The sequence below is a fragment of the Mesorhizobium sp. WSM4806 genome (assembly GCF_055811635.1).
Genome location: NZ_JBVVQZ010000013.1, coordinates 1 through 218,525, shown reverse-complemented (window position 1 = coordinate 218,525; position 218,525 = coordinate 1). Strand labels below are relative to the sequence as shown.

The window sequence follows — 218,525 nt, the reverse complement described above, 5'->3', positions numbered from 1 at the left end:
CAGGATCGTATCGACATTCGACATTCGGTGCCAAAGTTCGGCTTGAAAATCGATGGCGGGCGGGACCGATCTTATGTCAATGAATACGTCAAACCCTCGCTTGTCCAACTCGTCATAGAGGCGGTTGGCCAGTGGCTGCGACCCCTTCCGGCGATAGCTGATGAAGATACCGCGTTCTTTTCGGAGCAGCCTAAAGGTCTCAAATACCAGCGATGCCAGCCTCGGAATGTTGTCGCCATTCATTCCGACTTCGACCACGTTGATGTGCCGGAGTTCGTTGGGGATTTCGAATCCGATTTGAGTCTTTGATGTCACAATAGGCGCGATAACGATCGAGTCCTGTTTTAACTGGTCGAGCGGTTCCGGCACTGTTTTGTTCTGGTTGCCGAAATAGATGCCGAACGCCGGCCTCTTCCGGTCGTAGCCGCCAGCAAAGGCGCTCTCATCCAGATAGATGATCTCGTTTGGATTGATGCCCAAGTCCGTGGCGCGTGCACTAACAGCCGTCTTAAGCGCCGCCAGCCTCGCGTCTTCCCCACCCATTAGAATGATCTGATACGAATAGGTTGGCATGTGAGGCTCCCCGCACCTCTCGGGCGCGTGGGCATCCTTTCACAAATTAATACGCTTTCAAGAGTCTCAGTAGCCGTAGGCCCGTACCAGCTCATCAAGTTCGTCGGCCAGTTGGGCTTAGTCGGGTAGCCGGAAGAACATCGGCCCGGCTGCTCTCCGCTCATGCAAGGCCAACTGGGCAGCTTGACGGCGTCGCCGGTGAAAGTCACCGACCAAGTACCGCTGTCAGGTCATTTATCGTCACGACAAGGCTGCTTGTGAATGGGCGGACCTACTTGCGTTCCAGGTCGCCTCGACGTGCACTGCTAAACAGTAGGAAGTCAAAAGAGTCCGGCACGATTTAGAAGCAAGGTACATGGGAATTAGGTACCCCTCCCGTGCCGCAGATCGATCTGGACCGGCCCCTAGGCGTTCTCTGACCACGAACGCCGGTGCGATTTCTCGGCGATGAACCTGGCAGGAGTCTCTCCCATGACCGCAAATTATCTATTAGGGTTGTCGCCCACTGCTTTCCAGCGGACATACTCTAGCTTCATTGGGGACGGCAGCGTTGCGCCAGGAGCTGCCGTTCCCAGCGCTTCTCCAAACCTGACCTCGCGCTACAGTTTGGGTCGACCCTGTGCAGCTGTCTGATACGCAATGGGGCAAAGACTGCTTCAGGCCCAAACCGTTCAAACTTGACCGCATCTCGCTGATCGGCTTCCGATACAGTTCGGACTTCCAAGAGGTGTGAAATGGATGACGATATCTGGAATCGGGCCTTCTATGACGATGGCGAGTGGGTTTCCTGGTCCGACGTAGAAGAACAGCTCCGATACCAGGAGTGGCGAGCAAAATATCCTAATGCGATAAGATCTTTGATTCCTTATTTTCAGGATCTCTTGTCGCTGGCAGAAAGCTACCACCTTGAGACAGGTCGTCATCTCAATGTGTACGGAGACATTGGGGACTCTTCGGCGCCATCACCTATGGAATAAAGCTGAACAAGAACTATGCGCAGGGCTCTGATGGTAGGCTTGGCAACGATCACGTTGAGATCAAAACCATCACCCCGTTCAAATCCAAGGACGAGGTTTCCGTGAAGTTAGCAGGTAACTTCAGCAAGCTGCTCGTCGTGAAGATCAACGCGGACTTTGAAGTCTCATCCCGGATGGTCGTTCGCTCGAAGCTTCCAAAAACGGCGAAGCCTTTCCTCAGGATAAGGTGGGGGGATCTGCTCCTAGCCGAATGACGGGTTCGTCCGCATGGCAGTCGTTCGTCTGGTCGCAGTGGGCGACTGCTCAAGACGTAGACGCCCAACGGCTATACAGTCGAAGCCAATGCGGCGGCCAACAGCGGTCGACAAGCAATTGCTGCGTTAGGGAGTGCTCGAAAGCGCAAAATGCCGCTCAGCGGTCAAATCTCGCGCTAAAGGCCCGCCGTGAGGAAGTCAGAAAAAATCTGGTGCGATTTTAGAAGCAAGGTATATAGCAATGCGTACCCCCCCTATGCCGCAAGTCGGGACCGGCCCCCTTGAACCATGCGTGGCCCTAAAGGGTCGCTGGGCAGCTTGAAGGGCAATGACACTCCAATGGCAGGAGCGGAGTAGTGGGCGCCCCTGTCGGGGCATTTGTCGCCAAGAAAAGGCCGCCCGGTCTGCTACGGTCAAACATAGCACCTGGACATAAGGCTGTCGGGGTAGTTGGCTAGCGTTGCCGGTATAGGCGCACCCGTCAGGCGTTAGGAAGGTCTCAACAAAAATTTCGGCGCCTGAGCCGGCGTCTGAAGGTTGAGGGCCAGCGCTCAAGCAATCACAAATAGTGCCTTGTTCCGGCATTCACCCACTGGAACTCGGGAAGGGGACTGGCCTTAGCCAGCGCAGGAAGAGGGGTTGTGAATGCTTTAGGGATTTCAATTTCGTAACAGCTTGCGCCGTCGCTATACAGAAGCGCGCGCTTAGTCATGTGCAGCTGTACATGTGAAGCGTGTCCTGGCTCGCTTGACCACCGCTCCAAAGCTGAAACGGTTTCTGGCGACACAAATCGCTGGTAGTTCTGCATCTTGTCGATGACTCCGCGCAGCTCATTTGTCTTGCTTTGAAAGTTTCGCGCCGCAACGTGAGCCAAACGCCCCAGATCGCTAGGCCTATTCATACCGCGCAACTGCCTTTCGAGTGTGCGCAGATAGCGGGCAAAATTCGGTAACGAAGGCGAAAACAGAAGGTAGCCCGGTAGTGCATAGCGCATGCGCCCGCTTTTGGTCCGCCGCCATTGGGAAGAGCCTTCATCGCTCGTCTCGTTTGCTCCAAATAGCAGTAGCCCTTTGGTTTCCCGAATGACCGGCCAAAAATTGGCGGCGGGTGAACGGCGAATTGCTTCGTGAAATTGAGCGAATGCGGTAGCGACTGGCGCTGCCTCCTCCGTCGCCTTGATGGCCTCTAGGAGTCGTGGACCTTCCTGCTGAAGATACTCTCTACCCAATTTGTTATTGATATCCCGAAGGTAACGGCGATATTCAAGCATATGCGCGTTTTGCTCCGCATCTTCTTCACGGCCTTTCAATTCATCCTCCTATGCCTGGAGCAGACCGATCGAGACATGAACCTAAGGACAGTATGATCCACGGCGCAAGAGGAGGCCTTACTTAGGCCGTGCCGTTGCCGAGAAAGGCCGACAGCGCCCGACAAGCAATCCCGCCGTCAGAGAGAGTGCGGATTGGCGGTTTTGCCACTCAGCGGCCAAATCTCGCGGGAACTACCGGGTGTGAGGAAGTCAGAAAAAATCTTGCGCGATTTCGAAGCAAGGTCACTCCAGAAGGGCCCCCCTCCCGTGCCGCAAATCAGGACCGGCCCCTACCTTGGGACTGATTGTGACTGTTACCACCGTTGGAAATATGAATGTCTACGGCGTCGCGCCGCAGGCCGGGTAAGCACGGACCCTACCGAAAGCGGCAAGTCTGATAAAAGGGGGTTGAAATGCGGCATCAGCTGACTGGCAACGCTGGTCTGTACCACGTAGCGCGGGAACTATCGCGGCGCGGTTGGCATGTCATGCCCACCGTGCGAAACGCACGGGGCGCAGACCTCTATGCCGCAAGCGACGATGAGAGCCGCGTCCTACCGATTCAGTCAAAAGCTCTATCGAAGAAAGACCCAGTGCCGCTGGGTGGTTCGCTGGACACCCTTCGCTCAGATTGGTGGGTCGTAACGATCAATGCGAACACCGCAGCACCAACCTGCTATGTCCTCACGAAGGACGAAGTGAAAGCCGCAGCGCATCGGGGAATGAGTGCAACTGGCACGGTATCGTATTGGCTACAGCCAAAGTCATATGCACTGCCTCAGTATCAAGAAGCTTGGGATAGACTTGGCAGCCCCGCCGCTCCTGGAAGCCTTGAAATTCAAACGGCAGCTGTCGCGCTCAAAAGCATGGGAGGAGGTCACATGACGGTCTTGGACGATGTCCGGGAGTTCATACAAAGGAAAGCGCCCAGCGCCGTTTGCGACGACTGCATTGCCGACAGTCTCAGGCTGTCAGTTCGCCAGCATGCCAATCACAAAACACGGGAGCTTGCCGGCGCATTCGGATTCAGCCGGCGACAGGATGTTTGCTCAATGTGCAAGAACGTGAAGAAGGTCATTGGCTACGTCCACCGGCATGATGGACGGGTCTAGACCGGTGTGGCTGACTTCATGCCGCATCGGCTCTGATCCTTTGCTTAGCCAATTGCCCAGACACTTGTCCGGTAAGCTGGGCGCACCAAAGCTAGTCACCCAAAATGGACACGGCGTATCGCGAACGCAATCGGGCTAGGTGCTCTTGCAACCCACTGGGCAGCCCACCGTGCTCCCATGAAGCCCACAAGTCCGGATAGGACAAGGCAATGAATACTGGACCGCCATTCCCATTCACCGCAGCTGCAAATTGTCGGACTTCCTGTCGGTGCTCTTCAAACACTGGGTGGGCGTCAGGGTTCAGCGGCTCCCAGAAGAGGTAGAGCAGCGTGGTGGGGCGGTCTCTGAAAGTGTGAGAGATGCCAAGCGCATGTTTGATCAACTGCCCCGCATCCAGCCACCGATATGGGCTTGGAATCAGGGTCAATCGTGTCATTTCTGCAAACCAGGCGGTTTCGCGCCTGCTATCTGTAATCTCACGAAAGTACGCCGGGGCAAACTCTGGCTTATGGGCCGACAACGGTTCCAGACATTTTGATTCCACAGCCACGATACCGCCCGGGTGTTCAGCGACCAGGTCCAGGTTGGGCGATCTTCGTCCGCGAAGGCCATGTGGGCATTTCCGCTCAAAGCTCAGACCCGTAAATCGATCGCCACCGGGCAAGCGAAGTGCGCTGGGGTCAGCCTTGAACGGCGCGAACGTGTTTATTGCTAAAGCGGAGGACGAATGTGCAGCGTGGAATTTCCCGCCAAGTTCGTTGCCGTCCCCTTGTAGGAGGTCGCTGACAAAATCTACCGGTCGCACTCCCGAGATCAGATTCTCCTCCATTTCCAGGGTGTAACCGTTCTTGTTCAACTGAACATGCGGCGCATAACGCAAAAGGGCGCTAGCAAGGGCAGTTCGGCAGGCGGCCGACGCGACGCTCGCGGATAGCCGGCTGCCGGTAGCGCCCGTGTTTCCCATTTGCTTCGTTTCTTTAGTGCTGCTTTAAGGAAGCGTACTGACTGCCCGCTACGTTGTATCCTGCAAGATATCCGCTGACAAACGACAGAAAGCTGAAGGCTACAACCAGCAACACAGCGGACCAAAGAGGTAGTTGGATCGGACCGTCAATTGGCAAAGAAGTCGTCTGATGCAGTTTGCTTACAGCACGTGCAACGTGGACCCCAGCAATCCCGTCCCTCGGTGCTGCCCTTGGCTCAAACTCCTGCCTCTGACGCGTCACAGCCGAGTTATACCCTGTTGGCAACTTGCGATTTGTAAGCCGATCGGCGGCAGGTAGGTCTACTTGCGACGCCTCAAAATTGCTTGCCAGATCGCGGCCACAATAGCGGCACACTTTCGCGTCGCCCTTGATGAATTCGGAGCAGTGCGGGCACTTTTTCAGGCCCCCAGATAACTGCATCCTCTCCAACTCGGCCGGGTCGGCTTTCAATAGAAGAGCATGAGGTAGGGCGACAATGAACAAAGCCGCACCGTAAAACCACCACAATACGAACTCACGTCCTTTCCCACGCGCGATACTCGCAGGAATAAGGCCAATCAGAACGGCAATCACCAATACGCCCATGCACTAGCCCCCTGCTGCCGTGTCCTGTGACATTGATCGCTTTATCACGAAGAAGTTTCACGGTCAGGTACAAAAGTCTTAGACCTGCGGCCATGCACGAATCTAGATCGCATATGAGGGTGCTCGCCGAGCTACCAACGACCACCGCACTGGCCCTTCTGTCTGATGCGCTGGACAAGGGCTGTCGGGTAGTTGGCAAGCGTTGCCGGTATAGCCGCCACCCGTCAGGCTCGCAGCGGCACTGTCCGGTCACTTGTCGGCCACGACAATGCCAACAGCCCGCCAAGCCCACCATAGTCCTCCCTGTTCTTCAAAAACGGGCGAAAGGAGCATGCTTCAATGCCGGCTTCGGCGTGTGGTGTGAGATCGGGCCATCTCCACGATGAAGGTAACTTCAATTTTCATTGGATGTTTCTTTTCCTGAGGTGGGAAATTCCATACGCTCACGACATCAAAAAAGCTGGTGTCGCGGTATTGGCTATTAAGTCGTCAATTCTCATGAATGTCGTGGCTGTCTATCTTGCTGATAACTCTTACGAATTGGGTGCTACTGGTGTCTATGCTATCTATTAGGGTCGTGACCGCTGCGCTTTCCAGCTCCAAGCGCAGTCGGATGGCAGCTTTGCGCCGCATGGCGGTCGTCAAGGCTGCGTTGGCCGACTTCTAAAGCGGACATTGCTTGTGACGCGTCTGAGCGCCTGAAGGAATGTCCGCTTTTCCAAAACCGGCTGAATAACCGGCTGAATCTCCGAACTAAGCCTGTGCGGCTCGGAAGGAACCTTTGAGAAAGACTGGCCATTTTAAGGAGATAGAATTGGTGCCCAAAAGGATTCGAACCTCTGACCCCCAGATTCGTAGGTTGACGGTTTGGCTCGCCGGCCACACGCGCGTTCTCACCATCGGTGGCGTAGCAACCGGCGACCGACCCCTGCCCGATCGTGGGCGCCCCCTCGTCAAAGCAGATGCTCGTGAGTGGGTGAAAAAGTTTTGTGCACGCTGCTGTGGCGCCTATCGCGAAGAAAAGGAATGGCGTATCTTCTCATCTATCCCCAGCAAAAGCGTTGACCGTGCAAGTGAATTTTCGTTTGGTTTCTGCCATGACCGTATAATTCTTGCAGGAGTTGAATGGGAGGGTGATCATGAAACGTCGCGACTTAATAGTCGGTACTGCCGTATTCGTTGGAGGGTCCGCCCTCCCCTTTTCCTCAGCCTACTCGCAGTCTGAATTCACAGAGTTCGTTCCTCCTGACTTCAGCCAGGAGCCCGTAAATTTTCCTGAAGGAAGTATCATCCCGACTGCCGAACAACGAATTGAGCAGGCAGAGATCCAGAATACGGGAGCCGCTGCGCCGTTGCGGAAAGAGATAGATCTCGGCAACACGCTGCTCAAGACAATTCCGACAAACGGGACACCTTATGACATTGCCTATGAATTCCACAAGTGGCGGAAAGGGTTAATTGGCGCGACGGACGAAGAGCGCAGGGTGCGTAGCTACTACTCTCGAGAATGGCCTCAGCGTGGCAATCCCGTCATAATGCAATTCTTCGACGCTACGGGATTTCGCTCACCCGTCGGCGATACGACTTGGTGGTGCTCTGCGTTCGTTTCATGGTGCATTGCCCGGTGTAACGGTGGTCTCAATTCAACCAACAAAGTGTGGCCATTTGCGAAGGGCGCGGCGTCAGCATCTTATCGAGCATGGGGTGATGACGTACTGGCGAAAAAACTAACACCCAGAAAGGGTGATTTAGCAATTTTCCAGAACACCAGCGTTAGTTACCAGGGGCATATCGGCTTTGTACATGAAGTCCAAGACGACATTGTGCTCGTTCTTGGCGGCAATCAAGGCGCTCAAAACGAGTATAATGGTGGTGAGGTAAACATCTCGGCTTTTGACATCAAAAAGGCCGGACGACTGAGGTTCCACTCTTTCAGGCGGCACAAGGCCCTAGGTTGATGTTTACCCTTGGGCGCGCATTGTATTATTTGATCTTCGCGATGTTGTTCATTGCGAAACCTCTCGCGGTTTGCGCCCAGACGACAATCCTACCAGAGGATATGGTATTCCCCATTGTGAAGGCCGATGATACTTCAGCAATCCAAGGTTCGGCGGTGTTCGTGCATGCACGGAAGGGCCTTATGCTCACAGCTTCTCATGTCGCTCGGCCGGATTATCGCATTCTCATTCGAGAAAAAGTCTTTGACTTTAAGATAATCGTGGCCGGAAACAATCAAGAAAACAATGGTGAGGATTGGGCGCTAATCAAGATTGTCGATGAGAAGTGGCCCGCTTTCATCCTGCCCTCAGGTGGGCTCATGTATTCATTCCGTGGGGGGTCATCGGTACAGGATACTGTTATTGTAACGGTGAAGGGAGGAAATGCAATTTTCCCAACAAACGCCAAATCGAATTTGATAAGCAGCGAGATGGATAAATGTGATCCTGGCACTGTGCTTATCACCCAGGTTACCGACTACGAACAGGGCGATAGCGGCTCTCCCATGTTTTTTGTTCGGGAGGACAAAGTAGGCATTGTGGCAGTCACCTCCCGGTGGAACTTAGACGCGACTAATCCGGATATAGTTGAGATTTTTAGGAGCCTCCGGAAAGGCAGCACCGTCGAGTTGACGCCAACTATGACTGCCGCGCAACTCCGGCAGTTCGTAAAAGACTACATCCTTCTTAACGTGGTGCCGGTAAAATGTATCGTCGATGGTATCGCCTCAAAGCTTGATATTCATAGTAAATCCCTTGGGGATCCAAGTCCGGCGGCAAAAAATTTGATTGATTACCTCGAGCGACCCGAGTGGAATGAGCGCGACCTTGCGATTTTGGTCTCAGAGGCTAAGACATCTAGCATCGACTGGATTGATGCGTTGCTTATTTGGGACGCGATGTACAAGCGTGCATTGAGTTTGCCCCCTCTCGACAAAGGCATGGAATATGAAGCCGTTAATTTGCTCTCCTTATTAAAGGAAGGCGCGGATTTCAGAACTCCGATCGGCCTGAAATACAAAGCGATGGCTGCCCCGCCTCAGGTGATAGACGCCGCTTCAGCTTGGGGTGATGACCGTCAAGTACGCGCAGCCATTTCCACCTCCGACTCCCCAATTCTGCAGGGTTGGATCACGTCAGGCTCGGCAATGGTTGTGTCCGGAAATAACGTGAACGTCTCTTTGCCAACTAGGCCCACCAACCTTGCAGCGACCTCTTCCGAAAAGATCGCTGCAGCAAGACGATGGAATGACCTTCTAGCAGACGCGGAGGTCGTGAAGAAATTGGACCCGGAAATTATCGGACTCTACAACGACCTAGCAGTTGCAGTGTCGGCCGAAGGAGTTGAAGCGGCAAGCCTGTCGTCAGATCCCGATGCAAAAAAGCTAGTCGAGGCCGGTGTTTTCGAACTCAGACGCACCGCGCAAAGCCCTGCTGCAATAATGCTAAACGGTGAAGAATACCAGAAAGGCGTCGACCGCTTTTTGACGCAGAGTGATTTGTCTAATCACGGATATTACAATAATTGGAATGGTGTCGAGCAAGAAAAGTACAAAAAACTCCCAAGCTATCAGTGGCAAAATCTCGACTACCTTGACAAAAAAAAGACCAAGCCTTACGATTTTACACCTTCAGACTGGCTGAAAACCTTCCAGAAAGGCGGGAAGACTCCAGATCTGCTTGATGACTATCAAAAGCATCTTGATTTCGAAAACTAACATCTCAAGATGCTTAAGGAAGGTTCTATTAACCAGCGAAAGTTGAACCTGAGAACAAAGGCTTTCATTCTTTTCTCGCTGGGGGAAACTTTCTGGGATACGTTGAGCAGGCGCGACGACCTTCAGATTGATTCGTCGAAGTTCATCCAGAAAGATGAACCGGTTCTGTCTCTGGAAGAGCTGGATGGGCTTGACGCTATGAGAAAGGAAGAAGCGTGCTGTTCCCCAACTCCATGGCAATGAAGACGCTATCGGTCTGGTCAACCGCAGCGGCTGTTTGTTAGTTCCCCTAACAGAGTAGCTGGCTGGGTAGGCGCGGATTTCACGACGCAGCTTGTTGATGCCAGGCCACTGCCGGCCGAGGGACGTTTGTTGAACCGGCGCATTCGCTATCGGCTTAGCCCGGCTAGCATGGCGGTCTGGAGGGGTGATGACAAACCGACGCTGTCAGAAAAGGCCGAATACGAGCGGGCCGAGCAATGGGTTGCGAAGCTTTTTCGCGCTCTCGGATATGCGGTTACGCGCCATGTCGTTGTCGCCGGGCTTGAGACTGACATGATCGTGCGCAAAGACGAACTGTCTCGGCTTCCTCGCCAGTCGCAAATCTCATGACCTTCACGGCATTACCGATCACGTCAGCGGGGCGCTTCTAGCCTTAGGTCCGGTTGGCATTGTTCGACAGCGCCTTTTCCGACGAAGCAAGGGAACTCGGGAAATTTCTCATCCTGCCACGGTGACGAAAAGATAGAGTTGAAATCGGGGCCAGTTCGGGGGTTCGCGTTCAAATCCCGGAAATATCTGAATAACTTCAATGTGGTATGGCGGAGAGGGAGGGATTCGAACCCCCGATGGGCTTGCACCCATGCCGCATTTCGAGTGCGGTGCATTCGACCACTCTGCCACCTCTCCGCGGTCATGGTCCGCCGTTGCCGGCGCGGCGCACTAGATAACGGCTGGACGGACAGGTTACAAGGGCCAATCTGCCTGATATCAGGCTTCTCTCCGGGCCGTATGGCTCGTCCCTCGATACCTCTGCCGCTTGTGCCAACGGCACCGGCTCGCTTTCGGCCGTTTGCCTTGACTCGCGCCGCACCTTCGGCTAGGGACAGCGCGCAATCGGCGTGGAGGGCTCTTCCGCGCCGCTTGCTTTTTGAACCCGCAGACTGACAAAAAGACGGCCGAACCGCTGAAGCGGTTCGTCAAGGCCGACCGAACAGCGAAAGGCAAAAAATGTTCGCAGTCATCAAAACGGGCGGCAAGCAGTATCGCGTCGCCGCCAACGATCTCCTGAAGATCGAAAAAGTCGAAGGCCAGGTCGGCGACATCGTCGAGATCGGCCACGTGCTCGCGCATGGCGAGGGCGAGAATGTCACGTTCGGCGCGCCGTTCGTCGACGGCGCTTTGGTCACCGCCGAAGTCGTCGAGCAGGGCAAGAACCGCACCGTCATCGCTTTCAAGAAGCGCCGCCGGCAGAATTCGCGCCGCAAGATCGGCCATCGCCAGCTGTTGACAACCGTGCGGATCGCCGAGATCCTGCTGGGCGGCGCCAAGCCGACGAAGAAGGCCGGGGCCAAGGCCGAGGCGAAGACCGAGGCGAAGGCCGAGATTGCCGCAAAGGCCGAGATGAAGGCTGAGGTCGCGCCAAAGACCGAGGCAGAGGCTGCGCCGAAGAAGGAAGCCAAGGCAACTGAAACCGCCGCCGCGCCGCTGTTCAAAGCGCCGAAGGGCGAGCCGGACGATCTGACCGTGATCAAGGGCATCGGCCCGGTTGCGGCCGGCCAGTTGAACGAGCAGGGCATCACGACCTTCGCCCAGATCGCCAAGCTGTCGGACAAGGATATCGCCAAGATCGACGAGCATATGCCGTTCAGCGCCGACCAGATCACGGACTGGCGCGAGCAGGCCAGAGATTTGGCGAAGAAGTAAAGCGGGCCGGCGCGATCGTCGCCGGTTCGGACTTGAAACGGAACGCGAACGCGTTCATAAGACCCTTTAAGCGCCTAACGGCGCATCGGAGTTAGTTAGATGGCACACAAGAAAGCTGGCGGTTCGTCGCGCAATGGTCGCGACTCCCATTCCAAGCGGCTCGGCGTGAAAAAATTCGGCGGCGAAGCCGTGATTCCGGGCAACATCATTATTCGTCAGCGCGGCACGACGTGGCATCCCGGCACCAATGTCGGCATTGGCACGGATCACACGCTGTTTGCGCTCGAAGCTGGCGCAGTCACCTTCAATAAAAAAGCCAATGGCCGAACCTACGTATCGGTGAACCCGATGACCAAGGCCGCGGAGTAGCCGGTTCCGCACGAGAACACCGGCACCCATCTCGGGAACCGGTGTCTGGCCAAGCCAGGAAATGGATCAGGGGAGATGGGTTTCCATCTCCCCTTTTTCTTGCCTGGAGGACTGACATGGTTGCCGAAGCGGATGACACAGACGGTGAAAGTTACGCGATAGATTGTCCGGTCCTGGTGACCGAGCGGCTGGTCCTGCAGGCCCCGCGCGAAAGTGACATCGAGCAACTGGTGGCGCTCGCCGACAATCGCCATGTCGCCGAAATGCTGGCCCGCATGCCGCACCCCTATGGCGAGGCCGAGGCACGCGCCTTCCTCGCGATGACGGCATCGCGCCGGGCCGGCATTGCCTATGCCTTGACCCTGGCCGGCACCGAAACCTTCGTCGGATGCGCCGGCCTCAACACCACCGAACGCGGGCTGGAGCTCGGCTACTGGATCGGCGAGCCATACTGGAAGCGCGGCTATGCGACGGAGGCCGCGCATGCGCTGGTCGACCTCGCCTTCCAGAGGACGTCGATCCAGGTGCTGCATGCCTCGACGCGGGTGATCAATCCGGCCTCGCGCCGGGTCATCCACAAATGCGGCTTCCAATATGCCGGCCAGGGCATGCTGAACTCGATCGTCGCCGGCCAGGTGCCGGTCGAGCGCTACCGTCTCGATCGCAAGACCTGGACGAGCCTGCGCAACTGGGTGCATTTCTGACGGACGCTGGTCAAACCATCTCGACCCAGACCGGCAAGTGGTCCGAACCGACTGCTTGCCGGTCGACCCACAGGCGCTTCAGCGATTTGGCCAGCGAGGCGCTGGTGAAGACATAGTCGATGCGCTTGTGGCGGCTGGCGTCGTCAGGCCGCTTGGGGTCGACCCAGGTGGCGAGATCGGCGCCTGCGGCGGCAAGGCGCAGGGCGGCATCGACGGCAAGATCCGCGGTCACCGCCATGCCGAATTCGTGGTCCAGGCGGCCGGCGAATTCGACATATTCCGGCGATCCGGCCAGCATGTTGAAGTCGCCCATGACGACGAAGCCTTCGGGACAAGGCAGGTCGGGCAGGCCGACCTCGGCGACGCCCGACAGCGCGCCGCCCTCGATCGCATAGTTCAACAAGCGCCGGCGCAGAAACCGGATCTGGCTGGCGCGTTCGACCGGGCTGCGATGGTCGAGATGGGTGGAATAGAAGCGGATGAAACCAATCGGCGTCTCGATCAGCGCCTCCAGCGCGCCGCGCTGGAAATTCATCACTTCGAAACTGCGGCTGCGCGGCAAGAGCAGATTGCGCGACAGATGAATTGGGGTTTTCGACAGCACCATGTTGCCGAGCTGGAAGGTGGTGGTGATGGCGCGGCCGTTTTCCAGGCGCGAGCCGACATTGGCCTCGAAATTACTGCCGTAGACGGCGAAATATTCGGGCAGGGCGTCGCCGAGCTCGGCCACCATGTCGCGGCCGCCATTGTTGGGGTTGTTGCGCGAGACCTCCTGCAGCGCGATCACGTCGGCGCCGCGCACGGCATCGGCGATGCGGCCGACATCGTAGCGGCCGTCATGACCGACGCCGTAGTGGATGTTGTAGGTTACAAGCTTCATTGCGACTCCGGCGATGTTCAGACTCGGACCATGTTCAGACTCGGGCCATGTTGATAAACAGCCTCGCCCTTCGCCCCGCCTTGGTTTAGAGCAGTGCCAAACGTTAGAGCAATGCCGCAAGGCCGTTAGCAGAAACTCAGCAATACGATGAAATTTCTCGATCAAGCCAAGGTCTATGTCCGCTCCGGCGATGGTGGTGCCGGATCGGTGTCGTTCCGGCGCGAAAAGTTCATCGAATTCGGCGGTCCCGACGGCGGCGACGGCGGCCGCGGCGGCGACGTCTGGGTGGAGGCGGTCGATGGGCTGAACACGCTGATCGATTATCGCTACCAGCAGCATTTCAAGGCCAAGACCGGCACGCACGGCATGGGCCGCAACATGACCGGCGCCAAGGGCGCCGACGTGACGCTGAAAGTGCCGGCGGGAACGCAGGTCTTTGCCGAGGACAACGACACGCTGATCTGCGACCTGACCGTCGTCGGCCAGCGTTTCCTGCTGGCCAAGGGCGGCAATGGCGGCTTCGGCAACCAGCATTTCAAGACCTCGACCAACCAGGCGCCGCGCCGCGCCAATCCGGGCCAGCCGGGCGAAGAGCTCAACATCTGGCTCCGGCTCAAGCTGATCGCCGATGCCGGCCTGGTCGGCCTGCCCAATGCCGGCAAGTCGACTTTCCTCGCCGCCGTCACCGCAGCGAAGCCGAAGATCGCCGATTATCCCTTCACGACGCTGCATCCGGGCCTCGGTGTGGCCCGTATCGACGGGCGCGAGTTCGTCATCGCCGACGTTCCCGGCCTGATCGAAGGCGCGCATGAAGGCGTCGGCATCGGCGACCGATTCCTCGGACATGTCGAACGCACGCGGGTCCTCCTGCACCTCGTCTCGGCGCAGGAAGAAAATCCGGGGAAGGCCTACAAGACCGTGCGCGCCGAACTCGACGCCTATGGCCATGGGCTGGTCGAGAAGGTCGAGATCGTCGCACTTTCCCAGGTCGACACGCTCGATGCCGACGCGCGCAAGAAGAAGGTCGCTTCGCTGAAACGCGCCGCCGGCCGCGCGCCGATGCTTTTGTCCGCCGTCACCGGCGAAGGCGTCGAGGCGGTTCTGCGCGCACTGATGACGGTCGTCGCCGAGGCGCGCGAAGCTGTCGCCGCTCCGGTCGAGACGCGCTGGAGATAGCGATGGCCGCGCAGTCGCTGAAAAAATACCGGCGCATCACCGTCAAGATCGGCTCGGCGCTGCTTGTCGACCGCACGGCGGGGCTGAAGCGCGACTGGCTGGCCTCGCTTGCCGACGACATTTCAGTGCTGGCCGAGAATGGCGCCGAGATCCTCGTCGTGTCGTCCGGCGCCATCGCGCTTGGCCGCACCATTTTGGGCCTCGGCAAGCGGGCGCTGAAGCTCGAGGAAAGCCAGGCGGCGGCGGCCGTCGGGCAGATTGCGCTGGCCGGCGCCTGGTCGGATGCGCTCGGCAAGGGCGGCCTGAAATCGGGCCAGATCCTGCTGACGCTCGGCGACACCGAAGAGCGCCGCCGTTATCTCAATGCGCGCGCGACGATCTCGACGCTGCTCAAGATGAAGGCGGTGCCGGTCATCAACGAGAACGATACGGTGGCGACCTCCGAAATCCGCTATGGCGACAATGACCGGCTGGCGGCGCGGGTGGCGACGATGATGGGCGCGGACCTTTTGGTGCTGCTCTCCGACATTGACGGGCTCTACACGGCGCCGCCGGCGCGCGACCAGCATGCCAGGTTCGTCGCTGTCGTCGACCGCATCACGCCTGACATCGAGGCGATGGCGGGTGCGGCCGCTTCGGAGTTTTCACGCGGCGGCATGCGCACCAAGCTCGACGCCGGCAAGATCGCCACCGCCGCCGGCACTGCCATGATCATCACATCAGGCACGCGGCTGTCGCCGCTGCTGGCGATCGAGCGTGGCGAGCGGGCGACGTTCTTCCGGCCGAGCGCCAATCCGGTCAAGGGCTACAAGACATGGATCGCCGGGCAGCTCGAACCGGCAGGCCGGCTGACAGTCGATGCCGGCGCCATCGGCGCGCTGCTGTCGGGCAAGTCGCTGCTGCCGGCCGGCGTCAAGCTGGTCAGCGGCAATTTCTCGCGCGGCGACACGGTGGCGATCCTGTCGCCCGAAGGCCGCGAGATCGCGCGCGGATTGGTTGCCTACGATGCCGCCGATGCCGTAAGGATCGCTGGCTTGAAAACAGCCGAGATCGAAACGGTGCTCGGCTATGAAGCGCGATCGGCGATGATCCACCGCGACGACCTTGTGGTGAGCCATTCTAGTGACCAAGTACAGGCCGGCGACCAAGTGCAGGCCGCTGACCAAGCGGTCGGTGACGAGGTGAATAGCGGAGGATGAGCCATGCTGAAGCTGCATGAAAAATCCCGGGACGATACGGTGGCGCTGATGGCCGATATCGGCCGCCGCGCCCGCGCTGCCGCCCGACCGCTGGCCGTCGCCACAGCCGAGCGCAAGCACGCCGCGTTGATCGGTATGGCGCAGGCGATCCTTCGCCACGAGCAGGATATTCTCGACGCCAACGCCATCGACATCAAAAATGGCGAGCAGTCGGGGCTTTCGGCTTCTTTCATGGACCGGCTGAAGCTTGATCCCGGCCGCATCCGTGCCATGGCCGACGGCATCAGTGAAATCGCCGGGCTGCGCGATCCGGTCGGCGATGTCATTGCCGCATGGGACCGGCCGAACGGCCTGCATATCGAGCGCGTGCGCACGCCGCTCGGCGTTGTCGGCGTCATCTACGAAAGCCGGCCGAACGTGACCGCCGATGCCGGCGCGCTGTGCCTCAAGGCCGGCAATCCGGTGATCCTGCGCGGCGGCTCGGATTCGCTCAACTCCTCGGCGGCGATCCATGCCTGCCTGGTCGAAGGGCTGAAAGCGGCCAAGCTGCCGCAGGATGCCATCCAGTTGGTGCCGACCGCCGACCGCGCCGCCGTCGGCGAGATGCTGAAAGGACTTTCCGGCAATATCGACGTCATCATCCCGCGCGGCGGCAAGAACCTGGTCGAACGCGTCCAGAACGAGGCGCGGGTGCCGGTCTTCGCGCATCTCGAAGGCATCTGCCATCTCTACATCGACCGCTCGGCCGATCTCGACATGGCGGCCAGGATCGCGGTCAACGCCAAGATGCGGCGCACCGGCGTCTGCGGCGCGGCCGAGACGCTGCTGGTCGACCGCGCTGTTGCCGCCACTCATCTGGTGCCGATCCTCGGGGCGTTGCGCGCGGCAGGGTGCGAAATCCACGCCGACGCCGAGGTGCTGAAAGTGTTTGCCGACGCCCAGCCTGCGACCGACGCCGACTGGGTGAGCGAATATCTCGATGCCATCATCGCAGTAAAACTGGTCGATGGCGTTGCCGGTGCGATCGAGCACATCGAGAATTTCTCCTCGCACCACACCGAGGCGATCGTCGCCGAGAATACGAACGCCGTCGAACGGTTCTTCAACGAGATCGATTCGGCGATCCTTCTGCACAATGCCTCGACGCAATTTGCCGATGGCGGCGAATTCGGCATGGGCGCCGAGATCGGCATCGCCACCGGCAAGATGCATGCGCGCGGGCCGGTCGGTGTCGAGCAACTGACCTCGTTCAAGTACCGCGTGCGCGGGACGGGACAGGTGAGGCCTTGAGCTCATTCGCGGTTAGAGCCTGAGAGGCGTGCGCCCAGCCACCCCCCTCTGTCCTGCCGGACATCTCCCCCTCAAGGGGGGAGATTGGCTGTCGCATGGACTTTCGCCAACCTCCGGCGTCGCAGTAAGGGCGCCAGGGATGAAGCCGCCAATCTCCCCCCTAGAGGGGGAGATGCCAAGTCTTGGCAAACAGGGCAGGGCAGAGGGGGGTGCCTGACACATGCTATCCCCGTCCGAACAACCCGTCCCCTCTCGCTACCTTCATATGCCGCATGCCGAAAAGGGCCTGGCCGTCGGACTGTTCGGCGGCTCGTTCAATCCTGCCCATGCCGGCCATGCGCTGGTCGCCGAGATCGCGCTCAGGCGCCTGGCGCTCGATCAGTTGTGGTGGATGGTGACGCCGGGCAATCCGCTCAAGAGCGCGCGGGAACTGGCGCCGCTGGCCGAGCGGCTACGCCTGTCCGAGCAGATTGCCCGGAACCCGAAGGTCAAGGTCACCGCCTTCGAGGCGAGCCATTATGTCCGCTTCACCGCCGACACGCTGGCCCTGGTCAAGGCGCGCAACCCGGGCGTCGACTTCGTCTGGATCATGGGCGCCGATTCGCTGCGCGATTTTCATCGCTGGCAGCGCTGGCGCCAGATCGTGATGACGTTTCCGATCGCGGTGATCGATCGCCCTGGCGCGACGCTGTCGTTCCTGTCGTCGGTTGTCGCCAAGACCTTCGACTACGCGCGTGTCGACGAGGGCGACGCGCCGCGGCTCGCCCGCATGAAGGCGCCGGCCTGGACCTTCATTCACGGCCCGCGCTCGTCGCTGTCGTCGACCGCGATCCGCAAGATGGCGCAGGGATAGGAGTCTCTTTCTCCTTCTCCCCTTGTGGGAGAAGGTGGCCGAGCGAAGCTCGGTCGGATGAGGGGTGCTGGAAGGATCGCTACCTTGAAGACCTAAGCACTTACGGCGATGTCGCATTTGCGGCTGCCTTTCCTCGGTCCGTGAGCGATCCTGCGCGGGCATGGCGATTCTCGAGCGAAACCAGACCAGACGGGACCCGGCACAGGGCAGCCCGCCGGCCCCGGCGATCGCCATCGCCAGCGTCGTCCTGTCGATGGCGCTGGTAGCGGTCGGCAACGGACTGATGTTCGCCTATATCCCGGTCCGGCTCGGCGCCGAAGGCTTCGATCCGACCTGGGCCGGGCTGATCGTCACCGGCCTCTCGGCCGGCGGCCTGGCAGGCTGCATCCTGACCGGTCCGCTGGTACGACGCGTCGGCCATGCGCGCGCATTCATGGTGCTGTCGGCGTTGATCGTGCTGTCGAACGCCGCCGTCGGGGCCGGACCGCACCCGCTGTCGTGGATCGCGGCACGCGCGCTCTACGGCTTTGCCATATGCGGCCTGTTCATCGTTGCGCAAAGCTGGCTGAACGACGTCATCGCCAACGCCATACGCGGCAGGGTCATGGCCTTCTTCTACGTCGCCTATGTCGCCGGGCTCGGTGTCGGCTACTCCACACTGGCGCTGATCGACATACGGGCTGCGGACGCGCCGCTGGTCGGCATCGCCTTCACCGCGCTGTCGATCCTCCCCGTCGGGTTGACGCGGCTTGCCCAGCCGCCGCCGCCGCAGGCGGCGTCGGTGGCGCTTGGCCGGGCCTGGCGGATTTCGCCGGTCGGCGTCGCCGGCATGCTTGCCGTCGGCGGCCTGTCGATGACGATTTCAGGCTTTGCGCCGATCCATGCCACGGCCAAGGGCTACAGCCAGGCCGATGTGGCACTGCTGCTGTCGGCGATGCCGATCGGCACGTTGATCCTGCAGATCCCGCTCGGCTGGATTTCCGACCGCACCGACCGCCGCTTTGTGCTGGTCGCCGCTTCGGCGCTTGCCATGGTGGCGGGACTGTTCGCGCTGGGCTTCGATGGTGGTGCGCTGGCGGCGCTGGTCGTCATCTATGTGGTCTGGGCCGGCGCGTCGGAATCGATCTATTCGCTGGCCAGCGCACATGCCGCCGACCGCGCCGGCAAGGACGACATGGTGGCGCTGTCCAGTTCACTGCTGTTCGCGTGGTCGCTGTCCGGCTTCATCGTGCCCGGCATCGTGACCGGGCTTTCCGCCGTCTACGGAACCCAGGCCTTCATCCATGTGGCCATCGTCATTGCCACCGTTTTTTGCCTGTTCGTGCTGTGGCGCGTCGTGGCGATGTCGCCTGTTCCCGCCGCCGAGACCGGCAATTTCGCGCCGATGACGGCGCAGGCACCGCTGCCGGTCGATCTTGCCTTTCCGTCCGAAGAGCAGCGCCGGGCGGATAAGTAGCTATACCGGGAATCGTCTCACTGTCTGGTGACGGTTTCCTGCTGCGGTGCTTCCGGCGGTGGCGCGGGTATAGAAATGCCTTCGCTGTCGAAGGCCTGCTTGGCGCGTTTGGTGAGATCGATCTGGGTCGCGAAGAAATCCGCAGCCGAGGTCCAGTAGCGCAAGGTTATGGCGACGTTGCTGTCGCCGACGGTCGCCACAAAGGCAATCGGCGCCGGCTCCCGCCTGACGCGTCGCTCGGCGGCGGCGACGCCCAGCATGGTCTTTTGAGCGAGATCGATATCGTTCCACGAGCCGATGGTCAGGGTGATATCGGCGCGGCGGACGCCGTTGCGTGTAAAATTGCGGACGGGCTGGTTCCACAGCGTCGAATTGGGAGCGAGCACGTAAACGCCTTCGACCGTTCTCAGTGTGGTGGCGAACAGCCCGATTTCCTCGATGGTTCCGGAAATGACCCCGACCTCGACATATTCGCCGATACGGAATGGTCGCAGCGCCAGCAGCATGATGCCGGCGGCAATGTTCTGCAGCGTGCCCTGCAGCGCCAGGCCGATGGCCAGGCCGATGGCGCCAATCGCGGCAATGATCGAGGTCGTCTGGACGCCGAACTGGCCGAGCACCATGACGACGACGAGGATCAGTATGGCGTAGCGGACGATCCGCGAGAAGAAGTGGCGCAGCGTCGTGTCGAAGCCATGGATATGGCCGAGGCCGGCGTAGATCGAGCGCTGGGCAAGGCCGGCGACGATATAGCCGAGAACCAGCAGGATGGCGGCGCCAATGGCCGAGAACGAGTACGAGACGATCAGAGCGCTGAGCTGCGCAAGGCCGGACTGCACGGCGAGGAGAGCGTTCTGAGGGTCGACAGGCATGAGGGGGATCCGATTGGTCAATGCGCCGATAACCCTCGCCGGGCGGCAAGAGTTCCGTTTTTTCTTCAACAGCGGAACCGGAAGAACGGTTCTTCGTTGGCTACGGTAGGGCTGCCGTCTTGAAACTGCAACGCAACTCTGCCTATCTAAGGGGTGTCACCTGCTTTGAAGGGTGATTTGGTTGTTCTTGCTGCGAAAGGAAATACACTGAGAACAGCACTTTGGAAGAAGGCCGACATCGTGCCTTCGCCGGCCGGGATCAGCGTAAACGACGCCGTGTCTCGCGCCATCAAGACAGTCCTTGCCAGTCTGGAAGACTCCAAGGCCGAAAACATCGTCTCAATCGACATTCAGGGAAAATCGAGCCTCGGTGACTATATGGTCATCGCGTCCGGCCGATCGCACCGTCATGTCTCGGCTGTCGCCGATCATCTCCTCAAGGCGCTCAAGGATGCCGGGCTCGGCACGGCGCGCGTCGAGGGATTGGCCGGCGCCGACTGGGTCCTGATCGATTCGGGCGACATCATCGTCCATGTCTTCCGCCCCGAAGTCCGCGACTTCTACAATCTTGAAAAGATGTGGCAGGCGCCGGACCTCGAGGAAGAGACCCTCCACTGAGCCGCATTTGATTGATGCATGTCGTGTCCCAAAACCGGTGACCACTTTTGGTGACGTGCATTAGCGGCTCTTCGAGGCAGGGATGAAAATTACCGTTCATGCCGTGGGCCGGATGAAAGCCGGCCCCGAGAAGCTGCTCGCCGACCGGTATTTCGAGCGCTTCGCCAAGAGCGGACCGGCCGTGGGGCTCGAATTCTCAGGGGTCGTCGAGATCCCGGAGGGCCGCGCCCAGACCGCCAACGAGCGTCGCCGCGAGGAAGGCCAGAAACTGCAGGCGCAGTTGCAACCTGGTGCCGCACTGATGCTGCTCGACGAACGCGGCAAGAGTTTTTCTTCCGAGGATTTCGCCGGGCGCATCGGGCTGCTGCGTGATAGCGGCCGCAAGGCGCTGGTCATCGCCATCGGCGGCGCCGACGGTCACGACCAGTCGCTGCGCGATCAGGCCGACCTGATGGTGTCGTTCGGCGCGCCGACATGGCCGCACCAACTGGTCCGTGTCATGTTGGGCGAGCAGCTTTACCGGGCGGCCACAATCCTGTCCGGCCATCCCTATCATCGCTCGTGAGCCGTTGCAGATTCGACCGAAACCGGTGGATTGGCGTGAGCCGCCCGGATTTTCGCCTCAATGCGTCACGAGGCTGTTTTCGGTCGGCGGGCTCTCGAACATGGTTGATTGTTCGTTAACGAAGCCACGCATAGAGTCGGGCTTCAATGGCTGAAGGTTGGAAATCGCGAACGGGCTTTTGGCGCGCAGGCTGCGGCTTGGCAGCGGCGGTGCTTATGCTGTCGCTCGGTGCCGCGCGGGCGCAGAGCAGGCTCGACATGGCGCCCGACCCGGACCAGAGCCGCGCCGAATACGAACGGATATCGCAGGAGATCACACTGTCGTCGGAGCGGCTGGCCAAGCTCGCCGCCGACATGGCGACGGTCAAGAAGGACCATGCCTCGATCACCGCGGCGCTGATCCAGTCGGCGATGACCGAGCAGAAGCTCGGCCAGGACATCGAGGACATCGGTGCCAAGCTGGAAGGGCTGAAGGGCGACGAGCAGAAAATCCGTGCCTCACTGGCTGCCAGACGCGACGTTCTGGCCGAGGTGCTGGCCGCGCTGCAGCGCATGGGGCTCAATCCGCCGCCGGCCATCCTGGTCAAGCCGGAGGACGCGCTGTCGTCGGTGCGCAGCGCCATTCTGCTCGGCGCCGTAGTGCCGGAACTGCGCCAGCAGACCGAGATATTGCTGGCGGAACTCAAGGAGCAGTCACGGGTGACGGCCTCGATCGAGGCGGAGCGGGCGCGGCTGACGGCGGCAGTCGCCGAGCAGACGGCGGAAAAGAAGCGGCTCGGCATGCTGCTCGAAGCCAAGCAGAAGCTCGAGGCCGAGACGCAAACGGCCCTGGCGGCGGAAAAGCAGCGATCCGCAGCACTGGCGGCCAAGGCCGGCAGCCTGAAGGAACTGATCGCCTCGCTCGAGGCCGACAAGGCCCGCAAGGCTGCGGACGCGGCGAAGGCAGCCGAGCAGAAGGCCGCCGAGCAGAAAGCCGCCGAACAGAAAGCCGCGGAGCAGAAGGCAGCGGGTGCCGACAAGGCCCCGGCACTGGGGGCTCCGGCGCAGACGGCTCCGGCACAGAAGGCGCCGGAACAGACGGAACTGGCGGCCCTGCCGGTGCCGGAAGCCAACCGGCTCACCGCCGCTGCGCCGTTTTCGGCGCTTCAGGGGCAGATCGCGTTGCCAGTCACCGGCAAGATCAAGCGGCGGTTCGGGGCCAGCGACGGTAACGGCGCAGTGATGCTCGGTGACATGGTTGCGACACAATCGGGAGCCATCGTCACCGCGCCGGCGGACGGAAATGTACTTTATGCGGGACCTTTTCGCTCTTATGGTCAACTCTTGATCCTGAACGCAGGTGACGGCTATCATGTCGTTCTCGCGGGGATGAGCAGAATCAGCGTCGCGTCTGGCCAGTCGGTGCTCGCAGGAGAGCCGGTCGGCGCGATGGGAGAGGCCCGGGTGGCGAGCACCTCGGCATCGAAGAATGGAAATGCCACGCCGGAACTCTATGTTGAGTTCCGCAAGGATGGAAAACCCGTCGATCCGACCCCATGGTGGGCGGACCGTTTGTCTGGAAGGACGTGAGATGATGCGGAAACTGTCGCTTCTGTTTGCCGGTGCGCTGATGGGCGCATCCGCGATGAGCCTGGTCTATGGCGCGCCCGGCTCGACGGCGAACGCTGCGGGCTCCGAGACCTATAAGCAACTGGCGATCTTCGGTGATATTTTCGAGCGGGTGCGGGCGCAATATGTGACGCCGCCCGACGACAAGTCGCTGGTCGAAAACGCCATCAACGGCATGCTTACCTCGCTCGACCCGCACTCCTCCTATATGAACGCCGAAGAGGCGCAGGACATGCGCGTGCAGACCAAGGGCGAGTTCGGCGGCCTCGGCATCGAGGTCACCATGGAGAACGACCTGGTCAAGGTGATCACGCCGATCGACGATACGCCGGCTGCCAAGGCGGGCGTGCTTGCCGGCGACTATATTGCCAAGATCGACGGCGAGGAGGTTCGCGGCCTGAGCCTCAACGATGCGGTCGAGAAGATGCGCGGGCTGGTCAACACGCCGATCAAGCTCACCATCCTGCGTCAGGGCGCCGACAAGCCGATTGAACTGACGGTGGTGCGCGACATCATCAAGGTCAAGGCGGTCAAGTTCCGGGTCGAGAACGACATCGGCTACATCAAGATCACCTCCTTCACCGAAAAGACCCATGATGATCTCGAGAGCGCCATCGAAACCATCGAGAAGCAGGTGGCGAAGGAAAAGCTCAAGGGCTACGTGCTCGATCTGCGCCTCAATCCGGGCGGGCTGCTCGATCAGGCGGTGAGCGTGTCCGACGCCTTCCTCAACCGTGGCGAGATCGTCTCGACGCGCGGCCGCGATCCGAAGGACGTCACCCGCTTCGACGCGCGGCCGGGCGATGATATCGACGGCAAGCCGCTGGTCGTGCTCGTCAATGGCGGCTCGGCCAGTGCGTCCGAAATCGTCGCCGGCGCGCTGCAGGATTTGCGCCGCGCCACGGTCGTCGGCACGCAGTCGTTCGGCAAGGGTTCGGTGCAGACCATCGTCCCGCTCGGCGAGAACGGCGCGCTGCGCCTGACAACGGCGCTCTATTACACGCCGTCCGGCAAGTCGATCCAGGGCAAGGGCATCACGCCCGACATCAAGGTCGACCAGCCGTTGCCGCCGGACCTGCAGGGCAGGGACCTGACGCGCGGCGAGTCGGACCTGAAGGGCCACATCAAGGGCAGCGAGGAGGGCGATGCCGGTTCAGGCTCGGCAGCCTATGTGCCGCCGGAGCCGAAGGACGATCTGCAGCTCATCTTCGCCCAGCAGTTGCTGCGCGGCGAGAAGACCGATCCGGCGTTCCCGCCGAATCCGGACAAGGCTGTGCTGAACCAGTAGGGGCCGTGCTGAACCAGTAAAAGTCGATCAGCCGGACAACAGGTCTGGCTGCCTGATCGAAGCGATGTAATGCTGCCGGGGCTGCAAGGCCTCGGCAGTTTGATTCGGGGACCGCGGCTGGGGATGCGGCTTGGCTGACATCGGTAGTGACATCGAACGCCCACTCGGGCAGGCCGTCCGGCCGCCGCGCGTGGCCCGCAGGATCAGCGCTGGCGTGGTCGCGGCCACTGTCGTGGTGCTGGCCGTGATCGGCGTCTCCGGGGCGATTGCGCTGCGTGAAAGGCCGTTTCGAAAGCCGGAAGAAGTCGCCGTTTCGACGCCGAAGGCGACAGCCGTGGTCGAACCCGCAGCGCCGGTCACTGAACCGGCGCCGAAGGCCGAAGCAGCGTCCAAGGCGAGCATACCCAAGACGGGCGGGTCCAAGGCAAGCGGATCCAAGACGGGCGGGCCGCAGATCATCCACATGCAGACCGAAGCGGGCGACGGTCCGCCCGGGGCCATCGTCATCCACGACCCTTCGACGACCGGCCAGAACCTGAGGATCGCGCATATTCCCGACAGGGCACTGGTCGAGTCTGGCGAAACCGGTCCATTGCCGGTTCGTGCTGCCGACGGCAGGCGGCCGTTCGATGTCTATGCGCGACCATGGTCCGGCGCGCGCGGTGCGCGCGTGGCGATCGTCATCGGCGGGCTTGCCGTGTCACAGACCGGCACGCAGGCTGCCATCGCCAAGCTGCCGGCCGAAGTGACGCTGGGCTTCGCGCCGCAGGGCAACAGCATCGGCCGCTGGATGCAGGCGGCGCGGCAGAGCGGCCATGAGATCGTCATGCAGGTGCCGCTCGAACCGTTCGATTATCCGAATGTCAATCCCGGCCGCAACACGCTGACGGTCGTGGCGACACCCGACGAGAATTTGGAGAATTTGCGCTGGGCGCTGTCGCGGACGACCAATTACACCGGCGTCATGAACTATATGGGCGCTCGTTTTTCGGCCGATGCGGCGGCGATGGGGCCACTGATGGCCGAGCTTGGCAGGCGCGGCCTGGCCTATGTCGACGACGGTTCGTCGGCACGCAGCCTGGCGCCCGAACTGGCGTTGAAGAACGGTGTGCCGTTCGCCGCCGGCGACACGTCGATCGACGCCGTGCGTGACCGCGGCGCCATATTGAAGAAGCTGGACGAACTGGAAGCAACCGCGCGGGCGAAAGGCTTTGCCGTCGGCATCGGCTCGGCCTTCGACCTGACGGTCGACACCGTGTCGTCCTGGGTGATCGAGGCCAAGAAGCGCGGCATCGAGATCGTGCCGATTTCGGCAGTGGCGGTGGATCCGGAAAAAGGTTGAGCATGGCGAAGAAAAAACCGGTCGACCCCGAGACGCTGCCCTATCGTCGCTGCGTCGGAGCGATGGTCCTCAACGGAGACGGGCTGGTCTGGGTCGGGCATCGCATTGCCGAGCCGGACAGCGAATTCGCCGGCACGACGCAGCTCTGGCAAATGCCGCAGGGCGGCATCGACAAGGGCGAAGAGCCGCTGCAGGCGGCACAGCGGGAACTCTACGAAGAAACCGGCATGCGCAGCGTCTCGTTGCTGGATGAGGCGCCGAACTGGATATTTTACGACCTGCCGGCCCATCTGGTCGGCGTCGCCTTCAAGGGAAAGTATCGTGGCCAGACGCAAAAATGGTTCGCCTTCCGCTTTCACGGCGATTTGAGCGAGATTGAGATCAATCCCCCGCCGGGCGGCCACACCGCCGAGTTCGACAGATGGGCCTGGCGGTCAATGGAGGAATTGCCCGACCTGATCGTTCCGTTCAAGCGTCAGGTCTATGAGGACGTGGTTGTGGCATTCCGGCATCTGGTTGCGTAGGCCTGGCGCAAGCCGCGCTCGCGCCGACCACGGTTGCCGCGTCGGCGCGGTGGCCTTATTGATGGCCGATCCGCTGCAGACGGGATTGGCATGAACGGCACTTCCAAAAAATCTCTTTCTGAAAGGGCCGTCAAAGCCGCGCCGATCAGCGAAGCGGCGGCCGGCGCCATATTGACCGTCGATCTCAGCGCCATCCGCGAAAATTACCGGCGGCTCAAGGCGCGGTTGGGCAGTGTCGGCTGCGCCGGTGTCGTCAAGGCCGACGGCTACGGGCTCGGCGGGCCGCAGGTGGCCGCGGCGCTGGCGGCCGAAGGCTGCGCCGTTTTTTTTGTCGCGCATCTGGCCGAGGGTGCCTTGCTGCGCCAGGCGCTCGGCGCACGGGCGGCGATCTATGTGCTGAACGGCATTCAGCCGGGCGCCGAAAGCGAAGCCGTCGCAGCGGAGCTGGGCGTGGTCATCAACAGTGCCGGCCAGCTCGCCGCCTGGCGCGCGGCGGCGCAGCGGGCCGGCCACAAGCTCAAGGCTGCAATCCAGGTCGACAGCGGCATGTCGCGGCTCGGCATGGCGGCAGCCGAGGTGGAGGCCGTCGCTGCCGACCCGCAGGCTTTCGATGGTATCGACGTCACCATCGTGATGAGCCATCTCGCTCGCGCCGACGAGCCCGAACATCCGGCCAACGAGCAGCAGCGGCTGGAATTCGAGAGGCTACGCAGGATGCTGCCAAATGCGCCGGCCTCGCTCGCCAATTCCTCCGGTATCTTTCTTGGGCAGTCCTTTCACTACGACCTCGTCCGACCCGGTGCGGCGCTCTACGGCATCAATCCGACGCCTGCGCAGGAAAATCCGGTGCTGCCGGTGCTGCGGCTTCAAGCAAAAATCATCCAGACGCGCAGCCTCGAGAGGGGAGCCGGCGTCGGCTATGGCCATATTTTTCACGTCACCGATTCGCTGATCGCCGCAACGATCTCGCTTGGCTATGCCGACGGCTGGCATCGACGTGCGGCCTCGGCCGCCTGGTTCGAAAATGTGCGCTTGCCGTTCCTGGGCCGTGTGTCGATGGATTCGATCGTCCTCGACATTTCGGCCCTGCCGCCCGGCAGGCTGAAGGCGGGCGACCTCGTCGAACTGATCGGCCCGTCGCAGACGGTCGACCAGGCGGCCGGCCATGCCGGCACCATCGGCTATGAAATCCTGACCAGCCTCGGACACCGCTTTCACCGGCGCTATGTGAATGGATAGCGCGCGGGCTTTTTTTAGGCATGTGTCGTCGTCCCAAAACCTCCTGCCTACTTTTGGGCGACATGCTTGGGCACTTGGCGGACGCGGTAAAATCCGGCAGACAGAAAGCCACGATGCACCCGCTGACAAGACATCGTTCTGGAGAGCTATGCGATGAAGATCTTCGTGCTGGGCGGCGGCGTCGTCGGGGTCACCACTGCTTATTACCTGGCCGAGGCCGGCCATGAAGTGACGGTGATCGACCGCCAGAAGGGCCCGGCGCTGGAAACCAGCTTTGCCAATGCCGGCGAGATCTCGCCAGGCTACGCCTCGCCCTGGGCCGGTCCCGGCGTCCCGCTGAAGGCGATCAAATGGCTGCTGATGAAGCATGGTCCTCTGGTGGTGCGGCCGACTCTCGATCCACATATGTGGATTTGGCTGGTCAGGATGCTGCGCAACTGCACCGCCGAGCGCTATGCGGTGAACAAGTCGCGCATGGTGCCTTTGGCCGAATACAGCCGCGACACGCTGAAAGCGCTGCGCGAGGCGACCGGCATCGCCTATGACGAGCGCAGCAAGGGAACGCTGCAGCTTTTTCGCACGCAACAGCAGCTCGATGGCACAGCCGGCGATGTCGAGGTGCTGAAGACATATGGCGTTCCCTACGAGATCCTCGATCCCGACGGCTGCATCGCGGCCGAGCCGGGCTTGGCAGGGATCCGTGAAAAGCTCGTCGGCGGTCTGCGGCTGCTGGGCGACGAGACCGGTGACTGCAAGATGTTCACTGACCGTCTGGCAGAGCTCTGCGCAGCGCGCGGCGTCACCTTTGAATACGACACGTCGATCAGGCGCATCGTGCGCAAGCGCAACCAGATCGCCAACATCAATACGAGCAAGGGATGGAAGGCCGCCGACGCCTATGTGATGGCGATGGGCAGCTATTCGGCAAAGTTCATGCGCTATCTGAAACGACCTATCCCGGTCTATCCGGTCAAGGGTTATTCGATCACCGTGCCGATCAAGGATGCTGCCGCAGCACCGGTCTCGACGGTGATGGACGAGACTTACAAGGTGGCGATCACCAGGCTCGGCGATCGCATCCGCGTCGGTGGCACCGCGGAGATTTCCGGCTTTGACCTGACGCTGCATGAATCGCGGCGGCGCACGCTCGAACATTCGCTCGGCGACCTTTTTCCGGGCAGCGGCGACATGCGGTCGGCGACCTTCTGGTGCGGGTTGCGGCCGATGACGCCGGACGGGCCGCCGCTGATCGGCCGCACCGAGTTTTCCAACCTCTATCTCAACACCGGCCACGGCACGCTCGGCTGGACCATGGCCTGCGGCTCGGCCAAGGTCCTGGCCGACATCATTTCCAGCCGGGTGCCGGACATCGATGTCCGCGATCTCGGATCGGAGCGATACCAGCGGTAGGATCGGAAGGATTCTTCACGCATTTGAGCGGAGGAACTTGCCGCGTGACTCGGCATCAGTCTCCAGCACACCTCGCCGCGTCAGAGAAAATATCGTCAGACGAACAGGCTCCGCTCCCGTTCCACCGCCCTGGTGATGAAGCTCGCGACGATCTGGACGCGGCGCAGCGGCCTGACCGATTCGTGATAGACCAGCCAGTAGGCGCGGCGAATGGGCGCGACGATGTCGACGGCCACCAGTTCCGGCATCGAGTGGGCGACAAAAGTGTGCAGGATGCCGATGCCGGCGCCGGAGCGCACCGCTTCGGCTTGGCCGAGCGCCGAGGAGATGGCGAAGCTCGTGCGCCAGTCGGCACTGAACTCGGCCGCATAGTCGAGCGAGGGGCTGACGATGAGGTCCGGCACATAGCCGATCAGCGTGTGCCGGCCAAGCTCGGCCGGCGTCTGCGGCAGGCCATGCGCGTCGGCATAGGCGCGGGACGCGAACAGGCCGAGCGTGTAATCCACCAGCTTTCCCGCCACCAGCCTGCCTTCGGTCGGTCGCTCCACGGTGATGGCGATGTCGGCCTCGCGCCTGGACAACGAGAAGGAACGCGGCACCGGCACCAATTGGATGGTGAGTTCGCGGTGAAGCGCCGTCAGTGCGCCGAGTCGTTTGGCCAGGAAGGCAACGCCGAAACCATCAGGGGCGCCGATGCGCACGGTGCCGGAGACGTCGTCGCCTTCGCCCGCCACGGTCGCGCGCGCGGCGATCATGTCGCCTTCCATGCGCTCGGCGATGTCGAGGAAACGCTCGCCCGCCGGCGTCAACTCGCTGCCGGTGGTCAGCCGGCGAAAGAGTTTTGTGCGCAGCGCATCCTCGAGCGCGGCGACGCGGCGCGAGACAGTGGCGTGATTCAGCTCCAGCCGCTTGGCCGCGCCAAGTATCTGGCCGGCACGCGCCACCGCAAGAAAGATGCGGACGTCATCCCAGTTCATGAGGAGGGTCCGGATGACAATCGTCGACGTTGCGTTCCGTGGGGGGCGCGAAGGAACTCAATTTCTCTATCCTTGCCGCTAAGGGACCTGCATCCCTATCACTTGCGGCAATTGATGCACAGGCGTCGCTCGCACTCTATTTTCTGCACAACGGTTGCGTTTCCGCTCACGTTGCCATCGGCGGCGCAAAGGCGGACAATGCCGCATCACAAATACAGGGAGAGAAAACCATGATCGACTACGGTCATTTCATCGGCGGCAAGCGTGTCGCCGGGACCAGCGGCCGCAAGCAGGACGTCATGCAGCCGATGGACGGCACGGTGCGCGGCACCGTGGCGCTGGCTTCGCAGGCGGAGCTGCGCGCAGCCGTGGAGAACGCCAAGGCGGCGCAGCCTGGCTGGGCGGCGACCAATCCGCAGCGGCGCGTGCGCGTCCTGATGAAATTCCTCGAACTGGTCGCCCGGGAATATGATGCGCTGGCCGACATTCTGGCGCGCGAGCACGGCAAGACCATCGCTGACGCCAAGGGCGACATCCAGCGCGGCCTGGAAGTGGTCGAGGTCTGCATCGGCGCGCCGCACATGATGAAGGGCGAGTTCACCGACGGCGCCGGCCCCGGCATCGACGTCTATTCGATGCGCCAGCCGCTCGGCGTCGTTGCCGGCATCACGCCGTTCAATTTTCCGGCGATGATCCCGTTGTGGAAGATCGCGCCGGCTATCGCTTGCGGCAACGCCTTCATCCTGAAGCCTTCGGAGCGCGACCCGGGCGTGCCGATGCGCATCGCCGAACTGTTCATCGAGGCCGGCCTGCCAGCGGGCATTCTCAATGTCGTCAACGGCGACAAGGAGGCGGTCGACGCCATCCTCGACGATCCCGATATCAAGGCCATCGGCTTTGTCGGCTCGACGCCGATCGCCCAGTACATCTATTCGCGCGGCTGCGCGGCCGGCAAGCGCGTGCAGTGCTTCGGCGGCGCCAAGAACCACATGATCATCATGCCCGACGCCGACATGGACCAGACCGTCGACGCGCTGATCGGCGCCGGCTACGGCTCGGCCGGCGAGCGCTGCATGGCGATCTCGGTGGCTGTCCCGGTCGGCAACGATGCCGCCAATCGGCTGATGGAAAAGCTGGTGCCGCGCGTCGAAAGCCTGAAGGTCGGCCCATCGACGGATTCGTCCGCCGATTTCGGCCCGCTGGTGACGGCGCAGGCGCTGGAGCGGGTCAAGGGCTATGTCGATACCGGCGTCAGGGAAGGCGCCAAGCTGGTCGTCGACGGGCGCGGCTTTTCCATGCAGGGCTATGAGAACGGCTACTATATGGGCGGCTGCCTGTTCGACAACGTGACCGCCGATATGCGCATCTACAAGGAAGAGATTTTTGGGCCGGTGCTCTCGGTAGTGCGTGCGCCGACCTACGAGAACGCGATCAAGCTCGCCAACGATCACGAAATGGGCAACGGCGTCGCCATCTTCACCCGCGACGGCGATGCCGCCCGCGATTTCGCCTCGAGGGTCCAGGTCGGCATGGTCGGTATCAACGTGCCGATCCCGGTGCCGATCGCCTACTATACGTTCGGCGGCTGGAAAGCGTCTTCCTTCGGCGACCTCAACCAGCACGGACCGGACGCATTCCGGTTCTACACCAAGACCAAGACGGTGACCTCGCGCTGGCCGTCCGGCGTGAAGGACGGCGCCGAATTCGTCATTCCGACGATGAATTAGCCGGGCGGTTGCTTGTCTGCGCGTCCTCGCCTTCGGCTGCGGGCGCGCGGGCAGGCGTGAAAGACGGCGCCGAATTCGTCATCCCGACGATGATTAGCCAGTCGACAAACAGCTCCAGATTTTATGATTGAAGACGAAAAAGGCCCGGCCAGAAACCGGGCCTTTTTGCTGACCGGTCGCGGCCGCGTGTATGCCTGAACGCTAATGTGATGGAACCAGGCGGACAGCAGAAGCCTTAACTTGCAATCCTGCCGCAAAGGAGACGCGGCAGATCGACCAACGGCGCTGACGACAGCTTCGGGGGGTACGGCCGGCGCAAGGAGGTGTGAGATGACACGTCTCATGGTGTCGATACTTGGCGCGGCGGCTGCCGCGTTTTCCGCGGCCCCGGCAACAGCGGCCGAACAATGCGCGTCACGAGCCGACATGATCAAGGCGCTCGGCGAGAAGTTCCGGGAAAATCCAACCGCGATCGGCGTCGTCAATCCGAATGTGATTGTTGAAGTCTTCGTTTCCGATCAGGGCACCTGGACCATCCTCGCCAGTGACACACGCGGTCAAAGCTGCGTGGTTTCGGTGGGTGAAGGCTGGGAGAGCGCGGTGAAGACAGCGGCGCTGCCAGGGACCTGAGCCGCCTAGCGGGTGGCAGCCGCCTTAGCATAGCCGCGCGCAGGCCGCGGTTCTCGGCGACGACCATAAAACGATCCACAGGCGCCCCAGCGGGCGCCTGCTTGCGCTTTTTTGTTGCCGACACCATATATGGAACATAGTGGGAACATTTTTTTCGTCCCCGCTGATGACAGACCGGAACATGGAAAGGAACGACGCGATGATGATGACGTCGGGACCGGCCTGGATCGTTCCGGCAAAATGAGGGCTCTTCCTTTGCCGGACGTGATGGCAAAGGAGATGCCCTATGGCGCGCAAATCGCTGTTGGTTGGGTTGAAAACCCTCATTCTTGCTGGCGCATCGGCGGTGGGTACGAACGCCGCAAGCGCCCAATATCAATACTGCGTTGAACATCGCGATCTCGTCGCCCACCTGAGCGAGCAGTTCCAGGAAAGACAGTTTGCTTTCGGGCTGATCGGTCAGATGGCGATTATGGAAGTCTATGTCGCCGACAGCGGAAGCTGGACGATCATCGTCACCGACGTCGCCGGCAGAAGCTGCATTGTCGCGGCCGGCGAACATTGGGAAAACGTGGTGATCCCGACCGACCAGGACGCCTGACGAATTGAGCGATGCTCAGCGCCTGTGGGCGGAACTCAAAGAGCCTGCCGAAGCTTGCTGCCGATCTCTATCGCGTAGCGGCCGCCGCGGCATGGCCGCGCAGCAGCGCCATCAGACGCTTGGCATCCTTGGCGGCGGCGTCCTCGTCGCCGTCGAGGATCGAGCGGATCAGCGCGACATGGTGCTCGGCCGATTCGGCAAGCCCGGTGTCGGCCTTGTAGCGGAACCAAAAGCGGCGGCTGTGGGTCTGCAACGGGGCCGCCAGCCGCGCGGCGAAGGGATTGTCGGCCGCCAGCGCCAGCGCCTCGTCGAGCGCCTTGTCGGCCTGAATGAAGGCCAGCACATTGCCCGATATCACCGCCCTCTGCATGGCCAGTGCCGCGTCGTGAAACAGGTCGGCCGCCTCGCGGGTGACGAAGCGGGCGGCCGAGCGGGCAAGAACCACCTCGACGCCACGTCGTGCATCGAGAACGCGCAACCAGTCGCCGGGATGCAGCGGGGCAATGGCGATGCCGGCACGCGGCCGGACATCCAGCAGTCCCTCCCACGCCAGCCGCTGGATCGCCTCGCGCACCGGCGTGCGGCCGAGCCCCAGCCTGTCGATCAGCGCGCCTTCGGTGATGAAGCTTGCAGGCGCCAGTTCGAGCGTCACGATCATGTGCTCGAGCACGCGGTAGGCTTTCGCCGCCACTGGCTCGAATGCCGGGTTTGTTTCATTGAATATCAAAGGCGAGCTCCTGATATGTTTTTGGTATATCATAGCAAAATCCGTGTTGACAGTCCGTTTCCTAATAAATATACGACTGATATATCAGATGGAGCACCGCTATGTGGACCGGAGTTTTCCCCGCCGTCACAACCAAATTCACTGAGGACGACCGCCTCGACCATGCCGAGATGGAACGCTGCTTTGCGCTGCAGATGGAGGCTGGCTGCGACGGCATCATCGTCTGCGGCTCGCTCGGCGAGGGGCCGATGCTCTCGCATGACGAGAAGATCGACGTGCTGAAGACCGCGCAGAAGATCGCCGGCGGCAAGCCGGTTCTGCTGACTGTCAACGAACCCGGCACCCGCGAGGCGGCGGCGATCGCGCGCCGCGCCGCCAGAGAGGGCGCCAACGGGCTGATGGTGGTGCCGAGCCCGATCTATCACACCAATGCGGAGGAGACGGTTGCCGCACTGCGCGCCGTCGCCGAGGCCGGCGACCTGCCGGTGATGATCTACTCCAACCGGCTTGCTTACCGCGTCGACGTCACCGTCGATCAGATGGAGGAACTGGCGAAGGACAAGCGCTTCGTCGCCATCAAGGAATCCTCCGACGACATCCGCCGCTCGACCGAAATCATCAACCGCTTCGGCGACCGCTACGATTTGTTCACCGGCGTCGACAATCTGGCGTTCGAGGCGCTGTCGGTCGGCGCCATCGGCTGGGTGGCGGGGCTGGTCACCGCGTTCCCGCGCGAGACGGTCGCGATCTACCAATTGATGAAGCAGGGCCGCCGCGAGGAGGCGCTGACAATCTACCGCTGGTTCCGGCCGCTGCTCGACCTCGACGTGTCGACCTATCTGGTGCAGAACATCAAGCTCGCCGAAGTCCTGGCGATCAACACCAACGACCGCGTGCGCATGCCGCGCCAGCCGCTGTCGGGCGAGCGCCGCAAGATGGTCGAGAAGATCGTCCGGGATGCGCTGGCGGCGCGGCCGGAGCTGCCGAGGTTTTGAGGCAGGCTCTCTTCTCCCCGTTTACGGGGAGAGATGGCGGCAGCCAGATGAGGGGCAGCGCCCACGTGCAAGGAATTTCCAAGTCGGCAAAAGCGGGGCGCCGCCCCTCATCCGCCCTTCGGGCACCTTCTCCCCGTGAACGGGGAGAAGGTGAGGACATCGCCATTGTCGGCGGCGGCATCATCGGCATCTGTGTCGCCACCTATCTGGTCGAGGCGGGGCGAAACGTCACGATCTTCGATCGGACGGGGATCTGCGAGGAAACGAGTTCCGGCAATGCCGCCGCCCTGGCCTTTTCCGATGTGCTGCCGCTGGCCCACAAGGGCATGATCAGGCATCTGCCGAAATGGCTTGCCGATCCGCTCGGCCCGCTCAGCATCCCGCCGGCCTATCTGCCGAAGCTGCTGCCCTGGCTCATCCGCTTCTGGCGCGCCGGACGAAGCGACCGCTACGAGGCCAGCCTCGCGGCGCAGGCCGGGATGATGCGGCTCGCCGAGGCCGAATGGGCCGGGCTGATGGCGCGCTCGGGCACCGAAAATATGCTGCGCGAGGACGGCTCGCTCGAACTTTACGAGAGCGAGGCCGAGTTCAAGGCGTCGCTGCCCGGCTGGGCGGCGAGGCAACGCTTCGGCATCGGCTTCAGCCAAGTCGAGGGCGATGCGCTCGCCGCCTTGCAGCCGGGCCTGTCGCCGCGGTTCGTCAAGGGCACTTTCGTGCCGGGATGGAAGACCGTTACGGATCCGAAATTATTGGGCAAAGCGATCTGGGCCTATGCCGAAACCAAGGGCGGGCGTTTCGAAAAGGCTCGGATCGACCACGTCGGGGCGGGACAGGACGGCGCGACATTGACGCTGGCCGACGGCACGGTGCGGCAGGCAAAATGCCTCGTCATCGCCGCCGGCGCCTGGTCGCATCTCCTGGCGAAACATATCGGCGACCGCATCCCGCTCGAAACCGAGCGCGGCTACAACACGACACTGCCGAAGACCGCATTCGACGTGAAGCGGCAACTTATCTTCTCCGGCCACGGCTTCGTCGTCACGCCGCTTGAAACCGGCGTGCGCGTCGGCGGCGCGGTCGAGCTCGGCGGCATCGAGCGGCCGCCCAACTACGCCCGCTCGAAAGCGCTGCTCGACAAGGCGCAGAAATTCCTGCCGGGGCTTGACCCGGCCGGCGGCCGCGAATGGATGGGATTGCGGCCATCGCTGCCGGATTCGCTGCCGGTGATCGGTGGCGCCAGGCAGGCCGGCACGATAGTCTATGCCTTCGGCCACGGCCATCTCGGCCTCACCCAGGCGGCTGCCACCGGACGCCTGGTTCGCGATCTCATTCTCGGCCAAAATCCGGTGTTTGATCTGTCTCCGTTTTCTCCGAACCGCTTCTGACGGGATCTAGAAATGGCGCGCCACTCCTTCTTCTGCATCGACGGTCACACTTGCGGCAATCCGGTGCGGCTGGTCGCCGGGGGCGGACCGCTGCTCAACGGCGCGACGATGATGGAGCGGCGCGCGCATTTCCTGGCCGAATATGACTGGATCCGAACAGGGCTGATGTTCGAGCCGCGCGGCCATGATTTGATGTCCGGCTCGATCCTCTATCCGCCGACGCGGCCCGATTGCGATATCGCCATCCTGTTCATCGAAACCTCGGGCTGCCTGCCAATGTGCGGTCACGGCACCATCGGCACGGTGACGATGGCCATCGAGCACGGGCTGGTCAAGCCGAAGACACCGGGCTTGCTCAGGCTGGACACGCCGGCCGGCCTGGTCACCGCCGAGTACAGGCTCGTCGACTATGTCGAGGAGGTGCGCATCACCAACGTGCCGTCCTTCCTCCATGCGGAGGGTCTGACTGTCGAATGTCCGCAGCTCGGCGAGATCAGCGTCGATGTCGCCTATGGCGGCAATTTCTACGCCATCGTCGAGCCGCAGAAGACCTATCGCGACATGGCCGACCACTCTGCCGGCGACCTCATCGCCTGGAGCCCGGTGGTGCGGCAGCGGCTCAACGAAAAATACGCCTTCGTGCATCCCGAGAATCCCGGCATCGGCCGGCTGTCGCACATACTGTGGACGGGTGCGCCGACCGACAGCCAGGCGGATGCGCGCAACGCCGTCTTCTACGGCGACAAGGCGATCGACCGCTCGCCTTGCGGCACCGGCACCTCGGCGCGGATGGCGCAGCTTCACGCCAAGGGCAAGCTTGGGACCGGCGACGAATTCGTCCACGAATCGATCATCGGCTCGCTGTTCAAGGGCAGGGTCGAGAAGGAAGTCACGGTGGCGGGCAAGCCGGCGATCGTCCCCTCGATCGGCGGCTGGGCGCGCATGACCGGATTGAACACGATCTTCATCGACGATCGCGATCCGTTCGCGCACGGATTCGTCGTCAAATAGAGAGAGAATCCTGACGCAGGGGAATCGAACAGAATGCAAGGATCGATTGCCCAGACGGCGCAACGATCCCGCTCATCAACTTATTTTTACGGCGATTCCTTCGAAGCAGCGTGCATTTTGACGACGAATCGCCAAAGACATTGCGTTAGGCCAATGATAGGGTCGGCGATAGTCCAGAGGCCGGGAAGGGAAGAACGGGCAATCCGATTGCGTGCTTCAAAATCACGCATGCCGATTAAAGAATGACGTTGCAATCCGGGCTCGAAACTTTACGACTAGGGGAAATACTGAAAAGGAATGCGTCTGCATGGGCGACATTCCAGGGGAGCCACGACAGCATGCAGTATTTTGTCCAGCAGCTTATCAACGGGCTGACGCTGGGATCGATCTATGGACTGATCGCGATCGGCTACACGATGGTCTACGGCATCATCGGCATGATCAATTTCGCCCATGGCGACATCTTCATGGTCGGCGCCTTCGCCGCCCTCATCGTTTTCCTCATCCTCGGCGCGATGTTCTATTCGGTGCCGGTGGTGATCGCGCTGCTGGTCATGATGATCGTCGCGATGCTGTTGACCAGCCTGTACAACTGGACGATCGAAAAGGTGGCCTACCGGCCGTTGCGCGGGTCGTTCCGGCTGGCGCCGCTGATCACCGCGATCGGCATGTCGATCGCGCTGTCGAACTTCGTCCAGGTGACGCAGGGGCCGCGCAACAAGCCGATCCCGCCGATGGTGTCCAAGGTCTATAATATCGAGGGCGTCAGCGTGTCGCTGAAGCAAATCGTCATCGTCATCGTCACCGCGCTGCTGCTGGGGCTGTTCTGGTACCTGGTCAACAAGACCTCGCTGGGTCGAGCCCAAAGGGCTTGCGAGCAGGATCGCAAGATGGCGGCGTTGCTCGGCATCGACGTCGACCGCACCATCTCGATCACCTTCGTCATGGGTGCGGCCCTTGCCGCCGTCGCCGGCACGCTGTTCCTGATGTATTATGGCGTCATCGCCTTCTCCGACGGTTTCACGCCCGGCGTGAAGGCGTTCACCGCGGCCGTGCTCGGCGGCATCGGCTCGTTGCCCGGCGCCGTGCTCGGCGGGCTTATGATCGGCTTCATCGAAAGCATGTGGTCGGCTTATTTCTCGATCGACTATAAGGACGTCGCGGCCTTCTCCATCCTGGCGATCGTGCTGATCTTCCTGCCTTCCGGCATTCTCGGCCGGCCAGAAGTCGAAAAGGTCTGAGTTCATGGCGGTCACCACGTCTCCGGAGCGCGACATCGTCGCCACTCCCATGCAGCGCGCTACCCGCGAAGCACTTTATGCCGGCGCCATCGCGCTCGGCCTGTTCGTGCTCTTCATCGGCCTGAGGACCGATCAGAACATCTCCAACGAGCTGATCCTTGTACAGCGCTGGTGGCTTCTTGCAGTCGTGGTCGTGCTGACCATGGCTGGCCGTTTTCTCTATGTCGCCTACGGACAGCCTTTCCTGGCAAATCAGAAGATCGTCGACGTCGCCACCGGCCTGCTGCCGCAGAGCATGGCGGCGCGGTTCTTCCGCCTGCCGTATTTCATCGCTGCCATCGTCACAGTGGCCGTGCTGGTTTTCCTTGCCGGCTCCCTTGACGGATTGCTGGGGCCCGGCCTGGCCGGTTATGCACGGTTCCTGAGAGCGCTGGCGACCATCTACGCCCTCGCCTCGGTGATGTTTTATTTCCGAACCTTCATTCATGCCCATTTCTCGGCGTTGGGCATAACCGCACTGGCGCTCTACCCGATCATCGTTGTGCTGGTGCTTGCTGTGTATGGAGGATCGGTGGCCGCCGGGTTCCAGGGTTCTCTGAAATGGGTCGACAATTACGGCATTCAGATCCTGATCTATGTCATGCTGGCCTGGGGGCTGAACATCGTCGTTGGCCTCGCCGGCCTGCTCGACCTTGGTTATGTCGCCTTCTATGCAGTCGGCGCCTATGCCTATGCGCTGCTCGGCACGCAATACGGCCTGTCGTTCTGGATCCTGCTGCCTGCCGCCGGCGCCATGGCCGCCTTCTGGGGGGTGCTGCTCGGCTTTCCGGTGCTGCGCCTGCGCGGCGACTACCTGGCGATCGTGACGCTGGCCTTCGGCGAGATCATTCGTCTCGTGCTGATCAATTGGCGTGAGGTTACCAACGGCTCGGCCGGTATCTCCGGCATTCCCAAGGTCACGTTTTTCGGACTGATGTCGTTCAACGTCTCGGATCCGAACTATATCGCCAAGGTCTTGGACATCGCCACGTCGAGCGCCTATTACAAAATCTTCCTCTACTACCTGATCCTCGGGCTCTGCCTGCTCACCGCCTTCGTCACCATAAGGCTCAGGCGCATGCCCGTCGGCCGCGCCTGGGAAGCGCTGCGCGAGGACGAGATCGCCTGCCGCTCGCTCGGCATCAACACCACCACCACCAAGCTCACCGCCTTTGCCACCGGCGCCATGTTCGGCGGCTTCGCCGGCTCGTTCTTCGCCGCGCGGCAAGGTTTCGTCAGCCCCGAATCCTTCATCTTCCTGGAATCGGCCATCATCCTCGCCATCGTCGTGCTCGGCGGGATGGGTTCGCTGGTTGGCATCGCCGTCGCCGCCATGGTGATGATCGGTGGCACCGAGGTGCTGCGCGAACTCGATTTCCTGAAGCAGGTCTTCGGTCCCGACTTCACGCCGGAACTCTACCGCATGCTGCTGTTCGGCATGGCCATGGTCATCGTCATGCTGTGGAAGCCGCGCGGCTTCGTCGGCAGTCGTGAACCGACAGCCTTTCTCAAGGAGAGCAGGGCTGTATCCGGCTCCTTCACCAAGGAGGGCCACGGCTGATGAGCGATGCGAACCCATCCGTGAACGATGCCATCCTGCAGGTCGAACATCTGTCGATGAAGTTCGGCGGTCTGGTCGCCATCGGCGACCTGTCCTTCCAGGCCAGGCGCGGCGAGATCACCGCGCTGATCGGGCCGAACGGCGCCGGCAAGACAACCGTGTTCAACTGCATCACCGGCTTCTACAAGCCGTCTGAGGGCATGCTCACGCTCAACCGGCGCGACGGCTCGAGCTATCTGCTCGAACGGCTGCCGAACCATGAGATTCCGGCGCGAGCCAAGGTGGCGCGCACCTTCCAGAACATCCGCCTGTTTTCCGGCATGACGCTGCTGGAGAACCTGCTGGTGGCGCAGCACAACAAGCTGATGAAGGCGTCCGGCTACACTGTCCTCGGCCTGTTTGGCTTCAGCGGCTACCGGACGGCGTCGGCCGAGTCGATCGATCTCGCCAGGCACTGGCTGGAAAAGGCCGACCTCGTCGATCGAGCCGACGATCCGGCCGGCGACTTGCCCTACGGCGCGCAGCGGCGCCTGGAGATCGCGCGGGCCATGTGCACGGGTCCGGAACTGCTCTGCCTCGACGAACCGGCGGCAGGGCTCAATCCGAAGGAATCAATGGCGCTCAACGCGCTCCTTATGGACATCAAGGACAACACCGGCACCTCGATCCTGCTGATCGAGCACGACATGGCGGTGGTCATGCAGATTTCCGACCATGTCGTGGTGCTCGAATACGGGCGCAAGATCTCGGACGGCAGTCCGCATGCGGTGCGAACCGACCCGCGTGTCATCGCCGCCTATCTTGGGGTCGAAGACGAGGACGTCGAGACGGTGCTGATCGAGGTCGGCGACGAAGACGTCATCGAGCAACTCGACACCGGCCCGGATTCGACGCACGGTCCGGACTCTTCGTCCTCGTATTTCGCCGGGCCAGTGATCGACACCGTCGGACACAGTGAGGGCGAACGCGTCACGGTGTCGAAGGGCGCGTCGAAAGCCGGGCAGGTCGATGCAAGGCCGGGCGCGGCGGCAAGGCCCGCATCGCCGGCCGAAGCCGACGCGAAATCCTCCGCGGCAAAGCCGGACGCCAAGGCTCCGGCAAAGCCCAAGACACCGGGCGACTCCAACCGCGGCGGAGGGAATGAATGATGGCCGGCACAACGCTGCTCGACATCAAGGGCGTCCAGACCTACTACGGCAACATCAGGGCGCTGAACGGCGTCGATGTCACCGTCAAGCAGGGCGAGATCGTGGCGCTGATCGGCGCCAATGGCGCCGGCAAGTCGACGCTGATGATGACCATTTTTGGTGCTCCACGGGCGCGGGCCGGCACCATCACCTTCGCCGGCACCGACATCACCCAGTTGCCGACCCATGAGATCGCGCGCATGCGCATCGCCCAGTCTCCGGAGGGCCGGCGCATCTTCCCGCGCATGACGGTGATGGAAAACCTGCAGATGGGCGCCAGCCTCGACAACCTCAACCACTACGACGAGGACGTCGAGAAGGTGTTCACGCTGTTTCCACGCCTGAAGGAACGCATTGCCCAGCGCGGCGGCACGCTGTCGGGCGGCGAGCAGCAGATGCTTTCGATCGGACGTGCGCTGATGGCGCGGCCGAAACTGCTCTTGCTCGACGAGCCGTCGCTAGGCCTGGCGCCGCTGATCGTCAAGCAGATATTCGACGCCATCCGCGAGTTGAACCGCACGCAGGGGCTGACCGTGTTCCTGGTCGAGCAGAACGCCTTCGGCGCGCTGAAGCTCGCCACGCGCGGCTATGTCATGGTCAACGGCAACGTGACGATGAGCGGCACCGGCAAGGAGCTGCTCGCCGATCCGGACGTGCGCGCCGCCTATCTCGAAGGCGGCCATCACTGAGTTCAGGAGTCTTCATCATGCAGGGCATTCTCTATGAGGAACCCTCGGTCTGGCAGTTCTTCTTCGTCACCTGCCTGCTTGGCGGCTGGGCGGCGTGGATGACGGGCAAGGCCTGCGCCCAGACATGGCGCAGCGTTGTCCAATTGTTCGCCTATTTGCTCGGCCTCGGTATAGCCGTAAGGTTCATCCATCACGCGCTGTTCGGCGGCACGATGTTTTCGCTGCACTACTACATCGTCGACACCATCGTCCTGATGATATTGGGCTTCATCGGCTATCAATACACGCGCACCAACCAGATGGTGACACAGTATAGCTGGCTCTACGAAAGAGCATCGCTTTTGAGTTGGAAACCAAAAGGTTGACGTTCATCATTAACGCCTTTTCGCGGATGAATCGGCGTGACAAGTGCCTGAAAATCGGCAAAGTACGCTTTCTGCGAGTAAAGGTGGGCATCGCATGAAAGCATCATCCACGCCCACTCTGTAAATGGGAGCGTTTTACATGAGAAAATCACTTTTGTCCGCCGTCGCCCTGACCGCGCTCGTCGCGTTCAGCGGAAGCGCGTGGGCTGACGTCCTGATCGGAGTTGCCGGTCCGATCACCGGCCCGAATGCCGCCTTCGGCGCGCAGCTGCAGAAGGGCGCCGAACAGGCTGTCGCCGACATCAATGCGGCCGGCGGCATCAACGGCGAGCAGGTCAAGCTCACGGTCGGCGACGACGTCTCCGATCCGAAGCAGGGGATTTCGGTCGCCAACAAGTTCGTCGGCGACGGCGTCAAGTTCGTGGTCGGCCACTTCAACTCGGGCGTTTCGATCCCGGCATCGGAAGTCTACGCGGAGAACGGCATCCTCGAGATCACGCCGGCCGCGACCAACCCGCAGTTCACCGAGCGCGGCCTGTGGAACACGTTCCGTACCTGCGGACGCGACGACCAGCAGGGCAGCATCGCCGGCGCCTATCTCGCGGAGAACTTCAAGGATGCCAAGATCGCGGTCGTCCACGACAAGACGACCTATGGTCAGGGCCTTGCCGACGAGACCAAGAAGGCGATGAACGCTGCCGGCGTGACGGAAGTCATGTATGAAGGCGTAAATATCGGCGACAAGGACTTCTCGGCGTTGATCGCCAAGATGAAACAAGCCGGCGTTTCCATCATCTATTGGGGTGGTCTGCACACCGAAGCCGGACTGATCATCCGCCAGGTGGCTGACCAGGGCCTCGAGGCCACGCTGGTTTCCGGCGACGGCATCGTGTCGAACGAACTGGCCTCAATCGCCGGTGACGCGGTTGCGGGCACGCTGAACACGTTCGGCCCGGATCCGCGTCTGATCCCGGCGAACAAGGAACTGGTCGAGAAGTTCCGCGCGCAGGGCTTCGAGCCGGAGGCCTACACGCTTTATTCCTACGCCGCCATGCAGGCGATCGTGGGAGCCGCCACAGCCGCCAAGTCGAACGATCCGATGGAAGTTGCCAAGGCTCTCAAGGCCAACGGCCCGTTCAAGACCGTGCTGGGCGATCTTTCCTACGACGAGAAGGGCGATCCGACGCTGCCTGGCTACGTCATGTACGAATGGAAGAAGGGCGACGACGGCAAATACACCTACGTCCAGAAGATGTAAGCCTGTCGACGACGACGACAATTCCGGAATGCCCGGCGCCTCGCGCCGGGCATTTTTCGTGTGTGCCGTTTTACCTTTCGTCGGAGCACCCTTTGCGCATTCGAGGGAACGCGCGGCGCTCTACCCAATGAGTGGATTTAAATCGGTTAATCGTCGCCGCCCGATTTTGTTTGCGCTGCAGCATTTTCGCGTTAATCATGGCGCAGTCCCCCTTCCGTCAGCGTCCGGAGCCTTGTCCTTGGCAATCACGAAGATCCTTGTCGCCAACCGGTCCGAAATCGCCATCCGCGTCTTCCGCGCGGCCAACGAACTCGGCCTCAAAACCGTGGCGATCTGGGCCGAGGAGGACAAGTACTCGCTGCACCGCTTCAAGGCGGATGAAAGCTATCAGGTCGGGCGCGGGCCGCATCTGACCAGGGATATGGGGCCGATCGAAAGCTATCTGTCGATAGAGGAAGTGATCCGCGTCGCCAGGCTTTCCGGCGCCGATGCCATCCATCCGGGCTATGGGCTGTTGTCGGAAAGCCCTGAATTCGCCGAAGCCTGTGTCAAGGCCGGCATTATTTTCATTGGACCCAAGCCGGATACGATGCGCAGGCTCGGCAACAAGGTCGCCGCACGCAACCTGGCGATCGAGGTCGGCGTGCCGGTAATTCCCGCCACCGATCCCTTGCCGGACGACATCGAGACGGTGAAGGCGCTCGCCAGGACGATCGGCTATCCGGTGATGCTGAAGGCGTCGTGGGGCGGCGGCGGCCGCGGCATGCGCGCCATCCGCTCGGAAGCCGATCTCGCCCGCGAGGTGACGGAGGGCAAGCGCGAAGCGAAAGCTGCCTTCGGCAAGGACGAGGTCTATCTCGAAAAGCTGATCGAGCGCGCCCGCCATGTTGAGGTGCAGGTGCTGGGCGACACACACGGCAACGCCGTGCACCTGTTCGAGCGCGATTGCTCGATCCAGCGCCGCAACCAGAAGGTGGTCGAGCGCGCGCCGGCGCCCTATCTCGAAATGTCGCAGCGCGAAGAGCTTTGCGGCTACGCGCTCAAGATCGCGCGCGAGACGAGCTATATCGGCGCCGGCACGGTCGAGTTCCTGCAGGATGCCGACAGTGGCAAATTCTACTTCATCGAGGTGAATCCGCGCATCCAGGTCGAGCACACGGTCACCGAACAGGTGACCGGCATCGACATCGTCAAGGCGCAGATCCACATCCTCGATGGCTTTGCCATCGGCACGCCGGAATCGGGCGTGCCGGCGCAGAAGGATATCAGGCTCAACGGCCACGCGCTGCAGTGCCGCATCACCACGGAAGATCCCGAACATAATTTCATCCCCGACTATGGCCGCATCACCGCCTATCGCGGCGCCACCGGTTTCGGCATCCGCCTCGATGGCGGCACCGCTTATTCGGGCGCGGTCATCACCCGCTTCTACGATCCGCTGCTGGAGAAGGTGACGGCCTGGGCGCCGACGCCGGCCGAGACCATCGCCCGCATGAACCGGGCGCTGCGCGAGTTCCGTATTCGCGGGGTGGCGACCAACCTCACCTTCCTCGAGGCGATCATCAATCACCCGAGTTTCGCCGAAAATTCCTATACGACCAAGTTCATAGATACGACACCGGAACTGTTCGCGAGCGTGAAGCGGCAGGATCGCGCGACCAAGCTGCTCAACTACCTGGCCGATGTCAGCGTCAACGGTCATCCCGAAACCCGCGGCCGGCCGCAGCCGAAGGCCGATGCGGCGGCGCCCATGGTGCCCTATCTCAACGGCAATGTGCCCGATGGCAGCAAGCAGAAGCTCGACGCGCTTGGGCCGGAGAAATTCGCGGCCTGGATGCGCGCATGCAAAGAAGTGCTGGTCACCGACACGACGATGCGCGACGGACACCAATCCCTGCTGGCGACGCGCGTGCGCACCTATGACATCGCCGGCATTGCCGGCACCTATGCGCGCGCACTGCCGCAGCTTTTGTCGCTCGAATGCTGGGGCGGGGCGACCTTCGACGTCGCCATGCGCTTCCTCACCGAAGACCCGTGGGAGCGGCTGGCGCTGGTGCGCGAGGCAGCGCCCAATCTGTTATTGCAGATGCTTTTGCGCGGCGCCAACGGCGTTGGCTACACCAACTATCCGGACAATGTCGTCCAGCATTTCGTCAAACAGGCAGCAAGTGGCGGCGTCGACCTGTTCCGAGTCTTTGACTGTTTGAACTGGGTCGACAACATGCGCGTCGCCATGGACGCTGTCGGCGCCGAAGGCAAGCTGATCGAAGCAGCGATCTGCTACACCGGCGACATACTCGACCCGGCCCGAGCCAAGTACGACCTCAAATACTACGTCGCGCTGGCCAGGGAGTTGCAGGCGGCTGGCGCCCATATCATCGCGGTCAAGGACATGGCCGGGCTCTTGAAGCCGAACGCCGCCCGCGCTCTGTTCAAGGCGCTGCGCGAGGCGACCGACCTGCCGATCCACTTTCATACGCACGACACGTCAGGCCTGTCGGCGGCGACGGTGCTGGCGGCGGTGGACAGCGGTGTCGACGCCATCGATGCGGCGATGGATGCCCTGTCCGGCAACACCTCGCAGCCTTGCCTGGGCTCCATCGTCGAGGCGCTGAAGGGCACCGAGCGGGATCCGGGCCTCGACCCGCAATGGATCAGGAACATCTCGTTCTACTGGGAGGCGGTGCGCAACCAGTATGCTGCCTTCGAAAGCGACCTGAAGGGGCCGGCCTCGGAAGTCTATTTGCACGAAATGCCGGGTGGGCAGTTCACCAACCTCAAGGAGCAGGCGCGCTCACTCGGGCTGGAAACGCGCTGGCACGAAGTGGCGCAGACCTATCACGACGTCAATCTGATGTTCGGTGACATCGTCAAGGTGACGCCGTCGTCCAAGGTCGTCGGCGACATGGCGCTGATGATGGTGAGCCAGGACCTGACGGTTGCCGATGTCGAAAATCCGGCCAGGGATATCGCCTTCCCCGACTCGGTCGTGTCGATGCTGCGCGGCGACCTCGGCCAGTCGCCCGGCGGCTGGCCGGAGGCGCTGCAGAAGAAGGTGCTGAAAGGCGACAAACCGATCACCGTGCGGCCCGGTTCGCTGCTGAAAGCAGCCAATCTCAAGGCCAGCCGCAAGGAGATCGAGGACAAGCTCGAGCGCAAGCTCAGCGAGTTCGAATTCGCCTCGTGGCTGATGTACCCGAAGGTCTTCTCCGACTTTACCGCAGCGCAGGAAACTTATGGGCCGGTCAGCGTGCTGCCGACGCCGACCTATTTCTACGGCATGAAGCCGGAGGACGAGATCTTTGTCGACATCGAGAAGGGTAAGACGCTGGTGGTGCGCTGCCTGGCCATAGGCGATGTCGACGAGAAGGGCATGGTCACCGTGTTCTTCGAGCTCAACGGCCAGCCGCGCCGGGTCAAAGTGCCGGATCGGGCGCATGGCGCTTCCGCCGCCAAGGCGCGGCGCAAGGCTGAGCCGGGCAACGAGGCGCATGTCGGCGCACCGATGCCGGGCGTCGTCTCGGCGCTCGCGGTTGCCGCCGGCCAGGCGGTCAAGGCCGGCGACGTGCTTTTGTCCATCGAGGCGATGAAGATGGAGACGGCATTGCATGCCGAGCGCGACGGCACAATCGCCGAAGTGCTGGTCAAGGCCGGCGATCAGATCGACGCCAAGGATTTGCTGATCGCCTTCGGATAAGGTGCGTTGATATTCAGGTGATGCCGGCCTGCAAACGCCAGCTTCCTGCGCTTGCTTTCAGCGCCGCGCGCCCCCGGGCGCGCAAAGGACGCTGTAGTATTTGATTTGCGCATGATCCTTTCCGCAACTCGATTCCGATTTCGGGGATCATGCGCGGCCTCACGTACTTTAAGTACGCTCCGCTCCGGTTCTCGGAAGCCGGCGTTCTCGACTCGGCCTGACCTGAATCTCAACACACCTTAGGTCCTGTCCACCCTTCATGCCGCATCGATAACAGCTTGACCGGTCGCCTCCGGTCGGGCATCGAACCGCTGCAAATTCGCCGCGACGGTTCGTGAGTCGCGGCATGGAAAACGACGCGGAGAAAAAATGGCCGACGACATCACCGAGACCAGCCAGACTGTTGCCGCCGGCCAGCTGCGAGCCTTCATCGAGCGCATCGAGCGGCTCGAGGAAGAGAAGAAGACGATCGCCGACGACATCAAGGAAGTGTTCGCCGAGGCCAAGGGCACCGGCTTCGACACCAAGGCGATGCGGTCGATCATCCGGCTGCGCAAGAAGGACCAGGCTGAGCGGCAAGAGGAGGAAACCATCCTCGATCTCTACAAAGCCGCACTCGGCATGGTGTAAGGCTGGTAACAGCCCTGGGCGCCGGTTGCGCCCGCAACGGGTCGAACCATGAGCGAATTCGACTTTGGCGGCCGCCGCGCCTCTGAGTTCCGCCAACGCGGCTTCTGGACGCTGTTCGCGGAACGGCATCCGGAAGAAAGGCCTCTGATGGCGCGGCGCGGACCCTGGTTCTGGCAGCGCGGGCTGCCCGACTTCGCATTGGTCCTTTCCATGTATGTCGCGCCGGCGCAGAACCATGTCGGCGTCTTCTTCGGCCGCAACGAGAAGTTCGGTGCCACGCAAGCCTGGTCGCGGTTGAAGCCGTTCCAGCCGGCGATCGAAGACAGGTTGAAGCTCAGGCCGGAACAGAGCTGCGAGGGCCTCGGCATCAATTCGCTGTGGCGCGTGAACTGTTTTGCCGAGGACAATTGGCCGGCCATGGCCGACTGGCTGGTGACGGAAGCATCGCGCTTCGAGCGCGCTGTTTCCGAGGTGCTGGGCGGGGGTGGCGAAGCCGGACCGTGAATTCGCGTCGCAGTGGCTGAGTTAGTTCGGCTTCGCCGTGTCGCGGCCAATCCGATCGAGATGCTGTTGCAGCGCCAGATGGTCGAGCGCATCCATCCGCAGATTGGTGAACAGCGAGATGCGGTTGTTGAGCATGCGATAGGCGTCGGCAAAGGCAAGATGCAGTTCGGCTTCGGTGCCGTCTGCCTTGCCTGGGTCCGGTATCGACCAGAGCGCGGTCATCGGATGACCCGGCCAGATCGGACAGGATTCATTCGCGGTGCTGTCGCAAAGCGTGAAGATGAAATTCATTTCCGGCGCGTCGGGCTCGGCAAACTCGTCCCAGCCTTTCGAACGGGCGAAGTTCGTATCGTAGCCGAGCCTTTCGAGCAGCTGCAGTGCGTAGGGATTGACCTCGCCCTTCGGTTGCGAACCGGCGGAAAACGCCTTGAACCTGCCGCCACCGATCCGGCTGAGAATGGCTTCCGCCATGATCGATCGCGCCGAATTGGCGTTGCAAAGAAACAGCACGTTGTAGACATTATCGCTCATCTCAAGACCTCCCTTGGCAGGCGACTGGATGATGGGGGCGGCAGAGTCCGGCAAGGTGTCTTTGCCGAGACGCCGACAAGGGCGACGTAGAAAGGTTTCACGACCGTTTGATGACAATTTGTCAAATCATACGCTTGCGTGCCGATGATCGATTTGCGTTGACAGGATTGCTGCTTTGGAAATCTCTGCGGCTGTCGAATGAGAGAAAGCCGTATCGATGAGTGCGCCGGAGACTTTCGAAAGCGAAGACGGCAAGGCAGGCCGTGCGGCGGGTTTCTTCCGCTCGCGCTGGCAAGGCACGGCCCCGCTAGACCGGCTGTTCTGGCGCGATCTTGTCCTTGTCGGCACGGCGATCAACATCGCCGTGTCGGTGCTGGCGCTGATCCTGCTCGGGCTGAAGCTGCCGCTCGCTCTCGTTCTGGCGGTGCATTTCGCGCCGGTGCCGTACAATTTCTTCCTGACTTTTGCGGTGTGGCGGACCGCCGAGAAAACCGGCGGCGTCAAGGCTTCGCTGATGACGCTGGGGGCCGTGCTGTGGCTGTTACTGGTGGTGGTGATCTGACGGGACAGTGCTGCCGTCAAAGGCCGGCGGAAGCCGTCCTTTGACAACGTTGAATTCCAGTCAGGCGGCCGGCTCGAATTTCAGCGCGACCCCGTTGATGCAATAGCGTAGGCCGGTCGGCGGCGGGCCGTCCTCGAAGACGTGGCCGAGATGGCTGCCGCAGCGGGCGCAGTGGCATTCGGTGCGGACCATGCCGTAGCTGCGGTCGACGGTCGTCTCGACCGAACCGGGCACCGGATCGTTGAAGCTTGGCCAGCCGGTGCCACTCTCGAACTTCAGCTTGGATTCGAACAAGGGCTGGTCGCAGCCGGCGCAGAAAAATGTGCCGGCGCGCTTCTCGTGGAGCAGGGCGCAGCTGCCCGGCCGCTCGGTGCTGTGGTTGCGCATCACCGCATATTGCTCCGGCGTCAGCCGGGCGCGCCATTCGGCATCAGTGCGGGTGACAGGGTAGATGTGACTATCCATTTTATGCCTCTTAGCTCATGCCGCTATTGGGCTGCTTCCCAAGTTCGCCTAAAATAGGCTTTTGTTACGGCCTTTGCCGATATTTCCAGTCCTGCCGCGAAGAATTCCTTAGGCGATCGCTGCGAGATACCGCGCAACAGACCTTGCAAATCCCGTCTTTGCATCGCCGATGACGTTCTGGTTCCACCATGCGCCATAGATATGGTCGAACGCGAAAGGCTCCAGTGCCGACGCGATGCGGAGTACCTTCGCCGCATTGAGCGGGATGTAGTTCGGGTAGCTGTACATGAAGCTGACATGGCGGCGGGTTGGCGTCACCTGCAGGATGTCGCCGGCCAGGATGGCGTCGCCGCCGTCGCGCTTCCAGTGCAGCACCTGGCCGCCGGCAAAGTGACCGCCGCAACGGATAAGTGTCAGCGAGGGGTTCAGGGCGCGCGTCTCGCCCTGCCAACTCACAACAGCCGGATGCGGCCGCATGATCCACTTGCGGTCATCGGCATGCAGATAAATCGGCACGCCGCCAAACGCCTCGCTCCACTCGACCATCGCCGAATAGTAATGGCAGTGCGAAATGGCGATCGCGATGAGGCCGCCGCGGCGGTTGATTTCGGCCACCGCCTCGTCGCTGACCATAGAGATGCAGTCCCACAGCACATTGCCGTGCGGCGTCTGTGCCAGCAGCGCCCGCTGACCGATGGCGAAGCGCGGCTCGATGCCGAAGGCGAGCACGCCGGCGTCGTCCTTCATCACGATCCGATGCCCGGCGGCGAGCTCTTGCGGCGTGATCCAGGCCTGGCCCTCCCAGCGCACATATTGCCGCTCGTCCTCGCAGATCGGGCAACGTTGCGGCGGCGCGGCTGCCGCCGCGAACTGGACGCCACATTGCAGGCAGAGGAAACAGGTCGGACGTCCTGTTTTGCGTAAATCCATTCAGTGCTTCCTTGAAAGCTGCTTCGTCGCGGCCTCGAGTCCGGCGAGCGTCAGCGGAAACATGCGGCCGCCGAAGATGTCGCGGATCATGGCGATCGAATGGGTAAAACCCCAGTGCTTTTCGCTTTCGGGGTTGAGCCATACCGCGTTCGGCCATTGCTGCAGCAGACGGCTGAGCCAGACGACGCCGGCCTCCGGATTCCAGTGCTCGACCGAGCCGCCGGGATGCGCGATCTCATAGGGGCTCATCGAGGCATCGCCGACGACGATCACCTTGTAGTCCGGACCGTATTTGTGGAGGAGATCGAAGGTCGGAATCACCTCCGCATGGCGGCGCCGATTGTCCTTCCACACACCTTCGTAGAGGCAGTTGTGGAAGTAAAAATATTCGAGCTGGCGGAATTCGGCGCGGGCGGCCGAAAACAGCTCCTCGACGCTTCTGATGTGATCGTCCATCGAGCCGCCGACATCGAAGAACATCAGCAGCTTCACGGCGTTGCGCCGCTCGGGCCGTGTCTGCACGTCGAGATAGCCGTGCTCGGCCGTGGCGTGGATGGTGCCGGGCAGGTCGAACTCTTCCTCGGCGCCTTCGCGCACCCAGCGACGCAAGCGCTTCAGCGCGATCTTGATGTTGCGGGTGCCGAGCTCGACGGCATCGTCGAAATTCCTGAACTCACGCTTGTCCCAGACTTTCACCGCACGGCGGTTGCGGCTCTCATGCTGGCCGATGCGAACGCCTTCGGGATTGTAGCCATAGGCGCCGAAGGGTGAGGTGCCGCCGGTGCCGATCCATTTCGACCCGCCCTGGTGGCGGCCCTTCTGTTCCTCCAGCCGCTTTTTGAGCGTTTCCATCAGCTTTTCGAAACCGCCCAGCGCCTCGACCAGCTTTTTCTCCTCATCGGTCAGGTGCTTTTCGGCAAGCCGCCGCAGCCATTCCTCCGGAATGTTCTCGACGTCGACCGGATTTTCGCCAGCCAGCGCTTCGACACCCCTAAAGATGTGCGAAAAGACCTGGTCAAAACGGTCGATGTGGCGCTCGTCCTTCACCAGTGCCGAGCGGGCGAGATAGTAAAAACCCTCGACGTCATAGTCGACCAGCCCCGCCTCCAGCCCTTCCAGCAGCGACAGATATTCCCGGAGCGAGACGGGAACCCGCGCAGCCTTCAGTTCGAGGAAGAAGGGGATGAACATCGTCCGACTTCTATCTGTGCCCTTCGATCTTCTCGCGAGCGGCGCTGGCGATGAAGGCGGAACGCGTGAGGCCGCGTCGGCTCGCTTCGGCATCGATTGCCGCCAAGAGACCTGCGTCGAGCGACAGATTGGCTCGGACAGGCCGTCCGGAATCGATCAGCACGGGGATCATCACGGCAGATTCTCCGGCGGCGCTATCGATTTCGCCCAGTCGGAGCAGATCTGCCACCGTGCGTGCGTCGGGCAAGGGCAAGTGCTTCGCCCTTCGTGCCTCAGCCCATTCGCGAACGGCGGAGGTCGCGTCGGCTATCGCCTCCTCGGGACTTGCGCCACCGCCGTGACATCCGGGAAGATCGGGGACCCGCACTCCCCAGACATCATGTGCGCCGTCAAGAATTCCGACATAGTGCGTCATCATTCCTCCTTAAATCCATCCGGCAAGCCGGGCGATCGACCGTTCATCACATCAGATCATATTCGATGAAGCCGGTCCTGCGCGCCACGTGGTCGTAGAGCTTGCGCGCGGTGGTGTTGGTCTCGTGCGTCATCCAGTAGACGTTCTTGACGCCGATCTTGCCGGCTTCCTGCTTTACTGCTTCGATCAGGGCGGCGCCGACGCCTTTGCCGCGCACGTCCGGGTCGGCGAACAGGTCCTGCAGATAGCAGTTGTTTTTTTCGGACCAGCAGGAGCGATGGTAGAGATAGTGCGTCAGGCCGACCGCCTTACCGCCGAGCGTGGCGATGAACCCTTTTGGTTCAAACTCACCCGCCGTGAACAGCCGCTTCCAGGTGACGGCGTAGACGTCTTCCGGCAGCTCGGTTTTGTAGAAGGTGAGGTAGGCAGTCCACAGACGCTGCCAGTCGGCGTGGTCGGATTGTGCCAGTGGGCGGACGGTGATCTCGGTCATTTCATTTCCTTCTGAAGCTTCGGGCCCAGGCTGCCCCGGTGCCCGGACGGCGGCAACGGTCCAGCAACGGGAAAGCGCTGTCCGCCGCATGCCCGGCCATCCGCTATGGCTTCGGGCGTTCGTCGCTCGAAAAGCCAAATCGTCGGCTTTTCGTCGGCCGACCGCTCCTCACCCCTGCCTTCTCGCCATGAAGGCCAGCCGCTCGAACAGATGCACGTCCTGTTCGTTCTTCAACAGCGCGCCGTGCAGCTTAGGCAGTGCGTTTTTCGGGTCGGCACGCAAATCCTCGGGCGCGATATCGTCGGTCACGAGCAGGCGGATCCAGTCCAGTGCCTCGGAGGTCGACGGCTTCTTCTTCAGGCCCGGCACGTCGCGGATCTCGTAGAACTGGGTGAGCGCGGCGCGCACCAGGTTCTGCTTGATGCCGGGATAGTGCACGTCGACGATCCGATGCAGCGTCTCGAAGTCGGGAAAGCGGATATAGTGGAAGAAGCAGCGGCGCAGGAAGGCGTCCGGCAGTTCCTTCTCGTTGTTGGAGGTGATGATGACGATCGGGCGCACGGCAGCGCGGATCGTTTCGCCGGTCTCGTAGACGAAGAACTCCATTCGATCGAGTTCCTGCAGCAAATCGTTGGGGAATTCGATGTCGGCCTTGTCGATCTCATCGATCAGAAGCACGACCTTCTTGGCCGTCGCGAAGGCATCCCACAGCTTGCCGCGCTTGATATAGTTCCTGATGTCGTTGAAGCGCTCGTCGCCGAGTTGGCTGTCGCGCAGCCGCGAGACGGCGTCATACTCGTAGAGCCCCTGCTGCGCCCTTGTCGTCGACTTGACGTGCCATTCGATCAGCTCGAGGCCGAGCGCGGCCGCCACTTGCCTGGCCAGTTCCGTCTTGCCGGTGCCGGGCTCGCCCTTGACCAGCAATGGCCGCTCCAGCGCGATCGCCGCATTGACCGCCACCATCAAATCCTTGTCGGCGACATAGGCCGCCGTGCCTTCGAAACGCATTTTTGCTCCTCGGTTTTCATGGCAACCGTAAGGAGACAGCCCAGCCCATGCAAGGCGCAGCGGCGAGGGCGCGGTGAACCCATGTGCCGCGCAGCTCCCAGGCAGTACCTTGCGACGAATAAAGCCGCCGAACATGGCCGTCTCTCTGGCGCTTGGCCTGCCATCGGCCTATATTGAGCGTGACGGTCTGCGCTTCCCGGCAGGAGAACATTTTCCCCGGGGCCTTAATGATCCCTAGGGAGCTGTCCCTGGGAAGACCCGTGGGTTTTCTCATACGGCGCCCACCTACTTTGTAGGTTCCCGGGATCGCTCTCTCCACCGGTTGTGTGGATCGTCACTCGACGCAAAGGATCCACGCCTCGGTGGATCATGCGGTGGAAAACGTCGCTCCTAAAACTCCATCCAAATCTGACCTTTTCTATCGTCGGCGCATGACATCCTCGAAAGACCTGAAAAGACAGTTGCGACGCGAAGCACTCGGGCGCCGCGACGCGCTCGATCCGTTCTGGCGGGTGGAGGCAGCGCTCGAAATGGCCGAGACGGCGCGGGACAGCATTGCGATGGAGCCGGGCCAGATCGTCTCCGGCTTCTGGCCGATGCGCTCGGAAGTCGACGTCCGGCCGCTGATGTTCACCTTGCGCGAAAAAGGGGCACGGCTTTGCCTGCCGGCGATTCTCGACAAGACCACCATCGTCTTTCGCGAACTGGTGCGCGGCGCGCCGATGATCGACATGGGGTTCGGCACCGTCGGGCCGCATGAGGAGGCCGAGGTGCTCGATCCCCAGGTGATGCTGGTGCCGCTCGCGGCTTTCGACGCGTGCGGCCACCGCATCGGCTATGGCGCCGGCTATTACGACCGTGCCATCGCGCGGCTGGTCGACAAGGGGCAGCCGCCAAGGCTGATCGGCATTGCTTTCGACTGCCAGCAGGTGGCGCTGGTGCCGGACGAGCCGCATGACGTGACCATTCCGGAAATACTCACCGAGAGCGGGTTGCGCCGGTTCGCGCCGAAATTGTAGATAAGTTCCTGGACGCATGGTCTTTTCCGGAAGTCATGCAGCTTTTTGCTTCGCTGACCTTCGGTTCGGGATCATGTTTAGATGAGACTTCTCTTCCTCGGCGATATGGTCGGCAAGACGGGACGCACGGCGGTGTGGGAACAACTGCCCGGCCTGATCTCGGATTTCAAACTCGACTTCGTCATCGTCAATGGCGAGAACGCCGCCGGCGGCTTCGGCATTACCGAAGAGATCTTTCGCGAGACGATCTCGGCGGGCGCCGACGTCGTCACAACCGGCAATCATGTCTGGGACCAGCGCGATGCGCTGGCTTTCGCGCCGCGCGAGGAACGCTTTCTGCGTCCGTCCAATTTCCCCAAGGGCACGCCGGGGCGGGGCTCGGGCGTCTACATCGCCAGGAACGGCGCGCGCGTTCTGGTCGCCAACATCATGGGCCGGGTGTTCATGCATCCTGAACTCGACGATCCGTTTCAGGCCGGCGAGCGCGAGCTTGCCGCCTGCCCGCTTGGCGAACAGGCCGATGCGGTGGTCATCGATTTCCATGCCGAGGCGACCTCTGAAAAAATGTGCTTTGCGCACTTCGTCGACGGCCGCGCCAGCCTGGTTGTCGGCACTCACACGCATCAGCCGACCGGCGACCACCATATCCTCAACGGCGGCACCGGCTATATCTCAGACGCCGGCATGTGCGGCGACTATGATTCTTCGCTCGGCATGGACAAGGAGGAGCCGCTCAACCGCTTTCTGTCGAAGGTGCCGAAAGGGCGCTTCGAGGCGGCGAGCGGCCCGGCGACATTGTGCGGCGTCGGCGTCGACATTTCGGATCGCAGCGGCCTTACCGAGCGGATTGCGCCGTTTCGCCGCGGGCCGCGGCTCGAAGAAACAGCGCCCTCGTTCTGGTCATGACATTGATGTAAGCGATTGTAGTACCTAATTGCCGGCCACGCCTGCTTCAGATCGTAAGAGGGGACGACCTCCATGCAGCTCATCGAATTCCTGGCGCCACATTTCGCCTTTGTCTCCGATCCGACTGCATGGGTCGCGTTGCTGACGCTGATCGTGCTGGAGGTCGTGCTCGGCATCGACAATCTGATCTTCATCTCGATCCTGACCAACAAATTGCCGGAGGCGCAGAGGGCCCGCGCCCGGCGAATCGGTATTTCGGCGGCGCTGATCATGCGGCTGGTGCTGCTTGCCACCATCTCGATCATCGTCCAGTTGACGGCGCCGGTGTTCACCGCTTTCGACCATGGTTTCTCCTGGCGCGATCTGATCCTGATCGCCGGGGGCCTGTTCCTCGTCTGGAAAGCGACCAAGGAAATCCACCATACGGTCGATCTCGAGGACCATCAGGACACGATGATTGGCGAAACGCTGCAGCTTTCGCTGGCCGGCGCCGTCTTCCAGATCCTGCTGCTCGACCTCGTCTTCTCGATCGATTCGATCATCACCGCAGTCGGTATGACCGACGAGATCGCCATCATGTACATCGCCGTGATCGTCGCGGTCACCGTGATGATGCTGGCGGCCGGGCCGCTCGCTAACTTCATCGCCAAGAACCCCAGCATCGTCATGCTGGCGCTGAGCTTCCTGCTGATGATCGGCATGACGCTGATCGCCGACGGCATGGGCTTCCATGTGCCGAAGGGCTACATCTACGCCGCCATGGGTTTTTCCGCCCTTGTCGAGGGCCTCAACATGCTGGCGCGACGTCGGAGAAAGGCAAAGGCCGGCGCGGGGCACTGAGGTTGGCCGGGCGAAGCGACGGCGCGAAGGCCTGAGCTCTGCCTCAATTGTCGCGGCCATGCAGAACCTTTGAGACGTCGGAGGGACAGCACCCCCCTCTGTCCTGCCGGACATCTCCCCCTCAAGGAGGGAGATTGGCAGCTTTAGCGCTCCGCTCGTCCTGCAGCGTTGGAGATTGGCGAAAGCCTCAGCGACATCCGATCTCCCCCTTGCGGGCCCTTGCGGGGGAGATGTCCGGCAGGACAGAGGGGGTGGGAAGGATCGCTGCAGAACGGCTTTTTGCACCCAGCGACTTAAGCGGTCGGCGTGCCCTTCGGATGACGGTCGCGGATCAGGCCAAGCGTCAAGCCTTGCTCCAACCAGGCCTTGGCGCCGGCGAGCACCAGCGCGAAGCCATCGGTCGAGCCGATCGCCTGCTTGACCTGTTCATCGGGGCTGCCGGCAAAACCGTAATTGCGAACCTCGACAAAGGTCGTGCCGCCGGGCATCTCGGTAAAAGTCCAGACCACGGTGGTCGGCGGATCGCTCCATTGCATGACGATCTTTTCGTTCGTGACGAACTCGCTGACCGTGACCGGCGTCGAAACGCCATACATCCGCCATTCCCAGCGAACCTCGTTGCCGCTGGCGAGCCTGTCGCTGCCATGGGTGAACCAGAACTTCGTCGTGATCGCCGGATCGACGATGGCTTCGAACACTTCTGCGACCGGCCGCCGGATCAGCATGCCGGCTTCGGCGGTCGGTATCTCACGGATGTCCATTTCGTCCTCCTTCCGAACAGGTCTCCGTCACCAGGCGTCGGGTTCGCGCACCAGGTGAATGATGTTGGCCGGATTGGTGATCCAGCCGCCACGAAAACCTTCGCCGAGCACCTCGATGGCGTCGCAGCGCACGATTCCGGCCTTGGCGAGATGATCGGCGGCGGCCGAAAAATCATCGGTGAACAACTCCAGCCAGACCTCGGCCTGGCTCAGCATCGGCGCCTCGTCGATCCACAGGCGATTGGGACCGAGTTCGAAACCAACAGCCGGCGCTTTGGCCGTGAACGGTTTTAGGCCGACGACATCGCGGTAGAAGGCGATCGTCTCCTGGTATTGGTGGGGCGGCACTTTCATGGCGATGTTGATGCCGCCGGTGATCTTCGCAGCCATTCTTTCCTCCGTCTTCTCAGATATTGTCTTCGCTCGCGGGCTCGCCCTTCATCTCGCTGCGATAGTAGCCGTCGCGCAAATTGATGCCATATTCGACATACGCCTTCATGCAGGCCAGCATCTGCGACCAGCCCTCGCAATTGAGGTAGGACTTCTTCAGGCCGACCGCGTCCTCGTGCCAGCCGGCCTCGGCGATGGTGACGAAGGTGCCGCCGTCGTCCAGCGGCTCGAAATTCATCTCGATGCGGGTCTTGTAGGCCGGCTTGCCGTCGGCGTCGGTGGCGTCCCAGCGCAGCACGATGCGGTTGTCTTTCTCCACCTCGTCGACCTCGACCGGGACCTTGCCCCACCAGACGACCCTGGCGCCGGCCAGCAGCGGGGCACTGGCGCCGCCGATGGTGGTGAAATAGCCGCTGAGCTTGTTCGGATTGACGACCGCATCGAAGACTTCGGCGACCGGTTTGCCGATGCGGCCCGAAACTCTGAATCCAAGAGACATATCCACAGCTCCTTCCTTGATAAGATCGATATTATGTTATAAAAATATAACATGTCAAGCAAGGCGCAGGACGACAATGTTTTCAAGGCGCTGGCGCATCCGCGCCGGCGCGCGCTGCTCGACGAGCTAAAGGACGCGCCGCGGACCACCGGCATGCTGTGCGATGCCTTTCCCGACATGGACCGCTGCACCGTCATGCTGCATCTGAAAGTGCTGGAGGAAGCCGACCTGGTGGTGGCGCGGCGCGAGGGGCGCGAACGCTGGAACCATCTCAATGCGCTGCCAATCAAGCAGATCCACGACCGCTGGATCAGCCAGTACGCCACGCATGCGATCAGCATTCTCGACCGGCTGAGATCCGATCTGGAGGAGTGAGCGTTCGCAGGAAAGCAGCTGGCGGTTACCATGCCGCACCATCCTTACGGCGCGGCTGGACGAATTGAGCCGATTTATCTATAAGCCGGCCATTCCGAGATAGAGCGCCGTACGTCCATCCGGACGCAGCAGGGACGTTCTGAAATTTTGACTTCGAGCATTTTGGCAAAGGCGAGGTGACTACCTCGCTGCAGGATGCTCTGCCAAGAAGACGACAGGGGTGCCATGGCTGGCCATTCACAGTTCAAGAACATCATGCACCGCAAGGGCCGCCAGGACGCGGTGCGGTCGAAAATGTTTTCCAAGCTGGCGCGCGAAATAACCGTCGCCGCCAAGAGCGGCACGCCGGACCCGTCGATGAACCCGCGCCTGCGTCTTGCCGTGCAGAACGCCAAGGCGGTGTCGATGCCGAAAGACAACATCCAGCGCGCCATCAACAAGGCGTCGATGGGCGACGCCGAGACTTACGAAGCTGTGCGTTACGAAGGCTACGGGCCAGGCGGCGTTGCGCTCATCGTCGAGGCGCTGACCGACAACCGCAACCGCTCGGCGTCGAATGTGCGGGCCGCCTTCACCAAGGCCGGCGGGGCGATGGGGGAAACCGGCTCGGTGTCGTTCATGTGGGACCGTGTCGGCGAAATCTTCTATCCGGCATTGGTAGGCAGCGCGGAGAAGGTCATGGACGCGGCGATCGAGGCCGGGGCCGACGACGTCCAGTCGGACGAGGAAGGCCACACGATCTATTGCGCCTTCGAGAATCTTGGTGAGGTGTCGAAGGCGCTGGAAGGCGCGCTCGGCGAGGCTGAATCAGTGAAACCGATCTGGAAGCCGCAGACCAACATTGCGGTCGATGAGGAGCGGGCACAGTCGCTGATGAAGTTGGTCGCTACGCTCGAGGACGATGACGACGTGCAGAGCGTTTACGCCAATTTCGAGGTCGACGACGAGACCATTGCGAAGCTCAGCGCGGCATGAGCACAGCTCAACCAGACATGAGCGGAGTTCAATCCGAGATTTGAGCGGAGCTTAATCTGAGATATGAGCGGAACTCAATCTGACATGACCGAAAAGCCGTTGCCCCAGGTCCGCATCACCTATTGCGCGCAGTGCCACTGGCTGCTGCGGGCCGGCTGGATGGCGCAGGAGCTGCTGTCGACCTTCGCAACGGATCTGGGCGAGGTCACGCTGGTGCCCGGCACCGGCGGCATCTTCACCATTTCCTGCAACGAGACACTGGTCTGGGACCGCAAGCGCGACGGCGGCTTTCCCGATGCCGCAAGGCTCAAGCAACTGGTTCGCGACGTGATCGATCCGGACCGCGATCTCGGCCATGCCGACCGCAAGAGCGACAAGTCAAAAGATACCCCGTCAAAAGACCCTGCCTGACGCAAGGTCTTTTAGATTTCTGCCCTCGTTCACCGCCACGCCACGATGAAGCAGGCCAGCGCGACGATGGCGGTGATGGTACGGACGTGGTTCCACATCACCCAGTCCCTGAGATAGGTGGCCCAAACGGCGGCGCCGTTGGCGCTTGCCGGATCGACGGCGGCCAGCGCGTTGTTGAGCGGCACGTTGAAAATCATCGTCACGATCAGGTTGCCGACGACATAGATCAGGGCGCCGGCGAGAAGCCACAACGAGCCCGGTTGGCCCCAGCCGATGACAGCGCCGACGACGAGGACGAGGCAGATCAGCCCGGTGCCGAAAAGCGCGGTCATGAACAGCGGCGTCACCGCAGTGACGTTGATCGAATTCATGGCGGCGATACCGCCCACGGCAGGCATGCGGGCGAGGCCCGGCATGACGAAGCTGGAGAAGGCGAAGAAGACACCAGCGACGACGCCCGAGCCGAGCGCGGCGATGAAGGTGAGGCTGGGAAGCAGTTTCATGATCATGTCAGTCACTCCATATGCCCGTACCAGCGGTTTCGGTTGCATAGGCGGAAAAGTCCTTTGGGGCGCGGCCGAGCACGCGCTCGACGCCGTCGGTCAGCGCCTCGTTGCGGCCGTCGAGCACCTCGGTGAACAGCTCGTTGAGCAGCCAAGCGAACTCGGCCGGCAACTCGTACCCGGCTACCGCGGCAGTGAACTCGGCATGCGAAATCCGTTTGAATCGAATGTCGCGGCCGGCCGCCTGGCCGATCTCGGCGACCGCGTCGGCGAAGCTCAGCAGCCGCGGCCCGGTCAGCTCGTAAAGCTGGCCGACATGGCCTTGCCGGGTAAGCACCGTCACGGCGGCGTCGGCAATGTCGTCGGCATCGACGAACGGTTCTCCGACAGTGCCGACCGGCAAAGCCACCTCTCCGGCGAGCAGCGGATCGAGCATAAAACTCTCGCTGAAGTTCTGGGAAAACCAGGCGCAGCGCAGGATAGTCCAGTCGGCGCCTGAGGCTTTCAGCATCTCTTCGGCACGTTGCGCTTCGATTTCGCCGCGCCCCGACAGCAGCACCAGCCGGCGCACACCGCTTGCCACGGCAAGGTTGGCGAAGACGCCGACCGCTTCGGCCGCACCGGGCAGAGCAAGATCGGGATAGTAGCTGATGTAGACGGCACCGACACCATCGAGCGCGGGTTCCCAGGTCGTATCGTCTTCCCAGTCGAAGGGCGGGGTGCCCGAGCGCGAGCCGATCCGTACCGGCAGGCCCTGCGCCGTCAGCCTGTCCGCGAGACGACGGCCGGTTTTGCCGGTGCCGCCGAGGATCAAAATCGGTTTTGCTGCTGTGTCGATCATGGCGATTTTCCTTTGCTCACAAATATGAGTAATCCTCACATTTGCAAAACGTGATAAACCCTCGTATTTTGTGAGTCAAGCCAATTTGTTGATCGTTCGCCAGGAGACAGTGATGGAAGGCTCGACCGTATCGGGTTCACAGGATGGCCAGATCGCATCGCCGCGCCGGGCGCCCAGCCAGCAGCGCAGCCGGGAGCGGGTCGAGCGGATGCTGGCCGCCGCCTCTGCGCTGATCGCCGAGCAAGGCAGCGATGCCTTGCGCATGGGCGAGGTGGCGGAACGGGCCGGCGTGTCGATCGGCTCGCTCTACCAGTTCTTCCCGGACAAGCGAGCGATCATCTGGGCGCTGGCCGAGCGCTACACCGCCGAAAGCCAGGCCTGCATCGCGGCAGCGCTTGCACCGGTTAGCGACGCCGAAGGGCTGCGGCGGGCTTTTTCCGAGCTGGTGGATATCTATTACGGGCTATTCCTGGCCGAACCGGTGATGCGCGACATCTGGTCGGGCACGCAGGCCGACAAGGCGCTGCGCGAACTCGAACTCGCCGACAGCCGGGCCAACGCCGAATTCCTCACCGCGGTGCTGAGGCGGCTGCGGCCTACCGCCGATCCGGCGGCGCTGGAAACGACGGCGTTTCTCACCTGGCAGATGGGCGAGGCCACCATGCGGCTGGCGATCTCGGTCGGGCGCCAAGAAGGCGACGACCTGGTCGCCGCCTACAAGCGGATGGCGCTGCGCGAACTGGTTGGCGAATAGAGAGCCGCATTCAACAAAAAACCCGCCACGAGGGCGGGTTTCTTTCGATCCGAAAAGGCTTGCGGCTTAGAGGCCGAAACCTTCGAAACGCTTCTTGAACTTCGACAGGCGGCCGCCGCGGTCGAGCAGGGTCTGCTGGCCGCCGGTCCAGGCCGGATGGGTGGTCGGGTCGATGTCGAGGTTCATCGTATCGCCTTCCTTGCCCCAGGTCGAACGGGTCATGTATTCGGTGCCGTCGGTCATGACGACCTTGATGGTGTGGTAGTCGGGATGAATATCGGTCTTCATTGTGCTATTCCTGGTTCGCCGGCGCCGCTGACGGGCATAAAGCCTGCGTCGATGCGCCCCTTTTTAAAACTCGAAGCCGCAGCTATTGAGGAGCCACGGCTTTTAAAAACGGTCGGCGAGCCTATACATCAGCCGGAATTGAATCACAAGGCCGCGGTAAGGCATATTGAGGCGCATGCCCAGAAGGCGGCCAGAGGAAACGGTCATGGCGCATACAAGCGGCGATGCAGACGAGCGTAGGCGCTCGCTCAAGCCGCTGCGGCGCCTGTTCCCCTACATCACCCGCTACCGGAAAATGGTCATTGGCGCGGTCGTCTCGCTGACCGTTGCTGCGGCGACGACGCTGGCGCTGCCGCTGGCCGTGCGGCGGATGATCGACCACGGCTTTTCCGCTTCCGATTCCATTTTCATCGCCGAGTATTTCGCGATGCTCGTGGTGATGGCTGCCTTGCTCGCCGCGGCGTCGGCCTGCCGCTATTATTTCGTCATCACGCTGGGCGAGCGCGTCGTCGCCGACATCCGCAGCGACGTGTTCCGCCATGTCACGACGCTGTCGCCATCCTTTTTCGACACCGCACAGTCGGGCGAGATCGTCTCGCGGCTCGCCGCCGACACGACGCAGGTCAAGTCGGCGGTCGGTGCCACCGCGTCGGTGGCGCTGCGCAATGTCATTCTTGGGCTTGGCGCCGTTGCGATGATGGTCTTCACCAGCCCGAAACTGTCGGGCCTCGTCATCGCCGCCATTCCGGTGATCGTGCTGCCGCTGGTCGCCTTCGGCCGCTCGGTGCGGCGCAAATCGCGGCTCGCGCAGGACACGCTGGCCGACGCCACGGCCTATGCCAGCGAGCAGATCGGCGCGGTGCGCACGCTGCAGGCCTTCACCAACGAGAAGCTGGTCACCGGGCATTTTTCAGCTGCCGTGGAAGCGGCTTTCGAGGCGGCGCGGTCCTCGATCTTTGCCCGCTCCTTCCTCACCTTCTTCGCCATCTTCATGATCTTTTCCTCGGTGGTGGCGGTGCTGTGGTTCGGCTCGCGCGACGTGCTCGACGGCACGCTGTCGCCCGGCACGCTCGGTCAGTTCCTGCTCTATTCGGTGTTTGCCGCCGGCGCGCTCGGTGCGCTGTCGGAAGTGTGGGGCGAGCTTTCCCAGGCGGCGGGCGCTGCCGAACGGCTGACCGAGATCCTGGCCGAGAAGCCCGCAATCCAGGCCCCAGCGCATCCTAAACCGCTGCCGGCGACGGCCAGGGGCGCAATCAGTTTCGACGACGTGTCCTTCTCCTATCCGGCCGGGCCCGACCGCGCTGCCGTCAACGGCCTGAGTTTCCAGGTCGTGCCCGGCGAGACGGTGGCGATCGTCGGCCCGTCGGGCGCCGGCAAGAGCACCGTCTTTTCGCTGCTTCTGCGCTTTTACGACCCCGAGACCGGCAAGATCATGATCGACGGCGTCAATGTGCGCGAGGCCGACCCCGTCGCCATCCGAGAGCGCATCGCCATCGTGCCGCAGGACGTCACCATCTTCGCGGCCAGCGCGCGCGACAATATCGGCTTCGGCCGCCCGGACGCCAGCCAGGCCGAGATCGAGGCGGCGGCCAGGGATGCGCTTGCCGACGAGTTCATCCTAAAACTTGAGAACGGTTATGACAGCCAGGTCGGCGAGCGCGGCGTGACCTTGTCCGGCGGCCAGCGCCAGCGCGTGGCGATTGCCCGCGCCATCCTGCGCGATGCGCCGATCCTGCTGCTCGACGAGGCGACCTCGGCGCTCGACGCCGAAAGCGAGACGCTGGTGCAGACGGCGCTGGAACGGTTGATGCAGGATCGCACCACCATCGTCATCGCCCACCGGCTGGCGACGGTGCTGAAGGCCGACCGGATTCTGGTCATGGATGGCGGCTGCATCGTCGAGGAAGGCACCCACCAGAGCCTCGTCGCCAAGGGCGGCATCTATGCGCGGCTGGCCAAGCTGCAATTCGAAACCGGGGCGAACGCTTTCAGGGGCGCCGCGGAGTAGTAGGACGACGCTGCCAAACGGCTTCGTCTTTTGCAAATGGCGCTGGTCGGCAGTGACGAAATTGCCGCCGCGTTCGATGCGCTTGAAGATATGTCAGGCGCCCTTCAGCACCTCCCCATAGCGCTTGCGCAAATGCTCGGTGAAATGCGTGGCGTTGAGCTTCTCGCCGGTGGCGCGCTCGAGCAGTTCGGGCGTTGACCAGCGCGAGCCTTGCGACCAGATCCTTTGCCGGCGCCAGTCGTTGATCGCCGCGAAATTTCCCTTGGCGAGGTCTTCGTCGGCGGAGGGATGATCTCTGGTCAGCGCCGCCCATTGCTGCGCCGCCATCATCGCGCCCAGCGTATAAGACGGGAAATAGCCGAACGCAGCACCCGGCCAGTGCACGTCCTGCATCGGCCCGTCGGCCGGGTTGTCGATGGTCGACAGGCCGAGATAGTCGCGCATCTTGGCGTCCCAGGCCTCGGGCAGGTCGGCGGCCTCGAGTCGCCCCGAGACAAGCTCCTGCTCCAATTCGTAGCGCAGGATGACGTGCAGCGGATAGGTCACCTCGTCGGCGTCGACGCGGATCAGGCCGCGCTCGACCCGGTGTACATGCGGCAGGATGTCTTCGATCGACCACGCCTCGCCGAGGTGCTTTTCGACCACCGGCAGCGCCCAGCGCCAGAATTCGGGGTTGCGGCCGATCTGCTTCTCGACGAACAGGCTCTGGCTTTCATGCACAGCCATGCCGCGCGCCTTGCCGAGCGGCCAGTGCGCCCACGCCTGCGGCAGGTTCTGTTCGTAAAGCGCGTGGCCGGTCTCGTGCAGCACGCCCATCAGCGCCGACAGGAAATCGGAGGTCTTGTAGCGGGTGGTGATGCGCACGTCGCTCGGCACGCCGCCGCAGAACGGATGATGCGATACCGACAGCGAGCCGTGGGTGAGATCGAAGCCGACCGCCGCCATCAAGGCGAGGCCAAGCTCGCGCTGCTTTTCGATCGCATAGCTGCCCGAAAGCGGCTTCAGCGGATGTCTCGCCAGCCGCTTTTCCTGCACGGCCAGTGCCTCCGGCACGAAATCCCTGAGAAAGGTCTTCAACTCGGCGAAGACCGGCGTGATGTCGGCGGCGCGGTTGCCGGGATCATATTGCTCCATCAGCGCGTCGTACGGGTCAAGGCCGAGCACGTCGGCGCGAAGGCCTGCTTCCTCGCGCACCAGCGCAACGACGCCTTCGAGCGCCGGCAGGAACCCGGCCCAGTCGTTCTTTGCACGCAAGTCGCGCCACAACTGCTCGGAGCGCATCCGGGCGGTGGTTTGGCGCTCGACGAATTCGACCGGCAGGCAGGTCAGGTTGGTGTATTGCCGCCGGAATTCCTTGACCGCCGCCTGCTGTTCTTCGTTCAGCGTTTCCTGTTCGGCCGCTGCGATCCAGTCGGCGATCTCCGGCGCTGTCGCTCTGGCGTGATGCATGCCGGCCAGCGCCGACATCGCCTCAGCACGCTTGTCACCGCCGCCGACGGCCATGTGGGTCGCATCGTCGGCGCTGAGAATGGCGAGCGCATGCTCCAGTGCTTCGAGCTTGTGGCCGAGGTCGTCGAGTTTTTGAAAGGACATGGGGGGTTCCGCTGAATTTGAACGGCGGGAAAAGATACCAATGCGCTGATATTGGCAACCCCGAAAGGCCGTTGGCGATGGGCACATGGTTGCTGGCCAGGATGCACAGCGCAATGGGTCTTGCAGGAGCGGTGGCGTGCGTGATCAATGTCGCGAGGCGGCGGCGCGTCGCATCGGGGAGACGAAGCATGATCGCCAATGTGCTGGTCGGGTTGGTGGCGCTGATCCACCTTTACATCGTCTATCTGGAGATGGTGCTGTGGGACACGCCGCGCGGCCACAAGGCGTTCAAGCTGACGCCGGAATTCGCCAGCGCATCGAAAGTGCTTGCGGCCAACCAGGGACTTTACAACGGCTTTCTCGCAGCCGGGCTGATCTGGGGGCTTTACCTCGGCGCGGCTGGTTTCCAGATCAAGGTGTTTTTCCTGCTCTGCGTCGCCATCGCCGGCCTCTACGGCGCGGCGACGGTCGGCAGGAAAATCCTCTACATCCAGACCGTGCCGGCTGCAGTTGCTCTGGTCGCAGTTTGGCTGGGCGCATAACCCCGAAATCGGACTCGATTTCTGGAAAAGTTCCCTGTGCGGATTGCTGCCTGGGGCTTCGGTGCGGAACGGATCTTGCGCAAAATCAACAGATCATGCGCAAGATCAAAGTGCGGCGCTGTAATGGATCATTTCAGCCTTTTGGATAGTTTGGGCCGTAGCCGTTCGGATAGTACCCGCCATCGCCGCCGCTGCCGATGAGGAAGGCGCTGCCGGTGGCAGCCCGCAGCCTTTGACTGATATGATCGAGCTCAGCCAGCAATTGATGATACTGCGTGGCCGGCATCGTTCCATCTCGCGCGGCCCTCTGCGCGGCCCGATCAAGTTGAGCGACCTGCGTGCGCAAGCCACGCGCTTCGTCCAGCTTGATCCTGTTCGCCTGCCTGGCGCCTCGGATACCGGTATCCACGCTCTCTATCTGGTTGATCAAAGCTGCCTCATGCGGGCCGGCGCCGGCAAACGGAACGGTGACGAGAAGTGCGGCGAGCGTTGCAGTCCTGAGGGTCTTGGGAGTGAAAGAGCGCATGTTGCGTCTCCTTTTACAGGGGAGGCGGCGATTGGGAGGGCCACCTTCCGGCCGTGGGCCGTCGGTTCCGTCGGGTCGCAATGGACGCTTCCACCGCCGGCGGTTCTCGGGCCCATGACATAGCTAGGAGCGATCCTCGGCAAAGTGTAATCAAAAAAAGGTAATCTTTTCAGGCCTTGCTAGCCTGCATCGCCGCCCTAAGTGCGGCCGCCGCCTGGAGCCGGGGCGATCAGCGCTCGGTCAGTTTCAGCTCGATGCGGCGGTTCTTGTTGCGCGCGTCTTCGGTGTCGGCGGGGTCGAGCGGCTGGAATTCGCCGAAGCCGGCGGCAACCAGGCGGTTGGCCGGCACGCCGTTCTCGATCAGGAACTTCACCACCGAGGTCGAGCGCGCCGTCGACAATTCCCAATTGTCGCGGTAGCGGCCGGTGCCCGACAGCGGCTTGTCGTCGGTGTGGCCGTCGACGCGCAGCACCCAGTTGATCTCCGGCGGGATCTCCTTCTGCAGGTCGATGATGGCGTCGGCGAGCTTCTTCATCTCGTCCTTGCCGGCATCGTTGATCACTTCGGAGCCTGTCGGGAAAAGCACTTCCGACTGGAAGACGAAACGGTCACCGACGATGCGGATGTTCTCGCGATCGGCGAGGATTTCACGCAGGCGCCCGAAGAAGTCGGACCGGTAGCGGTTCAGTTCCTGCACACGTTGCGCCAACGCGACGTTCAGGCGGCGGCCGAGATCGGCGATCTTGGTGTTGGACTCGCGATCGCGCGCTTCCGACACGTTGAGCGCTTCTTCGAGCGCTCCGATCTGTCTGCGCAGCGCCGAGATCTGCTGGTTGAGGATTTCAACCTGGCTCAGCGCCTGCTGGCTGATCTGGCGCTGGTTGTCGAGTTCGCCCGAAAGCGCCGTGGCCCGCTGGTTGGCGGCGTCGCCGGCACCGGCGCCTTGCGCCAGCAATTGCTCGAGCCGGCTCTTTTCCGCCTCCGACGCCGACAGCGACGCCTGCAAATTGGCGAGCGAATCTTCCTTGTCCTGCGTTGTCGAACGCTCCAGCGCCAGAAGCTGGGTCAGTTCGTTGATCTGCGAATTGAGGCGGTTGAGCACCGTGTCCTTGCCGGAGATTTCGCGGCCGAGCAGGAACTGCGCCAGCACGAAGACGGTAAGCAGGAACATGATCGCGAGCAGCAACGTCGACAGCGCGTCGACGAAGCCCGGCCAGTAATCGATACGGCGATCGGCACGCCGGCTCCTGGCGAGAGCCATGCTAATGGACTCCAGTCTTCTTCAAGGCGTCGGCGATCTTCTCCAGAGTGTTGCGCATCGCCTTCTGCTCGTCCGACTGGGCCTCGACCCAGTCGCGCATGATCTGCTGCTCCGAGCGCATGTTCTTGACCAGGCCCGAAATGCCGTCGGCAAGGTTGGCCATGGCGGTGGCGACACGCGGATTGGCGCCGCCGCCGTTCTCTTGCATGCTGCGCAGTCTTTCCGACAGGACGCGGATCTCGTCGGAGGACTCGACCCTGGGCGGTTCGGCGACGACGATGTCGGAGGACAGGTCGGTGACCGAGGACAGCCAGTTTTCGAGCTCGGTGTAGAAGCGTGTCTGGGCGCGGCCAGCCTGCAGGTCGAGGAAGCCGAGCACCAGGGAACCGGACAGGCCGAACAGCGAGGACGAGAAGGCGGTGCCCATGCCGGCCAGCGGCGCGGAAAGCCCGGCCTTCAGCGATTCGAGCACGGCGGCGGCATCGCCGGTACCGGGATCGAGCGAATCGATGGTTTCGCGGATCGAGCCGATCGTGTTGAGCAGGCCCCAGAAGGTGCCAAGCAGACCAAGGAACACCAGCAGCCCGACAAGATAGCGCGAGGTGTCGCGGCTTTCGTCGAGGCGGGTGGCGATCGAATCGAGCATGGTGCGCATTGAGCTGGTCGAGAAGGCGATCGTCGGCGAGCGGCCGATCATCGCCTTCATCGGCGCCAGCAGCACCGGTTCGGTGGTTTCGGAGCCGGCCCGAAAAGAGTTGACCCAGCGCACTTCGCGAAACAGCCGGCCGACCTGCGCGAAGGCCAGCAGGATGCCGACCGCAAGCACGCCGACGATCAGGCCGTTGAGACCGGGATTGGTGGCAAAGGCTGTCGAGATCTGACGGGTCAGGATGGCGGCGATGAAAGCGACGATCATCAGGAAGATGACCATGGTCAGGAGAAAGACCTGCGGGCTCGACAATTTGTGCGGATCGTACATCAGCACGTCGGAGCGCCTGCCCATGCCGAAGGATTTGAGTAAAGCCATCCGTGCCCCGTTTCCGATGCCGCCGCCGCCGCCAATTCACGTTTGACGGCGACTCTAAACGCAATTGTGACCAAATTGAATGGCGCTTGGCAATATTGCCAAGCGGACCATTGCGTTAGGGTCGGTTGATGACCAGGCAGTCGACCATGGCGGCAAGATGCAGGCCGGCGCCGGTGACGACAAAGCCGTGCCACAGCGCATTGTGGAAGCGCAGGCCCTTCCAGGCGAAGAAGATGACGCCGCAGGAATAGACGATGCCGCCGGCGACGATCAGCGCGATCGATGTCGTCGGCAATGTCTGGACGAGCGGCTCGACCAGAACGATGCCGCTCCAGCCGATGGCGAGATAGAAGACGATCGCCAGCCGGTCGAAGCGACCGGGAAGAAGCACTTTGATGGAGATGCCGATCGCTGCCGCGACCCAGACCAGGACGATCATCGAGATGGCCAGCGACGAACCGTCGAGCTGGGCGAGGAAAGGCGTGTAGGTCGCGGCGATCAGCAGATAGATCGCGGCATGGTCGAAGCGCCGCAATATCCACTTGGCAGGCGATGACACCGGCCACAGATTATAGGCCAGCGACACCGACAGCACGGCGAACAGCGAAACCACGTAGAAAGCGGCGGCGATATATTCGCCCGGACCTGTATGGAAGGCAGCCAGCGCCAGCAGCGTCGAGCCAGCAGCAATGGCGAGCACGATGCCCACCGCATGGACGATGCCGTCAGCGATCATTTCGGCGCGCGAATAGTGCCAGCGTCCCATGAACGGGATTTCGATCTGGGGTATCTCGATCTGGGATTTCGGGCCGATGCGCGTCATGAATGATCCTGCATCCCCTTATTTGGGCGGATGCCGGACAGCATTTCAAGCTTTCGTTGCGGTTTTGCGACTGCGGCGGTTCAGCGCGCCAAGTCCGGGTTCATGGTTTTTCGGGGATCATGGTCTAGCGCGGCGTCACCGGCTTCCTGACGGTCTTCAACAGCGCACGCTGGATGGTCTCGTTGCCGGCGACGATCGAGCCGCCATCCAGCATGTTCTGCCCGCCGGCGAAGTCGGAGATGAAGCCGCCCGCCTCGCGGATCAGCAGGATGCCGGCGGCGACGTCCCAGGCCGACAGGCCGGTTTCCCAGAACCCGTCCATGCGGCCGGCAGCGACGTAGGCGAGATCGAGCGAGGCGGAGCCGAGGCGGCGCACGCCCGAAACTTCGGCCATCACGTTGCGCAGCTCGATCAGGAAATTGCCATGTTGGCCGCGGCCGAGATGCGGCACGCCGCAGCCGATCACCGTGTCGATCAGCTTGGTGCGGCCGGCAACCCGCAGCCGGCGGTCGTTCATGAATGCGCCGCCACCGCGCTCGGCGGTGTAGAGTTCGTCCATCGCCGGATTGTAGACGACACCGGCGACGATCTGGCCCTGGCGCTCCAGCGCGATCGAGATGGCGAAGAGCGGAATGCCGTGCAGGAAATTGGTGGTGCCGTCGAGCGGGTCGACGATCCAGCGGTGCTGGCTGTCGTCGCCTTCGATCAGGCCGCGCTCCTCCATCAGGAAGGCATAGCCCGGCCGCGCCTTCGACAGCTCGGTGAAGAGGATTTCTTCTGCCTTGCGGTCGGCCTGGCTGACATAGTCGCCCGGCCCCTTCATCGAGACCTGCAGGTTCTGCACTTCGCCGAAATCCCGCGACAGCGAGCGGCCGGCCTTCATAGCGGCCTGGACCATGACATTGAGGATCGCGGAACGCGCCATTGCTCTTCTTCCTGCCGCTGCGCCTATTTGCCTTGAGGCATGATCTTATCCAAAAAGTCTGCAACTTTTTGGGATGATGCTATTTGCTTTGAGACATGATCTTGTCCAAAAAAGTCTGCAACTTTTTGGGATCATGCCTTAGTCGGCGCGGCGCACATAAGTGATTTCGTTGGTGTCGACGATGATACGCTCGCCCGAGCCGATGAAAGGCGGCACCAGCACGCGAATGCCGTTTTCCAGCATCGCCGGCTTATAGGACGAGGCGGCGGTCTGGCCCTTCACCACCGGGTCGGCCTCGGTGATCGTCAGCGTCACCTGGTCGGGCAGCGAAATGCCGATCGGCCTTTCGTCATAGAGCTGGACCGTCACCATCATGCCGTCCTGCAGGAAGGCAGCGCGATCGCCGACGAAATCCTTTTGCAATTCAAGCTGCTCGTAGCTTTCGGTGTCCATGAACACCAGCGCTTCGCCCTGTTCGTAGAGGAAGGAGAAATCCTTCATCTCCAGTCGGATCTGCTCGACTGTCTCGGCCGAGCGGAAACGCTCATTGAGCTTGGTGCCGTTGATCAGGTTCTTCAACTCGACCTGATTATAGGCGCCGCCCTTGCCTGGTTTGACAGCGTTGGTTCTGACCGCCACCCACAAGCCGCCATCGTGCTCGATGACGTTGCCGGGACGGATTTCGTTGCCATTGATCTTGGCCATGATGATGTGATCCGGAATGAGATTTTCGCGACGAAAGCGATTTGGCGCCTCCAAGACCACAAATCGCCAGGAGAGGCAAGCGATTGGGCAAGAGGGAGAGTGGACAGCAGGGGAGTAACGGCGGAGCCATCCCCTCGTCAGCATCCATCCCCGCCGCTGCCCGATATTCACTGTCCGCGACGCTTTACGGCAGGCGGTTGGCCTTCTGCAGCAACTGCTTGGTCTGGTCGTCGGTCAGGCCCTGCAGAAAATCGTCCATCTCCGGATCGATCAGCCCGGCGCGCCGTGCGACGACGTACCAGGCGCCGGCAAGGATCGGATCCGGATCGGTGCCGATGCCGCCCATGTAAAGCTTGGCGAGGCGGTTCTGGGCGGCGACATTGCCGCCCTCGGCGGCCTGTTTCATCCAGCCGAAGCCGGACTTCAGGTCGCGGGCGCCACCGCGTCCCTCGATCATCCAGGCAGCGAGATCGATCTGCGCCGTATCGTAGTTCTGCCTTGCTGCCTGCGCCAGCAGGCCGCGCGCCTGGGCATCATCGCGCAGCTTGCCGCCGACGCCATTGGCATAGACCTGCGCCAACGCATATTGCGCGTCGGCAAGGCCGGTCGCGGCGGCGCGCTGATAATAGGACACGGCCTTTGCGATGCCGGCATCGCCGGGGTCCTGCCGCACCAGCAGCTGCGCGAAATTGAACTGCGCCAGACGGTTGCCGGCCTCGGCGGCGGCCTGCATCAGCGCGTAAGCCCCTTTCTCGTCCTTCTTGACGTAGCGGCCGTCGAGCAGCATCAGCGCATATTGGAACTGCGATTCCGGTATCCCCTGCTCGGCGGCAAGCGCGTACCACTTGGCCGCCTCCGCCGCGTCGACCGGCACGCCAAGGCCGCGCGACAATATCTCGGCGATCAACGTCTGCGCCGCCGGATCGCCGTTCTGGGCGCGAACCAGAGCGAGGTTGTAGGCCGTCTTGTAAAGGCCGCGCTGGAAGGCGCCATAGGCAGAATCCGACGGCTTTGCACCGAAGCGGTCGGGATTAATGGCGTCGGCCGACGGCAGCGGCGCCGTGGTGGCGGGCTGCGGCAGCGGCGTGGCGATCGGCTTGTCCGTGCTTGCAGCGGTGTCGGGCTTCGGTTGCGGCAATGGGACGGTTTCCGCCACGGCGACCTGCACCGTGAGCTGCGCAAGCAAAGCACCGAAAAGGATTGTCGGCGCGGGCACGTCAGTCCTCGAAACGCGGCGCGGTTTCGTCGAGCAGCGCGTTGGCGCTGGCGACTGCCATCTTTGGGTCGATGCCCTCGGCAAAGACGGCGCTGGACAGCGCCACGAATTCGGCGCCGGTGGCAGCCACCGCTTCCACCGAAGTGATGTCGGACCCGGCCATGACGATGCAAGGGATCTGGATCACATCCGCCCACCATTGCCCCAGCGACAGGTTGCGTGGGTGCGGCTCCGGCTTGTTGTCGTAGCCGAAGCGGCCGAAGAAGATGTAGTCGGGTCTGAGTTCGCCGAGTTCCAGCGCATCGTCGCGGGTCTTGGCGCCGCCGGTGCCGACCATCATTTTTGCCTGGAAACGCTCGATCGTCTCGGCGAGTTCGGCCTTGCCGGCCTCGACATGAAGGCCATCGGCCTGGACGCGGCCGGCGATGCGGGTGTCGCCGGCAATGATGACAGCGATGCCTGCCGCTTGCGCCGCCGGCACGATCTGTTCGGCGAAGGCCTGGAAGGAGGCTTCGTCCATGTCGTTTTCGGGCAGGATCAGCGAGGCGACGTCGCCGCCCTCGAACGCCGCGCCGATGTGCTCAGCCGGCATGCCGGGCGGCGCGATCAGCACGATGCGGCAGCGATTTGGAGGCGTTGCGTCGTTCATTGGTTTTTGACCCCGGTTTTCGCCTATGCCGGGCGAAGATGGTTGCATTGCGGCATAGAGCAAAGTGCCGGCCTTGAACAGGCGGGCGGCCAGGACCGTTGGCGCATGATTGTCGCACGGCGACGTTGTTGCCTCACTTGATTGCCTGGGTGCTCTCGGCTGGGGTCTTCGATTTCCACAGCGTCCAGCCAAGATTCATGCCGGCGGCGGCGACCAGGATGGCGGCGCCGCCGACCATCTGGGCCGGATGCAGGCGGTGGCCGAAGGCGACGACATCGACCAGGATCGCGACCACAGGGTAGATGAAGGACAGCGACCCCTGCAGATAGGTTGGCAGTTTCTGAATGGCGCCGTACATCAGGATGTACATCAGGCCGGTATGGACGACGCCAAGCGTCGCCAGCATGCTCCAGCTCCACACGTCGGCGGGAAGGTGGGAAAGGTTGGCGAAGGGTGCCAGGATGACGACGCCGACGCAGACCTGGATGAGGGCGATCAGGTGCGGCGACGTGCCTTTGAGCTTCTTGGTGACGATGGCGGCGACGGCCCAGAAGAAAGCCGCACCCAGCGCCATCGCGATGCCGATAAAATAATCCGTGCCGACATTACCTGTATTGGGGCCTGCATCGGAGCCGGCATCAGGCGAGCCTTGCACGATCAGCAGCATGCCGGCGAAGGCGATGCCAAGCCAGGCCAGCTTTGTCAGGGTCAGCCGCTCTGAGAAGAAGAGCGCGCCAAAGCCGACCAGCATGAAGGGCTGCGTGTTGTAAACAGCCGTGGCGATCGAGATCGAGGCGCGGGAAAACGAGCTGAACAGCAGCAGCCAGTTGATGACGATGGCCGCGCCGCCAAGGGCCGCAATCGCCACGATGCGCAGTGACAGCGTGCCGCGCAGCAGCCCCAGGGCAGCGCAGATGATCAGCAGCGTTATAGCGCCGAAGGCGCAGCGCCAGAAGACGACGTCCATGATGGGCTCGCCCGACATGACGACGAACCATCCGATCGTGCCGAGGATCACCATTGCGGCCGTCATTTCGACCGTGCCACGCACCGCGCTGTCCATGAATATTGCCTCTCGAAACGCTGATGGTTGATAATCCCATGCCACATCAGCGCTTTCAATAATTTGCGCCGGGTGATATGCCCGTTATGCCTAATTAAATAAGGTGAAGACGGCCTTTTCCTTGGGAATGTAAAATGCTGGACGATCTGGACCGACGCCTTCTCGAAAGCCTGATCAAGGATTCGCGAACCTCATTGAAGGAACTGGCCCAGCAGGTAGGACTGTCATCGCCGAGTGTCGCGGAACGCCTGCGTCGGCTGGAGGATCGTGGCGTTATCAGGGCCTTCACCGTCGAAATCGATCCCCAAGCGCTCGGCTACACCTTGCAGGCGATCGTTCGCATCCGGCCCTTGCCGGGCAAGCTGCATATTGTCCAGAAGCTGATCGAGGAGATTCCGGAGTTTGGCGAATGCGACAAGGTGACGGGCGACGACTGCTTTGTTGCCCGGCTGTTCGTGCGCTCGATCGGCGACCTCGACAAGCTTCTCGACCGTATCGCCGACAAGGCCGAAACGAGCACAGCCATCATCAAGGGGCAGCCGATCCGCAGGCGCCCGCCGCCACTCGGCGCAACTGCCTCCTCAAAACCGTGACAGGCCTCAGCACGAACGACCACAGCGTCGTGTGCGCATTTGCTGTCGCGGCGCGAAAGTTTATCGGCTATTCCAGCGTCTACACGCTTTCCCTCCAACTGCTCCCCGACGATGTCAGGCTTGCTATTCGATCCATGGTTCTATGCCGCTGCCGTTCCAGCCGTCATCCTGGTTGGTCTGTCCAAGGGCGGCTTTGGCGGCGCGGTCGGTTTCGTCGGCGTGCCGCTGATGGCGCTGGCCATGCCGCCGGTGCAGGCAGCCGCCATCCTGCTGCCCATACTGTGCCTGATGGACGTCGTCTCGGTGTGGACATGGTGGGGGGTCTACGACCGCAAGATGCTTGCGGACATGATGCCGGGGGCAGTGATCGGCATCGGCCTCGGCTGGCTGACCGCGGCGCTGGTGACAGCGGAAATGGTGCGGCTGATCGTCGGCGCCGTGGCGATTATCTTCGTGCTTCGCTGGGTCTATCTACAGGTGCGGCACGGTGCGCGCCACTCGGCCGAGCCCAACCGCGCGGCTGCCGCACTCTGGGGGACGGTCGCCGGCTTCACCAGCTTCGTCGCCCATGTCGGCGGCCCGCCCTTTCAGGTCTATGCGCTGCCGATCCGGCTCGATCCGAAAGTGCTGTCGGGCACCGCCGCAATCTTCTTTGCCGCCACCAACGCGTTGAAGCTCATCCCCTATTTTGCGCTCGGACAGTTCGACACCACCAACCTGACCGCATCGGCGGTTCTGGTACCGCTGGCGCCGCTCTCGACCATCGCCGGCGCCTGGCTGGTGCGGCGGATGCGACCGGAACTGTTCTACCCCTTCACCTATGCGACCGTAGCGGTCGTCGCGGTCAAACTCCTGTGGGACGGGATCGCCGGCCTTCTCTAGATTGCCAGCCGATGGAAGTTGCCGGCAGCCGAGCCGTCAGCAGCGTCACGGCGGTTTCAGGCGGGCGCGATGCGACATCGTCCAGAAACATTGCCGATGCTAATGCGCCGATGCCGGGGACCCGGTGGCGGGGCGACCGCCTGATCTCAACCCATTCCCATGACGGGAAAAGGCAATTCGGGGCATAACATGCAAAAGGTAGCACGAAACTTCTTCACGCTGGCCGTCTTCTACGCACTCGCCGGGATGGCGCTCGGCCTACAGATGGCGATCAGCAAAGATCATGCGCAGATGCCAACCCACGCCCACATCATGGTGGCCGGATGGCTGATGTCGGCGGTGTTTGCATTCTTCTACCATCTGTTTCCGGCAGTCGCGGAAAAGACGCTTGCCACCGTCCATTTCTGGTTGACGGCAATCAGTGGCACCGGACTGTTGATCGGCCTTTACATCATGCTTGCCGGCAACCCGGCGATCGAACCGCTGGTGGCAACATCCTCGATGGGCTTTTACGCTGGGCTGCTGCTGTTCGCTTACATCGCGCTGCCGGTGGTGTGGAAAGCCGAACGGCATGCTGAGACGCAAAAGGCCTGAGTCCAAAGGTCTGGGCCCCAAAAAGCCTGGAGTTATTGTGCTGTTACGGCACAGGCGGGCGACGCTTGATCAAAAAATATCCTCGCAGTTAAGGCTTCATTAAGCTTTACAGGCGTTTACTATGCGCATCCAGTGATCTGGATTCTTACCGAGTGGTTGGAGCCACTTTGTTTGACGCCTCCCTGTTAAACTCCTGAGAGCCGCCTTATCCGCGGCTCTTTTTTTTCGGCGACCCGGATTGCCGGTCGCCCGCGCCGCTGCGTCGCCGTTAACCGTTTGTTAAACATGTGCTTGCCTTCACCGGCGGCGAAGCGCATTTTCAAGCCTCGGTCATTTAGGGTGCAGGCGTGGCGGCGATGACGCCGATTCGGCCGGCTGTTAGGCAAGTGCAGGGCGTATCGATGAACGATCCTTCGAAGGGAAGCGCGAAAACCATCAAGCTGGCGGAGCGCCGGGTTTTCTCCCAATCCTTCAAGCCGCTCTACCAGGAAGGCATGGGCCTGGTCGAGCAGGCGGCCGAATATCTGGACGGCAAGGGCCGGGCCGAGGCGAAGAAACTGTCCAGGCTGGCGGCGACGCTCTATGCGGCCGAGTCGATGCGACTGACCACGAGGCTGATGCAGGTCGCCTCCTGGCTGCTTCTGCAGCGCGCCGCGAATTCCGGCGAAATGACTCGCGATCAGGTTGCTTCCGAAAAATCCAAGGTGCGTCTCGACACCGCTTCCGCCAACAACGATGCCGCAGGCTGGGTCGAGCTGCCCAAGGATTTTCTTGACCTCATCGACCGCTCGCTGCGCCTGCAGGCACTGGTGCGCCGCATGGACGAGGAAATCTACGGCGGCGCCGTGGCCGAGGCTGCGCCATCCGGCCGCCGCACCAATCCGGTTTCCGACCAGATCACGCTGCTCAACACGGCTTTCGCCCGCGGCTGACAGACTGCTCGATATCGAAGATGTTCGAAGGCCATCCACACTTTACGATCTTCCCCTGCGATGCCGTGGACGTGATGCCGCTTCTTGGCCCCGATCCCGACGCATGAGGGAGTGCCATGACCGAGCATCGAATCTATTCCATGAGCTTTGCCAGGGTCTATCCGCACTATGTCGCCAAGGCAGAAAAGAAAGGCCGCACCAAAGCCGAGGTCGATGAGATCATCCGCTGGCTGACGGGCTACACCCAGAAGCGGCTGGACGCCCAGCTGGGGAAGAAAACCAGCCTGAAGGATTTCTTTGATCAGGCGCCTCAACTGAATCCTTCTCGGAATTTGATCACGGGGGTGATCTGCGGTGTCCGGGTGGAAGACATCGAAGACCCGCTGATGAAGGAAATCCGCTACCTCGACAAGCTGATCGACGAGCTTGCCAGGGGCAAGGCGATGGAGAAGATCTTGCGGAAATGACGCGATCGCACGATCGCATCGACTGCGATCCGACAATGACGCGAACGAGCATCGTGGGGCCGGAAGCGGAACGTTCGCTTTCGGGATGATGGCGCTAGAAAGCCGACCTTTTCATCCAGCCGACCGCCTTGCGCCAGAAGCTGGCCTCCGTGATTTCATATCCAAATATCGCGTTTCAGATCGGATACCTGAAGAACGCCGTTGGCGAGGGTAGCGACGGCATCGACAACGATGGACACAGCGAATCGACATCGACACAGGGCGGCTTCGGCCGCCACGTTTGATGGCAACGGATGACGTTCAGGGCTAGTTGCACGGCGGCGACGAGCCCGACACGATGTCGCAGGCGAATCCACGCGACGGGCAGCAAGGGCCGTCGCCGACTCTATGTTCCCTTCACGATTCTCGGCTTTGGTGGTCGGCGGGATTGAGCCGCACTCTCAAGGGGCAAGGCCAGCCGCTTCTCGTCTTCGATGGCGCGATCGACTGCCTCGATTTCCTCTTGGAGTTCCTTTAGCTTGGCTCCGTAGCTGGAGCCGTCGCTGTCCCCGATCTGAAAGCCGCTTGCCCGCATTGCGTCGCGGGTATGGTGCACGTTACGGACTCCTTCGCGTCGAGTCGCGACCAGGATTTCCCTGAACTCTCCAAGACGTTCAACGTGATTTCGAGTCATTGCGTTCTCCTATTTCGTCGTCATCGGCGCTGACGGCGATTCAGCACGGCTAAAACTTACGGCGCAGAAGGTTTAAGCGACTCTAAGAGATACGCTCGACAAAACATGAATGCGGAAGCTCAAATTTGACCCTTGCAATAAAGTGGAGCGCGGGAGGCGGCGTTCATCCATTGTGCGGTAGCCTTCCGGGCTCAGGAAGAACTTCGACGCGCATCGGATGCTCTCCGCGCACCAGAAGCGGCGCTGGCCCCTGGTCGAGACGCCCGAGCCGGATCAGGCCGCGCGACCACCGATAGGGACCATGAAACATCGCATGATTGCCCCAAGGGGCGTAGTAGCAAAGATCGCCAACCGCCTCGTTCCCGAAGCGACCGCCGCCTTCCGGCGCAATCGACGCTCAGCCATACAATCAAGCAGCTCGAAGCGCGCATGGGCATCCGCCTGCTGACCCGCACCACGCGCAACGTCGCAACGACGATCGCGGGCGAACGGCTGCTGCAGACAATTGCGCCGCGCATCGCCGAAATCGACGACGAGATCGCGGCGCTGACGGCGCTCCACGACAAGCCGTCAGGCTCGATCAGGCTGACCCTGTCCGACCATGCACTCGAAAGCGTGGTCTGGCCCAAGCTCAAGCCGGTGCTTGTCGCCTATCCCGATATCAGCGTCGAACTGATCCTGGACAGCACCTTCCGCAACATCGTTGAGGAAGGCTTCGACGCCGGCGTCCGGATTGGAGAGAGCGTTGAGAAGGATATGATCGCGGTGCGCATCGGTCCCGACTGGCGTCTGGTCGCCATTGCTTCGCCTGCCTATCTCGCCGCGCATGGTGTGCCCGAGCACCCGCAAGAACTGATTCGGCATCTCTGTATCAACATGCGTCATGAAAGCGCCGGCGGCCTTTACGCCTGGGAGTTCGAGAAGGATGGGCAGGCGCTCCGCGTTCGAGTCAACGGTCAACTGACCTTCAATAATACTTATGCCACGATTGATGCCGCGGCCAGTGGATACGGCGTCGCCTACGTCCCGGAGATCATCGTCGAGCAGCACATCGCACGTGGCAAGCTGGTTCAGCTCCTGGACGATTGGTCGCCGTTTTTTGAAGGCTATTTCCTCTACTATCCGAGCCGTCGTCAAAATCTTCGCGCGTTCAAAGTCATCGTCGATGCGCTACGACATCGGAATTGAAGCGAGGGGATCTACGCGCGGCTCACGGACCCAAATGTCCGCTCCGCTTCGGTTCTCGCAGACCACGCCGTCTGTCTCGTCAGAGCGAATTCTCAAACAGCCTGTGGGACGCAGCGGAACCGTTTCTGGTTTGTTCACATTTCGCTGGCATCGCTGTCCGCCACGGGTAAACTTGGCGGATGGGGGAAACGATTCGCATCATCGGCATCGATCCGGGGCTGAGGCGCACCGGTTGGGGCATCGTCGAAAGCCTCGGCAACTCGCTGCGCTTCGTCGCCTCCGGCACCGTGCGTTCCGACGACAAGGCGACGCTGGCGACACGGCTTTGCCAGTTGCATGACGGACTTGCCGAGATCCTGCATGCCGCCATGCCGCACGAAGCAGCGGTTGAGCAGACCTTCGTCAACAAGGATGCGGCCGCGACGCTGAAGCTCGGCCAGGCGCGCGGCATCGCCATGCTGGTGCCGGCGCTGGCCGGCCTGGTCGTTGCCGAATATGCGCCCAACGCCGTCAAGAAGGCGGTGATCGGCGTCGGTCATGGCGACAAGAAGCAGATCCACATGATGGTCAAGGTGCTGATGCCGAAGGCGACGTTCGACACCGACGATGCCGCCGACGCGCTGGCCATTGCCATCTGCCACGCGCATCACCGGCAGAGTGTTGTCTATAGGTTGGCGGCGCTGGCATGAGGGACCACACATGATCGGCAAGCTAAAAGGCACGCTGGACGAGGTCGACGAGGATTTCTGCACTATCGACGTGCATGGCGTAGGCTATGTCGCCCACTGCTCGACGCGCACGCTGGCCGCCTTGCCGGCCCCCGGCGAGGCGGTGGTGCTGTTTATCGAGACCTATGTCCGCGAAGACATGCTGCGGCTGTACGGTTTCCAGTCGGTGCTGGAGCGTGAATGGTTCCGGCTGTTGATGAACAATGTGCAGGGCGTTGGCGCCAAGGTCGCGCTGGCCATCCTGTCGACGCTGGCGCCGGCCGATCTCGCCAATGCCATCGCATTGCGGGATATTGCCATGGTCAGCCGCGCGCCCGGTGTCGGCAAGAAGGTGGCCGAGCGCATCGTCACCGAACTGAAGAACAAGGCGCCGGCCTTTGCCGGCGCTGCCTCCGGCACCATCGGCCTGAAGCAGGAGCTTGGCGAAGGCGTCGCGCCGGCGCCAATCACCGACGCCGTCTCAGCGCTGGTCAATCTCGGCTATTCACGCGATACCGCCGCCAATGCGGTGGCGGCGGCGCTGAAAAGCGCCGGCGAGGACGCGGATGCGTCGAAGCTGATCCGCTTCGGACTGAAGGAACTGGCGCGGTGAGTCTGCGCTTGTCCCGTTCTCTGCCCTGTGCAAGGAAGGCGGCATGAGCCTTTCGCCACGCCTCATTGCTCCCGACAAGCGCGGCGAAGATGCCGAGCAGACCTTGCGGCCGCAGACGCTCGGCGATTTCGTCGGCCAGGCGGCGGTGCGGGCCAATCTCAAAGTGTTTATCGAGGCCGCCAAGGGCCGCAGCGAGGCGCTCGACCATGTGCTGTTCGTCGGGCCGCCCGGCCTCGGCAAGACGACGCTGGCGCAGATCATGGCACGCGAGCTCGGCGTCAATTTCCGCTCGACCTCCGGTCCGGTCATCGCCAAGGCCGGCGATCTAGCAGCACTGCTCACCAATCTCGAAGACCGCGACGTGCTGTTCATCGACGAGATCCACCGGCTCAACCCGGCGGTCGAGGAAATCCTCTATCCGGCGATGGAGGATTTCCAGCTCGACCTGATCATCGGCGAAGGGCCGGCGGCGCGTTCGGTCAAGATCGATCTTGCCCGCTTCACACTGGTCGCCGCCACCACCCGGCTCGGCCTTTTGACCAATCCGCTGCGCGACCGTTTCGGCATTCCGGTCCGCCTCAATTTCTACTCGGTCGAGGAACTGGAGCAGGTCGTGCGCCGCGGCGCCCGCATCCTTGCCATGCCGCTCGGCGACGATGGCGCGCTTGAGATCGCTCGGCGCGCGCGCGGCACGCCGCGCATCGCCGGCCGGCTGTTGCGCCGCGTGCGTGATTTTGCCTCCGTCGCCGGCGACGGTCACGTCGACCGCCAGATCGCCGACGAGGCGCTGACGCGGCTCGAGGTCGATGCGCTCGGCCTCGACGCGCTCGACCGCCGCTATCTCTCGATGATCGCGCGGAATTTTGGCGGCGGGCCGGTCGGCATCGAGACCATCGCGGCAGGGCTTTCCGAGCCGCGCGACGCCATCGAGGACATCATCGAGCCCTATCTGATCCAACAGGGTTTTATTCAGCGCACACCGCGCGGCCGCGTGCTGACCGCCAATGCCTGGCGGCATCTCGGCCTCGATGCGCCGAAGGACCTGGCGCAGCAGCAGATCAGCCTATTCCAGGAAGAGTAGCGTCGGCGCGGCGTTGCGGCCTTCTTTGCTGCGCAAAATCTCCTAATCCTGGTCAGCTTGCCGGCGCATTTGCGGGCTCTAACGCTTCGCTGTGGGACCGTCGGTTCCACGAACGATGGGGTTGAGCGATGATCACCAGACGCGGCTTCCTGCGCCTCATCGGCGGTTCCTTCCTATCCGCCGTGTCGCTCAGTGCTTATGCGGTTGGCCTCGAGCCGCTGCTGCTGACGCATGTAAAGCGCTATTCACTGACCCCGCCAAACTGGCCTGCAGGATTGCACCTTCGCGTCGTCGCTCTCGCCGATATTCATGTCTGTCGGCCATGGATGACGCCGGAGCGGATCAGGTCGCTTGCCGAACGGGCGAACAGCCTGCAGCCGGATCTGATTGTCCTGCTTGGCGACTATGCAGCCGGCACACGCCTGGTTACGGACTGGGTGGCTTCCTCCGAATGGGCGCCGGCCTTGTCAGGCCTGAAGGCGCCGCTCGGGGTGTGGTCAATCCTTGGCAATCACGACTGGTGGGAGGACCTTTCCGCGCAGAAGGCCGGGTTGGGGCCGACGGTGGCGCGCCGGGCGCTCGAGAGCGCCGGCATACCGGTCCTGGAAAACGATGTGGTGCGCCTGGAAAAAGACGGGTATGGCTTCTGGGTCGCCGGACTTGCCGACCAACTTGCGCTGCGGCCGGGCAAGGCCTGGGGCCGCAGCAGGTTCACAGGACTGGACGACCTGCACGGCACGCTGGCAAAGGTAAGCGACAAGGCTCCCGTTATCCTGCTTGCACATGAGCCGGACATTTTCCCGAAGGTCCCGCCACGGGTATCGTTGACCCTTTCGGGCCATACCCATGGCGGACAGGTGCGGTTGCTCGGCTATTCTCCGGTCGTGCCATCCCGCTTCGGCAACCGGTTTGCCTATGGTCATGTCGTGGAGGAGAACGGCAACCTGATCGTCTCTGGAGGTCTCGGTTTTAGCATCCTGCCGGTGCGTTTCGGGATGCGTCCAGAGATTCTTTCGATCGAATTGGGTTCGGCGCTTCAGTGAAGTAACCTGATCGCATCCATCACATCCGGCTCGGCCTTGTCGCCATCAAAAGCGTCGATGATGCCGAAGGCGCCGCCATAGCTCCAGATCGACCATGCGAAGCCATGGGCTTCGGCGCGCGCGATCATGTCCCTGACATAAGCGGCACGGTATTCGGCCGGCATCACGTAGGCATTGCCGTATTCCTGGCGGATCATGCCGAATTCGCCGAGCGTGATGTTCTCCGGTTTGATCCCGTTGGCCTTTGCCCAGGCCTCGACCCTGGTGAACGGCGCCTCTATCGTCTCGCGCAGTTTCTGATCCGTATCCAGGCCGGCCACCTGCTCGTCGAGATAGGCAAGCAGGCCGCTCTGGCGCGCCCATGGCGCCTCTGCCTTGATCCTCGCGCGGATCGTATCGAGCGCAGCATCCAGTTGGGCGCGTGGGACGGCGCTGAGCGGATAGGGCAGGCCGGTGACATAGGGGATGAAGTCGCCGGCCCAGGTCGCGCCCTGATGGGTCAGCAGGAACGGGTCGTAGGAGTGAAAGGTCCAGATGATGTTGGCGTCGGGGATCGCCTTCGGATCGATCTTTGCCAGCGATGCCGCATTGGAATAGCAGGCGCCGGTCAGGATCAGGGTGAGCCTGGTGGCTGACGAACGCGCCGCCGCGAACAGTTTCTGCTGGCGCTCCGGCCACAGGCCGGTGCCGTCGGCGTCGCAGTCGGTGACCGGCTCGTTCATCGGCTCGAAAGCGACTTGGCGCGGATCCTCATCGGCCAGCGTGCGCGCCATCTTGCGCACCATTTCGACATAGGCGTCGAACATTTGTGGATCGTCCATCACCTCGCCCATGCCGATCTTGCGGCTGCTGCCGCTGGGGATCAGATGCAAGTCGACGATCACCTTCAAGCCGGCGCGATTGATCATGCGCACCGAGGCCAGCACGCTGGCATAGAGCTCGTCGCGCAGCGCCAGCGTCTCGCCGGACAGGAACGGCGACGGATCGACCGGCATGCGCAGGAAATCGAAGCCGGCGCTCTTCAGCGCCTTGAGGTCGTCGTCGTTGAGGAATTTGCGCCATTCCGGATAGGGCAGGATTGCTTGCCGGTCGCCCCATTTGTCCTCGCCCGGCCATGTCGTCCATTGGTCGAGATTGAGGCCGCGCTTCATCATAAAGCTCGCCGCCTGGCCCGGCGGCACCAGCGCGGCCAGCACAAGCAGCGCCGCCATCAAGGTCTTGATCATCGCCGTCAACAGTGCCATCGGGTTCATGCGCCAAGTTAATGCGTGTCGCCCAAAACTGTGTAGCGGCTTTTGGACAACGACGCGCCCGGAAACACTACCTGAAGCGCGTCGCGCTTTAGGTGCCCGGTCAGGCCAAAAAAGGAAAGCGCGATGGACGATCATGGTGAATCGGCGGCGCTCTGCGCCGGGCTTTCCGGCGCGCTGACCGAATTCGGCCACCGGCTGATGGCGCGGGTCTATTATGCCGACACCGATTTCTCCGGTGTCGTCTATCACGCGCGCTATCTCGAATTCTTCGAGCGCGGCCGTTCCGATTATCTCAGGCTTGCCGGCGTCCACCACACCGAGCTTGCCGACGGCAAGCATGGCGAAAGAATAATCTGGGTGGTGCGGCGCATGGAAATCGACTTTCGCGGCTCCGCCCGCATGGACGATGTCTTGACCATCGAGACGCGCACCGAGGACATTTCGGGCGCCCGCATCTTTATGGCGCAGCAGCTGAAGCGCGGCGGCGAGGTGCTGGTCGAGGCGCGGGTCGAGGCGGCGATCATCGGCGAGAACGGCCGGCCAAGGCGCTTTCCGAAGGAATGGATCGCAACCTTCATGCCCAAGACAAATCGATAGTTCAAATCGGCAAGTTACCGATCCCAATGATCCGCTGACAATGCCAGGCGGCTCGCCCAAGGCGCGGCAATGCGCCGCGCTGTGCGTCCTAACCCATCCTTAACCATAACAGTTCATGAAGAGAGTGGTGAAGATTGGAGGAATCCAGCGCCTTCCTTTCACCAAGATTTGCCCTGAAAAGGCCGCCTACGGTGCATTTTGGGGTTATTCCGCAAGCTTTGCGCGAACGGATTATAAGGGATGCCTATGGGCCAGCCGCCAGCCGTGCCCGGAAATTCTTAAGGACGTAACCATGGAAAATATCGCACTCGCCGAACCGGGCGCGCATTTGTCGATTTGGGCGCTGTTCACGCAGGCCGGCTGGGTGGTCAAGCTGGTCATGATCGGGCTGCTCTGCGCCTCGATCTGGACCTGGGCGATCATCGTCGACAAGCTCGTCGCCTATGGCCGCATGCGGCTCGCGCTCAATCGCTTCGAACAGGTGTTCTGGTCCGGGCAGTCGCTGGAAGAGCTCTATCGCACGCTCGCCGACCGCAAGACGTCAGGCATGGGCGCCATCTTCGTCGCCGCCATGCGCGAATGGAAGAAGAGCTTCGAGAAGGGGGCGAAATCGCCGCTTGGCCTGCAGACCCGCATCGACAAGGCGATGGACCTGGCGCTGACCCGCGAAATGGAAAAACTGGAAGGACGGCTTGGCTTTCTCGCCACCACTGGCTCGGCGGCGCCGTTCATCGGCCTGTTCGGCACCGTGATCGGCATCATGACCTCGTTCCAGGCGATCGCGGCATCGAAGAACACCAGCCTGTCGGTGGTCGCACCCGGCATTGCCGAGGCGCTGCTGGCCACGGCAATTGGCCTGCTGGCGGCTATTCCCGCCGTCATCGCCTACAACAAGCTGTCGTCGGACGCGAGCAAGATCGCCGTGCGCATGGAAGGGTTCGCGGACGAGTTCTCCGCCATACTCTCGCGCCAAATCGATGAAAAAGTCGCGCAGAAGACCTGAGGAACAATCATGGGAATGTCTGTAGGCGCGGGTGGCGGGGGACGCGGTGGTCGCGGCCACAGGCGGCGCGGCCGCCATCACGCGATGATATCGGAAATCAACGTCACGCCGATGGTCGATGTGATGCTGGTGCTGTTGATCATCTTCATGGTCGCCGCGCCACTGCTGACGGTCGGCGTTCCGGTCGACCTGCCGGAAACACAGGCCAAGGCGATTGCGGCCGACACGCAACCGATCGAGGTATCCATCAACTCCGCCGGCCAGATTTACATCCAGAAGACCGAGATCCCAATCGAGGAACTGGTGGCAAAGCTGCAGGCGATCTCGAAGACCGGCTATGACGAGCGCATCTTCTTTCGCGCCGACAAGGCAACCAATTATGGAGCGGCTCTGCAGGTCATGGCCCGTGTCCAAGCCGCTGGCTACAAGAATATGAGTCTCATCTCGCTGCAGGAACAGGACCAGTAGACAAGAACATGCGGACCGGCCTCACCACATCGGTGATCTTGCATGCGACGGCGATCGCCTTCGGGCTGTTCACGCTGTCGGCGCCGGCTGCGCTTCCGTCGTCCGAAGTCGAGTCGGTCGCAGTCGAGATCGTGCCGATGGAAGCGATCGCGCAGATACAGAAAGGCGACAAGAAGGCTGCGGTGAGCGAAAAGCCGGCGCCATTGCCGACCCAGCGCCCGGATATCGTTCCCGACGCGAAGACGGTCGGTGACAACAGCGTCGATACCGACAAGCCGCCGACGCCGGAACCCAAGCCCCAGCCGGTCGATATGGCTGAGGCGCCGCCGCCCGCGCCGACGCCGAAAGAGAAGCCGAAGCCCGAGGACGCGCCGAAGCCGAAGGAGCAGCCGAAGCCTGTCCCGGCGACGGAGGTCGCACCGGTCCCGCAGCCGAAGGAAGAGGTCAAGCCCGAGCCGGTCAAGCAGGCGGAGCCCAAGCCGACACCGGCCAAGGAACCGGCGCCGACGCTGCCGCAGGACAAGACCGCCGCCATCGACCCGAAGCCAGAGGTCAAGCCGGACGCGGTCGCGGAAGCGATTGCCCAGGAGCCGCCAACCGAGACGACGCAGCTTCCGGAATCGGCGCCCGCCCCCCAGGCGCGGCCGAAGCCGCAGCCGGCCCAGGCCGAAAGCGCCAAGGCGCCCGAGCGCAAGGACGCCGACAAGCCGGTCAAGGAAGCCTCGTCCAAGCCGAAATCCGAGGAGAAGCAGTTTGACGCCGATGAGGTCGCTGCCCTGCTTGACAAGCGGAAGCCATCCGGCGGCGGCGCCAAGCGCTCAACCCAGCAGGCATCGCTCGGTGGTGACAAGGATCAGGGCCAGAAGTTGTCGAAGTCGGAGGAAGGGGCGCTCCGAGATCAGCTTGCCGGTTGCTGGTCAATTCCTGCTGGCGTCGAGGGCTCGGAGAGCTACGTGGCCGTGATCCGCTTCAATCTGGACGCGTCTGGCAAGCTGGATGGCCGGCCTGCTGTCGAAAAATCGAGCGGAAGCCGCCCGTTCGACGAGAGTGCCGTACGCGCGGTTCAGAAATGCGACATGGCCGGTCTGCAGGTTCCCGCCGGCAAGCAGGACATCTGGGCCGACGTCCGGGTCACTTTCGATCCGAGGGAGATGCTGGGCCTGTAGGCCTGGCGCCCCCAGAATCATTGAAGACCCGTAGAATCATTGAAGAGAAGCGAGAAGACATGAAATCCATCCTCAAGCCGCTCCTGATGATCGTAGCGATGGCGCTGGGCATGACTGCCGCCGCCACCTTGCCGGCGCGGGCGCTCGTTGAGCTCAACGTCAACAAAGGCAATGTCGAGCCGCTGCCGATCGCCATCACCGATTTCCAGGGCGGCGATGCGCTGGGCGCGGAGATTTCCGGCATCGTCAGCGCAGACCTGAAACGCTCCGGCCTGTTCGCGCCGATCGACAAGAGCGCCTTCATCGAAAAGATCTCGAACCCGGATGCCACGCCTCGCTTCGAGGACTGGAAGGTGATCAATGCCCAGGCGCTGGTCACCGGCAGCGTCAGCAAGGAGGCCGATGGCCGCGTCCGTGCCCAGTACCGGTTGTGGGACACCTTTGCCGGCCAGCAGATGTCGGGCGAGCAGTTCTTCGCCAACGACGCCAACACAAGGCGCGTCGCCCACATCATCGCCGACGCCATCTATGAGCGGCTGACCGGCGAGAAAGGCTATTTCGACACGCGCGTCGTCTTCATCGACGAATCGGGCGCAAAGAACGCGCGCAAGAAGCGCCTCGCCATCATGGACCAGGACGGCGCCAATATCCGCTACCTGTCGGACGGCAGGTCGATCGTGCTGACCCCGCGTTTCTCGCCAAACCGGCAGGAAATTACTTACATGTCCTATGAAAGCGGCCAGCCGAAGGTCTATCTGCTGCAGATCGAGACCGGGCAGCGCGAACTGGTCGGCGACTTTCCCGGCATGACCTTTGCGCCGCGGTTCTCGCCCGACGGCCAGAAGGTGATCATGAGCCTGCTGCGCGACGACGGCAATTCCAACATCTTCGCCATGGATTTGAGAAGCCGCTCGACGACCAGGCTCACCAACTCGACGGCCATCGACACCTCGCCGTCCTATTCGCCGGATGGCAGCAAGGTGGTGTTCACCTCCGACCGCGGCGGCCGCGCGCAGATCTATGTGATGGGCGCCGACGGTTCTGGCCAGACCCGCATCTCCTTCGGCGACGGCGTCTATTCGACGCCGGTGTGGTCACCGCGTGGCGATCTCATCGCCTTCACCAAGCAGACCGCCGGCGAGTTCCAGATCGGCGTCATGCGCGTCGACGGTTCAGGCGAGCGCATCCTTTCAACCGGCTTCCAGCAGGAGGGGCCGACCTGGGCGCCCAACGGCCGGGTGCTGATGTTCTTCCGCGATTCTGCCGGCGGCCCGAAACTCGTTTCGGTCGATCTCACCGGCCGCAACGAACAGTCGATCCCGACCTCGAATTTCGCTTCGGACCCGGCCTGGTCGCCGCTGCTGGAATAGGCTGGAAGGGGAATTGAGGAATTGAGGAACTGACGAGTTGAAGAACTGAAGGATGGAGAAGGCAGCGGCCTACATCGAGCACGCGAGGGATTTGGAAGTCTATAAGCGTGCCTATGCAGTTTCCCTTGGGGTACACAGAGCCACGCTTGCTTTTCCGAAAATGGAGCAATACGCGCTCGCCGATCAACTACGTCGTTCCAGCAAGGCGATCTGCGCCAATTTGGCTGAGGGTTTTGCCAAACAAACCCGCTCCAAGCCCGAATTCGCACGGTTCATTTCGATGGCGATAGGGTCATGCAGTGAAGTGGAGACGTGGATTTCGTATGCGTTCGATCTGGAGTATATCACCCAGGCGCAACGCGACGACTGGTTGCAATCCTATGCCCCGCATCTACGGAATGCTGGTCAATCTCAGAGAGAAGCTGAGGTGACCTCTTTCCTCAGTTCCTCAGTTCGTCAGTTCCTCAGTTCCCCAATTCCTCAGTTCCTCAATTCCTCAGTTCCTCAATTCCCTTTTTCCACGGCTTGGTCGCGTTTCAGCCGCATTTCTGCCTACGGTCCGCGCGCATTGTTGCCTCCTCGGATTCCCCTTGGGCAAAACGGCTGTGGACGGCAGCCGAAACCAAATTTTAACCGTGTTTCTTGAACGCCGGTTAACCCAAACGTGGTTACTGGACGATCAACGAAATCACTCGAATTGCGAAGGAGAGGCGGCATGGGCCGTATCGCAGCACTTACCAGAAACCCGGCGATGATCGCGCTGGTGGCATTGCTCGCCATCGCCGGCTGCGCCTCGAAGAAGAACCTGAACAGCGCCGCCGATCTCGGTCTCAGCGGCGCCGGGGCGGCAACGCCCGGATCGGCCCAGGATTTTACCGTCAACATCGGCGACCGCATCTTCTTCGACACGGATTCGTCCTCGATCCGCGCCGACGCGCAGACGACGCTTTCGCGGCAGGCGCAATGGCTGAACCAGTATCGGCAGTATGCCATCGTCATTGAAGGCCATGCCGACGAGCGCGGCACGCGCGAATACAATCTGGCGCTCGGCGCCCGCCGCGCCGCCGCCACCCGCGACTTCCTCGTCGCCAGGGGTGTTTCCGGCCAGCGCCTGAAGACCATTTCTTACGGCAAGGAGCGTCCGGTCGCGGTTTGCGACGACATCTCCTGCTGGTCGCAGAACCGCCGCGCCGTCACCACGATCAGCGGCGCCGGTTCCTGATCGGCAATTTTCCGATCGGCAGAAATGCAACACCTACGTGTGAAAGGCGGCTGCGGCCGCCTTTTTCATGTCCGGCGCCCGGATGTGGGACTTGAAACAAAATTTGGCCGAAGTCCTGCGTCCTTGGTAATAACCGAGGCGCCTGACGGTCCACTCCGATCGGAAGGCATGCAACAGGCAAACAATCCACGGCGAGAGGCACATGCATTTCAGATCGGTCTTGAGCGGCACGCTTGCGTTGCTGCTCGTATCAAGCGTCGCTGCCCCGGCAGTAGGCAATGAGCAAGGCACAGAAAAAAGCGGTTTTTCCTTCCGCCTGCCGACGCTCGGCATTTTCGGTGAAAAAAAGAAACCGGATCAGGTGCAATTTGCGCAGGATGGCACCGGCACTACCGCGCTGGAGGAACAACTCCGGCAAATGAACGGCAAGATCGAGGAGCTCAACTTCCAGGTGCTGCAGATGCAGGAGCAGATCCGCAAGCAGCAGGAAGATAACGAGTTCCGTTTCCAGCAGCTGGAAGGCGGCTCACAAGGCGCGCAGCAGCCACGCGAGCAGAAGAAGTCGGACGCCACCACCAACACCGACAGCAGCGTCGCCGAGGCTCCGGCGACGCATGCGCCGGCCGATGCGGGCACACCGCCCGCGGGCGGCCAGAGCGGCGAGGTCATCGTCGAATCACCGACAGGGGAACCCGGCGCGGTGATCCCGGGCACGCCGCCGAAGACGTTCGGCACCATCACCGTCGACAAGAACGGCAATGTGATCGACGCAGACGGCAAGACGCAGGCACATGCACCGGCGCAGAACACCGCCCCTGTCTCCGGCGACCAGGCCGCTGGCACGCAGGCCGGCAAGTCCGACGATACGGTGGTCGCGGCGCTGCCCGCCACCGACGACCCGGAGGAGCTTTACCGCAATTCCTATCAGTTCATCCTGTCGGGCGACTACGGCACTGCCGAACAGGGTTTTCGCGACCACATCGCCCGCTTCCCCAAGGACGCCAAGACGGCGGACGCGCATTACTGGCTGGGTGAGTCGCTGCTCGGCCAGCAGAAGTATCGCGACGCGGCCGAGACTTTCCTCGCCGCCAGCAAGGACTATCCGAAGGCCAAGAAGGCTCCCGACATGCTGCTGAAGCTCGGTGTGTCGCTGGTCGGATTGAACCAGCGCGACGTGGCCTGCGCCACTTTCGGCGAGATCGGCAAGCGCTATCCGAACGTTTCCGGCGCGCTCAAGGAACGCGTCAAGCAGGAAAGGGCGCTCGCGGCGTGTTAGTTTTTCTCTTGCACGTCGTTGCCCCAAGACTTGTTGCCCCAGATCCGGGGCCACTTTTGGGCGATATGCATTGACGCCCGAAACCGAGCCTGACCGTTCGGTTTTTTCGCAGATCGACTTTACCAGCGGCGCTGTTGCGGCCGTGTCCGGCGGCAGCGACTCGACCGCCCTCCTCCTTCTCCTCAAAGATCACCTCGACCGTACCGCGCCGGCAACGAAATTGCTGGCTGTGACCATCGATCACGGTCTGCGGCCGGGCTCGGCAGCGGAAGCACAGGCCGTGGCCAGGTTTTGCGCCGGGCGCGGCATTGCCCACCGCATCCTGCTCTGGTCCGGACGCAAGCCGTCGACCGGCCTGCCGGCTGCCGCGCGAGAGGCACGCTACCGGCTGCTGGCCGAGGCGGCGCAGGCGGAAGGTATCGGCCTTATCCTGACCGGCCACACGGCCGACGACCAGGCCGAGACGGTGCTGATGCGGCAAGCACGCCAGGAGGGAGCGCGAGAGCCAGAGCGAGGTCTGGCCGGCATGGCACCGGCCACCCTCTATGACTGGCGGATCTGGATCGCACGGCCGCTTCTCGGCACACGGCGTGCTGCGCTGCGCGAAGTCCTGCGGCGCGCGAATGTCGGCTGGGCCGAAGACCCGACCAATGAAGACGAGGCTTTCGAGAGGCCACGTATCCGCGCAGCGCTTGCCGACCGCAATGGTGCGCGGGAAGACGCGTTGGCGCTGGCCGCGCGGGCTGCGGTGGAGCGCGAGCAGCTTGGCCATCGCGCCGCCGCGCTGATCCGTGGCTTTGCCAGCAGGCCCGCAGCCGGCCTTATCCGTCTCGATCCGGGCTTTGCGACAGCCGTCGACGAGGCGGCGGCCGTCTACGCGCTGCGCGTCCTGCTGGCGACTGTCGGCGGCATTGCGTTTCTGCCCGAGCAGGCTCGCAGCGAGGCGCTGCTCAACCGGCTGAGGCCCGGACCACCTGGCACAACCTCATTTTTCGCTACCCCGTTTTGCGCCACATTGTCGCGGACGGTGGTCGATGCGCGGCGTGCCGGCATTTTTCTGCGTCGCGAAACCCGCAACCTGCCGCCCGCTGCGCCTGCCGTGAACAATGCCCTTTGGGACGGTCGCCGGAGGATCACATTGGCGGACAGACCGGGTGAATTTTTGATCGCGCCGCTCGGCGCGGCGCGTGCCGCAAGACAGGCAATTGCCGAAAATGGCACGCCGCCGAGCCTTGTCCGCGCGGCTCTGGCGGCCGAGCCGGTGCTGTGGCGCGCAAGCGAACATCCAGGCGACAGCCCGGTCTTGGCGGGAATGGCGGTATGCCCGGTCGTCGCGCCCTTTGCCCGCTTCCTGCCGTCCTTCGACCTGGCGCCGGCCGGAACTGTCGCCGCGCTGATCGGCGCGCCGCGACTTCCTGCCCCGCCTTTCGGCGGCCACACTGCCGGTTGATCATGGGCGAAAGCTTAACCGCGACATGCTGTTCTGCTTGGCAATGAAGGGCGCCATCCCTATGTTAGACCCAAGTTTCCTCTCACGACGCGTGTCCGCTGGCGGACACCAACGGGACAATTGATGAATCCGAATTATCGCAATCTCGCGCTCTGGGCGATCATAGCGGTCCTGCTCATCGCTCTCTTCAATCTGTTCCAGACGCCGCAGACGCGCGGAGCAGCGAGTGACGTCCCCTATTCGCAGTTCCTGCAGGACGTCGCGGCCGGCCGGGTCAAGACGGTGACCATCGCGGGCGCCCGCATCTCGGGCACTTATACCGACACCTCTACCGGCTTCCAGACCTATTCGCCGGGTGATCCGTCGCTGGTTTCGAGACTCCAGGACAAGAACGTCACCATCAACGCGCGCCCCGAATCCGACGGTTCCAATTCGCTGTTCAGCTATCTCATCTCCTGGCTGCCGATGATCCTAATCCTTGGCGTCTGGATATTCTTCATGCGCCAGATGCAGTCCGGCTCCGGCCGCGCCATGGGCTTCGGCAAGTCCAAAGCCAAGCTTTTGACTGAAGCGCATGGCCGCGTCACCTTCCAGGATGTCGCCGGCGTCGACGAAGCCAAGCAGGATCTGGAAGAGATTGTCGAATTCCTGCGTGATCCGCAGAAGTTCCAGCGGCTTGGCGGCAAGATTCCGCGCGGCGTGCTGCTCGTCGGCCCTCCCGGGACCGGCAAGACGCTGCTTGCCCGTTCGGTCGCCGGTGAGGCCAACGTGCCGTTCTTCACCATTTCCGGCTCGGACTTTGTCGAGATGTTCGTCGGCGTTGGCGCTAGCCGCGTCCGCGACATGTTCGACCAGGCCAAGAAGAATGCGCCCTGCATCATCTTCATCGACGAAATCGACGCGGTCGGCCGCCATCGCGGCGCCGGCCTCGGCGGCGGCAACGACGAGCGCGAGCAGACGCTGAACCAGTTGCTGGTCGAAATGGACGGCTTCGAATCCAACGAAAGCATCATCCTGATCGCTGCCACCAACCGGCCGGACGTGCTCGATCCGGCGCTGCTCAGGCCCGGCCGTTTCGACCGCCAGGTGGTGGTGCCGAACCCCGACATTGTCGGCCGCGAGAAGATCCTGAAGGTGCATGTGCGCAACGTGCCGCTGGCCCCCAATGTCGACCTCAAGGTGATCGCGCGCGGCACGCCGGGCTTTTCCGGCGCCGACCTGATGAACCTCGTCAACGAATCCGCCCTGATGGCGGCGCGGCGCAACAAGCGCCTTGTCACCATGGCCGAGTTCGAGGACGCCAAGGACAAGATCATGATGGGCGCCGAGCGCCGCTCGTCGGCGATGACCCAGGCCGAGAAGGAACTCACCGCCTATCACGAGGCCGGCCACGCCATCCTGGCGCTGAACGTGCCGTCGGCCGATCCGCTGCACAAGGCGACCATCATCCCGCGCGGCCGGGCGCTTGGCATGGTCATGCAGTTGCCGGAAGGCGACCGCTATTCGATGAGCTACAAATACATGATCTCGCGCCTTGCCATCATGATGGGTGGCCGCGTCGCCGAGGAGTTCAAGTTCGGCAAGGAGAACATCACCTCGGGTGCCTCCTCGGACATCGAGCAGGCAACCAAGCTGGCGCGCGCCATGGTCACACGCTGGGGTTTTTCCGACAAGCTTGGCCACGTCGCCTATGGCGACAACCAGGAGGAAGTGTTCCTCGGCCATTCGGTGGCGCGCACGCAGAACGTCTCGGAAGAGACGGCGCAGATCATCGACGCCGAAGTGCGTCGGCTGATCGACGAGGCCTATTCGACGGCGAAATCCATCCTGACCAAGAAGAAGAAGGAATGGATTGCGCTGGCGCAGGGGCTTTTGGAATATGAGACGCTGTCCGGCGACGAGATCAAGCAGCTGATCGCCGGCCACAAGCCGGCACGCGATCTCGGCGACGACACGCCGCCGAGCCGCGGCTCGGCCGTGCCGAAGTCCGGCAGCCGCCGCAAGAAGGGCCCGGAGCCCGAAGGCGGCATGGAGCCTCAGCCGTCAAGCTAGGGTCCGGCTCAGGAAACGACGCGGCTTGGACGCGGCGTTTTTGTTCAGGAGGTGCCGACAGCCGATCGCGGCCTGAAAAACTCAATCACTTCACCCAAGTGCCGGGGACTTCTCCACATGGGAAATAGACGTTGAAGGTTTGCGGATGCCGTGATGAGGGCTGATCTCCCCGCAAGGGGGGAGATCGACAGCGGCGCCGACAGCGCCTCGCTTGCAGCGCAGATGCGGCATATCCTGGCCCTGCCTGCCACCGCCAGCAGCAAAAGGCCCGCGAACCTTCGCGAGCCTTGCTATATTCGAATGTTAATGTCGATCAGCTCTTCAGCGCGGCATTGCACAGGCTGTAGAAGCCGCCACCGTTCTGGATCCACTTGAGGCCACCCAGCGTCCCGGCATCCTTGTTGGCGTGGTACTGGTCGCGGCAAGTGTGCATGCGGGCCTTGGACGGGGTTTCGCTGCTATACTTGGTGGAGATCGCCTTCGGAAACGTCACTCCCTGGGGAGCGGTGACGGTCGGCTTTTCCGGCTGGCTGGTGAGGCTTGCCTGATCGGCTGCCGGTATGGTGTCGTCGGAACCGCTGGCACCGCACTGGCTCATGCGGAAGTCGTTCCACTTCATGCCGTTCAGCGTGTTGGCAGTCTTGGCCGCCCGATATTTGGCGCCGCACTCCGCCCTGCTGAGGCCGTTGCCTGCATTGGCAGTTGCCGCTGCCTTGGTCGTCGCTGCGGCGGCCGCATCGGTAGTTGCAGCGCTGGTGCTGTCCGGCTTGGCTGGCGTGGCGTCGGTTGCGGCGGCAACGGTGCCGCATTCTGCCTTGCGGAACTGGTTCCAGTTCTGTCCGCCAAGTGTTCCCGCGTCCTTTGCCGCGTTATACTTGGTGCTGCATTCGGCCATGGTCAGCGCTTTGGCGGGTACTGCCAGGAATAAAGTCACGACGGCAAGACCCGTCAAAGTGGCAAGTCGATGGATGAGCATGTGTCTTCTCCCTCTGGATGTTCACGTTATGTCCCAAGCAAGCAATAACACTCAACGAATGGTTGCGCCAGAGGCTAAATGGCGTGAAAGCTGTCGGAAAGTGCATTATTTTTATGAAATGGGTGCCAGCCTCCGTTCGCCGGGCGATTTGCCCGCGCGCATTTGCACGGAAAACTTGTATAGGGCGGACCAGTATCAGGAACTGCCTCACATGGCGGGCCGATCGGGTCGGCCAGTGCGGCGGACCTGAATGCCCGGTCCAGAGCAACACGACGCGCGGGTTTCGAATTCAATGCCTATCGACGCGCACATGAAACAATCCAGATGCGGTCAGAAGTTCCTGAACGCTGTGCTGCAACCAGGGCAGGCAAAATCAAAGCACTGACGTGACACAAAACACACAAGACAACAGTTTTCTAAGGATTGGTGCCCTATAATCATGAATTGTGATGATAGGGCTCGGGCCAATGTGTGGCATGACGTGCCGGCAATGAACCATCGGGAAGCTGACTAGCATGGCAGGAAGTTATTTCGGAACGGACGGCATTCGCGGACGCGCTAACAGATTTCCAATGACGGCGGAGGTCGCCATGAGGGTCGGCATGGCCGCCGGCCTTTCGTTCCAGCGCGGCAACCATCGTCACCGCGTCGTGCTCGGCAAGGACACCAGACTTTCCGGCTACATGATCGAGAATGCGATGGTATCGGGCCTGTGCGCCGCCGGCATGGATGTGTTCCTGCTCGGCCCGATTCCGACGCCCGCGGTCGCCATGCTGGTGCGCTCATTGCGCGCCGACATCGGCGTGATGATCTCGGCCTCGCACAATCCTTACTACGACAACGGCATCAAGCTGTTCGGTCCCGATGGCTACAAGCTTTCCGATGAGATCGAGGAGCGCATCGAGGGCATGCTCGACAAGGATATCGAACTGGCGCTCGCCGACTCGGACGGGCTCGGCCGCGCCAAGCGCGTCGACGGCGTTCATGACCGCTACATCGAATTTGCCAAGCGCACGCTGCCGCGGTCGATGTCGCTGTCGGGCCTCCGCATCGTTGTCGATTGCGCCAACGGCGCTGCGTACAAGGTGGCGCCCGAGGCGCTGTGGGAACTCGGTGCCGAAGTTGTCGCCATCAACGTCGAGCCCAACGGCTTCAACATCAACAAGGAGTGTGGCTCGACCCATCCGGCCGGCCTGCAGAAGAAGGTGCACGAAGTGCGCGCCGATATCGGCATCGCGCTCGACGGCGACGCCGACCGCGTCGTCATCGTCGACGAGAATGGCGCGATCGTCGATGGCGACCAGATCATGGCGCTGATTGCCGAGTCCTGGCATCAGAGCGGACGGCTGGCCGGCGGTGGCGTCGTCTCGACGGTGATGTCCAATCTCGGCCTCGAACGCTTCCTCGGCGACATGAACCTGCAGTTGCACCGTACCAAGGTCGGCGACCGCTATGTCGTCGAGCACATGCGTGCGCACGGCCTGAATGTCGGCGGCGAACAGTCGGGCCACATCGTGCTGTCCGATTTTTCCACCACCGGCGACGGCCTCGTCTCGGCACTCCAGGTGCTCGCCTGCATCAAGCGGCAGAACCGACCGGTCAGCGAACTGTCGAAGAAGTTCGCGCCGGTGCCGCAATTGCTGAAGAACGTTCATATTTCCGGCGGCAAGCCGCTCGAGGAAGCCCTGGTCAAGGCGGCGATCGAAGATGGACGCCATCGTTTGGGCCAGGCTGGCCGCCTGGTCATCCGGCCGTCCGGCACGGAACCGCTCATCCGCGTCATGGCGGAAGGCGACGATCAGCAACTGGTCGAGGCCGTCGTCAACGACATCGTCGAGGTCATTTCGGAAACCCGCAGCGCTGCCTGATCCCCCAGTTTTTGCCAGGTGAAAAGCCCGCCCTCTGGCGGGCTTTTTTCGTGTGTCCGCACGCCAAATCGTTGGCAGACAACGCGAAAATCCTGAAAGATTTAGAGATTCATGGTTAAGCGATAGGGTTAAACGGCTTTTAACTTTTCCAATTCATTATCCACGACTGAAACCAATCAGATTCGGACGCGTTCGCTGTGCCGAGGGTTCTCAGGGGTGACAAGCATGTTCAATACAGCAAGAATGGGCCTCTTTGCCGCGCTGCTCGCGGGCGTGGCCGGACCAGTGTTGGCCGCCGACTTCGTCGAGCCGCCCGTGGTCGAGCCGGCCCCTCCGCCGCCCGTCTACGAGCAGCCGGTCGAATATGGCGGCTGGTACATTCGCGGCGACATCGACTACCACTGGTCGAAGTTCCGCGGCGGCGACTACATCACCTACGGGGCGGTTCCAGGCACTGGCAGCTTTGACAGCGGCAAGCTGGATGGCGCCTTCTCGGCCGGCGCCGGCGTCGGCTACCAGATCAACCGGCATTTCCGTACCGACCTGACCGCGGACTGGATGAGCAAATCCGATTTCCGCGGCTCGACCAGCGGCTTCTGCGGCATCAATCAGACGCCCTGCACTTCGACCGACCACTCATCCTATACGGCGCTGCTGCTCCTGGCCAATGCCTATGTCGATATCGGCACCTGGCACGGCGTCACGCCTTATGTCGGCGCCGGCATCGGCGGCGCCTGGGTCAAATGGGACACGCTGCACAACAATGACATCGACGGCGAGTTCGAGCATCATGGCGGCAAGGGCTGGCGCTTTGCCTATGCGGCCATGGCGGGCGCCTCCTACTGCCTGACCGATCGCGTCAAGCTCGATCTCGGCTACCGCTTCAGCCATATCGAGGGCGGCAAGATGTTCGACTACGCTTCAGACAGCAATGTCGGTCCCGGCCGTGACAAGGGCATCAATGTGCACGAAGTGCGCGGCGGCCTGCGCTACCAGTTCGGCAACTCGGACTGCGCCCAGCCGGAGCCGATCGCCTACGAACCCGAACCGGTTTACACCAAGTAATCGCTTCGAGAGCAGGTTTGCGGACCGCCCGGCAAAAGCCGGGCGGTTTTTCTCGTTGTGGCGGAACGCGCATCAAAATCAATTCGCTAACGCCCTGTTATCCTTAACCGCCACTTAACCACTATGGTTAACAATGCCCTGAAACGGCGCTCGCGATCGCGAATGGCGCCACCTTCGGGAGCCGGGGATCATGACAGTCAAATCGGGCATAGCACTGGCGCTTGCAGCAATCGCCCTGACGCCGTTGTCGCAGGCGCTTGGCGCCGACTACGATCCGCCGATCTATGTCGACCAGGCGCCGGACTATGTGCCGGTCGAAGTCGGTTCGGGATGGTATCTGCGCGGCGATGTCTCCTATCTGGTGCAGAAGAGCTTCGACAATGAGGACTTCGCCTTCGCGCCAGCGAACTTCGACGAAGAAGAGGATCACATCTTCGCCAGCATCGGCTTCGGCTACCATTTTAACGATTATCTGCGCGCCGATCTCAATCTGGGCTATCTGCCCGGCAACGAGATCAGCGTCAGCTATGACAACGGAACGACCGTGGCATCGGCGGACCTGGAGAACTACGCGTTCTCGGGCATGCTCAACGGCTATGTCGATCTTGGCACCTATGTCGGGATCACACCCTATCTCGGCGCCGGTATCGGTATTGTCCAGACCAGGCGGCGCCTCTCGGCGGACTACTTCACAGACAACGCCAACCCCGCCGACGATTTCGTCCGCGATGACAACGAGACCCATTACTCTTTCGCCTATACGCTGAACGCCGGCCTTGCCTACCAGGTGTCCAAGAACCTTTCAGTCGATCTGGGCTATCAATATTTTTCCGCACCCGACGCCGAATATACCACCGCACAGGATTTGGATTCCTATCCGATCGACAAAGGGATCAGCAATCATCAGGTCAAGGTCGGGCTGCGCTACGATCTCTGGTAGGCACGGCGAAAGCCTCGGGAATGCCAGCGGCGGATTTCGGTCCGTCGTTCTCTTTTTCGGTGGGACGCGACCAGTATCCCGTCAGCGACAAAAACTTTCCTCTTGACGCCGGAAGCCTGAACGCATATCGCCGTCTGTGGGCCACCCCTCCCCAACGAGGGGCCACTATCTGGAAGGATAGACCACGATGACGATCCATACGAAGCCCGGACTGCGCCCGGCAAATCCCAATTTTTCCTCAGGTCCCTGTGCAAAACGCCCCGGCTGGTCAGTCGAGGCGCTGGCCAATGCCGCGCTCGGACGCTCGCACCGCGCCAAGATCGGCAAAACCAAGCTCGAACAGGCGATCGAGCTGACGCGGGAAATTCTCCAAATTCCGGCGGATTATCGCATCGGCATCGTGCCGGCGTCGGACACCGGCGCGGTCGAGATGGCGCTGTGGTCGCTGCTCGGCGAACGCGGCGTCGACATGGTCGCCTGGGAGAGTTTCGGTTCCGGCTGGGTCACCGATGTGGTCAAGCATCTGAAGCTCGCCGACGTGCGCAGGATCGAAGCCGGCTACGGTGCGTTGCCGGATCTGACAAAAATCGACTTCGACCGCGACGTGGTCTTCACCTGGAATGGCACGACCTCAGGCGTGCGCGTGCCGAACGGCGATTTCATCCGGGCCGCCCGCAAGGGCCTGACCATCTGCGACGCCACGTCGGCGGCCTTTGCGCAAGAGCTCGATTTTGGCAAGCTCGACGTCGTCACCTTCTCCTGGCAGAAGGTGCTGGGCGGCGAAGGTGCGCATGGCATGCTGATCCTCAGCCCGCGCGCCGTCGAGCGGCTGGAAAGCTACAAGCCTGGCTGGCCGCTGCCGAAAATCTTTCGCCTCACCTCGGGCGGCAAGCTCATCGAAGGCATTTTTAAGGGCGAAACCATCAACACGCCGTCGATGCTGTGCGTCGAGGATTATCTCGACGCGCTGCGTTGGGCGAAGTCGATCGGCGGTCTCGACGCATTGATTGCCCGCGCCGACGCCAACGCCGCAATTATCGACGGTTTCGTCGGTAAATCCGCATGGCTTGGCCATCTGGCCACCGACCCGGCGACGCGGTCGAACACGTCCGTCTGTCTTTCCTTCACCGACCCGGACGTCGCCGCGCTCGATGCCGACGGACAAGCGGCGTTCGCCAAGGGCATCGTCTCGGCGCTCGACAAGGAAGGCGTCGCCTACGATATCGGCGCCTATCGCGATGCGCCGCCGGGCCTGCGCATCTGGTGCGGCGCAACCGTCGAGACTTCCGACCTCGAAGCGCTGCTGCCGTGGCTCGACTGGGCCTTTGCCGCGCAAAAGGCGTCGCTCAAGGCGGCCGCCTGATCCCTCCCCTTCGAGGGGAGGGTGGCCCGAAGGGCCGGGTGGGGTCGCCTCCACCCAACTCAACGGTCCGCCATCCAGAAGAAAAAGATTTCGGCCACGCCCGGCCGCAACCACCCCACCCCGGCACTTCGCGCCGACCCTCCCGTCAGGGGAGGGGCGCCAATCGCAAAGGATGAAGCCCATGCCCCGCGTTCTCGTCTCAGACAAACTCTCCACCACCGCCGTGCAGATCTTCAGGGATCGCGGCATCGAGGTCGACTACCTGCCCGATCTCGGCAAGGACAAGGAAAAGCTGCTCGAAGTGATCGGCCAGTATGACGGCCTCGCCATCCGTTCGGCGACCAAAGTCACCGAAAAGCTGATCGACGCCGCCACAAGGCTCAAGGTGGTCGGCCGCGCCGGCATCGGCGTCGACAATGTCGACATCCCGGCGGCGAGCCGCAAGGGCATCATCGTGATGAACACGCCCTTCGGCAATTCGATCACCACCGCCGAGCATGCCGTCGCCATGATCTTCGCGCTGGCCCGCCAGATACCGGAAGCCAATGCCTCGACCCATGCCGGCAAGTGGGAAAAGAACCGCTTCATGGGCACCGAGATCACCGGCAAGACGCTGGGCATCATCGGCTGCGGCAATATCGGCTCGATCGTCGCTACGCGCGGCGTTGGCCTGAAGATGCACGTCATCGCCTTCGATCCGTTCCTGTCGGACAGTCGCGCCGAGGAACTCGGCGTCGAGAAGGTGGAACTCGACGAGCTGTTCGCCCGCGCCGATTTCATCACCCTGCACACGCCCTTGACCGACAAGACGCGCAACATCATCGACGCTTCGGCGATCGCCAAAATGAAGACCGGCGTGCGCATCATCAACTGCGCCCGTGGCGGGCTGATCGTCGAGGCCGACCTGATCGCGGCGTTGAAAAGCGGCAAGGTGGCAGGCGCCGGCATCGACGTGTTCGAGGTCGAGCCGGCGGAGAAAAGCGAGCTGTTCGGCATGGAGAATGTGGTGGCGACGCCGCACCTCGGCGCATCGACGATGGAGGCGCAGGAGAATGTCGCTCTGCAGGTCGCCGAGCAGATGGCCGACTACCTGATCAAGGGCGCCGTTTCCAACGCCATCAACATGCCGTCGATCACCGCCGAGGAAGCGCCGCGCCTAAAACCCTTCGTCAAGCTGGCCGAAGTGCTCGGCGCCTTTGTCGGCCAGGTCACCGAGGATCCGATCAAGGAGGTCGAGATCCTGTTCGACGGCTCGACCGCGACGATGAACACGCGCGCGCTGATCAGCGCCACACTTGCCGGGCTGATCCGGCCGCAGGTCTCCGACGTCAACATGGTTTCGGCGCCGATCATGGTCAAGGAGCGCGGCATCATCGTCGCCGAGGTCAAGCGCGACAAATCGGGCGTGTTCGACGGCTATATCAAGCTGACGGTCAAGACCGAGCACAAGACGCGTGCGATCGCCGGCACCTGCTTCTCGGACGGCAAGCCGCGCTTCATCCAGATCAAGGGCATCAACCTCGACGCCGAGGTCGGCCAGCACATGCTGTACACGACGAATGCCGACGCGCCCGGCATCATCGGCCTGCTCGGCACGGTCTGCGGCGAGAACGGCGTAAACATCGCCAACTTCCAGCTCGGCCGCAACCGGCCTGGCGGCGATGCCATCGCGCTGCTCTATCTCGATGCGCCGTTCCCGGAGAAGGTGCTGGAACAGGTGCGGGCGCACAAGTCGATCGACTCCGCCAAGCGGCTGCATTTCGACGTCGGCGTCGCCTGAGTCATGCGCGAGCGCCCCGCGAGCTTTGTAAGCCCACGGGGCGTTCGACAATGGCGTCGAAATATCGACAGAGTTCTTTCACGGCCCGTCACAGCTTTCCGGCTGTCAAATCGCCATTTTACGTCCGCTGTATTCAGCCAGGCTGATGCCGCCGAGCACCAGCACGAGGGCCACGCCCTGATAGAGCTGGAATGTCTCACCGACGATCAGCACCGAAAGCAGCGTGCCGAAGATCGGCACCAGGTTGATGAACAGGCCGGCCCGGTTGGCGCCGATCAGTTCGATGCCCCTGATATAAAAAATTTGCGAGACGACCGAAGCGCCGATCGCAGTGTAGAACGCTATCGCCCAGCCGCGCGCATCGGGGATGATGACCTTGCCGGCAGCCACCTCCCAGAGGAAGAAAGGCAGCGAGGTCACCAGTGCGGCAATCGACAGCGCCAGCATCAGGCTTTGCCAGCGTATGGCCGGCTTCAGCCGCAACCCGACCGAGTAGAAGCTGTAGCAAAGCACCGCGATCAGCATGATGGCGTCGCCGAAGTTGAGGTCCAGCTTGAGAAGCTGGCGCAGATCGCCGTGGCTGGCGGTCAGGGCGACGCCGATGATCGTCAGCACGACACCGGCGATCTGCACCCGGTTCACACGCAGGCGAAACAGCACGAAATTGGCGAGGATGATGACGACCGGGATTGCCGCCTGCTCGATCGAGACGTTGATCGCCGTCGTGTAGTTGAGCGCCGTGTAGAAGATCGCGTTGAAAAAGGTGAAGCCGCAAGCGCCGAGCCCGCCAAGCAGCAACCAATGCCTGCGCACCACCGGCCAGTCCTCGCGCAGCGTTCGCCAGCCGATCGGCAGCATGATCAGAACGGCCAGGACCCAGCGCAGGAAGACCAGCGTCATCGGCGAAATATGGTCGACTGCCAGCTTGCCGGCCACGGAGTTGCCGCCCCACAGCAAGGTGGTGAACAGCAGGAACAGATAGGCGGTTCGATGCATCGCGAAATTCCAGCCGGGGTGGGCAGGGTCATTGCCGACCTATTGTGGTGGTTCGCCCAAGTAAATGATGTCAAACGTGAAAATTGTTGTGCCTGAGGGCGCTTTCGGCGGCAAAGAATGGTCGCGCTCGCCGGGTGTTGACGTTATAGAACGACGTACGTCCACCTGGACGCACAAAGTACGCGTCTCAAGGCTTTGAACGTTCGCGTCGTGCTATCCGAAAATCGATTCCGATTTTCTGGCCGATGCGATAGAAGCCTGTCGTTTCGAACCATTCAAGCCGCTCGGAGCGGCGCCTCAAGGGAAAAGAAACATGGCCAATGTGGTGGTCGTCGGCTCGCAATGGGGCGACGAGGGCAAAGGCAAGATCGTCGACTGGCTGTCGGAACGCGCCGACGTCGTCGTGCGCTTCCAGGGCGGCCACAATGCCGGCCATACGCTGGTCGTCGACGGCAAGGTCTACAAGCTGTCGCTGCTGCCGTCCGGCGTGGTGCGGCAAGGCAAGCTGTCCATCATCGGCAATGGCGTCGTCTTCGACCCGCATGCCTTCGTCGCGGAAGTTGCGAAATTGAAGGCGCAAGGCGTCGAGGTGACGCCGGAGCGCCTGAAAATAGCCGAAAACACCGCGCTTATCCTGTCCTTGCACCGGGAGCTGGACGGATTCCGCGAAGACGCCGCCTCCAATTCGGGAACGAAAATCGGCACGACCCGTCGCGGCATCGGCCCCGCTTATGAGGATAAGGTGGGCCGGCGCGCAGTCAGGGTGATGGATTTGGCGGATTTGGAAACGCTGCCCTTGAAGGTCGACAGGCTGCTGACGCATCACAATGCGCTGCGCCGCGGGCTCGGCCACGCCGAAGTCACGCATGACGCAATCATGAGTGAGCTGATTTCGGTCACCGACGAGATCCTGCCCTATATGGACCGCGTCTGGAAGATCCTCGACGACAAGCGCCGCGCCGGCGAACGCATCCTGTTCGAGGGTGCGCAGGGCACGCTGCTTGACATCGACCACGGCACCTATCCGTTCGTCACCTCGTCCAACACGGTGGCTGGCCAAGCGGCCGCCGGATCCGGCGTCGGCCCGGGTGCCATCGGTTATGTGCTCGGCATCACCAAGGCCTATACGACGCGTGTCGGCGAAGGTCCGTTCCCGACCGAACAGAAGAACGAGATCGGCGAGTTCCTGGGCACGCGCGGCCACGAGTTCGGCGTCGTCACCGGCCGCAAGCGCCGCTGCGGCTGGTTCGATGCCGTGCTGGTTCGCCAAGCCGTCGCCGTAAACGGCATCAAGGGCATCGCCCTGACCAAGCTCGACGTGCTCGACGGGCTGGACGAGATCAAGGTCTGCACCGGCTACCGCCTCGATGGCGAGGCGATCGACTATCTGCCGGCCAGCCAGGGTGCGCAGGCGCGCGTCGAACCGGTCTACGAGACGCTGGAGGGCTGGAAAGGCACCAGCGCCGGCGCCAGAAGCTGGAACGATCTGCCGGCCCAGGCAGTCAAATATGTCCGTCACATCGAGGAACTGATCGGCGCGCCGGTCGCACTCCTTTCCACCAGCCCTGAACGGGACGACACAATACTTGTGACCGATCCGTTTCAAGACTAGATTCCAAGCTGTTCCGGGCATCGCGGCCGATTTGCGGGGGCCGGCCCAGAAACGAAATGCAGGTCGACTGAAGCATGGCAGATTTTGTTGGTGCTCTGAAAAAGACGCTCGACGGCCTTGGAAATCCGACGCCGGAGATACGCGCCAGGGTCTATGACAAGGCCCGTTCGACAATCGCGGACAAGCTTGCGAAGAACATACCGCCGCTGGCGCCGTCGGTCGTTGCCCAGCATAAGCGCACTCTGGAAGATGCCATCGCCATCGTCGAGCGGAGCTACGCCAAGCCTGCGCCGGTATCCGATCCGCTGTCGGAGTTGGAGGACATCTTCTCCTCCATCGACCGCAACAAGAACCAACCCAGCCATGTCCGACAGCCGGCAAAGGCCGAGCCGGCATGGCAGCCGGCCAAGACCGAGCCGGAATGGCAGCCGGCACCTGCCGCCAAAGCCTCGCTGAATTGGCAAAAACCGCCTCCAGAGGGCACCGATGCGGAGCCTTCGGACGCGGATCTTCCAGCGGCGTACGAGAACAGCGATAGCTTTAGAGACGATGTCTTCCCCAACGACGAGGAGCCGGCGCCGGACACTTTTCAGCATCCTGCCGAGCGCAGGCGCAGCTATGGCGGGCTGATCGCCGCTGTCGTCGCCTTGCTCGTCATCGCGGGCGGCGGCTACGGCATCTGGCTGAACAAGGACGCGTTCAGCAACATGCTGGGTCTCAACAGCACGACGGTCGCAACCGTAGAACCGCTGGTGAAGCCGAGCCCGGCCGAGCGGCCGGCTGCCGATGCTGCGGCAAGGGCCCCGGCCGCAGCGGCTCCAGCCGATGCCGAGGGCACAAAGTTCACCCAGCGGCTGACACCTGAGGGCGGTGAGGTCGATCCCGGCCCAGCTTCAGGACAAAGTGGCATCGGAGAGGGCGAATCCGTCGCAGCACTGACCACGCCCCCGCCGGCCGCACCTGCGCCTGCAGCGCCTGCCGGCACGCCAGCCACGAATGTGCCCGCACCGGGCGCGGCCCCCGCAACACCGCCTGCCGATGCCGCCACGCTGGCGCCTGCGGCGCCGACCGATAGCGCAGCCGCGCCGGCAGCGCCGGCCCCGGGTGCCGCGCCGGGTGCTGCACCGACAGCCGCGCCTGCGGAAACCGCACTGGCGGTCGGCCAGAAGGCGATCTTCTACGAGGAGCGCACCAGCACCGCGCAAGGCTCGGCCGAGCCCGGCAGCATCGTCTGGTCGCTGGTGCAGGAATCGCCCGGCGGCAATCTGCCGCCCGAGCCGGCAATCCGCGCCGAGGCGAGCATTCCGGGCAAGGACGTGCAGTTGCGCATGACCATCCGCCGCAACACCGACCAGACGCTGCCGGCCAGCCACATCATCGAGATGATTTTCCTGACGCCCGATGGTTTCGACGGCGGCGGTGTCGACAACATCCTGCGCGTCGCCATGAAGGGCTCTGAACAGGATGCCGGCAGTCCACTGATCGGCATCCCGGCCAAGATCGCCGACGGCTTCTTCCTGGTCGCTCTCAACGACACAAAGCCGGACGAAGACGCCAATCTGACCCTGCTGCGGGGCCAGAAATGGATCGACGTGCCGGTCGTCTACAAGACCGGACGGCGGGCGCTGCTCACCATGGAAAAGGGCATTCCCGGCGAGAAGGTGTTCGACGAGGCGCTGAAGGCCTGGCAAACAAAAGAGGCGGGCTGAGGCCGGCTCACCAGCCTCCCTTCGGCTCAGAAGCCCTGGAACAGCATGTCGAGCGCGGCCACGATGTCGTCGTGATGCCTGGAGATATTCAGTCGACTTTCGCCCAATTCCTTGGCCGGAACCGTGGCGATCAGATGGGTGGCCACAACCAATTTTCGCCCATTGATCTCGACGAGGGGATGGAGCTTTCGCATCGGCGGCGGCGTCATTGTTGTCGGAAGCAGCGGGATCACCACCCGTGTTTTAAAATCGTCGAGCAGGTCGGATTGGACGTCCAGCAAATAGCTGCCTTCGACCCGACCCGCGAAGACATCATAGCGTGCCATCAGAACTGCCGATGTTCTTCCAACGGAATACCGTGCTTTTCGACGTATTCGTTCCACGCTTCTATTGTGGCGCGATTCTCAAGTTTCCATAGTCGGGCTTTTTCGGCAGCCACCGCCTCTGCGATACCGGCTTCGGCGGCGCGCGAGACATTCACATCGAGTCCCTTGGCTTCCTTCATGAGCTTTGAGTCGATCGACAGATTTGCCGGCTGACGAACCGCATTCATAGCTATCTTTCGCATGATAACCTCCGCAGAATGCGCATAATGTATGCGCATTGTCGTGGTGGAGCAACGGCGAAGCGTCTACCCCTCCATCTCCTCGCGCAGCATTTCAAGTTCCAGCCATTCCTCCTCGAGCGCTGCCAGCGTGGCGCGCTCCTTGTCGAGCGCGGCGATGGTCTTCTGGAATGAGGCCGGGTCGCGCTCGTAATAGGCCGGGTCGGCGATATTGTCCTCCAGCCGTGATATCGAGGCGGTCACCGCGTCGATCTTCTTGGGCAGCGATTCCAGCGCGAATTTCTGCTTGAACGACAGTTTTTTCGCCGGGCCCTTCGGCGCAGTTGCCTCGGTCCTGGCTGCCGCCGCCACTTCACTCGTCTCGGCCTTCGGCCGTGCCTTGCGGTCGTCCAGCCTGGTGCCGCCGCGCTGCGCCAGCATGTCGGAATAGCCGCCGGCATATTCGATCCAGCGGCCGCCGCCTTCCGGCGCGATCAGGCTGGTCACCGTGCGGTCGAGGAAATCGCGGTCGTGGCTGACCAGGATGACGGTGCCGGCAAAACCGGCGACCAGTTCCTGCAGCAGTTCCAGCGTCTCCATGTCGAGATCGTTGGTCGGCTCGTCGAGCACCAAAAGATTTGCCGGCCGCGCCAGCACGCGGGCGAGCAGCAACCGCGCCCGCTCGCCGCCCGAAAGCTCGCGCACCGGCGTGCGCGCCTGTTCCGGCTTGAACAGGAAGTCCTTCATGTAGGAGACGACGTGGCGCTGCTCGCCGTTGATGACAAGGTTCTCGCCGCGGCCGTCGGTGAGATATTGCGCCAGCGTCTCTTGCGGGTCGACCGCCTCGCGTTTCTGGTCGAGCGTGGCGATCTCCAGATTGGTGCCGAGTCGCACCGTGCCTGAGTCCGGCTTCAATTCGCCGGTCAGCATCTTCAGCAGCGTCGTCTTTCCGGCGCCGTTCGGGCCGACCAGGCCGACGCGGTCACCGCGCTGGATGCGGGTCGAGAAACCCCTGACCACGGTGAGGTCGCCAAAGCTCTTCTCGATGTTCCTGGCCTCGATCACCAGCTTGCCCGATTCGGCGGCGTCGCTGGCCACCATCGTCGCCGCACCCTCGGCGCCACGATGGCCGCGAAAGCGCTGGCGCATGGTCTGCAATTCGCCGAGCCGGCGCATGTTGCGCTTGCGCCTTGCCGTCACGCCATAGCGCAGCCAGTGCTCCTCGCGCACGATCTGGCGGCCAAGCTTGTGCTGCTCGCGCTCTTCTTCTTCCAGAACGGTGTCGCGCCATTCCTCGAAATGGCCAAAGCCCTTGTCCAGCCTGCGGGTCTGGCCACGATCGAGCCAGACGGTGGCGCGCGACACGCGCTCGAGGAAGCGGCGGTCGTGCGAGATGACGATCAGCGCCGAAGAGGTGCGGGCGAGCTCCTCCTCCAGCCATTCGATGACCGACAGGTCGAGATGGTTGGTCGGCTCATCGAGGAGGAGAATGTCGGGCTCCGGCGCCATGACGCGGGCCAGGGCAGCACGGCGGGCTTCGCCGCCGGAGAGATCGTTCGGCCGTTCCTCGCCTGACAGGCCGAGATGCTCCATCAGATAGGTGGCGCGGTAGGGATCGTCGGCGGGTCCGAGCCCCGCCTCGACATAGGCGCGGACGCTGGCGAAACCATCCATGTCGGGCATTTGCGGCAGGTAGCGCACTGTTGCCGAAGGCTGGCGGAACACCTCGCCATCCTGCGGCTCGATCAATCCCGCAGCGATCTTCAGCAACGTCGACTTGCCCGAGCCGTTGCGGCCGACCAGAGCGATCTTGTCGCCCGCCGACGCCGTCAGTTCCGTCCCGTCGAGCAGCGGCGTGCCACCGAAGGTCAGTTTTATCCCGTCGAGATTGAGAAGCGGCGGCGCCATGTCAGCTTTCAGGTAGGGGGAATGGATGGGCGAGCAACAGCGCGCGGCCGCTGCCCAGCGCGACTTCGAGCCGGCCCTTGACCTCGTTGGAAATGGTCAGCGACGAGCCGAACGCCACCTCGACATGGTTCAGCGGCCATTTGGCGCCGGTCACGGTCAGACCGGCAAGGTCGGAGAAGCCGAGAATCGAAAACAGCGTGCCGTCGGCGTAGTCGAAGCCGGCCTTTCCGGGAAGCAAGGGCACGCCTTCCTGTGCGCCACTGGTCAAAAGCACCTCTGTCCCTGCCTCGGCCAGCCGGACGCCGAGCGCCAGGTGCAGGAAGGCGTGGTCGGTGCGCTTGCCGCCGAACGCGCCGGCGAGCACGAGGCTGGTCGCGCCGCGTTCGAGCGCGGCGGCGATAGCCAGTTCGCCGTCGGTCTTGTCCTTTTCTGCCGGAAACACCTGGCGCGGCACGGCGGCGAGCTCGTCCGGCAAATCCGCCGGCACCGAATCGAAGTCGCCGACCCAGAGTTCCGGCGTCAGGCGCAGAGTCCGGGCATGGCTGATGCCGGCGTCGGCGGCGATGACACGCGTGCCTTCGACCTGGCGGTCGAGCAGCGGCGTGCCGATAAGGTCGCCGCCAAGCAGGATGGTGAATTTGCTCATATGCGTGGCCCTTACCAGCCCTGCTTGCGAAACGGAAGGCCGCGGTCTGGATGCCCGGCAAACTTCCGCTTGCGCCGCAGATGGGCCGGGCCTATGTGTCGAAGCGCTCTAACGGGGTGCTGGACGCGATCTTCGCGGGCCGGCTGAGAGGCAACCTGCCAACCCGCTGAACCTGATCCGGTTTGTACCGGCGGAGGGATTAGACGTTTCGGACAACCCGACGCCTCAATTCCCTTCAACGCCAACGAAGGAGGCGCCGATGCGCACGTTTTTATACACACTTGTTTCGGCAGTGCTGCTCGCGGCGACCGTTCTCGCCGGCACCGGGCCGGCATCCGCGCAGGAAAAACTCACCGTCTATACCTATGAGAGCTTCACCGCCGAATGGGGTCCAGGCCCGGCGGTCAAGAAGGCGTTCGAGGCCGAATGCGGCTGTATTCTCGAATTCGTCGCGGTCGCCGACGGCGTCGCCCTGCTCAACCGCGTCAGGCTCGAACGGGCCGCGACCAAGGCCGACATCGTGCTCGGCCTCGACACCAATCTGACGGCGGAAGCCAAGGCCACCGGCCTGTTTTCGCCGCATGGTGCCGTCATCGACGTCAAGGTGCCGGGCGGCTGGAGCGACGATATTTTCGTGCCGTTCGACTATGGTTATTTCGCCGTCGTCTACGACACCGAAAAGCTGAAGACGCCGCCGAAGAGCCTGAAGGAATTGGTCGAGGGCAATGCCGATGAAAAGATCGTCATTCAGGATCCGCGCACCTCGACGCCCGGTCTCGGCCTGCTGTTGTGGGTGAAGTCGGTTTATGGCGACAAGGCGCCCGAAGCCTGGGCCAAGCTTAAGGCAAAGGTGCTCACCGTGACGCCGGGCTGGAGCGAGGCCTACGGCCTGTTCACCAAGGGCGAGGCACCGATGGTGCTGTCCTATACCACGTCGCCGGCCTATCACATGGTCGCCGAAAACACCCAACGCTATCAGGCAGCGTCCTTCGACGAGGGCGCGTATCTGCAGATCGAGGTTGCCGGCATCACCAAATCAGGTGCGAAGAACCCGTTGGCGAAACAGTTCCTGACTTTCATGACCGGGCCGAAATTCCAGGATGTCATTCCCGAGACCAACTGGATGTTCCCTGCCGGCAAGACCGAGAAGCCGCTCAATCCGGCTTTCGACAAGCTCGTCAAGCCGACCAAGACGTTGCTTTTCAGCCCCGAAGAGGTCGCCGCCAATCGCAAGGCCTGGGTCGACGAATGGCTGTCGGTGATGAGCAAGTAGCTTGTGATTGAGAGATGATCACTCTACGGCGCCGGGAACTCGGCCTCAGCCATATTTTCTGCTTCGACGATCGTTGAACTAGGCAGGGCGGCATGCGTACCGGATATCCTGCCGACCCCCGCGTCACCGCCGGCACAATTGCGCTTGCCGCTGTTGCGCTGCTGATCGGCGGCGCGTTCGCCGGGCTCATCGTCGAAGGCGCCCGCGATCCGTCCGGCGCCGCGTCGGCCTTCGATTCCTACCTCTTCCGCGTCGCCCGATTCACGTTGTGGCAGGCATTGCTGTCGACACTGCTCTCCGTCGTGCCAGCGCTGTTCGTGGCGCGGGCGCTGTCGCGGCATCCGCGCTTCTTTGGTCGCGGCCTGATCCTGCAGCTCTTCGCCGTGCCGCTCGCGCTGCCGGCCATCGTCGCAGCACTCGGGATTCTGGCACTCTATGGCCGTGCAGGCTATTTTGCCGGCGTGCTCAGCGCGATCGGCGGTCAGGGCTGGCCGGGCATATACGGCCTGTCCGGCATCCTCGTCGCCCATGTCTTCTTCAATCTGCCGCTGGCGACGCGGCTGTTCCTCGAAGCGCTTGCGACAGTGCCGGCCGACCAGTGGCGGCTGGCGAGCCAACTCGGCATGGGCGCCAGGCCCGCCTTCCGGCTGATTGAATGGCCGACGCTGCGCGCGGCGCTGCCGGGCGTCGCCGGGCTTGTCTTCATGCTCTGCATCACATCCTTTACCATCGTGCTCACGCTGGGCGGCGGGCCGCGTGCGACGACGCTGGAGGTCGCCATCTACCAGGCGCTGCGTTTCGATTTCGATCCTGCCCGCGCGGTGACGCTGACAGTGCTGCAGATCGCGCTGACCTTCGTCGTCGTGCTGGCATTGATGCGGCTCGGCGCCAATACCGTCGGCGACGCCAACCTGCCGGCGGCTTCGCGCCGCTATCTTTCGGCCGGCGCCGCCGAGACCGTGCTGAACGCAGCATTGATCATCCTCGCTTTGCTGTTCGTCGCCGGGCCGATGGCGGCCACGGTGACGTCAGGCTTTGGCGCCGATCTCGGCCGGCTGGCCGGCGAGAGCGCGGTGCGGCAAGCGGCGCTGACCAGCGCCGTGCTCGCCTTGCTGGCGGCGCTGCTTGCAGTGGCGCTGTCGCTGTCGCTGGTCATGGCACGCCGGGCGCTGGCCTTGAGGCGTCGCGTCGGCGCCAGGACGCTGCTCGAATACGCCACCGATACCGGCGCCGGCTTCGTCCTCGTCGTGCCGCCCGTCGTCATCGGCGCCGGCTGGTTCCTGCTCCTGCGGACCGTCAGCGACGTCTTTGCCATCGCCCCTGTCATGGTCGTCGCCGTCAATGCGGTGATGGCGATGCCGTTTGCCATCCGCGCCATTCGCCCCGGCTATGATGCGGCGAGCGAACGCCACGAGCGGCTCTGTTTGCTGCTTGGCATTTCGGGCTGGAATCGTTTCCGGCTGGTCGACTGGCCGTCGCTGCGGCGGCCGCTCGCCACCGGTTTCGCGTTCGCGATGGCTTTGTCGCTCGGCGATCTCGGCGTCATTGCCCTGTTTGGCAGCGACTCCCTGCAGACGCTGCCTTATCTCTTGCTGGCCCGCATGGGTAGCTACCGCACGATGGACGCGGCCGGCCTGGCATTGCTGCTCGGCCTGGTCTGTCTCGCGCTTGTCCTGGCCGCGGACTGGCTGGGACGGGGAGAAAAATCATGATGCTCAACAGCGAAAACGGTACGGCTGTGCGGCTGGAAAAGGTCTCGTTCAGCTATGGCGAAGCGCCGTTTTTATTCGATGTCGAGTTCGCCGCCTCGAAGATCACCGCCATCATGGGGCCGAGCGGCTCGGGAAAATCGACACTGCTCAACCTGGTGGCCGGCTTCGAGACGCCGCGATCGGGCCGCGTGCTGATCGGTGGCGGCGATGTCGGCGGCAAACCGCCTTCGGCGCGGCCAGTGTCGATGGTGTTCCAGGAAAACAATCTCTTCGCCCATCTTTCGGTCGAACGAAATGTCGGCCTTGGCCGCTCGCCATCGCTCAGGCTGACCGAGGCCGACCACGCTGCAATCGCCGGGGCGCTCAAGCGCGTCGGCCTTGCCGGCAAGCAACGGCGCCTGCCGCGCGAACTCTCCGGCGGCGAGCGGCAGCGCGTCGCGCTCGCCCGCGTCCTGGTGCGCGACCGGCCGGTGCTCTTGCTCGACGAACCGTTCGCCTCGCTCGGACCGGCCTTGCGCGACGACATGCTCGATCTGGTAGCCGACCTCCAAGCGGAGCGGCGCATGACGGTGCTGTTCGTCACCCATCAGCCGGAGGACGCCCACCGTATCGGCCAGGACATGGTGTTCCTGGACAATGGCACGGTTGCCGCAACCGGGACTGTCGCCGATTTTTTTACCAAGGCTGGACCGGAAGCCTTTCGGCGCTATATCGGTGCAGGTCCGTTTGGCGCAGGATCACGAGATGTTGCCCGGAAGCGGACATAATTTACGGCCAAACCGGCTTCAGGCGATGTGGCGTTTGCTTGCCATGGTCAAAGTAGTGTGGCTAGGTCCTCCGATACTGGTCCGGCATAGGTTGTGATTTGCCACTACGGTGCCATCCGCGCTCGTGGGCTCGAACGACGCTGTGGCAGTTGATTTTGCGCATGATCTGAAAATCGATGCCCGATTTTCGGGCCATGTGCTGAGAGCCGAAAGGAAGCTGTTCTGCCGACCGGCACAGACAGAGTGAGAAGGAAACCGCTGGCGCGCTTCCTGGCGCTGGCCGGCTTTGCCATGGCGTTGGCAAGCTGCCAGATGTTCACGCCTCCGGACGTTCAGGAATCCGGCTTCCAGCCTTCCAGCAAACCGGTCACCGTCGACAATGTTGCCGCCAACAGCAAGGTCGCCGAAATGGCCAAGGCGCAGCATCCGCGCATCCTCGCGACCTATGGCGGCGAATATTCCGATCCCAAGCTCGAGCGCATGGTCGCCAAAGTCGTCGGCAGCCTGACGGTGGTTTCGGCCAACCCGAGCCAGACCTACCGCATCACGATCCTCAATTCGCCCAACGTCAACGCTTTCGCATTGCCTGGCGGCTATCTCTACATCACGCGCGGCCTGTTGGCGCTGGCCAACGATTCGGCCGAGCTCGCCGCGGTCATCGCGCATGAGATGGGCCATGTTACTGCAAACCACGGCTTGCAGCGCCAGCAGCTCGAGGCCGAGGAAGGCTTTGCGACAAAAGTCGTCTCGGATGTGCTCGGCGACAGCCCGACCGCCAAGGCGGCACTGATCCGCGGCAAGTTGCGGCTTGCCCAGTTCTCGCGCAATCAGGAGCTGGAGGCCGACGGCATCGGCATCAAGTCGATCGGCGAGGCGGGCTTCGATCCGTTTGCCGCCGGCCGCTTCCTGCAGTCCATGTCGGCCTACACCGATTTCCGCTCGATCAGCGGCGCCACCGACGCCAGCCTCGACTTCCTGGCAACGCACCCGAACACGCCGCAACGCATCGATCTGGCGCAGCGCCACGCCCGCCAGTTCGGCGCGCCCGGCGTCGGCACGCGCGACCGCGACGCCTTCCTCGCCGGCATAGACGGGCTGCTCTATGGCGACACGCCGGAGGAAGGCTATGTGCGTGGCGAAACCTTCCTGCATCCGGGGCTCGGCGTGTCGTTCTCGGTGCCCGACGGCTTCATCATCGACAACTCGGCCGCGGCGGTGACGGCAACCGGGCCGGGCGACATAGCGATCCGCTTCGACGGCGTCTCGATCGACAGGAACCGATCGCTGACCGACTACCTCCGCAGCGGCTGGGTGGCCGGTCTCGACCAAAGCAGCGTGCGCCAGGAAACAATCAACGGCAACGAGGCGGCGACGGCGCATGCCAGCGCCGAGGGCTGGCAGTTCGGCATCGCGGTGATCCGCGCCGGCGGCCAGGTCTACCGGCTGCTGACGGCAGCCCCCTCCGCCAGCACCTCGCTGGACGCGGTGGCGCGCTCGGTCAGCGGCTCGTTCCGGATCTTGAGCGCGGCCGAAAAAGCAGCGCTGAAGCCGCTGCATATCCGCGTCGTCACGGTCCGGCCCGGACAGACCATGGGTTCGCTCGCGGCGCAGATGGTCGGCGTCGACCGCAAGCTCGACCTGTTCAGGGTGCTCAATGCAATGTCGCCCGGCGCAGCCGTTTCGGCGGGCGACAAGGTCAAGATCATCACCGACAGATAGGGTGTGTCGATATTCAGGTGATGCCGGCCCGCAAACGGCAATTTCCTGCGCTTCCGACCTTCGCCGGCCGGAGCACTCATGAGCGGTCGCGGCAGTAAGGCTACGGCCGGCGTAGGCCGGTGCTCACGTACTTTATGTACGCTCCGCTCCGGTTCTCGGAAACCACCTGGTTTGGTCGCTTCGCGCCCGTGTTCGACTCCGACTCGTCCTAACCTGAATCGCAACACACCCTAGGCGGCGGTCGCCAGAAACTCGGGGTTTTGCTTCACCAGCGCTATCTTGAGCTTTTCCATGGCGCGTGCCTCGATCTGGCGGACGCGTTCCTTGGAGATGCCAAGCGCCTCGCCGAGGGCTTCGAGCGTCGCGCCCTCGTCGCTCAGCCGGCGTTCCTCGATGATCCTGAGCTCGCGGGCATTGAGCGCGCCGAGCGCGGTTTTCAGCCAGATAGAGCGGCGTTCGACATCGATCGTGTCGCCCACCACTTCGTCCGGCAAAGGATCGTCCGAAACCAGGAAATCCATTCGCTCGGTGGCGCCCGCATCGTCGGCGAGCGGCTGGTTGAGCGAACTGTCCGGGGCCGAAAGGCGCGAGTCCATCATCGCCACATCCGCCTCGGAGACGCCGAGCGCCACCGACACCTCGCGGTAGAGCGAGGTGTTCGAGATCGGCTCGGCACCGTTCGCCAAGCGGGCGCGCAGGCGCCGCAAATTGAAGAACAGCGCCTTTTGCGCCGAACTGGTGCCGCCGCGCACGATCGACCAGTTGCGCAGGATATAGTCCTGCATCGAGGCACGGATCCACCATGTCGCATAGGTCGAAAACCGCACCTCGCGCTCCGGTTCGAAACGGGCCGCTGCCTCCAGCAGGCCGACATGGCCTTCCTGCACCAGGTCGCCGAGGGGCAGGCCATAGTGGCGGAACTTCGAGGCCATGGAAATAACCAGCCGCATATGCGCCATGGCGATTTGGTGCAGTGCCTGCTGGTCGTTGTTTTCCTTCCAGCGCAGCGCGAGAACATGCTCCTCGTCGCGCTCGAGATAGGGGGCTTTCATCGCCGCGCGGACCATGGTTCGCCCTGCCGTATCTTCCATCATGCCACGCTCCCTGTTCCGGGCGTTGCGGTGCGTTCGCTCGCCCCTGAGCTGGCATCGTGGTTGAATTGGCGACGCCGCGCCCTACAACAGCCAACAAACGTGCCACCCGCGCGAATGGTTCCGCCGCTGATGTCGCGTGGATTGCACTGTTCGAACGCTCGATACGGCGGTCGCTCCTCGGCCGGTTGGCGTGAGTCGATGTAGTTTTGAGAATTGGATTTCGAAAGTGTCTCATTTTTGAAATCTGGTTCCTTATTTCGCCAGGCTGCATCTGTCAGTTTCCGGCGCTCACAAATGCGCCGGACGCCGGCCCCGGACGCCGGCCAATGACGGGATCACAGAAAAATGAAATGGCTCAAATCGCTTATCGTCGCCGCAACACTGCAGGTACTGGCAGGCACATCAGGCCATGCCGGCGCCAATCTCGATCAGATCAAGCAGGCCGGTGTCTTCAAGGTCGGCACGGAAGGTACCTATGCCCCCTTCACCTATCATGATGCCTCGGGCGCGCTGGTCGGCTTCGACGTCGAGATTGCCAAGGCGATCGCCGAGCGACTCGGCGTCAAGGCCGAATTCCTCGAAGGCAAATGGGATGGGCTGATCGCCGGCCTCGACGCCGAGCGCTATGACGCTGTTATCAACCAGGTCGGCATCACCGAGGAGCGCAAGGCCAAGTATGATTTCTCCGATCCCTATATTGCTTCCAAGGCGGTGCTGATCGTGCGCGGCGACAATACCGACATCAAGAGCTTTGCCGACCTGAAGGGCAAGAAGGCGGCGCAGTCGCTGACCTCGAATTTCGGCAAGCTCGCCGAAGCGAACGGCGCCGAACTCGTCGGTACCGATGGTTTCGACCAATCGATCCAGCTGCTTCTTACCGGCCGCGCCGATGCCACCATCAACGACAGCCTGTCCTTCCTCGATTTCAAGAAGCACAAGCCCCACGCCAACGTGAAGATCGCCGCGCAGGAAGAAAATGCCGACTATTCCGGCGTGCTCGTGCGCAAGGGCGATCCGGAACTGGTCGCCGCCATCAATCGGGCGCTGGCCGATATCAAGGCCGACGGCACCTACCAGAAGATCGCCGACACTTACTTCGGCCAGGACGTTTCGAAGTAGGCGCATTTCACGGAGCGGGCCGGTTGCCGGCCCGCATGGCAAAGTATCGCGGCGAGCCGTCTTTGACGGCCGCCGCTTTTGGCGTGATATGACGACACTATGGTCGCGCCTCGATGCTGCCGGGCCGATTTTTGGGCGGCAATCTCGCAAGGAGAGTTTTCGTGCCGCACTGGCTGCAATTGATGCTGGATTCGTTGCCCACGCTGCTATGGGCCGCGCTGATCTTCACCGTGCCGCTAACGCTGCTGTCGTTCGCATTCGGTCTCTTCGTAGGACTGGTCGCAGCGCTCGTCCGGCTGTTCGGCCCGAAGCCGCTGGTCGCCGTGGTCCGCTTCTATGTCTGGATCTTCCGTGGCACGCCGCTTCTGGTGCAGCTCTTCCTGATCTTCTACGGCCTGCCCTCGGTCGGCATCCTGCTCGACGCCTTTTCAGCCGCGTTGATCGGCTTCACACTCAATATCGGCGCCTATACGTCGGAGATCATCCGCGCCGTCATAGGCTCGGTGCCGAAGGGGCAGTGGGAGGCGGCCTATTCGATCGGCATGACCTGGGGCCAGGCGATGCGACGCACTATCCTTCCACAAGCGGGCCGCGTCGCGGTGCCGCCGCTGTCCAACACATTCATCTCGCTGGTCAAGGATACATCGCTGGCCGCCGCCATCACGGTGCCGGAGATGTTCCAGGCGGCGCAGCGCATCGTCGCCACCACCTACGAGCCGCTAATCCTCTATGTCGAGGCGGCGGCTCTCTACCTGGCGCTGAGCTCGGTGCTGTCGGCGTTGCAGACGCGCCTGGAAAAGCGGCTCAACCGCTATGGCGGCTTCCTCGAGGCGCGCCCATGATCGGCCTCACCGACATCGAGAAGCGCTTTGGTGACAATCTCGTGCTGAAGGGCGTGACCGTCACCATCGAGGAAGGCAGCGTCACCGCCCTTGTCGGCCCCTCGGGCGGTGGGAAAAGCACGCTTCTGCGCTGCATCAACCTGCTCGAGATCCCGACCTCGGGCACGGTGCGCATCGGCGACGACGCGCTCGAATTCCATCCCGGCGGCAAGGTTCCCGGCAGGGCCATCCAGCGCCTGCGGCTTCAGACCGGCATGGTGTTCCAGAATTTCCAGCTGTTTCCGCACCGCACGGCGATCGAAAACGTCATGGAGGGGCTGGTGACGGTGTTGAAATGGCCGGCCGGGCGAGCGCGCGAGCGGGCGCTCGCCCTGCTCGAAAAGGTTGGTATGGCGCACAAGGCCGACGCCTGGCCGGCGACGTTGTCAGGCGGCCAGCAGCAACGCGTGGCGATCGCCCGGGCGCTGGCGCCATCGCCGAAAGTGCTGCTGTGCGACGAGCCGACTTCGGCGCTCGATCCGGAACTGGCGCAGGAGGTGGTCGACGTGCTCGGCCAGCTCGCCAGCGAGGGCACCACCATGGTGATGGCGACGCATGATTTGCGCCTCGCCTCCAAAATCGCGCAGGAGGTGGTGTTCCTCGACGCCGGCAGCGTCGTCGAGAAAGGCCCCGCCGCGGTTCTGTTCAGCAATCCGGAGCGCCAGCGAACCAAGCGGTTTATCGCGACGCTGAAGCAGGAGGCAGAGAAGGAAACCGGTGGCGAAATTTAAGGCATGTCGCCCAAAAAGTGCGTAGCGGTTTTGGGGTGACGATCACTAATGCAGGGCGCGCGGTGGTTTTGCGATCACGACATGCATAACAACAACAACAACCTAAAGCGCGTCGCATGAATCCAGTCAAACGCGACGAGCTTAGGAATAAAAAAACCCGGCGCGAGGCCGGGTTTTTCCAAATTAAGGCGAGAAGCGCTCAGGCTGCTTCTTCCTGCTCGGCTTCTTCGTTGTCGGCCTTGGCGCCGCGCTTCGGTCCCTTGTTGAGGTTCACCTCGATGAGGCGCACCGCTTCGGTTTCCGACATGCGGTTGACGGCCGCGATCTCGCGCGCCATGCGGTCGAGTGCCGCCTCATAAAGCTGGCGTTCGGAATAGGACTGCTCCGGCTGATTGTCGGCGCGGTAGAGGTCGCGCACAACTTCCGAGATCGAGATCAGGTCGCCGGAATTGATCTTCGCATCATATTCCTGGGCGCGGCGCGACCACATGGTGCGCTTGACGCGGGCGCGGCCCTGCACGACCTTCAGCGCGCGATCGACGTAATCCTCTTCCGACAGCTTGCGCATGCCGATGGAGGTCGCCTTGGCGACCGGAACCTTCAGACGCATCTTGTCCTTCTGGAAGTCGATGACGAACAGTTCCAGCTTGTGGCCCGCAACTTCCTGCTCGTCGATCGAGACGATCTGGCCGACGCCATGCGCCGGATAGACGATGTACTCGCCCGTCTTAAAACCGTGACGCGCTGCGCTGGACTTCTTCTGCGGGGTGATTGTTGCCATTACGCCATGAACTCCTTGGTGTGGAACCGGCATTCTGCCGGTCGAACTCGCGCGATCGGGTACCGATCGTTAGCCGCACAACTACGAACCCACCGGAAAAGCCGAGGGCGGCAAATCGCATAGTCGCGACTGCCTGCCCCAGATCACTCTGGTCCGGATTGAAAAATTCACCTTTCAGTGATTTGGGGCGTTTGCGCCATAAATCGACGTTGTGTCACCGGCATGTTTGGTTCGTGTAGCACAAAAAGTCGGAAGAATCAAGGTTTTGCTGCACGCGCGAAGGTCAAGCGCGATCTCCGCCTGTCAAGGCAGTTAACGTGCGGTGCCTGTCAGCACGCGTGACGCCGATCAAACCGGCGTCGCCATTACGGTGCCACGCGCTCGTTTTGGACGCGCAAGGACGCTGTGACACTTTGATCTGGCGCATAGTCCTTCCGAAAATCGATTTCGATTTTCGCGGTCGAGCGCTAGTCACCCTGGCCGGGCTCGGGAGAAAAATATTTTTCGAACTTGCCGGCCTCGCCATCGAAGGACTTGGCGTCGGCCGGAGGCTCCTTCTTGGCGGTGATATTGGGCCATTTATCGGCGTATTCGGTGTTGATCTGCAGCCATTTGTCGAGCCCTGGCTCGGTGTCCGGCTTGATCGCGTCGGCCGGGCATTCCGGTTCACAGACGCCACAGTCGATGCACTCGTCGGGATGAATGACGAGCATGTTCTCGCCCTCATAAAAACAGTCGACCGGACAGACCTCGATGCAGTCCATGTATTTGCATTTTATGCAATTATCGGTCACGACATAGGTCATCGGTCGGCTCCGGGACGTCCCGTTTTATCAGGGCGACGTGGCGTCCAATCGGACGCATAAGGTACGCTCTAACACTTTGAATCCACGCATCGTGCTCTTGGAAAATCGATATCGATTTGTGGGCCGATGCGGTAGGCTTTCTTGGTGAGGTAACGTCTTTGCCTGCCGCTTGCAAGGGCAGCCATTGCGCGTGATGCCGGTGTTTCCGGAATGGATTTCCTGCCGGTGATGCGACGAAAGCCGGTTATGCGTCAGTCGTCGCCGAACAACCGGTCGGTTTCCCGGCGTTCCTTCTTGGTCGGGCGGCCGCTGCCGGCATCACGCAGTGCGGGGATCGCATCGCGAACGGCCTCGCCCTTTGGTGCCGGCGGCGGCGAGATATCCTCGTAGAGCAAGCGCGCTTCCTCGGCGGGACCGCGCCGGCTGCCGGTGCCGAGCACCTTCCAGACGAAGATGCGCCGCTCGAGAGTGATGGTCAGGACGTCGCCGAGGCGGACCAGATCGGAGGCCTGCGCTGCTTTGTCGCGATTGATGCGAACGCGTCCGGCCACCACCAGCTTCGCCGCCAGCGAGCGCGATTTCACCGCACGCGAAAAGAACAGCCATTTGTCGATGCGCTGGCGGGCATCAGTGACCATCGGAGCGAACGAACTTACTTCTTCAGCTGGTCGCGCAACGCGGCGAGCTTGGCGAAGGGGGAATCCGGGTCGAAGCGCACCGGACGCTCCTCGCGAGGCTTCGGCTGGAACGCGGGCTTTCCACCAGGCGCGCCGCCCTTGCCGTCCGGCCTGCCGCCTTTCCAGTCGGGCCGGCTTTCGCGACGATCGGGGCGCTCGCCCTGCGGCTTGCCGTCGCGCCGTTCGCCTGGCTCGCCCTGGGGCTTGGGCTTGAACTTGCTGCGGTCGAAGCGCGGCTTGCCGGCGCCGTCGCCGTCGCGGCGTCCTTCACGGGCGGGCCGGTCGCCTGGAGCGCCGGCCTGCTGCCCGGCCTCTGCCGGCGCGTTGCTGCGGCCATCGCGCGCTGCTTGTCCGCTGCGCGGGCGATTGTCCCTGTCACGGGGCCGGTTGTCGTGGTGGCGGTGGCGTGGGCGCTGGTCGAAGCGGCCCTGCCGCCACAACAGGATGGGTTTTGGTTCCTCTGCCTCTTTCTCGGCCTCTGGAGCAGCCTCGCCGGTGGCGGCCGCGGCAGGTTCGGCCGAGACTGCTGCCGTTGCGGGCGAGGCTTCGGAAGCCGGCTCCGCCGGTGCGACCTCAAGCACGGCGGTTTCGGGTGCTGCCTCTCGAGCTGCGGCTTCAGCTGCAGGCAGTCCCTCTACCGTGACCTCAGGCGGACTTTGCAGCTGAGCTTCTGCGACAGGTTCCGCTTCGGCAGCGGGTTCCGCGAGAGCCTCCGCCGTGGCTTCTGCCACTGCATCCGGCTCTGGACTGTCGGCCGGCGCCTCGGCGGCTGCGTCGGCAATCGCGGTTTCCGCTGCCTTGGCCTGCTCGGCTTGTGCCTCCGCCGCCTGCTTGGCCGCGGCGGCTTCGCGCGCGGCATTGTCCTGTGCCTCGAGCCGTGCCTTCACCTCGACAGCCGGCTTCGGCTCGGCCCGGTAGCCGAGGCCTTTCAGAATCTCTTCCATGTCGTCGGCCGTGGCGCCGAGAATCGACATCATCGGCGGCGTCACCATGAAGGACTGACCGTCATAGGCGCCGTCGGGGCGCTGGCCGAGGCCCGGCTTCCAGTTGGTTGCGGGCCGGATCAGGTCGGCCAGCCGTTCGAGGATGTCGACGCGCACCGCACGACGGCCGAGATTGCGGTAGCCGGCCAGCTTGTAGAAGGTCTTGTCGAAGGTGGGATCGATGACCACCGAGGTGCGGCCGGAGGCCAGCGCGTGAACCACGTCGCCAAAGCCGGGCTTGTCCTTGCCGTCGTTCTGCAGCGCCCACAACAGCGTCACCAGTCCGGCCGGGGCCGGCTTGATCAGCGCGGGCACGAAGACGTGGTAGGCGCCGAAGCGCACGCCGAGCCGGCGCAGGGCGGCGCGGCCTTCCTGGTCGAGCGACTTCATCTCCTCGGCGATGTCGCGGCGGTTGATGAGGCCGAAATTCTCGACGAGCTGGAAGGCGATGCCGCGGCCGATGCCGGTGATCTGCTCGGCGTTCTTGAGGTCGACCAGCGGCTTCAGAAGCGACTCGATCTGGAAATTGACGAAGCGCTCGGCGCGCGCCGCGACCTTGTCGCGGGCGGGACCGGTGAGCTGCTCGTCGGCCAGCAGCACCAGGCGTGGCTTCAACGGCTCGTCGCCTGCGACCAGCGTGCCGATCGGCGCGCCGATCCAGCGCAGCGTGCCGTCGGAGCCGAGCGCGATGTCGCCATTGGCCGAGGCGCCGAAGCGTTCGGCCCGCGCCTCGAATTCGGCTGCAAGCGCCTTCTGGGCCGCTGTGCGCACCGCCTTGGCGTCCTCGCCGCCGGCGCTCTGGTCGGCGGTGAAGCGGAACCCCTGCAACTCGCCGACATGGTGGCCTTCGACGAGGACGGTTCCGGTTGGGCTGATTTCGGCTTCAGGCATGGTATTTTCTCTAAGGCGCCGCATGAGGACGGAAGTCCTGCGGTCTACGAAGCGTTTCGTCAACCGCTCATGCAGCGCATCCGACAATCTGTCTTCGATTTCGCGCGTCTTTTCCTGCCAGTGTGCCTGATCGGCCAGCCAGCCGGGCCGGTTGGAAACGAAAGTCCAGGTGCGGATCTGGGCGATCCGGTGCGACAGCGTGTCGATGTCGCCCTCGGTGGTGTCGGCGCGGCGCACCTGCTCGGCCATGTAATTCTCGTCGACATGGCCATGCCTGGCAAGGTCCATGTAGATCGAGGCGATCAGGTCGGCATGCTGAGCCGGGGCGATCTTCCTGTAATCGGGAAGGGCGCAGGCCTCCCACAACAGCGCCACGCGCCTGGCGTCGGTGGCAAGCGCCCGGATGTCCTCGTCGCGGGACAGATGTTCGAGCGCCTGCGCATCGACCGCCGGCAGCGCGCGCGTCAGGCCTTCAACCGGCGCGTTGGTTTCGATCGAGCGCTTCAGCGCGTCGAGGTTGGCGAAATCGAAACGCGCGGTGCGCCATTGCAGCACCTTCACCGGGTCGAAATCATGCGCTTCGATCTTCTTGACCAGTTCCTCGTCCAGTGGATCGACCTGGCCGGTGACGCCAAAAGTTCCGTCGCGCAAGTGGCGGCCGGCGCGGCCGGCGATCTGGCCGAGCTCGGCCGCCGTCAGGTTGCGATACTGGTAGCCGTCGAACTTGCGGTTCTGGGCGAAGGCGACGTGATCGAGATCGAGGTTGAGGCCCATGCCGATCGCATCGGTGGCAATCAGATAATCGACGTCACCCGACTGGAACAGCTCCACCTGCGCGTTGCGGGTGCGCGGCGATAGCGCGCCGAGCACGACTGCCGCACCGCCCTGCTGGCGGCGGATCAGTTCGGCGATGGCATAGACCTCGTCGGCGGAGAAGGCGACGATCGCCGTACGTCGCGGCAGGCGGGTCAGCTTCTTCGAACCGGCATAGGCGAGATGCGACAGCCGCGGCCGCGTCACCACCGACACCCCCTTCAGCAGACGCTGGAGGATGCCGTGCATGGTCGCTGCGCCGAGCAGCAGCGTCTCCTGGCGGCCGCGCAGATGCAGGATGCGGTCGGTGAAGATGTGGCCGCGCTCGAGGTCGCCGGCCAGCTGGACCTCGTCGACGGCAACGAAGGCGGCGTCGGTCTCGCGCGGCATGGCTTCCACGGTGCAGACCGAATATCTGGCGCCGTCGGGCTGGATCTTCTCCTCACCGGTGATGAGGGCCACCTTGTGAGCGCCGACTTTTTCGCAGACGCGCGAGTAGACCTCGCGGGCGAGCAGCCTGAGCGGCAGGCCGATAATGCCGCTTTCATGCGCCACCATGCGCTCGATGGCGAGATGGGTCTTGCCGGTGTTGGTTGGCCCGAGCACAGCGGTCACGTCGCGGCCTGACAGGATCAGTGGCTCAGTGTGTTTCGGCTGGATGTTCATCGACCTGGAAATTAAGGCTCTCTGCCTCGCGTTGTCGGGAGCGCGCCCCGTGGTGGCGCGGGTGACAGCCGACACATAGGGATTTTGGGCGTGAAGCGAAAGCAGAATATTCCGATGGCAGCTCGAAGCCTTCCGTCGCCGTCGACAATCCGTTCCGCCGTTCCGATTTAACAGTTGGAACGAGTCTGGAACGAATCGGCTACGAATCGCTGACTCGCGCATATTCATGGTTTGTTCACGGCTACATCTGGATTTCTCGCCTGCGAGTCTCACCACATGCTGAATCGCCGAACTGGCCCGTTTCATGCAGGGCTGACGTCGCCGTTAACTTTTGCCGCTGAACGATCGACGCAGGTTGGCCGGCGTCATCCAACATTTTGAAATAATTAGTCTTTCCTAACGCGCCTTAACCATTTGGGGATGTTTTTCAGTCTTTGTCGTTTAACACTGCGCTCAAAGCCGGAACGAAACGGCGACGAATCGGCGCCGGAGCATGTTTCCCGGTATGTTCACCCCCATATGTAGTATCGTGAACAGGTATTCCACCTGTTATCCACAGGCGGGCAACAGGGTTTTGCACAGGCCGCACGGCCGCCGTTAACCCTTTGCGTGCCGCTTCGGCACAAATCGGCGTCACGCCCGTCGGTCGGCGCAGTCGCTGCACGAGGACCAGACTGCCAGCCCGGCTTGTTCAAGGCGCATCCTCTCCCACGGCATAGCGCTGCAAAGTAGGGCCGACGTTCTGGATAATTTCGTCGTGCGACAGGGCGACAACGGGCGGAAGCCGCAACAGGTACCGGCACATCGCCAGACCCAGCAACTGGCTCGAAACGAGCCCGGCCCGTCGACCCGCATCGGCGGGGTCAGCGACCGCCGCAATCACCGGCCTCACCTGGTTGCCAAATACGTCGCGCAATTTTTCCGCGGCGAATTCGTTCGACGTCGCCGAACGCAGCAGAATTGCCATGCCAGGGCCGCTGGTCGGGCCCTCCCAGACTTCAAGAAAACGCCTGATCAGCGTTTCGCCGATGGCATTTCGGTCGATCACCCGCAGTGCCGGCAATTGCAGGTCGACGACCGCCGCCCTGGCGAACAGCTCGTCCTTGCTGCGGAAATAGCGGATCACCATGGCCGGATCGATCGAGGCATGCGCCGCGACGTCACGGATCGAGGCGCCCTCATAGCCGTGCTCGGCGAACAGGAGCTTCGCGGCCTCCAGGATTTTGGCGCGCGTGCGGTCCGACTTGCCGGGTTTTTTCGGCTGATTCTCGGTCATGAAAGGCTTATGACAACAGCCGTTGACAAATGCAATGGCTTCGCCTAGAAAGTCAACGATCGTTGATAAATGGAGAGAGAGATGTTGCCCGAAACCACGGAAGTCCTGATCGTTGGCGCCGGCCCGACCGGCATGGCGCTGTCCATCGTGCTACACCAGGCCGGTGTCGATCACGTCCTGATCGACAGGCTGGAGGAGGGCCTTCAGACCTCGCGGGCTGGCGTCATCCACGCGCAGACGCTGGAAACGCTGGAGCCTCTCGGCGTTACGCAGCGGCTGAGCGAACTTGCCCTGAAGCTGCAGAATTTCACCATCCGCGACCGCAACCGGGCGCTGCTCAATCTCGATTTCAGCAAGCTTCCTTCGAGGCATCCCTATCTGATGATGCTGCCTCAGAACCTGACCGAGCAGGTGTTCGCCGAACGGAGCGCTGCCCTGGGCGGCGTGATTCATCGCTCGATCGAGGCCAAGGCAGTCGTTCAGGACGCTGACGGCGCACACGTGACGGTGATCGAGAACGGCCGCCAGAAACTGATATCGGCACGCTACGTCGTTGGTGCCGACGGCATGCACAGCCTGGTGCGCAGGTCGACCGGCATCGAGTTCGACGGCGCCGCCTATGACGCGTCGTTCGTGCTCGCCGATGTTCGTCTCGACTGGCCGGTTGGCCCGACGGAAGTGTCGCTGTTCTTTGCACCGGCCGGGCTGGTGGTGGTGGCACCGCTCCCGGACGGTTCGTACCGGGTCGTCGCGACAATGGATGACGCACCGGAAAACCCCGCGGTCACCGACATCCAGGCGCTGCTCGACAGCCGTGGTCCGACCAAGAAAAGAACCCGGGTGCTCGAACTGGTGTGGAGCTCGCGTTTTCGCGTGCATCACCGCCTGGTCCGCTCGTATCGCAAGGACCGGTTGTTCCTCATCGGCGATGCCGCGCACGTGCACAGCCCGGCGGGAGGGCAAGGCATGAACACCGGCATCATCGACGCGGTCGTGCTTGGCCAGTTGCTTGGCGACGTGGTGAACGGCGTGCGCCCGGAAACCGCGCTCGACCTCTACGAAACGCTGCGCCGCCCGGCGGCCCAGGAGGTGCTTGAACTGGCGGGCATGATGACCGAGATGGCGCTTTCCCGCAATTCGGTGAAGCGGTTCGTCCGCAATCTCGTGCTTTCGGCGCTGAATCTCACTCCATTTCTGAAGCGTCGCATCGCCTTGAAACTGTCGGGCCTCAGCCGGGCGTCGCTTGCCCGCCTGCCGGCACCTTCGCGCCAGCCGGGTCCAGCCGCCCAGACCAAGCCGGCAGCCGAACCAGGGCTGAAGCGTGTCGCCTGACGGCCGGAGTAATCCGGATCCCGGCCTCGAACTCGGCCGTGTGGGCGGTTAGACCCGTGCAACAGTCGCCGGCAACAGGCCGACGCCTCAGGTGACATAACGCCTCACGTGATATACTGGCCGCCATTGGCTGATATGGTCGAGCCGGTGATGAAACCGGCATCGTCTGACGCGAGGAAGACGACGCAGCGTGCGATCTCTTCCGGCTCGCCGAGTCGGCCGACCGGGATCTGCGGGATGACGCGCTCATTGAGCACCTTCTCGTCCATCGCCCTGACCATCTCGGTGGCGATGTAGCCGGGGCAGATGACATTGACGGTGATGCCGACCCGCGCCCCTTCCTGGGCGAGCGCCTTGGTAAAGCCGATATCGCCGGCCTTCGACGCCGAATAATTGACCTGGCCGGTTTGGCCTTTCTGGCCATTGATCGAGGAGATGGTGATGACGCGGCCGAACTTGCGGTCGCGCATGCCGACCCACAGTGGGTGCGTCATGTTGAAGACGCCGGAAAGATTGGTGTCGACGACCTCTTTCCACTGCTCGCGCGTCATCTTGTGGAACATGGCGTCGCGGGTGATGCCGGCATTGTTGACCAGAACGGAAACCGGGCCGAGATCGGTCTCGATCTGCTTGATGCCGGCGGCGCAGGCATCGTAGTCGGCGACCGACCATTTGTAGACGGGGATGCCGGTCTCTGCCTTGAATTTCTGCGCCGCTTCGTCATTGCCGGCGTAGTTCGCGGCGACCTGATAGCCGGCGGTTTTCAGGCCGATCGAGATCGCGGCGCCAATGCCGCGCGACCCACCGGTGACGAGTGCTACCTTTGTCATAATATCCTCCCTTTTTCTCGATCGGCGGGCGGCGAACGGAAACGCTCTAACGGCGGAGCCTGTTCGCCACCGACTGTTTCACGGCTTGCTCGCTCCGTCCTCACGGCGCTTTGAAGATGACTTCACAGCGCTTCCACGCACATGGCGACCCCCATGCCGCCGCCGATGCACAGCGTGGCAAGGCCTTTCCTGGCACTTCTGCGGCGCATCTCGTAAACCAGCGTGTTGAAGATGCGGGCCCCGGAGGCGCCGATCGGATGGCCGATGGCGATGGCACCGCCATTGACATTGACGATCGACGGATCCCAGCCCATGTCCTTGTTGACGGCGCAGGCCTGGGCGGCGAAGGCTTCGTTGGCCTCGATCAGGTCGAGATCGCCGACCGACCAGCCGGCCTTGGCCAGCGCCTTGCGCGAGGCGGGAATAGGCCCGGTGCCCATGATCTGCGGATCGACACCCGCGGTCGCCCAGGACACGATGCGCGCCAGCGGCGTGATGCCGCGCTTTGCGGCTTCCGCTTCGGTCATCAGCAGCACGGCGGCGGCGCCGTCATTGATGCCGGAGGCATTGGCGGCGGTCACCGTGCCGTCCTTGTCGAAGGCCGGTCTCAGCTTGGTTATGGCCTCGATCGTGGCGCCGTGGCGGATATATTCGTCCTGGTCGACAATGGTGTCGCCCTTCTTGCCCTTGACGGTGAAGGCCACGATCTCGTCCTTGAATTTGCCGGCCTTCTGCGCGGCCTCTGCCTTGTTCTGGGAGGCCAATGCGAGCTGGTCCTGGTCCTCGCGGGTAATCTGGAACTGGCGAGCGACGTTTTCGGCCGTGTTGCCCATGTGGTAGCCATTGAAGGCATCCCACAGCCCATCCTTGATCATGATGTCGATCATCTTGTAGTCGCCCATCTTGACGCCGGCACGCAGGTGTTGAGCGTGCGGGGCCAGCGACATCGATTCCTGCCCGCCGGCGACGATCACCTTGGCATCGCCTGTCGCGATCTGCTGCATACCGAGAGCAATAGCGCGCAGACCTGAGCCGCAAACCTGGTTGAGGCCCCAGGCGGTGGTTTCCTTCGGCAGGCCGGCTTCGATAGATGCCTGGCGGGCGGGGTTCTGGCCCTGAGCCGCGGTCAGCACCTGGCCGAGGATGACCTCGTCGACCTCCGCCGGCTCGACACCGGTACGGGACAGCAACTCCTTGATGACGACGGCACCAAGCTCATGCGCGGGCGTGGCGGCGAAGGCGCCGTTGAAGGAACCGACGGGCGTGCGCGCCGCACTGGCGACAACGATGGCAGCGGACATGTTCTTCTCCACACTTCGAGGTATCGAGGTTTTGGTATCGCAGTTTTGTATCGTCAGGGCTTTTCTTGCCCTTTCAATGATCCAAGTCAAACCGGAAATGGGCATACCGGCCATGCGTCGCAAGCAGGTTGCGCATCGTGGTGGATACAGCCGGCCCATTGCTGCGCAGCATTTCTAGCCCGCCGTGCAGCATTAATTGATGCCGCACTGCACAAACCGCTTGGAATTGTGACGCTTTTGCGCATATCCTTGAAAAGGCGCAATCGTTACCGGCAGCTTACCTCAAGTGCGCCGGTGTCCCGGGAGGATGCTGATGGCCGCGAAAGACGAACCGATTATCATCAAGAAATATGCCAATCGCCGCCTCTACAACACCGGCACCAGCACCTATGTGACGCTCGAGGACCTTGCCGAAATGGTCAAGAAGGGCGTGGAGTTCACCGTCCAGGACGCCAAGACCGGCGACGACATCACCCATCCGGTGCTGACCCAGATCATCTTCGAACTGGAGAACAAGGAAGGGCAGAACATGCTGCCGATTCCGTTCCTGCGCCAGTTGATCGCTTTTTACGGCGACCAGATGCAGATGATCGTGCCGAGCTTCCTCGAACAGTCGATGATCGCCTTCTCGAAGGAACAGGAACGCTTCCGCGAGCAGATGAAGGGTGCGTTGGGCAAGTCGCCGCTGGACATGATGAAGATCGCCACGCCGATCAAGGCGCTGGAAGAGCAGACGCGCCGCAACATGGAGATGTTCCAGAACGCCATGCGCCTGTTCACGCCCTTCCCACCGGCAGGCTCGAATGGCACTTCCGCAGCGCCGGCGGAGCCGACCAGGAAAGAGACGTCGGAAAAGCCCGACGACCTTCAGGAACTGAAGGAACAGATCGCCGCCATGCAGCGCAAGCTCGACACGATGTCGTGATCGCCGGCCGGACCAAGCCCGGCCGAAATCTCTCATCAGCAGGCCGTGTCAGAAAATCTCCGCCTCGAATGAGGCTGGGTCCCGCCCGATCCGCGCTATTTCGTCGTCACCGTCACCAGAGCCGTAACGGGTTTGCCGTCGACGAGAATGGGCTTGTGATGATCATCGGCAAGTAGGACGCCGATCACATGCTTGCCGGCGGCATCCGGGCAATGGCCGAAACGAGCCTTGACAAGATCGCCGCCAAAGTCGCTGTTCATGCTGTTGTACGGCTTGCCGGGGATGTTGCAGGTGTCTCCGGCGGGATCGATCTTCATATGCAAATGGCCGCATTGGCTGACGCCGTCGCATTCACCCGCTGGCAGAAGCGCGAAGTTGCTGCTGACGACGACGCCTATCGCCTTCTCTGGGTCATTGCCGAGTTCGATGAACGAGCCGGCCGCCGGCCAGACGATTTGCAGGGTTGGCCGATCTTCGGCCTGGGCAGACCCGAGCGACAGTAAAGAGAAAGCAAGGGCAGTCGTTGCGATGATGCGAAGCATGGTAACCTCCATTGATGTTGTAAGCACTGATTACATATGAAACGCCTGGACACAAGAAAATAATCAGTGATTACATGTCGGCGTTGTGCTATTTCGCAGGCATGACCAGCCCCACGGATACCGGCGAAGCCGCCCACCCCAAGCGCTATCATCACGGCAATCTGGTCGAGGCCTTGATCGCTGCCACCGTAGAGATCATCGAAGAGCGCGGAGCAGAGCATGTCTCGGTGCGCGAGGCGGCAAAACGTGCCGGCGTTTCGCCCGGCGCGCCATTCCGGCATTTCCGCTCGAAATCAGCACTGCTGACCGCCGTCGCCGAACAGGCGATGAACCGGCTGACCGAGGCCGTTGCCGATGCACAGTCCAAAGTCGGCAGCCCAGATCCCATTGTGGCCTTCGAAGCGATCGGGCAAGGCTATCTGGAGTGGGCGATCAGCAATCCCACGCATTTCCAGATCATCAGTTCTCGGACGCTGATCGATTTCGACGCGTCGGACAGTCTTCGTGATCAGAATGAAGCCGTTCGCCGGAAAATGATCGACCTGCTGACCCAAGCGCAACAACAAGGTCGGCTTGCCCCGGACACCGACTTCGATCATCTGGTGCTTGCCGCCCGCGCATTTGTCTATGGCCTGGCACGCATGGCGATCGATGGTCATTTCCCGGAGTGGCATCCGTCCGAGCCGCCATCGCTCGCCGTACGGAAAGCTCTGCGTCTTTTCATCAGCCAGATGACAAATCCCGAAACGCAATCTTACGAGCGCCCTGAAGTGGCTTCCGGGGATCGCTGACAAAACTATCTTCGCACTGCAAAACCTGTCTTCGCACTGGTGTCAGGCGTACAGCTTTGAGTGAGGGTGTCCTCTTTCATAACGAAAATTTCATATCATCGCCACTGAGTGCCGCTGTTTTTGCGCCACACGAGGCATATATGCTGCACTGCAATATGGTCCGTTAGCGCCGTAACGAAGGATTTCGCCTTGCCCAGCAGAAAAACCGCCATCGTCACCGGTTCCACCTCGGGCATCGGCCTGGCAATCGCCCATGCCCTCGCGGCCGATGGCTGCAACATCGTCGTCAATTCCTTTTCAGACACGGCCGACGACCAGGCCGTCACCGATGCGATCGCCAAGCATCACGGCGTGAAGACTGTCTACATCAAGGCAGATATGTCGAAGCCGGCCGAATGCCGGGCGCTGGTCGCAAAGGCAGCCGAGAGCTTCGGCTCGGTCGACATCCTGGTCAACAATGCCGGCATCCAGCATGTCGCGCCGGTGGAAGAATTTCCCGTCGAGAAGTGGAACGCCATCATCGCCATCAATTTGTCGTCGGCCTTTCACACCATCGCCGCCGCCATCCCGCTGATGAGAGAAGCCGGCGGCGGCAGGATCGTCAACATCGCCTCGGCCCATGGGCTGGTCGCCTCGCCGTTCAAATCGGCCTATGTCGCGGCCAAGCACGGCATCATGGGACTGACCAAGACGGTCGCTTTGGAACTGGCGCGCGACAAGATCACCTGCAACGCCATCTGTCCCGGCTATGTGCTGACGCCGCTGGTCGAGGCGCAGATCCCCGACCAGATGAAGGCGAACAAGATGGACCGCGACACGGTGGTCCGCGAGGTCATGCTCGACAGGCAGCCGACCAAGGAATTCGTCACGGTCGAGCAAGTTGCCGCTGCCGCGGTATTCCTGTGCTCGGATGCGGCAGCGCAGATCAACGGCACGCAAATCTCGGTCGACGGCGGCTGGACCGCGCAGTGATCCATCCAATGGCTCTCTACAGATCAAGGACAACGCCATGACGACAAACGGCAAGGCGGAGGAGCCCAAGAAGATCAACGTCGCGCTGCAGGGCGGCGGCTCGCACGGCGCCTTTTCCTGGGGCGTGCTCGACCAGCTGCTGGAGGACGGACGGCTCGACATCGCGGCGGTTTCGGGCACCAGCGCCGGCGCCATGAACGCGGTGGCGCTGGCCGACGGCTTCGTCCGCGGCGGCGTCGAGGGCGCGCGGCAGAAGCTCGACGATTTCTGGCGCGCGGTGGCGCGGAAGGGCCGGTTCAGCCCGGTGCAGCGCATGCCGTGGGACGTCGCCTGGGGCAACTGGTCGATCGAGAACACGCCGGGCTATCTGTTTTTCGACACGATGTCGCGGGTGTTTTCGCCCTATGTCGCCAACCCGCTCGGCCTCAACCCGCTGCGCGACGTGATCGAACAGGAGATCGATTTCGGCAATGTGCGCGCCTGCAAATCGATGGAGCTGTTCATCTCCGCGACCAATGTCGAGACCGGGCAGTTACGCGTCTTTTCCGATGGCGAGATCGATCTTGACACGGTGATGGCGTCGGCTTGCCTGCCGCAGCTGTTCCGCGCCGTCGAGATCAAGGGCGTGCCCTACTGGGATGGCGGCTATGGCGGCAATCCGGCGCTGTTCCCGTTCTTCAAGACGACTGCCACCGAGGACGTGCTTTTGGTGCAGATCAATCCGGTGGTCCGCGAGGGGACGCCGAAGAGCGCCAACGAAATCCAGAATCGCATCGACGAGATCACCTTCAACGCCGGACTCTTGCGCGAATTCCGCTCGATCGCCTTCATCAAGGAGCTGATTGCCGCCGGCCGGCTGCCGCATGGCGAATACCGCGACATCCGCATGCACCGCATCGATGCCGACGAGGCATTCAAGGACCTGTCGGCATCGTCCAAGGTCAATGCCGAATGGGCCTTCCTGACCTATCTGCGCGACCTTGGCCGCACCGCCGCCAGCGACTGGCTGGAAGAGAATTACGACGCCGTCGGCAAGCGGCCGACGCTTGATCTCTCAGGCGAGCTCGACGACGGCTTCAAGCCGATGCGTGGACCGGCACCGGGGCGGCGGGTCAAGGAGTTCCTCGCAGCACGCAAGAAACCCGAGGCAGCGCGTCGCCGAGCCTGAGGCGTTTAGTTGTCAGTTTTTTTGCAAGGCTAGATCGATCACCTTGATCAGCGCGGCCGCAGCCTGCCGCTGCTCGTCCGGATCGCTGATGCGCATCTTCATGCCTTCCAGCCCGTCGAGCAGCATGTCGGCCAGCAATTTTGCCGACAAGCCGTTGGCGGTGAGATCGACGCCATTGCGTCCGGCTTCGCTCTGGATCGCTGCGGCGATATGCTCGGCAAACCGGCTGCGCCAGCAGCCGATCAGGTCGGCGAGACTCGACTTCATGTCAAGCAGTTCCGCGCCATGCGGCGAGCCGTGGACGGTGCGCGTCATCGAGATCAGCGCTTCGTCGATGGCCCGCATCGTGCGCCCGGCAAATGGTTCTTCGCCGGCGAGTGCCGTTTTCGCCTGCTCGAGCGAGCGGGAGAGCAGCATCAACGCAATGGCGCGATAAATATCAGTCTTGTTCTTGAACTGCAGATAAAGCGCCGGCCGCGACATGTCGGCGGCACGCGCGATGTCGTCCATGGTGGTGCGGGCGAAACCATAGGCCAGAAACACCTTCATCGCGCTGTCCAGAATGCGGGCGCGCTTGGGGTCGGTGGCGATGTCCTCGATCTCGATCATGGCGCGACTTTATCCTGCTAAAGCTCTATTGACAAAATGACGTAATTTGTCAAGATGTATAAGGGCGAATGGCCGACCGGCCTGCCCGGGCTGTGGACGACAACAAAGGGTATCCCCATGCGCCTCACCGTCGACGGGCAGGCATTCGACGTCAATGCCGATCCCGAAATGCCGCTGCTGTGGGCGCTGCGCGATCTCATGGGCAAGACCGGGCCGAAGTTCGGCTGCGGCATCGCCGCCTGCGGCGCCTGCACGGTGCATGTCGACGGCCAGCCGGTGCGCTCCTGTTCATTGCCGGTCGGTGAGGTCACCGGCGCGGTCACCACGATCGAAGGCATCGGCACCGAAGGCGGACTGCATCCGGTACAGCAGGCATGGCTGGAAGAGCAGGTCGCCCAGTGCGGCTACTGCCAGGCCGGCCAGATCATGAGCGCGGTGGCGCTGCTCGACCAGGTTGCCGAGCCGACCGATGCCGATATCGACGATGCCATGGGCGGCAATCTCTGCCGCTGCGGCACCTACCCGAAGATCCGTGCGGCGATCAAACGAGCGGTCGTGCTCAAGACGGCGGGGATCTGACCGTGGCCAGTGTCGGAAAGATCGCCCGCCGCACGTTTCTCATCGGCACCGCTGCCATCGCGGGCGGCATCGCCGTCGGCTATTACTATTATCGCAAGCCTTTTCCGAATCCGCTGGAAGGCGACCTCGCGGCTGATGAAGCGACCTTCAACCCCTATGTGAAAATCGGCGCCGACAACACCATCACCATCGTCGCGCCGCGCGCCGAGATGGGCCAAGGCATCTCGACGACGCTTGCTGCCATGGTTGCCGAAGAGCTCGATGTCGGGCTCGACCAGATCAAGGTCGAGCACGGCCCGGCCTCCTACGCCTATTTCAATGCGGCGATCCTGGAAGAGGGCGGTCCGTTCGCCTTCTTCGATGAAAGCATAACCGCGGAAATAGTGCGCGCCGGCATGGGCGTGGCCGGAAAATTCCTCGCCCTGCAAGGCACCGGCGGTTCGACATCGACGCTCGATGGTTTCGGCAAGATGCGGGAGGCAGGCGCCGCCGCGCGGCAGATGCTGATTGCAGCGGCCGCGCAAAAGCTCGGTATAGCTGCCGCCGATCTGGAAACGGCCAACGGCTCGATCCTGCACAAGGCATCGGGCAAGTCGCTGACCTATGGCGCGGTCGCTGCGACCGCTGCGACGATGGCGCCGCCCGCGGAAATCAGGCTCAAAGACAAAGCCGGCTGGAAACTGCTCGGCAAACCGCAAAAACGCATCGACATGCTGGCCAAGGTCACCGGGGCGCCGATCTTCGGCATCGACGTGACGCTGCCGGAGATGCTGTACGGCACGGTCAAGATGAGCCCGCGCTTCTGGGCCAAGCCGGTCAAGGCGGATTTTTCGAACGCCGAGAAAATGCCTGGGGTGATCAAAATCGTGCCGATCGACACGAATTACGGCCACGGCTTCGGCATCATCGCCGAAAACACCTGGGCGGCGTTCAAGGCGGCGGAGGCGATCGACGCCGAATGGGCCGATCCCGAATATCCGCTGGACAGCGCCGGCATTTCCGAGGTGCTGAAGCAGGCGCTCGGCACAAAAGGGTCGGTGATGCGCGACGATGGCGATGTCGATACCGCCTTCGCCGACGCGCCGCGCGAAAGGATCGTCGAGGCCGACTATGCCGTGCCTTATCTGGCACATGCGACGATGGAGCCGATGAACGCCACGGCGCGGCTTAAGGACGGCGTCCTCGACATCTGGTGCGGCAACCAGGCGCCGACCTTGGTGCGGCAGCTTTGCGCCAATGCTGTCGGCATTGAGCAGGACAAGGTCAGCGTCCACACCGCCTTCATGGGCGGCGGCTTCGGCCGACGTATCGAGGTGGATTATGCGCTCTGTGCCGCGCTGATGGCGAAAGAAACGGCAGGCCGGCCAATCAAGGTGATTTGGACGCGCGAGGAGGACATGCGCCACGACGCCTACCGGCCGGCTTCGGTCGGCAGATTCCAGGCGCGGCTTGGCAACGACGGCATACCGGTCGCCGTCGACATGACAATCGCCTCGCCATCGGTGATAGCCAGCACCTTGCGCCGGCTGTTTCCCTCGATCCCGCCGCTTGGCCCCGACAAGTCCATTGTCGATGGGGCCTACGACCAGCCCTACACCATCCCGCATTACCGGGTCAGCGGCATCGCTGCGCCCGCCTCCATCCCGGTCGGCTTCTGGCGATCGGTCGGCTGCTCGATCAACGGCTTCTTTCATGAGGGCTTCATGGACGAGATCGCCACCGCCGGGAAAACCGATGCGGTCGAACTGCGCAAGATGCTGATGGCTGCCTATCCGGCAGCGGTGAAGGTGGTCGAGAAGGTCGCCGAAATGGCGAAGTGGGGCGAGGCGCTGCCCGCCGGCAAGGCCAAGGGCATGGCGTTCGCGCTGTCCTTCGGCAGTTGGGTCGGCGAGATCGTCCAGGTCGCCGACACGCCGTCCGGAATCCGCATCGAGAAGATGTGGATCGCCGCCGATGTCGGCACCGCGCTCGATCCTGATATCATCGAGGCGCAACTCATCTCCGCCGCCATCTACGGCCTGTCGGCAGCGATGGGTCAGGAGATTACTTTCGCCGACGGCATGGTCGATCAGTCGAATTTTCATGACTACGACGCCATGCGCATCTCCCAGTGTCCGGCGTTCGAAGTCGCCATCCTGGAGAATTTTCACAAGATGGGCGGCGTCGGCGAAGTCGGCACGCCGCCGGCGGCACCGGCACTGGCCAACGCCATCTTCGCACTGACAGGCGAGCGCATCCGGACACTGCCCTTGTCGAAGGAGGTGACCTTTGCATGAAATATTCCCATCATGCTGACAGCTGCTGCCATGCTGTTTCGCTGGCACCTCCCAGCGGCAGAGGAAAGCCAAGGCACGGCACCGATGACGGTCCATGCAGCCAAGGGTTTGTCCGAGGGACGCGGTCTTGCGGTTGCTTTCGCATGCGCACTGCGCCGAATGGATGTTCGCAGACGAACGGCTGCGCTGGTCCGGCGCGCCTCATGGCGGCGGCCGCATCCTGCCCAGCGAAGTATTACCCATCAACATTTCTGACTATATTGCGGTGCAACTTTGATGTAGAAGCTCGTTCGCCGATCACGGCAAGTTGAACACGGCCTTGCGCGCACCCATATCGGCGACGCGCCCGAGTTACAAGACGCGGCCTGGCCGAATCCCGCGCACTGGAAAAATGACGATGCCGAAGTACAGGTTTCACAAGCTTGCAGCCATTGTTGTGCTTGTCGGATTCGCTGCGTGGATGGCGACGGGCGAGTTCTCGTCCGTCGGCAGCGCGGCCGCCGACAAACCCAAAGCGGGGGAGGTCGAGCAGCCAAAGGCGCCTGACGCCGGCAAGGCCAAGCCCGCTGAGGCAGAGCAGCCCAAGGCGCCGTTGCGCACCGTCGCGATCTTAACCCCGCCCAGGCGTACCTATGCGCGCGCCATCCGCATTTCCGGACTGACCGAAGCCGACAAGCGCGCGGTGCTGGCGACCCGGGTCGACGGCATCATCGACAAGCTGCCGGTCAAGCAAGGACAGCACGTCAAGACGGGCGACCTCGTGCTGATGCTTGCCACCGAGGAAAAGCTTTCGGCGCTCAGCAACGCCAAGCAGCTTGTCGCGCAGCGTCAGGCCGAACTCGATGCGGCCTCGCGGCTTGCGAAAACCGGCAATCTGCCCAAGCTGCAGCTCGACAACGCCCGCTCCACCCTGACCTTAGCGCAGTCGATGCTGGAAGCGATGCAAGCCCAGCTTGATCGCAATGAGGTGAGGGCTCCGTTCGACGGCGTCATCGACCGGGTGCCGGTGGAGCTTGGCAGTTCCGTGATGCAGGGTGGCGAGGTGGCAACCATTCTGAGCCTCGACCCTGTGATCGCCCGCGGCGAGGTCAGCGAGCGTGATCTCGGCTATCTGAAGATCGGCGACAAGGCGAATGTACGGCTGGTCAGCGGCCAGATCGTCGAGGGCACCGTGCGCTACATCAGCCGCGACGCGTCGTCCGCCACCCGCACCTTCCGGGTCGAGATCGCAATCCCTAATCCTGAGGGCACCATTCCTGCCGGGATGACGGCCGAAATCGGGCTGAGCGCGCAGCCGACCGACGCAGTCATGCTGCCGCGCTCCGTGGTCACGCTCGGCGACAAGGGCGATCTCGGCATCCGCGCCGTCGACAAGGACAACAAGGTCGTGTTCTTCCCGATCGATCTGGTCGACGATACGCCAACCGGCCTGGTGCTCGGCGGCATCCCTGCCGATGCGCGCATCATCGTCGCCGGCCAGGAACTCGTGAAGGAAGGCGAAGTGGTCAAGCCGGTCGAGGCCGACCAGGCGACCATCCAGAAGCTGCTGGGCGAAGCGACGGCCGGGACGCAGTAATCATGGATATCGTCAAACTCGCAATCAGCAATGCCAGGCTGACCATCTCGGTGCTGGTGTTCCTCATCCTTGCCGGTGCGGTCGCCTATCAGTCGACACCGAAGGAAGCGGAACCCGACGTTCCGATTCCGATGATGTATGTCAGCCTGATCTATCAGGGCATCTCGCCCGAGGATTCGGAACGCCTTCTGCTGCGGCCGATGGAAGCCAAGCTGAAGAGCCTCAAGGGGCTCAAGGAGATGCGTTCGGCCGCCTTCCAGGGCGGCGGTTACGTGCTGGTCGAATTCCACCCGCAGACGGATCTGGCGACGGCGCTGCAGGACACGCGCAGCAAGGTCCAGGACGGCAAGGCCGACCTGCCGCAGGCAGCCGAGGAGCCTGTAGTCTCCGAAGTCAACGTCTCCGAATTCCCCGTCCTTGTCGTGACGCTGTCGGGCGAGGTGCCCGAGCGCGTTCTGACGACGGCGGCGCGCGAGTTGCGCGACCGCATCGAGGAAGTGCCTGGCGTGCTGGAGGGTTCGCTGCAGGGCGCCCGCGACGATCTCGTCGAAGTCGTCATCGATCCGATGAAACTGTCTTCCTACGGGCTGCAGCTAGAGCAGCTGATCGGTGCGGTGGGCGATTCCAACAGTCTTGTCGCCGCCGGCAACATCGAAGGGTCCGAGGGCAAATACGCGGTCAAGGTGCCGTCGCTGATCGAAACGCCACAGGACGTGGCGGCGCTTCCGATCGTCGCCGGCCCCAATGCCGTGGTGCAGGCCCAGGATATCGCCACCGTCCGCTCCACCTTCAAGGACGCCGAGACGGTGACCCGTCTCGACGGCAAGCCGGCGATCGCCATCGAGGTGAAGAAGCGCATCGGCTCCAACCTGATCGACACGATCGCCCAAGTGAGGGCCGTGTCCGATGCCTTCATAAAGACCATGCCGGAAGGCATGCACGTCACCTACACGCAGGACAAATCGGTCTTCGTCAACCAGTTGCTCGGCGATCTGCAGAACCACGTCATGATCGCCGTGATCCTGGTGTTCATCGTCATTCTCTACGCGCTGTCGGGCCGTGCCTCGCTGCTGATCGGCCTGGCCATTCCATCGTCCTTCCTGATCGGCATCCTGCTGTTGGCTATGATGGGCTACACGATCAACATGATCGTGCTGTTCAGCCTCATCCTGGCGGTCGGCATGCTGGTCGACGACGCCATCATCGTCACCGAATTCGCCGAGCGGCGGATGAGCGAAGGCATGCCTAAGGCAGAGGCCTTCGCGCTTGCCGCCAAGCGCATGGCCGGTCCGGTCATCGCCGCGACGATGACGCGCATCGCCGCCTTTTCGCCGCTGCTGTTCTGGCCGGGCATCATCGGCGACTTCATGAAATACATGCCGATCACGCTGATCGTCACGCTCTCGGCCTCGATGCTTTATGCACTGGTTTTTGCACCGGCGCTGGGCGCCTTGTTCGCCAAGGCGCCGCCGCATCACGAGAACGACAACCGCGACGGCTGGTACATGGCGGTGGTCAAGCAGGCGGTTCGCTTTCCCATCACCGTGCTTCTGCTCACCGTCGGCCTCTTGTTCGGTGTCGGCTTTGCCTATTCGAAATACGGCGCCGGCGTCGAGTTCTTCCCGAATGTCGAGCCTGACTACGGCCTGCTCTATGTGCACGCCCGCGGCAACCTTTCGCTCGCCGAAATGGATGCCGCCACAACGACCGCGGAAAACCGGCTTCTCGGCTGGCCAGGCGTGAAATCGGTCTATACCCGTGTCGGCAAGACGCAAGGCGGCGGCCAGGACATTCCTGAAGACGTGGTCGGCGTGATCCAGTACGAGTTCGTCGACTGGCGCGAGCGCAAATCGGCGAACGCCATCCTGGACGAACTGCGCGGCGTCATGGCCGGCATTCCCGGCGTCGACGTCGAGGTTCGCGTGCCCGAGGCCGGCCCGCCCACAGGCAAGCCGATCCAGATCAGGCTGTCAGCCGTCGACCCGAAAGGTCTCGACGACAAGGCGCGCGCCGTCGCCGCACGCATTGCCAAGGTGCCCGGCGTCATCGACATTTCCGACGGCCTGCCGCCGCCTGGCGTCGACTGGGCGCTCGACGTGGATCGCGCCAAGGCGGCGCAATACGGCATCAGCCCGACGTCAGTCGGCACGGTGGTGCAACTGGTGACGAACGGGCTGAAGCTCAGCGAATACCGGCCGGCCGGTGCGGACGACGCCGTCGACATCAGGCTGCGCCTGCCCGAGGACCGGCGCACGCTGTCGACCCTCGACGACCTCAGGGTGCAGACGTCGCAAGGGTCGGTGCCGATCTCGAATTTCGTCGTGCGCAAGCCCGAGCCGACCGTCGGCATCCTCAACCGCATCGACGGCGCGCGCACCGTGGTCGTCCAGGCCAATGTCGCCGCCGGCGAGCAGGTCGCTTCTGTCCAGCAGCAGGTCAGCCAGGCTGTCGCCGAAGTGGATCTCGGCAGCGGCATACGCTGGAAGCTTGCCGGCTCGAACGAGGACAGCGCCGAGGCCAGCGCTTTCCTCAGCAAGGCCTTTGGCGCGGCGATCTTCCTGATCTTCCTGGTGCTTCTGATGCAGTTCAACAAGTTCACCAGCGTCTGGCTGGTGCTGTCCTGCGTGGTCATGGCGACCGTCGGCGTGTTCCTGGGATTGCTGTTGACTGGAGAGGCGTTCGGCATCGTCATGTCGGGCATCGGCGTCATCGCGCTGGCCGGCGTGGTGGTGAACAACAACATCGTGCTGATCGACACCTACGACCGGCTGCGCGAAGAGGGCTGGGACAAGATGGACGCCGTGCTGCAGACTTGCCGCGAACGTGCCCGCCCGGTGGTGCTGACGGCGGTGTCGGCGATCCTCGGCGTGCTGCCGATCGCTTTCGGCCTCGGTCTCGAAATCTTCCATCACGAGACGACGATCAACGCGCCGTCGACGCAATGGTGGATTTCACTGTCCTCGGCGATCGTCTTCGGCCTGTCCTTCGCCACCTTGCTGACTCTGGTGGTGACACCGTCGATGCTGATGGTGTTCACGCGTAGCAAGAACAGCCGCTTCTATGCATTCTTCCGTCGGGTGTTCCGGCGCGGAACGCCAGCCAATGCGACTATGGAGACCTCCGCAGGGCCGGGCTTGCTCGACGAGCCGGCGATTGACTTCTCGAAGGCCGCCGAATAGGTCGCTCCCTTCAGCCCAGGTAGAAAAGGCCGCCGGGAACAACCCAGCGGCCTTTTGCATTGTCCTGTCATGGAATGCCTCAAAGCGGGGAGTTTCTCATGACGCTCAGCACCATTCTCATCATCATTCTGATCCTCATTCTGATCGGCGCGGTGCCGGCATGGCCTCATTCGCGTTCCTGGGGTTATGGTCCCTCCGGCATCGTCGGCGTCATCCTGATCGTGCTGCTGGTGCTGCTGCTGATGGGCAGGATTTGACCCGGAGTTGGTGCACGAATGCTACAGCGCTGCGCGTCCTTTTGGACTCACAGCGCTGTAGCATTTGATTTTGCGCATGGTCCTTTCCGAGCCTTCGGTTCGAAACGCACGTTTTCAGGCAGCTTTCGAAACGCCATCAATCGTGGCCACACCGATATCATCGAGGGCTTCTGCCACCGCCCTATCCAGCGGCGTATGCGGGATCGTGCCGAGGATGCTTTCCAGTCTTGCCGAGACCAACTGGTGTGGCTCGAAGCGGAGATAGGACATCGAGACGAGCTCGCGCCACATCGCCACGAACGGACTGCCGGCGCGCAACACCCACCACGGCATCGACGTCAGTTTCAACGTGCGCCCGAGCGCCTGCTCCGCGGCGGCCTTGATCTCCAGATCGGTAACGGCGTGGCCGGGAAAGTTCAGCGCCTCGTAGGTGCCGAGCTTGTCGAGATTCTTAGTCAGTCCGACGAAAGCCTTGGCCATATCAGGCAGATAGGCCCATTCATGCAGGAGATCGGCCGGCCCGGGGGCGGTATAGACGCCCTTGTCCATCTTGGCGGCCACCATCAGATCGAACCACGATCCGGTGCCGGTGCCGCCGAAGAAATCGCCGGCTCGCAGCAGAATGGTGCGCACTCGGCCTGCTTCGGCCTCGCGGCGGAAGAGGTCTTCCATGGCGACGCGGATGCGGCCCTTTTCCGTCGTCGGGTGGAATGGCGTGTCTTCGGTGATGACCGTCGGCATCGGCGAGCCGTAGTTGTAAACGCTGCCGGGAGCGAGGTGCAATGCGTGGTTCGCCCGGCACGCGGCCATGACGTTCTCGGCCATCGGCAGGCACTTGCCCCAGTCGGTATAGATCGGGTTGAGGCCGTTGAAGATGATGTCGACGCCTTCGGTGGCGCGGATAAGCGCTTCGCGATCGAGCCCGTCGCCGGTGACGGCCGCCGAGCCGATGAGTTCTGCCGTTATCTTGCCGCTGCGGGTGATGGCGCGGACATCATAGCCGGCGTCGATGAAGGCCTTGGCAACCACGCGGCCGAGCCGGCCATTGGTTCCCAGAATTGCGATCTTGGTCATGTTTGGTTTCCGTGTTTGCGTTACGGTCACAATATGATCCGCCCGCAAACGAATGGAAATTGACTGAATCTGGCAACATGATATTCAGTTTTGAATGGAAATCGACTGGAATCTGATCAAGAGTTTCGTCTCCGTGGCGGAAACCGGCAGCCTGTCCGCTGCCGCGCGCAAGCTGGCTGCAAGCCAGCCGACGCTCGGCCGCCATATCGCCGAGCTGGAGCAGGCGCTCGGCGTCACCCTGTTCCGGCGCGGGCGGCGCGGCTACGCGCTGACGGAAGCCGGCAGCACGCTCTACGAACGCGGCCGGGCGGTGAGCGAGCAGGCAAGCGCCTTTTCGCTATTGGCGCTGGGATCGGTCGAGGCGATCGAGGGCACGGTGCGCATTGCCGCCAGCGAGGTGGTGGCGGCCTATGTCCTGCCAGAGATGACGGCGCGGCTGGGTGCCGAGGAGCCCGGCATCGAGGTCGAGATCGTCGCGTCGAACCAGGTCGAGAATCTTTTGCGCCGCGATGCCGACATCGCTATCCGCATGGTCAAGCCGGCCCAGAACGAGGTGGTGGCGCGCAAGGTGGCAGACATTCCGCTCCGCGCCTGCGCGGCAAAATCCTATCTCGACCGGCGTGGCCGTCCGCGCGAACCCGGCGACCTTGCCGGCCACGACCTGATCGGCTTCGACCGCAGCGATGAGATCATTCGCGGCTTTGCCCAATTCGGTGTCCTGCTCACCCGCAATGCCTTCCGCTTCAGGACCGACAACCAAATCGTGCTGTGGGAGGCGGTGCGGGCGGGAAACGGCATCGGCTTTGGCCAGGAGCCGCTGGCCGACCGCGATCCGCTGGTGGAGACAGTGCTGCCGGGCCTCGGGCTGCCGACGCTGCCGGTATGGCTGGCCATGCACCGCGACGTACGCACCAGCATGCGCATCCGCCGTGTCGCGGATTTCCTCTATGAGGAGTTGAAGCGCTATTCGGCCGGGGCCGCGTCAGGCGCGAATTCGGCGCGGTGAGCGAGCCCGGCCATCAAGAATACGACGACCAGCAGTCCCGACAAAGCGACAAAGATCGGACCGAAGCTTGAATGCTCGGCGATGAAGCCGATTGCCGACGGCGCCACCAGAATGCCGGAATAGCCCATTGTGGTGACGACGCTCATGCCGGTGCCGGACGACATGCCTTCCTGGTTGCCGCCGGCCGAAAACAGGATCGGCACCATATTGGCGATGCCGAAGCCGCAAAAGGCAAAAGCTGAGATGGCGAGCCAGGGCGAGGGCGCCAGACCCGCCACCAGCATGCCGGCAGCGGCGACAAGCGCCGAAACGCGCAATGTCGTCACGGCGCCGAACCGGTTGCGGACGCCGTCGCCAACGAAGCGCATGACTGCCATGACGCCGGAAAAAGCGGCGTAGGCCAAACCAGCTACGGCGAGGTCGGTGCCGAGTTCCTGTTGCAGGTAAAGCGCTGCCCAGTCGAGCACCGCACCCTCGGAGATCATCGTCATCAGCGCCATCAGCCCGACCAGATAGACCAGCGGATTTCCAGGCAGCGCGAACTTGCGATGCCCGATTACCCCCGAGGATGCTTGGACTGGCTTGTCCTCCGCGATCAGGTAGCGGACTGCCACTGCAATCACGGCGAAAGCGAGCGCCGTCACCACCGTCGCATGGGCGAGATGACCGTAATTCTGGATGGCGAGGCCACCGAGAGCGCCGCCGGCGAAACCGCCAAGGCTCCAGAAGCCGTGCGAGGACGACATGATGGCCCGGGACAAGCGCCGTTCCACCGTGACCGCATTGGCGTTCATGGCGACATCCATGCCGCCGATCGAACCGCCAAAGATGAACATGGCGATGGCCGCTAGCGGCACGTTTGGAGCCAGCGCCACAACCAGCAGCCCGAAGCTCCCGATGAGGCCGAACCAACTCAGCACGGTGCGCGACCCATGCCTGGAGATCAGGTGGCCGCACCAGGTCATCGCTGTGACCGCGCCGGCGCCGAACAGCAGGATCAGCAGGCCAAGCGTGAACTTGCTGATATCCAGCCGGGTCAGCACCACCGGGATCTGCGGCGCCCAGGCGCCGGTCAGAAAGCCATTGGCCAGGAAGATGGCCGCCACCGCCCATCGTCCACGAATGGCGGCCTGCATGCGGTTTAGCGTGTCCATCGTAGAATCCGATGCGAAAAATAGTTTCGCGCCGCAAATTAGATCGATTCAATCCTCAGTCAAGCGCTCGTTCTTGAAAAGTGCTTGGGCCAAACGGCTCGCTTGCACCCAGGTTGATGAAGCCGATCTGGTCGGGCTTTGTTCGACCACGATCTTATCCGAAAACCGGTTTCCACTTTCGGGATCGTGGTCTCAGTGATCCCTGGGGCGTCTTGCCTCGAACTCGGCCTTCTTGGCATTGGAGGCGTCGGTCTGGTTGAGCGCCTGCCATTCGGCATAGGGCATGCCGTAGATGATCTCGCGCGACTGGTCCTTGCTGAGATCGACACCCTCGGCCTCGGCGGCATCGCGATACCAGTTGGAGAGGCAATTGCGGCAGAAGCCGGCGAGGTTCATCAGGTCGATGTTCTGTACGTCCGTGCGTTCGCGCAGATGCGCGACCAGTCGGCGGAAGGCGGCGGCTTCGAAATCGCGTTTCTGCTCGTCGCTGAGTTCGGTCATGTGTTCTGGGCCTCCTTGGGCCTCCTTAGAGCGGCCCGGTGCGCGAGCCGAATCGTTTGACCCGATGTATATCGGGACGGCGATTGATCGCGTCAACGATCGGCGCCAGCCGTTCGGCCCAGGCGACCGCATCCTGCCGATCGGCGATCAGGTCCTGACGGATTTCGATCAGCGCATGGGCAAATCCGTTGACGATGGCATGTCTGAACATGGTGTCGCCGCGCAGCGCGCCGTCGTAGGGCTCATTGTCGCCGACGACAAGGCTTTTGTCCTCGGCGAGCATGTCGATCAGCGGTCGCGCCACCCGGTCGTCGCGATCCCACAAGATGCCAACATGCCAAGGGCGCACGAACCCCTGCATGAAGGGGGTGAAGGAATGCACCGAAAGGATAAAGGGGGCGTTTGCGCAAGCCTGCGCCACCGAGGCGATCATGGCGCCGACCGCATCGTGATAGGGTCGATAGAAGCGGTCGAGCCGCCTTTCACGTTCTTTCAAGGTAAGTGGATAATTCCCCGAAATGACGGTGCCGTCATAGAGTTGGCGGATCAATGTCGGATCGTCTTCGCCGCGATTGGGATCGATCAGAAGCCGCGAAAAATTGGCGAGTACCGCCGGCACGCCGAGCAAAGCGGCCAGTTCGCGCGTCACCGTCTCGACACCGATGTCGTAAGCGATATGGCGGTCGAATTCCGCCGCCGGCAGGCCGAGGCTGCCATACTCTTCCGGCAGGTCGCGACGGGCGTGATCGGCCAGGAGCACGATGCCTCGCTTGCGATCGCCTTCGACGACGTCGAAAGGCGCGAAAACTGTGGATCGGGTCATCGGCGGGAAATGGTATGTTCGCTGGCTTCCAGGGAGGATGGTATCCTCATTCCACGAAGGGGACGATTACGCAATGCCGTCGTTTGGCCACGGTTTCTGCGGAAATCTGGCAGAAGGCGACCAACCGTGCGCCGAAGCCTTTCTAAATCGATTGGAATTGAGCGGAAGGGCGCGTTGACATGCGCCCGGACTTTTCCGAAAAGGGGCGTTGAGAGATGCAAATGTGGTTCTTGAGAGGTTTCAGGATGGGTTCCGCCGGCAGGCCGCGTGTGCGCTATGCCTTCGCCATGCCGTTCCTGACCTTCGCTGTGGGCCTCGCCGCGATGGTTGCTGCCTCGCCGGCGCGCGCCGATTTCCGTGTCTGCAACGCCACGCAGAACCTGGTCGGCGTCGGCATCGGCTATCGCGCCAAGGCCGGCTGGATCACCGAAGGCTGGTGGCACATCGAGGGATCGAGCTGCAAGACGTTGATCGAAGGGCCGCTGTCATCAAGATTTTACTATCTTTATGCAGAAGACGCCGAGCGCGGCGGGCGCTGGGATGGCCCGATCAACATGTGCGTGGCCGAAAAAGAGTTCAAGATCGCCGGCGTTAGCGATTGCGTCGCCCGGGGCTTCCAGCGCGCGGGATTCCAGGAATATGACACGGGCGAGCAGGCAAGCTGGATGGTCCAGCTGACCGATGACCCCGCAACGGGGGGCGTTCCAGCCGCCCCGGGAACAAACAGTCAATGAGACGCAGCCGCAAGGTCAAGATACTCGCCACCATCGGTCCGGCCTCCTCCTCCGAGGACATGCTGAAGAAGCTTTTCGAAGCCGGCGCCGACGTGTTTCGCATCAATATGAGCCACACCGATCATGAATTGATGCGCACACTTGTCGGTCGCATCCGCACCGTCGAGAAAGCGGTCGGCCGGCCGATCGGCATTCTCGCCGACCTGCAGGGACCCAAGCTTCGGGTCGGCAAGTTTGCCAACGGCAAGGAGACGCTGACACTCGGCCAGACCTTCACGCTCGACGACAATCCCGAGCCCGGCAACTCGACCAGGGTCTATCTGCCCCATCCGGAAATCCTGAGATCGGTCGAGGCCGGTCACCGTCTTTTGATCGACGACGGCAAGCTCGAGCTGAAGGCGGTGGAGAGCGACGGACAGGCGATCGTCTGCACCGTCGTCGCCGGCACCAGCATCTCCGACAAGAAGGGCGTCAGCCTGCCCGACACCGACCTGCCGGTCGGCGCGCTGACCGAAAAGGACCGCAGCGATCTCGATGCTGTGCTGGCCACCGGCGTCGACTGGGTGGCGCTGTCGTTCGTGCAGCGGCCGGAGGATCTGGCGGAAGCGCGCAAGATCGCGCGCGGCCGGGCGCTGATCATGGCCAAGATCGAAAAGCCGCAAGCCGTCGCCAGGCTGGCCGAGATCATCGAACTTTCGGATGCACTGATGGTTGCCCGCGGCGATCTCGGCGTCGAAATGCCGCTCGAAGCCGTGCCCGGCATCCAGAAGCAGATCACCCGCGCCGCGCGCCGCGCCGGCAAGCCGGTGGTGATCGCCACGCAGATGCTGGAATCGATGATCACCGCGCCGGTGCCGACCCGCGCCGAGGTGTCGGACGTCTCGATCGCCGTGTTCGAAGGCGCCGACGCCATCATGCTCTCGGCCGAATCCGCGGCCGGCGCCTACCCGGTCGAGGCGGTGGCGATGATGAACCGCATAGCCAGCAAGGTCGAAACCGACCCGACCTATGCCGGCATCATCAATGCGCAGCGCTCGGAGCCGGAAGCGACCGGCGCCGACGCCATTTCGCTTGCCGCCCGCGAAATCGCCGAGACGCTGAAACTGTCGGCGATCATCAGCTATACGGCGTCCGGCACGACCGGCCTGCGCGCCGCGCGCGAGCGGCCGCAGGTGCCGATCGTCGCCCTGTCGCCGATCGTCAACACGGCGCGGCGGCTGTCGCTTTTGTGGGGCACGCATTGCGTCGTCTCGCCCGACGCCATCGACCTCGACGACATGGTCGACCGCGCCTGCCGCATCGCTTTGGACGAGGGGTTCGGCAAGCCCGGCGACCGGGTCATCATCACCGCCGGCGTGCCGTTGAGGACGCCCGGCTCCACCAACATGCTGCGCATCGCCTATGTCGGATCGGACGTGCAGGCCCGCCGCTAGGCTTAGCCGTCGCTTCGAATGATTTCGGTTGCTCTAAATTGGCGCGAGTTCGGCTTCCGGCGCTGTGATGTCGGCGCATTTGCCGGCGCCGTAGGTGTCGCCGGCAATCCTGATTTCCACGGCCTTCGCCATTGCCTGGAGGTCCACGTCCCTGCCGGCGACCTTTTCGATCGCGCCGACAACGAGATCGGGTGCTATCCAGTCCGGCTTGTGGCCGAGATTGCGGACCCAGACCAGTTCGGCCCCGGCGATGTCGCGGACGAGGCCGACCGAATGGATCGTTGCATAGACCACCTTGTCGCGGTCGCCCGAGATGACCACAGTCGGCGCCTTGATATCGCGGTAGTGCGGTGCGGCATCGAGCGTGTAGCGATAAAGCCCGGCGACATCGGTGGCGTTGGCACGAAAGGCGTTCGGCCGAAGCACCAGCGGGATCGCGACCTCGGCGACATAGAAGTCCGGCACCTTGTTGGGGGCAAAGACGCAGGCGGTGGCGGCATTCATCTGCAGCGTTCCCGACGGATAGGTCAGCGTTTCGGAAAAAAGCCGGCCGACGATCGGAATGGTCGTCAAATTGTAGTACCAGGCGGTCGCGCCGCCCGGCCAGGGATGGGTGGCAGGCGCCATGAACACCAGGCCGAGCGTCTTGTCGGGATGCTCGCGGCCGAAGGCGGTGGTCACCGAGCCGCCGAAGGAATGGCCGGCGATGATGGCTTTCCTGATGCCGAGATGGTCCATCAGCGCTGCGATGGTGCTGGCCTGCGCCGATGGGGTCTCGTTGTTGCCGGGGCCGCGCGCCGACCAGCCTGCACCCGGGCGGTCGAAGAACAGCATCTCGGCACGGCCTTCCAGCAAGGGCCTCAACGGCAGCATCTGATCCCTGAGATTGGCGCTGGCGCCGTGGATAAAGACAATCGGCGGCAGTTCGGCGTTTTCCCGCGCCGGAACGTGAACGTAGTGGATGCGGGCACCGTTTATATCCGCGAAGTCGCCGCTCGGCGGATTGCGGCGCTCGATCAGCCATGAACCGGCGCGGGTGACACCTGCAAGGGTGAACACAAGCGCCAGGAGGAAGGCGAGCGCGGCGTAGATCGGGTTCATGGAGAGAGGTACGGACCGGAGCGAAATTAGTTCACAGTCTAGCTAAAAAGACTTTCACTTAAGTGGAATTGTCCGCCAACTGGGAATTCAGATCCCTTCGCCGGCAAGTTCTTCCGAAAGCGTGCCGACCTGATCCTGGGCGCTGCGCATCATCGGATAGATGCTGAGCACGCGCTGCCAGGCTTCCAGCGCCGACTGCTTGTGGCCGGCTACCGCCATGATCTGCGCCAGGCCGGACAGCGCGCCGAAATGGCGCGGCTCGAGCTGCAGCGTGCGGTCGATGTCCGCCATCGATTTCCCAAAGTTATTCATCATGAAATGCACGGTGGCGCGCCGGTTCCAGCCTTCGGCATAGGCCGGTTGCAACGTCACCACCTGGTCGAGGAAGTCGAGCGCCACGTCGAACTTCTTGTCTTCGGCCGCCTTTTGCGACCATTGCATCATCAGGTCGATCGAGGCGCTGCCGGATTGCGACCACTCGTGCGAGATGCGCGCCGCGATGCGCTCGGCGGCTTTTTCATTGAGCTCGCGCTTCAGGTCGACAAACAGCTGGTCGAGCCTTTCCTCCCTGGTCGTGGCAACCGGAGGGGTGACCGGGTCTTCCGCTTGAGCCGGAAGCGGGGCGACACCGAAAAGAAAAAGCGCCGCGAAGAATGCAAAATGAATCCGCATGACCGGAATCTAACCCCGGACAGCGGATCGTCAAACTGAATTTAGCGTGAAAGGTCCGGCAGGCCGGTATTAGAGCGCCACGCGTCCTTTTGGACGCGTAAAGGCCGTTCCAGCATTTTGAATTCCTGGCATCGTGCTTTCCGAAAATCGATTCCGATTTTTGGATCGATGCGGTACATCATGCAGGCGCGGAGGCAGGCGCCCCCAACGCGAAAAGGCTCAGCCCTGGCGCGCCTTGTAGCGCGGAGCGGTCTTGTTGATGATGTACACGCGGCCCTTGCGGCGAACCAGCTGGTTGTCGCGGTGACGCGCCTTGAGCGCCTTAAGCGAATTCTTGATCTTCATGGTCTTGCCCGTCGGTCTGGGCCCGCTTGGGCCGAATTATTAAGGCGCGCTCGGAAAGCGCGCCTCTCAACTTGTGCGTGGCTCATAAACGAGGAGCCTTGCCCGTGTCAACCAAGCATGTGGCGGAGTTTGAGTTTCTGCCCTATCGACGGCATTGGAGCGGCGCCGTCCAATAGCCTCAACGGTGGCGGCTCATTCGCGTAAAATGGCCCATCTTGCGGCCGGGACGTGCCTCGGCCTTGCCATAGAGATGCAGCATCAGATCGGGCTCCACGAGCAGGGCCGGGACGCGCAGGATATCGTCGCCGATCAGGTTTTCCATGACGCAGTCAAAATGGCGGCCGGGGTTTCCCAACGGCAGGCCGGCGACGGCGCGAATGTGCTGCTCGAACTGCGAGACGAGGCAGGCGGCTTCCGTCCAGTGGCCGGAATTGTGAACACGCGGCGCGATCTCATTGGCCAGCAGCGCGCCGTCGGCAAGGACAAAGAACTCGATGCCGATGACGCCGACATAGTCGAGCGCGGCGAGTATTTCTGCTGCCGCCGCCTGCGCTGCAGCGACGGTTTCGGACCCTATCCTGGCCGGCAGGGTCGAGCTGTGCAGGATGCCGCTGCGGTGGATGTTTTCTGCCGGATCGTAGGCGGCGAGCGAACCGTCCATGCCGCGCGCCGCGATCACCGAAATCTCGCGTTCGAAGGCGACGAAGGATTCGAGGACCAGCGGCACGTTGCCCATTGCCTCGCAGGTGCCGGCAAAGCCCCCTGTTTCCATATTGCGGAACACGCGCTGGCCCTTGCCGTCATAGCCCATGCGTCGCGTCTTCAATATGCCGCTGCCGTCGAACTTTTTCAGCGCCGCCGTCAATTCGTCGTCATTGTCGACGGGGCAGAAATCAGCGGTGGGAATGCCGATGCCGTTGAGGAATTTCTTCTCCGCCACCCGGTCCTGCGCTACTTCCAGCGCGCGCGCCGGCGGGTAGACGGGCACCGTGACGGCAAGCGCGCTGGCGGCCATGACTGGAACGTTCTCGAACTCGTAGGTGACGACGGCGCTGACTGCAGCCAGTTCGGCGAGCGCGGCCGTGTCGTCATAAGCGGCAGTGATCTGGCGGTTGGCGACCTGTGCCGCCGGACAATCCGGCTGCGGCTCCAGCACGACCGTGCGGTAGCCGAGGCGCGCCGCGGCCATCGCCAGCATGCGGCCGAGCTGGCCGCCACCGATGATGCCGATGGTCGATCCGGCGGCCAGGCTCATGGCGTGTCCGTGGGCTCGGCGGCGACCTTGGCGGTCTGGGCGGCGCGCCAGGCATCGAGCCGGGCGGCGAGCTTTTCGTCGGTCAGCGCCAGCACGGCCGCAGCCAGAAGGGCGGCATTGGTGGCGCCCGCCTTGCCGATGGCCAGCGTGCCGACCGGAATGCCGGCCGGCATCTGCACGATGGAGAGCAGCGAGTCCTGTCCGGAAAGCGCCTTCGATTCCACCGGCACGCCAAAAACCGGGAGCGGCGTCATCGCCGCCGTCATGCCGGGCAGGTGTGCCGCGCCGCCGGCGCCGGCGATGATCACCCGAAAGCCGGCCGCCTTGGCGCCCTTGGCGAAGTCATAGAGCCGGTCGGGGGTGCGATGAGCCGAGACGATCAGCCGCTTGTGCGGGATGCCCAGCGCCTCCAGCGTTTCGGCGGAGTGGCGCATCGTCGCCCAGTCGGACTGGCTACCCATGATGATGGCGACGTCGGCGCGGTGATCGTCCAAGCTTGTGCTCCCGGCGGCAAAGGCGCGCCTTAGCGGAATTCGGGTTCGACGGCAAGGATGCGCTGCCTCTGCGCAAGCGTTCTGGCGCGAGGCGCCATCATTACCTAATCCGGCCAGCGCAAGGCGCCGGCGCTATCCTCGCGGGCTGCCTTCATCGCATCCGCCGGACGCTCGGCCGCGCTCAACACGGCCCGCAGGCGTTCGGCGACGATTTCCGCCTCGCCGGGATGAAGATTGCATGGATCGAGGAAGAAATGCCCGCGCTCGACTTCGTGGTTGCGCACTATAATGGGAGGCGAACCGGCCGCCAGCGCCGACGCAAGGCCGGCGGCGGTGAACCTGCTCTCAGCCGTAACAAACACCTGCAGGCGGTCGAGCGGATTACCGGTCGGATCGGGAATGACATGCGCGGCGATGCCCGGCAGGCCCTGCAATGCGTCCTTCCACAGATCGAGCGCCGCTTCTTCCCGCTTGCGGATGCCAGCATGATCGCGCCGCTCCCAAGCCTCCAGTGCGGCCATGGTGCCGGCGATGCTTTCCTTGCCGACCTTCATCGCCCGCGCAACGCCACGGACCTGCAGATAGGCGGCGCGCACCAGATCCTTGCGCCCGGTGACGATGCCGCTTGTCGGTCCCGAGAGGAATTTGTGTCCGCTATAGACGACGATGTCGGCGCCGCGCGCGAGAAAGCCGCGCAAATCGTATTCGGAGGCGGCGTCGACGATCACCGGGACGCCTTTGGCGTGGCAGATCTCGCAGAACTCCTCGAGCGAGAGCATGCCGTATTGCACCGTGTGATGGGCAACGACATAGAGGCCTGCTGCGGTGCGGTCGCGGATCGCCTCGCGCACATGATAATCCTGAGTCACGCTGACCGTACCGGCCGGTACGGTCCTTGCCCCGGCGAGCCGGATCGACTGGTCGATCGGCGCGCCGTAATTGACGATGTGGCCGAGTTGGACGATGACCTCGGACTTGAGGCCTTCGGTGTCGTCCGGCAGCCGCTCGATCGCCAGAAGGTTGGTGCCGGTCATCGTGCCGGCAATGGCCATGGTGATGCCGCTGGCGCAGCACGCCGTGATGAAGCCGGCCTCACCGCCGGTGAGGCGCGCGACAACCGTGCTTGCAGCGCGCTGCAGATCGTCCATCTCCACCCACTGCGAGGCGATTTCCGACATAGCGGCGATCGCTTCCGGGACGATGATCGAGGCGCCGAGCGCCGTCATCGTGCCAGAGACATTGATGATCGGGCGAAGGCCGAGCCGTTCGCGGATTGTCGTGTTGGAGCCGTTTGCGGAATAGGTTTTCATCTCTGGAGGTCCCATTGGTAGACTTTAGGCGGCGATCTCGACGACCGCCTCGATTTCCACGGTGATGTTGCCGGGCAGGGAGCCGACACCGATCGCCGAACGGGCGTGCCCGCCGATACTATCAAAGACAGCGGCGAAAAGATCGGAACAGCCATTCACCACCTTCGGATGGTCGCTGAAGGTCGGGATCGCGTTGACGAAGCCAAGCAGCTTGACGACGCGCACGATGCGGCTGAGGTCGCCTGCCGCAGCGTGCATGACGGCGAGCAGGTTCAGACCGGTGAGACGGGCATGCTTATAGGCCTCTTCAACCGTGACATCCTCGCCGACCTTGCCGGTGCAAAGCGTGCCGTCGGCGCGCAATGGCCCTTGGCCGGAGAGGAAGATCAGCCGTCCGCTTTCGGCGTGCGTGACGAAGTTGGCGATCGGCGTCGGCGGCTCGGGCAGCGTCAGGCCCAATTCGGCGAGCCGGATGTAAGGCGTCATGAAAAGGCTCCTTGCGACAGCTTTCGCCGTCCGATGTCAGAAATGCGAGGCACGAAACCGCGCCAGGAAACTGCGGAGACGCTCATTGTCGATCTCCGCGCCCAGAATCTCGGCGGGCGGGCCCGCGGCGCTGACGCCGCCATCTGCCATGAAGATGATGCGGCTCGAGGCATCGCGGGCAAAGGCCATCTCGTGCGTGACCATCACCATCGTCATGCCGTCCTCGGCCAGGCTGCGCACGACCTCGAGCACCTCGCCGACGAGTTCCGGGTCGAGCGCGGAGGTTATCTCGTCGAGAAGCAGGATTTTCGGCTCCATCGCCACCGCGCGGGCAATGCCGACTCGCTGCTGCTGGCCGCCGGAAAGCTCGGCCGGCAGGCTGTCGGCCTTGTGGGCAAGGCCGACCCGGCCGAGCCAGTGCTCGGCAATGGCGCGGGCCTCGGTACTGCTCTTGCCGCGCACCTTGCGCAGGCCAAGCATGATGTTGCCGGCCGCCGTCAGATGCGGAAACAGATTGAAGCTCTGGAACACCATCCCGGTTTCGGCCCGCATCTTCGCCAGGTCGCGCTCGCTGCGGCGCTGGCGTGTTCCCGTGTCGCGAAAGCCGACCTCCTTGCCGTCGATGCGGATGGAGCCGCTGTCGTAGCTCTCCAGGAAGTTGACGCAGCGCAGCAGCGTGGTCTTGCCGCTGCCGGAAGGCCCGATGACAGTCACCACCTCGCCGCGCGTCACCTGCAGGCTGACGGAGCGCAGGACCGCGACGGATCCAAAGGATTTGGAAACCTCGGAGACATCGAGAAGCGCCGGATTGGCGGGCGTGGCGATGGGCATCTTGCTATTCCCGGATGAAGGAGAAACGCCGCTCCAACCGTCGGCTGGCCAGGGAGAGCGCGTAATTGACGGCGAAGTAGATGACCGCGCCGAGGATGTAGAGCGGCATTGCTTCATAGGTGCGGCCGATGACCTGGTTGATGGCATGCATCAGGTCGGTGATGCCGAGCAGCGAGACCAGCGCGCTGCCCTTCACCGCATCGGTGACGCCATTGATCCATGGCGGCAGGAAACGCCTGAACGCCTGCGGGAAGATGACGTAGGCCAGTCGCTGGCGAAAGGTCAGCCCGATCGCCATCGCCGCTTCGGACTGCCCCTTCGGTATGGAACCGACCGCACCGCGCAGATACTCGATGACCTGCGCCGTCTTGAACAGGGTGAGCGCCAGCACGGCTGCCCAGAAGGATTCCAGATGGAGGCCGACGGCAGGCAGGCCGTAATAGACGAAGAAGATGAGCACCAGGATCGGAATGCCGCGTATGGTATCGCTGAAAATGCGCACCGCCCAGCGCAGCGGAGCCGGGCCATAGACAAGGCCGACGCCCATCATCACGCCGGCGACGAGCGACAACACCACGACCAGCAGCGACACCCATAGCGTCACGGCAAAACCCTGGGCCAGGAAGGGCAAGGCATAGGCGATCTGGCCAAGCATCCTAGTGCGCCACCCTGAACCGGCGCTCGACAAGCCGAAGTGCAAAAAGAAGCGCGTAGCCGGTCAAGAGATACATCGCCGTCACCACAAGGTAGACCTCGACGATGCGGAAGGTGTTGAAGTTGATCCACTGGGCGCCGTAGGTGAGTTCGGGCACCGAAATGACCGACGCAACGGACGTGTCCTTGAACAGCGACAGGAACGTGTTGGAAAGCGCGGGCAGCGTTATGCGCAGCATCGTCGGCAGGCGCACATGGACCAGCCTTTGCCATGGCGTCAGGCCGATCGCCTTGCCGGCGTCGAGCTGTCCGCGCGGAACCGCTTCGAGCCCCGAGCGGAACACCTCGACCAGATAAGCGCCGCTATAGAGCGACAGCGTGGCGATGAACGAGGTCTGCGCGCTGTAGGCGATGTCGACCACCGTCGGCAGGCCGTAGAAGACGAGATAGACGAGCAGGATCAGCGGCACGTTGCGGATGAACTCGACATAGGCGGCGATGACGGTTCGCACCGCACGCCCGGCCGACACGTACCAGACCGCCAGAAGCAGTCCGATGAGGATGCCGATCGCGATGGAGATCACGGCCAGCTCGAGGCTGAGCAGCAGCCCGCCCCAAAGCTTGTCGAAATGCCGCCAGATCAGGTTGAAGTTCAGGGTATAGCCCATGTGTCCCTGTCATTATCGAGGGCTGTCGACGATAAGCAGGCGGAAGGGCGCGACCCTTCCGCCTGCTTGCATCAGATGACCGGGAAGCCGGGATGGCGCGCCGGAGGCTCCTGTCCGAAATAGTCCTTGAATGCAGCGTCGTAGAGCGCCGTCTCATGGCCGAACATGGCGGTGGTGAAGGTCGTGTTGACGAAGGTCAGCCAGTCGGGGTCGCCTTGCCGAAGCGCGGCGCCGTAAAGCATCGAGAACCAGCTCTTGCCGGCATCGAAGTATTTGTCCGGATTGCGCGAGGCGAGCCATCGAACCGTCGACAGATCGACGGCGGCGGCGTCGACGCGTTTCGATTCCAGTGCCTGCAGCACGTTGGCCTGCGTGTCTATCTGCATCACCTGCGACTCCGGCAGGACGATGTGCACATTTGCCTCGGCATCGACATTTTGCAGGATGGAAACCCGCGTCGCCGAACCGCCGGCAAGCAGCTTGTCGAAGGTCTTGTTTTCGGCGTTCGGAAGGGTCAGCAAGGCGATGCCTTCGACGTAATAGGGCCGGGAGAAGTGGATCAGCTGCGAGCGCTGGGCGGTCATGGTCATGAACTGGATCGAAATGTCGACCTTGTTGGTGGTCACGTTCGGAATGCGCTGGGCCGGATCCTGCATGACGAACTCGACCTTGGTCGTATCGTCGAAAAGTCCCTTGGCAAGAATGCGCCCCATGGTGATGTCCATGCCGACCAGTTCGCCGGCATCGTTTTCAAAGTGCCAGGGCGCGTTGGTGCTGCCGGTGCCGACGATCACCTTGCCGCGATCGAGAACGGTGCGCAGCTGGCTGTCCGGTGCCGCCTGCGCCGCCGCCTTCTGAACATCGACTGTTGTCGCTGCGCCCACCACTCCGGCCGTTGCAAGCCCGGCCAGTTTCAGAAAATCACGTCTTTTGGATGTGTCGTTCACGGCGACCTCCTTTTCGTGTTGTGTTCCCCTTTGCCGATACATGCATCGGTAATCTGCTGGATTGTCTCTTACAAAAGACACATGTATCCTGTACGAGACAGATACTAACACCAGGAATCAGCAATGCAAGATGGCAATGGCTTGGCAGTTCGGCCGGACGCTGGTCCGGACGAAGACAGGATTGCGGGCTCCCGCGAGAAGGGTCTCAACCGCGTGCTCCATATCCTGGAGTTTCTTCATGCGAACCAGCGAGCGATCGGGATTGGCGATCTCGCCAAGGGAGTGAATGCGCCGCGCTCGACGATCTACACGCTTGTACGCTCGCTCGTGGATGCGGGCCTGCTGGAAATGGCCGGCGACGGCAATCGCGTCTATTTCGGGAAGAAGCTTTATCTCTACGGAATGGACTATGTGCGCGGCAACGACCTGCTCAGGAGAGGGCGTCAGGAAGTCGACGATCTTTCGCGCGAGACAGGCGAGACCTCCGAATTGTGCATGCTGCAAAGCGGCCGCTACACGATTGTCCATTCAAGCCCGGGCACCAGGCCGTTCCGGATCAGTTCGGCCACGGGTCTGCAGATACCGCTTCCCTGGACCGCTTCCGGGCGGTTGCTTCTCGCCGGTTTCGAACGGGCTGTGATCGAAGACATGGTGTCCGAAGACGATCTCGTCCTGCCGGATGGCCGCAGATTGCTGCTGTACGACTTCATAGAAGATATCGCTACGGCCGGGGCTGCCGGCTATTGTGTGACTTCCGGTCTTGTCGACGCCTATACAAAGTGCCTTGCCGCGCCGGTCTTTTCAGCTGCCGGCAAGGTCGAGGCGACGATATGCCTGGTGGTTCCCATCGACACTTCCGAGGAAAAGACCGGCGATCTCATCGCCCTGCTGCGCGAACGCGCCGCGAGGCTTTCGATCACGGGATGAGCAGGATTTGTCGCGACCGTAAGTGGGATTCGCTCACGCGATGATGTCGGGGATGATCCGGTCTTCCAGCGCCATCAGCCGGTCTTTCAGGAAGAGCTTTTTCTTCTTCATGCGCTGGATCTGCAGAGGGTCGCAGCCCATGGCGATCATCGCGTTGATCGCCGCGTCGAAATCGGCGTGTTCCTGCTTCAGCCGAGAATATTCGAGGCGGATATCGGCCTGTTCCTGTTCGGACATTATTTACCGTCTGCACGTCTGCGGCGCCCAAAAATGGGCCTGATTGGGCGAGGCCGGAGGTATCTTGCACCGGCGCGCAGCCAATACCACATTTCGTATTGTCGTGGAATGCTACCACGCAGCATTCGACATCGGTGCCCGATAGTGGCACACTGTCATTATGCCGTCACAGAAGCGAAATTGCGGTGGGACGCGCCTTGACGGCTGCAATCGAGGAAACCATGAAAGGGAGAACCAATCATGTCTCTTGCATCCCATCTTGATGAGCTGCAGCGGAAACACGGCGACATCGAACGCGAAATCGATGATGCGATGAACCATCCATCGGTCGACGACCTCGAAATCGTGAATCTCAAGCGGCGCAAGCTGGCGCTCAAGGACGAGATTGAGAAATTGAAGGCGAAGCCGAAACCCACCACGCACTGACGCTCATCTACGGCGCTGCGCGTCCTTTGGACGCGCAAAGGGCGCTGTCGTGCTTCTGATTTCGGCGCATGGTCCTTTCCGAAAATCCTTCGGTTTCGGGGTCATGCAGGGAACAGTGCGCGCTTTGCCCGACCATCTTCTCCGGTGGCAACCAATGCCGCCGGAGCGTTTCCGTGTTTGTCCGGCGGTTCGATTTGACAGGGTTTGCCTGCCTATCGCCATTGACAAGCCATCTTTGCTCCTCCACCTCATGCCGGGACCTTCTATAGCGCCGCGCCTCCTTTCGGACGCGCAATGGACGCTGTATTTTGATTTTTGCGCAGATTGTTTCCGGAAACCGATTCCGGAATTCGGCGCTAACAAAGGGCAGCCGGCCATGACCGGATATTTTTCTTCACCCTTCTCGCGCCGCACGTCTGTCGGTGTCGACGTCGGCGGCGTGATGGTCGGCGGGGGCGCCCCTGTCGTCGTTCAGTCGATGACCAACACCGACACCGCCGATGTCGACCAGACAGTCGCTCAAGTTGCCGCGCTGCATCGCGCCGGCTCCGAGATCGTGCGCATCACCGTCGACCGCGACGAGAGTGCCGCCGCCGTTCCCGCCATCCGCGAGCGGCTCGAACGGCTCGGCATAAATGTGCCGCTGGTCGGCGATTTTCATTATATCGGCCACAAGCTGCTCGCCGACCACCCGGCTTGCGCCGAGGCGCTGGCCAAATACCGCATCAATCCCGGCAATGTCGGCTTCAAGGACAAGAAGGACCGGCAGTTCGCGGCGATCGTCGAGATGGCGATCCGGTACGACAAGCCGGTGCGAATCGGCGTCAACTGGGGGTCGCTCGACCAAGAGCTTTTGACCAGGCTGATGGACGACAACCAGCGCCAGGGCTTTCCGCTGACCGCGCAGGAGGTAACGCGCGAGGCGATCGTGCAGTCGGCGATTCTGTCGGCCGAAATGGCCGAGGAGATCGGCCTTGGCCGCGAGAAAATCATCCTGTCGGCCAAGGTCAGCGGCGTGCAGGATCTGATCGCGGTCTACACCGAGCTTGCCACCCGCTCCAACCACGCGCTGCATCTCGGCCTCACAGAGGCCGGCATGGGTTCGAAAGGCATCGTCGCCTCATCCGCGGCGATGGGCATTCTTCTCCAGCAAGGCATTGGCGACACGATCCGCATCTCGCTGACGCCGGAGCCGAACGGCGACCGCACCCGCGAGGTGCAAGTGTCGCAGGAACTCCTGCAGACCATGGGGTTTCGGCAGTTCGTACCGATCGTCGCCGCCTGCCCCGGTTGCGGCCGCACCACCTCTACCGTGTTCCAGGAACTCGCGCAGGATATCCAGGCGGATCTGCGCAAGAACATGCCGGTGTGGCGTGAAAAATACCCCGGCGTCGAAAACCTCAAAGTCGCGGTGATGGGCTGCATCGTCAACGGTCCGGGTGAATCCAAGCATGCCGATATCGGCATTTCGCTGCCCGGCACCGGCGAGACGCCGACGGCGCCGGTATTCGTCGACGGCAGGAAGGCGGCGACGCTACGCGGCCCTTCGATCGCCGCCGACTTCGAGAAAATGGTCGCCGACTATATCGAGCAGCGGTTTGGGCAACCTGGCAAGGCTGCGGCGGAGTAGGTCGATGCGGCGCTTCCCTTGGGCGACGCCGATTTTGCTTGGTGTTTTACTTGGTGGGCTGGGCTGGGCGACAGCCGTCCACGCCGATCCGCCGCGCCCTGCCAAGCAGCGGCTGCTCGACCGGGTTTGCAACCTGATCGAGGCGCATGCCGATCAAAACGGCCTGCCCAAGGATTTCTTTGCCCGGCTGATCTGGAAGGAAAGCCGCTTCGACCCCAATGCGGTCAGTCCGGTCGGCGCCGAAGGCATTGCCCAGTTCATGCCGGGCACCGCCAAGATACGCGGCCTCGCCAATTCCTTCGATATCGAGCAGGCCATTCCGGCCTCGGCAAAATATCTCGCCGAGATGAAAACCGGCTTTGGCAATCTGGGCCTGGCCGCCGCCGCCTACAATGCCGGCGAAAGCCGGGTGTCGCGCTGGCTGAGTTCCGGCGGCTTCCTGCCGATGGAGACCGAAAACTACGTCCTGGACATCATGGGCGAGCCGGCCGACAGGTTCACCGACACCGCCTATGCCGGCAGCATCCAGCCGCTCGACAAGAAAGCGAGCTTCGCGGTCGCCTGCCGAAAACTGCCGGTCATCAAGTCCCAAACCATGGCCATGGCGTCGATCAACATCAAGCCGTGGGGCGTGCAGGTGGCCGGCAATTTCCGCCGCGCCGCGGCGCTCAATCAATGGACTGGTGTGAAGCGCCGGTTTCCGGCCTTGCTTAAGGGCCATGATCCGGTGGTAAGCCGGGTGCGCTCGCCGATCGGCAGGCGCGGGATCTATGCTGTCCGCATCGGCGCCGACTCCAAAGCCAAGGCCGACAACATCTGCCGGAAACTGCAAAGCGTCGGCGGTGCATGCATTGTGGTGCGGAATCGGTGATGGGTGCCGACTGATTTTCCCGACAAACCATCGAAGCTGCGCTTTTATTCCACGAATTCTGCTGGTCCACGGCTTCAGCTATAGGCTTACCACGACCGACCGTCTCTACAACGATCCGGCCTCGTCCAGTTCTATGATATGGGAGAACGAAGGCGGCGTGGACTTCGAACGATTTCCGCCACAATCCCGCTACCGGTGTCGTCACTTACTCCACCCGTTACGAAATGCCCGGTAGCGGACGCGTGCTCAGCGCCGAATCGAAAATCGCCGTGCCGACAAAGGAAAGCCTTGCGCCGATGCTGGACCAGACCGGGCTGGTCGTCGAAGAATGGCTCGGCAACTGGCGTGGCGAGCCATACGCTCCAACATCGCCAGAAATCATTCCGATCGGCCGGCTGCGCCAGCCCGGACGTTGCTTCGCCTTGAGCGTTTTCCCATTCCTTGACGTGACCGATTGAGCGTACGGATAAGCCAAAGACACCACCGCCCAATTGCGGCGCTGCGCTGACGACGTGCCCACCGATGCACGTCGTGAGCATCTCGCAGGTTTACGTGTTCTGCACCCATGGCACCTCCTCTCCAGCATTTTGCATGCTGAAGAGGAAAACATATTATGGTTCGCATCTGCCGATAATCGGTGATAGTTTCCGTTCATCTGTGACGAATTGGAATAGATATCATCGACCGGCAAGAGACGATGGGTGTGTTCCTGGCAGTTGTCGAGGAAGGCGACTTCTCGGCAGCGGCACGCCGGCTGCGGATGACACCTTCGGCCGTCAGCAAAATCATCGGTCGGCTTGAGTCCCGCCTTGGCGTGCGCTTGCTGCAGCGCTCGACGCGGCGCATCAGCTTGACGGCGGAAGGCAGCACCTATGCCGAGAGCGCTCGCCGCATCCTGAACGACATCAAAGAGGCTGAAATCGCGGTTCAACCCGGAGCAGAACCGCGCGGCCGGCTGCGCGTCAGTCTTCCGAGCGCCTTCGGCCATCGCTTGATCGTGCCGATGTTGCCGGCCTGCATCGATCGCTACCCGGCCGTCGAACTCGAGCTGATGTTCACAGATGCGATTGTCGACCTGTTGGCTGAGGCGACGGACGTCGCCGTGCGCGTTGCCGCACACAGCGATTCCAGGCTGGTGGTGCGGCGGCTGGCGCCCAATCGCCGTGTCATTTGCGCATCACCTCGATATCTCGAAAAACATGGCATGCCGACAACGCCAGACGACCTTCAAGGTCATATCTGTCTTGGCGTCACAGCGCGCGGCGGTCTCAATATCTGGGAGTTCGATGGCCCGGACGGTCTGCAAAGCATGCGTATCCGCAGCCCGATAGAGGCCAACAGCACCGAAGCGCTACGCCGGCTGGCGCTCGCCGGTATAGGCATCATCCGCATGTCCGAGATCTTGGTCGGGCCGGATATCGAGGCAGGCAGACTGACCGCGCTGCTCACCGGATACAATCATCCTGACGGAGCGCCAATCTGCGCTGTCTATCCGCCTGGCCGAATTCTGTCGCCGCGCGTGCGCGTGTTCGTGGATTTCCTGGCCGAACAGTTCGCCAACCCTCCTTGGCTGCACGGCGCGCCATAGGGCGGGAGTACAGCTTGGAACAGCGTCAGCTGTTGCGGGCCGCCACGAATTCCGCTGCTTGCTTCAGAAGCACGGCGTCTTCGCCATAGGGACAAAGCAAGGCGTGGGCCTGGTCGACGAGGCCTTGAAGCTGGTCCCGCGCCCAGTTGGCGCCGTGCAGCGCCACCAGCGTCGCCTTGCCGGCGGCTGCGTCCTTGCCGGTCGCCTTGCCCATCTGGCGCGCATCCGCCGTCAGATCGAGCAGGTCGTCGGCAAGCTGAAAGGCAAGCCCGATCGCCGAGCCGAATTCCGCCAGTCTTTCGCGGTCGGCCGCCGGCGCGCCGGCAACAATTGCGCCCGCTTCGCAGGCGAAGCGGATCAACGCGCCGGTCTTCATCGCCTGAAGCCGGATGATGCCGGCTTCCTCCGGCCGGTTACGCTCGGCTTCGAGATCGAGCATCTGGCCGCCGACCATGCCGCCGGCTCCGGCGGCGCGGGCCAGCGCCAGCACCAGCGCCGCCCGCCGTTCGGCCGGCAGCATTGTCGCTTCGTCGGCAATGATGTCGAAGGCGAGCGCTAGCAAGGCGTCGCCGGCGAGGATGGCGGTCGCCTCGTCGAAGGCCTTGTGAACGGTCGGCTGGCCTCGGCGCAGATCGTCGTCGTCCATGGCCGGCAGATCGTCATGGATCAGCGAATAGCAATGCACGCATTCGAGCGCCGCCGCCACGCGCAGCGCCGCCTCGCCGTCGGCGGAAAACAGCGCGGCGCTTTCCATGACCAGGAAAGGGCGCAGGCGCTTGCCGCCATTCAGCACGCCGTGGCGCATCGCCTCCATCAGACGCTGCGGCCGCGCGATCTCGCCTGAAAGCGGGCGGTCGTCGAGCAACCGCCTGAGCAGCGCCTCGATCGGCCCTGTGCGTGCGAGAAGCGCTGCCTCGAACGGTATTTGATCGTCTTTCGCCATGCCGGGGACGGGTAGCCGACACTCAGACGTTGCGCAAGAAGCCAAGCGCCATTATGCCGGGGGCAGGGAGCAGCATGGATTGAGCGGCTTGGCGGAACCGATCGTCGATCACGAAACCGAAGGGCTGGACATGGTGAGGCCGAAACGCGGCAATCGCATCGGTCTCAAACGCTGGCCTCGGCACTGGGTCCGGCGCGGTATCACCATCGCCGTGGTGCTGGCGCTGATGCCGCTGGTGTTGACCTTTCTGTACCTGCCGCCGTTCGTGCATCCGGTATCGACACTGATGCTGAAGGATCTGGCGACGTTTTCCGGCTATGACCGGCGCTGGGTCTCGATCGACGATGTGGCGCCGGCGTTGGCGCATTCGGTCATCATGTCGGAGGACGGGCAGTTCTGTTTCCATCGCGGCATCGACCTTGGCGAGTTGAGGGGCGTCGTCGACGACGCGCTGGCCGGCGAGATGACGCGCGGCGCCTCGACCATCACCATGCAGAGCGTCAAGAACCTCTATCTGTGGTCGCGGCCGTTGGGCTCGGTCCGGAAAGTCGTCGAGCTGCCGCTGGCTGTCTATGTCGACATGGTGATGTCGAAACGGCGCATCATGGAAATCTATCTCAATATCGCCGAATGGGGGCCGGGCATCTATGGCATCGAGGCCGCCGCCCAGCATCATTTCGGGGTTTCGGCAAAACGATTGTCGCGTCGCCAGGCGGCGCTGCTTGCCGTCACCCTGCCGAACCCGATCGCCCGCAACCCGGCGAAGCCCGGGCCGGGGCTGAGACGGCTGGCCTCGCTGATCGAGCGGCGCGCCGGTCGGTCCGGCGCCTATGTCGGCTGTCTGCGATAGCTTAAAAAAATTCGCGACGGCGCTGGCCAAAACGGCGCAGGGCGTGTATAGGCACCCGACTTTCTCAGATTCCGGCCCTGACGCGGCCCTTTCACGAGGGCAGCCGGGGCATTTTGACCATGTAGTGGAGCATATCCATGGCCGTACCGAAACGAAAAACCTCCCCGTCGAAGCGCGGCATGCGCCGCTCGGCCGATGCGCTGAAGGCCCCGACCTATGTCGAGGACAAGAATTCCGGCGAGATGCGCCGCCCGCACCATATCGACCTGAAGACCGGCATGTATCGCGGTCGCCAGGTTTTGGAGCCGAAGGAAAGCTGAGAACGCTTTCGACGGTTTGGGACTATCGAAGGACCGGCCATCGCGCCGGTCTTTCTGCGTTTTGCGCAGATGATCGCCCCTCGAATTGTTGTCAAATATGCCAGCAGCCGTACCGGATGCAGCCGTACCGGCTGGTACTGTTATTTCGCACGGTCTTTGTCCGTGTTCGCGGTCGCATGCGAAAATTCTTGACGGCGAACGCCGAGCGCATACTAGAGAAGGCTGTCCAACCGGAGCCTTCTGATGTTCGGTGCCATCCCGCTGCTGATCGTACCCTTCGTCCTCTATAATCTTGGGCTTCTGGGAATATTCGGCGGCGGCGACGATCCTTGGGCAATCCAAATGTTCTCGATCCGCATGATGTCGGGCGGAGTGTTCTCGATGACGCTCGGCGATCTGATCGTGCTGATCGGGCTGCTTCTCTTCTTCGTCGAAATCTTGAAATCGACGCGCACGACGAGCGCCTCGATCATGGACCACCTGTTGTCGACCTTCGTCTTCGTGGCGTTCCTGGTCGAGTTCCTGCTGGTGAAGGGCGCGGCGCACTCGGTTTTCTTCATTTTGATGGTCATCGCACTGGTCGATGTCCTGGCCGGCTTCTCAGTATCGATGCGAGCAGCCAGCCGCGACATAACCATGAGCTAATGCATGTCGCGCAAAGCATGCCTCGGGCTTGAACGAGGGTGCGCAGCGGTTTTGCTGTAACGACATGCATAAAAGGCGGTGAAGCAGCCGCCTCGTTGTCATCACCTGCCGACGGCAGGACAGGCCCGCCCGACACGCCGGACCGCTATTTTTTCTTGGCGCGTGTCGGCTTCTTCACCGGAGCAGCCGGCGCATTGGCGAGGTCTTCCGCTTCCTTGGCAAGGCGGAGCGCCCTCAGCTTGTTGGTCTTTATCTGGCGGGCATCGCTCTCGGCGACATATTCCGCCATCGCCTTCTGACGAACCGTGGCTGCCTCTTCCTGCTTCTTGAAACGCAAATCGGCCCGCGCGCGGGCAGTATCCTTAGAGTTCTCAACCAAGGGCTTTTCCAATCCCGTAAATTATAGCTTTCAACGGCTTTAATAGCAGAGCCACCCTGCGATGGGGGAAATAAGTTGGTCAGGCGCCGGCATCGCACCCGGCGCCCGCCGCCTTTCGGGCGACAACCGCCTCGTATCCGGCCTGCAACGTCGCACGCACGGTGGCATCCGGCGGCGTGTCGGAAGGCGTGCCCAGATGTTCGTGGCGCAGTTCGTCCATGAACTTTTCCCACATCGGCGGGCCGCCCTTTTCCAGAAGCTCGGCGCGGATCGAGAGCTCCTCGCTGACCGGCAGCCAGACGCGACCCCAGGCGCCGAGATGCGCCAGGATCGGCACCAGCGTTATCGCCATTTCGGTCAGGCTGTAGATCGCCTTCTGCTTGTGGGTGGGATCGTCAGCCCTGGTCAGCATGCCGAGTTCCATCAGTCGCTTCAGCCGATCGGCGAGGATGTTGGAAGCGATGCGTTCCAATGACCCGTTGAGCAAGTCGCGAAAGTGGCGTTTGCCGCCGAAAATCATGTCGCGGAGGATGATCAGGCTCCACCGGTCGCCGAACACTTCAAGCGACAGGTTGATCGGGCACCCAGAACGATGATCGATGCTCATGCGAATCTCCGACAGAAACTGGTTGCATTATCATATCAGTTTTATTATCGTGCAACTGATTGCGAAATGCAATCGGTTTTGCAGAGAGGAGACGGCGACCATGACCAAGGCAGCGGAACCCGAAATCGTGTCGCAGACGTTTGGCGATCCCGCGCATCCGCCGATGCTGCTGATTATGGGCGCGATGGCTTCGATGCTTTGGTGGCCTGAGGCGTTCTGCCGGAAACTGGCCGGCAACGGCCTGTTCGTGATCCGCTATGACAATCGCGATACCGGCCGTTCGACCAAATATGCGCCGGGCGAACCGCCTTACACTTTCGACGACATGGTGGACGACGCCATTCGCGTCCTTGACAATCATGGCATCGCGAAAGCGCATGTCGTCGGCATGTCGATGGGCGGCATGATCGCGCAACTCGTGGCGTTGAAATATCCGTCGCGGATCATCTCGCTAACGGCGATCAGCACTTCGCCAATCGGGATCGACACCTCGCACCTGCCAGGGACGAGCGAAGCCTATATGAAGCATTCGGCCGAAGGCGCCAAGGTCGATTGGTCGGACCGAGCCCAGGTGATCGACTACATCGTCAAGGACGCGCACGCGATCGCCGGCACCGCGCATCCATTCGACGGGAAGCGGACGAGGGCCTTCGTCGAACAGGACTACGACCGGTCCGGCGGTTTTCTAAGCGCGACCAATCATTTCATGCTTGAGAGCGGTGAAGATCGGGGCGGCGAGGATTGCAAGGGTCGCCTGCACGACTTGAAGGTTCCGCTCCTCGTCATCCACGGCACCGCGGATCCGATCTTTCCGGTCGAGCATGGCGCCGCTCTGGCCGAAGCAGTTGCCGGCGCGAGGCTTGTCCGCATTGAAGGCGGCGGCCACGAACTCCATCCCGACGATTGGGCCACGATCGTTGATGCCATCGTCGCCCATAGCCAAGCCAAGTAAGCGCGGAGCTGGACCTTGACACACCATTGGCAATAGTTAAGTAATCGCTTCAGTGTTTAGCTCCGTAAACCATGCAGCGGCGAACCACCAAGGGAACGAGCAAAGCAGTGTCCTTGACGATGCATCTCCATCCGCTCGCCTCCTTCTGCTGGAAGCCGCTGATCGCACTATGAAAACGGAACGCCGTTCACATCTGCCGGCAATGAACAGTCGCGCTACCACGACCGGCTGCTGCTGCGGCCGTCTGTCGCCCGAGTGATCGAAGAAGCGCAGCCCTATTTGAAACTTTCCCTACAACAACGGTTGAGCCCGATGCTGCACGATACCGCCCAGCTCGACCTGATGTTCCAGGCGCTCGCCGACCCGGCGCGGCGGCACATGGTGGAGCGGCTGTCGTGCGGCCCCGCATCGGTCAGCCAGTTGGCCGAGCCGCTGGCGATGTCGCTGTCGGCGGTCGTCCAGCACCTGAACGTGCTCGAGGCGAGCGGTCTCGTCCGCACCGAAAAGCTCGGCCGGGTGCGCACCTGCCAGCTCGAGCCGAGGGCGCTGAGGACCGCCGAACACTGGATCAACGAACGGCGCCTGGGTTGGGAACAGCGGCTCGACCGGCTCGGCGGCTTTCTTGCGGAAACCAAAGACGAAACCGAAGGAAACTGAGGAGGCCAACATGAGCGAACGCTCCGTCATCCATTCGACCATAGTGCTCGAACGCAGCTACGACGCTTCGCCGGCGCGGGTGTTCGCCGCTTGGTCCGATCCCGCCGCATTGCAGCGCTGGGGCTCGCCCGGCGAGGGTTGGGAAAGCAGCATTGAATGCTTCGAGTTCCAGGTGGGCGGCATTGCGCTCAGCCGTTTCGGACCCAAGGGTGGCGAGAGTTATGTGAACGAGACGCGCTACCTCGACATCGTGCGCGACCAGCGCATCGTCTCGGCTGGTGGCATGACCAGCAGCGGCCAGCGATTGTTTGTCGGCCTGCTGACGGTTGAATTCAGTCCAGAAGGCACAGGCTGCCGGCTGCTGATGACCGAGCAAGGCGCCTTTCTTGACGGCCATGATCAGCCCAAAAACCATCAGGCTGGCTGGAGCCAGATGCTCGACAACCTGCAGGTGGAATGCGCGCGAGCGCCCCAGCCTGAGCCAAAGACCAGCAGAATCGGGAGGATATGATGAAACTCTACTGCGGCATCGGTCCGAATTCCTACCGCGTCCGCATCTTCATGGCTGAGAAAGGCATCGACGTTCCGCGGGTTGATGTCGATCTGACAAAAGGCGAGCACAAAACCCCGCAATTCCTTGAGCTCAACTCACTCGGCCAGATTCCCGTGCTCGTGCTCGATGGCGGGACGGTGATCACCGAAAGCATCGCCATCTGCCGCTATCTGGAGGCGCTTCATCCAACGCCGGCACTGTTCGGCTCGGACGCGGTCAGCCAAGGCAAGGTCGAGATGTGGAACCGCCGCGCCGAGATCGAGATCTTCGGAACGATCGGCAGCATTGCGCTGCATTCCGATCCCATGTTTGCGGAGCGGCTTGTGCAGTTCCCGGCTTTCGCCGAAACCCAGCGCGAAGCCGTTCCGGCAAAGTGGGCGTGGCTTGACCGCGAGATCGCCGATGGCCGCCCGTTCATCGCGGGCGACCAGTACTCCGTCGCCGACATCACCGCCGGCGTCGCAGCGTGGCTTGGCGCCTTCTTCGGAGCCGACATCCCGGACTCGCTCGTCAATGTCCATCATTGGCTCGACCGCGTTCAGAAACGTCCAAGCTGGAACGCTTAGGCCGGTGTCTGACATTGTTTCAATGAGATGTGCGGCTCAGCGCCAGCACCTGGATCCAGAGGAGCTTCGCCATGCCTGTCTACTGGCAAAGATGCGACGGCGCAGCTCAGCTTCCGAGCGAGCCAAGCTGCTCGGCTTCCCAGAACTGGTCGAGCCAGATGTTGAGCTTCAGGAAGCCGGCACTGCTGACCGTATAGACGCGCCTTGTCCCTTCCGGCTTGGCGTTGACCAGCCCGGCGTCGAGCAGCACTTTCAGATGCTGCGAAACCGCCGGGCGCGAGACCGGCAACCCGGCGGCCAGTTCGTTGACAGTCTTCGGGCCGCGCCGAAGCTCTTCCAAGAGATAGCGCCGGTTGGGGTCGGCAATCGCCATGAAGGCGTCGGAAAACATCATGCCCTATTTGTGAGGCAAAGTTTTCCGAATCTCAACCGTTGGTTTCAGGCTTTCTGCGCGGATCGAGCCGCAAGGCTTCCGGGGTGATCGAACGCTCGGCCGGTTGCGTCTTGAAGGCGTCGCGGTCTTCGATTGGCACCGGTGCGCGCCGGCTGATGCGCAGCAGCGTATAGCCTGCCAGACAAAGATGCGCGAGGGCCGTTGCAAGGAACAGGCTTTCCGGACGCATCCAGCCCATCAGGCCGGCGGCCAGCAGCGGCCCGATCATCGTGCCGAAACCATAGAGCAGCAGCAGGCCGCCGGACACTTTGACGAAATCCTCCGCCCGGGCGTGATCGTTGGCATGGGCCACGGCGATCGAATAGAGCGTGTAGGCAAAGGCCCCGTAGGCGGCGGTGCAGACGATGACGAAGACGCCGGAGCGCGGCTCGAACAGGAACAGCGCGATGGCGAACAGCGCCGCGCCGAAGGCCAGGCCCGCCAGCACGAAGCGGCGGTCGGTCTTGTCGGAGAGACGCCCGGCCGGAAGTTGCATGGCGGCGCCGGCGACGACCACCAGGCTCATCATCAGCGCGATCTCCGCCGTGGAAATGCCGATGCGGGCGCCATAGACGGCGCCAAGCGTGCCCCAGGCGCCGTTGGCGACGCCGATCAGAACGCAGGCGATCGCCGACACCGGCGAATTGACATAGAGCCCCTTGACGTCGAGCGAGACGTCCTGCAGCGGCTTGGGATGCGAAGCCGTCGACACTGCGGTCGGAATGAGCGACAGGCAGAACAGGATACCGGTGATCATGAACAGCGAGGCCGACTTCACATCACCGCCGGCAACGATCATCTGGCCGCCCATGATCGAGGCATAGGTGACCATCATGTAAAGGCCGAAGACGGCGCCGCGGTTCTCGTTGGTGGACTTCTCGTTGAGCCAGCTTTCGATGATCATGAAGGCGCCGGCCATGGTGAAGCCGGTGAAGGCGCGCAGCAGGATCCAGATATATTCGTCGATGATCAGGCCGGTGAGCAGTGCGACGATGGCTCCCGATGCCGCAAAGGCGCCAAAAGCGCGTACGTGACCGGCGCGGCGCACCAGGCGCGGCGCAAAGAAGCAGCCGGTGACGAAGCCGCCGGCCCAGGCCGTGCCCATCAGGCCGAGCGATGCGGTCGAGAAACCCTCCAACTGGCCGCGCAGCGGCAACAACAGCCCGTGCAGTCCGGTTGCCGCCAGCAGGAAAGCGGTGCCGCGAAGCAGCGAAAGGATCGGTCGGTAGCTTGCGAACATTTAGCTGATCCGGCTGGAATTTGGGGAGGGTCTGAAGACAGTCGCATTCGAGCTTTTCGGCGGCGGGCGCTTCGGCTCTGGAAACTATCCGCGGCGAAACAGCGCCTCGGCCGCTGATTTGGTGGTGCTCTTGGTCTTGAGCTCGGCTTCGAGCCGGGCGATCTCGTCGCGCAAGATGCCGATCCGCTCGGACAGTTCATCGACGGAAAGCAGCGACAGATCCTGCCCGATCTCATGCCGGCGCGCTTTCTTTTTGGGTTCGTCGTCGAAGATCGCCATCGTCGCTCCTCGCTCATGCGTCAAAATTAAACGGCTACAGCGTCCTTGGCGCGTCCAATCGCACGCCCGGCGCTGCAGTGGCCATTTGCCTGATTTGGCAATGAGCATACATAGGGCAGGGGCATGGATGCAAACAGTCGGCAATAAAACCGGCAAGTCGGCAAGAAACTGGCGAAGCGAGACGGGAAAAATTCATGGCGAGTGGACAGGACAAGATTCCGGCGAAGATGACGGCCATCGCGATCTCGGAACCCGGCGGACCGCGGGTTCTGAAACCGGAAACGCGCGACGTGCCCGTGCCCGGACCTGGCGAAATCCTGATCCGGGTGCGCGCCGCCGGTATCAACCGGCCGGATGTGCAGCAACGCAAGGGCGTCTACCCGCCGCCGCCTGGTGCGTCGGACCTGCCGGGCCTCGAAGCGTCAGGCGAAGTTGCCGCTCTTGGCGACGAGATATCGCGCTGGCGCGTCGGCGACCGGGTCTGCGCGCTGACGCCCGGCGGCGGCTATGCCGAATACGTCAAGGTGCATGCCGGCAGCGTGCTGCCGCTGCCCGCCGGCTTTACCCACACCGAAGCGGCGGCGGTACCGGAAAACTACTTCACCGTCTGGCATAATGTCTTCGAACGCGGCGCCCTGAAGAGCGGCGAGACGCTGCTCGTGCATGGCGGCTCGTCCGGGATCGGCACCACGGCGATCCAGCTCGCCTCGGCCTTCGGCGCCCATGTCATTACCACTGCCGGCAGCCAGGAGAAGTGTGACGCCTGTCTGAAGCTCGGCGCCGACCGGGCGATCAACTACCGCGAGGAGGACTTCGTCGCGGCGGTCAAGGACGCGACCGGCGGCAAGGGCGCCAACGTCATCCTCGACATGGTCGGCCGCGACTATGTGGCGCGAAACTACGAGGCCGCGGCGGTGGAAGGCCGCATCGTCCAGATCGCCACGCAGAGCGGGGCGGTGGCAAGCACCGACTTCTCGAAGATGATGGCCAAGCGGCTCACCCACACCGGCTCGATGCTGCGGCCGCGCACCGTCGAATTCAAGGCGGCGATCGCCGCAGCGCTGGAGGCGCAGGTGTGGCCGCTGCTCGGCACCCGCAAGGTAGCACCGGTCATGGACATGATCTTTCCGCTCAGGGAAGCGTGGCGGGCGCATGAGCGGATGGAGGACGGCGATCACATCGGCAAGATCATGCTCGATGTCGGCTGACGGTCGGCAGCAAGCTGAACAAAACCTTAATTGCGCAATGCAACAAACGCATTGCCGCCATGCAAAAGCGTCTGTTCAACTTTTCATCAGCGGTGCCTATTTGAGCGGCATCGAAACGATGGAGGACTACCATGAACCCGATCCGTGCTTTCCGTAACTGGCGCATGTACAATGAAACCGTGCGCGAACTGAACCGCCTGAACGCCCGCGAGCTCAACGACCTCGGCATCAACCGTGGTGACATCGAGAGGATCGCCCGCAAGACGCTTTGATCCGCCAAGCAAGAGCCGAGGCAGGCGGGTTTCCCGCCGCCGGTTCCGAGCCCGCTGGACCCAGTCTGGCGGGTTTTGTCGTTTTTAAGTCCGAGGCTACAGCGGCGGCTGCTATGATGGCCACTATCCAGAACCGAATACAACTCGACCGCAATCTGCGGTTGACTCCAGTTTCAGCGTGGGCATTTTGATCGCGCGGGACTAGGTCAGCGGCAGCGGGCGCTGATCCGGGCCAGTAGCGTGCTGACTCTGAAACAGGCTTGCGCCCATGTTCGACGATCTGACGGACAAGATCTACGAGGCGGCTTTCGTGCCGGAACTTTGGGGGGATGCGCTCGAAGCTGCCGGCAGTCTTTCAGGTTCGGCCACCGGCGCCATCTTCCTGTTCAGTGCCGAATCTCCGGTTCGCGGCAGATTGAGTGACGTTTCTCCGGTTCACGGCAACTCGCTGCGATCCGTGTTTGATGAATTTGTCGCCAGCGACGGCTGGAAATTCTCTGACGCCGTTCAGCGTATGTGCAGCATGCAGCCGGCGAGCTTCGTTCAGGTCGAAGATTTCCTGACAGCCGAAGAGGTCGAACGTGATCCGGTACGGATACAGCTGAGAGCGGCCGGTATCGGCGCACATGTTTGTTCGGCAGTCGCCATGCCGAGTGGCGAGCTCGTCACTTTCGTCTTTCAACGGTGGATGAAGGATGGCACCTACGATCGGGCGTCGGTCGATCGGCTGGACCAGCTTCGCCCGCATTTCGCGCGGGCCGGCATGGTCTCGGCGCGATTGGGGTTGGAACAGGCCAGGGCGACCGTCTCGGCACTCGAGACCATCGGGCTGCCGGCCGCGGTCATGGCTGCATCGGGACGCGTGCTGACGGCCAACAGCCTGCTGGAAGAAATGACCGAGATGTTTCTGCCAACCGCCTATGGCGGCATGGCGATCGCCAATGCCTCCGCCAATGCGCTTTTCCAGCGGGCCATTCTCGAGAACCGCAACGATTTCGCGATCCGATCCATTCCTGTTGCTGCGAACGAAAGCCGGCCGGCTCTGGTCATCCATCTTTTGCCGCTGCGCCGCGCCGCACATGATATTTTCTCCGGCGCGGACATCCTGGTTGCGGCGACGGCGGTAAGCGCCAGTTCCGTCGTGCCTTCACCAACCCTCCTCGCGGGCCTGTTCGACCTGACGCCCTCCGAGGCTCGTCTGGCCGCCGCGCTTTCGCAGGGACGACCCTTGAAAGATGCGGCATCCGACTTGAAGATCACCGTGAAGACCGGCCGGCCCTATCTCGAACGGATTTTCGCCAAGACCGGGACAAGTCAGCAAAGCCAACTCGTCGCCTTGCTCAAGAGCACAGAACCGCTCAATCGCAGATGACGATCGGCCAAATCGGTGGAAGACCGCCTATTTGTTGCTTCAATGGCCAAGCGCGGCAAAACCAATCGCTATCAAGGCGCCTCCCAGCACGATGTCCACGTGCTTACGGAAACGGTTGTAGAATTCGCGCATGGCTGGCTGGGAAATAGCCAGGCCGACAAGGCCAAACCAGGCGATTGCAATGGCAAAAACCAGCGCTACCACGGATATCTGGATTGGCCCGCGCGTATTCAAGCTCAGCGCAGAGGATGCAAAAAACAATGCGGTGGCCGGATTTGCCGCCGCCGTGACAAACCCCAGCCGGAAGTACCGAACGATGGGAAGCGGCTTCGGCTCGTCGGCGCCGATCGTGATCGACAGCGCCCGCCGCATCGAATTCCAGCCGATGAAGACCAGCATTGCGCCGTAAAGGCTGGCGGCTATCTGGTGCGCAATGCCCCCCGGCGGCAGCGCGGCGGCGCCCGTCGCGACGACCATCGCCAGCGAACTCGCGCCTAGGGCAATGCCGGCGGCGGCCGAAAGTGCTGTGGCACGCGAAGCAGTTAGCCCGGCCTGCGCGACGACAGCAAAATTGGCGCCCGGCAGCATTGCCAGAAGCGCATAGGAAATGGCGAACGGAAACAACCCCCGCCGCGACAGCGTGCCCGGTTTCCAACATCGATTAGCCCACATCGGCGGCGGCTTGCCCTCCCAAAGCAGCTCGCCGCTACCGAAGCGAAATGTGGATGAAACATGTTCCCACTAACAGTCGGCAAATGCCGACAGAAGGACGTTTTGTTGCCGGGCTAGCGGCCGCGGCCGCTGAGCGGCTCACCGAAGGCGCGATGCTGACGCCGATAAGGCTGCCTTGACAGGTTCGATATCTCCCCCCATCTCGCGACTACCTTCCAAAAACGTTGCGGAACGGCAACGGAGCGGCTATATAAACCGCGATTTTCCCATTTTGGTGGCTCTAAAACCACCGCCCGCGCGGGAACGCGGGCGAACGAGAAGGATATTTGCAATGGCCAATACGCTGCTGATGCCCAAGGCGACCGCCGTCTGGCTGGTCGACAACACCGCGCTGTCCTTCGAGCAGATCGCGCAGTTCTGCGGACTGCATCCGCTCGAGGTCAAGGCGATCGCCGACGGCGAATCGGCGCAAGGCATCAAGGGCATGGACCCGATCATGACCGGCCAGCTGAGCCGCGACGAGATCGCACGCGCCGAGAAGGATCCGAACCATCGGCTGAAGCTGTCAGACCCCAAGGTGCGGGTGCCGGAATCCAAGCGCAAGGGTCCGCGCTACACGCCGCTGTCGAAGCGCCAGGACCGGCCCAACGCCATCCTCTGGCTGGTGCGCAACCATCCCGAGTTGAAGGACGCGCAGATCGCGCGCCTCGTCGGCACCACCAAGTCGACGATCGACCAGATCCGCGACAGAAAGCACTGGAACTCAGCCAACCTGCAGCCGATGGATCCGGTGACGCTGGGGCTCGCCTCGCAGATCGACCTCGACATGGAAGTCAACCGCGCCTCGCGTGGCCGCGAACAGGCACAGCCGGCCGGCGACACGCTGCTGCCGGCGGCATTGACCGAGCGCCTCGTGCCGGCGCCGGAGAAGCCAAGGGACGAGGATGCGGAACTCGACGCCAACGCCGTCTTCGCCAAGCTCTCGGCGCTGAAGTCGAAGGACGAGGACAAGGACGACGAGGAGGGCTGAGGCGCCTCTTCCTTCTCCCCTTGTGGGAGAAGGTGGATCGGCGCGCAGCGCTGAGACGGAAGAGGGGTGTTGGAAGAAATGAGGCGTCGGCGTTCCCTGGAACACCCCTCATCCGGCCGCTTCGCGGCCACCTTCTCCCACGAGGGGAGAAGGCAAGAAGCGCCGCGGCTAGGTTCGCGCGGCCCGGTCCGGCGCCATGCCGTAGTCCTCGCTGCGCTCCACCGCACGGTAAAAATCGGCGAGCTGCTTGCCGCGCTCCGGCTTGAAGACGCGGCCGGCTATGACCACTGAAGCAATGCGGTCGATGCGGAAAGCGCGGAAGTCGTCGCGCATCTCGCACCAGGCGACCAGCGTCCACACCTTGCCCCAGAACCACAGGCCCAATGGCCTGATGTCGCGCACGGTGCTGCGGCCTGCTTCGTCGGAGTAGTCGATGGTCAGCACCTGGCGTTTTTCCACCGCGCGCTCGATCAGGTCGATTGCTTCGCGGGCGGCGTCGCTCACCACCCACATCGGCGTGTGGATCTCGGTGCGGGCGATGCGGTCCTTCTCGGCATCGGGCAGCACGGCGCCGATCTTGACCAGCGCCTCGTCGGCGGCCCGCGCCATGGCAGCGCCGCCAAATGCGCGCACCATGCGGGCGCCGGCGACCAGCGCGACGATCTCGTCACGCGTGAACATCAGCGGCGGAAGGTCGAAACCCTCCCTCATCATGTAGCCGACGCCGGCCTCGCCGTCGATCGGCACGCCCGTCGACTGCAGGTCGGCGATGTCGCGGTAGATGGTTCGCTCGGAAACCTCGAGCCACGTGCCCAGCTTCTGGGCGGTGACCAGACGGCCACCGCGCAGATGCTGCACGATCTGGAAGAGCCTGTCGGCGCGGCGCATCGTACGGTCCCTCGATGTTGTTTTTAGCCTGTCGTTGTCCCCAAACCGGTTCCAACTTTCGGGCGATGCATTATGGCTCAAGCCCTTCGCGCTTGCGCTGCGCGGCGACGAATGCCGCGCCGAAGGACAACTTCCCTGTTGTCGGCGTCTTTGCATCCAGCACCCGCCAGAACGGCGCGATGTCGCTCAGCGTCATGCCGCGTTCCAGATCCTCGTTGGCGGCCTCGGCGACAGTGCGCAGATGATAGCCGATGGTGACCGGACATGTCACTTCGGCGCCGTGCTCAATGGCGAGCGTGGTGCGCAACGCGCGGACATCCATGGCCACGCCCTTTGGAATTGAGCGGATGAAATCATCGACCTGCCGTGCCGTCGGCACCAGCATCGGCTGGCCCTCGACGACGTCGGCAACAGTGCGCGGCGTCGGCTTGATGCCATTGACGCCCGGCGTGTTCAGCCTGTCGTTCCAGCTCTTTACCATGCGTCACCTAGACGAAGAGCCCGAAGCTTTTGCAGGGATGAAGGCCATGTCTGTCTCCTGGTACTTTCGAATTATTGCACGCCGCTCCTGACACCATACTGTCAGGAGGCTTCAGCATATTCCCCTTCTGCATACTCCTTGGCGAACAGCGTGCGCATCTCAGCGAGATCGCTGCTTCTCTGGGGATAGAGCGTCTTCAAATAGGCAAGAGCGAAGGTGCCGGGAGCCGAACCCGGCGCGGACACGATGCGACCATCGGCGACGGCATAGGGCACGTCCTGATAGTTCTGGGCGCCCGGATAGCCCGGTTCCTTTTCGTTGATCCAGTCACGACCATTGCTGGTGTGTTTGGCGTTGCCGAACAGGCCGGCACGCGCTAGTGCCAGCGTGCCCGCGCAGATGCCGCCGACCACACCGCCGCGCGCTGCGACCGCTGTCAGCAGTGCGGAGACGTCAGGCGGAGCATCGACCCACTGGTCGGAGCCGATGACCGCGACGGCGTCAAGATCGGTGTTTTCATCAACCGCGGTGGAGCGGTCGGGCGTCAGCATAAAGCCGCTGGCCGAAGTCACCGGTTTGCCGTTCGGCGCCAGCGAAACCGCGCGTGCGCCGAACCATTCGACCGCCGAAGCCGCCAGCAGCCCGTATTCCCAGTCGGCGAAGCGATCGATGAAAAGAACGCCGATAGTTTTCTGTTCCGACATTTGCTGCTCCGTCTTTCGGTCCGCCTGACCTGTTTATCTGGGCGCGTGGCGTTGGCATGCAACCGCTGCCGCAAAAAATCGCCTCAATGGCCGCGGCCGTGGCGGCCTTCATAATTATCCGGCCAACCGATGTCCTTGCGGATGCTCTGCGGCAACCCGTTCATGAAACGCCGGGTGCGGATCTCGTTGCGCATCGTCCGGATCTTGCCGACATAGTGCTGAACGCTACGCAGAATGGTAAAACCGTTCATAGCTGGTCTCCTCTCTTTCGATGGAGACACTATCGCACACCCCTCCTGACAGCAGTCTGTCAGGAGGCTGAGCGGTCTTTGGTGAGCGTGCCAGGTTTTGCCGGTTCTGATCCGTTTGCCCGAGTGAAGCAGGCTTTCTCGTCGCCGGGATCAAGTCTTTCATCTGCCAACGACGGACCGTCGGAATCCGCAGCAGCGACAGGGCCGGGGTTCTGATATCTAAGGAGAAAAATTTTCCAGAGATCAGGGAGATGACAATGAGCCTGCAACTGACAGGAATTCACCATCTGACCGCAATCACGGCCAATGCACCCGGAAACCTTCGTTTCTACACCAGGACCCTGGGCCTGCGACTGGTCAAGAAGACGGTCAATCAGGACGACACGTCGGCCTATCACCTTTTCTATGCCGACGCCGAGGCGACGCCTGGCACCGATCTTACCTTCTTCGATTGGCCGGTAGGACGCGAGCGGCGCGGCACCAACAGCATCGTGCGGACCAGCCTGAGGGTCGCCAGCCCTGAAAGCCTTGCCTGGTGGAAGAAACGCTTGTCCGGCGAGACCGTCGCGACGGGAGAGACCGGCGATATCGGCGGCTACCCGTCGTTGGACTTTGAAGACCCGGAAGGCCAGCGCCTACGTCTCGTCAGCGATGGCGGCAAGGGCGACAGTCACCCCTGGGTGCAAAGCCCGGTCCCAATCGAGCACCAGATACGCGGGCTCGGGCCTATCGTCATCAGCGTTCCCGACATCACCAACACTGAAACCGTGCTGACCAGGGTGATGAACATGCGCAAGGCGCGGGACTATGCCTCGCCGGATGGTCAGGGCCAGGTTTACGTCTTCGAGATGGGAGAAGGCGGCCCGGCGGCGGAGCTTCATGTCGCCGTGCAGCCGGGCCTTGCGCCGGCACGGCAGGGCGCCGGTGCGGTCCACCACGTGGCATTCAGGGCGCCGGACCAGGAGATTTTGCATCAATGGACGGCGCGGCTGGCCGAGTTCCGCCTTCCGTCAAGCGGTGAGGTCGAGCGATACTACTTCCGCTCGCTCTATTTCCGCGAGCCAAACGGCATACTATTCGAGATTGCGACAGACGGCCCGGGATTCACGGCCGACGAGCCGCTGGAAACGCTGGGCGAAAGGCTGGCCTTGCCACCGTTCCTCGAACCGAAACGGGCTGCGATCGAGGCCAATCTCAAGCCGCTGGCATAGTGCTCTCGTGAGCCAGCGAAAGGAGCACTTCGACAGCCGACCGTGATGCCGGAGCGCCGCGCGCCGTCTGGAGGCGCAAGGATGCTCCAGCAGCATCGAGTCTACGCATCGCGCTTTCCGAAAATCGATTTCGATTTGCAGGCCGATGCGCTAGTCAGAAGCGGCATGTCGAAACTCCTCGCGCTCGTTATGATTGCCATGATGGTCATCCAGCTGATCAAGCCGCTCGGCTGGCCGGGGCTGAAGCGGCGCAGCGATTTTTGGAAGCTGGCGGTGCTGGCGATGGCGGCAATTTCGATAACAGCGGCGCTGGGCCATTGGACCTAAAACGCGTCGCGTTCGACCGACCTCACGCGACGCGCTTTACTTTAGGTTGTTGTTTTATGCATGTCGTTATCGCAGAACCGCTGCACACCCTCGGTTCAAGCCCGAGGGCATGCTTTTGCGCGACATGCATTAGGGCTGGCGGCTGGCGGGCCGCTATGCGAGGCGTGGTTCGTTGGCCAGCACCAAATCGACCAGATGTTCCGCCCAGGCCCGGTAGCCGGCTTCCGAGGCATGAAATCCATCGGAGGCAAAACCGGCTTCGGCATCGGTGATCGGCAGGCGCGGCGCCGCCACAGCGCCGCGTTCGAGGCAAAGGCGCTCGCCCATCCGGTTCATCTCGGCGGCGCGGATCTCCAGGATTTTTCCGAGCAGCGGCGGCATTGCCGGTGCGCGGGTGAATTCCAGCACCGGCGACCACACCACGTGCGCCTCCGGCCATTTGGCGCGTAGTGCGTAGAGCAGGCCGCCAAAATCGCTTTTGAAGCGTGGCACCGAGTGGAAGTTCTTGGTGTCGTTGGTGCCGATGGCGAGCACGATATGCGTCCACGGATCGGCCGACAGATTCGGCAGCACATGATCGCGGATCTGGCCTGAGGTCGCCGAGTTGAAGCCGGCTGCCCGCCAGCGCACCGCGCGGCCGGTGCGTTTTGAGATCAGCTCGGCCAGTTGCGCGGCCAGCCCGTATTCGGAATTGCCGATGCCGACCGATGCGGCGGAAGAATCGCCAAGCATCAGCAGCGAGATCGCCGGCGCCTGGCCCGAAATCTCGTGCATGACCGGACCTTGCGCCGGCAGCATGCGGCTGGTGCGGCGGCGCACGCCGAGTCCCTGCCAGACATAGACCGGAAAGGCGAGCCAGGTGAGGAGGGCAAGAAAGCGCTGCATCGCACACCGTTAATGGGGCCAACCGCTAATGGGTAAGTCCGTCAAAGGCCATAGCAAGCAGCACTTAGCGCATATCAGGCCAGAGGCGAAAGACCTTGCGTCGACGGTCCGTCGTCAATGGCAGCAGGCGTCCTGCATTTCGTGCCTGCCCGCATATTCGTCGTGCAGCCGCACCCAGTCCATCAGGCTGTGGTAGGGACCGGTCTCGTTGCGGCCCTTCGGCGTCAGGTCGAGATAGTGATAAGCGCCGATCAGCGGATCGCCGCCCCTGGAGCGCGACATGAAGGTCAGGAAGATGTCGCCGTTCTCATCCCTGTAGAACACGCTGATGCCGGGAAGGTCCTTCGATCTCAGCGGGCGCTGCTCGAAATTGTAGGTCGTGTCGGATGCGATCTGCTTGTCGGTGAAGGAAACCTGCATGTCGAAGTTGAAGTCCGAGGCGTAGGACGACACCCAGTCGAATTTCCAGCCCATGCGCTGTTTGTAGGGCAGAAATTCGGCCAGCGGCGCCCGCGAGATCACCATCAGCGACACATCATGGTGCTTGAGGTGCTGGTTGGCGCCGTCGATGTGATCGGCAAGAAAGGAACAGCCTTCGCAACGGTAGTCGGCGCCCGGCCCGAACATGAAGTGGTAGACGATCAGCTGGCTCGCGCCTCCGAACAGGTCGGCCAGTTTCTTCGGGCCCCGTTCGGTCTCGAAGACATAGTCCTTCCGCATCTTCAGCCAAGGCAATTGCCGCCGTTCGGCAGCGATGCGGTCGCGAAAACGCGTCAATTCCTTTTCACGGGCCAGATGCGCCTTGTGCGCCTGGAGCCAGTCTTGCTGTGAAACGATCCTGTTGTTTGGCATCAGCCTGCTCCTCGTTGAGCCCCAAGGACGTTCGGGCTCAACGCAAGCCGACACGGCGCCGCATTTTTTTGGAGCATTTTGGAGCAGATGGGACCCGGGCACATGGCCCGGGTTCGGATGAAGATAGAAAAACCGGTCAGGCGGCCTGTTCCAATTCCGGCTGCCATTTGCCAAGCGCTGCCAGGTGGTTCATGTGGGCGCGGTGGGCGAAGGCTGCCTGGGCAGCGGCGACGTTGGCCGCCTTGCCGCTCCATGCCTTCTGTGGCGCCGCCTGCAAGGCGCGGCCATAGGAGAAGGTCAGCTTCCATGGATGCGGGCCGATGGCGTTGATGGCGTTGAGGTTGGCGGTCGCCTCCTCATCCGATTGCCCACCGGAGAGAAAGGCGATGCCGCCAATCGCTGCCGGCACCGTCTCGCGGAACAGTTTTATGGTCTTTTCGGCGACTTCCTCGGGGCTGCTGGTGTTGCCGGACCTTTTGCCGGCGAGAACCATGTTCGGCTTCAGAATGGTGCCTTCAAGGACGACGCGGGCGGCGTAGAGCTCGGTGTAGAGTTTCGTCAGCGTTGCCTTGCTGATCTCGTAGCAGGTGCCGATGTCGTGGGCGCCGTCCATCAGCACCTCCGGCTCGACGATCGGCACGATGCCGGCCTCCTGGCAGAGCGCCGCATAGCGGGCGAGCGCATGCGCGTTCGAGCCGATCGACGTGGCGGAGGGCACGCCCCTGGCGACGTCGATGTCGATCACTGCACGCCATTTGGCGAAACGGGCGCCGAGCTTGTAATAGTCGGCGAGCCGCTCGCGCAGGCCGTCGAGGCCTTCGGTGATGGTGTCGCCGGAGTACCCGGCCAGAGGCTTGGCGCCGGCATCGACCTTGATGCCTGGAATGGCGCCGGTCGCCTTGATGATGTCGACCAGCGGCGTGCCGTCGGCGGCTTTCTGGCGAATGGTCTCGTCATAGAGGATGACGCCGGAGATGTATCTGGTCATCGCCTCCCTGGCGCGGAACATCATCTCGCGATAGTCGCGGCGGCTGTCGGCGGTCGATTCGACGCCGATGACGTCGAAGCGCTTCTTGATGGTGCCGGAACTCTCGTCGGCGGCCAAAAGACCCTTGCCGTCGGCCACCATCGCAGCGGCAATGTCCTCGAGACGTTCGCTCATTGTGCATCCTCCTGAACCGGTTGTTCCAAACAGTGTGAAAATCCGGGCTAGCAGACCACTAGAGCAAAGCAGGTTCAAGTCGAACCATTCCAGGCGGAAAGCTCGAATCGATTGAAACGCGCAAACGCCCCTGTTCGCCTGTTGCCCGGTGCCTAGGGCCTCAGCGCTTCAGCACGTCGACACCGGGCAACGGCTTGCCCTCCATCCATTCCAGGAAGGCGCCGCCGGCGGTCGAGACATAGGTGAAGTCGTCGGCGACGCCGGCATGGTTGAGGGCGGCCACCGTGTCGCCGCCACCTGCCACCGAGATCAATTTGCCGGCCTTGGTGCGGGCTGCGGCGTGCCTGGCCGCCGCCACCGTCGCCCGGTCGAACGGCTCGATCTCGAAGGCGCCGAGCGGACCGTTCCAGACCAGCGTCGCGGCGCGGTCGATCCAGTCGGCAACGGTCTTCACGGTCTTTTCGCCGACATCGAGGATCATGGCGTCGGCCGGCACCTCTGATATGGCGACGGTTTCGCTGGCGGCGCCCGCCTTGAATTCCCTGGCGACGACACCGTCGACCGGCAGGATGACGGCGCAGCCGGCTTCGGCCGCCTCGATCATGATCTGCTTGGCGGTGTTGGCGAGATCATGCTCGCACAGCGATTTTCCGACGGCGGTGCCGCGCGCGGCGAGGAAGGTGTTGGCCATGCCGCCGCCGATGACCAGCGCGTCGACCTTCTTCACGAGATTCATCAGGAGGTCGATCTTGCTCGAGACCTTGGCGCCGCCGACGATGGCTACGACAGGGCGGACGGGATTGCCGAGGCCCTTTTCCAGCGCGTCGAGTTCGGCTTGCATGGTACGGCCGGCGAAGGCCGGCAGCAGGTGCGCAAGCCCTTCCGTCGACGAATGGGCGCGGTGGGCGGCGGAAAAGGCGTCGTTGACGAAGATGTCGCCATTGGCGGCGAGCTTTTCGGTGAAGGCCGGGTCGTTCTTCTCCTCGGCCTTGTAGAAGCGGGTGTTTTCGAGCAGCAGCACGTCGCCGTTGTTCATGGCGGCGACGGCGCTCGCGGCCTTGTCGCCGATGCAATCGGCCGCGAAGCCGACAGGGCGGCCAAGCACCTCCGCGGCCGCCCTGGCGATCGGCTCAAGCGAGAATTCGGGCGAAGGTCCATCCTTGGGCCGGCCGAAATGGGCAAGCAGGATGACCTTGGCGCCCTTGCCTGAAAGCTCGGCGATGGTCGGCGCGATGCGCTCGATGCGGGTGGCGTCGGTGACCTTGCCGTCGGCGACGGGAACGTTGAGGTCGACGCGCACCAGCACGCGCTTGCCGTCGATATTGCCGATGTCGTCCAGTGTCTTAAAGCCGGCCATGCTGTTCCCTTTCGCGAAAAATCGCGGGGACCTTACCCCGCATCAACGACGATGCAAGACCTGCATGGGAGTCACGGAAAATATGATCCACGCCTCGGGTCGCAGGCAGTCAGCCCTCGCGGGTTGTTTTTTCCACCACTGGCTGTGGAGCCGGTTCCGCGTCCGCCGGCGCCTCGGCACCCGGCTTTTTGGTCCGCTTGCGCCAATTGCGCACAAAGCCAACGATGCGGTCGGCGATCTCGCCGGCACTCAGGAACACCGGCACCCGTGCCACCGGCGCGGTCGGCTCCAGGGAAAGACCGAGGCCGGTGATCCTGCCCTTGTCGTCGACATCGCGGACGATCAGCTCGATCGGACCAATCAGCACGCGGTCGGCATATTCGGCATGGCCACCGAGCCGCTCCGTCACCAGGTCGCCAACCGTCAGCTTGCGTTCCTCCTCGGTCAGGCCTGGCGCGTAAGCTGCTTCCAGTTCCGCGGCGGAGCGCGCCGGATCGACGGCGAAGGCGCCGAAGAAGTCGGCATCCTCGGGGTCGACCACGGCGCGGCTGGCGAACAGCTTGTCGAGCAGGGCCGGATAGCGATCCGGCACGAAGATGTAGACATGGTCGCCGGCGGCGAGCCTGCCCATGTCCTGGAAGCGCATCGAGCGGCCGTCGCGCAGCACCAGCGACGGCCGCGCCCAGCGCGGAATGCGCTCGCCGCGCGCCACCGGGCTGCCCGGTGCTACTCGGTAGGCGAGCAGCTCGTGATGGGCGGAGCCAGGCAATTCGAGCTCGACCTTGTCCAACGGACCCAGCCGGGCGGGCACGATCAGGCCGAGGCGGCGCGCCAGCGGTCCAACAGTCCATCCCTGGATGACCAGCGATACCAACACGACGATGAAGGCGGTGTTGAAGATGAGGCGGCCATTCTCAAGACCGCCAAGCAGCGGCGTGATGGCGAGCAGGATCGACACGGCGCCACGCAGACCCACCCATGAGACGAAGGCGACTTCCGGGCGCGGCAGACGAAACGGCATCAGGCAAAGCCAGACGGCGATCGGCCGCGCCACGAATATCAGGAACAGACCCAGCAGCACCGCCGGCAGCAGGATCGCCGGAAATTGCGAGGGCGTCGCGAACAGGCCGAGGATCAGGAACATGATGATCTGCGCCAGCCACGACATGCCGTCCTGGAAGCGCTTGAGGATGGTGACGGCGCGGATGTCGGAATTGCCGGCAATGAGGCCGGCGAGATAGACCGCCAGAAAGCCGGAGCCGCCAATCGCGCCGGCGGCGGCGAACACCATCAGCGACAGCGTCAGCACGAAGATCGGCAGCAGCCCGTGGTCGAGATTGAGCCGGTCGACGAGGCGAACGATGGCGAGGCCGCCGAAAATGCCGACGACGGCGCCAAGCCCCATGTTGAGAAGGAAGCCGAGGACGAGGTCGGTAACCAGCACCCTGGCCTCGGGGCTGGCGTTGGCGGCGATGATCTCGACCAGGCTTATGGTCAGGAAGATGGCGATCGGGTCATTGGTGCCGGATTCCACCTCGAGCGTGGAACGCACGCGTTCGCGCAAATTGATCTCGCCGGCGCGCAACAGGAAGAACACCGCTGCCGCGTCGGTCGAGGCGACAGCGGCCCCGAGCAGGAAGGATTCCAGCCAGCTGAGATCGAGCAGATAATGGGCGACCGCGCCGAACAGGCCGGTGGTCAAAAGGACGCCGACGGTCGCCAGCGACAGCGCCGGTCCGGCCGCCTGCCGCAGGGCGTTGAGCGGTGTGCCGAAGCCGGAATCGAACAGGATCACCGCCAACGCCAGTGAGCCGGCAAAATAAGCCAGCCGCGCATTGTCGAACTGGATGCCGAGGCCGTCGGTTCCCGTGGCCAGGCCAATGCAGAGAAACAGCAGCAAGAGAGGGGCGCCGAAGCGGAAGGCGATCAGGCTCGAAAACGCGGCGGCAACGACGAGAGCGGCGCCGACCAACGTCACGAGATAGATCGCATGCTCCATCCGCCAATTGCCCCTCGAATTCGTGTCCCTCTCGCTTTACGGGAGAGTGAGGCGAAGACATGACCGGTGCAAGGCGTGAGGGTGGTTTTTTGCCCTATGCCGCTGATTTTCGAGTGTTTTGGCGCTCAAGGCGCGGGTCTTGCCAAACAAACCCTTAGAGCGTCGTTGCGCATTCAAAAGGGCGCTGCGCGCTCTCATGAAAACGCCCGGACAGGCCGGGCGTTTCACGTCGCAAGAAGATGGTTCTGCGGTCAGGCGATGGTCTTGCCGAAGGCGACGGCGGTGTCGGCCATGCGGTTGGAAAAACCCCATTCATTATCGTACCAGGACAGCACCGAAACGAAGTTGCCGTCCATGACCTTGGTCTGGTCGAGCGCCATGATCGAGGAATGCGGGTCGTGGTTGAAGTCGATCGACACGTTCGGATGACGGGTGACGGCGAGAACGCCCTTCAGCTTGCCGTTGGAGGCGGCGATCACCGCCTCGTTGATTTCCTGCACCGTGGTCGAACGCTTGGCGATGAACTTGAAATCGACGACCGAGACGTTCGGGGTCGGCACGCGGATGGAGATGCCGTCGAGCTTGCCCTTCAGATCGGGCAGCACCAGGCCGATCGCCTTGGCCGCGCCGGTCGAGGTCGGGATCTGCGACAGCGCTGCGGCGCGGGCGCGGTAGAGATCCTTGTGCATGGTGTCCAATGTCGGCTGGTCGCCGGTGTAGGAGTGGATCGTCGTCATCATGCCCTTCTCGATGCCCACGGCCTCATGCAGCACGGCTGCCAGCGGCGCCAGGCAGTTGGTGGTGCAGGAGGCGTTCGAGATGACGATGTGGTCCTTGGTCAGCTTGTCATGGTTGATGCCATAGACGACGGTGAGGTCGGCGCCCTCGGCCGGCGCCGAGACGAGGACGCGCTTGGCGCCGGCGGCGAGGTGCGCGGCGGCCTTGTCGCGTGCGGTGAAGATGCCGGTGCATTCGAGCGCGATATCGATGCCGAGCTCCTTCCACGGCAGCTGCGTCGGGTCCTTGATCGCGGTGACCTTGAATTTTTCGCTGCCGACGGTGATCTGGTCACCGTCGACCGTCACTTCATGCGGGAAGCGGCCATGCACGCTGTCGTAGCGCAGCAGATGCGCATTGGTCTCGACCGGGCCGAGGTCGTTGACGGCGACGACATCGATGTCCTTGCGACCGGATTCGTGGATGGCGCGCAGGATGTTGCGGCCGATGCGGCCGAATCCGTTGATGGCAACTCTGACGGTCATTTTTCTCTCCCTGGGAGTTGGAGGCCGAAGATCAAGTCCGCAGCTTCATAACGGCGGGCTGGCAAAGAATCCAGCCGTCGATGGGTTGGATTTAAGTCCATTAGGTCGCGGCTGCCGGCGAAACCGCCATGTGCGGCTTCGCTGGAGACCAACATATTTACTCGCCGTGCAGGCGGGCTTCCGCCGCCTTCACTGTCGCTTCGGCGGTGATGCCGAAATGCGGATAGAGCTGTTCAATCGTGCCAGAGGCGCCGAAGCCCGTCATGCCGATGAAGATGCCGTCGATGCCGATGAAATGATCCCAGCCCTGGCGGATGCCGGCTTCGATGGCGATCTTGATCGGCGCGTTGCCGATCGTCTTGTTGCGGTAATCAGCACTTTGCTTGTCGAACAATTCGAAGCAGGGCACAGAGACGACGCGGGTCGGATGGCCGTGCTTCTCCAATGCCTCGCGCGCCGCCAGCGCAATCTCGACCTCGGAACCCGAAGCGAAGATCGTCACCGCCGCATCGCCACTGGCAGCGGCCAGCTCATAGGCGCCCTGGCGACAAAGGTTTTCCGCAACGAAGTCGTTGCGCACCGCCGCCAGGTTCTGCCGGGTCAGCGCCAGCGTCGAAGGCGTCTTTTCCTGCTCGAGGGCCAACTGCCAGCATTCGGCGGTCTCGACCGCGTCGGCCGGACGGAAGACATTGTGGTTCGGAATGGCGCGCAGTGCGGCCAGATGCTCGACCGGCTGATGGGTCGGGCCGTCTTCACCGAGACCGATGGAATCGTGGGTCATGACGAAGATCGAGCGGATGCCCATCAGCGAGGCGAGCCGCATCGACGGACGGGCATAGTCGGAAAAGCACATGAACGTGCCGCCATAGGCGATGAGGCCGCCATGCAGCGTCAGTCCGTTGAGCGCGGCGGCCATGCCGTGCTCGCGGATGCCGTAGTGAACGTAGCGCTGGCCGTAGTCGTCCGAGGTGATGTTCTTGGTCTGGCTGGTCTTGGTGTTGTTGGAGCCGGTCAGGTCGGCCGAGCCGCCGATGGTTTCCGGCACGGCGCCGTTGATGACCTCGAGCGCCATTTCCGACGATTTTCGGGTGGCGACCTTCGGTTTGTCCGCGGCGAGCTTCTTCTTGTAGTCGGTGATGACGGCGTCGAAATTCGCCGGCAGCGTGCCACTGATGCGGCGCTCGAATTCGCTGCGCAATTGGGCGTCGGCGCTGGCAAGGCGGCCTTCCCAGTCGGTGCGTGCCTTGATGCCGGTCTTGCCGGCGTCGCGCCAGGCATCGAGGATATCGGCAGGAAGCTCGAAAGGCGGATAATCCCAACCGAAGAATTTTCTCGCACCGGCGATTTCCTCGGCGCCGAGCGGCGAACCGTGTGCCTTGTTGGTGCCGGCCTTGGTCGGCGCGCCGAAGCCGATCGTCGTCTTGCAGGCGATCATCGTCGGTTTGTCGGAATGGCGCGCCGCCTCGATGGCATAGGCGATCGCTTCCGGATCCTGGCCGTCGATGTGGCTGGCGTTCCAGCCGGACGCCTGGAAGCGGGCGACCTGATCGGTGTTGTCGGCCAGCGAAACCGGGCCGTCGATCGAGATGTTGTTGTTGTCCCAAAAGACGATCAGCTTGTTCAGCTTGAGATGTCCGGCAAGCGCGATGGCTTCCTGGGAAACGCCCTCCATCAGGCAGCCGTCACCGGCCAGCACATAGGTGTAGTGGTCGACGAGGTCGTTGCCGAACGCGGCATTCATGATGCGCTCGCCGAGCGCGAAACCAACCGAATTGGCAAGCCCCTGGCCGAGCGGGCCGGTCGTCGTCTCGATGCCGGCGGCATGGCCATATTCGGGATGGCCTGCCGTCCTCGACCCCACCTGGCGGAAATGCTTGATCTGGTCGAGGGTGATGTCCTCGTAGCCGGTCAGATAAAGCAGCGAATAAAGCAGCATCGAACCGTGGCCGGCCGACAGGATGAAGCGGTCGCGATCGGGCCAATGTGGGTTCTTCGCATCGTATTTCAGGAAACGCGTGAACAGCACCGTGGCGATGTCGGCGCAGCCCATGGGCAGGCCGGGGTGGCCGGACTGGGCCTTCTCGACGGCGTCCATGGAAAGAAAACGGATCGCATTGGCCATCCGGTCATGTTGTTCGCGCGAGGTCATGCTTCCTCCAGTGTGGGGGGTCGGGGCCTTGGAAGAGCCCTGGAAAGGGGTGCGCGACACATAGCAGGCGCGGCTTTTTAGTCAACAAACCGGCGCGTATTTGCCAATCTTGTTGGTCAGTAAACCGGCGCTTTTGCCGGTCTTGCGATGGCGCCAGGAGGGCTTTGGTGGCCTAAATTAGCGTTAGCAGGGGACAGTCGCGAGAGCTTTATTGACGTTGGCTTCACACGGCGCATAATGTTTCAGACATAACGCGTTCTGAACGTGGATGATTCGGTGATGGGCAGGGCGCAGGACGAAAGCCATGACCGGGGAAACGACACTCAAGGAAGTCATCGCCAGGCTGGGTAAGGCCATCGAGGGGCTGGAAAACGCCGTCGCGGCCAAGCTCGAGCACGAGCGCGACTATACGGAAGCCGAGGCGGAGGTGCAGCGCATGAACGCCGACCGCTCGCGGCTGGCGCAGGAACTCGACAATTCCGAAGCGCGCGCCGAACGGCTGGAAGACGCCAACAAGGAAGTGTCGCGTCGGCTGGTGACCGCCATGGAAACCATCCGCGCCGTGTTGGATAGATAGGGGCTGGCCCAATGGCACAAGTCACGGTTTCCATCGATGGCAAGCAGTATCGCATGGCTTGCGACGAGGGCCAGGAAGAGCATCTGATCGACCTTGCCGAGCGCTTCGACCGCTATGTCTCGCATCTGAAAGACTCATTCGGCGAAATCGGCGACCAGCGGCTGACGGTGATGGCCGGCATCATGGTCATGGACGAGCTTTCGGAACTGCAAAAGCGCGTCAAGGGCATGGAAAGCGAAGTGCTGACGCTGCGCAAGACGCGTGACGACGCGCTGACCAAGGCCGACAAGAACGATTCCGTACTGACCCAGGCGCTTGGCGCGCTCGCCCAGCGCATGGAAGATCTGGCGACGACTCTGGCGGTGAACAAGGCCTAGATTTCCCCTACTGTCGCGCCCAACGCCCTATTGCGCCGGCATCAATGGGCGGGAAATGCTGCTGTTTGCGACAAAACGCGAAAAAGTTTTCGTCGCCGGCCCCGGTACCGGTGCAACAGGCGTATGAAGGATGACGCCGCAGTGGTAAAAAGGCGGAAGCAGGGCCGGTGGGTGGTCCATGCCGGCTGCAATCACAGGGTAGGGACGCATCATGAGCCTTCGTATCAACGACACCGCGCCGGATTTCACGGCCGAAACCACGCAAGGGACGATCAACTTCCACGAATGGATCGGTGACGGCTGGGCGGTGCTTTTCAGCCATCCGAAGAATTTCACGCCGGTCTGCACGACCGAGCTCGGCACGATGGCCGGGCTGGAAGGCGAGTTCAAGAAGCGCAACGTCAAGATCATCGGCATTTCCGTCGATCCGGTCGAGAGCCATGGCAAATGGCAGGAAGATATCAAGAAGGCGACCGGCCAATCGGTGAACTACCCGTTGATCGGCGACAAAAACCTCAAGGTCGCCAAGCTCTACGAGATGCTGCCGGCGGGCGCCGGCGAAACCTCGGAAGGCCGCACGCCCGCCGACAACGCCACGGTGCGTTCAGTTTATGTCATCGGCCCCGACAAGAAGATCAAGCTGGTTCTCACCTATCCGATGACGACCGGCCGTAACTTCGATGAGATCCTGCGTGCGATCGATTCCATACAGTTGACCGCCAAGCACCAGGTGGCGACGCCGGCGAACTGGAAGCAGGGCGAGGACGTCATCATCACCGCCGCCGTTTCCAACGAGGATGCGGTCAAGCGTTTCGGCGCCTTCGAGACGATCCTGCCGTATCTCCGCAAGACCAAGCAGCCCTCCGCCTGAGAAGGCGGCACGGAAGGATTTTCGGCTTTTTTGCCTCGGCGAAGCATGCGGTGCTTGACGGCGCGGCGCTGGCGAATGACCATGCTCTTCTTTTACCCCGGCAGGGAAAACCATTCCTGCCGGGTGGGAGTTGAGGGAGCCGGGATTGGACGCATCATCGGCCAAGCTGCAGGTGGCAGGCTTTTACGACAAGCCGAGCGGGTCCATCCAGTATGTCGTTGCCGACCCGCAGACGCGGCGATGCGCAATCATCGATCCGGTCCTGGATTTCGACGAGAAATCCGGCAGCACTGCCACGAAAAATGCCGACGTCCTGCTCGACTTCATTAGAGATCAACGGCTGGTTGTCGAATGGATCCTCGACACCCACCCGCATGCCGACCATTTCTCGGCGGCACACTATCTCAGCACGAAGACAGGAGCGCCCACGGCGATCGGCGAGAAGATCGTCGACGTCCAGAAACTGTGGAAGGCAATCTACAACTGGCCGGGGTTTCCTGCCGACGGATCCCAGTGGAACAGGCTGTTTGCCGACGGCGAGACCTTTTCGGTCGGCGGCATCCCGGCAAAGGTGCTTTTTTCGCCGGGCCACACTCTGGCCTCGATCACCTATGTGATCGGCGACGCCGCTTTCATCCACGATACGCTGTTCATGCCGGACAGCGGCACGGCGAGAGCGGACTTTCCCGGCGGCAGTGCCGCCCAACTCTGGCGCTCGATCCAAAATATCCTCGCGCTGCCGGACGAGACACGTCTGTTCGTCGGTCATGACTACCAGGCGGAGGGGCGCGAGCCCTTGTGGGAGAGCACGGTCGCGGAACAAAAACTTGGGAACACCCATGTTGCCGCCTGCAGGACGGAGGCCGATTTCGTAGCGTTGCGCGAGGCGCGCGACAGGACGCTGCCGATGCCGAGGCTGATACTGCACGCGCTGCAGGTCAACATGAATGGCGGGCGCTTGCCGGAACCGGAATCCAATGGCCGCCGCTATTTGAAATTTCCGCTCGATTGCCTTTGAGGGGTCGTTGGCAGACTGAACTTCGCATTCCGGAAGCCAGCGCCGCCCCTCATTGCCTCTTCTCCCCGTCACTACACTATACGGGGACAAGGTGGCGGCAGCCGGATGAGGGGCAGTGCAGAGGCCAGCCAGTCTAGCTTCAGGGTTTTGTTCGGCGGACTAAATGTTCATACGTGATTTGCCAACGGTCGCTCTCGGAAGATCTTTCCTCGCCGATCCAATGGAAGCTGTTGGCAGTGATCTCGGTGAAACGCCATCGAGTTTTCAGACCGCGCGAGTCAGTGCCGAGTTGGACAATGTCCTTACCCTCGGCCCGCCCAATCTGGCGCGAGTGATCTCGGTTGAGCGGGTCGTTCCATATGATGTGCCAGCCATCGAACCCGGGATCGAAGATGCGCAAAGTCGTGCCATACATCGTGGATGGCGCAGGGCGCTTGGGCCTGATCCAGACGTCCTGAATCGCGCGGCCTTCGAGCACCCAGCCAAAATGGCATTCTCCATCCCATTTCTGGATTGTGCCGTCATCGCGATAGTGGACCGTGTCCATTTCCCAGCTTCCAATTAGCCATCCATACAGATTCATGTCTTTCGCTCGGTCGGCTGGGGGACCTTCGGATCCGAGAGCGGTGAGAAACGGAGAAATCGTCATCGTCATACTGCCTTTGGTTTCCAAACAGGCGTGCTCAACTGCCCAGCGCAGCCCCGACGGCCCATTGTCGCGCCAGCTTGCCGCAAAGCGCCGCCTCGTGAAATTTCGCGACGGAAGCCCGTGTCGGCGCCGGAACATTGCCGCCACAATTTGCAGCGTTGCGGTTTCCAGGGCTTGGGGAAAATTGCTATAATACCGCTATGAGCCGGCCATCACACCGATGATTGAGCGGTTTATGGCGACGGATCGGGCGTTCGCGAAGGCGCGGCGGAACCGGCAACCCTAGCTGGAATACGACACCAAGGGACAGTTCCCCCGCAGTCGGTGGACCATAAAAAGGCGGCGCCAGTTTACCTGACGCCGCCGCTATTGTTTTTCCGCCGGAGGTTTTACGCCGCCGGCTGCGCCTCGATGGTGCGCAGCGCCTGCATCTGGCGCTTGGCTGCTGCCTTGACCGCGTCCTGCACCTTCTCGAAGGCGCGCACCTCGATCTGGCGCACGCGCTCGCGGCTGATGTCGAACTCGGCCGACAGCTCTTCCAGCGTCAGCGGCTCCTCGGCCAGCCGGCGCGCCTCGAAGATGCGCCGCTCGCGCTCGTTGAGCACGGCAAGAGCGCCGGACAGCATGCCGCGCCGGTTTTCCAGCTCGTCCTGCTCGATCAGCGCCTCTTCCTGACTTTCGTGGTCATCGACCAGCCAGTCCTGCCACTCACCGGACTCGCCTTCGCTTGCCCGGATCGGCGCGTTGAGCGAGGCGTCGCCCGACAGGCGGCGGTTCATCGACACCACTTCCGCTTCCGACACGTTGAGGCGGGTGGCGATCTCGGCGATCTGCTCGGGCTTCAAGTCGCCGTCGTCGAGCGCCTGGATCTTGCCCTTCACCTTGCGCAGGTTGAAGAACAGGCGCTTCTGGTTGGCGGTGGTGCCCATCTTGACCAGGCTCCACGAGCGCAGGATGTATTCCTGGATCGAGGCCTTGATCCACCACATGGCGTAGGTGGCGAGCCGAAAGCCGCGCTCCGGTTCGAATTTCTTGACGGCCTGCATCAGGCCGACATTGCCTTCCGAGATCACTTCGCCGATCGGCAGGCCGTAGCCGCGATAGCCCATGGCGATCTTGGCGACGAGCCGAAGGTGGCTGGTGACGAGCTTGTGCGCAGCCGTGGTGTCCTCATGCTCAGCGTAACGCTTGGCGAGCATGTACTCTTCCTGCGGCTGAAGCATCGGAAAGCGACGGATTTCTTCCAGGTAGCGGCTGAGGCCGCCTTCGCCGGAAACGATACTGGGTAGTGACTGGGCCATGATAGCGCCCCTCTCTCTTGGAGTGGTGCCCCCTAACGCGGCGGGCATATGTCACGAACGCCAAAAGGCTCGTTCGCGACAGCGGATGTATACAGGAACAAAACCAGAAAGGACAGCATTTGGTTCAACACGAAACAGTGTGTCACGCCAAAGTGAACAACGCGGGTCAGGTTTTTGCCGATCTGGTTTTGAATGGATGAAGCTGGTTCAGAGTCTGCGGAAGCCGTCCACGAGTTCCTCCATGTCGCTCGGTGGCGGCGCCTCGAACCTCATCGATAAATGGGTAGTCGGATGCCGAAATTCAAGGAGGCGGGCATGCAATGCCTGTCGCGGAAAGGCCTTCACCTGGCCTTTCAGCGGCTCGGGCAGCCGGTTCGCCTTGGTGCGAAAGGCCTGGCCGTAATCCGGATCGCCGACGACCGGATGGCCGATATGAGCCATGTGGACGCGGATCTGATGGGTGCGGCCGGTCTCGAGCCGGCATTCGACCAGGCTCGCCGTGGCAAACTCCTTTTGCTGCTCGCCAAAGCGCTCGACCACCGTGAAATGGGTGACGGCGTGGCGGGCATCGTCGCGGCCCTGTGGCACCACGGCACGGCGCACGCGGTCGGCGGCGCGGCCAAGCGGCTCGTCGACCGTGCCTGTCGGTCTCATCGGAATGCCCCAGACCAGCGCCAGATAGGCGCGTTTGAGATCGCCGGTCAGGCCATGGTCGGCAAACGCCTCCGACAATGATTTGTGAGCGCGGTCGGTCTTGGCCACGACCATGACGCCGCTGGTCTCCTTGTCCAGGCGGTGGACGATGCCCGGCCGCCGCACACCGCCGATGCCGGAAAGACTGTCGCCGCAATGGTGGATCAGCGCGTTGACCAGCGTGCCGGTCCAGTTGCCGGCGCCGGGATGGACGACAAGCCCCGGCGGCTTGTCGATGACGATCAATTCATTGTCTTCATAGAGGACGTCGAGCGGGATGTTCTCGCCTTGCGGCTGCGCCGGCTCCGGCTCCGGCATGTCGACCGATACGCGTTCACCGGCCGCCATCTTGCGTTTGGTCTCGATGACGGGCTGGCCGCCGACCTTGACGGCGCCCTGCCGGATCAGCATCTGCACCCGGCTGCGCGACATGTCCGGGCCGAGCTTGCCCGCCAGCCATTGGTCGAGCCGCTGGCCGGCCGCATCGGAGCCTGCTTCCAGTACGACTGATCCCCCGTCTGGCGATCCGCCCTCCATTAATCCATCCTCTATCAATATCGGGGTCTCTTCGTTATGAGCGCTCATCGAAAATCGTTCCGGAATGGTTTGCCATGGCTGCTGCCGATGAAGACGAGCAAAAGCCGCTCGACCCCGAAGTCGAAAAGGTGCGCAAGAAGCTCGTCCGCTTCGTCGCCATCAATCTCGGCCTGCTGTTCCTCGCCCTTATGGTGGTGATTGCAGCCCTTGTCTACAAAACGCGCAGCGCGCCACCGGCAGCCCCATCCCTTGCCGGCGACATCCGGGTGCCGGCAGGCGAGCCGCTGACCGGCGACATCGTGCTGCCGGTCGGCGCCAAGGTCATCAGCCAGTCGCTTTCCGGCAACCGCGTCTCCATCGATGCGGAGCTTGCCGACGGCAGCCGCGCCATTTTTGTCTACGACATTACCGAGCGCCGCATCATCGGTCGCTTTTCGATCCGCAGGAAATGACTGGTTTCGCCGAAAATCGCCGCGTCGCCAGCGTCGCGCTTGTCGTCGCCAATTACGATGAGGCGATCGCCTGGTATGTCGACAAGCTCGGCTTTTTGCTCACCGAGGACGTCGATCTCGGCGGCGGCAAGCGCTGGGTCACGGTGGCGCCGGCGAACGGACAAGGCGCGCAGCTGCTGCTGGCCGAAGCGTCGGACGATATGCAAGCAAGCCGCATCGGCAACCAGACCGGCGGCCGCGTCTTTCTGTTCCTTGAGACCGATGATTTTGTCCGCGACCACGCGGCAATGCTCGCAAAGGGCGTTGAATTCCGTGAGGCGCCCCGCGTTGAGCCCTATGGCACTGTGGCGGTTTTCGCCGATCTCCATGGAAATCTCTGGGACTTGATCGAGCCAAAACGATAGGTCTGCAACGGATATTTCCCCGACATCATTGACTGCCAGAAGCCCAGTTGCTTTTTCCCGGCCGTCAGCCTATATCGCCGGTTCTTGAACGCGCCCATCGTCTAGCGGTCAGGACACCGCCCTCTCACGGCGGGAACAGGGGTTCGATTCCCCTTGGGCGTACCAAGGATTTCAACGCTTAGCTCGCTTGCGGTCTGTACATCGAATGTTTGTCGATAAGCGACCATGTACGGCCGCGAATGTTGGCGGACCTGAGGGTCTGGAGGCGCTGGACGCAAGCCATGCACAATTCAAACACAAGAAGAAAGCCGGTAGAGTCACGGTTCCCAAAAGGGATATTCCTTTGGGACCCTGCGGAGCATCGAACGTCAATCCGGTCTAAAGCTGAGGTAGATACAATGAAGCAGTATATCGGATTGATCCATAAGGATACCGGCAGCGACTTCGGTGTGGCCTTTCCTGATTTTCCCGGCGTTGTCACCGCCGGCACCGATCTGGACGACGTTAGTGCTATGGCTGAGGAGGCCCTTGCCCTTCACATCGAAGGGCTTGTGGAAGATGGCGAAGCCATTCCAGAACCCTCCAGCTTGGAAGATGTCATGGCCGACGCCGATAATCGAGACCGCGTCGCAATCTTGGTTGCGGTGAAGACCGAGGCCAAGAAAGCTGTCCGCGTCAACATCACGCTCGCTGAAGATGTTCCAAGCCAAATTGACGCCTTTGCCGAGGCGCCCGGTTATACCCGGTCCGGCTTTATCGCGAAGGCGGCTCAAAGAATCATCGAGCTTGAGGGCGGCCGAAAGGCTCGCAGCGCTTAGCTACCGTTTGCGCTACCCAGGGACTTCCAATGCAAGTGTCCCTATGGCCTGGCTTCTGGCGCATCGTCGCCGGTTGATTTAGCATCTCCTGATAATCCTCGTGCCAGGCACAAGCAGCACAACTGCGAGCGGCACCGGGGCGAGGTGAACACGACGACGACATCCGGCTGCCAGGGAGACGGCCAATGCAGAAGCTGCAATCGCAAGGCGTCCATCACATCACGCTGGTCGGCGCCGGGCGCCAGACCTCGATCGATTTCTGGGAAGGCGTGCTTGGCATGCCTTTCATCTTCGAGCAGCCCAACCTCGACAAGGCCAGCGAAAGCCACCTCTATTTCGATCCGGGCGACGGCCGGCTGATCACCATCTTCACCGACGAGAGCCGCACGCCGGTCAAACGGCGCACGCCGACCGATCCGGGCTGCGTCCATCACATCGCGTTTGCGGTGTCGCGGGTCACCTTCCTGCAGGCGGTCGCCCGGCTCGACGAGCGCGCCATCAAGCACAGCGGCGTCAAGGATCGCGGTTTTATGGATTCGATCTATTTCGAGGATCCGCTCGGCCTGCTGATCGAGCTCGCTTCCTACCGTTTCGAGCCGCCGGCGGGCTTCAACCATGCCGACGTGCTGATGCAGGCGCACAAGCTTCGCGTCGCGCGCGGCGACTACGCAATCGCCGAAGTGCATCTCGCCGACGCGATCCAGGCGCTGGTCGAGCGCTCCCGTGCGACCTTATCGGAAGACCGCGCGCCGAAAAATCCATACTGACGACAGGCCAAAAAAGGGAGGAACACAATGGCAAAGACGACCACGAAAAGTGCGAAGAAGCCGGCCGCCAAGGCCGCTACGAAACCAGCTGCCAAGGCGACAAAGCCTGCGGCCAAGGCGACAACGCCTGCGGCCAAGGCGTCAGGCGCTTCCGCCGAGCTGGCAGCGAAAGCCGCCGCAAAAGCTGCAGGTAAGGCGTCCGCGAAATCCGCGCGGAAGACCAAGGCGAAATCAGGAAAGAAGCCTGCGCTGACGCTCAGCATGCTGAAGCCGAGCGTCAACAATATGAGCGTACGGGTGTTTGCGCGCGCGGCCGGGCTCGACCATTCCGAGACCGACGTATGGGGCCACACGCGCTCGCCCGAGTATATGGCGCGAAACCCGGCCCATCTGACGCCGATGATCGAGGACAAGGGCCTGCCCAGGGGCGTGTTGTGGGAAAGCTGCGCCATCATGCAGTATCTCGCCAACAAGCACGGGCTGGAGAAATTATATCCCAAGGCGCCGGCCAAGCGGGCGATGATCGACAGCGCCATGTTCTATCTGATCGGCACGCTCTACCCCTATGTGGCGCGCGCCACCTATCCTGCGCTGAATTTCCCGCAATATGCCGGCGAGGTCGGCCACAGCGACGCTCATCCCGACAAGAAGGCGGAAGCCCAGAAGGCCGCTATAGCAGCGATAGCCGAGCCGCTGGAGGTCTTTCACAGCTTCTTCAGGAACGGCAAGCCGTTCATCGGCGGCAAGTACCCGTCGATCGCCGACATCCGCCTGGCGGCGACGCTCGAATTCCTGGCCGCCATCGACTACGCGCTGCCGCAATGGGCGAAGGAGTATATGGCGGCGATCGAAAAGAAGCTCGGCAAGGCCTATGCCGAGCCGGCCGCCGACGTGCGCGGCTATATCGCCTATGTGAAGTCGCAGGCAGGCGCGTGAGGCTTTCGCTCTCACGGTTTTGCTTGCCCAGGCCGATCTAAACCGAGCCCGAGGGCCCGCCGCCTTTTACCGGACGTAAGAATGTTTGAAGCGTCGACGAAGGAGCGACGGTTGACCTGCGGGCATCGATCCCGATGATGGGGCCAGCGCGGGTGGCGTCCATGGAAGGACTATATATGACCCGCAAACTACCCTTATTCGCCGCGTTCGGCCTGGCGCTTGCTGCCCTGGCGGCGTGTGACCAAACTCAATCGGGAGGAACGCAGGCGACGACCGCTGGCCAGTTGCCGCCACCTCCAGCCGACACGACGACGCCGGCACCCGCAACCCCGCCAGCTCAGACAGCCCCTGTTCAGTAGCAGATCGTCGTTTTCAAAAAGGAACCCTCGCCCCGAGAGGCGGGGTTCGCTTTTGCCATTTCAGCCGCAAATCGGTGCGGCATGACTGATGCTGCGCTTGTCGTTCAGGGACCGAACATTACAAGCTCGGTGAACGACAGATCTCCAAGCGAGGGTGGTCTGGGACCCCTAAAATATTTCAGCCCGCTGTTGGCGCGGTACCACCCGAACAGACCTCCAATCGGCTCCCTGGCGTCGACGACGCAAAGCAGGATGCCGCTTCGCAAAAGAAAGCGCCCGATGGCACCGGCGCACCGGCTCAAATCCGCGAGAGAGCGGCAATAGACGATCTGATAGGATGGGATAAGACCGCGCAATATCCGGCGCGGCATCAATACGAAAGGAAACGCTGCTCCGTCGCAAATGCAAATCAATGACCGGCAGCCAAGTGCTGAGTGTTCCGAGAGTATGTATCTCTCGCTGTCGGACAGCATCGCCATTTCCGCAAGATCGGGACGAGCTTCAAGCACGCGACATGACCGCTGCGCCAAACTAAAAGCCGGCAAGAAGGCAAATTGTCCGGTGGTGAAGGGCCGAAAGCCGAGCGCCCAGTTGGCTTTCAACGTTGCGGGCGCCGGCGAAATATTGGTGTAGGTCACGTCCCTTCGCTTGAGAATCGTCGTGACCAATTTGGCGCCATAGGGACGGAATTCTGCGTCGACGGACCAGCTTGAAAGGTTGCAGCGGACTTCGTCGCCTTCCTGCCCGGGATAACGGGTATAAAGGGTCAGCACAACGCCGACGATCCGATCGGCCTTCTCCAAGGCCAAGCCGTATTGTGGGAACTCGGCGACGGGAGGCCGCTGCGACAAACGGGTCAGCGCCTGTATCCAGTAACTCCGGTCACGCTTCGGAAACCCCCGGCACAGGCAGTCGACCACTCCTTCCCAATCTGCTTCGCGAATTGGTCGACAGCGAACGCCAGGAGGGAGAGCGCCAAGCACGGCCATAAGTCGACTTCCAGAATAGGCTAAAGCGCGTTGCGGCTGAACGGATCCAATGCGACGCGCTTAAGTTCTTGTTTTTATGCATGTCGTTATCGCAAAAACGCTGCGCAGCCTCGGGTCAGGCCCGAGGGCATGCTTTTGCGCGACATGCATCTTCGATATGCCTCATACGCTAACACGTTGGCGTACAACGATTAATAATATGTGCCGCATTTAAAGACGACTTTCTGCACTGATCACGAAGACGCAACGCAGATTGGCCACGACACGTCGACGAGCAGTTCCCGCCGGTTAAGGATTCGTTAACCAAATCCCTATCTACTGGTCGGCAATTCACCTCCAACCCGTGACCACGGATGTACTGGCGCGGTCGAGGTGGAAGGAAAGGTCGGCCATGTGCCGGCCTTTTTGTCTCGAGGGCTATTGTCGGGGCACCCTCAGCTTCAAGCGCAACGGCACGCTGATCGGGCCGCCGATTCAGCCAAGCGTTGTTGGCGTCACCTTGAGAGATCGGACCGGTTCACCAGATATCAGTGTTGCCCGCGTCTCGCATTGACATGGCGTGCCAATTCCGGCGTCTCGAAGACGTAGTCGCTCCAGGCCGATTCCGGAATCTGACCGGCCAGATAGCATTCCAGCAAAAGACTTTGCTCAGGACTGAGAGGTCTCGGCGCGCGCTCATGGTCCATTCTCAGCGAGTGAAACAGACTTCTGGGCGAGTGAAGCAGATTTCCGGGCAAGTGAAACAGATTTCTGGTCACGTCCGAGACAGTGAAGTGGATCGACATGTGTTCGGTCTCCTTTGACCATCCAGCGCCCAGGGATCGGGATCGATCTCCGCTCCGCTGCCTTCGGTTCGGAAAGGACCATGCGCCAAATCAAAACGCTACAGCGTGTGTTGTGCGTCCAAAGCGACGCGCGGCGCTGCAATGGCTGTTTAACGTCGAAGGCCGGATAAGGTTCAACGCGGCTGGCGGTAACGCCGATCAGGCAGCCCGAAACCCACCAGGTCGGCTCATGCTCTCGGCCTGCGCGTCTGACCGAACCGCTGCGGCAGCTGCGCAGCAACGTTTTCAAGGCGGCGCATCTTTTTAGCTGCTAGCGCTTGAATGCCGGCTGGCTATTCGCAGACCATGCGGACCCGTTTTCCGGGTTGGCTGACGTTCCTGCAGGTGAGCGGTTTCGCCGGCTCGGATGACGGCGTCGGTGGTTGTTTGGCAATCCTGGCGATTTTCGTTCTCGGCGCCACGGAGGAGTCGATTTTGCGGGCCGCCGCTGTTTCCGGCGTTTCGGGCGCCGCAGGAAAGACATCGGTCTGCAGCAACTGCGGCTGTTCGGCTTGCGCCTGCTGCTGCGGCCGGTCCCAGAACCGCCGGACATCGAGCGGCCTTGGAATGACGACGGTGCCGTCGTAGCTGCGCGAGCAGCCGCTCCCTAGCAGCAGCATCGGGCACACGAAAAAAGGCAGGATCCGTCGCAACATCAGCAACATCCTTGCGGGATCTATAACGCGGCTTCGGTTCTACCGACAACCGTCGGAATACACTGCGGGCAAGGCTAGCGCATGACCCGGAGAATCGGAATCGATTTCGCTGGGGATCATGCGCAAAAATCAAAGTGCCGCAGCGTCCCTGGCGCGACTTTGGCGCGATTGGGGGCGGGCATGGACGATTGCCTACCCAAGCCCATCAGCCCTAAGCCCATTAGCCCCAGGCGGCGTCTTGCTCGAAAAGGTCCGCGGACGGGAAATCCACGCGCGGGATAGCCACGTCAGCCTGTCGGGTCCAGCCGATTCGGCGACGCGTTGCGACAAGACTATGGTGCGATCGCACCATACCAAAGCATGCGTCCGGTTGGAACAATAAGCGCATTCGAGTTCCGCTCCTCCAGTTACGGGCGGGAGCAGCGACCGCCGGCAAGAAGCAGGGTCAGATTTACCCCAACGGACCTGCTTCGGCGATGGCACGGCCATGACCTCCTTGGCCGCATGCAACGCGCTCCCGCCCGGATTTTCTTTTTCGGCGCCAATTGTTCGCCCGTCCAGGCAAATGCCGGCCGCAATTCGCGCAAGCTGCTGATTCCAGCGGCAAACCACGGCTGTACCGGCGAGACCCGCGGCCCTTCCTTTTGACAGGGCTGTGCGGCGGTTACCGGGCTGACATCAAACTGTCATGTGACTGTAATAATCGGGGGCTATGGCCTCAGCGGGCGCCGAAGGAATGGCGCCGAGAGACCATTTTTCCGAACAGGAGCAGGCCACATGAAGAAATTCCTCCTTACGGCGTCGGCCGCGGCGCTTGCGCTCGCCGCGTCGGCTGGTTATGCCGCCGCGCGCGACCAGATTCAAATCGTTGGTTCGTCCACAGTGTTCCCCTTCACGACGGCTGTCGCTGAAAAGCTCGGCCAGAGCGGAAAGATCAAGACCCCGGTTGTCGAGTCGACTGGCACCGGCGGCGGCATGAAGCTGTTTTGCCAGGGCGTCGGCGAAAATACCGCCGACTTCACCAATGCCTCGCGCGCCATCAAGGATAGCGAGCTTAAAACCTGCAAGGCAAACGGCGTGACGCCGGTCGAGATCAAGGTGGGCTTCGACGGCATCGTACTGGCCAACTCGAAGGCAGGGACTGTCGTCGATCTGACCAAGGAACAGGTTTTCAAGGCGCTCGCCAAGAACGTCGCTGTTGACGGCAAGGTCGTCCCCAACCCCTACAAGAACTGGTCGGATGTCGATGCATCGCTTCCCGCGACAAAGATCGAGGTGCTTGGCCCGCCGCCGACTTCCGGCACGCGCGATGCATTCGTCGAGCTCGTCATGGATGCGGCCTGCCAGGAAGAAGTGAAGGCGGCTAATGAAAAGGGCTGCGGCGAGATCCGCGAAGACGGCGCTTTTGTCGAGGCCGGCGAAAACGACAATCTGATCGTCCAGAAGCTGGAAGCCAACCCCAATGCCTTCGGCGTCTTTGGCTTCTCGTTCCTTGACCAGAACGCCGACAAGCTGCAGGGCCACAAGGTCGATGGCGTCGAGCCGACTTTCGAGAACATCGCATCCGGCGATTACGGCGTTTCCCGCTCGCTCTTTGTCTATGCCAAAAAAGAGCATGTCGGCGTCATCCCCGGCATGCAGGAGTTCATCGCCGAGTACACCTCGGAGGCTGCATGGGGTCCTGATGGTTATCTGGCCGACAAGGGCCTGATCCCGCTGCCGGACGCCGAGCGCGCCAAGTCGGCCGAAAACGCCAAGGCCCTGAAGGGCATGGGCTCCTGATGTTCGGGGGTCCGAGCGTACCGCTCTGACCCCTCATATCCTAAAGCACAAAGCGCGGGACCATAGGTCCCGTGCTTTGAGCCGGTGAATGACCGGCGGTCGAGGGGACGTCCCGAATCATGGTCGGTTATCTCGTTGTTCTTCTGGTGGTTCTGGCCGCTGCTGCCTATTGGCTCGGCCGGACCCGCGCCATTGCCAGCGTCAATGGCAACGTCGCGCGACTGCATTCGCTGCCTGGCCAGCATGGCATGTTTCTGGCGCTTTTTGCTGCCGGTCCCGCGCTGCTTGCGATCGTGTTGTGGTCGCTGGTGACGCCAGGAATTGAATCGTCGATCGTTACCGACCGCTTCTCCTCCGAGTTGTCGGGAATGGGCGTCCCGCAGGTCGAAGCTTTCATCCGCGACGCTCGCGCGATGGCCTTTGGCGGGCTTGTCGGCTTTGCCGATCCAACGAAAGAGGCGGCCGCCGCGCTCTACAAATCGGTCCATGCGACCAGCACCTGGATCATCTGGACCGTCGCGCTCGTGCTTTCCGCGTCCGGATTTTACTGGGCCTATTCACGCATCGCACAGGCCTACCGGGCGCGCCACGTGGTCGAGCGCGTTCTTCGCGCATTCTTGATCGCCTGTTCGGTGGTCGCGATCCTGACGACGATCGGCATCGTCCTGTCGCTGATCTTCGAGTCGCTGCGGTTCTTCCAACAGGTGCCGTTCTACAAGTTCCTGTTCGGCACGCATTGGTCGCCGCAGAGCGCCTTCACCGGCGCGGGAGCGGAGGCCGGGGCGGTCAACGAGGACATTTTTGGCATGGTGCCGCTCTTTGCCGGCACGTTGCTCATCACCTTCATCGCCATGCTGGTGGCTGCGCCTATCGGGCTGATGGCTGCGATCTACCTTTCGGATTACGCCTCCAAAAGCGTCCGCGCGGTCGCAAAGCCGGTTCTGGAAATCCTCGCCGGCATTCCGACCGTCGTCTACGGCTTCTTCGCCGCGCTGACGGTTGCGCCCTACTTCCGCGGTATCGGCGAAAGCCTGGGCCTCAACGTCGCGTCTGAATCCGCGCTCGCCGCAGGCGTGGTCATGGGTATCATGATCATTCCCTTCGTTTCCTCGCTTTCCGACGATGTGATCAACGCCGTTCCGCAATCCCTGAGAGACGGTTCCGCGGGCCTCGGCGCGACCAAGTCGGAAACCATCCGCAAGGTGGTCCTTCCCGCTGCCCTTCCGGGCATCGTTTCGGCAATGCTGCTTGCCGTCAGCCGCGCAATCGGCGAAACGATGATCGTAGTCATGGCGGCGGGGCTGGCGGCAAACCTCACGGCAAATCCGCTCGAAGCGGTCACCACCGTGACCGTGCAGATCGTGACACTGCTTGTGGGCGACCAGGAGTTCGACAGCGCCAAGACGCTTGCAGCCTTCGCACTCGGCCTGGTGCTGTTCTGCATCACGCTTACCCTCAACATCGTCGCTTTGCGCGTCGTCCAGAAATACCGAGAGCAATATGACTGATGCGATCTCGTCATTCGGCGCCGTCGGACGGCCGGTCAGCGTTCATACCGACGATGCCGCGAAGGCGCGGCTGAAGGGCCGCTACCGCACGGAAAAATGGTTCAAATGGCTCGGCGCCGCAGCTGTCGCGTTGGCCGGCTTGTTCCTTGTGCTGCTCCTGTCGACGATCGTCACGCAGGCGATTCCGGCGCTGCGGCAGAACTATGTGACGCTGCCGATCGATCTTTCAGCGGCCAAGGTCGACCCGGCGAAACTCGACGAAGTGAACTACGACGCCATCGCTCAGGAAGCGCTTACGGCAAAATTTCCGGATGTGAAGAGCCGCCAGGACAAGCGCCTGCTGCGCGGGCTGATTTCCACCGGCACAGGCGTGTTCCTGCGCAAGGATATTGCGGCTGATCCGGGGATGCTCGGAGGAACGGTGGACTATGCGGTTCCAGTTGACGATTTTGCCGACCTCTATCTCAAGGGTTTGCTTGCCGACGTCGGTTCGGACGAAGCGATTTCGACAAGCGTCACGCCTTCGGAAACCAGCGGCGACATCGATCTGACCTTCGGCGACGATGCCATGCTGGCGCTGGCGCGCGGCCATGGTGCGACCGAGGGCGAAAACGGCATGTTTACGCTGACGAGCGGCGCGTCGTCGCTGCTGGTCGCGTTCAATGGCGGCACGGTCAAGCTGACCTCGCTGTCGTCTGCGGCCAACGGCACGGTGATCGCAAAAGGCACGGTGATCGAGGCGCTGGACAGCACGGCGCCCGCCGCGAGCGGCCAGGCATTCCTGCGCGTCATCGAGACGCCGGAAGCATCGCGAAAGATTTCGGACAAGGTGATCGTCTGGCTCGACACGCTGAAGAGCGCCGGCCTGATCGAAAGCCGGTTCAACTCGATCTTCTTCTTCACCGGCGCAAGCCGCGAGCCGGAATTGGCTGGTGTCTGGGGCGCGGTCGTCGGATCGTTCCTGACCATGATCGTAACCCTCGCAATCGCCTTCCCGATCGGCGTTTCAGCGGCGATCTATCTTGAGGAATTTGCGCCCAAGAACCGGCTGACGACGATGATCGAAGTGAATATCAACAATCTGGCGGCGGTGCCTTCGATCGTCTTCGGCCTGCTTGGACTTGCCGTATTCCTGAATTTCTTCGGCATGCCGCGCTCAGCCCCGGTGGTCGGCGGCATGGTGCTGGCGCTGATGACCCTGCCGATCATCATTATCGCCTCGCGCGCTTCGCTGCGCGCCGTGCCGCCTTCGATCCGCGAGGCGGCGCTTGGCATCGGAGCGTCCAAGGTCCAGACCGTATTCCATCACGTCCTGCCACTGGCGATTCCGGGCATCATGACCGGCACCATCCTCGGAATGGCGCATGCGCTCGGCGAAACCGCGCCGTTGCTGATGATCGGCATGGTCGCCTTCATCGTCGACATTCCCGGCGGCTTCACCGATCCCGCGACGATCCTGCCGGTGCAGATTTTCATGTGGGCGGATTTCCCGGAAGCGGGGTTCCAGCAGAAGACTTCGGCGGCGATTTTGATTTTGCTGGTGTTTTTGGTCATCATGAACGCCATCGCGGTGATACTGCGCAGGCGCTTCGAGCGGCGCTGGTAAGGAGTAGAGGATATGAACATCATGACGGAAGCCGGCGTCGAGCAGAAACTGAGCAGCGCAACCAACGCCCCTTCGATCAAGATGAAGGGCGAAAAGGTCTCTGTTCACTACGGCGAGAAGCGAGCTCTGTTCGACGTCGATCTCGATGTCCGCGAGCATCAGGTGACAGCGTTGATCGGGCCATCGGGCTGCGGCAAGTCGACGTTCCTGCGTTGCCTGAACCGAATGAACGACACCATCGATATCGCGCGGGTGAGCGGCAAGATCACGCTCGACGGCGAGGACGTCTACGATCCGAAAATCGATGTCGTCGAGCTGCGAGCTCGCGTCGGCATGGTATTCCAGAAGCCGAATCCGTTTCCGAAGTCGATCTACGAAAACGTCGCCTACGGTCCGCGCATCCACGGCCTGGCCAGGAGCAAGGCCGAGTTGGACGGCATCGTCGAATCGAGCCTGAAGAAGGCCGGCCTGTTCAACGAGGTCAAGGATCGCCTGCTCGAGTCGGGTACCGGACTGTCCGGCGGACAGCAGCAGCGCCTGTGCATCGCGCGCGCCATCGCGGTGTCGCCGGAAGTGATCCTGATGGACGAGCCCTGTTCGGCGCTCGATCCGATCGCCACCGCCCGCGTCGAGGAACTGATCGACGAACTGCGCCAGAACTATACGATCGTCATCGTCACCCATTCGATGCAGCAGGCGGCGCGCGTGTCGCAACGCACGGCGATGTTCCATCTCGGCTATCTGGTCGAGGAGGGCGCGACCGACAAGATGTTCACCAACCCCGACGACAAGCGCACCCAGGACTACATCACCGGCCGGTTCGGCTGAGCGGTCCGGCGAATTTCGAACACGAGGACAGCACCATGGGTGAACACACCGTCGCATCTTTCGACGAGGAACTGGAGCACATCGACCGGCTGATCCGCGACATGGACGAGCTCGCCGCCGCAATGGTCGCGGCCTCGATCCGCGCGTTGCTTGCGTCGGACAATGCGATGGCGCAGCGCGTCGTCTCGGACGACGCCATCATGGATGCGCGGCAGCGCGAACTCGATGACAGCGCCATCACGCTGATCGCCAAGCGGCAGCCGATGGCGCAGGATCTGCGCGCCGTGGTTGGCGCAATCCGCATGGCGGGCGATCTCGAGCGCATCGGCGATCTGGCCAAGAACATAGCCAAGCGGGTCAGCGCAGTCGGGCAGAGCGCGACGCCGCGTAATCTGTCGCACGGTATCGACGCGATGGCGGACCTCGTTCTTGTGCAGCTGCGCGGCGTGGTCGAGCACTATGTGTCGCGCGATGCCGGCGCGTTGAAGGAACTGCGCGCCGACGACCAGAAGATCGACGTGAAATACACGGCGGTTTTTCGCGAGCTCCTGACCTACATGATGGAGGATCCGCGCAACATCACCGCCTGCACGCACCTTCTGTTCTGCGCCAAGAATCTCGAGCGTATCGGCGATCACGTCACCAACATCGCCGAAAACGCCTACTTTGTCGTGACCGGGCAGCAATTGCCGGCGGATCGCCCGAAGCTCGACGAAACGACGATGTCGGCGCCGGCGACATGACAGGAGTGACCGGCCGATGATCGCGCCGCGCATCATGGTGGTGGAGGATGAAGAGCCGCTGGGCGTCCTCCTCCGTTACAATCTTGAATCCGAAGGCTATCAGGTCGAGGTGGTGACGCGCGGCGACGAGGCCGAAATCCGGCTGCAGGAAAACGTGCCCGATCTTTTGGTGCTCGACTGGATGGTGCCGGCGGTTTCCGGCATCGAGCTTTGCCGGCGCCTTCGGGTGCGCCCCGAAACCGAGCGGCTGCCGATCATCATGCTGACCGCGCGCGGCGAGGAGAGCGACCGGGTGCGCGGCCTTTCGACCGGAGCCGACGACTATCTGGTCAAGCCGTTCTCGACACCGGAATTCATGGCCAGGGTCAAGGCGCTGCTGCGCCGCGCCAAGCCGGAAGTGCTGTCCAGCGTGCTCAAGGTCGGCGACATCATGCTCGATCGTGAATCGCACCGGGTCTATCGCAAGAAGAGCGAGATCCGGCTCGGGCCGACCGAATTCCGGCTGCTCGAATTCATGATGCGCCACCCGGGCCGGGTCTTCTCGCGCAGTCAGTTGCTCGACAATGTCTGGGGCGAGACGATCTACATCGACGAGCGCACGGTGGACGTCCATGTCGGCCGGTTGCGCAAGGCGGTCAACAATGGTCGCATGCCCGATGTCATCCGCACCATCCGCGGCGCCGGCTATGCGATCAGGGAAGACTAGCTAGGGATGTGCTGATATTCAGGTGATGCCGGCCTGCGAACGGCGGCTTCCTGCGCTTACCTACAGCGCCGCGCGCCCTGTTGGGCACGCAAAGGACGCTGTAGAACTTTGATTTTGCGCACGACCTTTCCGAAATCGATCTCGATTTCGGGGTCATGCGCGGGCTCACGTACCCAAAAGTACGCTCCGCTCCGGTTCTCGGAACCCACCATTCTCGACTCGGCCTGACCTGAATCTCAACACACCCCAAGTCGCGACCCGGGAATCCTTCAAGCCACGTTCTTTCCGACCGAGCCGGCTCGTGCCTGGATGCTCGGCGCGAAAATCTCCTGGTCGACGAAGCTTAGCGCCCGCATGGCGCAACCTTCGCGGATCAGCGGCAGCTCGTTCGGCTCGGTGTCGAAGGAAATCGAACCCGAATGCTGGCCGCCGGCGGTCTGGGCGATGGCCTCGCGCAGGGCCGGCTCGATCAGGTCGAAGGCGGCAGCGCTGGCGCCGACCATGGCCACCGGCGCCGGATCGATCAGCGCAAACAGGCTGCCGAGCCCGAAGCCGAGCGCCTCGCCGGCCTTGCGGTAGGCTTCGCGCTCCGGTCCGTCCATCTCGCGCGCCCGGGCCGCCAAGGCCCGCATGTCGGCGTCGCTGACATCGGCGACCGGCTCGGCGTTCTCGCTCAACAGCCTTGCGTTGCGCCAGATGGCGTAGTTGCCGGCATAAGCCTCGACGCAGCCGCGCCGCCCGCAGCGGCAAAGCGCGCCGCCCGGCCGATGGATCATGTGGCCGAATTCGCCGCCTGAGGAGTGGGTGCCGGTGAACAGCTCGCCCTTCAGCACCAGCCCCATACCGATGCCGTGCGAGAGCAGGATGGCGATGAAATCGTCGCGGTAGCGATCCGGGTGGCGCCAGCGCAGCGCCACGGCCATCATGTTGCAGTCGTTCTCCATGATGGCAGGGATGCCGAACTCGCGTTCCAGAATGTCGGCGAAGGCGATGTTCGTCTGCGGCGTGATCGGCGACCACAACATGGCGCGCGCGTGGGAATCGGTGATGCCCTGGATCGCCAGCGCGATGCGGGCGACGCTTTGGACATCGAGGTCGGGATCTTCGAGCCGGCGCCGGACGATGGCGACACATTCGTCGATCAGCGCGTCACGCGACATGGTCAGCGTGTCCAGCCGGCGCTGTTCCTCGGCGACCACTTGCCCGGCATAATTGATGACGGCGACCGACAGGAAATTCAGCGACAACACGACGGCCAACACCGCAGCGGCTTGCGGATTGAGGCTGAGGCCGACCTGCGGCCGGCCGCGTTTCAACGAAACCGTCTCGCTCGCCTTGCTCTCGGCCAGGATGCCTTCCTGGATCAGGTCGGCAGAGATCGCCGATATGGTCGAATGGCTGAGGCCGGTGGTCGCGGCGATCTCGGTCCGCGACGGCTGGCCTGCCCGGCGCACGGCCGAAATCACCATCGCCCGGTTGCGCCGGCGCAGATCGTCATGACGGATTCCCACCGACATTTTTTTTCCTCCTCATTGCCGCGGCCGCTCATGAATCGGAAGCCGTCGGTATGCCGGACAAATACTGGCAGAAGCAGAAGGGGCTGTCATTATTTATTCCGAGCCTCGAAAAAAAGCCCGACAGGACGTCAAAATCCATCAGAATTGGTGTTGACAGTGCTTCCGCGTTGGACCAGTATTTTTTCGAGGCTCGAAAAAATAGAGCCTTTGTGCCGGCCTTCGGGCCAGTTGGTCGCGCCCTACGCGGCGCAGGGAGGAATATCATGAAGAGATTCGCAGCCGCCATTCTGGCGGGGGTCGCCATGTCGCTGACGCTCGCGTCGGCCGCGCAGGCCAAGGACAAGGTCATTGGCGTTTCGTGGTCGAACTTCCAGGAAGAGCGTTGGAAGACCGACGAAGCCGCCATGAAGGCGGCGATCGAGGCCGACGGCGACAAATATATCTCCGCTGACGCACAGTCCAATCCAGGCAAGCAGCTGACCGACGTCGAAAGCCTGATCTCGCAGGGCGCCAACGCGCTGATCATCCTTGCGCAGGATGCCTCGGCCATCGGTCCGGCGGTGCAGAAGGCGCTGGACGAAGGCATTCCGGTCGTCGGCTATGACCGGCTGATCGAGAACAAGGACGTCTTCTATCTGACCTTCGACAACCAGGAAGTCGGCCGCATGCAGGCCCGCGAAGTGTTCAAGGTGGCGCCGGAAGGCAATTACGTCTTCATCAAGGGCTCGGGCGCCGACCCTAATGCCGATTTCCTGTTCGCCGGTTCCATGGAAGTGCTCAAGGATGCCATCGACAGCGGCAAGATCAAGAATGTCGGCGAGGCTTATACGGACGGCTGGCTTCCCGCCAACGCCCAGAAGAACATGGAACAGTTCCTGACCGCCAACGACAACAAGGTCGATGCGGTGGTTGCCGCCAATGACGGCACCGCCGGTGGCGTCGTCGCGGCGCTGACGGCGCAAGGCCTGGCCGGATCCGTCCCGGTTTCGGGCCAGGACGGCGACCATGCCGCGCTGAACCGTATCGCGCTCGGCACACAGACCGTATCGGTGTGGAAAGACGCGCGCGAGCTCGGCAAGAACGCCGCCGAGATCGCCTCGCAGCTGGCCGACGGCAAGCCGATGACAGACATTGCCGGCGTCAAGGATTTCACCACGCCGGGCGGCAATGTCGTCAAGTCGCTGTTCCTGACGCCGGTTGCCATCACCAAGGACAATCTCAACGTCGTCATCGACGCCGGCTGGATCAAGCAGGAAGAGGTCTGCGCCGGCGTGGCGGCGGGCACCGTCCCGGTCTGCAACTGATCCGCCTTCGCCAAAAAAACCTGAAACGCCGCGGCTTCACGCCGCGGCGTTTTTTTCAAAAGAGTTGTTTTTCCGCGTCTCGCGGGTAATTTCTAAGCTGCTTCCGGCATCCGCGGCAGACGGCAACGGTGGGAGGACATCATGACCGACACGACTTCCAACACGCCGGTTGCTGATCGGGCGCGTGAATCCGAGCTCAGCCCCTTCGGCCGCTTCCTCAAGGCGACCGAGCTCGACATACGCATGCTCGGCATGGTCGGCGCGCTGCTGATCATCTGGGTTGGAATCCACATCCTGTCGGGCGGGCTGTTCCTCACGCCGCGCAATCTCTGGAACCTGTCGGTGCAGACTTCCTCGGTCGCGATCATGGCGACCGGCATGGTGCTGGTCATCGTGATGCGCAACATCGATCTTTCGGTCGGCTCCGTCGAAGGCGTCATCGGCATGGTGATGGGCGTTGCGCAGGCAGAATTCCTCATCCGCGTCATGGGATTCCAGCTTGGAAATCCCTGGATATGGGTCATCGCACTGGCTGCCGGCGTGGCGCTCGGCCTCATGATCGGCGCGCTTCAGGGCTTCATCATCGCCTATCTCGAGGTTCCGGCCTTCATCGTGACGCTGGGCGGCCTGCTGATCTGGCGCGGCATGGCGTGGCTGATGACGAGCGGGCGCACCGTCGCGCCGCTCGATGCCACGTTCCAGCTGATGGGTGGCGGGCCGCGTGGCTCGATCGGGGCGACCGCGAGCTGGATCGTCGGCATTCTCGCCTGTGTGGCCGTCGCCTTGATGCTGCTCAACGGCCGGTCGCAGCGCAAGCGCTTCAAGTTTCCGTTGCGCCCGGTCTGGGCGGAGAGCCTGCTTGGTGTTGTCGCCTGCGCCGCCATCCTCGGCGCCGTCTGGATCGCCAATTCCTACCCCTGGCCGATCGGCATCGTTCGCCAATACGCCCAGCGGAACGGCATCACCATCCCCGAAGGCGGGCTGTTCCTCGCCCATGGCATCGCCATACCGGTGCTGATCGCGGTCGCAGTCGGCATCGTCATGACCTTCATCACCCGGCGCACCCGTTTCGGCCGCTACGTCTTTGCCATCGGCGGCAACCCGGAAGCGGCGGAACTCGCCGGCATCAACACGCGCTGGGTGACCATGAAAGTGTTCATGATCATGGGCGTTCTGGCCGCGATCAGCGCGGCAATTGCTTCGGCCCGCCTCAATGCGGCGACCAATGCGCTGGGCACGCTGGACGAACTCTTGGTCATCGCAGCAGCCGTCATCGGCGGCACGTCGCTGGCCGGCGGCTCCGGCACGGTGCTCGGCGCCATGCTGGGCGCGCTTCTGATGCAGTCGCTGCAGTCCGGCATGGTGTTGCTCGGCATCGATTCGCCGCTTCAGAGCGTCGTCGTCGGCGCCGTGCTGGTCGTCGCCGTCTGGCTCGACACCGTCTACCGCAAGCGGGTCTGAGCATGATCCCGAGCCGAAGGTCCGAATCAGCGAAAAGTGGACATCCGTTTCGGTCCAGCATCATGCTCGGCAAAACCATGGAAAGGAACGATCATGGCTGACACGACTGCTCCCACGCCACTGATCGACATGCGCAACATCTCGATTGCCTTCGGCGGCATTCGCGCCGTCGACGATGCGTCGATCGACCTTTTCCCGGGCGAGGTCGTGGCGCTGCTCGGCCACAACGGTGCGGGAAAGTCGACCCTGATCAAGATCCTGTCCGGCGCCTACAAGCGCGATTCGGGCCAAATCTTCGTCAATGGCGAGGAGGCTTCGATCGCCAATCCGCGCGACGCCAAGAAATACGGCATCGAGACGATCTACCAGACGCTGGCGCTCGCCGACAATGTCGACGCCGCCGCCAACCTGTTCCTCGGCCGCGAGCTGATGACCGGCTGGGGCACGCTCGACGATGGCGCCATGGAGGCCGAGGCGCGCAAGGTGATGGGCAGGCTCAATCCCCGCTTCCAGCGTTTCAAGGAGCCGGTGGTCAAGCTTTCGGGCGGCCAGCGGCAGTCGGTGGCGATCGCGCGCGCCATCCTGTTCAACGCCCGCATCCTGATCATGGATGAGCCGACGGCGGCACTGGGACCGCAGGAAACGGCGCAGGTCGGCGAACTGGTCATGCAGCTCAAGGCCGACGGCATCGGCATCTTCCTGATCAGCCATGACATCCACGATGTGTTCGAGCTTGCCGACCGCGTCTGCGTCATAAAGAATGGCCGGGTCGTTGGAACGGCGCGCACCGGCGACGTGACTCAGGACGAGGTGCTCGGCATGATCATTCTGGGCAAGTGCCCGCCCGGCGCCATTCCGGGACCAGGCGCGCTGAAGATCGCCGCCTGAAGCGTCAAATACCTGTCATGTGATATGCCAGCCGTCATGATGGTTTGGCCGCGCCATTGTGTTGCCACGGGGACTTGCCCATAAGATGGGAAACCATGGGTCGCAGCAGCAATTTGAAGAAGTTCTTCCCGATCGTCGCGTTCATTGCCGTCGCGCTGATCAGCCTGACAATGGCGGGATTCGCCTATTTCGCCACCCAGGAAGCGGCGCGCATCAAATTCGAGGCGACGGCGGACGACGCCCTCAACCGGATCGATAGCCGCATCGACCTGCATCTGTCACTGCTGCGATCGACACATGCGCTGTTCGAGGCTCGCAATGGTGACATTTCGCGGGGCGAGTTCAAGGCGTTCTTCGATGCGCTGGGTATCAACGACAATTTCGCCGGCCTGCGCGGCATCGGCTTTCTCCGGCTGGTGAGAGCCGGCGACGAGGCAGCGGTCGAGCGTGCTATCCTGCACGACTATGGCGTCAGCGATGCGATCTATCCGGCCACGACGACGCTGCCATGGCGTGCGCCCATCACGCTGTTCGAGCCGCTGGACCCTTCCAATCAATCCGGCATCGGCTACGACATGTTCACCGAACCGGTGCGGCGCGAGGCGATCGAAAGGGCGATGGCCGACAACCAGCAGCACGCGAGCGGGCGCGTGCAGCTAGGCCAGGAAACAGGTGCTGCGCAGACCTTCACCGGCTTCCTGGTCTTCGTGCGGCTCAACATCGAAACCGCGGCGGACGGCATCGATGCGTCCAGATCCTCGACAACAGGCTTGCTTTGTGCGGCGTTCCGCGCCCGCGACCTGTTCCAGACCGCGCTCAGCCGGACGCCGCTGCTGCCGGTCAACATCGAAATCTATGACGGCAAGGTGGATGCCGACCATCTTTTGTTCCAGTCGGAAACGCCGCCGGCGTCGGGCTTCGGAGACAGGTTGCTGGTTTCTCGCGAACTCACCATCGCCGGACGTCCATGGACCGTCCTGTTCAGGCCGACAAGCGCCTTCTCGCAACCGTCCTCGCGCGCCATTCCGGTGATGCTCGGCCTGTTCGGGCTGCTGCTCGCGGGCACCATCGCGCTGGTGGCCCGCTATCAGGAGCGGGCCTATGACGCGGTCTCGCTGCTTCATGAGACGACGGAAAAGAGCCTGCTCGAAAAAGACCTGATGCTGCAGGAGATGAAGCACCGCATCAAGAACTCGATCACGCGGGTGCTGGCGATCGCGCGCCAGACGGCATCGCATGCCACCGACGTCCACGAGTTCTCGTCTTCTTTTTCGGCCCGGCTGCAAGCGATGGCGGCTTCTCAGGACATGCTGACGCGCTCGCGCTGGCAGAAGGCCGATCTTGGCGATCTCTTGCGCATCGAGCTTGGCCAGGTGTTCGGCAAGGAGCTTCCTGACGGGATATTGTCGGGGCCAGAGGTGTTGCTCGACGAGACGACGACGCAAGCGCTCGGCCTGACCTTTCACGAACTGGCGACGAACGCGCTAAAATATGGCGAAACCGGCAATTCGGCCATTACCAGGAACGGCGACTGGTCGCTCAAAGTCGACTGGTCGGTCGAAGGCCACAGGAGCGACCGAACGTTGGTTCTCAATTGGCGCGAAGCCGGCAAGAAGAAGCTCGAACCACCGGTCAAAACAGGTTTTGGCACCAAGCTGATCGATCTGAACGTGACGCGCGAATTGCGCGGTACGATCAATCGCGATTTTCACGATAGCGGGCTAAGCGTGGAAATCAGGATCCCGCTGTCGGACTGAAACACTGCCGCAAACCGACCGATTTCAAAGGCGCCCAAATGCAGCGCCCCAAATACAGCGTGCCAAATACAGCGTGCCAAATACAGCGTCCCAAAATACAGCGTCCAAGTAAACAGAGACCGGCTCGTCCGGTCTCCGCTTCCAATGCCTCTTGCGTTTGAAACGGATCAGCAGCGCGCCGTAAACAGACGTCCACGGTTGTCGCGGTACTGGCAATAGCCATTGCGCAGGTTGCGCACCAGCAGGCCGGTACCGGCACCGATGGCTGCGCCCACCAGCGCACCCTTGCCGCCGTCAATCAGGCCGCCGGCCAGAGCGCCGACACCGGCGCCGACGCCGACATCCTGTTCGGTGGTGCTGCAACCGCTGACCGCGATTGCGGCAACCATGGCAATAATCATCTTCCGCATAGGGTCACTCCTCGCCTTTGTCCTCACTTGTAGCTCCGCCCGTCATTTATCACGCGAAAAAGTGTTTTGCCCTGCTCGATTTCATTGTTGGCTAAGAGAATCTTTTTCGGGGCGCGCGCCGCTCGAGGCAAGCTCGAGGTCGGAAATCTCCACGGAAGCGTCGAGGGTGCCGTCCGGGCGTACGTTCCAGACGATCCGGTCGTAGTCATCCTCAAGTGCCGGATCGACGGAAAGGCATTTGGCAATGATGCGCGGAGCCTGACCCTGCACATCGCCCATGGCAAACGGACGCGCCGCGGTGCACTCCTGAGCGGTTTCGAAAACGCTCACCGATACGGGCAGTTCGCGGCACTCGGTCATCGTGTTCGAACAGCCGATGACCAGCAGCACGGCAGCGATATGTTCCATGGCGACGGTCCTCCCGCCATAGAACGGGCCACATCCGCCAAAGTTCCGGCGATACAGGCCCGCGCGACCATGGAGAACAGGCCGACATCAGGCAAGCACGAGCCGCCGGCCGCTTTGCGTCCGACGCTTTGCTTAAAATTGTTATCGCAAAACCACTGCACACCCTTGGTTCAGGCCCGAGGGGCCTGCTTCTGCGCGAATGCATCAGACCAACTGGAACGCGGCGGCCAGGACGACCACTGCAGCTAGCCCGATTGCGGCGAGGCCGGGAATCGGCAGGGAATCACGGGGCGACCGCATTGCGGATGCTTCGATATCCTGAAACCCGCTCATCGAAACGCGTGCGGCCTGTTCCAGCCTGTTGATGTCGGCAACCGTCAAAGCCATTTCTCCTGTAGTGCGCAGCAAACTGCGATCGAAAACGTCGTGCGGAGTGGTGCCTGAGAAAAACAGCATCGAACCTTATGGTGAACAGATGGTTAAAGCCGGCGCGGCTGGTATCAATCCCCACCCCTCTTGGCCCGGTGAAGTTTAAAAATAAGAAGCATCCGACGATATTAAGCGGGTTGATATAGGTTGTAGCCGTTTAATTAAA

The 218,525-nt window shown here is 62.5% G+C and carries 225 protein-coding genes, 2 tRNA genes, 1 other RNA gene, 6 pseudogenes and 1 riboswitch (1 of these 235 running past the window's edge); of the genes and pseudogenes, 139 read left to right on the top strand and 95 right to left on the bottom strand.

Translation table 11 applies throughout. From position 1 onward, the window contains the following. On the bottom strand, positions 1–573 hold the beginning of the coding sequence (locus AC0L2M_RS20955; protein WP_473535767.1) for a toll/interleukin-1 receptor domain-containing protein. Its footprint begins 600 nt before the window's first position; only the first 573 of its 1,173 coding nucleotides appear in the window; its start codon is at positions 571–573; its stop codon lies off the left edge, out of view. Positions 574–1,307: 734 nt separating this feature from the next. Between AC0L2M_RS20955 and AC0L2M_RS20950 the strand changes: the two genes are divergently transcribed. Further along, on the top strand, positions 1,308–1,550 hold the full coding sequence (locus AC0L2M_RS20950) for a hypothetical protein (RefSeq protein WP_473535766.1): 243 nt from the start codon (positions 1,308–1,310) through the stop codon (positions 1,548–1,550). Between the two features lie 813 nt (positions 1,551–2,363). Here AC0L2M_RS20950 and AC0L2M_RS20945 read toward each other — a convergent pair. Further along, positions 2,364–3,113: a hypothetical protein gene (locus AC0L2M_RS20945; RefSeq protein ID WP_473535765.1), complete on the bottom strand. Its 750-nt coding sequence runs from the start codon at positions 3,111–3,113 to the stop codon at positions 2,364–2,366. Between the two features lie 413 nt (positions 3,114–3,526). Between AC0L2M_RS20945 and AC0L2M_RS20940 the strand changes: the two genes are divergently transcribed. Then, positions 3,527–4,225, top strand: coding sequence for a hypothetical protein (locus AC0L2M_RS20940; protein ID WP_473535764.1), 699 nt, complete (start codon positions 3,527–3,529; stop codon positions 4,223–4,225). Positions 4,226–4,316: 91 nt separating this feature from the next. Here AC0L2M_RS20940 and AC0L2M_RS20935 read toward each other — a convergent pair whose 3' ends face one another. Then, positions 4,317–5,189, bottom strand: a complete 873-nt coding sequence (locus AC0L2M_RS20935; protein ID WP_473535763.1) for a PGN_0703 family putative restriction endonuclease — start codon at positions 5,187–5,189, stop codon at positions 4,317–4,319. Positions 5,190–5,202: 13 nt separating this feature from the next. Then, the gene (locus AC0L2M_RS20930) at positions 5,203–5,796 is read right to left on the bottom strand and encodes a zinc ribbon domain-containing protein (protein WP_473535762.1); all 594 of its coding nucleotides are present in this window, start codon (positions 5,794–5,796) and stop codon (positions 5,203–5,205) included. Positions 5,797–6,135: 339 nt separating this feature from the next. Here AC0L2M_RS20930 and AC0L2M_RS20925 point away from each other — a divergent pair, with 339 nt between their 5' ends. From AC0L2M_RS20925 to AC0L2M_RS20915, 3 genes are all read left to right on the top strand, one after another. Next, the gene (locus tag AC0L2M_RS20925) at positions 6,136–6,369 is read left to right on the top strand and encodes a hypothetical protein (protein ID WP_473535761.1); all 234 of its coding nucleotides are present in this window, start codon (positions 6,136–6,138) and stop codon (positions 6,367–6,369) included. A gap of 566 nt (positions 6,370–6,935) precedes the next feature. Beyond that, positions 6,936–7,754, top strand: a complete 819-nt coding sequence (locus tag AC0L2M_RS20920; RefSeq protein ID WP_473535760.1) for a CHAP domain-containing protein — start codon at positions 6,936–6,938, stop codon at positions 7,752–7,754. Continuing rightward, positions 7,754–9,511: a hypothetical protein gene (locus AC0L2M_RS20915; protein WP_473535759.1), complete on the top strand. Its 1,758-nt coding sequence runs from the start codon at positions 7,754–7,756 to the stop codon at positions 9,509–9,511. The genes AC0L2M_RS20920 and AC0L2M_RS20915 overlap by 1 nt, the downstream gene beginning before the upstream one ends. An 819-nt stretch (positions 9,512–10,330) precedes the next feature. Here AC0L2M_RS20915 and AC0L2M_RS20910 read toward each other — a convergent pair. Beyond that, positions 10,331–10,420: transfer RNA gene (locus tag AC0L2M_RS20910), tRNA-Ser, on the bottom strand. 321 nt (positions 10,421–10,741) lie between these two features. On the opposite strand from AC0L2M_RS20910, the gene AC0L2M_RS20905 reads away from it, so the two are divergent. The 3 genes from AC0L2M_RS20905 to AC0L2M_RS20895 all read left to right on the top strand — a co-directional run bounded on the left by AC0L2M_RS20905 (position 10,742) and on the right by AC0L2M_RS20895 (position 12,510). Beyond that, positions 10,742–11,437: a 50S ribosomal protein L21 gene (locus tag AC0L2M_RS20905; RefSeq protein ID WP_473535758.1), complete on the top strand. Its 696-nt coding sequence runs from the start codon at positions 10,742–10,744 to the stop codon at positions 11,435–11,437. 99 nt (positions 11,438–11,536) lie between these two features. After that, positions 11,537–11,806, top strand: coding sequence for a 50S ribosomal protein L27 (rpmA, locus tag AC0L2M_RS20900; protein ID WP_023678077.1), 270 nt, complete (start codon positions 11,537–11,539; stop codon positions 11,804–11,806). A 116-nt stretch (positions 11,807–11,922) separates the two neighbouring features. Continuing rightward, positions 11,923–12,510, top strand: a complete 588-nt coding sequence (locus AC0L2M_RS20895; RefSeq protein WP_473535757.1) for a GNAT family N-acetyltransferase — start codon at positions 11,923–11,925, stop codon at positions 12,508–12,510. Between the two features lie 10 nt (positions 12,511–12,520). On the opposite strand, the gene AC0L2M_RS20890 is transcribed toward AC0L2M_RS20895, so the two are convergent. After that, positions 12,521–13,390 (bottom strand): endonuclease/exonuclease/phosphatase family protein, encoded by an 870-nt coding sequence (locus AC0L2M_RS20890; protein ID WP_473535756.1) that lies wholly within the window; start codon positions 13,388–13,390, stop codon positions 12,521–12,523. Positions 13,391–13,537: 147 nt separating this feature from the next. On the opposite strand from AC0L2M_RS20890, the gene obgE reads away from it, so the two are divergent. The 5 genes from obgE (at position 13,538) to AC0L2M_RS20865 (ending at position 19,364) form a co-directional block, all read left to right on the top strand. Then, positions 13,538–14,566, top strand: a complete 1,029-nt coding sequence (gene obgE, locus AC0L2M_RS20885) for a GTPase ObgE (protein WP_128168566.1) — start codon at positions 13,538–13,540, stop codon at positions 14,564–14,566. 2 nt (positions 14,567–14,568) lie between these two features. Beyond that, positions 14,569–15,765, top strand: a complete 1,197-nt coding sequence (proB, locus tag AC0L2M_RS20880) for a glutamate 5-kinase (RefSeq protein WP_128245913.1) — start codon at positions 14,569–14,571, stop codon at positions 15,763–15,765. Between the two features lie 3 nt (positions 15,766–15,768). Further along, the gene (locus AC0L2M_RS20875) at positions 15,769–17,055 is read left to right on the top strand and encodes a glutamate-5-semialdehyde dehydrogenase (protein WP_419695103.1); all 1,287 of its coding nucleotides are present in this window, start codon (positions 15,769–15,771) and stop codon (positions 17,053–17,055) included. 265 nt (positions 17,056–17,320) lie between these two features. Next, positions 17,321–17,908, top strand: coding sequence for a nicotinate-nucleotide adenylyltransferase (locus tag AC0L2M_RS20870; RefSeq protein ID WP_027152843.1), 588 nt, complete (start codon positions 17,321–17,323; stop codon positions 17,906–17,908). Positions 17,909–18,068: 160 nt separating this feature from the next. Beyond that, a complete protein-coding gene (locus tag AC0L2M_RS20865; RefSeq protein ID WP_473535755.1) occupies positions 18,069–19,364 on the top strand; it encodes an MFS transporter in 1,296 nt (431 codons plus the stop codon). Between the two features lie 17 nt (positions 19,365–19,381). On the opposite strand, the gene AC0L2M_RS20860 is transcribed toward AC0L2M_RS20865, so the two are convergent. Next, positions 19,382–20,236 carry a mechanosensitive ion channel family protein gene (locus tag AC0L2M_RS20860; protein ID WP_473535754.1) on the bottom strand — a complete coding sequence of 285 codons (855 nt, stop codon included), beginning with the start codon at positions 20,234–20,236 and terminating at the stop codon, positions 19,382–19,384. 240 nt (positions 20,237–20,476) lie between these two features. Between AC0L2M_RS20860 and rsfS the strand changes: the two genes are divergently transcribed. The 8 genes from rsfS to AC0L2M_RS20820 all read left to right on the top strand — a co-directional run bounded on the left by rsfS (position 20,477) and on the right by AC0L2M_RS20820 (position 28,829). Next, complete coding sequence (gene rsfS / locus AC0L2M_RS20855) at positions 20,477–20,854, top strand: ribosome silencing factor (protein ID WP_023800052.1); 378 nt, start codon at positions 20,477–20,479, stop codon at positions 20,852–20,854. A gap of 82 nt (positions 20,855–20,936) precedes the next feature. Continuing rightward, positions 20,937–21,419 carry a 23S rRNA (pseudouridine(1915)-N(3))-methyltransferase RlmH gene (gene rlmH / locus AC0L2M_RS20850; protein ID WP_128173590.1) on the top strand — a complete coding sequence of 161 codons (483 nt, stop codon included), beginning with the start codon at positions 20,937–20,939 and terminating at the stop codon, positions 21,417–21,419. A 146-nt stretch (positions 21,420–21,565) separates the two neighbouring features. After that, the gene (locus AC0L2M_RS20845; protein WP_236374570.1) at positions 21,566–22,987 is read left to right on the top strand and encodes a murein hydrolase activator EnvC family protein; all 1,422 of its coding nucleotides are present in this window, start codon (positions 21,566–21,568) and stop codon (positions 22,985–22,987) included. Between the two features lies 1 nt (position 22,988). Continuing rightward, positions 22,989–24,314, top strand: a complete 1,326-nt coding sequence (locus tag AC0L2M_RS20840) for a S41 family peptidase (RefSeq protein WP_128173588.1) — start codon at positions 22,989–22,991, stop codon at positions 24,312–24,314. A gap of 130 nt (positions 24,315–24,444) precedes the next feature. Next, positions 24,445–25,656: a divergent polysaccharide deacetylase family protein gene (locus AC0L2M_RS20835; protein WP_473535753.1), complete on the top strand. Its 1,212-nt coding sequence runs from the start codon at positions 24,445–24,447 to the stop codon at positions 25,654–25,656. Positions 25,657–25,658: 2 nt separating this feature from the next. Beyond that, positions 25,659–26,180, top strand: a complete 522-nt coding sequence (locus AC0L2M_RS20830; RefSeq protein ID WP_128173586.1) for an RNA pyrophosphohydrolase — start codon at positions 25,659–25,661, stop codon at positions 26,178–26,180. A gap of 90 nt (positions 26,181–26,270) precedes the next feature. Next, the gene (gene alr / locus AC0L2M_RS20825) at positions 26,271–27,419 is read left to right on the top strand and encodes an alanine racemase (RefSeq protein ID WP_473535752.1); all 1,149 of its coding nucleotides are present in this window, start codon (positions 26,271–26,273) and stop codon (positions 27,417–27,419) included. Between the two features lie 153 nt (positions 27,420–27,572). Further along, positions 27,573–28,829, top strand: a complete 1,257-nt coding sequence (locus AC0L2M_RS20820; protein ID WP_473535751.1) for a D-amino acid dehydrogenase — start codon at positions 27,573–27,575, stop codon at positions 28,827–28,829. A gap of 95 nt (positions 28,830–28,924) precedes the next feature. On the opposite strand, the gene AC0L2M_RS20815 is transcribed toward AC0L2M_RS20820, so the two are convergent. After that, complete coding sequence (locus AC0L2M_RS20815; RefSeq protein WP_287224954.1) at positions 28,925–29,806, bottom strand: LysR family transcriptional regulator; 882 nt, start codon at positions 29,804–29,806, stop codon at positions 28,925–28,927. Positions 29,807–30,036: 230 nt separating this feature from the next. Here AC0L2M_RS20815 and AC0L2M_RS20810 point away from each other — a divergent pair, with 230 nt between their 5' ends. The 3 genes from AC0L2M_RS20810 (at position 30,037) to AC0L2M_RS20800 (ending at position 32,764) form a co-directional block, all read left to right on the top strand. Beyond that, on the top strand, positions 30,037–31,533 hold the full coding sequence (locus AC0L2M_RS20810; protein ID WP_473535750.1) for a CoA-acylating methylmalonate-semialdehyde dehydrogenase: 1,497 nt from the start codon (positions 30,037–30,039) through the stop codon (positions 31,531–31,533). 330 nt (positions 31,534–31,863) lie between these two features. Next, a complete protein-coding gene (locus AC0L2M_RS20805; protein WP_473535749.1) occupies positions 31,864–32,163 on the top strand; it encodes a hypothetical protein in 300 nt (99 codons plus the stop codon). Positions 32,164–32,449: 286 nt separating this feature from the next. After that, the gene (locus AC0L2M_RS20800) at positions 32,450–32,764 is read left to right on the top strand and encodes a hypothetical protein (RefSeq protein WP_023800042.1); all 315 of its coding nucleotides are present in this window, start codon (positions 32,450–32,452) and stop codon (positions 32,762–32,764) included. Positions 32,765–32,831: 67 nt separating this feature from the next. Here the strand turns inward: AC0L2M_RS20800 and AC0L2M_RS20795 are convergent, their stop codons facing one another. Next, positions 32,832–33,524: a GntR family transcriptional regulator gene (locus tag AC0L2M_RS20795; protein WP_473535748.1), complete on the bottom strand. Its 693-nt coding sequence runs from the start codon at positions 33,522–33,524 to the stop codon at positions 32,832–32,834. Between the two features lie 68 nt (positions 33,525–33,592). On the opposite strand from AC0L2M_RS20795, the gene AC0L2M_RS20790 reads away from it, so the two are divergent. The 12 genes and pseudogenes from AC0L2M_RS20790 to AC0L2M_RS20735 all read left to right on the top strand — a co-directional run bounded on the left by AC0L2M_RS20790 (position 33,593) and on the right by AC0L2M_RS20735 (position 48,053). After that, positions 33,593–34,486: a dihydrodipicolinate synthase family protein gene (locus tag AC0L2M_RS20790; protein ID WP_128173579.1), complete on the top strand. Its 894-nt coding sequence runs from the start codon at positions 33,593–33,595 to the stop codon at positions 34,484–34,486. Between the two features lie 47 nt (positions 34,487–34,533). Next, positions 34,534–35,871, top strand: a complete 1,338-nt coding sequence (locus AC0L2M_RS20785) for an NAD(P)/FAD-dependent oxidoreductase (protein WP_473535747.1) — start codon at positions 34,534–34,536, stop codon at positions 35,869–35,871. A gap of 12 nt (positions 35,872–35,883) precedes the next feature. Then, positions 35,884–36,882 (top strand): 4-hydroxyproline epimerase, encoded by a 999-nt coding sequence (locus AC0L2M_RS20780; protein WP_473535746.1) that lies wholly within the window; start codon positions 35,884–35,886, stop codon positions 36,880–36,882. A gap of 338 nt (positions 36,883–37,220) precedes the next feature. Then, positions 37,221–38,123: a branched-chain amino acid ABC transporter permease gene (locus AC0L2M_RS20775; RefSeq protein ID WP_473535745.1), complete on the top strand. Its 903-nt coding sequence runs from the start codon at positions 37,221–37,223 to the stop codon at positions 38,121–38,123. Between the two features lie 106 nt (positions 38,124–38,229). Next, a pseudogene (gene livM / locus AC0L2M_RS20770) lies at positions 38,230–39,723 on the top strand (high-affinity branched-chain amino acid ABC transporter permease LivM); the annotation flags it as partial. Next, positions 39,723–40,853: pseudogene (locus tag AC0L2M_RS20765) on the top strand (ABC transporter ATP-binding protein); the annotation flags it as partial. The pseudogenes livM and AC0L2M_RS20765, both read left to right, overlap by 1 nt. Before the next feature lie 17 nt (positions 40,854–40,870). Then, positions 40,871–41,599, top strand: coding sequence for an ABC transporter ATP-binding protein (locus tag AC0L2M_RS20760; protein WP_287218932.1), 729 nt, complete (start codon positions 40,871–40,873; stop codon positions 41,597–41,599). A 17-nt stretch (positions 41,600–41,616) separates the two neighbouring features. After that, entirely contained in the window at positions 41,617–41,964 is a 348-nt protein-coding gene (locus tag AC0L2M_RS20755) for a DUF6867 family protein (RefSeq protein WP_027152865.1), read from the top strand. A gap of 139 nt (positions 41,965–42,103) precedes the next feature. After that, positions 42,104–43,222: a branched-chain amino acid ABC transporter substrate-binding protein gene (locus tag AC0L2M_RS20750; RefSeq protein WP_023800033.1), complete on the top strand. Its 1,119-nt coding sequence runs from the start codon at positions 42,104–42,106 to the stop codon at positions 43,220–43,222. 238 nt (positions 43,223–43,460) lie between these two features. Further along, entirely contained in the window at positions 43,461–46,919 is a 3,459-nt protein-coding gene (gene pyc / locus AC0L2M_RS20745) for a pyruvate carboxylase (RefSeq protein WP_287260526.1), read from the top strand. A 369-nt stretch (positions 46,920–47,288) separates the two neighbouring features. Beyond that, entirely contained in the window at positions 47,289–47,549 is a 261-nt protein-coding gene (locus AC0L2M_RS20740) for a DUF2312 domain-containing protein (RefSeq protein WP_023800031.1), read from the top strand. A 48-nt stretch (positions 47,550–47,597) separates the two neighbouring features. Then, the gene (locus AC0L2M_RS20735; protein WP_128170682.1) at positions 47,598–48,053 is read left to right on the top strand and encodes a hypothetical protein; all 456 of its coding nucleotides are present in this window, start codon (positions 47,598–47,600) and stop codon (positions 48,051–48,053) included. Between the two features lie 21 nt (positions 48,054–48,074). Here the strand turns inward: AC0L2M_RS20735 and AC0L2M_RS20730 are convergent, their stop codons facing one another. Further along, positions 48,075–48,584: an arsenate reductase ArsC gene (locus AC0L2M_RS20730; protein WP_473535744.1), complete on the bottom strand. Its 510-nt coding sequence runs from the start codon at positions 48,582–48,584 to the stop codon at positions 48,075–48,077. Positions 48,585–48,801: 217 nt separating this feature from the next. On the opposite strand from AC0L2M_RS20730, the gene AC0L2M_RS20725 reads away from it, so the two are divergent. Next, a complete protein-coding gene (locus AC0L2M_RS20725; protein WP_473535743.1) occupies positions 48,802–49,146 on the top strand; it encodes a hypothetical protein in 345 nt (114 codons plus the stop codon). Between the two features lie 60 nt (positions 49,147–49,206). On the opposite strand, the gene msrB is transcribed toward AC0L2M_RS20725, so the two are convergent. From msrB to AC0L2M_RS20695, 6 genes are all read right to left on the bottom strand, one after another. Next, positions 49,207–49,611, bottom strand: coding sequence for a peptide-methionine (R)-S-oxide reductase MsrB (msrB, locus tag AC0L2M_RS20720; protein ID WP_023800027.1), 405 nt, complete (start codon positions 49,609–49,611; stop codon positions 49,207–49,209). 108 nt (positions 49,612–49,719) lie between these two features. Continuing rightward, entirely contained in the window at positions 49,720–50,541 is an 822-nt protein-coding gene (locus tag AC0L2M_RS20715; protein ID WP_023800026.1) for an MBL fold metallo-hydrolase, read from the bottom strand. Beyond that, positions 50,542–51,732, bottom strand: coding sequence for a vWA domain-containing protein (locus tag AC0L2M_RS20710; protein WP_128170685.1), 1,191 nt, complete (start codon positions 51,730–51,732; stop codon positions 50,542–50,544). A gap of 10 nt (positions 51,733–51,742) precedes the next feature. Continuing rightward, the gene (locus AC0L2M_RS20705; protein WP_036269921.1) at positions 51,743–52,147 is read right to left on the bottom strand and encodes a type II toxin-antitoxin system HicB family antitoxin; all 405 of its coding nucleotides are present in this window, start codon (positions 52,145–52,147) and stop codon (positions 51,743–51,745) included. A 46-nt stretch (positions 52,148–52,193) separates the two neighbouring features. Further along, a complete protein-coding gene (locus AC0L2M_RS20700; RefSeq protein ID WP_023800023.1) occupies positions 52,194–52,640 on the bottom strand; it encodes a GNAT family N-acetyltransferase in 447 nt (148 codons plus the stop codon). Positions 52,641–52,808: 168 nt separating this feature from the next. After that, entirely contained in the window at positions 52,809–53,648 is an 840-nt protein-coding gene (locus AC0L2M_RS20695; RefSeq protein ID WP_128245933.1) for an AAA family ATPase, read from the bottom strand. Between the two features lie 181 nt (positions 53,649–53,829). Between AC0L2M_RS20695 and ssrS the strand changes: the two genes are divergently transcribed. The 4 genes from ssrS (at position 53,830) to AC0L2M_RS20675 (ending at position 56,413) form a co-directional block, all read left to right on the top strand. Next, positions 53,830–53,985, top strand: a non-coding RNA gene (ssrS, locus tag AC0L2M_RS20690) — 6S RNA. Between the two features lie 94 nt (positions 53,986–54,079). Further along, positions 54,080–54,667, top strand: coding sequence for a 5-formyltetrahydrofolate cyclo-ligase (locus AC0L2M_RS20685; protein ID WP_473535742.1), 588 nt, complete (start codon positions 54,080–54,082; stop codon positions 54,665–54,667). Between the two features lie 81 nt (positions 54,668–54,748). Beyond that, the gene (locus tag AC0L2M_RS20680) at positions 54,749–55,573 is read left to right on the top strand and encodes a TIGR00282 family metallophosphoesterase (protein WP_023800020.1); all 825 of its coding nucleotides are present in this window, start codon (positions 54,749–54,751) and stop codon (positions 55,571–55,573) included. Between the two features lie 72 nt (positions 55,574–55,645). Next, positions 55,646–56,413 carry a TerC family protein gene (locus AC0L2M_RS20675; RefSeq protein WP_128245934.1) on the top strand — a complete coding sequence of 256 codons (768 nt, stop codon included), beginning with the start codon at positions 55,646–55,648 and terminating at the stop codon, positions 56,411–56,413. Between the two features lie 293 nt (positions 56,414–56,706). Here the strand turns inward: AC0L2M_RS20675 and AC0L2M_RS20670 are convergent, their stop codons facing one another. The 3 genes from AC0L2M_RS20670 to AC0L2M_RS20660 are packed head-to-tail and all read right to left on the bottom strand — an operon-like array spanning position 56,707 to position 58,063. Next, on the bottom strand, positions 56,707–57,174 hold the full coding sequence (locus AC0L2M_RS20670; protein ID WP_473535741.1) for an SRPBCC family protein: 468 nt from the start codon (positions 57,172–57,174) through the stop codon (positions 56,707–56,709). Positions 57,175–57,201: 27 nt separating this feature from the next. Further along, positions 57,202–57,564, bottom strand: a complete 363-nt coding sequence (locus tag AC0L2M_RS20665; RefSeq protein WP_473535740.1) for a VOC family protein — start codon at positions 57,562–57,564, stop codon at positions 57,202–57,204. Between the two features lie 16 nt (positions 57,565–57,580). After that, positions 57,581–58,063, bottom strand: a complete 483-nt coding sequence (locus AC0L2M_RS20660; RefSeq protein ID WP_128245937.1) for an SRPBCC domain-containing protein — start codon at positions 58,061–58,063, stop codon at positions 57,581–57,583. Positions 58,064–58,114: 51 nt separating this feature from the next. Between AC0L2M_RS20660 and AC0L2M_RS20655 the strand changes: the two genes are divergently transcribed. From AC0L2M_RS20655 to AC0L2M_RS20645, 3 genes are all read left to right on the top strand, one after another. After that, complete coding sequence (locus AC0L2M_RS20655) at positions 58,115–58,438, top strand: ArsR/SmtB family transcription factor (protein WP_023800015.1); 324 nt, start codon at positions 58,115–58,117, stop codon at positions 58,436–58,438. 225 nt (positions 58,439–58,663) lie between these two features. Next, the gene (locus AC0L2M_RS20650) at positions 58,664–59,413 is read left to right on the top strand and encodes a YebC/PmpR family DNA-binding transcriptional regulator (RefSeq protein ID WP_473535739.1); all 750 of its coding nucleotides are present in this window, start codon (positions 58,664–58,666) and stop codon (positions 59,411–59,413) included. A gap of 84 nt (positions 59,414–59,497) precedes the next feature. After that, positions 59,498–59,824 (top strand): Rdx family protein, encoded by a 327-nt coding sequence (locus AC0L2M_RS20645; protein ID WP_023800013.1) that lies wholly within the window; start codon positions 59,498–59,500, stop codon positions 59,822–59,824. Between the two features lie 29 nt (positions 59,825–59,853). On the opposite strand, the gene AC0L2M_RS20640 is transcribed toward AC0L2M_RS20645, so the two are convergent. Together AC0L2M_RS20640 and AC0L2M_RS20635 are read right to left on the bottom strand one after the other, a co-directional pair. Then, complete coding sequence (locus AC0L2M_RS20640; RefSeq protein ID WP_128181530.1) at positions 59,854–60,333, bottom strand: anthrone oxygenase family protein; 480 nt, start codon at positions 60,331–60,333, stop codon at positions 59,854–59,856. 1 nt (position 60,334) lies between these two features. Then, the gene (locus tag AC0L2M_RS20635; protein WP_128245941.1) at positions 60,335–61,168 is read right to left on the bottom strand and encodes a Rossmann-fold NAD(P)-binding domain-containing protein; all 834 of its coding nucleotides are present in this window, start codon (positions 61,166–61,168) and stop codon (positions 60,335–60,337) included. Between the two features lie 112 nt (positions 61,169–61,280). On the opposite strand from AC0L2M_RS20635, the gene AC0L2M_RS20630 reads away from it, so the two are divergent. Next, positions 61,281–61,922: a TetR/AcrR family transcriptional regulator gene (locus AC0L2M_RS20630; protein WP_473535738.1), complete on the top strand. Its 642-nt coding sequence runs from the start codon at positions 61,281–61,283 to the stop codon at positions 61,920–61,922. A gap of 66 nt (positions 61,923–61,988) precedes the next feature. Here the strand turns inward: AC0L2M_RS20630 and rpmE are convergent, their stop codons facing one another. Then, the gene (gene rpmE, locus AC0L2M_RS20625; RefSeq protein WP_006327661.1) at positions 61,989–62,210 is read right to left on the bottom strand and encodes a 50S ribosomal protein L31; all 222 of its coding nucleotides are present in this window, start codon (positions 62,208–62,210) and stop codon (positions 61,989–61,991) included. Positions 62,211–62,415: 205 nt separating this feature from the next. Between rpmE and AC0L2M_RS20620 the strand changes: the two genes are divergently transcribed. Beyond that, complete coding sequence (locus AC0L2M_RS20620; RefSeq protein ID WP_128170697.1) at positions 62,416–64,218, top strand: ABC transporter transmembrane domain-containing protein; 1,803 nt, start codon at positions 62,416–62,418, stop codon at positions 64,216–64,218. Positions 64,219–64,311: 93 nt separating this feature from the next. Here AC0L2M_RS20620 and AC0L2M_RS20615 read toward each other — a convergent pair whose 3' ends face one another. After that, complete coding sequence (locus AC0L2M_RS20615) at positions 64,312–65,811, bottom strand: carboxypeptidase M32 (RefSeq protein ID WP_473535737.1); 1,500 nt, start codon at positions 65,809–65,811, stop codon at positions 64,312–64,314. Between the two features lie 188 nt (positions 65,812–65,999). Here AC0L2M_RS20615 and AC0L2M_RS20610 point away from each other — a divergent pair, with 188 nt between their 5' ends. Continuing rightward, positions 66,000–66,353 carry a DUF1304 domain-containing protein gene (locus tag AC0L2M_RS20610; RefSeq protein ID WP_023800007.1) on the top strand — a complete coding sequence of 118 codons (354 nt, stop codon included), beginning with the start codon at positions 66,000–66,002 and terminating at the stop codon, positions 66,351–66,353. A 133-nt stretch (positions 66,354–66,486) separates the two neighbouring features. Here AC0L2M_RS20610 and AC0L2M_RS20605 read toward each other — a convergent pair whose 3' ends face one another. The 9 genes from AC0L2M_RS20605 to AC0L2M_RS20565 all read right to left on the bottom strand — a co-directional run bounded on the left by AC0L2M_RS20605 (position 66,487) and on the right by AC0L2M_RS20565 (position 74,548). Then, positions 66,487–66,879 carry a hypothetical protein gene (locus AC0L2M_RS20605; protein ID WP_128245945.1) on the bottom strand — a complete coding sequence of 131 codons (393 nt, stop codon included), beginning with the start codon at positions 66,877–66,879 and terminating at the stop codon, positions 66,487–66,489. Positions 66,880–67,108: 229 nt separating this feature from the next. After that, positions 67,109–68,140, bottom strand: a complete 1,032-nt coding sequence (locus AC0L2M_RS20600; protein ID WP_023800005.1) for a peptidoglycan -binding protein — start codon at positions 68,138–68,140, stop codon at positions 67,109–67,111. Between the two features lies 1 nt (position 68,141). Then, positions 68,142–69,167 carry a MotA/TolQ/ExbB proton channel family protein gene (locus AC0L2M_RS20595; protein WP_023800004.1) on the bottom strand — a complete coding sequence of 342 codons (1,026 nt, stop codon included), beginning with the start codon at positions 69,165–69,167 and terminating at the stop codon, positions 68,142–68,144. A gap of 115 nt (positions 69,168–69,282) precedes the next feature. After that, positions 69,283–69,990: a PAQR family membrane homeostasis protein TrhA gene (gene trhA / locus AC0L2M_RS20590; protein ID WP_128245946.1), complete on the bottom strand. Its 708-nt coding sequence runs from the start codon at positions 69,988–69,990 to the stop codon at positions 69,283–69,285. Between the two features lie 124 nt (positions 69,991–70,114). Next, a complete protein-coding gene (locus AC0L2M_RS20585) occupies positions 70,115–70,915 on the bottom strand; it encodes an inositol monophosphatase family protein (RefSeq protein ID WP_023800002.1) in 801 nt (266 codons plus the stop codon). Between the two features lie 138 nt (positions 70,916–71,053). After that, entirely contained in the window at positions 71,054–71,620 is a 567-nt protein-coding gene (gene efp / locus AC0L2M_RS20580) for an elongation factor P (RefSeq protein WP_023800001.1), read from the bottom strand. Between the two features lie 184 nt (positions 71,621–71,804). Beyond that, the gene (locus AC0L2M_RS20575) at positions 71,805–72,836 is read right to left on the bottom strand and encodes a tetratricopeptide repeat protein (protein ID WP_023800000.1); all 1,032 of its coding nucleotides are present in this window, start codon (positions 72,834–72,836) and stop codon (positions 71,805–71,807) included. A gap of 1 nt (position 72,837) precedes the next feature. Further along, complete coding sequence (locus AC0L2M_RS20570; protein ID WP_091593557.1) at positions 72,838–73,485, bottom strand: thiamine phosphate synthase; 648 nt, start codon at positions 73,483–73,485, stop codon at positions 72,838–72,840. Between the two features lie 133 nt (positions 73,486–73,618). Further along, positions 73,619–74,548 (bottom strand): DMT family transporter, encoded by a 930-nt coding sequence (locus AC0L2M_RS20565; RefSeq protein WP_473532370.1) that lies wholly within the window; start codon positions 74,546–74,548, stop codon positions 73,619–73,621. Between the two features lie 134 nt (positions 74,549–74,682). Here AC0L2M_RS20565 and AC0L2M_RS20560 point away from each other — a divergent pair, with 134 nt between their 5' ends. From AC0L2M_RS20560 to AC0L2M_RS20535, 6 genes are all read left to right on the top strand, one after another. Beyond that, positions 74,683–75,141: an Lrp/AsnC family transcriptional regulator gene (locus AC0L2M_RS20560; RefSeq protein WP_128245948.1), complete on the top strand. Its 459-nt coding sequence runs from the start codon at positions 74,683–74,685 to the stop codon at positions 75,139–75,141. Positions 75,142–75,252: 111 nt separating this feature from the next. Then, the gene (locus AC0L2M_RS20555) at positions 75,253–76,023 is read left to right on the top strand and encodes a sulfite exporter TauE/SafE family protein (protein WP_128245949.1); all 771 of its coding nucleotides are present in this window, start codon (positions 75,253–75,255) and stop codon (positions 76,021–76,023) included. Between the two features lie 189 nt (positions 76,024–76,212). Continuing rightward, complete coding sequence (locus AC0L2M_RS20550) at positions 76,213–76,617, top strand: hypothetical protein (protein WP_023799995.1); 405 nt, start codon at positions 76,213–76,215, stop codon at positions 76,615–76,617. A 401-nt stretch (positions 76,618–77,018) separates the two neighbouring features. Beyond that, the gene (gene rcdA, locus AC0L2M_RS20545; RefSeq protein WP_287067967.1) at positions 77,019–77,549 is read left to right on the top strand and encodes a protease adaptor protein RcdA; all 531 of its coding nucleotides are present in this window, start codon (positions 77,019–77,021) and stop codon (positions 77,547–77,549) included. Between the two features lie 116 nt (positions 77,550–77,665). Beyond that, complete coding sequence (locus AC0L2M_RS20540) at positions 77,666–78,016, top strand: DUF2200 domain-containing protein (protein ID WP_128245951.1); 351 nt, start codon at positions 77,666–77,668, stop codon at positions 78,014–78,016. Positions 78,017–78,144: 128 nt separating this feature from the next. After that, positions 78,145–78,300, top strand: coding sequence for a hypothetical protein (locus AC0L2M_RS20535; protein WP_473532373.1), 156 nt, complete (start codon positions 78,145–78,147; stop codon positions 78,298–78,300). 101 nt (positions 78,301–78,401) lie between these two features. Here the strand turns inward: AC0L2M_RS20535 and AC0L2M_RS20530 are convergent, their stop codons facing one another. After that, the gene (locus AC0L2M_RS20530) at positions 78,402–78,689 is read right to left on the bottom strand and encodes a hypothetical protein (RefSeq protein WP_128172642.1); all 288 of its coding nucleotides are present in this window, start codon (positions 78,687–78,689) and stop codon (positions 78,402–78,404) included. Positions 78,690–78,852: 163 nt separating this feature from the next. Next, positions 78,853–79,080 (bottom strand): annotated as a pseudogene (locus AC0L2M_RS20525) (cyclophilin-like fold protein); the annotation flags it as partial. On the opposite strand from AC0L2M_RS20525, the pseudogene AC0L2M_RS20520 reads away from it, so the two are divergent. The 5 genes and pseudogenes from AC0L2M_RS20520 to AC0L2M_RS20500 all read left to right on the top strand — a co-directional run. Then, positions 79,074–79,877, top strand: a pseudogene (locus AC0L2M_RS20520) (LysR family transcriptional regulator); the annotation flags it as partial. The pseudogenes AC0L2M_RS20525 and AC0L2M_RS20520 overlap by 7 nt on opposite strands. Before the next feature lie 179 nt (positions 79,878–80,056). After that, positions 80,057–80,566, top strand: a complete 510-nt coding sequence (gene ruvC / locus AC0L2M_RS20515) for a crossover junction endodeoxyribonuclease RuvC (protein ID WP_023799993.1) — start codon at positions 80,057–80,059, stop codon at positions 80,564–80,566. Between the two features lie 10 nt (positions 80,567–80,576). Further along, positions 80,577–81,197 carry a Holliday junction branch migration protein RuvA gene (gene ruvA, locus AC0L2M_RS20510; protein WP_473535736.1) on the top strand — a complete coding sequence of 207 codons (621 nt, stop codon included), beginning with the start codon at positions 80,577–80,579 and terminating at the stop codon, positions 81,195–81,197. Between the two features lie 43 nt (positions 81,198–81,240). After that, a complete protein-coding gene (ruvB, locus tag AC0L2M_RS20505; RefSeq protein ID WP_128245954.1) occupies positions 81,241–82,278 on the top strand; it encodes a Holliday junction branch migration DNA helicase RuvB in 1,038 nt (345 codons plus the stop codon). Positions 82,279–82,406: 128 nt separating this feature from the next. After that, positions 82,407–83,321, top strand: coding sequence for a metallophosphoesterase (locus AC0L2M_RS20500; RefSeq protein ID WP_473535735.1), 915 nt, complete (start codon positions 82,407–82,409; stop codon positions 83,319–83,321). On the opposite strand, the gene AC0L2M_RS20495 is transcribed toward AC0L2M_RS20500, so the two are convergent. Next, entirely contained in the window at positions 83,315–84,565 is a 1,251-nt protein-coding gene (locus AC0L2M_RS20495) for a glycoside hydrolase family 5 protein (RefSeq protein WP_473535734.1), read from the bottom strand. The two genes, AC0L2M_RS20500 and AC0L2M_RS20495, sit on opposite strands and share 7 nt — an antisense overlap. A gap of 132 nt (positions 84,566–84,697) precedes the next feature. Between AC0L2M_RS20495 and ybgC the strand changes: the two genes are divergently transcribed. From ybgC to ftsH, 10 genes are all read left to right on the top strand, one after another. Further along, a complete protein-coding gene (gene ybgC, locus AC0L2M_RS20490) occupies positions 84,698–85,171 on the top strand; it encodes a tol-pal system-associated acyl-CoA thioesterase (protein ID WP_023799989.1) in 474 nt (157 codons plus the stop codon). Positions 85,172–85,463: 292 nt separating this feature from the next. Beyond that, positions 85,464–86,174 carry a protein TolQ gene (gene tolQ / locus AC0L2M_RS20485; RefSeq protein WP_023799988.1) on the top strand — a complete coding sequence of 237 codons (711 nt, stop codon included), beginning with the start codon at positions 85,464–85,466 and terminating at the stop codon, positions 86,172–86,174. Positions 86,175–86,183: 9 nt separating this feature from the next. Next, entirely contained in the window at positions 86,184–86,642 is a 459-nt protein-coding gene (locus tag AC0L2M_RS20480) for an ExbD/TolR family protein (protein ID WP_077375321.1), read from the top strand. 8 nt (positions 86,643–86,650) lie between these two features. Beyond that, complete coding sequence (locus tag AC0L2M_RS20475; RefSeq protein ID WP_473535733.1) at positions 86,651–87,808, top strand: energy transducer TonB family protein; 1,158 nt, start codon at positions 86,651–86,653, stop codon at positions 87,806–87,808. A gap of 86 nt (positions 87,809–87,894) precedes the next feature. Further along, entirely contained in the window at positions 87,895–89,178 is a 1,284-nt protein-coding gene (tolB, locus tag AC0L2M_RS20470) for a Tol-Pal system beta propeller repeat protein TolB (protein ID WP_245268562.1), read from the top strand. 52 nt (positions 89,179–89,230) lie between these two features. After that, the gene (locus tag AC0L2M_RS20465) at positions 89,231–89,824 is read left to right on the top strand and encodes a four helix bundle protein (RefSeq protein WP_473535732.1); all 594 of its coding nucleotides are present in this window, start codon (positions 89,231–89,233) and stop codon (positions 89,822–89,824) included. A 69-nt stretch (positions 89,825–89,893) separates the two neighbouring features. Next, on the top strand, positions 89,894–90,400 hold the full coding sequence (pal, locus tag AC0L2M_RS20460) for a peptidoglycan-associated lipoprotein Pal (protein ID WP_128177544.1): 507 nt from the start codon (positions 89,894–89,896) through the stop codon (positions 90,398–90,400). Positions 90,401–90,602: 202 nt separating this feature from the next. Beyond that, positions 90,603–91,676 (top strand): tol-pal system protein YbgF, encoded by a 1,074-nt coding sequence (gene ybgF, locus AC0L2M_RS20455; RefSeq protein ID WP_287341882.1) that lies wholly within the window; start codon positions 90,603–90,605, stop codon positions 91,674–91,676. A 70-nt stretch (positions 91,677–91,746) separates the two neighbouring features. Continuing rightward, positions 91,747–93,126: a tRNA lysidine(34) synthetase TilS gene (tilS, locus tag AC0L2M_RS20450; RefSeq protein ID WP_473535731.1), complete on the top strand. Its 1,380-nt coding sequence runs from the start codon at positions 91,747–91,749 to the stop codon at positions 93,124–93,126. 123 nt (positions 93,127–93,249) lie between these two features. Beyond that, entirely contained in the window at positions 93,250–95,178 is a 1,929-nt protein-coding gene (ftsH, locus tag AC0L2M_RS20445; protein WP_023799979.1) for an ATP-dependent zinc metalloprotease FtsH, read from the top strand. A gap of 313 nt (positions 95,179–95,491) precedes the next feature. Here ftsH and AC0L2M_RS20440 read toward each other — a convergent pair whose 3' ends face one another. Continuing rightward, the gene (locus tag AC0L2M_RS20440; protein WP_473535730.1) at positions 95,492–96,154 is read right to left on the bottom strand and encodes a hypothetical protein; all 663 of its coding nucleotides are present in this window, start codon (positions 96,152–96,154) and stop codon (positions 95,492–95,494) included. A 515-nt stretch (positions 96,155–96,669) separates the two neighbouring features. Between AC0L2M_RS20440 and glmM the strand changes: the two genes are divergently transcribed. The 5 genes from glmM (at position 96,670) to serA (ending at position 103,170) form a co-directional block, all read left to right on the top strand. After that, a complete protein-coding gene (gene glmM, locus AC0L2M_RS20435) occupies positions 96,670–98,022 on the top strand; it encodes a phosphoglucosamine mutase (protein WP_236368978.1) in 1,353 nt (450 codons plus the stop codon). A 225-nt stretch (positions 98,023–98,247) separates the two neighbouring features. Next, positions 98,248–99,087 (top strand): outer membrane protein, encoded by an 840-nt coding sequence (locus AC0L2M_RS20430; protein ID WP_023799976.1) that lies wholly within the window; start codon positions 98,248–98,250, stop codon positions 99,085–99,087. Between the two features lie 190 nt (positions 99,088–99,277). After that, the gene (locus AC0L2M_RS20425; protein ID WP_287075062.1) at positions 99,278–100,027 is read left to right on the top strand and encodes an outer membrane protein; all 750 of its coding nucleotides are present in this window, start codon (positions 99,278–99,280) and stop codon (positions 100,025–100,027) included. Positions 100,028–100,214: 187 nt separating this feature from the next. Beyond that, positions 100,215–101,390, top strand: coding sequence for a phosphoserine transaminase (locus AC0L2M_RS20420; protein WP_473535729.1), 1,176 nt, complete (start codon positions 100,215–100,217; stop codon positions 101,388–101,390). Positions 101,391–101,571: 181 nt separating this feature from the next. Continuing rightward, positions 101,572–103,170 (top strand): phosphoglycerate dehydrogenase, encoded by a 1,599-nt coding sequence (serA, locus tag AC0L2M_RS20415; RefSeq protein WP_031255292.1) that lies wholly within the window; start codon positions 101,572–101,574, stop codon positions 103,168–103,170. A 105-nt stretch (positions 103,171–103,275) separates the two neighbouring features. On the opposite strand, the gene AC0L2M_RS20410 is transcribed toward serA, so the two are convergent. Further along, positions 103,276–104,166 (bottom strand): DMT family transporter, encoded by an 891-nt coding sequence (locus AC0L2M_RS20410; protein ID WP_287240371.1) that lies wholly within the window; start codon positions 104,164–104,166, stop codon positions 103,276–103,278. A 313-nt stretch (positions 104,167–104,479) separates the two neighbouring features. Between AC0L2M_RS20410 and AC0L2M_RS20405 the strand changes: the two genes are divergently transcribed. Both AC0L2M_RS20405 and AC0L2M_RS20400 read left to right on the top strand, forming a co-directional pair. After that, the gene (locus AC0L2M_RS20405) at positions 104,480–105,778 is read left to right on the top strand and encodes an adenylosuccinate synthase (protein WP_473535728.1); all 1,299 of its coding nucleotides are present in this window, start codon (positions 104,480–104,482) and stop codon (positions 105,776–105,778) included. A gap of 74 nt (positions 105,779–105,852) precedes the next feature. Next, positions 105,853–107,487, top strand: coding sequence for a hypothetical protein (locus tag AC0L2M_RS20400; protein ID WP_128170974.1), 1,635 nt, complete (start codon positions 105,853–105,855; stop codon positions 107,485–107,487). 26 nt (positions 107,488–107,513) lie between these two features. Here the strand turns inward: AC0L2M_RS20400 and AC0L2M_RS20395 are convergent, their stop codons facing one another. The 4 genes from AC0L2M_RS20395 to AC0L2M_RS20380 form a co-directional block, all read right to left on the bottom strand. Beyond that, positions 107,514–107,813 carry a CcdB family protein gene (locus tag AC0L2M_RS20395; protein ID WP_023803907.1) on the bottom strand — a complete coding sequence of 100 codons (300 nt, stop codon included), beginning with the start codon at positions 107,811–107,813 and terminating at the stop codon, positions 107,514–107,516. Continuing rightward, entirely contained in the window at positions 107,813–108,055 is a 243-nt protein-coding gene (locus AC0L2M_RS20390) for a type II toxin-antitoxin system CcdA family antitoxin (protein WP_091593381.1), read from the bottom strand. Before AC0L2M_RS20390 ends, AC0L2M_RS20395 begins: the two co-directional genes overlap by 1 nt. Positions 108,056–108,118: 63 nt before the next feature. Next, positions 108,119–109,939 (bottom strand): ABC-F family ATP-binding cassette domain-containing protein, encoded by a 1,821-nt coding sequence (locus AC0L2M_RS20385; protein WP_027152924.1) that lies wholly within the window; start codon positions 109,937–109,939, stop codon positions 108,119–108,121. Between the two features lies 1 nt (position 109,940). Next, on the bottom strand, positions 109,941–110,585 hold the full coding sequence (locus AC0L2M_RS20380) for a thiamine diphosphokinase (protein ID WP_473535727.1): 645 nt from the start codon (positions 110,583–110,585) through the stop codon (positions 109,941–109,943). Between the two features lie 102 nt (positions 110,586–110,687). Next, a riboswitch (TPP riboswitch) is annotated at positions 110,688–110,801 on the top strand. 43 nt (positions 110,802–110,844) lie between these two features. Here AC0L2M_RS20380 and thiB point away from each other — a divergent pair. From thiB to AC0L2M_RS20360, 4 genes are all read left to right on the top strand, one after another. After that, a complete protein-coding gene (gene thiB / locus AC0L2M_RS20375; protein ID WP_128245966.1) occupies positions 110,845–111,858 on the top strand; it encodes a thiamine ABC transporter substrate binding subunit in 1,014 nt (337 codons plus the stop codon). A gap of 92 nt (positions 111,859–111,950) precedes the next feature. Further along, entirely contained in the window at positions 111,951–113,570 is a 1,620-nt protein-coding gene (gene thiP / locus AC0L2M_RS20370) for a thiamine/thiamine pyrophosphate ABC transporter permease (protein WP_473535726.1), read from the top strand. Then, the gene (gene thiQ / locus AC0L2M_RS20365) at positions 113,570–114,337 is read left to right on the top strand and encodes a thiamine ABC transporter ATP-binding protein (protein WP_473535775.1); all 768 of its coding nucleotides are present in this window, start codon (positions 113,570–113,572) and stop codon (positions 114,335–114,337) included. The genes thiP and thiQ overlap by 1 nt, the downstream gene beginning before the upstream one ends. Positions 114,338–114,628: 291 nt before the next feature. Beyond that, the gene (locus AC0L2M_RS20360; RefSeq protein ID WP_287176126.1) at positions 114,629–116,056 is read left to right on the top strand and encodes a M48 family metalloprotease; all 1,428 of its coding nucleotides are present in this window, start codon (positions 114,629–114,631) and stop codon (positions 116,054–116,056) included. Positions 116,057–116,286: 230 nt separating this feature from the next. Here AC0L2M_RS20360 and AC0L2M_RS20355 read toward each other — a convergent pair whose 3' ends face one another. Beyond that, a complete protein-coding gene (locus tag AC0L2M_RS20355; protein WP_027152930.1) occupies positions 116,287–117,150 on the bottom strand; it encodes an RNA polymerase factor sigma-32 in 864 nt (287 codons plus the stop codon). Positions 117,151–117,495: 345 nt separating this feature from the next. Between AC0L2M_RS20355 and AC0L2M_RS20350 the strand changes: the two genes are divergently transcribed. The 3 genes from AC0L2M_RS20350 to AC0L2M_RS20340 all read left to right on the top strand — a co-directional run bounded on the left by AC0L2M_RS20350 (position 117,496) and on the right by AC0L2M_RS20340 (position 119,881). Continuing rightward, positions 117,496–118,269 (top strand): amino acid ABC transporter substrate-binding protein, encoded by a 774-nt coding sequence (locus AC0L2M_RS20350; RefSeq protein ID WP_473535725.1) that lies wholly within the window; start codon positions 117,496–117,498, stop codon positions 118,267–118,269. A 161-nt stretch (positions 118,270–118,430) separates the two neighbouring features. Next, a complete protein-coding gene (locus AC0L2M_RS20345) occupies positions 118,431–119,111 on the top strand; it encodes an amino acid ABC transporter permease (protein ID WP_027152932.1) in 681 nt (226 codons plus the stop codon). After that, the gene (locus AC0L2M_RS20340) at positions 119,108–119,881 is read left to right on the top strand and encodes an amino acid ABC transporter ATP-binding protein (protein ID WP_473512246.1); all 774 of its coding nucleotides are present in this window, start codon (positions 119,108–119,110) and stop codon (positions 119,879–119,881) included. The genes AC0L2M_RS20345 and AC0L2M_RS20340 overlap by 4 nt, the downstream gene beginning before the upstream one ends. A gap of 199 nt (positions 119,882–120,080) precedes the next feature. Here the strand turns inward: AC0L2M_RS20340 and AC0L2M_RS20335 are convergent, their stop codons facing one another. From AC0L2M_RS20335 to AC0L2M_RS20315, 5 genes are all read right to left on the bottom strand, one after another. Beyond that, a complete protein-coding gene (locus AC0L2M_RS20335; RefSeq protein ID WP_027152934.1) occupies positions 120,081–120,662 on the bottom strand; it encodes a CarD family transcriptional regulator in 582 nt (193 codons plus the stop codon). 467 nt (positions 120,663–121,129) lie between these two features. Next, positions 121,130–121,468, bottom strand: coding sequence for a ferredoxin FdxA (fdxA, locus tag AC0L2M_RS20330; RefSeq protein WP_023803892.1), 339 nt, complete (start codon positions 121,466–121,468; stop codon positions 121,130–121,132). A 251-nt stretch (positions 121,469–121,719) separates the two neighbouring features. Beyond that, positions 121,720–122,106, bottom strand: a complete 387-nt coding sequence (locus AC0L2M_RS20325) for an RNA-binding S4 domain-containing protein (protein ID WP_027152935.1) — start codon at positions 122,104–122,106, stop codon at positions 121,720–121,722. Positions 122,107–122,120: 14 nt separating this feature from the next. Next, positions 122,121–125,498 (bottom strand): helicase-related protein, encoded by a 3,378-nt coding sequence (locus tag AC0L2M_RS20320; protein WP_473535724.1) that lies wholly within the window; start codon positions 125,496–125,498, stop codon positions 122,121–122,123. Between the two features lie 691 nt (positions 125,499–126,189). Continuing rightward, positions 126,190–126,774, bottom strand: a complete 585-nt coding sequence (locus AC0L2M_RS20315) for a TetR/AcrR family transcriptional regulator (RefSeq protein ID WP_128176220.1) — start codon at positions 126,772–126,774, stop codon at positions 126,190–126,192. An 81-nt stretch (positions 126,775–126,855) separates the two neighbouring features. On the opposite strand from AC0L2M_RS20315, the gene AC0L2M_RS20310 reads away from it, so the two are divergent. After that, positions 126,856–128,106: an FAD-dependent oxidoreductase gene (locus AC0L2M_RS20310; RefSeq protein WP_287174431.1), complete on the top strand. Its 1,251-nt coding sequence runs from the start codon at positions 126,856–126,858 to the stop codon at positions 128,104–128,106. 104 nt (positions 128,107–128,210) lie between these two features. Here AC0L2M_RS20310 and phbB read toward each other — a convergent pair whose 3' ends face one another. Both phbB and AC0L2M_RS20300 read right to left on the bottom strand, forming a co-directional pair. Then, complete coding sequence (gene phbB / locus AC0L2M_RS20305) at positions 128,211–128,936, bottom strand: acetoacetyl-CoA reductase (RefSeq protein WP_287230008.1); 726 nt, start codon at positions 128,934–128,936, stop codon at positions 128,211–128,213. 122 nt (positions 128,937–129,058) lie between these two features. Beyond that, positions 129,059–130,237 (bottom strand): acetyl-CoA C-acetyltransferase, encoded by a 1,179-nt coding sequence (locus AC0L2M_RS20300; RefSeq protein ID WP_473535723.1) that lies wholly within the window; start codon positions 130,235–130,237, stop codon positions 129,059–129,061. On the opposite strand from AC0L2M_RS20300, the gene AC0L2M_RS20295 reads away from it, so the two are divergent. Together AC0L2M_RS20295 and phaR are read left to right on the top strand one after the other, a co-directional pair. Then, positions 130,224–130,415 carry a hypothetical protein gene (locus AC0L2M_RS20295; protein ID WP_473535722.1) on the top strand — a complete coding sequence of 64 codons (192 nt, stop codon included), beginning with the start codon at positions 130,224–130,226 and terminating at the stop codon, positions 130,413–130,415. The genes AC0L2M_RS20300 and AC0L2M_RS20295 overlap by 14 nt on opposite strands. 135 nt (positions 130,416–130,550) lie before the next feature. Beyond that, positions 130,551–131,162, top strand: a complete 612-nt coding sequence (gene phaR / locus AC0L2M_RS20290) for a polyhydroxyalkanoate synthesis repressor PhaR (RefSeq protein ID WP_287230006.1) — start codon at positions 130,551–130,553, stop codon at positions 131,160–131,162. 95 nt (positions 131,163–131,257) lie between these two features. On the opposite strand, the gene AC0L2M_RS20285 is transcribed toward phaR, so the two are convergent. Further along, positions 131,258–131,704, bottom strand: a complete 447-nt coding sequence (locus tag AC0L2M_RS20285) for a hypothetical protein (RefSeq protein WP_473482274.1) — start codon at positions 131,702–131,704, stop codon at positions 131,258–131,260. 101 nt (positions 131,705–131,805) lie between these two features. Between AC0L2M_RS20285 and AC0L2M_RS20280 the strand changes: the two genes are divergently transcribed. The 3 genes from AC0L2M_RS20280 (at position 131,806) to AC0L2M_RS20270 (ending at position 134,635) form a co-directional block, all read left to right on the top strand. Beyond that, positions 131,806–132,495 carry a TetR/AcrR family transcriptional regulator gene (locus tag AC0L2M_RS20280; protein ID WP_473535721.1) on the top strand — a complete coding sequence of 230 codons (690 nt, stop codon included), beginning with the start codon at positions 131,806–131,808 and terminating at the stop codon, positions 132,493–132,495. Positions 132,496–132,684: 189 nt separating this feature from the next. Then, complete coding sequence (locus AC0L2M_RS20275) at positions 132,685–133,467, top strand: 3-hydroxybutyrate dehydrogenase (RefSeq protein ID WP_473535720.1); 783 nt, start codon at positions 132,685–132,687, stop codon at positions 133,465–133,467. 37 nt (positions 133,468–133,504) lie between these two features. After that, on the top strand, positions 133,505–134,635 hold the full coding sequence (locus AC0L2M_RS20270) for a patatin-like phospholipase family protein (protein WP_027152943.1): 1,131 nt from the start codon (positions 133,505–133,507) through the stop codon (positions 134,633–134,635). A 12-nt stretch (positions 134,636–134,647) separates the two neighbouring features. On the opposite strand, the gene AC0L2M_RS20265 is transcribed toward AC0L2M_RS20270, so the two are convergent. Then, on the bottom strand, positions 134,648–135,244 hold the full coding sequence (locus AC0L2M_RS20265) for a TetR/AcrR family transcriptional regulator (protein WP_473535719.1): 597 nt from the start codon (positions 135,242–135,244) through the stop codon (positions 134,648–134,650). Between the two features lie 117 nt (positions 135,245–135,361). On the opposite strand from AC0L2M_RS20265, the gene AC0L2M_RS20260 reads away from it, so the two are divergent. The 6 genes from AC0L2M_RS20260 (at position 135,362) to AC0L2M_RS20235 (ending at position 143,111) form a co-directional block, all read left to right on the top strand. Continuing rightward, positions 135,362–135,823 (top strand): (2Fe-2S)-binding protein, encoded by a 462-nt coding sequence (locus AC0L2M_RS20260; protein WP_473535718.1) that lies wholly within the window; start codon positions 135,362–135,364, stop codon positions 135,821–135,823. 2 nt (positions 135,824–135,825) lie between these two features. Continuing rightward, positions 135,826–138,099: a xanthine dehydrogenase family protein molybdopterin-binding subunit gene (locus AC0L2M_RS20255; protein WP_473535717.1), complete on the top strand. Its 2,274-nt coding sequence runs from the start codon at positions 135,826–135,828 to the stop codon at positions 138,097–138,099. A gap of 127 nt (positions 138,100–138,226) precedes the next feature. Continuing rightward, positions 138,227–138,376: a hypothetical protein gene (locus AC0L2M_RS20250; RefSeq protein ID WP_287282408.1), complete on the top strand. Its 150-nt coding sequence runs from the start codon at positions 138,227–138,229 to the stop codon at positions 138,374–138,376. Between the two features lie 120 nt (positions 138,377–138,496). Next, complete coding sequence (locus AC0L2M_RS20245) at positions 138,497–139,675, top strand: efflux RND transporter periplasmic adaptor subunit (protein ID WP_419695037.1); 1,179 nt, start codon at positions 138,497–138,499, stop codon at positions 139,673–139,675. 2 nt (positions 139,676–139,677) lie between these two features. Further along, positions 139,678–142,854 carry an efflux RND transporter permease subunit gene (locus AC0L2M_RS20240; RefSeq protein WP_287238289.1) on the top strand — a complete coding sequence of 1,059 codons (3,177 nt, stop codon included), beginning with the start codon at positions 139,678–139,680 and terminating at the stop codon, positions 142,852–142,854. A 98-nt stretch (positions 142,855–142,952) separates the two neighbouring features. Beyond that, positions 142,953–143,111, top strand: a complete 159-nt coding sequence (locus AC0L2M_RS20235; RefSeq protein WP_091593346.1) for a DUF3309 family protein — start codon at positions 142,953–142,955, stop codon at positions 143,109–143,111. A 114-nt stretch (positions 143,112–143,225) separates the two neighbouring features. On the opposite strand, the gene AC0L2M_RS20230 is transcribed toward AC0L2M_RS20235, so the two are convergent. Next, entirely contained in the window at positions 143,226–144,185 is a 960-nt protein-coding gene (locus AC0L2M_RS20230; protein WP_473535716.1) for an NAD-dependent epimerase/dehydratase family protein, read from the bottom strand. 94 nt (positions 144,186–144,279) lie between these two features. Between AC0L2M_RS20230 and AC0L2M_RS20225 the strand changes: the two genes are divergently transcribed. Next, the gene (locus AC0L2M_RS20225) at positions 144,280–145,191 is read left to right on the top strand and encodes a LysR family transcriptional regulator (RefSeq protein ID WP_473535715.1); all 912 of its coding nucleotides are present in this window, start codon (positions 144,280–144,282) and stop codon (positions 145,189–145,191) included. On the opposite strand, the gene AC0L2M_RS20220 is transcribed toward AC0L2M_RS20225, so the two are convergent. The 3 genes from AC0L2M_RS20220 to AC0L2M_RS20210 all read right to left on the bottom strand — a co-directional run bounded on the left by AC0L2M_RS20220 (position 145,149) and on the right by AC0L2M_RS20210 (position 147,669). Next, positions 145,149–146,345: an MFS transporter gene (locus AC0L2M_RS20220; protein WP_473524014.1), complete on the bottom strand. Its 1,197-nt coding sequence runs from the start codon at positions 146,343–146,345 to the stop codon at positions 145,149–145,151. The two genes, AC0L2M_RS20225 and AC0L2M_RS20220, sit on opposite strands and share 43 nt — an antisense overlap. 192 nt (positions 146,346–146,537) lie before the next feature. After that, entirely contained in the window at positions 146,538–146,846 is a 309-nt protein-coding gene (locus AC0L2M_RS20215) for a DUF1244 domain-containing protein (protein WP_023797020.1), read from the bottom strand. Between the two features lie 25 nt (positions 146,847–146,871). Continuing rightward, positions 146,872–147,669 (bottom strand): N-formylglutamate amidohydrolase, encoded by a 798-nt coding sequence (locus tag AC0L2M_RS20210; RefSeq protein ID WP_128170617.1) that lies wholly within the window; start codon positions 147,667–147,669, stop codon positions 146,872–146,874. Positions 147,670–147,914: 245 nt separating this feature from the next. Between AC0L2M_RS20210 and AC0L2M_RS20205 the strand changes: the two genes are divergently transcribed. Then, positions 147,915–148,403, top strand: a complete 489-nt coding sequence (locus AC0L2M_RS20205; protein ID WP_023797022.1) for a DUF1036 domain-containing protein — start codon at positions 147,915–147,917, stop codon at positions 148,401–148,403. Next, positions 148,400–149,836 (top strand): pyruvate kinase, encoded by a 1,437-nt coding sequence (pyk, locus tag AC0L2M_RS20200; protein ID WP_023797023.1) that lies wholly within the window; start codon positions 148,400–148,402, stop codon positions 149,834–149,836. The genes AC0L2M_RS20205 and pyk overlap by 4 nt, the downstream gene beginning before the upstream one ends. 33 nt (positions 149,837–149,869) lie before the next feature. Here the strand turns inward: pyk and AC0L2M_RS20195 are convergent, their stop codons facing one another. The 11 genes from AC0L2M_RS20195 to AC0L2M_RS20145 all read right to left on the bottom strand — a co-directional run bounded on the left by AC0L2M_RS20195 (position 149,870) and on the right by AC0L2M_RS20145 (position 158,599). Continuing rightward, positions 149,870–150,937 (bottom strand): alpha/beta fold hydrolase, encoded by a 1,068-nt coding sequence (locus AC0L2M_RS20195; RefSeq protein WP_128170616.1) that lies wholly within the window; start codon positions 150,935–150,937, stop codon positions 149,870–149,872. A gap of 87 nt (positions 150,938–151,024) precedes the next feature. After that, a complete protein-coding gene (locus AC0L2M_RS20190; protein WP_473535714.1) occupies positions 151,025–151,609 on the bottom strand; it encodes a tetratricopeptide repeat protein in 585 nt (194 codons plus the stop codon). 219 nt (positions 151,610–151,828) lie between these two features. Continuing rightward, positions 151,829–151,954 carry a type B 50S ribosomal protein L36 gene (gene ykgO, locus AC0L2M_RS20185; RefSeq protein WP_006327841.1) on the bottom strand — a complete coding sequence of 42 codons (126 nt, stop codon included), beginning with the start codon at positions 151,952–151,954 and terminating at the stop codon, positions 151,829–151,831. A gap of 178 nt (positions 151,955–152,132) precedes the next feature. Beyond that, complete coding sequence (locus AC0L2M_RS20180) at positions 152,133–153,209, bottom strand: 5-(carboxyamino)imidazole ribonucleotide synthase (RefSeq protein WP_473535713.1); 1,077 nt, start codon at positions 153,207–153,209, stop codon at positions 152,133–152,135. After that, positions 153,206–153,703: a 5-(carboxyamino)imidazole ribonucleotide mutase gene (gene purE / locus AC0L2M_RS20175; protein WP_023797027.1), complete on the bottom strand. Its 498-nt coding sequence runs from the start codon at positions 153,701–153,703 to the stop codon at positions 153,206–153,208. Before purE ends, AC0L2M_RS20180 begins: the two co-directional genes overlap by 4 nt. Positions 153,704–153,807: 104 nt before the next feature. Further along, positions 153,808–155,013, bottom strand: coding sequence for an aminotransferase class V-fold PLP-dependent enzyme (locus tag AC0L2M_RS20170; RefSeq protein WP_473535712.1), 1,206 nt, complete (start codon positions 155,011–155,013; stop codon positions 153,808–153,810). Between the two features lie 24 nt (positions 155,014–155,037). Beyond that, the gene (locus AC0L2M_RS20165) at positions 155,038–155,499 is read right to left on the bottom strand and encodes a RidA family protein (protein ID WP_023797029.1); all 462 of its coding nucleotides are present in this window, start codon (positions 155,497–155,499) and stop codon (positions 155,038–155,040) included. 36 nt (positions 155,500–155,535) lie between these two features. After that, positions 155,536–156,330, bottom strand: a complete 795-nt coding sequence (locus tag AC0L2M_RS20160) for an amino acid ABC transporter ATP-binding protein (protein ID WP_031254069.1) — start codon at positions 156,328–156,330, stop codon at positions 155,536–155,538. 4 nt (positions 156,331–156,334) lie between these two features. Further along, the gene (locus tag AC0L2M_RS20155) at positions 156,335–156,985 is read right to left on the bottom strand and encodes an amino acid ABC transporter permease (protein ID WP_077380470.1); all 651 of its coding nucleotides are present in this window, start codon (positions 156,983–156,985) and stop codon (positions 156,335–156,337) included. A 1-nt stretch (position 156,986) separates the two neighbouring features. Next, positions 156,987–157,652 (bottom strand): amino acid ABC transporter permease, encoded by a 666-nt coding sequence (locus AC0L2M_RS20150; RefSeq protein WP_473535711.1) that lies wholly within the window; start codon positions 157,650–157,652, stop codon positions 156,987–156,989. Between the two features lie 71 nt (positions 157,653–157,723). After that, positions 157,724–158,599 carry a transporter substrate-binding domain-containing protein gene (locus AC0L2M_RS20145; protein WP_128170614.1) on the bottom strand — a complete coding sequence of 292 codons (876 nt, stop codon included), beginning with the start codon at positions 158,597–158,599 and terminating at the stop codon, positions 157,724–157,726. Between the two features lie 123 nt (positions 158,600–158,722). Here AC0L2M_RS20145 and AC0L2M_RS20140 point away from each other — a divergent pair, with 123 nt between their 5' ends. After that, positions 158,723–159,526, top strand: a complete 804-nt coding sequence (locus AC0L2M_RS20140) for an IclR family transcriptional regulator (RefSeq protein ID WP_023797034.1) — start codon at positions 158,723–158,725, stop codon at positions 159,524–159,526. A 33-nt stretch (positions 159,527–159,559) separates the two neighbouring features. Here the strand turns inward: AC0L2M_RS20140 and AC0L2M_RS20135 are convergent, their stop codons facing one another. Continuing rightward, positions 159,560–159,763 (bottom strand): YdcH family protein, encoded by a 204-nt coding sequence (locus AC0L2M_RS20135; protein ID WP_023797035.1) that lies wholly within the window; start codon positions 159,761–159,763, stop codon positions 159,560–159,562. 240 nt (positions 159,764–160,003) lie between these two features. Between AC0L2M_RS20135 and AC0L2M_RS20130 the strand changes: the two genes are divergently transcribed. From AC0L2M_RS20130 to AC0L2M_RS20110, 5 genes are all read left to right on the top strand, one after another. Continuing rightward, positions 160,004–160,189 carry a YdcH family protein gene (locus AC0L2M_RS20130; RefSeq protein WP_023797036.1) on the top strand — a complete coding sequence of 62 codons (186 nt, stop codon included), beginning with the start codon at positions 160,004–160,006 and terminating at the stop codon, positions 160,187–160,189. Positions 160,190–160,565: 376 nt separating this feature from the next. Then, on the top strand, positions 160,566–161,819 hold the full coding sequence (ispG, locus tag AC0L2M_RS20125; protein WP_027152966.1) for a flavodoxin-dependent (E)-4-hydroxy-3-methylbut-2-enyl-diphosphate synthase: 1,254 nt from the start codon (positions 160,566–160,568) through the stop codon (positions 161,817–161,819). Between the two features lie 4 nt (positions 161,820–161,823). Beyond that, a complete protein-coding gene (locus tag AC0L2M_RS20120) occupies positions 161,824–162,690 on the top strand; it encodes a lytic transglycosylase domain-containing protein (RefSeq protein WP_473535710.1) in 867 nt (288 codons plus the stop codon). 296 nt (positions 162,691–162,986) lie between these two features. Then, positions 162,987–163,148: a hypothetical protein gene (locus AC0L2M_RS20115; protein ID WP_473535709.1), complete on the top strand. Its 162-nt coding sequence runs from the start codon at positions 162,987–162,989 to the stop codon at positions 163,146–163,148. Between the two features lie 239 nt (positions 163,149–163,387). Beyond that, on the top strand, positions 163,388–164,278 hold the full coding sequence (locus AC0L2M_RS20110; protein WP_473535708.1) for a LysR family transcriptional regulator: 891 nt from the start codon (positions 163,388–163,390) through the stop codon (positions 164,276–164,278). 25 nt (positions 164,279–164,303) lie between these two features. Here AC0L2M_RS20110 and AC0L2M_RS20105 read toward each other — a convergent pair whose 3' ends face one another. After that, the gene (locus tag AC0L2M_RS20105) at positions 164,304–165,221 is read right to left on the bottom strand and encodes a polyprenyl synthetase family protein (protein WP_128170591.1); all 918 of its coding nucleotides are present in this window, start codon (positions 165,219–165,221) and stop codon (positions 164,304–164,306) included. Between the two features lie 79 nt (positions 165,222–165,300). On the opposite strand from AC0L2M_RS20105, the gene AC0L2M_RS20100 reads away from it, so the two are divergent. From AC0L2M_RS20100 to AC0L2M_RS20090, 3 genes are all read left to right on the top strand, one after another. After that, positions 165,301–166,071: a biosynthetic peptidoglycan transglycosylase gene (locus tag AC0L2M_RS20100; protein ID WP_031254079.1), complete on the top strand. Its 771-nt coding sequence runs from the start codon at positions 165,301–165,303 to the stop codon at positions 166,069–166,071. Between the two features lie 137 nt (positions 166,072–166,208). Beyond that, the gene (gene rpmF, locus AC0L2M_RS20095; RefSeq protein WP_006203806.1) at positions 166,209–166,391 is read left to right on the top strand and encodes a 50S ribosomal protein L32; all 183 of its coding nucleotides are present in this window, start codon (positions 166,209–166,211) and stop codon (positions 166,389–166,391) included. A gap of 243 nt (positions 166,392–166,634) precedes the next feature. After that, on the top strand, positions 166,635–167,036 hold the full coding sequence (locus AC0L2M_RS20090; RefSeq protein WP_091593310.1) for a hypothetical protein: 402 nt from the start codon (positions 166,635–166,637) through the stop codon (positions 167,034–167,036). 145 nt (positions 167,037–167,181) lie between these two features. On the opposite strand, the gene AC0L2M_RS20085 is transcribed toward AC0L2M_RS20090, so the two are convergent. Continuing rightward, positions 167,182–167,415: a hypothetical protein gene (locus AC0L2M_RS20085; RefSeq protein WP_023797044.1), complete on the bottom strand. Its 234-nt coding sequence runs from the start codon at positions 167,413–167,415 to the stop codon at positions 167,182–167,184. A 79-nt stretch (positions 167,416–167,494) separates the two neighbouring features. Next, positions 167,495–168,022, bottom strand: a complete 528-nt coding sequence (locus AC0L2M_RS20080) for a winged helix-turn-helix transcriptional regulator (protein ID WP_091593309.1) — start codon at positions 168,020–168,022, stop codon at positions 167,495–167,497. A 100-nt stretch (positions 168,023–168,122) separates the two neighbouring features. Here AC0L2M_RS20080 and AC0L2M_RS20075 point away from each other — a divergent pair, with 100 nt between their 5' ends. The 5 genes and pseudogenes from AC0L2M_RS20075 to AC0L2M_RS20055 all read left to right on the top strand — a co-directional run bounded on the left by AC0L2M_RS20075 (position 168,123) and on the right by AC0L2M_RS20055 (position 170,750). After that, the gene (locus tag AC0L2M_RS20075; RefSeq protein WP_473535707.1) at positions 168,123–168,974 is read left to right on the top strand and encodes an alpha/beta fold hydrolase; all 852 of its coding nucleotides are present in this window, start codon (positions 168,123–168,125) and stop codon (positions 168,972–168,974) included. A gap of 107 nt (positions 168,975–169,081) precedes the next feature. Next, positions 169,082–169,190: pseudogene (locus AC0L2M_RS20070) on the top strand (glutathione S-transferase family protein); the annotation flags it as partial. A gap of 96 nt (positions 169,191–169,286) precedes the next feature. Beyond that, on the top strand, positions 169,287–169,631 hold the full coding sequence (locus AC0L2M_RS20065) for an ArsR/SmtB family transcription factor (protein ID WP_023797047.1): 345 nt from the start codon (positions 169,287–169,289) through the stop codon (positions 169,629–169,631). A gap of 10 nt (positions 169,632–169,641) precedes the next feature. Further along, entirely contained in the window at positions 169,642–170,142 is a 501-nt protein-coding gene (locus AC0L2M_RS20060; protein WP_128245999.1) for an SRPBCC family protein, read from the top strand. Next, positions 170,142–170,750 (top strand): glutathione S-transferase family protein, encoded by a 609-nt coding sequence (locus AC0L2M_RS20055; protein WP_128246000.1) that lies wholly within the window; start codon positions 170,142–170,144, stop codon positions 170,748–170,750. Before AC0L2M_RS20060 ends, AC0L2M_RS20055 begins: the two co-directional genes overlap by 1 nt. A gap of 106 nt (positions 170,751–170,856) precedes the next feature. On the opposite strand, the gene AC0L2M_RS20050 is transcribed toward AC0L2M_RS20055, so the two are convergent. The 3 genes from AC0L2M_RS20050 to AC0L2M_RS20040 form a co-directional block, all read right to left on the bottom strand. Further along, the gene (locus AC0L2M_RS20050; protein WP_128246001.1) at positions 170,857–171,144 is read right to left on the bottom strand and encodes an ArsR/SmtB family transcription factor; all 288 of its coding nucleotides are present in this window, start codon (positions 171,142–171,144) and stop codon (positions 170,857–170,859) included. A 31-nt stretch (positions 171,145–171,175) separates the two neighbouring features. Then, the gene (locus tag AC0L2M_RS20045) at positions 171,176–172,423 is read right to left on the bottom strand and encodes an MFS transporter (RefSeq protein WP_023797051.1); all 1,248 of its coding nucleotides are present in this window, start codon (positions 172,421–172,423) and stop codon (positions 171,176–171,178) included. An 84-nt stretch (positions 172,424–172,507) separates the two neighbouring features. After that, positions 172,508–172,702 carry a DUF1192 domain-containing protein gene (locus AC0L2M_RS20040; RefSeq protein ID WP_473535706.1) on the bottom strand — a complete coding sequence of 65 codons (195 nt, stop codon included), beginning with the start codon at positions 172,700–172,702 and terminating at the stop codon, positions 172,508–172,510. A 194-nt stretch (positions 172,703–172,896) separates the two neighbouring features. On the opposite strand from AC0L2M_RS20040, the gene AC0L2M_RS20035 reads away from it, so the two are divergent. From AC0L2M_RS20035 to AC0L2M_RS20025, 3 genes are all read left to right on the top strand, one after another. After that, entirely contained in the window at positions 172,897–173,910 is a 1,014-nt protein-coding gene (locus tag AC0L2M_RS20035) for an NAD(P)H-quinone oxidoreductase (protein ID WP_473535705.1), read from the top strand. Positions 173,911–174,041: 131 nt separating this feature from the next. After that, positions 174,042–174,182, top strand: coding sequence for a DUF1127 domain-containing protein (locus AC0L2M_RS20030; protein ID WP_023797054.1), 141 nt, complete (start codon positions 174,042–174,044; stop codon positions 174,180–174,182). Between the two features lie 268 nt (positions 174,183–174,450). Beyond that, positions 174,451–175,554, top strand: a complete 1,104-nt coding sequence (locus tag AC0L2M_RS20025) for a helix-turn-helix transcriptional regulator (RefSeq protein ID WP_473535704.1) — start codon at positions 174,451–174,453, stop codon at positions 175,552–175,554. A 39-nt stretch (positions 175,555–175,593) separates the two neighbouring features. On the opposite strand, the gene AC0L2M_RS20020 is transcribed toward AC0L2M_RS20025, so the two are convergent. Further along, on the bottom strand, positions 175,594–176,226 hold the full coding sequence (locus AC0L2M_RS20020) for a LysE family transporter (protein ID WP_473535703.1): 633 nt from the start codon (positions 176,224–176,226) through the stop codon (positions 175,594–175,596). Positions 176,227–176,557: 331 nt separating this feature from the next. On the opposite strand from AC0L2M_RS20020, the gene AC0L2M_RS20015 reads away from it, so the two are divergent. Next, complete coding sequence (locus AC0L2M_RS20015; RefSeq protein WP_023797057.1) at positions 176,558–177,256, top strand: DUF1013 domain-containing protein; 699 nt, start codon at positions 176,558–176,560, stop codon at positions 177,254–177,256. Between the two features lie 168 nt (positions 177,257–177,424). Here AC0L2M_RS20015 and AC0L2M_RS20010 read toward each other — a convergent pair whose 3' ends face one another. The 4 genes from AC0L2M_RS20010 to AC0L2M_RS19995 form a co-directional block, all read right to left on the bottom strand. Continuing rightward, the gene (locus AC0L2M_RS20010; protein WP_023797058.1) at positions 177,425–178,144 is read right to left on the bottom strand and encodes a helix-turn-helix transcriptional regulator; all 720 of its coding nucleotides are present in this window, start codon (positions 178,142–178,144) and stop codon (positions 177,425–177,427) included. A 70-nt stretch (positions 178,145–178,214) separates the two neighbouring features. Further along, complete coding sequence (locus tag AC0L2M_RS20005; protein ID WP_091593299.1) at positions 178,215–178,625, bottom strand: hypothetical protein; 411 nt, start codon at positions 178,623–178,625, stop codon at positions 178,215–178,217. 101 nt (positions 178,626–178,726) lie between these two features. Continuing rightward, entirely contained in the window at positions 178,727–179,329 is a 603-nt protein-coding gene (locus tag AC0L2M_RS20000; protein ID WP_128246005.1) for a DJ-1/PfpI family protein, read from the bottom strand. Positions 179,330–179,412: 83 nt separating this feature from the next. Beyond that, positions 179,413–179,580, bottom strand: a complete 168-nt coding sequence (locus AC0L2M_RS19995) for a hypothetical protein (RefSeq protein WP_082982284.1) — start codon at positions 179,578–179,580, stop codon at positions 179,413–179,415. Positions 179,581–179,837: 257 nt separating this feature from the next. Here AC0L2M_RS19995 and AC0L2M_RS19990 point away from each other — a divergent pair, with 257 nt between their 5' ends. After that, entirely contained in the window at positions 179,838–180,791 is a 954-nt protein-coding gene (locus AC0L2M_RS19990) for a ring-cleaving dioxygenase (RefSeq protein ID WP_473535702.1), read from the top strand. Positions 180,792–180,872: 81 nt separating this feature from the next. Continuing rightward, complete coding sequence (locus AC0L2M_RS19985) at positions 180,873–181,118, top strand: hypothetical protein (RefSeq protein ID WP_473535776.1); 246 nt, start codon at positions 180,873–180,875, stop codon at positions 181,116–181,118. A gap of 153 nt (positions 181,119–181,271) precedes the next feature. Here AC0L2M_RS19985 and AC0L2M_RS19980 read toward each other — a convergent pair whose 3' ends face one another. The 7 genes from AC0L2M_RS19980 to tkt all read right to left on the bottom strand — a co-directional run bounded on the left by AC0L2M_RS19980 (position 181,272) and on the right by tkt (position 190,784). Next, positions 181,272–182,003 (bottom strand): SGNH/GDSL hydrolase family protein, encoded by a 732-nt coding sequence (locus AC0L2M_RS19980; RefSeq protein ID WP_473535701.1) that lies wholly within the window; start codon positions 182,001–182,003, stop codon positions 181,272–181,274. 114 nt (positions 182,004–182,117) lie between these two features. Then, complete coding sequence (locus tag AC0L2M_RS19975; RefSeq protein ID WP_473535700.1) at positions 182,118–182,855, bottom strand: DUF899 domain-containing protein; 738 nt, start codon at positions 182,853–182,855, stop codon at positions 182,118–182,120. 136 nt (positions 182,856–182,991) lie between these two features. Beyond that, entirely contained in the window at positions 182,992–184,017 is a 1,026-nt protein-coding gene (locus tag AC0L2M_RS19970) for a class I fructose-bisphosphate aldolase (protein WP_473535699.1), read from the bottom strand. Positions 184,018–184,177: 160 nt separating this feature from the next. Continuing rightward, the gene (locus AC0L2M_RS19965) at positions 184,178–185,374 is read right to left on the bottom strand and encodes a phosphoglycerate kinase (RefSeq protein WP_128175396.1); all 1,197 of its coding nucleotides are present in this window, start codon (positions 185,372–185,374) and stop codon (positions 184,178–184,180) included. A gap of 109 nt (positions 185,375–185,483) precedes the next feature. After that, entirely contained in the window at positions 185,484–187,373 is a 1,890-nt protein-coding gene (locus AC0L2M_RS19960) for a potassium/proton antiporter (protein WP_473535698.1), read from the bottom strand. Between the two features lie 251 nt (positions 187,374–187,624). Continuing rightward, on the bottom strand, positions 187,625–188,635 hold the full coding sequence (gene gap, locus AC0L2M_RS19955) for a type I glyceraldehyde-3-phosphate dehydrogenase (protein WP_287072990.1): 1,011 nt from the start codon (positions 188,633–188,635) through the stop codon (positions 187,625–187,627). 157 nt (positions 188,636–188,792) lie between these two features. Then, positions 188,793–190,784, bottom strand: coding sequence for a transketolase (gene tkt / locus AC0L2M_RS19950; protein WP_473535697.1), 1,992 nt, complete (start codon positions 190,782–190,784; stop codon positions 188,793–188,795). A gap of 304 nt (positions 190,785–191,088) precedes the next feature. On the opposite strand from tkt, the gene AC0L2M_RS19945 reads away from it, so the two are divergent. The 4 genes from AC0L2M_RS19945 (at position 191,089) to AC0L2M_RS19930 (ending at position 193,627) form a co-directional block, all read left to right on the top strand. After that, positions 191,089–191,361, top strand: a complete 273-nt coding sequence (locus tag AC0L2M_RS19945) for a DUF4164 domain-containing protein (protein ID WP_023797069.1) — start codon at positions 191,089–191,091, stop codon at positions 191,359–191,361. Positions 191,362–191,372: 11 nt separating this feature from the next. Then, positions 191,373–191,738, top strand: coding sequence for a cell division protein ZapA (locus AC0L2M_RS19940; protein WP_023797070.1), 366 nt, complete (start codon positions 191,373–191,375; stop codon positions 191,736–191,738). 211 nt (positions 191,739–191,949) lie between these two features. Continuing rightward, a complete protein-coding gene (locus AC0L2M_RS19935; RefSeq protein ID WP_473535696.1) occupies positions 191,950–192,609 on the top strand; it encodes a peroxiredoxin in 660 nt (219 codons plus the stop codon). Positions 192,610–192,754: 145 nt separating this feature from the next. Beyond that, positions 192,755–193,627: an MBL fold metallo-hydrolase gene (locus AC0L2M_RS19930; protein WP_473535695.1), complete on the top strand. Its 873-nt coding sequence runs from the start codon at positions 192,755–192,757 to the stop codon at positions 193,625–193,627. Positions 193,628–193,766: 139 nt separating this feature from the next. On the opposite strand, the gene AC0L2M_RS19925 is transcribed toward AC0L2M_RS19930, so the two are convergent. Continuing rightward, the gene (locus AC0L2M_RS19925) at positions 193,767–194,174 is read right to left on the bottom strand and encodes a hypothetical protein (protein ID WP_473535694.1); all 408 of its coding nucleotides are present in this window, start codon (positions 194,172–194,174) and stop codon (positions 193,767–193,769) included. Positions 194,175–194,487: 313 nt separating this feature from the next. Here AC0L2M_RS19925 and AC0L2M_RS19920 point away from each other — a divergent pair, with 313 nt between their 5' ends. Then, positions 194,488–194,562 carry a DUF2274 domain-containing protein gene (locus AC0L2M_RS19920; protein WP_473535774.1) on the top strand — a complete coding sequence of 25 codons (75 nt, stop codon included), beginning with the start codon at positions 194,488–194,490 and terminating at the stop codon, positions 194,560–194,562. Between the two features lie 103 nt (positions 194,563–194,665). On the opposite strand, the gene rpoH is transcribed toward AC0L2M_RS19920, so the two are convergent. Both rpoH and AC0L2M_RS19910 read right to left on the bottom strand, forming a co-directional pair. Next, complete coding sequence (gene rpoH, locus AC0L2M_RS19915; protein ID WP_023797074.1) at positions 194,666–195,577, bottom strand: RNA polymerase sigma factor RpoH; 912 nt, start codon at positions 195,575–195,577, stop codon at positions 194,666–194,668. Between the two features lie 207 nt (positions 195,578–195,784). Then, the gene (locus AC0L2M_RS19910) at positions 195,785–196,855 is read right to left on the bottom strand and encodes an RluA family pseudouridine synthase (protein WP_473535693.1); all 1,071 of its coding nucleotides are present in this window, start codon (positions 196,853–196,855) and stop codon (positions 195,785–195,787) included. Positions 196,856–196,881: 26 nt separating this feature from the next. Here AC0L2M_RS19910 and AC0L2M_RS19905 point away from each other — a divergent pair, with 26 nt between their 5' ends. From AC0L2M_RS19905 to AC0L2M_RS19875, 7 genes and pseudogenes are all read left to right on the top strand, one after another. Then, complete coding sequence (locus AC0L2M_RS19905) at positions 196,882–197,259, top strand: fimbrial protein (protein WP_473535692.1); 378 nt, start codon at positions 196,882–196,884, stop codon at positions 197,257–197,259. Then, positions 197,256–197,663, top strand: a complete 408-nt coding sequence (locus tag AC0L2M_RS19900) for a VOC family protein (RefSeq protein ID WP_473535691.1) — start codon at positions 197,256–197,258, stop codon at positions 197,661–197,663. The genes AC0L2M_RS19905 and AC0L2M_RS19900 overlap by 4 nt, the downstream gene beginning before the upstream one ends. Positions 197,664–197,753: 90 nt before the next feature. Next, positions 197,754–197,828, top strand: a tRNA-Glu gene (locus AC0L2M_RS19895). A gap of 94 nt (positions 197,829–197,922) precedes the next feature. Then, positions 197,923–198,056 (top strand): annotated as a pseudogene (locus tag AC0L2M_RS19890) (type II toxin-antitoxin system HicA family toxin). A gap of 5 nt (positions 198,057–198,061) precedes the next feature. Then, a complete protein-coding gene (locus AC0L2M_RS19885) occupies positions 198,062–198,481 on the top strand; it encodes a type II toxin-antitoxin system HicB family antitoxin (RefSeq protein ID WP_473535690.1) in 420 nt (139 codons plus the stop codon). Positions 198,482–198,666: 185 nt separating this feature from the next. Next, positions 198,667–199,248, top strand: coding sequence for a VOC family protein (locus AC0L2M_RS19880; protein WP_473535689.1), 582 nt, complete (start codon positions 198,667–198,669; stop codon positions 199,246–199,248). 27 nt (positions 199,249–199,275) lie between these two features. Then, on the top strand, positions 199,276–200,184 hold the full coding sequence (locus AC0L2M_RS19875; RefSeq protein ID WP_473535688.1) for a glutathione S-transferase family protein: 909 nt from the start codon (positions 199,276–199,278) through the stop codon (positions 200,182–200,184). A 463-nt stretch (positions 200,185–200,647) separates the two neighbouring features. Here the strand turns inward: AC0L2M_RS19875 and AC0L2M_RS19870 are convergent, their stop codons facing one another. The 3 genes from AC0L2M_RS19870 to AC0L2M_RS19860 form a co-directional block, all read right to left on the bottom strand. Beyond that, on the bottom strand, positions 200,648–201,532 hold the full coding sequence (locus AC0L2M_RS19870; RefSeq protein ID WP_473535687.1) for a hypothetical protein: 885 nt from the start codon (positions 201,530–201,532) through the stop codon (positions 200,648–200,650). A gap of 527 nt (positions 201,533–202,059) precedes the next feature. Continuing rightward, a complete protein-coding gene (locus AC0L2M_RS19865; RefSeq protein ID WP_473535686.1) occupies positions 202,060–202,317 on the bottom strand; it encodes a hypothetical protein in 258 nt (85 codons plus the stop codon). 332 nt (positions 202,318–202,649) lie between these two features. Continuing rightward, complete coding sequence (locus AC0L2M_RS19860) at positions 202,650–203,012, bottom strand: hypothetical protein (RefSeq protein WP_473535685.1); 363 nt, start codon at positions 203,010–203,012, stop codon at positions 202,650–202,652. A gap of 777 nt (positions 203,013–203,789) precedes the next feature. Here AC0L2M_RS19860 and AC0L2M_RS19855 point away from each other — a divergent pair. The 6 genes from AC0L2M_RS19855 to phoB all read left to right on the top strand — a co-directional run bounded on the left by AC0L2M_RS19855 (position 203,790) and on the right by phoB (position 210,185). Continuing rightward, the gene (locus AC0L2M_RS19855) at positions 203,790–204,794 is read left to right on the top strand and encodes a PstS family phosphate ABC transporter substrate-binding protein (RefSeq protein ID WP_023797091.1); all 1,005 of its coding nucleotides are present in this window, start codon (positions 203,790–203,792) and stop codon (positions 204,792–204,794) included. A gap of 119 nt (positions 204,795–204,913) precedes the next feature. After that, positions 204,914–206,302 carry a phosphate ABC transporter permease subunit PstC gene (pstC, locus tag AC0L2M_RS19850; protein ID WP_023797092.1) on the top strand — a complete coding sequence of 463 codons (1,389 nt, stop codon included), beginning with the start codon at positions 204,914–204,916 and terminating at the stop codon, positions 206,300–206,302. Then, positions 206,295–207,908 carry a phosphate ABC transporter permease PstA gene (gene pstA / locus AC0L2M_RS19845; protein ID WP_473535684.1) on the top strand — a complete coding sequence of 538 codons (1,614 nt, stop codon included), beginning with the start codon at positions 206,295–206,297 and terminating at the stop codon, positions 207,906–207,908. Before pstC ends, pstA begins: the two co-directional genes overlap by 8 nt. A 12-nt stretch (positions 207,909–207,920) precedes the next feature. Beyond that, positions 207,921–208,736: a phosphate ABC transporter ATP-binding protein PstB gene (gene pstB, locus AC0L2M_RS19840; protein WP_023797094.1), complete on the top strand. Its 816-nt coding sequence runs from the start codon at positions 207,921–207,923 to the stop codon at positions 208,734–208,736. A 35-nt stretch (positions 208,737–208,771) separates the two neighbouring features. Continuing rightward, the gene (gene phoU, locus AC0L2M_RS19835; RefSeq protein ID WP_023797095.1) at positions 208,772–209,479 is read left to right on the top strand and encodes a phosphate signaling complex protein PhoU; all 708 of its coding nucleotides are present in this window, start codon (positions 208,772–208,774) and stop codon (positions 209,477–209,479) included. 16 nt (positions 209,480–209,495) lie between these two features. Then, positions 209,496–210,185: a phosphate regulon transcriptional regulator PhoB gene (gene phoB, locus AC0L2M_RS19830; protein WP_031254097.1), complete on the top strand. Its 690-nt coding sequence runs from the start codon at positions 209,496–209,498 to the stop codon at positions 210,183–210,185. A gap of 269 nt (positions 210,186–210,454) precedes the next feature. Here the strand turns inward: phoB and AC0L2M_RS19825 are convergent, their stop codons facing one another. Beyond that, on the bottom strand, positions 210,455–211,702 hold the full coding sequence (locus tag AC0L2M_RS19825; protein WP_473535683.1) for an ROK family protein: 1,248 nt from the start codon (positions 211,700–211,702) through the stop codon (positions 210,455–210,457). A 263-nt stretch (positions 211,703–211,965) separates the two neighbouring features. Here AC0L2M_RS19825 and xylF point away from each other — a divergent pair, with 263 nt between their 5' ends. The 4 genes from xylF (at position 211,966) to AC0L2M_RS19805 (ending at position 217,112) form a co-directional block, all read left to right on the top strand. Next, a complete protein-coding gene (xylF, locus tag AC0L2M_RS19820; protein ID WP_473535682.1) occupies positions 211,966–213,006 on the top strand; it encodes a D-xylose ABC transporter substrate-binding protein in 1,041 nt (346 codons plus the stop codon). A gap of 141 nt (positions 213,007–213,147) precedes the next feature. Further along, the gene (locus AC0L2M_RS19815; protein WP_473535681.1) at positions 213,148–214,467 is read left to right on the top strand and encodes a sugar ABC transporter permease; all 1,320 of its coding nucleotides are present in this window, start codon (positions 213,148–213,150) and stop codon (positions 214,465–214,467) included. A 93-nt stretch (positions 214,468–214,560) separates the two neighbouring features. Beyond that, a complete protein-coding gene (locus AC0L2M_RS19810; protein WP_473535680.1) occupies positions 214,561–215,355 on the top strand; it encodes an ATP-binding cassette domain-containing protein in 795 nt (264 codons plus the stop codon). Positions 215,356–215,468: 113 nt separating this feature from the next. Further along, complete coding sequence (locus tag AC0L2M_RS19805; RefSeq protein ID WP_473535773.1) at positions 215,469–217,112, top strand: CHASE domain-containing protein; 1,644 nt, start codon at positions 215,469–215,471, stop codon at positions 217,110–217,112. A gap of 167 nt (positions 217,113–217,279) precedes the next feature. Here the strand turns inward: AC0L2M_RS19805 and AC0L2M_RS19800 are convergent, their stop codons facing one another. From AC0L2M_RS19800 to AC0L2M_RS19790, 3 genes are all read right to left on the bottom strand, one after another. Next, on the bottom strand, positions 217,280–217,522 hold the full coding sequence (locus AC0L2M_RS19800; RefSeq protein WP_027153471.1) for a YMGG-like glycine zipper-containing protein: 243 nt from the start codon (positions 217,520–217,522) through the stop codon (positions 217,280–217,282). A gap of 81 nt (positions 217,523–217,603) precedes the next feature. Next, positions 217,604–217,930, bottom strand: coding sequence for a hypothetical protein (locus AC0L2M_RS19795; protein WP_023797104.1), 327 nt, complete (start codon positions 217,928–217,930; stop codon positions 217,604–217,606). Positions 217,931–218,134: 204 nt separating this feature from the next. Next, positions 218,135–218,317: a hypothetical protein gene (locus AC0L2M_RS19790; RefSeq protein ID WP_031254098.1), complete on the bottom strand. Its 183-nt coding sequence runs from the start codon at positions 218,315–218,317 to the stop codon at positions 218,135–218,137. Positions 218,318–218,525: the final 208 nt, after the last annotated feature.

What these genes read in the sequence shown, in the direction of transcription:
- AC0L2M_RS20950 (WP_473535766.1), top strand. Translation starts at nt 1,308, where the DNA reads ATGGATGACGATATCTGGAATCGGGCCTTCTATGACGATGGCGAGTGG.
- AC0L2M_RS20940 (WP_473535764.1), top strand. Translation starts at nt 3,527, where the DNA reads ATGCGGCATCAGCTGACTGGCAACGCTGGTCTGTACCACGTAGCGCGG.
- AC0L2M_RS20935 (WP_473535763.1), bottom strand. Translation starts at nt 5,189, where the DNA reads ATGGGAAACACGGGCGCTACCGGCAGCCGGCTATCCGCGAGCGTCGCG.
- AC0L2M_RS20930 (WP_473535762.1), bottom strand. Translation starts at nt 5,796, where the DNA reads ATGGGCGTATTGGTGATTGCCGTTCTGATTGGCCTTATTCCTGCGAGT.
- AC0L2M_RS20925 (WP_473535761.1), top strand. Translation starts at nt 6,136, where the DNA reads ATGCCGGCTTCGGCGTGTGGTGTGAGATCGGGCCATCTCCACGATGAA.
- AC0L2M_RS20920 (WP_473535760.1), top strand. Translation starts at nt 6,936, where the DNA reads ATGAAACGTCGCGACTTAATAGTCGGTACTGCCGTATTCGTTGGAGGG.
- AC0L2M_RS20915 (WP_473535759.1), top strand. Translation starts at nt 7,754, where the DNA reads ATGTTTACCCTTGGGCGCGCATTGTATTATTTGATCTTCGCGATGTTG.
- AC0L2M_RS20905 (WP_473535758.1), top strand. Translation starts at nt 10,742, where the DNA reads ATGTTCGCAGTCATCAAAACGGGCGGCAAGCAGTATCGCGTCGCCGCC.
- rpmA (WP_023678077.1), top strand. Translation starts at nt 11,537, where the DNA reads ATGGCACACAAGAAAGCTGGCGGTTCGTCGCGCAATGGTCGCGACTCC.
- AC0L2M_RS20895 (WP_473535757.1), top strand. Translation starts at nt 11,923, where the DNA reads ATGGTTGCCGAAGCGGATGACACAGACGGTGAAAGTTACGCGATAGAT.
- AC0L2M_RS20890 (WP_473535756.1), bottom strand. Translation starts at nt 13,390, where the DNA reads ATGAAGCTTGTAACCTACAACATCCACTACGGCGTCGGTCATGACGGC.
- obgE (WP_128168566.1), top strand. Translation starts at nt 13,538, where the DNA reads ATGAAATTTCTCGATCAAGCCAAGGTCTATGTCCGCTCCGGCGATGGT.
- proB (WP_128245913.1), top strand. Translation starts at nt 14,569, where the DNA reads ATGGCCGCGCAGTCGCTGAAAAAATACCGGCGCATCACCGTCAAGATC.
- AC0L2M_RS20875 (WP_419695103.1), top strand. Translation starts at nt 15,769, where the DNA reads ATGCTGAAGCTGCATGAAAAATCCCGGGACGATACGGTGGCGCTGATG.
- AC0L2M_RS20870 (WP_027152843.1), top strand. Translation starts at nt 17,321, where the DNA reads ATGCCGCATGCCGAAAAGGGCCTGGCCGTCGGACTGTTCGGCGGCTCG.
- AC0L2M_RS20865 (WP_473535755.1), top strand. Translation starts at nt 18,069, where the DNA reads ATGGCGATTCTCGAGCGAAACCAGACCAGACGGGACCCGGCACAGGGC.
- AC0L2M_RS20860 (WP_473535754.1), bottom strand. Translation starts at nt 20,236, where the DNA reads ATGCCTGTCGACCCTCAGAACGCTCTCCTCGCCGTGCAGTCCGGCCTT.
- rlmH (WP_128173590.1), top strand. Translation starts at nt 20,937, where the DNA reads ATGAAAATTACCGTTCATGCCGTGGGCCGGATGAAAGCCGGCCCCGAG.
- AC0L2M_RS20845 (WP_236374570.1), top strand. Translation starts at nt 21,566, where the DNA reads ATGGCTGAAGGTTGGAAATCGCGAACGGGCTTTTGGCGCGCAGGCTGC.
- AC0L2M_RS20840 (WP_128173588.1), top strand. Translation starts at nt 22,989, where the DNA reads ATGATGCGGAAACTGTCGCTTCTGTTTGCCGGTGCGCTGATGGGCGCA.
- AC0L2M_RS20830 (WP_128173586.1), top strand. Translation starts at nt 25,659, where the DNA reads ATGGCGAAGAAAAAACCGGTCGACCCCGAGACGCTGCCCTATCGTCGC.
- alr (WP_473535752.1), top strand. Translation starts at nt 26,271, where the DNA reads ATGAACGGCACTTCCAAAAAATCTCTTTCTGAAAGGGCCGTCAAAGCC.
- AC0L2M_RS20820 (WP_473535751.1), top strand. Translation starts at nt 27,573, where the DNA reads ATGAAGATCTTCGTGCTGGGCGGCGGCGTCGTCGGGGTCACCACTGCT.
- AC0L2M_RS20815 (WP_287224954.1), bottom strand. Translation starts at nt 29,806, where the DNA reads ATGAACTGGGATGACGTCCGCATCTTTCTTGCGGTGGCGCGTGCCGGC.
- AC0L2M_RS20810 (WP_473535750.1), top strand. Translation starts at nt 30,037, where the DNA reads ATGATCGACTACGGTCATTTCATCGGCGGCAAGCGTGTCGCCGGGACC.
- AC0L2M_RS20805 (WP_473535749.1), top strand. Translation starts at nt 31,864, where the DNA reads ATGACACGTCTCATGGTGTCGATACTTGGCGCGGCGGCTGCCGCGTTT.
- AC0L2M_RS20800 (WP_023800042.1), top strand. Translation starts at nt 32,450, where the DNA reads ATGGCGCGCAAATCGCTGTTGGTTGGGTTGAAAACCCTCATTCTTGCT.
- AC0L2M_RS20795 (WP_473535748.1), bottom strand. Translation starts at nt 33,524, where the DNA reads ATGATATACCAAAAACATATCAGGAGCTCGCCTTTGATATTCAATGAA.
- AC0L2M_RS20790 (WP_128173579.1), top strand. Translation starts at nt 33,593, where the DNA reads ATGTGGACCGGAGTTTTCCCCGCCGTCACAACCAAATTCACTGAGGAC.
- AC0L2M_RS20785 (WP_473535747.1), top strand. Translation starts at nt 34,534, where the DNA reads ATGAGGGGCAGCGCCCACGTGCAAGGAATTTCCAAGTCGGCAAAAGCG.
- AC0L2M_RS20780 (WP_473535746.1), top strand. Translation starts at nt 35,884, where the DNA reads ATGGCGCGCCACTCCTTCTTCTGCATCGACGGTCACACTTGCGGCAAT.
- AC0L2M_RS20775 (WP_473535745.1), top strand. Translation starts at nt 37,221, where the DNA reads ATGCAGTATTTTGTCCAGCAGCTTATCAACGGGCTGACGCTGGGATCG.
- AC0L2M_RS20760 (WP_287218932.1), top strand. Translation starts at nt 40,871, where the DNA reads ATGGCCGGCACAACGCTGCTCGACATCAAGGGCGTCCAGACCTACTAC.
- AC0L2M_RS20755 (WP_027152865.1), top strand. Translation starts at nt 41,617, where the DNA reads ATGCAGGGCATTCTCTATGAGGAACCCTCGGTCTGGCAGTTCTTCTTC.
- AC0L2M_RS20750 (WP_023800033.1), top strand. Translation starts at nt 42,104, where the DNA reads ATGAGAAAATCACTTTTGTCCGCCGTCGCCCTGACCGCGCTCGTCGCG.
- AC0L2M_RS20740 (WP_023800031.1), top strand. Translation starts at nt 47,289, where the DNA reads ATGGCCGACGACATCACCGAGACCAGCCAGACTGTTGCCGCCGGCCAG.
- AC0L2M_RS20735 (WP_128170682.1), top strand. Translation starts at nt 47,598, where the DNA reads ATGAGCGAATTCGACTTTGGCGGCCGCCGCGCCTCTGAGTTCCGCCAA.
- AC0L2M_RS20730 (WP_473535744.1), bottom strand. Translation starts at nt 48,584, where the DNA reads ATGAGCGATAATGTCTACAACGTGCTGTTTCTTTGCAACGCCAATTCG.
- AC0L2M_RS20725 (WP_473535743.1), top strand. Translation starts at nt 48,802, where the DNA reads ATGAGTGCGCCGGAGACTTTCGAAAGCGAAGACGGCAAGGCAGGCCGT.
- msrB (WP_023800027.1), bottom strand. Translation starts at nt 49,611, where the DNA reads ATGGATAGTCACATCTACCCTGTCACCCGCACTGATGCCGAATGGCGC.
- AC0L2M_RS20715 (WP_023800026.1), bottom strand. Translation starts at nt 50,541, where the DNA reads ATGGATTTACGCAAAACAGGACGTCCGACCTGTTTCCTCTGCCTGCAA.
- AC0L2M_RS20710 (WP_128170685.1), bottom strand. Translation starts at nt 51,732, where the DNA reads ATGTTCATCCCCTTCTTCCTCGAACTGAAGGCTGCGCGGGTTCCCGTC.
- AC0L2M_RS20705 (WP_036269921.1), bottom strand. Translation starts at nt 52,147, where the DNA reads ATGACGCACTATGTCGGAATTCTTGACGGCGCACATGATGTCTGGGGA.
- AC0L2M_RS20700 (WP_023800023.1), bottom strand. Translation starts at nt 52,640, where the DNA reads ATGACCGAGATCACCGTCCGCCCACTGGCACAATCCGACCACGCCGAC.
- AC0L2M_RS20695 (WP_128245933.1), bottom strand. Translation starts at nt 53,648, where the DNA reads ATGCGTTTCGAAGGCACGGCGGCCTATGTCGCCGACAAGGATTTGATG.
- AC0L2M_RS20685 (WP_473535742.1), top strand. Translation starts at nt 54,080, where the DNA reads ATGACATCCTCGAAAGACCTGAAAAGACAGTTGCGACGCGAAGCACTC.
- AC0L2M_RS20680 (WP_023800020.1), top strand. Translation starts at nt 54,749, where the DNA reads ATGAGACTTCTCTTCCTCGGCGATATGGTCGGCAAGACGGGACGCACG.
- AC0L2M_RS20675 (WP_128245934.1), top strand. Translation starts at nt 55,646, where the DNA reads ATGCAGCTCATCGAATTCCTGGCGCCACATTTCGCCTTTGTCTCCGAT.
- AC0L2M_RS20670 (WP_473535741.1), bottom strand. Translation starts at nt 57,174, where the DNA reads ATGGACATCCGTGAGATACCGACCGCCGAAGCCGGCATGCTGATCCGG.
- AC0L2M_RS20665 (WP_473535740.1), bottom strand. Translation starts at nt 57,564, where the DNA reads ATGGCTGCGAAGATCACCGGCGGCATCAACATCGCCATGAAAGTGCCG.
- AC0L2M_RS20660 (WP_128245937.1), bottom strand. Translation starts at nt 58,063, where the DNA reads ATGTCTCTTGGATTCAGAGTTTCGGGCCGCATCGGCAAACCGGTCGCC.
- AC0L2M_RS20655 (WP_023800015.1), top strand. Translation starts at nt 58,115, where the DNA reads ATGTCAAGCAAGGCGCAGGACGACAATGTTTTCAAGGCGCTGGCGCAT.
- AC0L2M_RS20650 (WP_473535739.1), top strand. Translation starts at nt 58,664, where the DNA reads ATGGCTGGCCATTCACAGTTCAAGAACATCATGCACCGCAAGGGCCGC.
- AC0L2M_RS20645 (WP_023800013.1), top strand. Translation starts at nt 59,498, where the DNA reads ATGACCGAAAAGCCGTTGCCCCAGGTCCGCATCACCTATTGCGCGCAG.
- AC0L2M_RS20640 (WP_128181530.1), bottom strand. Translation starts at nt 60,333, where the DNA reads ATGATCATGAAACTGCTTCCCAGCCTCACCTTCATCGCCGCGCTCGGC.
- AC0L2M_RS20635 (WP_128245941.1), bottom strand. Translation starts at nt 61,168, where the DNA reads ATGATCGACACAGCAGCAAAACCGATTTTGATCCTCGGCGGCACCGGC.
- AC0L2M_RS20630 (WP_473535738.1), top strand. Translation starts at nt 61,281, where the DNA reads ATGGAAGGCTCGACCGTATCGGGTTCACAGGATGGCCAGATCGCATCG.
- rpmE (WP_006327661.1), bottom strand. Translation starts at nt 62,210, where the DNA reads ATGAAGACCGATATTCATCCCGACTACCACACCATCAAGGTCGTCATG.
- AC0L2M_RS20620 (WP_128170697.1), top strand. Translation starts at nt 62,416, where the DNA reads ATGGCGCATACAAGCGGCGATGCAGACGAGCGTAGGCGCTCGCTCAAG.
- AC0L2M_RS20615 (WP_473535737.1), bottom strand. Translation starts at nt 65,811, where the DNA reads ATGTCCTTTCAAAAACTCGACGACCTCGGCCACAAGCTCGAAGCACTG.
- AC0L2M_RS20610 (WP_023800007.1), top strand. Translation starts at nt 66,000, where the DNA reads ATGATCGCCAATGTGCTGGTCGGGTTGGTGGCGCTGATCCACCTTTAC.
- AC0L2M_RS20605 (WP_128245945.1), bottom strand. Translation starts at nt 66,879, where the DNA reads ATGCGCTCTTTCACTCCCAAGACCCTCAGGACTGCAACGCTCGCCGCA.
- AC0L2M_RS20600 (WP_023800005.1), bottom strand. Translation starts at nt 68,140, where the DNA reads ATGGCTCTCGCCAGGAGCCGGCGTGCCGATCGCCGTATCGATTACTGG.
- AC0L2M_RS20595 (WP_023800004.1), bottom strand. Translation starts at nt 69,167, where the DNA reads ATGGCTTTACTCAAATCCTTCGGCATGGGCAGGCGCTCCGACGTGCTG.
- trhA (WP_128245946.1), bottom strand. Translation starts at nt 69,990, where the DNA reads ATGACGCGCATCGGCCCGAAATCCCAGATCGAGATACCCCAGATCGAA.
- AC0L2M_RS20585 (WP_023800002.1), bottom strand. Translation starts at nt 70,915, where the DNA reads ATGGCGCGTTCCGCGATCCTCAATGTCATGGTCCAGGCCGCTATGAAG.
- efp (WP_023800001.1), bottom strand. Translation starts at nt 71,620, where the DNA reads ATGGCCAAGATCAATGGCAACGAAATCCGTCCCGGCAACGTCATCGAG.
- AC0L2M_RS20570 (WP_091593557.1), bottom strand. Translation starts at nt 73,485, where the DNA reads ATGAACGACGCAACGCCTCCAAATCGCTGCCGCATCGTGCTGATCGCG.
- AC0L2M_RS20565 (WP_473532370.1), bottom strand. Translation starts at nt 74,548, where the DNA reads ATGGACAGCGCGGTGCGTGGCACGGTCGAAATGACGGCCGCAATGGTG.
- AC0L2M_RS20560 (WP_128245948.1), top strand. Translation starts at nt 74,683, where the DNA reads ATGCTGGACGATCTGGACCGACGCCTTCTCGAAAGCCTGATCAAGGAT.
- AC0L2M_RS20555 (WP_128245949.1), top strand. Translation starts at nt 75,253, where the DNA reads ATGTCAGGCTTGCTATTCGATCCATGGTTCTATGCCGCTGCCGTTCCA.
- AC0L2M_RS20550 (WP_023799995.1), top strand. Translation starts at nt 76,213, where the DNA reads ATGCAAAAGGTAGCACGAAACTTCTTCACGCTGGCCGTCTTCTACGCA.
- rcdA (WP_287067967.1), top strand. Translation starts at nt 77,019, where the DNA reads ATGAACGATCCTTCGAAGGGAAGCGCGAAAACCATCAAGCTGGCGGAG.
- AC0L2M_RS20540 (WP_128245951.1), top strand. Translation starts at nt 77,666, where the DNA reads ATGACCGAGCATCGAATCTATTCCATGAGCTTTGCCAGGGTCTATCCG.
- AC0L2M_RS20530 (WP_128172642.1), bottom strand. Translation starts at nt 78,689, where the DNA reads ATGACTCGAAATCACGTTGAACGTCTTGGAGAGTTCAGGGAAATCCTG.
- ruvC (WP_023799993.1), top strand. Translation starts at nt 80,057, where the DNA reads ATGGGGGAAACGATTCGCATCATCGGCATCGATCCGGGGCTGAGGCGC.
- ruvA (WP_473535736.1), top strand. Translation starts at nt 80,577, where the DNA reads ATGATCGGCAAGCTAAAAGGCACGCTGGACGAGGTCGACGAGGATTTC.
- ruvB (WP_128245954.1), top strand. Translation starts at nt 81,241, where the DNA reads ATGAGCCTTTCGCCACGCCTCATTGCTCCCGACAAGCGCGGCGAAGAT.
- AC0L2M_RS20500 (WP_473535735.1), top strand. Translation starts at nt 82,407, where the DNA reads ATGATCACCAGACGCGGCTTCCTGCGCCTCATCGGCGGTTCCTTCCTA.
- AC0L2M_RS20495 (WP_473535734.1), bottom strand. Translation starts at nt 84,565, where the DNA reads ATGGCACTGTTGACGGCGATGATCAAGACCTTGATGGCGGCGCTGCTT.
- ybgC (WP_023799989.1), top strand. Translation starts at nt 84,698, where the DNA reads ATGGACGATCATGGTGAATCGGCGGCGCTCTGCGCCGGGCTTTCCGGC.
- tolQ (WP_023799988.1), top strand. Translation starts at nt 85,464, where the DNA reads ATGGAAAATATCGCACTCGCCGAACCGGGCGCGCATTTGTCGATTTGG.
- AC0L2M_RS20480 (WP_077375321.1), top strand. Translation starts at nt 86,184, where the DNA reads ATGGGAATGTCTGTAGGCGCGGGTGGCGGGGGACGCGGTGGTCGCGGC.
- AC0L2M_RS20475 (WP_473535733.1), top strand. Translation starts at nt 86,651, where the DNA reads ATGCGGACCGGCCTCACCACATCGGTGATCTTGCATGCGACGGCGATC.
- tolB (WP_245268562.1), top strand. Translation starts at nt 87,895, where the DNA reads ATGATCGTAGCGATGGCGCTGGGCATGACTGCCGCCGCCACCTTGCCG.
- AC0L2M_RS20465 (WP_473535732.1), top strand. Translation starts at nt 89,231, where the DNA reads ATGGAGAAGGCAGCGGCCTACATCGAGCACGCGAGGGATTTGGAAGTC.
- pal (WP_128177544.1), top strand. Translation starts at nt 89,894, where the DNA reads ATGGGCCGTATCGCAGCACTTACCAGAAACCCGGCGATGATCGCGCTG.
- ybgF (WP_287341882.1), top strand. Translation starts at nt 90,603, where the DNA reads ATGCATTTCAGATCGGTCTTGAGCGGCACGCTTGCGTTGCTGCTCGTA.
- ftsH (WP_023799979.1), top strand. Translation starts at nt 93,250, where the DNA reads ATGAATCCGAATTATCGCAATCTCGCGCTCTGGGCGATCATAGCGGTC.
- AC0L2M_RS20440 (WP_473535730.1), bottom strand. Translation starts at nt 96,154, where the DNA reads ATGCTCATCCATCGACTTGCCACTTTGACGGGTCTTGCCGTCGTGACT.
- glmM (WP_236368978.1), top strand. Translation starts at nt 96,670, where the DNA reads ATGGCAGGAAGTTATTTCGGAACGGACGGCATTCGCGGACGCGCTAAC.
- AC0L2M_RS20430 (WP_023799976.1), top strand. Translation starts at nt 98,248, where the DNA reads ATGTTCAATACAGCAAGAATGGGCCTCTTTGCCGCGCTGCTCGCGGGC.
- AC0L2M_RS20425 (WP_287075062.1), top strand. Translation starts at nt 99,278, where the DNA reads ATGACAGTCAAATCGGGCATAGCACTGGCGCTTGCAGCAATCGCCCTG.
- AC0L2M_RS20420 (WP_473535729.1), top strand. Translation starts at nt 100,215, where the DNA reads ATGACGATCCATACGAAGCCCGGACTGCGCCCGGCAAATCCCAATTTT.
- serA (WP_031255292.1), top strand. Translation starts at nt 101,572, where the DNA reads ATGCCCCGCGTTCTCGTCTCAGACAAACTCTCCACCACCGCCGTGCAG.
- AC0L2M_RS20410 (WP_287240371.1), bottom strand. Translation starts at nt 104,166, where the DNA reads ATGCATCGAACCGCCTATCTGTTCCTGCTGTTCACCACCTTGCTGTGG.
- AC0L2M_RS20405 (WP_473535728.1), top strand. Translation starts at nt 104,480, where the DNA reads ATGGCCAATGTGGTGGTCGTCGGCTCGCAATGGGGCGACGAGGGCAAA.
- AC0L2M_RS20400 (WP_128170974.1), top strand. Translation starts at nt 105,853, where the DNA reads ATGGCAGATTTTGTTGGTGCTCTGAAAAAGACGCTCGACGGCCTTGGA.
- AC0L2M_RS20395 (WP_023803907.1), bottom strand. Translation starts at nt 107,813, where the DNA reads ATGGCACGCTATGATGTCTTCGCGGGTCGGGTCGAAGGCAGCTATTTG.
- AC0L2M_RS20390 (WP_091593381.1), bottom strand. Translation starts at nt 108,055, where the DNA reads ATGCGAAAGATAGCTATGAATGCGGTTCGTCAGCCGGCAAATCTGTCG.
- AC0L2M_RS20385 (WP_027152924.1), bottom strand. Translation starts at nt 109,939, where the DNA reads ATGGCGCCGCCGCTTCTCAATCTCGACGGGATAAAACTGACCTTCGGT.
- AC0L2M_RS20380 (WP_473535727.1), bottom strand. Translation starts at nt 110,585, where the DNA reads ATGAGCAAATTCACCATCCTGCTTGGCGGCGACCTTATCGGCACGCCG.
- thiB (WP_128245966.1), top strand. Translation starts at nt 110,845, where the DNA reads ATGCGCACGTTTTTATACACACTTGTTTCGGCAGTGCTGCTCGCGGCG.
- thiP (WP_473535726.1), top strand. Translation starts at nt 111,951, where the DNA reads ATGCGTACCGGATATCCTGCCGACCCCCGCGTCACCGCCGGCACAATT.
- thiQ (WP_473535775.1), top strand. Translation starts at nt 113,570, where the DNA reads ATGCTCAACAGCGAAAACGGTACGGCTGTGCGGCTGGAAAAGGTCTCG.
- AC0L2M_RS20360 (WP_287176126.1), top strand. Translation starts at nt 114,629, where the DNA reads ATGGCGTTGGCAAGCTGCCAGATGTTCACGCCTCCGGACGTTCAGGAA.
- AC0L2M_RS20355 (WP_027152930.1), bottom strand. Translation starts at nt 117,150, where the DNA reads ATGATGGAAGATACGGCAGGGCGAACCATGGTCCGCGCGGCGATGAAA.
- AC0L2M_RS20350 (WP_473535725.1), top strand. Translation starts at nt 117,496, where the DNA reads ATGAAATGGCTCAAATCGCTTATCGTCGCCGCAACACTGCAGGTACTG.
- AC0L2M_RS20340 (WP_473512246.1), top strand. Translation starts at nt 119,108, where the DNA reads ATGATCGGCCTCACCGACATCGAGAAGCGCTTTGGTGACAATCTCGTG.
- AC0L2M_RS20335 (WP_027152934.1), bottom strand. Translation starts at nt 120,662, where the DNA reads ATGGCAACAATCACCCCGCAGAAGAAGTCCAGCGCAGCGCGTCACGGT.
- fdxA (WP_023803892.1), bottom strand. Translation starts at nt 121,468, where the DNA reads ATGACCTATGTCGTGACCGATAATTGCATAAAATGCAAATACATGGAC.
- AC0L2M_RS20325 (WP_027152935.1), bottom strand. Translation starts at nt 122,106, where the DNA reads ATGGTCACTGATGCCCGCCAGCGCATCGACAAATGGCTGTTCTTTTCG.
- AC0L2M_RS20320 (WP_473535724.1), bottom strand. Translation starts at nt 125,498, where the DNA reads ATGAACATCCAGCCGAAACACACTGAGCCACTGATCCTGTCAGGCCGC.
- AC0L2M_RS20315 (WP_128176220.1), bottom strand. Translation starts at nt 126,774, where the DNA reads ATGACCGAGAATCAGCCGAAAAAACCCGGCAAGTCGGACCGCACGCGC.
- AC0L2M_RS20310 (WP_287174431.1), top strand. Translation starts at nt 126,856, where the DNA reads ATGTTGCCCGAAACCACGGAAGTCCTGATCGTTGGCGCCGGCCCGACC.
- phbB (WP_287230008.1), bottom strand. Translation starts at nt 128,936, where the DNA reads ATGACAAAGGTAGCACTCGTCACCGGTGGGTCGCGCGGCATTGGCGCC.
- AC0L2M_RS20295 (WP_473535722.1), top strand. Translation starts at nt 130,224, where the DNA reads ATGGCAGCGGACATGTTCTTCTCCACACTTCGAGGTATCGAGGTTTTG.
- AC0L2M_RS20300 (WP_473535723.1), bottom strand. Translation starts at nt 130,237, where the DNA reads ATGTCCGCTGCCATCGTTGTCGCCAGTGCGGCGCGCACGCCCGTCGGT.
- phaR (WP_287230006.1), top strand. Translation starts at nt 130,551, where the DNA reads ATGGCCGCGAAAGACGAACCGATTATCATCAAGAAATATGCCAATCGC.
- AC0L2M_RS20285 (WP_473482274.1), bottom strand. Translation starts at nt 131,704, where the DNA reads ATGCTTCGCATCATCGCAACGACTGCCCTTGCTTTCTCTTTACTGTCG.
- AC0L2M_RS20280 (WP_473535721.1), top strand. Translation starts at nt 131,806, where the DNA reads ATGACCAGCCCCACGGATACCGGCGAAGCCGCCCACCCCAAGCGCTAT.
- AC0L2M_RS20270 (WP_027152943.1), top strand. Translation starts at nt 133,505, where the DNA reads ATGACGACAAACGGCAAGGCGGAGGAGCCCAAGAAGATCAACGTCGCG.
- AC0L2M_RS20265 (WP_473535719.1), bottom strand. Translation starts at nt 135,244, where the DNA reads ATGATCGAGATCGAGGACATCGCCACCGACCCCAAGCGCGCCCGCATT.
- AC0L2M_RS20260 (WP_473535718.1), top strand. Translation starts at nt 135,362, where the DNA reads ATGCGCCTCACCGTCGACGGGCAGGCATTCGACGTCAATGCCGATCCC.
- AC0L2M_RS20245 (WP_419695037.1), top strand. Translation starts at nt 138,497, where the DNA reads ATGCCGAAGTACAGGTTTCACAAGCTTGCAGCCATTGTTGTGCTTGTC.
- AC0L2M_RS20240 (WP_287238289.1), top strand. Translation starts at nt 139,678, where the DNA reads ATGGATATCGTCAAACTCGCAATCAGCAATGCCAGGCTGACCATCTCG.
- AC0L2M_RS20235 (WP_091593346.1), top strand. Translation starts at nt 142,953, where the DNA reads ATGACGCTCAGCACCATTCTCATCATCATTCTGATCCTCATTCTGATC.
- AC0L2M_RS20230 (WP_473535716.1), bottom strand. Translation starts at nt 144,185, where the DNA reads ATGACCAAGATCGCAATTCTGGGAACCAATGGCCGGCTCGGCCGCGTG.
- AC0L2M_RS20225 (WP_473535715.1), top strand. Translation starts at nt 144,280, where the DNA reads ATGGAAATCGACTGGAATCTGATCAAGAGTTTCGTCTCCGTGGCGGAA.
- AC0L2M_RS20220 (WP_473524014.1), bottom strand. Translation starts at nt 146,345, where the DNA reads ATGGACACGCTAAACCGCATGCAGGCCGCCATTCGTGGACGATGGGCG.
- AC0L2M_RS20215 (WP_023797020.1), bottom strand. Translation starts at nt 146,846, where the DNA reads ATGACCGAACTCAGCGACGAGCAGAAACGCGATTTCGAAGCCGCCGCC.
- AC0L2M_RS20210 (WP_128170617.1), bottom strand. Translation starts at nt 147,669, where the DNA reads ATGACCCGATCCACAGTTTTCGCGCCTTTCGACGTCGTCGAAGGCGAT.
- AC0L2M_RS20205 (WP_023797022.1), top strand. Translation starts at nt 147,915, where the DNA reads ATGGGTTCCGCCGGCAGGCCGCGTGTGCGCTATGCCTTCGCCATGCCG.
- pyk (WP_023797023.1), top strand. Translation starts at nt 148,400, where the DNA reads ATGAGACGCAGCCGCAAGGTCAAGATACTCGCCACCATCGGTCCGGCC.
- AC0L2M_RS20195 (WP_128170616.1), bottom strand. Translation starts at nt 150,937, where the DNA reads ATGAACCCGATCTACGCCGCGCTCGCCTTCCTCCTGGCGCTTGTGTTC.
- AC0L2M_RS20190 (WP_473535714.1), bottom strand. Translation starts at nt 151,609, where the DNA reads ATGCGGATTCATTTTGCATTCTTCGCGGCGCTTTTTCTTTTCGGTGTC.
- ykgO (WP_006327841.1), bottom strand. Translation starts at nt 151,954, where the DNA reads ATGAAGATCAAGAATTCGCTTAAGGCGCTCAAGGCGCGTCACCGCGAC.
- AC0L2M_RS20180 (WP_473535713.1), bottom strand. Translation starts at nt 153,209, where the DNA reads ATGAGCCTGGCCGCCGGATCGACCATCGGCATCATCGGTGGCGGCCAG.
- AC0L2M_RS20170 (WP_473535712.1), bottom strand. Translation starts at nt 155,013, where the DNA reads ATGAAAACCTATTCCGCAAACGGCTCCAACACGACAATCCGCGAACGG.
- AC0L2M_RS20165 (WP_023797029.1), bottom strand. Translation starts at nt 155,499, where the DNA reads ATGACGCCTTACATCCGGCTCGCCGAATTGGGCCTGACGCTGCCCGAG.
- AC0L2M_RS20160 (WP_031254069.1), bottom strand. Translation starts at nt 156,330, where the DNA reads ATGCCCATCGCCACGCCCGCCAATCCGGCGCTTCTCGATGTCTCCGAG.
- AC0L2M_RS20155 (WP_077380470.1), bottom strand. Translation starts at nt 156,985, where the DNA reads ATGCTTGGCCAGATCGCCTATGCCTTGCCCTTCCTGGCCCAGGGTTTT.
- AC0L2M_RS20150 (WP_473535711.1), bottom strand. Translation starts at nt 157,652, where the DNA reads ATGGGCTATACCCTGAACTTCAACCTGATCTGGCGGCATTTCGACAAG.
- AC0L2M_RS20140 (WP_023797034.1), top strand. Translation starts at nt 158,723, where the DNA reads ATGCAAGATGGCAATGGCTTGGCAGTTCGGCCGGACGCTGGTCCGGAC.
- AC0L2M_RS20135 (WP_023797035.1), bottom strand. Translation starts at nt 159,763, where the DNA reads ATGTCCGAACAGGAACAGGCCGATATCCGCCTCGAATATTCTCGGCTG.
- AC0L2M_RS20130 (WP_023797036.1), top strand. Translation starts at nt 160,004, where the DNA reads ATGTCTCTTGCATCCCATCTTGATGAGCTGCAGCGGAAACACGGCGAC.
- ispG (WP_027152966.1), top strand. Translation starts at nt 160,566, where the DNA reads ATGACCGGATATTTTTCTTCACCCTTCTCGCGCCGCACGTCTGTCGGT.
- AC0L2M_RS20120 (WP_473535710.1), top strand. Translation starts at nt 161,824, where the DNA reads ATGCGGCGCTTCCCTTGGGCGACGCCGATTTTGCTTGGTGTTTTACTT.
- AC0L2M_RS20115 (WP_473535709.1), top strand. Translation starts at nt 162,987, where the DNA reads ATGCTGGACCAGACCGGGCTGGTCGTCGAAGAATGGCTCGGCAACTGG.
- AC0L2M_RS20110 (WP_473535708.1), top strand. Translation starts at nt 163,388, where the DNA reads ATGGGTGTGTTCCTGGCAGTTGTCGAGGAAGGCGACTTCTCGGCAGCG.
- AC0L2M_RS20105 (WP_128170591.1), bottom strand. Translation starts at nt 165,221, where the DNA reads ATGGCGAAAGACGATCAAATACCGTTCGAGGCAGCGCTTCTCGCACGC.
- rpmF (WP_006203806.1), top strand. Translation starts at nt 166,209, where the DNA reads ATGGCCGTACCGAAACGAAAAACCTCCCCGTCGAAGCGCGGCATGCGC.
- AC0L2M_RS20090 (WP_091593310.1), top strand. Translation starts at nt 166,635, where the DNA reads ATGTTCGGTGCCATCCCGCTGCTGATCGTACCCTTCGTCCTCTATAAT.
- AC0L2M_RS20080 (WP_091593309.1), bottom strand. Translation starts at nt 168,022, where the DNA reads ATGAGCATCGATCATCGTTCTGGGTGCCCGATCAACCTGTCGCTTGAA.
- AC0L2M_RS20075 (WP_473535707.1), top strand. Translation starts at nt 168,123, where the DNA reads ATGACCAAGGCAGCGGAACCCGAAATCGTGTCGCAGACGTTTGGCGAT.
- AC0L2M_RS20065 (WP_023797047.1), top strand. Translation starts at nt 169,287, where the DNA reads ATGCTGCACGATACCGCCCAGCTCGACCTGATGTTCCAGGCGCTCGCC.
- AC0L2M_RS20060 (WP_128245999.1), top strand. Translation starts at nt 169,642, where the DNA reads ATGAGCGAACGCTCCGTCATCCATTCGACCATAGTGCTCGAACGCAGC.
- AC0L2M_RS20055 (WP_128246000.1), top strand. Translation starts at nt 170,142, where the DNA reads ATGAAACTCTACTGCGGCATCGGTCCGAATTCCTACCGCGTCCGCATC.
- AC0L2M_RS20050 (WP_128246001.1), bottom strand. Translation starts at nt 171,144, where the DNA reads ATGATGTTTTCCGACGCCTTCATGGCGATTGCCGACCCCAACCGGCGC.
- AC0L2M_RS20045 (WP_023797051.1), bottom strand. Translation starts at nt 172,423, where the DNA reads ATGTTCGCAAGCTACCGACCGATCCTTTCGCTGCTTCGCGGCACCGCT.
- AC0L2M_RS20040 (WP_473535706.1), bottom strand. Translation starts at nt 172,702, where the DNA reads ATGGCGATCTTCGACGACGAACCCAAAAAGAAAGCGCGCCGGCATGAG.
- AC0L2M_RS20035 (WP_473535705.1), top strand. Translation starts at nt 172,897, where the DNA reads ATGGCGAGTGGACAGGACAAGATTCCGGCGAAGATGACGGCCATCGCG.
- AC0L2M_RS20030 (WP_023797054.1), top strand. Translation starts at nt 174,042, where the DNA reads ATGAACCCGATCCGTGCTTTCCGTAACTGGCGCATGTACAATGAAACC.
- AC0L2M_RS20025 (WP_473535704.1), top strand. Translation starts at nt 174,451, where the DNA reads ATGTTCGACGATCTGACGGACAAGATCTACGAGGCGGCTTTCGTGCCG.
- AC0L2M_RS20020 (WP_473535703.1), bottom strand. Translation starts at nt 176,226, where the DNA reads ATGTGGGCTAATCGATGTTGGAAACCGGGCACGCTGTCGCGGCGGGGG.
- AC0L2M_RS20015 (WP_023797057.1), top strand. Translation starts at nt 176,558, where the DNA reads ATGGCCAATACGCTGCTGATGCCCAAGGCGACCGCCGTCTGGCTGGTC.
- AC0L2M_RS20010 (WP_023797058.1), bottom strand. Translation starts at nt 178,144, where the DNA reads ATGCGCCGCGCCGACAGGCTCTTCCAGATCGTGCAGCATCTGCGCGGT.
- AC0L2M_RS20005 (WP_091593299.1), bottom strand. Translation starts at nt 178,625, where the DNA reads ATGGTAAAGAGCTGGAACGACAGGCTGAACACGCCGGGCGTCAATGGC.
- AC0L2M_RS20000 (WP_128246005.1), bottom strand. Translation starts at nt 179,329, where the DNA reads ATGTCGGAACAGAAAACTATCGGCGTTCTTTTCATCGATCGCTTCGCC.
- AC0L2M_RS19995 (WP_082982284.1), bottom strand. Translation starts at nt 179,580, where the DNA reads ATGAACGGTTTTACCATTCTGCGTAGCGTTCAGCACTATGTCGGCAAG.
- AC0L2M_RS19990 (WP_473535702.1), top strand. Translation starts at nt 179,838, where the DNA reads ATGAGCCTGCAACTGACAGGAATTCACCATCTGACCGCAATCACGGCC.
- AC0L2M_RS19985 (WP_473535776.1), top strand. Translation starts at nt 180,873, where the DNA reads ATGCTCCAGCAGCATCGAGTCTACGCATCGCGCTTTCCGAAAATCGAT.
- AC0L2M_RS19980 (WP_473535701.1), bottom strand. Translation starts at nt 182,003, where the DNA reads ATGCAGCGCTTTCTTGCCCTCCTCACCTGGCTCGCCTTTCCGGTCTAT.
- AC0L2M_RS19975 (WP_473535700.1), bottom strand. Translation starts at nt 182,855, where the DNA reads ATGCCAAACAACAGGATCGTTTCACAGCAAGACTGGCTCCAGGCGCAC.
- AC0L2M_RS19970 (WP_473535699.1), bottom strand. Translation starts at nt 184,017, where the DNA reads ATGAGCGAACGTCTCGAGGACATTGCCGCTGCGATGGTGGCCGACGGC.
- AC0L2M_RS19965 (WP_128175396.1), bottom strand. Translation starts at nt 185,374, where the DNA reads ATGGCCGGCTTTAAGACACTGGACGACATCGGCAATATCGACGGCAAG.
- AC0L2M_RS19960 (WP_473535698.1), bottom strand. Translation starts at nt 187,373, where the DNA reads ATGGAGCATGCGATCTATCTCGTGACGTTGGTCGGCGCCGCTCTCGTC.
- gap (WP_287072990.1), bottom strand. Translation starts at nt 188,635, where the DNA reads ATGACCGTCAGAGTTGCCATCAACGGATTCGGCCGCATCGGCCGCAAC.
- tkt (WP_473535697.1), bottom strand. Translation starts at nt 190,784, where the DNA reads ATGACCTCGCGCGAACAACATGACCGGATGGCCAATGCGATCCGTTTT.
- AC0L2M_RS19945 (WP_023797069.1), top strand. Translation starts at nt 191,089, where the DNA reads ATGACCGGGGAAACGACACTCAAGGAAGTCATCGCCAGGCTGGGTAAG.
- AC0L2M_RS19940 (WP_023797070.1), top strand. Translation starts at nt 191,373, where the DNA reads ATGGCACAAGTCACGGTTTCCATCGATGGCAAGCAGTATCGCATGGCT.
- AC0L2M_RS19935 (WP_473535696.1), top strand. Translation starts at nt 191,950, where the DNA reads ATGAGCCTTCGTATCAACGACACCGCGCCGGATTTCACGGCCGAAACC.
- AC0L2M_RS19925 (WP_473535694.1), bottom strand. Translation starts at nt 194,174, where the DNA reads ATGGACACGGTCCACTATCGCGATGACGGCACAATCCAGAAATGGGAT.
- rpoH (WP_023797074.1), bottom strand. Translation starts at nt 195,577, where the DNA reads ATGGCCCAGTCACTACCCAGTATCGTTTCCGGCGAAGGCGGCCTCAGC.
- AC0L2M_RS19910 (WP_473535693.1), bottom strand. Translation starts at nt 196,855, where the DNA reads ATGAGCGCTCATAACGAAGAGACCCCGATATTGATAGAGGATGGATTA.
- AC0L2M_RS19905 (WP_473535692.1), top strand. Translation starts at nt 196,882, where the DNA reads ATGGCTGCTGCCGATGAAGACGAGCAAAAGCCGCTCGACCCCGAAGTC.
- AC0L2M_RS19900 (WP_473535691.1), top strand. Translation starts at nt 197,256, where the DNA reads ATGACTGGTTTCGCCGAAAATCGCCGCGTCGCCAGCGTCGCGCTTGTC.
- AC0L2M_RS19885 (WP_473535690.1), top strand. Translation starts at nt 198,062, where the DNA reads ATGAAGCAGTATATCGGATTGATCCATAAGGATACCGGCAGCGACTTC.
- AC0L2M_RS19880 (WP_473535689.1), top strand. Translation starts at nt 198,667, where the DNA reads ATGCAGAAGCTGCAATCGCAAGGCGTCCATCACATCACGCTGGTCGGC.
- AC0L2M_RS19875 (WP_473535688.1), top strand. Translation starts at nt 199,276, where the DNA reads ATGGCAAAGACGACCACGAAAAGTGCGAAGAAGCCGGCCGCCAAGGCC.
- AC0L2M_RS19870 (WP_473535687.1), bottom strand. Translation starts at nt 201,532, where the DNA reads ATGGCCGTGCTTGGCGCTCTCCCTCCTGGCGTTCGCTGTCGACCAATT.
- AC0L2M_RS19865 (WP_473535686.1), bottom strand. Translation starts at nt 202,317, where the DNA reads ATGTCGATCCACTTCACTGTCTCGGACGTGACCAGAAATCTGTTTCAC.
- AC0L2M_RS19860 (WP_473535685.1), bottom strand. Translation starts at nt 203,012, where the DNA reads ATGTTGCGACGGATCCTGCCTTTTTTCGTGTGCCCGATGCTGCTGCTA.
- AC0L2M_RS19855 (WP_023797091.1), top strand. Translation starts at nt 203,790, where the DNA reads ATGAAGAAATTCCTCCTTACGGCGTCGGCCGCGGCGCTTGCGCTCGCC.
- pstC (WP_023797092.1), top strand. Translation starts at nt 204,914, where the DNA reads ATGGTCGGTTATCTCGTTGTTCTTCTGGTGGTTCTGGCCGCTGCTGCC.
- pstA (WP_473535684.1), top strand. Translation starts at nt 206,295, where the DNA reads ATGACTGATGCGATCTCGTCATTCGGCGCCGTCGGACGGCCGGTCAGC.
- pstB (WP_023797094.1), top strand. Translation starts at nt 207,921, where the DNA reads ATGAACATCATGACGGAAGCCGGCGTCGAGCAGAAACTGAGCAGCGCA.
- phoU (WP_023797095.1), top strand. Translation starts at nt 208,772, where the DNA reads ATGGGTGAACACACCGTCGCATCTTTCGACGAGGAACTGGAGCACATC.
- phoB (WP_031254097.1), top strand. Translation starts at nt 209,496, where the DNA reads ATGATCGCGCCGCGCATCATGGTGGTGGAGGATGAAGAGCCGCTGGGC.
- AC0L2M_RS19825 (WP_473535683.1), bottom strand. Translation starts at nt 211,702, where the DNA reads ATGTCGGTGGGAATCCGTCATGACGATCTGCGCCGGCGCAACCGGGCG.
- xylF (WP_473535682.1), top strand. Translation starts at nt 211,966, where the DNA reads ATGAAGAGATTCGCAGCCGCCATTCTGGCGGGGGTCGCCATGTCGCTG.
- AC0L2M_RS19815 (WP_473535681.1), top strand. Translation starts at nt 213,148, where the DNA reads ATGACCGACACGACTTCCAACACGCCGGTTGCTGATCGGGCGCGTGAA.
- AC0L2M_RS19810 (WP_473535680.1), top strand. Translation starts at nt 214,561, where the DNA reads ATGGCTGACACGACTGCTCCCACGCCACTGATCGACATGCGCAACATC.
- AC0L2M_RS19800 (WP_027153471.1), bottom strand. Translation starts at nt 217,522, where the DNA reads ATGCGGAAGATGATTATTGCCATGGTTGCCGCAATCGCGGTCAGCGGT.
- AC0L2M_RS19795 (WP_023797104.1), bottom strand. Translation starts at nt 217,930, where the DNA reads ATGGAACATATCGCTGCCGTGCTGCTGGTCATCGGCTGTTCGAACACG.
- AC0L2M_RS19790 (WP_031254098.1), bottom strand. Translation starts at nt 218,317, where the DNA reads ATGGCTTTGACGGTTGCCGACATCAACAGGCTGGAACAGGCCGCACGC.